Below are 223,136 nucleotides of genomic sequence, written 5' to 3' on the forward strand. Positions count from 1 at the left end.
GATCAAGCTCAAGCTGCGCCACTACCCGCGCCAGCCCTTCGCCACCCTGCTCGACCACCAGCAGGGCGAACGCTACGCCCGCATCGACTTCGCCGCCCTGCGCCTGGAACGCCTGCTGGGCCACCCCCGCCAGCCCCCCCTGCCGCCGCGCATTTCCCCGGCGGTGACGGACGGCATCGCCCCCCAGGCCGGACACATCGCCGTCGCCCTGGGCGGCCGGGACGGCCGGCGCCGCTGGCGGGACTGGCCCGGCTTGCTGGACGCCCTGGTCCGGGACTGGCCGCCGGCCTCCCCGGAACCCCGCTTCGTGCTGATCGGCAACGGCCCCAGCGCCCGGGACGATCTGGCCGCCATCTCCGCCGGGTTCGTGGAACGCCATTGCACGGTGCGCCTCGACCTGCCCGACTTGGCCGAAGCGGCCCGGGAAATCCAGCGCTGCGCTCTGTTCATCGGTGCCGACGGCGGCCTCATGCACATCGCCGCGGCCCTGGACAAACCGGGCGTCGCCCTGTTCGCCGAGATACGCCCGGAATGGCGCCTGCTGCCCGGCAACCCGCTCACCCCCCTCTACACCCCCGGCGCCATGGCCGACATTCCCCCAGCGGAAATCGCCGCCACTTTCATCGCCGCAGTCCAGCGCACTACCGCGCCCGCTCCCCAGCTCTCTCATACGCCATGAAGCTCGCCATCGTTCGCCAGCGCTACACCCCCTACGGCGGGGCCGAGCGCTTCGTCAGCCAGGCCCTGGACGCCCTGGCCGGCCAGGGCATCGCCCTGTCCCTGTACACCCGCCAGTGGCCCGGCGGCGAGAGCCTGTTCGCCCCGGTGATCTGCAATCCCTTCTACCTGGGCAGCCTGTGGCGCGACTGGAGCTTCGGCAAGGCGGTGTGCGCCGCCCTGGAACGGGACCGGCCCACCCTGGTGCAATCCCACGAGCGCATCCCCTGCTGCGACATCTTCCGCGCCGGCGACGGGGTGCACCGGGTCTGGCTCGACGAGCGGCGGCGCACCCAGTCCTGGCTGGGGCGGCTGTCGATCGCCCTCAACCCGGCCCACCACTTACGCCTCGCCGCGGAGCGGCGCCTGTTCGCCAGTCCCCGGCTGAAGGCGGTGATCTGCATCTCGGAGATGGTGCGCGAGGAGATTCTCGCCCACTTCTCCATCGCCCCGGACAAGCTCCACGTCATCTACAACGCCGTGGACACCGAACGCTTCTCCCCTGCCCTGACCGAGCACCGGGACGAGGTCCGCGCCCGCTACGGCATTCCCGGCGACGCCATGCTCTACCTGTCGGTCGGCTCGGGCTACGCCCGAAAGGGGGTGGGACCGGCCATCGAGGCCGTCGCCCGCCTGCCGGACAACGCCCACCTGCTGGTGGTGGGCAAGGACAAGCACGCCGCTCGCTACCAGGCGCAGGCCCGCACACTCGGCGCCGCCGGCCGGCGCATCCACTTCGCCGGCCCCCAGGTGGACGTGCGCCCCTTCTACGGCGCCGCCGACGCCTTCGTCCTGCCCACCCTCTACGACCCCCTGTCCAACGCCGTGCTAGAGGCCCTGGCCTGTGGCCTGCCGGTGCTGACCAGCACCAAGTGCGGCGCCGGGGAGATCGTCCGGGCCCACCAGGCCGGCTTCCTCTGCGACGCCCGGGACGTACCGGCCCTGGCCGCCAACATGGTCCGCCTGCTCGATCCGGAGGTGCGCCGGACCTGCGCCGAACGGGCCCGGGCGGCGGCCAAGACCCTGAGCGCCGAGGCCATGACCGGCCGGCTGCTCGACCTGTACCGGTCGCTGCTGCCGGCCGGGGCGGGGGACGCAAAGCCTTTATAATGGCGCGTTTTCCCCTGCCGCCCGGCCCGCCGGCGGCGCCTTGCCCGACGACATGACCCTCAAGATCCTGCACACCGAATCCTCCACCGGCTGGGGCGGCCAGGAACACCGCACCTTCAAGGAGCTGGTGTCCCTGCGCGAGCGCGGCCACACCCTGGAAGTGGCCTGCCGACCCGGCGCCCGCCTGGGTGACCGGGCCGAGGAGGCGGGCTTTACGGTGCACCGCATCGGCATTCGCGGTGGCGCCGACCTGAAGGCGGTGTGGAAGCTGCGCCGCCTGCTGCGCCGCGGCCGCTTCGACGTGGTCAACACCCACAGCGGCCACGACAGCCTGGTGGGCGGCCTGGCCGGCCGGCTGGCGGGCACGCCGCTGATCGTGCGCACCCGCCACCTGGCCCTGGCGGTGACCTCCCTGGCCACCTACAAGTGGCTGCCCCACAAGGTGGTGGCGGTGAGCGACTGGGTGCGCCGCTACCTGGTGTCGGTGGGGGTGCCGGAACAGGACGCGGTGACGGTCTATACCGGCATCGTCCCGCCGCCCCCGGTGGAGCGCTCCACCCTGCGCGACGAGCTGGGCCTGGCCGAGGACGACATCCTGATCGGCACCGTGGCCATCCTGCGCTTCGAGAAGGGCCACAAGGAACTGATCGACGCCGCCATCCCCCTGCTCGCCGAACGGCCCAAGGTGCACCTGGTGTTCGCCGGCGACGGCCCGATCTACGACCGGCTGGTGGCCTACATCGGCGAAAAGGGGCTGAGCGACCGGGTGCATCTGCTCGGCCTGCGCCGCGACATCCCCAACGTCCTGGCCGGCATCGACTTCTTCGCCCTGGCCACCTGGCAGGAAGCCTTGGGCACCTCCTACATCGAAGCCATGGCCGCCGGACGGGCGGTGATCGGCACGGCGGTGGACGGGGTGCCCGAAGTGATCCAGGACGGCGTCAACGGCCTGCTCGTGCCGGCCAAGGACGAGGCCGCCCTGACCCGCGCCCTCTACACCCTGGTGGACGACCCGGAACTGCGTCGCCGCTTCGGCGCCGCCGGCCTGGAAATCACCCGCACCCGCTTCAGCGTGGCCACCATGGCCGCCGAGATGGAAGCCTTCTACCTGCGCAGCCTGGCGGAAAGGCGCGGCCGATGAAACCCGCCCGCTCGGTCCCGGTGCTGATGTACCACCACGTTTCCCCCTCGCCGGGGCTGGTGACCATCACGCCGGAGCACTTCGCCGACCAAATGCGCGGCCTGGCCGCCGCCGGCTACCGGACCCTGTCCGCCGCCGAGTTCTCCGCCTACCTGGCCGGCGCCCCGGTGCCCGACAAGTCGGTGCTACTGACCTTCGACGACGGTTACCTGGACAACTGGGTCTACGCCCATCCGGTGCTCGAGGAACTGGGGCAAAAGGCGGTGATGTTCGTCGTCACCGACTGGATCAAGGACGGTCCGGTGCGTTCCCACGCCGGCGCGGCCGCTGGCGACGCCCTGCCCGCCACCCCCGAGCACAACGCCTGCAAGGCGGCCATCGCCGCCGGCCGCGCCGACGAGGTGATCGTGCGCTGGAGCGAGATCGAGGCCATGCGCGCCGCCGGCACCTTCGAGTTCCACAGCCACACTCATAGCCACACTCGCTGGGACAAGACCTGCCCCGACGCCGCCGCCAAGCGCGCCGGCCTGGCCGACGACCTGGCCGGCGCCCGGGCCACCCTGGCCGAGCGATTGGGCGCCGTCAGCGACCACCTGTGCTGGCCCCAGGGCTATTTCGACGACGACTACCTGGCAGTAGCCAATGCCGCCGGATTCCGCCACCTGTACACCGTGCGCCCCGGCCCCAACCGCCCCGGCGACGACCCGGGCCACATCCACCGGGTGGTGGTCAAGGACAAGCCCGCCGCCTGGCTGAACAGCCGGCTGTGGCTGTACCGCAAGCCGCGCCTGGCCGCCTGGTATTCCCGGGGCCGCTGAGCCCGCCCACCCCCATGCCTAACCCCTCCCACCGCGTTACCCGCGCCCCGGCCCTGCCGCCGGGCCAAGGAGGCCGCTGATGTGCGGCATCGCCGGCTTCGTCGGCACCCGGCCGATCGCCCCCGCCGCCCGGCGCGCCATGCTGGCCGCCCTGGCCACCCGGGGGCCGGATGCCGCCCATGAAGCGGCATGGCGCGACGGCGCGCCGGTGAGCCCGGAGCAGCCCGCCGACGCCGCCCTGCTCCACGCCCGCCTGGCGATCCGCGACCCGCGCCCGGTGGCCGACCAGCCCATGGTCAGCGACGACGGTGACGTCTGGCTCTGCTACAACGGCGAGGTCTACGGCTGGGAGTCGGAAGCAGCGGAACTCAAGGCCCAGGGCGCCGTGTTCCGCACCACCTCGGACACCGAGTTCATCCTGCACGCCTACCGGGCCTTCGGCTTTCCCGCCCTGCTCGACCACCTGCGTGGCATGTTCGCCCTGGCCATCTATGACCGCCGTGCCGGTCGCCTCGGCCACCTCTACCTGGCCCGGGACCGGATGGGCCTCAAGCCCCTGGTCTACGGCCTGCGCCCGGACGGACTGGCCTTCGGCTCCACGGTGCGGGCGGTGCTGCCCTGGCTACCCCCGGAGGCCCGGGAGTTCAGCCCCGAGGCCATCGACGCCTACCTGGCCCACCGCTACGTGCCGGCGCCCCACACCATCTTCGCCAACCTGCAGCGCCTGGAAAACGGCCACTACCTGAGCTACGACCTGGCCACCGGCCGGGCCGACAAGGTACGCTACTGGTCCCTGCCCTCCGCCCAGCCCAGCGCCGCCCCGGAGGCCGCCGACGAGGCCCTGGACGAGCTGCGCCGGGCGGTGGACCTGCGCACCGTGGCCGACCGCCCCCTGGGCGTATTCCTCTCGGGCGGCATCGACTCCAGCGCCATCGCCAGCATCCTCGCCACCGGCGGCCACGCCGACCTGGGCACCTACACCGCCGCCTTCCCCGGCTCGTCCTTCGACGAAAGCCGCGACGCCGGCGAGATCGCCGCCGCCCTGGGGCTGAAGAACCTGGCCATCCCGGTGCCCACCCGGCTGGACGACCACTTCGCCCGCATCGTCGCCGACCTGGACGAACCCTTCGCCGACCCCTCCAGCTTCCCCACCTGGTTCCTCGCCCGGGAGACGGTCAAGCACGTCACCGTGGTCCTGGGCGGTGACGGGGGCGACGAAATCTTCGCCGGCTACAAGCGCCACGCCAAGCACATGCGCACCCATTGGCGCGCCGGCCTGCGCCTGCCGCTGCCTCCGGCCGCATCCCTCACCGGCAAAAGCTGGGGCAAGTTGAGCGACGAGGCCCGGTTGCCCTGGGCCACGGCCTACACCCTGCGCTTTTCCGGCTTCACCCCGGCCCAGCGGCGCCATCTCGAAACCCGCTCCCCGGCCCGGGAGGTGTGGTGGCGACCCGCCGACAGCGCCCCCGCCGCACCGCTCGAACAGCTGCTCGCCCTTGACTTCGCCAACACACTGCCCGAGTACATCCTGCGCAAGGCCGACCTGTGCACCATGGCCCACGGCCTGGAGATGCGGGCGCCCCTGCTCGACCACCGCTGGCTGGAAAAGCTGGCCGGCGTCGCCGCCGCCGAGCGCTTCACCCGGCCGGCCAAGAGCTTGCTCGCCCGGGTGATGGCCCCCCTGGCGCCGCTGCGCCTGTTCGAGCGCAAGAAGCGGGGCTTCAACCCGCCCCTGACCGACTGGTTGCAGGACGACCTGCGCGCCCGCCTCGAGGGCCTGGGCGAGCGCTTGGCCGCCCACACCGGCGGGCAGCTGCGTGCCGACGCGGTCCAGTCCCTGGCCCGGGCCTACTACGGCGGCGCCCGCCACCTCGCCGAGCAGCTGTTGCAGCTGTACATCCTGGACGAGAGCCTGAGCCAGCTCGACGCCCTGCGGAAGGCCGTCTGATGACCCTCATCAACTCCCGCAATTCCCGGGTCCCCGGCCGCCTGCTCGTCGCCCTGTTGCTGCTGTGGCGCCTCCCCGCCCTGCTGTGGCCGCGCCGCCGCCCCGCCACGGTTCGCCGGGTACTGGTGCTGCACCATCTGCTGCTCGGCGACACCGTGATGCTGGCGGGCCTGCTGGCCAAGCTGCGCCAGCGCTACCCGGACGCGGTCATCGACCTGGCCACCCCGGCCGCCACCGTGCCCCTGTTCACCGGCCGCCCCTATGACGTGCACGCCCACCCCTTCAACCCGCGGGCCGTGGCCACCCTGTGGGCGCTCCTCCGCCTCCCGCGCCCGGACCTGGCGGTGATTCCCGCCGAGAACCGCTACTCCCTCCTGGCCCGGGCCCTGGGGGCCCGCTGGGTGGTGGCCTTCGAAGGCGACAGCCCGGCCTGGAAGAACTGGCTGGTGGACGACCTGCGCCCCTACCCGGCTGAGCCCACCGCCTGGCCGGACATGGCCGCCTCACTGGTCGACGGCCCGCCCCCGCCGCCGTTCCGCGCCGCCGACTGGCCGGCCCCGCCGTGCCGCCCCTTCGACCTGCCCCAGGCCTCCTACTGCGTCCTGCACGTTGGCGCCAGTTCGCCCCTGCGCCACTGGACACCGGCCAACTGGCTGGCCGTGGCCGACTGGCTGCACGGCCAGGGCTACCAGGTGGCCTGGAGCGGCGGCAAGGGCGAGGAGGAACTGGTGCGCCAGTGCGACCCGGAGGGCCGCTACCCGTCCTACGCCGGCCAGCTCGACCTGGCCCAACTGTGGCACCTGCTGGCCCATGCCGCCCTGCTGGTCTCCCCCGACACCGGCGTTGCCCACCTGGGCAAGGCCGCCGGCGCCCCCTGCGTCACCCTGTTCGGCCCCGGCTCGGCCCTGATCTACGGCCCTGGCCAGTTCTGGGCCGACCACCCCTACCGGGCGGTGACCATCGACCCCTTCCCCTGCCGGGACGGCCGGATGCTCTTCGAGCGCACCTTCGTCCCCTGGGTGCGCCACTGCGCCCGCCCCCCGTCCCAATGCGCCTCGCCGCGCTGCATGCTGGCCCTGACCGTGGACATGGTGCAGACGGCCTGCCGGGACGTTCTCGCCATTGCACGCTAGCCCCACCATGTCTTTGCACCCTGCCCCGTCCTTCAGCCCGGCGGACCGGCTTCTGATCGGGCTCGCCTGCGCCCTGACCTTCGTCTGGTCCCTGCCCGACCTGATCGCCCTGCGCATCGGCCTGGCCCTCCTGCTGCTGGGCACGGCCGCCTGGCGAGCCATCACCACCCGATCCAGTGCACAAACCACAGCCACTGCGTCCCCCGGCCAGCATCGTAGTGCCACCATCCTCTACGGCATCCTGACCCTGTGGGTCCTGCTCCAGGCCGGGGTATGGGGGCTCAACCCGGCAGGGGACTTCAAGGAAATCTGGGGGCAATGGATTCGCAGCGGACTGGTCGGCCTGGCCGGCGTCCTGCTCGCCACGACGGTCCTGCGCAGTCCCCGGCCCCAGGCCGGTGCCCGGCTGGCCTGCGCTCTGCTGGCAACCCTGGCGGCCCTGGTCGCGCTGCATGACGGGGATACCGTCTGGCGTTGGCTACAGTTGGGATACTTCCCTTTCCAGCAAATCCGGATCGTGGAAAACCGGACGGTGCTGAGCTACGTCGCCAACCTGGTGCTGGCCTTCCTCTGTGCCGAAACGGTAGCGCGCCTGCTCCATCGCCGCGCCTACCTGCCGATACCCTCTGCCGGCCTGGCCACCCTGTTCGCCCTCAGCCTGTTCTGCACCTATGCCCTCGGTACCCGCAACGGCACCCTGGGCATTCTCGGCCTGCTGGCCTCCTCCACCTTCGTCGTCTGGTTCGCCAAGCGCAAGGCGGTCAGCGTGGGTCTGCAAGCCGGAACGCTGGCCGTTGTGCTGGCTGGCATCGCCGCTTTCGGCTGGGCCACCTTCAAATCCGATCCCCGCTGGCAGGCCTTCCAGGCAACCGTCGTGGTCGCCTGGGACACGGAGCATCAAGCGGCTTGGAAGGACCCGGAACTGCCCTACCCCCCCCTGCCGGACGGTACGCCGGCTGAAGGCTCAGCCTACCTGCGCCTGGCCTGGGGAAAGGAGGCCATCCAGGCCATCGCCGCCTACCCCCTGGGTGTCGGCTTTGGCCGCTCGGCCTTCGGCCAGGCGATGCGCCAGGTCTACCCGGACTACCGCTCGACCGAGCATTCCCATAGCGGCATTTTGGATTTCACCCTGGGCGTCGGCCTGCCCGGCCTGGCCCTGTGGCTGGCCTTCCTGGGCACCCTCGGCGTGCATGGCTGGCGCGCCTTTTTCGTCCGCGAAAATCCCGCCGGCCTGCTGTTGCTGTTCCTGGTCACCGGCTATTTCAGCCGCAGCTTGGTGGACAGCAACATCCGGGATCACATGCTGGAACAGTTCATGTTCCTGGCCGGGGTGCTGACGGTGCTGGCCCGGGAAGACCTGCACCGCAGCGACGCTCACGACGCGGGCTGATCCACGTCGGTGTTTTCGCCCAGGCGTTCCACCGGAACGCCGGCCAGGGGGCAGAAATCCTGGAGCGGCAATGCCGCCGGCTGGCCGGTGGCATTACGCACCGCCAGTTCGATGCAATCGCCGCGCAGGCATTGCTCCATAGGGCAGACCGACGTACCCAGGGCGGACAGGCGGATTTTGCGTACGCCGGGCTGGGTCGGCAGCACCGCGTCGTCCGGGTTGCTCTGACCGAAGAACACCGTGGCGGGCATGCCCATGGCCAGGGCGATGTGCAGCAGCCCGGTATCGGTGCCGAAATAATGGGCACTGGCGGCAAACCGCTCGATCAGGGCATCCAGGGTGTCAAAAAGAAACACCTCGGCACCGCTGGTGTCGGCGCCCTGGAGCAGCGCCAGTTCCGCCTCGTTGCGCACCGTCACCAGAATCCTGCGGCCGGGATATTCCCGGGCCGCCAGGGCCAGCACCTGGCGTAGCGCCGCTGGGGTGAAGCAGCGGCGCTCTTCCTCGGACACCGGGCACACCACCACGCAGTCGGGCTCCCGCGCCGCGCGCTTTGCCGCCAAGGGCGGAAACGCCAGCTGCCGGGGGAATTCCAGCCCGGGGTCGAGCATTTTCAGGGCCAGATAGGCCGGGTAGTAGTGCTGCTTGTCGCTGCCCGAGCCGGCGATGTACTCCATGCCCGATACCTGGATCAGGGGATTCGAGGAAATCTTCCGCTGCGCCGGGACCAAGCGGCACAGTTGCTCGGTCTTGGGGCCGTAGCCCTTGAGCAGCACCAGGGCATCGAAACGGCGGGCCAGCAGGCGCAGTCCCAGGCAATACAGGTAGGCCTGGGCCGAACTGCGGTAGCGGACCACCCGGACGTTCGGCGCGGTGGGATACAGCAGGGTGTAGGGATCCCGGGCCAGGAGCACGATCCGAGTATCGGGGTTGCGCTGGGCGAATTCCTGCAAGCTGGCGAAGGCGAATACCGATTCGCCCAGCTTGTCCCGCACCATCACGAACAGTCTTTTCACGATCGGGGCCATCGTCGGAGATTGCAATGTGCGACCTGGGCGCTCAATTCATGTCCGCAACCAGCTGGTTGCGGTAGAGGGCGGCATAGGCACCTTCCCGTTCCAGCAACTCGGCATGGCTGCCCTGCTCGACGATGCGGCCCCGGTTGAGCACTACGATCTGGTCAGCCCGTTCGATGGTGGACAGGCGGTGGGCGATCACCAGGGTGGTGCGGCCTTCCATCAGGGTATCCAGGGCGGCCTGGACGGCGCGCTCGGATTCGTTGTCGAGGGCCGAGGTGGCCTCGTCCAGGATCAGGATCGGGGCGTTCTTGAGCAGGGCCCGGGCGATCGCCAGGCGCTGGCGCTGGCCGCCGGACAGGCGCACGCCGTTCTCGCCGATCAGGGTGTCGAAACCGTCGGGCAGGGCCTCGATGAATTCCAGGGCATGGGCGGCCCGGGCGGCGGCGCGGATGTCCTCCGGCGAGGCGCCGCGCAGGGTGCCGTAGGCGATGTTGGCGGCGATGGTGTCGTTGAACAGCAGCACTTCCTGGCTGACGTAGGCGATGTGCCGGCGCAGCCCGGTCAGCGAATAGTTCTGCAGGTCCAGGCCGTCGAGCAGGATCTGGCCCGAGGTCGGGGCGAAGAAGCGCGGCAGCAGGGTGGCCAGGGTCGACTTGCCGCCGCCTGACTGGCCCACCAGGGCCACAGTCTGGCCCCGCTCCACCGCCAGGGTCACGTCCTGGAGAGCATCCCGTTCGGCGCCGGGATAGCGGAAGGTGACGTGGCGGAAATCGATGCGTCCGTCCACCGCGGCCGGCGCCGCCGTGCCCTCGTCCTGCTCCTCGGCCTCGTCGAGCAGGGCGAAGACGCTTTCGGCGGCAGCCAGGCCGCGTTGCAGGGGGGCGTTAACGTCGGCCAGGTGCTTGAGCGGCGCCAGCAGCATCAGCATGGCGGTGATGAAGGAGACGAAACTGCCCACCGTGGTGTGGCCGCTGTCCGACTGCTTGAGGGCAACGAACACCACCACCGACACGGCGATGGCGGCGAACAGCTGGGTGATCGGCGTGGTGGCCGCGGCGGCCACGTTGGCGCGCATGTTGTAGCGGCGCAGGGCCTGGTTGGCGGCGGTGAAGCGCTCCAGCTCCTGGGGTTCGCCGCCGAAGATCTTGATCACCCGGTTGCACAGGGCGCTTTCCTGGAGGATCTGGATCATGTGCGCCATGCCGCGCTGGGAGTCGCGGCCGGCGCGGCGCAGACGCCCGGAGAAGGCCTTGACCACCACCGCCACGGTGGGGATCAGGATGAAGCACACCAGGGTCAGCTCCCAGTTCAGCCAGAACAGCCAGATCAGCAGCCCGATGACGGTCATGGAATCCTTGACGATGGTCACCACCGCGTCGGTGGCCGCCGCCGCCACCCCAGACACGTCGTAGGCGATCTTGGTCATCGGCACGCTGGACGAGTTCTGCTGGAAGTAGCCCACCGGCAGGCGTACCAGCTTGGCGTACATCGCCTGGCGGATGTCGGTCACCACCTTCTGGGACACCCAGGCGAAACCGTAGGACGACAGATAGTTGAAGATGCCGCGCAGGATGAACACGCCGACGATGCCGGCGGGAATCCACAGGGGATTGGCGAACGCCTCGGCCTTGTCCTTGGACGCAGCGGCAAAGCCCTGGTCGAGCATGGGCTTGAGCAGAGCCGGGAAGAGAGGCTCGGTGGCCGCGGTGATGGCCGTCGCCAGCAGGGCCAGGGCGATCGCCCGCCAGTAGGGGCGGACGTAGCCCAGCAGGCGGAAATAGACGTCGCGGCTGGCGCTGAAGGAAGGCTTGGAGTCGGAGGAATTGGCCATGGGCAAGAAGCGGCGGATGGTCGTGATCGGCAGGTTATGAGGTAAGCGGTAGACGTCGGGACTTAGGCGCTAGCGCCAGCTTCCCTCGGCTTCGGCAAGCAGGGCGTCCAGGGCGGCGAAAACGTTTTCCGGGGTCAGGGACACCAGGCAGTCGCTCACCTTGCCGCCGCCGCAGCCGTCGATGCCACAGGGCCGGCAGGGGTGGCTGGTGCTGGCCACCACCCGGTGGGGCACGGCGCGGCCGGCGCCGCTGATCGGCCAGGGGCCCCATTCCTTGTCGCCGGAGGGGCCGAACAGGGCCACCGCCGGGGTGCCCATGGCGGCGGCGATGTGCATCGGCGCCGAATCGACACCGACGAAGGCCCGGGCCTGGGCGGTCAGGGCGGCCAGCTCCTTGAGGGAAAGCTGGCCCGACAGGTCGAGCACCCGCCCCGGCGCGTCGGCGAGGCCCGCCGGCAAGCCGGCGCGGATGGCCTGGACCAGCCCCTGTTCGGCGGGGGACGGGGCACCGGTGAACACCACGTGGGTGCCCCGGGCCAGCAGCCGGGCGGCCAGATCGATCCAGCCGTCCAGGGTCCAGCCCTTGAACATCCAGCGCGACGCCGGGTGGATCTGCACGAAGTTCCCCGGCGCCAGGCCGGCTTCGGCCAGCAACCCGGCCACCCGGGCGTCCGCCGCGGCGCCGGGCACCAGCACCACGCCCCGTTCCGCCGGCACCGGATAGACGCCGATACGGCGCAGGAAATCCAGGTTGCGCTCGACGGTGTGGCGCAGGGCGTTGCTCGGCGCCTCGACGAAATGGCTGAAGCTGCGCTTCCAACTGCCGCCCCGGCCCTTGACCCTGGGCGCCACCCCGTAGCGGGCGCCGCACAGGCGGGTGATCCAGGCGCCGCGGCGGTGTTCGGTGAGGTGCAGCACCAGGTCGTAGCGCCGCCCGCGCAGGGTGCGCAGCAGGCCCCATTCGGCGCCCAGTTGGCCCAGGGGGCCGAGCTTCTTCCAGGCGCGGTCGATGGTGTGCAGTTGGGCGATGGCCGGGTGGCCGGCGAGCATCTCCCGGGTGTCGGCGTAGACCAGGGCGTCGATCTCGGCGTAGGGCGCGGCGGCCTTGAGCACCGAGAAGACCGGGGACGAGAGCAGCACGTCGCCATGGTGGCGCAGCTTGATCACCAGCACCCGCCGCACCTCGTGCAGAGGCACCGGGTCGGGGACCCGGGCGGTGAAGGACAAGGGGGTGGCGGAGGTGACGGGAGACGCGCTCATGGCCGCGCATTCTACCGTGCCACGCCCCGGAACACCGGGGAAAAGACCGGAAACGGGGCGGAGAACGGCGGGAAACGCCATAAAAGTAGGCCCCGGCGCCAACCCCGGCATGGTTGCGGCGAGAGCAGCCCCGGGCCGGCGTTGGCGGTCAGCGGTTCAAGGCCAGCAGTCGGGGCGGCGCTCCTGCCACCAGGGGCCATTCCACCAGGGTCACGGCGGCGAAATCCACCTGGAGGCGGAACCAGTCGGCGGGGGCGATGCCCAGTACGGCCCCCACCAGGGCGCGGACCACGCCGCCGTGGGTGACCACCACCCGGTCGGCGGCCGCTCCCTGGGCGGCGTCGTGGTCCCGGGCCTCGGCGGCCAGGTCGTCGAGCCATTCCAGCACCCGGCCCTGGAGCATGCGCGCCGATTCCCCGGCGGGCGGGGCGAAATCGCTGATGTCCTCGGCCCAGGCGGTCAGGGGTTCTGCACCGATGTCCTCCCAGGTGCGCCCTTCCCAGGTGCCGAAGGCCATCTCCATCAGGCGTTGGTCCACCACCGGCTCCGGATGCAGCTCCCGGGCCAGGGCCAGGCAGCGCGTGAGGGGGCTGGAATAGACCGGCACGGGCAACGCCGCCACCGGCAGCAGGGGCCGCAGCCGCGCGGCAGCATCGGCCGGCGAGGCGGCCAGGGGCACGTCGCTCTGGCCGTAGCAAATGCCCGGCGGAGCGGCCACCGCCGGGTGGCGGATCAGGTGGAGGCGCAAAGGGGCCGGAACTGCGGTCATGGGTGCTGCCTACGATTCATCGAATTTCGTCATGAATGATGCCGGCCGGCGGGTCAATCGCCAAATCCGGCGCGGACCTTTGTCTTTTTGGCGCTAAAAGCACATGCGTTTCATGCATGAATCATGCTCCAGGCCGGTGCGGCACCGTCGCCGGGCGCGCACCGCCTCCGTCAGACGGCCGGCCAACGGGCCAGCAGCCCCAGGTAGAAGGCCAGTTCGCTCACCTGCTGAACCGCCCCCAGGCAGTCGCCGGTATAGCCCCCCAGGTTGCGCCGCATCAGCCGCACCAGCCAGGCGGTGGCGAGCAGGGCCAGGGCCAGGGCCGACAGCAGGGGCAGCGGCGGGGCCAGCAGACACCACTGCCCCAGGCCCACGGCGGCGAACAGGCCGGCTACCGCAAGGGCGGCGGGGGGCATGCGGGCGGCCACGGGCCGGGCCTTGCTCGCGCCATTACCGCCGGCCGCGCCATCGCCGCGCACGTAGTCGAGCAGCGCCATCAGGGCGCCGCTGCAAAAGCGCGACAAGGCGTGGCCGGCCACCAGGGCCGCCGGCACCCAGGCGGCGGGCAGCAGCGACAGCAGGGTGGCCTTGCCGGCCAGGGCCAGGGTCAGGGCGGTAACGCCGTAGCTGCCAACCCGGGAGTCCTTCATGATTTCCAGGATGCGCTCCCGGGTCCAGCCGCCGCCGAAGCCATCGGCCATGTCCGACAGGCCGTCCTCGTGGAAGGCGCCGGTGGCGTAGAGGGTCGCCGCCATCGACAACAGCACCGCCACCGGCTGGGGCCACACCAGGGCGGCCAGCCAGAACACGGCGGCGCCGATGCCGCCCACCACCAGCCCCACGGCGGGAAAGTAGCGGGGCGCGGCGTCGAGCAGCTCCGCCGAATGCCCCACCCAGGCCGGCACCGGCAGACGGGTGAAGAAGCGCACGGCGGCGAAGAAGCAGGCGAGTTCGCGGACCAGCAGGCGCATAAAGGATGGGCGTGCGAAATAGGTGACGATTAGGTGACGAGCCGACGGGGGATTTCACGCGGCCGGCGGGCGGGCAATCCCCATTGCTCGATTACTCGGTATCGCCGTCCGGCGCACCGTCCTTGTCGCTGACGCCGGCGGACTCGAAGCTCGCCATGTCGTTGAGGAAGGCCACGGCGGCCCGCACCATCGGCCAGGCCAGGGCGGCGCCGGTGCCTTCGCCCAGGCGCAGGCCCAGGTCGATCAGGGGACGGGCGTTGAGGGCCGCCAGCTGGGCGGCGTGGCCCGGTTCGGCGGAACAGTGGCAGAACACGCAGTAGTCGCGCAGGGCCGGTTGCAGGCGGATCGCCGCCAGGGCGGCGCTGCCGACGATGAAGCCGTCCACCAGCACCACCATGCGCTTGGCGGCGGCGGCCAGCATGGCGCCGGCCATCTGCACCACCTCGAAACCGCCGAAGGCGGCCAGCACGTCCAGGGGATCGTCGCCGCCGCCGGACTGGCGGTAGCGCTCCAGGGCGGTGGCGAGCAGGGCCTGCTTGCGCGCCAGGCCGGCGTCGTCCAGGCCGGTGCCGCGGCCGACACAATCCGCCAGGGGCGCGCCGGTCAGGCAGTGGGTGATCAGGGAGGCGCTGGCGGTGTTGCCGATGCCCATCTCGCCAAAGCCGACCACGTTGCAGCCCTTGGCCGCCAGGTCGGCCACCAGGGCGGCACCGGCGCCCAGGGCCTCGTCGCGCTGGGCCGGGGTCATGGCCGGGCCTTCCAGGTAATTGGCGGTGCCCGGGGCGATCTTGGCCGAGACGAAGGCCACGCCGTTGCCGCCCCGCTCGCCGCCGAAGTCGTGGGCTACACCGGCATCCACCACGGTCAGCCCCAGGCCGTTGGCCTTGGCGAAGACATTGATGGCGGCACCGCCGGCGAGGAAATTCTCCACCATCTGCCAGGTCACGTCCTGGGGATAGGCCGACACGCCGGCCTTGGCCGCGCCATGGTCGCCGGCGAACACCGCCACGTGGGGCGCGCCCAGGGAGGGGGTCAGGGTCTGCTGGATCAGGCCGATCTGCAAGGCCAGCTCCTCCAGCTGGCCGAGGGCGCCGAGGGGCTTGGTCTTGCGGTCGATCTTGGCGCGCAGGGCGGGAACCAGAATGCGGTCGGGGGCGTGGACGGTGGGCAGCATGGGGAACTCGAAACGGAGGAATGGTGGATGCGGCAAAGGGCGGGATTCTACTCCCCCACCCCCATGCTACCCTGACGCCCCATGAGCCTTTCCGCCCCCCCTTCTCCCCCCTTTCCCCCCCCGGCCCCTCCCGTTTCCGCGACCGCCGGCCTGCACGAGCTGGTGGTGGGCGGCGCCCGCTCCGGCAAGAGCGCCTACGCCGAAGGCCAGGCGCTGGCCTGGCAGGGCCAGGCTCCCGGCCGCCGGGTGGTGGTGGTGGCCACCGCCGAGGCCCGGGACGACGAGATGCGGGCGCGCATCGCCCGCCACCGGGCCGTCCGCCCGGCGGACTGGCAGGTGGTGGAGGAACCCCTGGAGCTGGCCGGGGCCCTGGCCCGCCACGCCGCCCCGGACGTCTGCCTGGTGGTCGATTGCCTCACCCTGTGGCTGACCAACCTGTTGTTCACCGGCCGGGCCGCCGCCCAGGCCGAGGCCGGCGAGGCGGTGGACTGCCCCCTCTTCCGCGGCCAGATGGACGCCCTGCTGGCGGCGCTGCCGACCCTGCCCGGGCGCATCCTGCTGGTATCCAACGAAGTGGGCTGGGGCATCGTGCCGATGGGTGCCTCCACCCGGCTGTTCACCGACGAGCAGGGCCGCCTCAACCAGTGGGTCGCCCAGGCCTGCGACGCGGCCACCCTGGTGGCCGCGGGCTGCCCCGTGGCGCTGAAACGCCCGGTCTGAGCCGGCCGGCGCATAGTCGATACGCTGCCGCCCTCCGGCCGCGCCTCACGCTTGGTAGGAAAAAGCGCACAAAAAACACACCAAAACCCACAGCAACGGTATGGGTTCATGCCGGCGGCACGGACTACAATGGCCCGGCAGTGTCCTTTCACCGTGAGCCACAGGAGTTTTGCCGCATGGAAGCCGACAACAACAAGAAAACCCCCTCTCCCCGTTCCCGCAAGCCCGTCGGCGCCGAGGCCCCGCGCCGCGCCAGCGCCGGCGACACCGCCCCGGCCCTGACGCCCCAAGCCATCGAGCGTTTCGAAGTGGGCCAGGCCATCGCCGCCGCCGAGAACGCCAAGGTCACCGCCGTCAGCGACATCCTCAAGGCCGCCGCCCGCCAGACCGACGGCAAGGTGTCCCAGACCCTGGAAGCCATCCTGGCCGGCGCCTCCCCCGACGACATCGAGGCCCTGCGCGCCACCCTGCTGTCGGCCAGCACCCAGCAGCCGACGGCCTCGCCGGACGACGAGCTGTCGGAACACTGGCGCCTGGGCGGCTACCCCTACAAGAACCTGATGTCGCGCAAGAACTACGAGCGGCAGAAGTACCGCCTGCAGGTGGAGCTGCTCAAGCTCCAGGCCTGGGTCAAGGAGACCGGCCAGCGGGTGGTGATCCTGTTCGAAGGCCGCGACGCCGCGGGCAAGGGCGGCACCATCAAGCGCTTCATGGAGCACCTCAACCCCCGGGGCGCCCGGGTGGTGGCCCTGGAGAAGCCCTCCGAGGTGGAAAAGGGCCAGTGGTACTTCCAGCGCTACATCCAGCACCTGCCCACCGCCGGCGAGATCGTCCTGTTCGACCGTTCCTGGTACAACCGGGCCGGGGTCGAGAAGGTGATGAGCTTCTGCGACGGCGACGAGTACAACGAATTCATGCGCCAGTGCCCGGAATTCGAGCGCAACCTGGCGCGCAGCGGCATCCACGTCATCAAGTTCTGGTTCTCGGTGAGCCGGGCCGAGCAGCGCCGCCGCTTCAAGGAACGGGAGAACCATCCGCTCAAGCAGTGGAAGCTATCCCCCATCGACCTGGCCTCCCTCGACAAGTGGGACGACTACACCAAGGCCAAGGAAGCGATGTTCTTCTACACCGACACCGCCGATTCACCCTGGACGGTGGTCAAGTCGGACTGCAAGAAGCGGGCGCGCCTCAACGCCCTGCGCTACGTGCTGCACAAGCTGCCCTACGCCAAGAAGGACCTGGAGCGCATCGGCCCCCTGGACCCGCTCATCGTCGGCCGCGCCAACGTGGTCTACGAGACCGGCGAAAAGGACGACGCTCCCCTGCTCTAACCCGGCCCGCCGGGGCGGCGCCAAGCCGTCCCGGCGGCCCGCAGCGAAAGGAGGCCCCATGGCCAAGCTCTGTCTGGGCGGTTTTCCCCCCGACGCCAGCCCCGACGACATCCGCGCCGGGTTGGAACGCTACGGCGAAGTCGTCGCCGTGACCCTGATCACCGAAGGCAACCCGGACAAGCCCCTGGCGATGGTCGAGTTCGCCATGGACCCGATCAGCCTGCACGACTTGGCGGTGCGCCTGGACGGCCTGTGGCACGACGGCCAGTTCCTGCGCGTGTTCACCATGCTGCGCGACTGAGCGCGGCACCCACCGCATTGCTCACGGCGCAGCCCGCATCCGGCGGGCCGCCCGTCGCCTCACACCATCACCCCCCGGCCAGAGCCCGCTCCGGCAGGCAGTCAGCCAGCAGCGTCAGGTCCAGGTTTTCGGCGATGCTAGTCGCCAACCGGTCCAGGTCGGCTTCGCGCCGGGCGGCCAAATCCACCGTCTGAAAGCCGCTCTTCCCCCCGTCCCGGCCACTGCCTTGGGCCGCCCAGGCGAGCAGGGCGGCCAGGGCCTGGGGATCGTCGAACAGGCCGTGGCAGTAGGTACCGAGCACCTGGCCGTCCTCGGAGATGGCCCCGTCCGGCCGGGGCAGTACCATGCCCGGCGCCAACAGCCACACCGCCGGCCGGCCGCAGCCCGGCCCCCGGGTGACGCCCATGTGGATCTCGTAACCCTGCACCGCCGCCCCGTCGGGCACCCCGTGCAGGCCCTTGAGGGCCAGCCGGCCGGCCACATTGCGCAGCTGCTTTTCCGCTTCCAGGGTGGTTTCCACCTCCAGCACCCCCAGGCCGGAACGGCTGCCCGGCGCCCCTTCCAGTCCCTGGGGGTCGTGCAGCCATTCGCCCAGCATCTGGTAGCCGCCGCACAGGCCGATCACCTTGCCGCCGTAGCGCAGGTGGCGCTTCAGGTAAGGAATCCAGCCCTGCTCCTCCAGCCAGGCCAGGTCGGCCTGGACCGCCTTGGAGCCGGGCAGCACCACCAGGTCCGCCGGGGGCGGGGTCTGGCCCGGGCCGATCCAGCGGAAATCCACCTCCGGATGCAGGCGCAGGGGGTCCAGGTCGTTGTGATTGGACACCCGGGGATAGGCCGGGGCGATCACCGTCAGCTTGGGCGCCACCTTGGCCACGGTGGCGGTGCCCAGGGCGTCCTCGGCGTCGAGGAACAGGCCGTGCAGGTAGGGCAGCACCCCCAGTACCGGCTTGCCGGTGCGCTCTTCCAGCCAGCGCAGGCCGGGTTCGAGCAGCGAGATGTCGCCGCGGAAGCGGTTGATGACGAAGCCGCGCACCCGGGCCTGCTCGGAGGGCGAGAGCAGGTCCAGGGTGCCCACCAGGTGGGCGAACACGCCACCCTTGTCGATGTCCGCCACCAGGATCACCGGGCAGTCCACCGCCTCGGCGAAGCCCATGTTGGCGATGTCCCGGTCGCGCAGGTTGATCTCCGCCGGGCTGCCGGCCCCTTCCACCAGCAGGCATTCGTAGGCCCGGGACAGGCGGGCGTGGGATTCCAATACCGCCGCCATGGCCCGGGTCTTGTAGGCGTGGTAGTCCCGGGCGTCCAGATCGGCCACCGGGTGGCCGTGCACGATCACCTGGGCGCGCCGGTCGGTGGTGGGCTTGAGCAGGATCGGGTTGAAGTCGGTGTGGGGTTTGAGGCCGGCGGCCAGGGCCTGGAGGGCCTGGGCCCGGCCGATCTCGCCGCCGTCCTCGGTAACCGCCGCGTTGAGCGCCATGTTCTGGGATTTGAAGGGCGCCACCCTCACCCCGCGCCGGGCGAACAGGCGGCACAGCCCGGCCACCACGGTGCTCTTGCCGGCGTCCGAGGTGCAGCCCTGAACCATCAGGGTGGGGATGCGCGGGGCGGGCGGGGTGGCGGGGGAATCGGCAGGAGCTGTGGAAGACATGGTCATTGCGGCAGCGAAAGCGGGATCGGGACTGGGGCGAAAGGGCGGCGGCATGGCGCGCCGCGCTGGATGTCGGTGGAAAACATCCGCAGCGGGGGCAAAAAACCGGGGACCGGCCGCCAACCGGCGGGCAAATCCGCTGAAAAGCGGCCCGGGGAGGCGATAATGACGGCCCGCGCCGGCGCCGAATCCGTTTTAATCCGTTTTCCGGAATTCGGCGGATCTCTCGGATCGCCACGCCCGGCATCATTTCCAACGTCCCGATTGTCGCATGACCGCCGCCCTGCCCTCCTGGCCCGTCCTTCTCTCGCCCCTGCTCCTGCCGCTCCTGGCCCTGGCCGGCTGGGCCCTGGACCGCCGCTTCGGCGAGGTCGGCCGCTGGCACCCGCTGGTGGGCTTCGGCACCCTGGCCCAGCGCATCGAGGCCCTGTTCAACCCCCTCACCGCCGTGGCCGAGGCCACCGGCCACGAATTGCGCGGCGGCCGTCCCCTGGGCATCCTGGCCTGGGCGGTGGCGGTACTGCCGCCGGTGGCCCTGGCGGCCTGGCTATGCGCCCAGCCCTGGCTCGGGGCGGTCTTCCACGCCCTGTGCCTGTACTTCGCCCTGGGCCAGCGCAGCCTGGCCGAGCACGGCGCCCGGGTGGCCGACGACCTGGCCCGGGGCGACCTGGCCGCCGCCCGCACCCACGTGGGCTGGATGGTTTCCCGCGACACCTCGAACCTGGACGAATCCGGCGTGGCCAAGGCCGGGGTCGAATCCCTGCTGGAAAACGGCAACGACGCGGTGTTCGGCGCCCTGTTCTGGTTCCTCGTGCTGGGCGGCCCCGGCGCCGTACTGTTCCGCCTGGCCAACACCCTGGACGCCATGTGGGGCTACCGCACGCCGCGCTTCCTGCGCTTCGGCTGGGCCGCGGCGCGCATCGACGACCTGCTCAACTGGGTTCCCGCCCGGCTCACGGCCCTGACCTACGCCCTGCTCGGCGACCGGGCCACCGCCCTGGCCTGCTGGAAGACCCAGGCGCCGGCCTGGGACAGCCCCAACGCCGGGCCGGTGATGGCTGCCGGCGCCGGCAGCCTGGGCGTGCAGCTGGGCGGCGCCGCCATCTACCACGGCGTCGAGGAAGTCCGCCCGCCCCTGGGGGCCGGCCGCGCCCCGGACCGCCGCGACCTGGGCCGGGCCCTGGTGCTGATCCGGCGCAGCGCCGGCCTGTGGCTGGCCGCCGCCCTGCTGCTCGGCGCCGTTGCCGTGCTGACCCGCGTCACCCTGGCCGCCCTGACGGGAGGCACCCATGCTTGAGCACGGCGGCCGCCTCCACGCCGCCAGCCTGCGCTACGGCATCCCCCGGCAGGACTGGCTCGACCTGTCCACCGGCATCAACCCGGCGGTCTACCCCCTGCCGACCATTCCGCCGGAAGCCTGGCAGCGCCTGCCCGAGGGCGACGACGGCCTGGAAGCCGCCGCCCGCGCCGCCTACGGCGCCGACCCGGCGGCGGCCGTGCTCGCCCTGCCCGGTTCCCAGGCCGCCATCCAGGCCCTGCCGGCCCTGCGCCCGGCCAGCAGCGTGGCGGTGCTCGCCCCCACCTACGCCGAGCACCCCTACGCCTGGGAAACCCGGACCGGCCACGGGAGCAGCCACCGCCTCGCCACCTTCGCCGCCGACGGGCTGCTGGAGGCCGCCGCCCGCCACGACGTGGTGGTGCTGGGCAACCCGAACAACCCGGACGGCACCCGCTTTTCCCGCGCCGCCCTGCTCGACGCCGCCCGCCTTCTCCAGGCCCGGGGCGGCTGGCTGGTGGTGGACGAGGCCTTTGCCGACGCCGACAGCCTGGCGGGCGGTGCAGGCGCCGCCGATGCCACGGACGACGGCTCGGTGGCCCCCTTCGCCGGTTCGCCGGCCTACCCGGGGCTGATCGTGTTGCGCTCCCTGGGCAAGTTCTACGGCCTGGCCGGCGCCCGGGTCGGCTTCGTCCTGCTCGCCCCGGCCCTGGCCGCCCGCCTGGCCGAGGCCCTGGGCCCCTGGCCGGTGGCCGGCCCGTCGCGCTGGGCAGCCCGGGCCGCCCTGGCGGATGGGGCCTGGCAACGCCGCGCCGCCGCCGACCTGGGCCGCGCCGCCGCCCGCCTGGCCAACCTGCTCGCCCCTCTGGGGCCAGTGGCCGGCTGCGCCCTGTTCCAGACCCTGACCCTGGGCCCGGAGCAGGCCGCCGCCCTCTACGACCACCTGGCCCGGCGCGGCCTGCTGGCGCGCCTGTTCGCCCCCCAGGGCCGGGTGCGCTTCGGCCTGCCCTCGGCCACGTCGGCGAATTCCGGCGATTCCGGCGATTCCGGTAATCCCGCCGACCTCCCCCATTCCGCCGCCTGGCAGCGCCTGGCCCGGGCCCTCGACGACTTCAAGGCATTGCGATGATCCGCCTCCCCTTCCGCTTTTTCCCCTCCCGCGCCGTCCTGGCGGCCGCCGTCCTGGGACTCGTTGCCAACACGGCCGCCCTGGCCGCGCCGGTGAGCGTGGTGGACGACACCGGCCAGACCGTCACCCTGGCGACCCCGGCCAAGCGCATCGTCAGCCTGGCGCCCCACATCACCGAGCTGCTCTACGCCGCCGGCGCCGGAGACCGGGTGGTGGCCACCGTGGAGCACAGCGACTATCCGGAAGCCGCCACCAAGCTGCCCCGGGTGGGCGGCTATTCGCGCATCGACCTGGAGGCGGTGGCCGCCGCCAAGCCGGACCTGGTGATCGCCTGGCAGAGCGGCAACGCCGTCGCCCACCTGGATAAGCTCAAGTCCCTGGGGCTGCCCCTGTTCCTGTCCCAGCCCAACCGCATCGAGGACGTGGCGACGAGCCTGGAAAAGCTGGGCCAGCTGGCCGGCACCGCCCCCGCCGCAGAGGCCGCCGCCGACCGGTTCCGCCGCCAGCTGGCCGACCTGGACAAGCGCTACCGGCAGCGCCCCAAGGTGCGGGTCTTCTACCAGGTGTGGAAGCAGCCGCTGCTGACCGTGGGCGGCCACCAGATCATCTCCGACGTGATCCGTCTGTGCGGCGGCGAGAACGTCTTCGCCAACCTGGACACCATGGCGCCCACGGTGTCGGTGGAGGCGGTGCTGGCGGCCAACCCGGAGGCCATCGTCGCCAGCGGCATGGGCGAGGAACGCCCCGACTGGCTCGACGACTGGAAGCGCTGGACGCGCGTCACGGCGGTGGCCCGGGGCAACCTGTTCTTCATTCCGCCGGCCCTGATCCAGCGCCACACGCCGCGCCTGCTGCAAGGTGCCGAGCGGCTGTGCGAACAGCTGGAAACGGCCCGCTCGCGCCGCCCGGCGGGCAAGCCCTGAGCACCCGGCCTATCGCAGTCACGTCACGCCACACCACGTCACTCCGACTCGTGCCAGAAAAAACGCCCCGCCCGGAAACCCAGGCGGGGCGTTGTTCTTCATGGGCATTGGCCGGAGAACGAGACTGGGCGCCACTCTCCGCCACCATCCTCTGGAGACGCCCTATTGGCGCGGGGTTCAGAACGACGCCGCTTCCGCCTCCAGGTAGGCCAGGCTGACGTACTTGCCGATGTTGTTGTCGAAGCCCTTGGTCTCGGCGGCCCGGGAAGCCACCCGGGGGTCCTTGAGCACCCGGGCCTTGGCCGCCTCCAAGGGCAGGCCGTCCTGCACTGCCTGGACGCAGGTTTCGTAGATGCCGGCGAACAGCTCCCGGTTCCATTGCAGCACCCCGGCCGAAGGCACCCCGTGGGCGGGAATCCACACCTTGGTGCGGGTGTTGGCGATGAGCATGTCGTAGGTCTTGAAGGTATCCACGTAGGAGCCGTCGTCCATGTTGGCGATGCGCCGGTCCATGGCGATGTCGCCGACGTGGGTCACCCCGTCCTCCACCACCTCGACGCTGATGTCGCCCGGGGTGTGGGCATGGCCCAGGTGGTGGAGGCGGAAGGTGCGGTCGCCGATGCGGAACTCCTGGCCGTGGTCCACCGCGGTGTTGGGCGGCACCACCCGGGTGCCGGCCGAGGCCAGGTTGGTCCAGCGCTCCATGGCGGCGCGCCAGCTTTCGCCCTCGTGGCCGCGGATGGCCTTGATGGTCTCGGCGTGGGCGTAGATCGGCAGGGAATTCTTGCCCGCGCCGAAGGCGTCGACGAAGGCCTGGTTACCCAGGTAGTGGTCGCCGTGGTAGTGGGAATTGAAGATCGCCACCACCGGCTCGTCGGTGAGCTTCTTCAGCTGGCGGATGGCCATCTCGCCGATCTGCACCGAGGCGCCGGAATCGATCACCACCACGCCCTTGCCGGTGGAGACGAAGGTGACGTTGGCCATCATCCCGTGGTTCTCCGGGGTGGGGAAGCCGTCCGGCGCCTGGATCACCCAGACCCGGGGCGTCAGGCGCAAGGGGGCGATGTCGCGCACCGGCGGCCCCTTGACCGCCATTTCCATGTCCTCGGCGAAGGCCGACAGGCTGGGCCCCAGGGCCGCGCCGGCGGCCAACCCGGCGGCCAGGCCGAGAAAGCGGCGGCGCCCGGCAGGGGCGGAAGCAGGATCGGAATCGTTCAGGGGGCGTGGGGCGTGGGACATGGGGTCTCCGGACTATTGTGGTTATCAGGATCAGTAGTTTAGCTTTTTCTGATGCAACCGCCGCCCCGGGGCCGGCCCTAGCCCTGGCCGTCCGGCTCCGTTCCCCGCACCTTGGCAAAGCGCGCCAGGGTCGCCTCCCGGGCGCTGGCGTGGTCCACCACCGGGGCCGGGTAGTCCCGGCCGATCTTTACCCCGCAGGCCTCCTGCACCAGGGGCCCCATGGTCCACGGCGCGTGCAGGTGCTTGGCTGGCACCGTCGCCAGTTCGGGCACGTAGCGGCGGATGAAGTGGCCCTCCGGGTCGAACTTCTCCGACTGGGTGACCGGGTTGAAGATGCGGAAGTAGGGTTGGGCGTCGCAGCCGGTGGAGGCCGCCCACTGCCAGCCGCCATTGTTGGCAGCCAGGTCGAAGTCGATCAGCTGTTCGGCGAAGTAAGCCTCCCCGCGCCGCCAGTCGATGCCCAGGTCCTTGGTGAGGAACGAGGCGGAGACCATGCGCAGCCGGTTGTGCATGTAGCCGGTCTGGTTGAGCTGGCGCTGGGCCGCATCCACCAGGGGGTAGCCGGTGCGCCCCGCGCACCAGGCGGCGAAGCGCTCCTCCGCGTCCGGCCCGTCGTCCCAGGCTAGGGCGTCGTACTCGGGGCGGAAACAGGCGCCGACCACCCGGGGATGGCGGGCCAGGATCATGAAGTAGAAGTCGCGCCAGATCAGCTCGTTGAGCCAGGCCTGGGCCCCTTCGCCGCCGTCGCGCCAGGCCAGGCCGGCCAGTTCCCGGATCGACAGGGTGCCAAAGCGCAGGTGCACCGACAGGTAGGAGACGCCCTTCACCCCGGGGAAGTCGCGCAGGGCCTTGTAACGGGCCAGCCGGGGCAGAAAATCGGCCAGCCGCGCCCGGGCGCCGGCCATGCCGGGCAGCACCTTCAGGTCCGCCAGGTTGGTGGGGGCGAAGCCCAGGTCGGCCAGGCTGGGCAGCGGCAAATCCAGTTCCGCCGGCGGCGCGGCCAGGATGCCGAAACCGGCCCCCTCGGTCGGGTAGGGGCGCAGGTAGAAGTCACCCCCCGGGGCCGCCAGGCGTTTCAGCCAGGCGTTCTTGTAGGGGGTGAACACGGAAAACGGCGCTCCCCCCTGGGTAAGCACCTCGTCGCCGTCGAACACCACCTGGTCCTTGGCGGCGCCAAAGGCGATACCGGACTCGGCCAGTCTGGCGGCCACCCGGGCGTCCCGGGCGATGGCCACCGGCTCGTAGTCCCGGTTGGCGAACACCACCCCCGCGCCCAGGGCTGCCGCCAGGCGGGGTATCTCGGCGGCGGCGTCGCCGTGGCGCACGATCAGCCCGCCGCCCCGGGCGCGCAGTGCGGCATCGAGCTCGGCCACGCTGCCGTGGATGAACTCCACCCTCCGGTCGTCCCGGGGCAGGGGGTCGAGGATCGGCCGGTCGAAGACGAAGGCGCAATACACCCGGCGGGCGGACTTGAGGGCACGGTACAGGGCGGCGTGGTCGTAGTCGCGCAGGTCGCGGCGGAACCAGACCAGGGCGGCGTCGGCGGACGGCGGCGGCAGGATCGGCATGGCAGGACGGAGGGGCTCGAAAAAACGGGTGGGCGGATTATCGCCCCGGCGCTGCACTGCGGGATGCGGCGGCGCGCAATAAAGGCCATACTTCAGCCCCAACAACGGCCGGCCCCCCAACGCCCGCCCCCGCGATCGAGGCGGCGCCAGGAGCACCGCCGCAGCGCCGACAAGAGCGCACACAAGGAGAACCCACCATGGACGCCAGCACCGCCACGTCCCCCGCCGCCGGCAAGCTGCCGGGGCTTGCCTTCGCGCGGGAAGGGGGGACGGTCCTGGCCAGCTTCGACCCGACCCGGGGGCCGGCCATCGCCGACCCGGCCCAGGGGCCCGACGCCATCGCCGCCGCCTTGGCCGAGGCCGGCTTCGGCGCCTGCCGGCCCAAGGAAGCCGCCATCCCGGTGCTGGCCCAGGCCCTGGCCCACGGCCAGTCCATCGCCGCCCTGCCGGTGGCCGACGCCCTGGATGGCGAGGTGCTGATCACTCTGGCCGAAGACCGCATGACCGCCTGGCTGGCCATCCGCCCGCCCCAGGGCGGCGCTCCGGCCGACGAGACGGCCATCCGCCGCGCTCTGAACGAGCGCAACGTGATCACCGGCATCGACGACGCGGTGATCCGCCTCGCCGCCGGCCTGGGCGAGAACGGCACCCGGGAGGCCCTGGTGGTGGCCGTGGGTCGCCAGCCGGTGCCCGGCGAGGACGGCCGTTTCGAATCCCTGCTGCCCGGCATGCGTTCCCGGGTGCCCCAGATCGACGCCAGCGGCCGGGTGGACTACCGCAACCTGGGCGACATCCAGACCGTCCAGCCCGGCGCCCCCCTGCTGCGGCGCGTCCATGCCACCGCCGGGGTGGCCGGCGAGACCGTCACCGGCCTGGCGATCCCGGCCAAGCCGGGCAAGGAGATGATGTTCGCCCCCAACCTGGCCGGCGTGGCGGTGGACCCGAACGACCCGGACCTGCTGGCCGCCACCCTGGTCGGCCAGCCGGTGGAGGTGCGCGGCGGGGTGATGGTGGAGCCCACCCACCGGGTGCGGGCGGTGAACATGGCCACCGGCAACGTCGTCTTCGAAGGCTCGGTGGCGGTGGAGGGCGACGTCCAGGCCGGCATGACCATCAAGGCCGGCGGCGACATCGAGATCGGCGGCACGGCAGAGGCCGTCATCCTGGAGGCCGGCGGCAACATCATCATCAAGGGCGGCGTGCTCGGCGCCCTGGGCCGCCCCGAATCCGAGGGCGGCAGCCGGCGCATCCGCTGCGAGGGCACCTTCACCGCCACCTTCGTCCAGCAGGCGGCCATCGAGGCCGGCGAGGCGATCATCATCGACGACGTGGCCCTGCAATGCCAGCTCTCCGCCGGCCAGCGCATCCTGGTCGGCGACAAGAAGCGCGGCCTGCTCGCCGGCGGCATCGCCCGGGCCGGGCTGCTGGTCCAGGCCAAGGTGCTCGGCTCCCCCTCCCACGCCGAAACCCGGATCGAGGTGGGGGTGCCCCAGGCGGTACTGCACGAACGCGCCAGCATCGCCCGCAGCCGGGAGGAAAAGGCCCGCCAGCTCGACCAACTGGTGCAGTTGCTGGCCCTCGGCCAGAAGCAGCCGGAACGCCTGCCGCCGGGCTTCGTCGAAAAAGCCGGGCCGACCCGCCTGCGCCTCCTCGAAGAACTGGCCGAGCTGACCGCCCGGGACCAGTTCCTGCAACGCCAGGTGGAACTGGCCAGCGACGCCCAGGTGGTGGCGGCCAGCAACGTGCATGAAGGGGTGGAGGTGTTCCTGGCCGGCCAGAGCTACCGGGTCAAGGGCGAGCGCGGCCACGGCGGCGTATTCGCCCTGGACAAGGGCACCCTGTCCTGGCTGTTCGCCGTCCCCGGCAGTTGACCGGAACGCGCCGGATTTGGGGGGAACCCCGGGGCGGTTTACAATTCGGGACATGACCTCTCCCGGAACCCCGTCCACGCCCGCCGCAGCCAGCGCCAGCGGCCAGCTGACCGACCACTTCCTGATCGCCATGCCGGCGATGGCGGACCCCTATTTCGCCAAGAGCCTGGTGTACCTGTGCGAGCACAACGAGCGCGGCGCCCTCGGGCTGGTGGTCAACCGTCCCCTGGACATGACCCTGGCCGAGCTGTTCGAGAAGGTGAACCTGACCCTCGACGCCCCGGGCTTCGCCGCCCAGCCGGTGTATTTCGGCGGTCCGGTGCAGACCGACCGGGGCTTCGTCCTGCACCGCCCGGTGGGCGGCTTCCAGTCCACCCTGGCGGTGGGCGACAAGATCGGCCTGACCAGCTCCCGGGACGTGCTGCAATCCATCGGCGGCACCGGCGAGCCGGCCGAGGTGCTGGTGTCCCTCGGCTACGCCGGCTGGGGGCCGGGCCAGCTCGAGGACGAGATCATGCAGAACGCCTGGCTGACCGTGCCGGCGGACCCGGACGTACTGTTCGTCCTGCCCCCGGAAGAACGGCTCCCCGCCGCCCTGCAAAAGCTGGGCGTGAACCTGGCCTTCCTCGCCGGCGGCGCCGGGCATGCCTGAGCAGCCGGCCCCCGCCCCCCTCGCGCCGGCTCCAGCGCCCGCCTCCGCCCCTCCCGTGGTGCTGCCCGCCGGCACCCTGCTCGGCTTCGACTTCGGCGAAAAGCGCATCGGCGTGGCCACCGGCGAGACCCTGCTGCGCCAGGCCCACCCCTTGACCGTGGTCCAGGGCGAGCGGGTGGATGCCCGCTTCGCCGCCATCGCCAAGCTGATCGCCGAATGGCGCCCGGTGGGGCTGGTGGTGGGCCGGCCGGTGCACATGGACGGCACGCCCCACGAACTCACCGCCCGCTGCGAGCGCTTCGCCAACCAGCTCCACGGCCGCTTCCGCCTGCCGGTGGCCCTGGCCGAGGAGCGCCTGACCTCGGCGGACGCCGAATCCCGCCTCCACGAGGCCGGCCACTCCAGCCGCTCCGCCCGCCAGCACCTGGATGCGGTGGCGGCCCAACTCATCCTGCAAGGATATCTCGATGCTCTCTAAGCCCCTCCCCGACGCCGAAGCCCAGGTGGCCGAGCTGGCCGCCAAGATCCGCCCCGACCTGACCGCCGACACCGCCCTGGTGGGCATCTTCTCCGGCGGCGCCTGGCTGGCGGAACGGCTACGCGAGGTGCTCGGCATCGACGCGCCGGTGGGCATGATCGACGTGTCGTTCTACCGCGACGACTTCGGCGAGAAGGGGCTGCATCCCCAGGTGAAGCCGACCTCGATCCCCTTCGAGGTGGAAGGCCGCCACCTGATCCTGGTGGACGACGTGCTATACACCGGCCGCACCACCCGGGCCGCCCTCAACGAAATCTTCGACTACGGCCGGCCGGCGGCGGTGGACCTGGCGGTCCTCGCCGACCGGGGCGGCCGCGAGCTGCCGATCGCCGCCCAGTACTGCGTCTGGGATGTGGAGCTGGACGACGGCGAAGAGCTGATCCTGGAAAAGGACGAGGGCGGCACCCTCTCCTGGAAACTCGGCACCCTGTAGGCGCCGCCTCTTCACGCGGATTTGCCGACGACCGGATGGCGGAACGAACGCCGGGGCCCCACCAGGCGGCCCGGCCCGCGTCAGACGGTTGATGGAAAATCCCCCTCAGCCCCTGCTTTTTGCGAGACCGCCCAATGGCTGACCTGCTCTCCACCCCGCCCACCCCCGCCTCTCCCCAGCTCGGCGCCGACGGCCGGCTGCTGCACCTGCTGTCCACCGAGGGCCTGCCGCGGCAGACCATCACCCACATCCTGGACACCGCCAAGAGCTTCCTCGAGGTTTCGGACCGGGACGTGAAGAAGGTGCCGCTCTTACGCGGCAAGAGCGTCTTCAACCTGTTCTTCGAGAACTCGACGCGCACCCGCACCACCTTCGAAATCGCCGCCAAGCGACTGTCGGCCGACGTCATCAACCTGGATGTGTCGCGCTCGTCCACGGCCAAAGGCGAGACCCTGCTCGACACCATCGACAACCTCTGTTCGATGCACGCCGACATGTTCGTGGTGCGCCACGCCACCTCCGGCGCCCCCTTCCTGATCGCCGAGCACCTGGCCCGCACCGGCCGCCACGACATCCGGGTGGTCAACGCCGGGGACGGCCGCCACGCCCACCCGACCCAGGGCCTGCTCGACATGTACACGATCCGCCACTACAAGGGCGACTTCGCCGGGCTGACCGTGGCCATCGTCGGCGACATCCTGCACTCCCGGGTGGCCCGCTCCGACATCCACGCCCTGCGGGCCCTGGGCTGCGGCGAGATCCGCGCCGTCGGCCCCAAGACCCTGCTGCCGGCCCACCTGGAGGCCCAGGGGGTGAAGGTCTTCCACAACCTGGAAGAAGGTCTCAAGGACTGCGACGTGGTGATCATGCTGCGCTTGCAGAACGAGCGCATGGATGGCGCCCTGCTGCCCTCCGCCTCCGAATACTTCAAGCGCTTCGGGCTAACTCCGGCCAAGCTCAAGCTGGCCAAGCCCGACGCCATCGTCATGCACCCGGGGCCGATGAACCGGGGCATCGAGATCGACTCCGCCGTGGCCGACGGGCCCCAGGCGGTGATCCTCGACCAGGTCACCTTCGGCATCGCCGTACGCATGGCGGTGATGAGCATCCTGGCGGGGAACTGAACATGAGCCAAACCACCATGAAGATCGCCATCAAGAACGGCCGCGTGGTCGACCCCAGGCACGGCATCGACGCCCCCCGGGACCTGTTCATCGCCGACGGCAAGATCGCCGCGGTGCTGCCCGCCGGCCAGACCCCGGACGGCTTTGCCGCCGACCGGACCCTGGATGCGGCCGGCCAGCTGGTGCTGCCCGGCGTCGTCGATCTGGCCGCCCGCCTGCCCGGCCTGGAGCCGGAACTGGAAGCCGCCGTGGCCGGCGGCGTGACCCGCCTGGCCTGCCCGCCGGACAGCGATCCGCCCATGGACGAGCCCGAGCTGGTGGAACGCCTGGTGCGCCGCGCCCAGGACGCCGGCCTGGCCCGGGTCCATCCCGTCGGCGCCCTCACCCAGGGCCTAGCCGGCGAGAAGCTGGCCGAGATGGCCGGCCTGGCCGCCGAAGGCTGCGTCGCCTTCTCCCAGGCCAAGCGCGCCGTGCGCGAGAGCCAGTCCCTGCTGCGCGCCCTGCAATACGCCGCCACCTTCGACTTCCCGGTGTGGTGCTACCCGCAGAACCTGTCCCTGGCCCGGGGCGGCGTCGCCCACGACGGCGAGGTGGCTGCCCGCCTCGGCCTGCCCGGCATCCCGGTGGTGGCCGAAACCGTGGCCATCGCCCAGATCGTCGAGTTGTGCCGCGCCACCGGCGTGCGCATCCACCTCACCCGCCTGTCCTCCGCCGCCGGCGTCGCCCTGGTGCGCGCCGCCAAGGCCCAGGGCCTGCCCCTGTCCGCCGACGTGGCGGTGCATCACCTGCACCTCACCGACGAGGACATCGGCTTCTTCAACAACCTGACCCGGGTCGATCCGCCGTTGCGCACCGCCGCCGACCGGGCCGCCCTGCGCGAGGGCCTGGCCGATGGCACCCTGGCGGCGGTGTGTTCCGACCACACCCCCCTGGCCGACGACGAGCGCCAGGTGCCCTTCGGCGAAGCCACCCCGGGGGTCAGCGCCGTGGAACTGCTGCTCCCCCTGACCCTGGCCTGGGCCAGGGAGGCCGGCGTGCCGCTCGCCACCGCCGTGGCCCGCCTGACCTGCGACCCGGCCGCCTTGCTCGGCGTGGCCGGCGGCGACCTGGGGGCGGGCGCCCCCGCCGACGTGGTGCTGTTCGATCCCGAGGCCACCTGGACGGCCGACGCCGACACCCTGGTCAGCCGGGGCCGCAACACTCCCTTCCTCGGCCGCACCGTCACCGGCCGGACCAGCGCCACCCTGGTGGGCGGCCGGCTGGTCTATGCCCGCCAGGACTGAGGGCCGCCACTGACCTACCCCGTGGAAACCCGCGCCTGGCGCGGACCTCCACGGGGCACCCGCCAAACGCCAATAGGGGCGGGCATCTCCAGGCACATGCCGTGAAGATGCCCGCCCCTATTGGTTTTCAGGCAGGGTAGGAAATCGGAGAACTGGCGCCGTGCCGTGTGGGCCGGGCGATCAGCGGCTCCTGTTCTGGCCTGCTGGCGGGACCGAGCGAACCAGCCCGCCCCAGCCCAGGCCCACCCCAGACTTAACCCGCCCTCAGCCCGCGTACAGCCGCCGCGCCCCGTCGGCCGGGGCGCCGTGGATTTCCACCACTTTCTGGCGCGAAGTCTGGCCGCTCTTCAGGGTCACCGCCGCCTTGGGCAGCCCCAGGATGTCGGCGACGAAGGCCAGCAGGCTGGCGTTGGCCTTGCCGTCCACCGGCGGGGCGGCCAGCTTGACCTTGAGCGCCTCGCCGTGGGGGCCGGCCACCTCGGTCTTCTTCGCTCCGGGCTGGACGTGGAAGGCCACGGTCACCGTGCCGTCCCGCCCGACCCGCCACCAGACGGGCGGGACCGCAGCGGCCGGGCTGCCGCTCACAACAGGGCCGGCAGCAGGCTGGCGCGCACCCCGGAGAGCAGCATCAGCACCACCTGGCCGGCCAGCAGGGCCACCAGGGGCGACAGGTCGATGCCCGAGATGGTCGGGATGATGCGGCGCAGGGGCGCCAGGATCGGCTCGGTCAGCTCGGCCACCGGCCGGGCCAGGGGCGCGTAGGGATTGACCCAGGAGAGGATGGCCTGGACCAGCACCAGGGCGATGAACACCACCACGGTCAGGTGGATCAGCTCCAGCACGCCGAACAGGGCCGCCGCCGGCAGCCAGCGCAGCACGTCGCCGCCGAGGACCAGGCCGAGTTGCAGCCCCTGCACCCCGGCCAACAGCACCCAGGCCGGCAGCAGGCTGGCCCAGTCGTAGCCGCCCACGCCGGGAATGACGCGGCGCAGGGGCAGCACCGCCCAGTTGGTCAGCTTGACGACGAACTGGCCGAGGGGATGGGCGAAGGACAGGCGGCGCAGCTGCATCAGGAAACGCAGCAGCATCAGGCCGGCGAAGAAGCTGGCCAGGGTGTCGATGAGGAAGAAGACGATTTGCAGCAGCATGGACGCTCCCCGTCTCAGCCCTGGCCGAGCTGATCGCCCAGCTCCTTGCCCCGGGCGTCGGCCGCGTGCACCCCGGCGACGATGCCCTCCTTGACCCCCTTGGCGGCCATCACTTCCAGGGCGGCGAAGGTGGTGCCGCCCTTGGAGGTGACCCGCTCGCGCAGCACGCTGGCCGGCTCCGGGCTGCCGGCGGCCAGCTTGGCGGCGCCGAGCACGGTGCCGATGGCCAGCTGGCGGGCGGTTTCGGCGTCGAAGCCGAGTTCGGCCCCGGCCTGCTGCAAGGCCTCGATGAACAGGAAGACGTAGGCCGGGCCGGAGCCGGACACGGCGGTGACCGCATCCATCTTGGCCTCGTCGTCGATCCACACGGTCTCGCCCACGGCGCCCAGGATGCGCGCCGCGGCGTCGCGCTCGGCGGCGCTCACCGCCGGGGCGGCCCACAGGCCGGTGATGCCGGCGCCCACCAGGGCCGGGGTGTTGGGCATGGTGCGCACGATCTTGGCGTGGCCGCCCAGCCAGCGCGACAGGGCGTCGAAGCGCAGGCCGGCGGCGATCGACACCACCAGCTGGTCCTTGAGGTGGGCGGCCAGGGGGGCCACCGCCTCCTTCATGCTCTGGGGCTTGACCGCCAGCACCACCACGTCGGCGGCGGCCACCTCGGCGCCGGCCTGGCCGGCGGCTTCCCGGGTAGCGACGCCGAAGTCGCGGGCCAGGCGTTCCCGGTTCTCGGCGTGGGGTTCGATGACGGTGATGTCGGCACCGGCAAAGCCTTTGCCGGTGAGGCCGCCGATGAGGGCGTTGGCCATGTTGCCGCCGCCGAGGAAGACGATCTTCATTGTTCCAGTCCTTGTGGTTTCTTGCGTTCGCCAAAGATCGCCGTGCCGATGCGCACCATCGTGGCGCCCTCCATCACGGCGGCTTCCAGGTCGTGGGACATGCCCATGGACAGGGTGTCCAGGGCCAGCCCTTCCCGGTTGAGTTGTTCGAACAGCTGGCGCAGCCGCGCCAGGGGTTCGCGCTGGGCGGCCGCCCCATCGGCCGGCGCGGGTATCGCCATCAGGCCGCGCAGCCGCAGGTTGGGCAGGGCGGCCACGGCGCGGCACAGGGCCGGCGCTTCTTCGAGGGTGCAGCCGCTCTTGGTGTCCTCGCCGGAGACGTTGACCTGGACGCACACGTTGAGCGGCGGCAGCCCCGCCGGGCGCTGGGCGGACAGCCGCTCGGCGAGCTTGAGGCGGTCGATGGAATGGACCCAGGCGAAGGTCTCGGCCACCGGCCGGGTCTTGTTGCTCTGGAGGGGGCCGATGAAGTGCCACTCCAGCCCCAGGCCGGCCAGCTGGCGAGCCTTGTCCACGCCTTCCTGGACGTAGTTCTCGCCGAAGGCGCGCTGGCCGGCGGCGGCGGCCTCGGCCACCGCTTCGGCCGGCATGGTCTTGGAAACAGCCAGCAAATCAATGCCTTCGGCATCCCTGCCGGCGGCGGCGGCCGCCTGTCGGATGCGCGCGCGCACGGCTTGCAGGTTGGCGGAAATGAACGTCATAATCGGCCGGATCGTCAGTACCGGCGCCCCGCCGCGCACGGCGCGAGCCCGGTGGAATCGGGGATGGGTCGGTGATCAACGGGGAGTCGGGGAAGTCTGGGGACTCGGGGGACTCCGCGTCGACCCCCTGGCCGGGGAATCCGGCCAGCCGCGAGTATACCCCGCCCGTCCCGCCGCTCCGGCGGCCGTTCTTCGCCCCCGTCGCCAACCCGCTCCGCCCTCGCCCGTACTGCCGCGCCGCCCTCCGGAATTCCCCTCAGGACCCACCATGGATATCACCGAACTGCTCGCCTTCGCCGTCAAGAACAAGGCTTCCGACCTGCACCTGTCCTCCGGGCTGCCGCCCATGATCCGGGTCCACGGCGACGTGCGCCGCATCAACCTGCCGCCCATGGAGCACAAGGACGTGCACGCCATGGTGTACGACATCATGAACGATGCGCAGCGCAAGACCTACGAAGAGCACCTGGAGTGCGACTTTTCCTTCGAGATTCCCGGCCTGGCCCGCTTCCGGGTCAACGCCTTCGTCCAGCAGCGCGGCGCCGGCGCCGTGTTCCGGACCATTCCCTCCAAGGTACTGACCCTGGAGGAATTGAACGCGCCGAAGATCTTCAAGGACATCTCCGAATACCCCCGGGGCATCGTGCTGGTGACCGGCCCCACCGGCTCGGGCAAGTCCACCACCCTGGCGGCGATGATCAACCACATCAACGAGAACGACTACGGCCACATCCTGACCGTGGAAGACCCGATCGAATTCGTGCACGAATCGAAGAAGTGCCTGATCAACCAGCGCGAGGTGGGGCCCCACACCCTGTCGTTCAACAACGCTCTGCGCTCGGCCCTGCGCGAGGACCCGGACGTGATCCTGGTGGGTGAAATGCGCGACCTGGAAACCATCAGTCTGGCGCTGACCGCGGCGGAAACCGGCCACCTGGTGTTCGGCACCCTGCACACTTCGACGGCGGCCAAGACCGTGGACCGGATCGTGGACGTGTTCCCGGCGGCGGAAAAGGAAATGGTCCGGGCCATGCTCTCCGAATCGCTGCGGGCGGTGATCTCCCAGACCCTGCTCAAGACCAAGGACGGCACCGGCCGGGTGGCGGCCCATGAGATCATGATCGGCACCCCGGCCATCCGCAACCTGATCCGGGAGAACAAGGTGGCCCAGATGTATTCCGCCATCCAGACCGGCCAGCAGATGGGCATGCAGACCCTGGACCAGTGCCTGATGGACCTGGTGCGGCGCAACGTGGTCTCGGCGGCGGAAGCCAAGACCAAGGCCGCCAACAAGGACGCCTTCGGCATCTGAGCCGCACGGCCCCAACCCAAGGAACACGCAACATGGAACGCGACCAGGCCCTCAAATTCATGTACGACCTGCTCCGCCTGATGGTGGAGAAAAAGGGCTCGGACCTCTTCATCACCGCCGGCTTCCCGCCGGCGATCAAGATCGACGGCAAGGTCACCCCGGTGACCAACCAGCCCCTGACGGTGCAGCACACCGCCGAACTGGCCCGGGCGATCATGAACGACCGCCAGGCTGCCGAGTTCGAGGCGAAGAAGGAATGCAACTTCGCCATCTCGCCCTCGGGCATCGGCCGCTTCCGGGTCAACGCCCTGGTCCAGCAGGGGCGCATCGGCTGCGTGCTGCGCACCATCAACACCGCCATTCCCGACCTGGACGACCTGAAGCTGCCCCAGGTGCTCAAGGACGTGGCCATGACCAAGCGCGGCCTGGTGCTGTTCGTCGGCGGCACCGGCTCGGGCAAGTCCACCTCCCTGGCGGCCATGATCGGCTACCGCAACGAGCACTCCTACGGCCACATCATCACCATCGAGGACCCGGTGGAGTACGTGCACGAGCACAAGAACTGCATCGTCACCCAGCGCGAGGTGGGGGTGGATACCGATTCCTGGGAAGCGGCGCTGAAGAACACCCTGCGCCAGGCCCCGGACGTGATCCTGATCGGCGAAATCCGCGACCGGGAAACCATGGAGCACGCCATCGCCTTCGCCGAGACCGGCCACCTGTGCATGGGCACCCTGCACGCCAACTCCACCAACCAGGCCCTGGACCGGATCATCAACTTCTTCCCCGAGGAGAAGCGCCAGCAGTTGCTGATGGACCTGTCCCTCAACCTGCGCGGCCTGGTCTCCCAGCGCCTGATCCCGCGCCGCGACGGCAAGGGCCGCTCGGCGGCGGTGGAAGTGATGCTCAACTCGCCACTGATCTCCGACCTGATCTTCAAGGGCGAGGTGGCCGAGATCAAGGAGATCATGAAGAAGTCCCGGGAACTGGGCATGCAGACCTTCGACCAGTCCCTGTTCGACCTCTACGAGGCCGGCCAGATCAGCTACGAGGACGCCCTGCGCAACGCCGACTCGATCAACGACCTGCGCTTGCAGATCAAGCTGCATGGCAAGGAATCGAAGGACCGGGACCTGTCCGCCGGCATCGGCCACCTGGACATCGTCTGACCCGGCGCGGCGCCGGCCGCCGGCGCCGCCCTCCCCCTGCCGCAACACGCACTCCCATTCCCCGCGCCCCCGGGCGCCCCGCCGCCATGCCCATCGCCCCCTACCTCGACCAGACGCCGCGCATCGGCGAACGGGTCTACCTCCACCCCTCCGCCCAGGTCATCGGCGACGTCGCCATCGGCCCGGACAGCTCGGTGTGGTGCAACACCGTGGTGCGCGGCGACGTGAACCGCATCGTCATCGGCGCCGGCAGCAACATCCAGGACCTGGCCATGGCCCACGTCTCCCACCGCACGCCGCAAAAGCCCGAGGGCTCGCCCCTGATCATCGGCGACCACGTCACCGTGGGCCACGGCGTCATCCTGCACGGCTGCGTCATCGGCAACGAATGCCTGATCGGCATGGGCACCATCGTCATGGACGACGTCCACATTCCGGACCGGGTGATGATCGGCGCCGGCAGCCTGGTGTCCCCGGGCAAGACCCTGGAGAGCGGCATGCTGTACACCGGCCGCCCGGCCCGGCCGGTGCGCCCCCTGAGCGCCGAGGAGATCGCCTACCTGAAGTACTCCGCCGAGCACTACGTGCGGGTCAAGGACAACTACCGCAACGGCACGCCCGACGCCGCGCGCTGACATTCCGATCCCGGCACGAAAACACAGGCGTAAAAAAGCCGGCATCGCTGCCGGCTTTTTCGTTGCGGGCGCCCCGCTACGGGCGCGGGTGGATCACTTCAGGCTCAGGATCCACTTCGCCAGGGTCGTCGCCTCGGCATCGGAAACGCTGGCGTTGGCCGGCATTTCCGCACCGCCCCAGACGCCCTTGCTGCCGCCGCGGATCTTCTTCGCCAGATCGGCCTCGGCGCCGGCCGTGCCAGCGTACTTCTTGGCCACGTCCTTGTAGGCCGGGCCAAGCAGCTTCTTGTCGATCTGGTGGCAGCCGACGCAGAACTTGGCCTTGGCCAGGTCTTCGGACGCCTGGGCCGGCATGGCGACGAAAGCGGCGGACAGGGTCAGGCCGAGGGAGAGAGCGAGGGGAGCATGCTTCATGGATACCTCCGTGCGGGTCGTTGTTATGAATGCTGCATCAGCTTGCCCCAGCTGGCGCGGCGGAGCAAGCCCACGGAGGTTACAGGGGCATTCGTTACAGCGGCATCCCCGCCGCGCCGCTACTGGTCCAGGTCGTCCGCCGCCCAATCGGGCAGGTCGTCGCCCCGGGCCGGGGCTCCGGGCATGGCCGCCTCGCGCCGGTTGAAGCCGGCGACGATACGGAACTGGTACAGGCGGCATTCCAGCTTGCCGTTGTAGAGCGGCGTCTTGCGGTCCGGACGCAGGCCGATCAGCTTGGGCAGGCGGGTATCCGACGAGAAGAAGCAGGCGGTCCAACCGGCGAACTCGGCCTTGAGGTGGTCCCCCAGCTCCGGGTACAGCTCGGCCAGCTCGTTGGCCTCGCCGATGCGCACGCCGTAGGGCGGGTTGGTCACCCAGATGCCTTCGGCGGCGTGGGGGCGGATGTCCCGGGCGTCGCAGTGCTTCAGCTCCACCGCCCCTTCCAGGCCGGCGCGGCGCAGGTTGGCCTGGGCCTTGCGCAGCAGGCCGCCGTCGATGTCGCTGCCGACGATGGGCAGCTTGGTCAGGGGCTGCACCCTGGCCGCCGCCTCGTTGCGCAGGTCGCGCCAAATGGCCGGATCGAAGCTCGCCAGGCGCTCGAAGCCGAAGGTGCGGTTGAGGCCCGGGGCCTCGCCCTTGGCCATCTGCGCCGCTTCGAGCAGGAAGGTGCCGCTGCCGCACATCGGGTCGAGCAGGGCCATGCCCGGCTGCCAGCCGGACAGGCGCAGGATGCCGGCGGCCAGGTTCTCCTTGAGGGGCGCTTCGCCGGTATCCAGACGCTCGCCGCGCTGCCACAGGGGGTTGCCCGAGGTATCCACGTAGAGGGTGGCCTCGTCCTCGGTGAGGTGCAGGGAGATGCGCACGTCCGGGTCCCGGGTGTCCACGCTGGGGCGGATGCCGGTGCTGGCGCGGAAGCGGTCGCAGATGGCGTCCTTGACCCGCAGGGTGACGAACTCCAGGCTGCGCAGCGGGCTCTTGGTGGCCACGGTGTCGCAGCGGATGGTCTGGCTCGGGTCGAAGATGTCGGTCCAGCTGATGCCCAGGGCCATCTTGTAGATGTCCTCTTCCCGGGTATAGCGGTTGTGGGCGATGCGCCACAGGATGCGGGTGGCCACCGACGAGTGCAGGTTGGCCCGGTAGCAGGCCTCCCACATGGCGGTGAACTGGGCCCCGCCGGGCACCTGGGTCACGCGCAGGGCGCCGGCGGCGGTCAGGTCCTCGACGAGCAGGGCTTCGAGCCCCCGGGGACAGGAGGCGAAAAATTGGAACACAGGCAGTCCTTATAGGGGTGGGCAATCAAAGCGAGGGCCAGGCAAGGCCGTCATCGCGTCGAGTGCGAAGCCGGATTAAAAGGGTTTGAGCACGACCAGGAACACCACCGCCACCAGCAGCAGCACCGGAATCTCGTTGAAGACGCGGAACCAGACGTGGCCGCGCAGTTCGGCGCCCTTCTGGAAGCGGCGCAGCAGCTGGCCGCAGAGCAGGTGGTAGGCCACCAGCAGCATCACCAGGAAGGTCTTGGCGTGGAGCCAGCCGCCGGGGAAGCGGTCGGCGCCGAAGCCGAACCACAGCCAGAAGCCCAGGCCCACGGCCAGGGCGCCGATGGGGGTGACGAAGCGGTACAGCTTGCCGGCCATGAGCAGCAGCCGGTCGCGCTCGGCCACCGAGTCGGCCGGTACCATGGCCAGGTTGACGAAGATGCGCGGCAGGTAAAACAGGCCGGCGAACCAGCTGACGACGAAGATCAGGTGCAGGGCTTTGATGGTGAGCATGGTCGGGGAGCGGTTGGAATGGTGGAAACGATGCGGGGTCAGGCGCGCCGCGATGCGCTGGCGGCGGCGGCCACCGCCGCGGCCAGGCCCTCGGCCACGGTGGGATAGATCAGGCGCAGGCGCAGTTCGCGTTTCAGGCGCCGGTTGGACAGGCGGCGGGATTCGTTCATGAACGACAGCAGGGCCGGCGACAGGATCCGCTCGGCCTCGGCCCGGCCGATCCGGGGCGGGCGCGGCAGGGCGAAGGCCTCGGCCACGGCGTCGAACCAGTCGCCCATGGTCAATTCCGAATCGTCGCAGGCGTTCACCACCCGGCCGGGCCGGCCCCGGGCCAGGGCGGCGGCGCAGGCGGCGGCCAGGTCGTCGGCGTGAATGTGGTTGGTGTAGCCGTCCTCGCCGGGCAGCAGGGCCGGGGTGCCGCGCTTGAGCCGCTCCACCGGCAGCCGGTCGGCGGCGTAGATGCCGGGCACGCGCAGCACCGTGGCGGCCACCCGGTTGCGTCGGGCGAAGGACCGCACCCGGGCCTCGGCATCCACCCGGCGTTTGCCCCGGGCGCTGTGCGGCGCCGCCGGCCGGGTCTCGTCGATGCGCGCCCCGGCGCAGTCGCCATAGACGCCGCTGGTGCTGATGTAGACCAGCCGCTGCGGCAGGGTCAGGCCCCGGGCCAGGGCCGCCAGCAGCCGGGCGGTGCGCGGGTCGCGCTCGCCGGAATCCGGCGGCGGCGCCAGGTGCAGCACGTCCCCGGCCAGGCCGGCCAGGCGGCGCAGCGAGGCCGGCCGGTCCAGGTCGGCCACCACCGGCACGGCCCCCAGGGCGCGCAGGGTGGGGGCATCGGCCGGATCGCGGATCACCGCATACACCCGGTAGCGGCGCACCAGCAGCGGCAAGGCGCGGCGGGCCACGTCGCCGCTGCCGACCAGCAGCAGGCGGCGCTGCGGCGCGGGCCCCGGACGGCACCCGTGGAGCGCCGGGGCGGACGTGTGGCGCGGACCGGCGCACGGACGGCCATCTATCCGGGGCGCGGCCGTGGCAAAATTCACAGATTGCGCCGCCCCGGGCACCGGCACGGCAAGAGAAGGGAATGACGACATGGGGCCATTTTAGCCGATGGCGCCCGTCCCACTTTCCCCACCCCGCCGCGCCGCCGCCCGAACGCTGCTTTCCCCGCACCATCCTCCGCCACGCCCGCCCGCCGCCATGACCTACAACGTCCGCATCGAACCCAGCCAGCACGCCTTCACCGCCGAGGAAGGCGAAACCCTGCTCGAAGCCTCCCTGCGCCAGGGCCTGCTGCTGCCCTACGGCTGCCGCGACGGCGCCTGCGGCGCCTGCAAGGGCGGCGTGCTGCAAGGCACGGTGGACCACGGCAAGGCCGCCCCCCACGCCCTCACCGACGCCGACAAGGCCGCCGGCAAGACTCTGTTCTGCTGCGCCACGGCGCAAAGCGACCTGGTGATCGAGTGCCGCGAGGTGCGCCGCGCCACCGACATTCCGGTGAAGACCCTGCCGGCCCGCCTGGAGGTGCTGACAAAACCCGCCGCCGACGTGGCCATCCTCAAGCTCAAGCTGCCCGCCGCCGAGCGCCTGCAATTCCTCGCCGGCCAGTACGTGGACGTGCTGCTGCCGGGCAACAAGCGGCGCAGCTTTTCCATCGCCAACGCCCCCCACGACGACGCCTTCCTCGAACTGCACGTGCGCCACGTGCCCGGCGGCCTGTTCACCGACAAGGTGTTCTCCACCATGAAGGAGCGCGACATCCTGCGCTTCAACGGCCCCCACGGCACCTTCTTCCTGCGCGAAGAATCCACCAAGCCGGTGGTGCTGGTGGCCGGCGGCACCGGTTTCGCGCCGATCAAGGCCCTGGTCGAGCACGCCCTCCACGAGGGCCTGACCCGGCCCATGGCCATCTACTGGGGCGCCAGGGACAAGGCCGGCCTGTACCTGGCCGACCTGCCGGCCGGCTGGGCCGCCGCCCACCCCCACATCAGCTTCGTGCCGGTGCTCTCCGAGCCGGCCGCCGGCGACGCCTGGGACGGCCGCACCGGCTTCGTGCACCAGGCGGTGCTGGCCGACTTCCCCGACCTGTCCGGCCACGAAGCCTACGTCTGCGGCGCGCCGGTGATGGTCGAGGCGGCCAAGCGCGACTTCGCCGCCGCCGGCCTGCCCGAGGACGCCTTCTTCGCCGATTCCTTCGAATTCTCGGCCGACGCCCTCAGCGCCAGCCCGGCCTGACCAACGCCCGGAACACGCCATGCCCGCCGATCTGTTCTTCTCCCGCGAGCCGGTGGTCAACCGGCACAGCAAGATCATCGCCCACCGCTTCACGGTGCACGACCAAGGCTCCGCCGCCGCGGTGGCCACCGCCCTGAACGCCCTGGACGAGCACTGGCCCCGGGGCGAGCGTTCGGTGTTCGTGCACCTGCCCGGCCTGGACCGGCCCGCCGGCTACCCGGATCTGGCCAGCCTGGCCGACTGGGTGGCGCCGCCCAACGCCACCCTGGAAGTGTCCGCCGGCCTGGTCGCCCAGGCCGCTGGCGAAGAGCCCCTGCAAACCGCCCTGGCGCCCCTGGCCGGGCACCTGTGCCTCGATTTCTCCATGGAGCACGGCGCCGCCGCCCTCAACGCCGTGGCCGGCAGCCGCCTGGCGCCGCGCTTCATCGGTTTCGACGGACGCACCTTGAGCGCCCCGGCCCTGGCCACCCTGATCGGCAAGACCGGCTCCCTGGGCGTGCCGGTGGTGCTCAACGTGGGCAGCCACGCCGCCTGCCAGGCCGCCCTGGAAGCCGGCGCCAGCGCCGTGGCCGGCTGGTTCTTCCTGCACGGCATCGATGGCCAGGCCAAGGCCACCACCCTGGCCCCGTCCGAGGCCCACACCATCCAGGTGCTCAACCTGGTGCGCCAGAACGCCGACCTGCGCGACATCGAAACGGCGCTCAAGCAGGACGTAGCCCTGTCCTACAAGCTGCTGCGCTACATCAACTCGGCGGGTTTCGGCCTCTCGTGCGAAATCCAGTCGTTCCGCCACGCGGTGACCATCCTCGGCTACGAGAAGCTCAACCGCTGGCTGTCGCTGCTGCTCGCCCATTCGAGCAAGGACCCGATGGCGCCGGTGCTGCTGCACACCGCCATCACCCGGGGCCGGCTGATGGAACTGCTCGGCCAGGGCCTGGTGGACCGGCAGGAGCACGACAACCTGTTCATCACCGGCGCCTTCTCGCTGCTCGACGTGATGCTCGGGGTGACCATGGAAACCGCCCTGGAGGCGATGCACCTGCCCGAGCCGATCAGCGACGCCCTGATCGGCGACACCGGCGTCTATGCCGCCTTCCTCGACCTGGCCCGGGCCTGCGAAGCCGGCGACGGCGCCGACCTGGCCCGCCAGGCCGGCATGTTGGGCCTCTCGGCCCAGCAGGTGAACGCCGCCCAGCTGGAAGCCCTGGCCTTCGCCGAAAAGCTGGAATTCTGACGCCGGTGCCATAGCGCCCCCCGAACTCCGCCACTGGCGCGGACTTTCACGGTACACCCGCGAAACGCCGCGCCAGACGCCGCTCTCCAGACCTGCCCTATGAAACCCCGCGCCAGTCGCGGGGTTTCAGCCATCTACCCTCTAATCATCCCCGCTCCGCCGGACGCCGGCCGCGCCGTTCCCTCCGCCCGGCGCGCACCGCCGCGATGGCGGTGAGGGCGAACAGCAGCACCGCCGCCCCGTTGCCCATGCCCCCCGCCAGACGCCAGCCCGGCTCGCCCGCCATATCACCAGCCATATCGCCGAGCAGGCGCAGGGCCAGGGAACCGTGCAGCACCGCCAGAGGCAGGTAGAGGGCCGGCCGGTAGGGGAAGGGCACCCCGGCCACCGACGGCAGCACGATCGGCGCGTGACCGAAGACCATGGCCAGCACGTAGCCGACGAACAGGGCGTGCAGCGCCGCGTCGTAGTGGGGCCCGACCCCGGGCAGGCCCCAGGCCAGCAGCATCAAGGCCCCGGCGGCAAGCCACAGGTAGCCGGACAGCAGGCACACCGCGATGTAGCGCGGCAGCCCGGGCAGCCGGGCCGACTTCCAGGCCACGTCCCGCTTCACCAGCAGGCCGGCCAGGGCCAGGTAGGCCAGGGCCGCGCCCCGGGCCGCCCGATTGCTCCACAAATCCTCGCCACCGCCCAACCCGCCCAGGGCACCGAGGACGCCGGCCAGCACCGCGCCGGCGGCGACCAGGGCCGCCACGGCCACGCCGCGGCGGGCCAGGGGCGAGGGTGGCAGCAGGCGGGACAGTTCCAGTCGCTCCCCGGCGATGGTCAGCACGAGAAAAGCGCTCCACCCGGGCACTCCGGCGCGCAGCGGCGCCCCCAGGGCGAAGCCCAGGCAGGCCAGGGCGCCGAGCAGGGCGGCGAGCAACAGGATGGCGTTGTGCAGGGCCGGCTGGCGCCGCCACACCACGGCGGAGGCAAGCACCAGCACCGCCAGTCCCAAGGCCAGCAGGCCGCCCGCCGCTCCCGGCGCGGCCCCTGCCAGCAGGGCCACGCCGCCCAGGCCGCACAGGGCCGGGGCCAGGTAGGCCCAGGGGCGGTCGAGGGCCACCGCCCGCTCCAGACTGATGACGGTGCCGAAGAAGGCTGCGGCCATCAGGGGGCCGTGAAAACCGGCGGCGGTGGGCGGCGGCAGGGCCGCGCCGCCGGTCAGATCGGCCAGCCCGGGCAGGCGGCCGAGACCGCCCCACAGACCGCTGACCAGAGCAACCACGGCGAAAAGAAAGAGAGGGATGCGGTAGCGGACCGGCATGGCGAGGATTCCGTGGATTCCGGTGCGTGGCTTGCGGCTTGAGGCGTGGGCGCGGAGGGGCTCGAAGCTCGGAACTCACTCCCAGCCGAAGTGCTGCTTGGCGCTGTCCGACAGGCGCTCCGGCCCCCAGGGGGGCTCCCACACCAGGTCCAGGTCCACCACGGTGCCCGGCGGCACCGCGCCCTGCACCGCCTCCTCGGCGTCGCCCAGGATCAGGTTGCCCATGGGGCAGCCCGGGCTGGTCAGGGTCAGGCGCACGGTCACCTGGCCCGGGGCCACCTCGACCCCGTAGACCAGGCCCAGGTCCACGATGTTGATGCCGTGCTCCGGGTCGGAGACGGTGGAAAGGGCCGCCAGCACGGCGGTCTGGTCGGGTACGGTGGCCATGGTCGTCCTTTCATTGCACGCCGCGCTCGCCGCCGCGTTCCGGAAGGCCGGAAGGGGAGCGCGGGCAGGGAGCAGACTACATCGGGGCCGCGATGTGCGGCTTTGCCTTGCGGCAAAAATGGCGGAAACGCCGCCGGGGCGCACGACCAGCGTCGCATCCCCCCGGCGCCCTATTCCCCCAGGTAGGCCGCCCGCACCCGGGGATCGGCAAGCAGGCGGGGGGCGTCGTCGGCCAGGGTCACTTCGCCGGATTCGAGCACGTAGCCCCGGTCGGCGGCTTGCAACGCCAGACGGGCGTTCTGCTCCACCAGCAATACCGTGACGCCGGCAGCGCGCACCTCGCGGATCACCTCGAAGACCTTCTGCACCATCAGCGGCGCCAGGCCCATGGAAGGCTCGTCGAGCAGCAGCAGGCGCGGCTCGCCCATCAGGGCCCGGGCGATGGCCAGCATCTGCTGTTCGCCGCCGGATAGGGTGCCGGCCAGCTGGGCGCGCCGCTCCTTGAGGCGCGGCATCAGGGCGTAGGCCCGCTCCAGGCCTCGGGCCAGGGCCTGGCGGCCGGCCCGGCCGGAGAGGGAGTAGGCGCCCATGTCCAGGTTCTCTTCCACCGTCAGGCGGGCGAACACACCCCGGCCCTCGGGCACCAGGGCGATGCCGGCGCGGATCAGCTCGTGGGGCGCCAGTTCGGCCAGCTCCCGACCCTCGTAGCGCAGGCTGCCGGCGGCGGGCAGTTGCCGGGCCAGGGCCTTGAGGGTGGAGGTCTTGCCTGCGCCGTTGGCGCCGATCAGGGCCACCAGTTCGCCGGCGTTGACGTGGAAGGTGATGCCCTTGACGGCGCGGATGCCGCCGTAGGCCACGGCCAGGCCGGTGACTTCAAGCATGGCCGCCCTCCCCCGCTCCACCCTGGCCCGCCTCGTCCGGTGCGGCACCCAGGTAGGCCTCGATCACCCGGGGGTCGCGCTGCACCACCGCCGGCACGTCCTCCACCACCAGTTGGCCGTAGTCGAGCACCGCCACCCGGTCGCACAGGCCCATCACCAGCTTCACGTCGTGCTCGATCAGCAGCACGGTGACGCCGTCGGCGCGGATGCCGGCGATCAGGGTGCGCAGGGCGGCGCGCTCGGTGGCGTTCATGCCCGCCGCCGGCTCGTCCAGGCACAGCAGACGCGGCTCGGTGGCCAGGGCCCGGGCGATCTCCAGGCGGCGCTGGTCGCCGTAGGAGAGGTGCTTGGCCAGGTCGTGAGCCCGGTCGGCGATGCCCACGTAGTGGAGCAGCTCATCGGCGCGCCGGGCGATGGCCGCTTCCTCGGCCCGGGTGCGCGGATCGCGCAGGATGGCGCCGATCACCCCGGCCCGGGTGCGCACGTGGCGGCCGACCATGACGTTCTCCCGGGCCGTCATGTGGGCGAACAGGCGGATGTTCTGGAAGGTCCGGGCGATGCCGCGCCTGGCCGCCTGGTGGGGCGCGCTGGCTTTGAGCGGCGCCCCGGCGAAGGTGAAGCCGCCGCCGTCCGGGGCGTACAGGCCGGTCAGGCAATTGAAGAAGGTGGTCTTGCCGGCGCCGTTGGGGCCGATCAGGCCGTAGATTTCCCCGGGGGCGATGGACAGGGACACGTCCTTGAGGGCCTTCACCCCGCCGAAGTCCTTGGCCACTCCCCGGGCGTCGAGCAGGGGGGCGCTCATGGGCCGCTCCGCTTCAGTTCGCGCTTACGCAGGGGCGAGGGCCACAGCCCCGCCGGGCGGTAGAGCATGACCAGGATCAGGGCCAGGCCGAAGAGCAGCATGCGCAGGCTTTCCGGGTCCACCACCACGTGGCCGAACAGGTATTTTTGCACCGGCACCGCGGCGTAGCGGAAGGCCTCCGGCAGCAGCGACAGCAGCACGGCGCCGAGGATCACCCCGGGGATGTGGCCCATGCCGCCCAGCACCACCATGCACAGCACCATCACCGATTCCATCAGGCTGAAGGATTCGGGGCTGACGAAGGCCTGGAAGCCGGCGAACAACCCACCGGCCACGCCGCCGAAGCTGGCCCCCATGGCGAAGGCGAGCAGCTTGATGTTGCGCGTGTCGATGCCGCAGGCCTTGGCCGCCACCTCGTCCTCGCGGATCGCCACCCAGGCCCGGCCGATGCGCGAGTTCTCCAGGCGCAGGGTGACGAACACCACCCCCAGGGCGAGCAGCAGGAAGACGTAGTAGGTGGCCGCCAGGGGCAGCAGGGTGATGCCGGCCACCACCACCGGCTTGGCCAGGGAAACGCCGAAGAAGGCCAGGGGGTCGATGCCCGACACGCCCTGGGGGCCGTTGGTGATGTTCACCGGGGCGTTCAGGTTGTTGAGGAAGATGCGCACGATCTCGCCGAAGCCCAGGGTAACGATGGCCAGGTAGTCGCCACGCAGGCGCAGGGTGGGTGCCCCCAGGATGACGCCGAACAGCCCGGCCAGGGCCGCCCCGGCGGGCAGGATGGCCCAGGCCGGCAGATGCAGGCCGAAGTGGGGCGAGGCGAGCAGGGCGTACATGTAGGCGCCCACGGCGTAGAAGGCGATGTAGCCCAGGTCGAGCAGCCCTGCGAAGCCGACCACGATGTTGAGCCCGAGGGCGAGCATCACGTAGAGCACGGCGAAGTTGAGGGTGCGCAGCCAGGCGTTGCCCAGGCCGAGCACCCCGCCCACCAGCCAGGGCAGCAGCGCCAGCAGCAGGGCCAGGCCGGCGTAGGCGACCCATACCCGGGCGGGGATGGGGGCGGAGACCGGGGCGCGGCCGGCGGCGGAAGCGGGAGCGGCCGCCATCACGCCCGCTCCGCGACTTTTTCGCCGACCAGGCCCGAGGGGCGGAACACCAGCACGGCGATCAGGACGAAGAAGGCGAACACGTCCTGGTAGTTGGAACCGAAGAAGCCGCCGGTCAGGTCGCCGATGTAGCCGGCCCCCAGGGACTCGATCAGGCCGAGCAGGATGCCGCCGACCATGGCCCCGGCCAGGTTGCCGATGCCCCCCAACACGGCGGCGGTGAAGGCCTTCAGGCCGAGGATGAAGCCCATGTAGTAGTGGGCGATCGAATAGTTGGCGCTGACCATCAGCCCGGCCAGGGCCGCCAGGGCCGAGCCAAGGACGAAGGTCAGGGAGACGATGCGGTTCACGTCCACCCCCATCAGCTGGGCGATGGCCGGATTCTCGGCGGTGGCGCGCATCGCCCGGCCCAGCTTGGTGCGCAGCACCAGCAGCATCAGGCCGGCCATGGTCAGGGCGGCGAGCAACACGGTGAGCACCTGGAGCAGGGTAATGGTGGCGCCGAACACGTCGTACTGGCGTTCCGGCACCAGGTTGGGAAAGGCGTGGTAGTTGCGCCCCCACACCATCATGGCACCGTTTTGCAGCACAATCGACACGCCGATGGCGGTGATCAGCGGCGCCAGCCGGGGCGCGCCGCGCAGGGGGCGGTAGGCGATGCGCTCGACGGTGTAGCCCACCGCCATGCACAGCAGGGCGGCTACGGCCAGGCCGGCCAGGGCCGCCAGGGGCAGGGGCACGCCCAGGCCAAGCAATCCGGTGATGGTCGAATAGGCGGTCAGGGCACCGAGCATGACCACCTCGCCGTGGGCGAAGTTGATCAGGCCGAGGATGCCGTAGACCATGGTGTAGCCCAGGGCGACCAGGGCGTAGATGCTGCCCAGGACCAACCCGTTGATGATCTGCTGGATGAAGATGTCCATGGCCCGTCGCCTTTGGGTCCAGCATGGAAAAACGGCGCCTGGGAAGGCGCCGTCGCGGTTGGTTTATTTTTGCCCGTCGCCCTTGGCCGGGACAGGGGCGTCGCCGCCGGAGCCACCGGCGCCGCCGCCCACGGTCTCGACGAATTGCAGCTTGCCGCCGACGTACTTGTAGAGCGAGATGGGGCCGCTCTTCAGGTCGCCCTTGGCGTCGAAGGCGATGCGGGCGGTGACGCCCTGGTAGTCGGTCTTGGCCACCTCCGGCAGGTACTTGGCCGGGTCCGCCGAGCCGGCGCGCTTCATGGCGTCGGCCAGCACCATGGTGGCGTCGTAGACGTAGGGCGCGTAGAGCTGGATGTCGGTGTTGAACTTGACCTTGAACTTGTTCACGAAGGCCGGCCCGCCGGGCATCTTGTCCAGGGGCACCCCGGGCAGGGAGCACATCTGGCCCTCGGCGGCCTCGCCGGCCAGTTTCATGAATTCGGGGGTGCAGCCGCCGTCGCCGGTGAGGAAGTTGGACTTGATGCCCAGTTCACGCAGCTGCTTCATCAGGGGCCCGGCCTGGGCGTCCATGCCGGCATAAACGATCAGGTCGGGCTTTTTCGACTTGATCTTGGTGAGGATGGCCTTGAAGTCGGTGGCCTTATCGTTGGTGAATTCCCGGGCCACCACCTCGCCGCCGTTGGCCTTGATCGACTTCTCGACCTCGTCGGCCAGGCCCTGGCCGTAGGCGGTGCGGTCGTCCACCAGGGCGATCTTCTTCGCCCCCAGCGCCTTCACCCCGTACTCGCCCAGCACCAGGCCCTGCTGCACGTCGTTGGTCATGACGCGGAAGGCGGTGTTGAAGCCCTGCTGGGTGTACTTGGGGTTGGTGGCCGAGCCGGACACCTGGGGAATGCCGGCGTCGAAGTAGATCTTCGAGGCCGGGATGGTGGTGCCGGAATTGAGGTGGCCGACGATGCCGTTCACCTTGGCGTCCACCAGCTTCTGGGCAACGATGGTGCCCTGCTTGGGATCGGCCTGATCGTCCTCGGAAAGCAGCTCGAACTTGGCCTTGGCGCCGCCGATCTCGACGCCCTGGGCGTTGAGGTCGTCGATGGCGAGCAGGGCGCCGTCCTCGTTGTCCTTGCCCAGGTGGGCCTGGGGCCCGGTGAGGGGGCCAACGTGGCCGATGCGCACGGTGATCGTCGGCGCGGCAGCCGGAGCCGCGGCGGGGGCGGCCGCCGGCTTGGGCTCTTCCTTGTTGCCGCAGCCGGCCAGGGCGGCGGCGATCAGCAGGGCCAGGGGCACCGCGCTGGCAAGGGGATGGGCCGGGCGGGCAGGGCAAGTCTTGGTCATGGTTCCGATTCTCCGCAGGGTTCGGACAGGGTCCGGAAACGCCGCACCCGGTTCGGGCAGGGCGGCAGGGGAAAACGTACGGCCGACAACACAAAGAGCTTTCCGGGCCATTCTGCGAGTGGCCGCTTTTGCCTGTCAATCAGGCGCCGCACAAGCCCTGCGCGGTTTTTCACGGTCCGGCACGATGCACCAAAATGGACACAAAAAAAGCCGGGAGTCCTGGGACTCCCGGCTTTTTGCGCACTGCGGTCAGGCGAGGCTCACTTCTGGGACAGGACCCACTTCACCAGCTTGTGCAGATCGTCGTCGCTGACAGCGGCGTTGGGGGGCATCGGGACGGGGCCCCAGACGCCGGAACCGCCCTTCTTCACCTTCTCGACCAGCTTGGCTTCGGCGGTCTTGTCGCCGGCGTACTTCTTGGCCACGTCCTTGTAGGACGGACCGACCAGCTTCTTGTCGACGGCGTGGCAGGCCAGACAGCCCTTGGACTTGGCCAGGGCTTCGTCAGCCTGGGCGGCACCGGCGGACAGCAGGCCGGCGACGGCCAGGAGGGACAGGATTGCTTTCATGATCTCGCTCCGTGATTGATTGGTTGAACAACAGCTCGGGGATGGTACTGGCTTTTGCCCCCCTTGGGAACGCCGCGCCTACCGTCAAAACTACCTAACAGCGGGGTCGCCGGGCCGTTTTCCGCCGGATGCGGGCCAGGCGGTTAACGCGCCGGTCCGGCCCGGCGTTGACCTTGCGCGGCGTGCCCGGCATCCCGGGCCGGCCCGGCCTCAGGCGCACGCCGCCGCCGGCGGCCGCGCCGGATACTTGAAAAAAATTAATACATCCGGCCCGCGCAAAATCGAAGGTCCGCGCCAATACTTGATCTTGACGATAGGCCCCGCGCAATACATGAGAAAAATTAATGTATCGCGGACAAGGCGCCATCAGGTGCCGCAGAAGGTCTGGTAGGAGGCGGTGAAGCCGGCCGCCGCCGGCTCGGCGTAGCAGGCATCTTCCGGGCGTTCGTCGTAGGGCCGGCGCAGGGCCGCCAGCAGCGCCTCGAAGGGGGCCAGGTCGCCCCGGTCGGAGGCGGCGGCCAGGGCCTCCTCGACCCGGTGGTTGCGCGGGATGATCAAGGGATTGGCCCGGCGCATCCGCGCGGCCCGGGCGGCCCAGGCTGCGGCGGGAGCGTCGCCGCCCTCTTCGGCGGCACAGCGCGCCCGCCAGCGGGCCAGCCAGGCCGCCAAGGCGGGCTGGTCAGGGAGCAGGGCGGCCAGGGCCGTACCCCCTGCCGCCACGCCCCCTGCGCCGGCCGCATCCGCCAAATGCCGCCAAGCCAGGGTGAAGTCGGCCCGGGCGGCCTGGAGCAGGGCCAGCCAGTCGGCGGCCAGGGCCACGTCCGCCTCATCGTCTTCCGCGCCGCTGCCTGCTGCGATCAGGCCCAGCTTGGCCCGCATCGTCGCCAGCCAGCAGGCCTGGTAGTCGGCGACGAAGCCGTCCACCGCCCCGGTGGCCAGGGCCACGGCCTCGCCGCTATCCTCGGCCAGCAGGGGCACCAGGGTTTCCGCCAGGCGGGCCAGGTTCCACTGGGCGATGGCGGGCTGGTTGGCGTAGGCGTAGCGGCCGTATTCGTCGATCGAACTGAACACCGTCCCCGGGTCGTAGGCCTCCATGAAGGCGCAGGGGCCGTAGTCGATGGTCTCGCCGGGAATGCTCATGTTGTCGGTGTTCATCACCCCGTGGATGAAGCCCACGCCCATCCAGCAGGCCACCAGCTCGGCCTGGCGCCGCACCACGGCGCGAAGGAAATCCAAGTAGGGCGCGGTGCCGCCGGCCAGGTCCGGGTAATGGCGGGCGATGGCGTAGTCGGCCAGTTGCCGCACCCGGTCATGGTCGCCCCGGGCGGCGAAGAACTGGAAGGTGCCAACCCGCAGGTGGCTGGCCGCCACCCGGGTGAGGACGGCGCCGGGCAGGGGCGCGCCCCGGGCCACCGCCTCGCCGGTGCCGGCCACGGCCAGGGCCCGGGTGGTGGGAATACCCAGGGCGTGCATGGCCTCGCCGATCAGCACCTCGCGCAGCATCGGGCCCAGGGCGGCCTTGCCGTCGCCGCGCCGGGCGAAGGGGGTGGGGCCCGAGCCCTTGAAGGCGATGTCGCGCCGTGCGCCGTGACGGTCCAGCACCTCGCCGATCAGCAGGGCCCGGCCGTCGCCGAGCTGGGGCGAGAAGCCGCCGAACTGGTGGCCGGCGTAGGCCTGGGCGATGGGCTCGGCCCCGTCCGGTAGGGCGTTGCCGGCGAACAGGTCGGCCAGTTGCCCGGCATCCAGGGACGCCAGGTCCAGGCCCAGCTCCTCGGCCAGGGCGGCGTTGAGGAACAGCAGCCGGGGCGCCGGGGCCGGCTGGGGCTGCCAGGGGACGTAGAAGCCGGACAGGTCCCGGGCGTAGCTGTTGTCGAAGGTGAAACCGCTTTTGAACATGAAATCCTCTCGACCCAAGAGCTGCGGGGAAACCGCCCGCGCCGGGCCATGTCGATGTTAGACCGGGCAAACCGGAAATCGGCACCCGAGCGCGCCATGGCGCTGGGCCAAGGCGGTCGCCCGACGACGAACGCCGTGCCGACCTGGGGCCAGGGGCTCTGCCGTACCGGAAGCCCCGGCGCGCCATTCCGGAGATTTGCGCTGGATCAATGAAGCTCGGAGCATTGCCGAAACGGCGAAAAAAATGACGTTAAAATCGCAAGGTTTGCCATTCAACTCAGGGAGAAACCGATGTTTCCTCGGCTGACCGGACGCCTTGCCCGGCTACGCCCGCATGGCCTGCTGGCCGCCTTGCTGGTACCGCTGACCCTGCTCGGACCGCTCGACGCGGCCGCCCAGGGCGAAAAGCCCATCGACCTGGTCAAGGCCTGGGAAGCCGACGCCGGCAAGAAGACCAGCGCCATCGGCGCGGGCAAGAAGGCCGCGTTCTTCTGCGCCAATTGCCACGGGGATGATGGCAACAGCCGCTACCCGGAAGTTCCCAACCTGGCCGCGCAAAATTCCGCCTACCTGGTGGAGCAGATCCGCAAGTTCGGCAGCGGCGAGCGCAAGGACGACTTCATGCAGGGCCTGATCAAGGTGCTCAACGACGAGCAAAAGGCCCAGATCGCCCTGTTCTACGCCGACGCCAAGGTCAGCCCGATCAAGGCCGGCGCAGTGGGCGACATCAACCGGGGCAAGGGCCTGTTCAGCCGGGTGTGCAGCGGCTGTCACGGCGCCGAGGCCAAAGGCAACGAGACCATTCCGCGGCTGGCCGGCCAGCAGGGCGAATACCTGAAGAAATCCCTGCTTCGCTATCGCAACAAGAGCGGCGAGCGTCTCTACGCGCCGATGAGCGCGGTGACCGCCCAGTTGAGCGACAGCGACGTGGAAGCGGTGGTGGCCTACCTGTCGGCCCTCAAGAACTGATCCGGCATCGCGCCGGGCACCTGGCGCCTAGCCAGGCGCCGATGCGACGAAGGGGCTCCCGCGGGAGCCCCTTCGCTTTTGTCCCGCGCCACACCTCGATTCTCCAGCCGGAGGACCGGAAAACCGAGGCCGCGCCGGGGATCAACGCTTGAGCTGGGACAGGTCGCGCACCGCGCCCCGGTCGGCCGAGGTGGCCATCAGGGCGTAGGCTTGCAGGGCTACCGACACCTTGCGCTCCCGGTCGGCCGGCTTCCAGGCGGCGTCGCCCTTGGCGTCCATGGCGGCACGGCGGGCAGCCAGCTCGGCGTCGCTGATCTTGAGCTGGATCGAGCGGTTGGGGATGTCGATCTCGATGGTGTCGCCGGTTTCCACCAGGCCGATGGCGCCGCCCTCGGCGGCTTCGGGCGAGGCGTGGCCGATGGACAGGCCCGAGGTGCCGCCGGAGAAGCGGCCGTCGGTGAGCAGGGCGCATTCCTTGCCCAGGCCGCGGGACTTGAGGTACGAGGTCGGGTAGAGCATTTCCTGCATGCCCGGGCCGCCCTTGGGGCCTTCGTAGCGCACGATCACCACGTCGCCGGACACCACCTCGCCTTCGAGGATGCCCTTGACCGCGTCGTCCTGGCTTTCATAGACCCGGGCGTGACCGGTGAACTTGAGGATGGAGTCGTCCACCCCGGCGGTCTTCACGATGCAGCCGTTCTCGGCGATGTTGCCGTAGAGCACGGCCAGGCCGCCGTCCTGGGAATAGGCGTTTTCCTTGTTGCGGATGCAGCCGTGGGTGCGGTCCAGGTCCAGTTCAGGGTAGCGCCGCTCCTGGGAGAAGGCCGTCTGGGTGGGCACGCCGCCCGGGGCAGCCTTGAAGAATTCGAGCACGCCCAGGGACGGGGTGCGCATCACGTCGTGGGTGTCGATGGCTTCGCCCAGGGTCTTGGCATGGACGGTGGGCACGTCGCGGTGGATCAGGCCGGCCCGGTCCATTTCGCCGAGGATGCCCATGATGCCGCCGGCCCGGTGCACGTCCTCGATGTGGTACTTCTCGGTGGCCGGGGCCACCTTGGCCAGGCAGGGCACCTGGCGCGAGATGCGGTCGATGTCGGACAGGGTGAAGTCCACCCCGCCTTCCTGGGCGGCGGCCAGTATGTGCAGCACGGTATTGGTGGAACCGCCCATGGCCACGTCCAGGCTCATGGCGTTCTCGAAGGCCTGCTTGCTGGCGATGGCCCGGGGCAGCACCGAGGCGTCGTCCTGCTCGTAGTAGCGGCGCGCCAGTTCGACGACCTGCCGGCCGGCGGCGAGGAACAGCTTCTTGCGGTCGGCGTGGGTCGCCACCACGGTGCCGTTGCCCGGCAGGGACAGGCCCAGGGCTTCGGTCAGGCAGTTCATCGAGTTGGCGGTGAACATGCCGGAACAGGAGCCGCAGGTGGGGCAGGCGGAACGCTCGAAGGCGGCCACGTCCTCGTCGGAACAGGAGCTGTCGCCGGCCTTGATCATGGCGTCGATCAGGTCGATGGCGATGGTCTTGCCCTGCCATTGCACTTTGCCCGCCTCCATGGGGCCGCCGGAGACGAAGATCGCCGGGATGTTGAGGCGCATGGCGGCCATCAGCATCCCCGGGGTGATCTTGTCGCAGTTGGAGATGCACACCATGGCGTCGGCGCAGTGGGCGTTGACCATGTACTCCACGGAATCGGCGATCAGGTCCCGGGAGGGCAGGCTGTAGAGCATGCCGTCGTGGCCCATGGCGATGCCGTCGTCCACGGCGATGGTGTTGAATTCCTTGGCGATGCCGCCCGCCGCCTCGATCTCGCGGGCCACCAGCTGGCCCAGGTCCTTGAGGTGCACGTGGCCCGGGACGAACTGGGTGAAGGAGTTCACCACGGCGATGATCGGCTTGCCGAAATCGCCTTCCTTCATGCCGGTGGCGCGCCACAGGGCGCGGGCGCCGGCCATGTTGCGGCCATGGGTGGAGGTGCGGGAACGGTACTGGGGCATGGTGCGGACTCCTGGAACCTGGGTGCAAAAGCCTAGTGGGCCTGGCAGGCCTGACGGGGAACAAAAAGCCGCATGGCCGACGCACCCCGTGAGCAGGCTCGGGGGTGGTCCGCCTGGGGCGGACCGGCGAGGGCGATGCGGCGTAACGCCTATAATCTTGCCATTCTATCCGCGAAAGAACGGCTCGCCCATGCTCGTCCACCCCCAGTTCGACCCCGTCGCCCTGGCCATCGGCCCCCTGGCCGTGCGCTGGTATGGCCTGATGTACCTGCTGGCCTTCCTGCAATTCTGGTTTCTCGGCCGGCGCCGCGCCCTGGCCAGCGCCGGCCAGGCCAAGCCGTGGAGCGTCGAGGAGCTGGACGACCTGCTCTTCTGGGGCGCCATCGGCGTGGTGCTCGGCGGCCGCCTCGGCCAGGTGCTGTTCTACGAGCCGGGCTACTACTTCAGCCACCCCCTGGAGATCGTGGCGGTGTGGAAGGGCGGCATGAGCTTCCACGGCGGCTTTCTCGGCGTCCTCGCTGCCTTCACCCTGTTCGCGCACAAGACCGGGCGCAGCTGGTTCCAGGTGGCCGACTTCGTTGCGCCCCTGGTGCCCCTGGGCCTGTTCTTCGGGCGCATCGGCAACTTCATCAACGGCGAGCTGTGGGGCCGCCCGGCGGACCCGTCCTTGCCCTGGGCGATGGTCTTCCCCCAGGTGGACAGCCTGCCGCGCCACCCGTCCCAGCTCTACGAGGCCGGCCTGGAAGGGCTGGTGCTGTTCGCCGTGCTGTGGCTGTATTCGGCCACGCCGCGCCCCGCCGGCCGGGTGTCGGGCCTGTTTCTGATCGGCTACGGCCTGGCCCGCTTCGTCGGCGAATTCTTCCGCACTCCGGACGACGGCATCTTCGGCCTGTCCACCACCGTCAGCATGGGCCAGTGGCTGTCCCTGCCGATGATCGCCGCCGGCCTGTGGCTGCTGCTGCGCCGCGCTCCAGCCACCGCTCCGAAACCGGCGCCCTGAGCCATTCTGCGCGGCACGGCGGTTGACTCCCCTTCTTCGTGGGGCAGAATCGGGAGGTCAAGGAGGGAATCATGACCAGCACCGCTCACGCCGCCGCCCAGCCCGCCCCCGTGGAAGGACTCCCGGCCAAGGAACTGGAGCGCATCCGCGCCCAGTTGCAAGAATGCGCCGCCAGCCTGGGTGGCGAGGTCTCGGCACGCAACCGGGCCGCGCGCCTGGGCGAGACCTACCTCAAGCTCGACGCCGCCGGCCGCCGCGCCGTGCTGCAATTGATCGCCCGGGATTTCGGCCCGGACCCGGTCAAGGTGGCCAGCGCCCACGCCACCTGGCAATCGTCCATCGGCACCCCGGCCGAGGGCGAGGCGGAGGCGGCCCTGCGCGCCGCCATGCGCTCGGCGCGCATCCGCATCATGACCCAGTTCCTCGCCCTGCCCCAGGGCGTCAAGTTCCTGGTGGACCTGCGCGCCGACCTGCTGCGCTTCCTGCCCCACGCCCCCGAACTGGCGGTGCTCGACCGGGAACTGGAAGCGCGCCTGTCGGCCTGGTTCGACGTGGGCTTCCTGGAATTGCAGCGGCTCACCTGGCATTCCCCCGCCGGCCTGCTGGAAAAGCTGATCGCCTACGAGGCGGTGCATGAAATCCAGTCCTGGGCCGACCTGAAGAACCGGGTCGATTCGGACCGGCGCTGCTACGCCTTCTTCCACCCCCGCATGCCCGACGAGCCTCTGATCTTCGTCGAGGTGGCCCTGTGCGACCACCTGGCCGGCAACGTCCAGGATCTGCTCGACGTGCATGCCCCGGTGTTCGACCCGAAACGGGCCGACACCGCCATCTTCTACTCGATCTCCAACACCCAGACCGGGCTGCGCGGCGTGTCCTTCGGCAACTTCCTGCTGAAGCGGGTGATCGACGACCTGAAGCGCGACTACCCGCGCCTCGACACCTTCGCCACCCTGTCGCCGCTCCCCGGCTTCCGCGCCTGGAGCGAGGCCCACGGCGACAAGGAGAGCGACGCGGCGCCAGGCGAGTGGGCCCGGGCCTTTCCCGAGGTCGAGCGGCAGCGCATCGCCAAGCTGGCCGGCATCGCCCCCACCCTGCACGCCATCCGCAACCTGCTCGCCACCCCGGCCTGGGCCGGCCTCGACGCCGACCCCCGCCTGGTGGGCGCCCTGCGCGACGGGCTGGAGCGCCTGGCCGCCCGCTACCTGGTCACCGCCACCCTGAAGGGCAAGCCCCGGGACCCGGTGGCCCGCTTCCACTTGGGCAACGGTGCCCGCATCGAGCGCCTCAACATGCTCGCCGACACCTCGGCCAAGGGTTACGGCCAGTCCTACGGAATGATGGTGAACTACCTGTACCGGCCCGAGGACATCGAGGAAAACGTGGAAGCCCTGCTGCGCGACGGCACCATCGCCGCCGTGGCCAAGGTGCGCCGCGCCGCCCGGGACTGAGCGGGGCCACGCCCTGTGCTCCCCGGAAACCGGGCGCCGCCATGCGTATAATTATGAATTTTTAACGCATTCAAGGAGAAACCCCATGAGCCAGCGTCCGTTCAAGGTGCTCGGTATCCAGCAGATCGCCATCGGCGGCCCGTCCAAGGACAAGCTCAAGACCCTGTGGGTGGACATGCTCGGCCTGGAGGTCACCGGCAATTTCGTGTCCGAGCGCGAGAACGTGGACGAGGACATCTGCGCCATGGGCAAGGGCCCCTTCAAGGTGGAAGTGGACCTGATGCAGCCCCTGGACCCGGAAAAGAAGCCGGCGGTGCACGCCACCCCGCTCAACCACGTGGGCCTGTGGATCGACGACCTGCCCAAGGCGGTGGAATGGCTCAGCGCCAACGGCGTGCGCTTCGCCCCGGGCGGCATCCGCAAGGGCGCGGCCGGCTTCGACATCTGCTTCCTGCACCCCAAGGGCAATGAGGAAGCCCCGATCGGCGGCGAAGGGGTGCTGATCGAACTGGTCCAGGCGCCCCAGGAAGTGGTGGCCGCCTTCGCCAAGCTGGCCGGCTGACGTCCCGCCAATCCCGCCGGCTGCACCTATGCAACGGCGGCCAGTTGCGGGGTGGCGCGGAGGCGGCGCCCCCTACCCCGCCGCCGGCTTGCGGGCAATCACTCCGGGGCCGTGCGGCCCCACCGCCCGCTTACTCCGGCGCGGTGGAATAGGCGTTGCGGCCGGCGTTCTTGGCCGCGTACATGGCCCTGTCGGCCTGTTGCAGCAGCGTCTGGGCGTCCGTGCCGTGGTCCGGGTAGATGGCCACGCCGACGCTGGCACCGATCTGGAGTTTGATCCCCTGGATCTCGAAGGGCGCCGACAGGCTGGAAACCACGCCCCGGGCGATGCTCTCCACGTCTTCCCGGTAGCGCACGTCGTCGAGCAGCAGGACGAACTCGTCGCCCCCCAGGCGCGCCACCGTATCGCTGTTGCGCACCAGGGACACCAGGCGCCGAGCCACCGCCGACAGCAGCTCGTCGCCGACCCCGTGGCCGAACTGGTCGTTGATCGGCTTGAAGCGGTCCAGGTCGATCAGCAGCACGGCGAAGCGCTTGCCGTTGCGCCGCGCCAGGCTCACCGCCTGGCCCAGGCGGGCGTCGAGCAGCAGCCGATTGGCCACCCCGGTGAGGGGGTCCTGGTGGGCCATCTGCTGCAACAACCGCTCGCTTTCCTGGAGGCGCGTGTTGGCATCGGCCAGGTCCCGGGTCCGTTCCGCCACCCGATTCTCCAGTTCCCGTTCCGAACGCAGCAGCGCCTCCACCATGTCGTGCTTGGTCTGGAGGGCTTCGGCCTGGGCCGCTGCCCGTTCCTGGCGGGCGACGTGGATGCGGTCGGCCAGGGCGAAGGAAAACAGCAGCATCTCCAGGGCCGAGCCGATCTGCATGGCGTTGGAGGTGAACACGTTGGTCGGCAGCCAGCCCAGGTTGCGCAACCCCAGGGCACCCACCCCCACCAGCAGCAAGGACCAGGCGAGCAGGAACCAGCGGGCCCCCTGATCACCCCGGCGCAGGCAGTAGATGGCCACCGCCACCGCCACGGCGGAGAAGGCCACCCCCACCAGGGAGGTGAACACCGCCGCCGGCCGGTAGGCAAGGTACAGGGGCGCCAAGGCCGCCGCGGCGAACCCCAGGGTGAGGGCCAGCAGCAGCCGGTCGATGCGTGGGTAGCGCCCCCGGGTCATCAGGAACTGGCGGGTGAACAGGGCGCCGAAGAAGCCGGTGGCAGCGAAGCCGCTCGGCAGGGCCACGTTGCCCCAGGCCGGCAGGCCGGGCCAGAGGAACTGGTTGCCCAGGCCGTTGAGGGAAAGCTGGCCCACCGCCATGGCTGCGACGAAGGCCACGTAGACCAGGTAGATGCGCTCGCGCAGGGAAAAGTAGAGCAGCAGGTTGTACAGCCCCAGGGCCAGCAACATGCCGTAGTAGAGGGCCAGGGCGGCGTAGATTTCCTGGTTGTGCACCTGGAAGGCCCGGGGTGCCCACAGGGTCACCGGAGCGGTCAGGGAACCTTCGGACTGGATGCGCACGTACAGGGTACGGCTCTCCCCCGGCGGCAGGATCAGGGGAAAGACGAAATGGCGATGGGGAAAGGCCCGGGCGGAAAAGGGCTGGCGGTCGCCGGCGCTCTGCTCGGTCACGCCGTCGGGGCCATCCACGTAGAGGGTGACCCGGTCCAGGGAGGCGTAGCCCACCTCCACCAGCCACTCGTTCCCCGGCACCGTTCCGGACCCGGCCTGCACCGTGGCGCGCAGCCAGTAGGCGCTGGCCGAATAACCGAAATTGACGTCCGACCCCTGGCCGCTCAAAGGGCTGAAACGCCCGGATTCGGCCTTCACCCCGGCCAGGGACAGGGTGGCGGACGGATCTTCGAGCACTTCGAGGAAGGGCGTCAGGGACTGGCCCTGGGCCAGGGGCGCCAGGGTCAGGGCCGGAGCGGCAGCCCACGCACCCTTCGCCGCCGAGCCGACCGCAAGGACGAACCAGAGCAGGCACAACCAGTAACGAAGGAGGGGCGAAGGCGGGGGCAAGGGCGGAACCACGGAGAGCAATGCAAATATTGTATCAATACTGCATGCCAGCTTTTGTCAGCCAGCCGGAATAAATCGCGGCGAATTGCGAGCAATGGCGGCCCCCGCCATGGATTATCATCCTCGGGCTTGCCCACCCCGCCTTCCTCGCCTGTTTCGCCGTGACCCTGCCTTCCCCCCTCCACGCCTTCCAGTCCGCCCTGCTCGGTTTCCTGCGCCGGGGCAACGGGAGCGACGCCGCCGCCATGGCCGAGGCCCTGCGCCGCTTCGCCCGGGAACGGCCCCGGAACGAAGCCGAACTGTGGGATGGCGGCACCGCCTTCTACGACGCTCTGGCTGCGGCTGGAGAGCCCCCCGGCGATGCCCAGCGGTTGTGGAGCACCCGGCTGGAGCGGCAGATGCGGCGCAGCCAGCGCGGCGGCGACCTGGACCCGACCTTGACCCGCGAACTGGCCACCCTGCGCGCCGCCCTGCCGGTGCCGGAATCCGCCGGCACGCCGCCGCCCCTCCCTCCTCAACTGGCCGCCCTGGCGGGCCTGCTCGGCCGCAGCCTGGACCCGGCCCTGCTGGCCGCCTGGAACGCCGCTGGCCGGCAGTTGGCCCAGGCCTGGAACGGCGCCGTGCGGCCCGAGTGGGAGGGACTGCGCCGCAGCTCCGCCGCCCTGTGCGCCGCCGCCACCGCCCTGGCCCCGGAGCAACCCGATGCCGTGGCCCTGGCCGTGGCCCTGGCCGACGCCCTGGAGCGGCTGGAAGGCATGGATGGCCGGGACGATCCGCCAGCCGACGTCCGGGCCGCCCTGGCCGCCACCCTGGAAGCCTTCGCCGAGGAAGACGCCCCCGCCCGCCCCGGCTTCGCCGACCGGGTGGCCCACCTGGCCCGGCGCCTCGACGCCATCGCCAAGGCACCGGCCCATGCCGGACAAGGCGAACAGGGTACGTTCGGTACGTTCGCTGCGGCGGCGCCGGCCGAACGCCCCTTCGGCTCCCTGTCCGTCGCCGCCGAGTTCGCCGCCGAGGCGGCGGAGCGCCTGGCCGAACTGCGCGAGGCCCTGCACCGCTATCCGCCGGACCGCCACGCCCTGGCCCTGGGCGCAGCCGAACTGGCCGACGAGGCCGCCGGCCACGGGCTCGCGCCCCTGGCCGAAGTGGCCCAGCTGCTGTCCCGGGCGGTGGATTTCGGCGCCCCCGACCTGGAATCGGCCACGGTGCGCGCGCGCCTCGAGTCGGCCCTGGAAGGCATGTCGGGCCAGATCGACGCGGTGGCCGAAGACCGCTGGCCCGCCCCCCTGCCCCGCCTGGCGGCGGCCCTGGCCGCCTTCGTCGGCGAGCGGGAACCGGGCGCGCCCTGCTGAAACTTTCGAGCGCCAGCGCCCCGGGCGGCATGTTCCGCGCACCATGAAAAAAGGGACCCGCAGGTCCCTTTTTTCATCGGCGGCCCGCCGCGTTGCGGCGGCGGACGCGGACGGATCAGGCGATCACTCGAACTCGATGATGATCTGATCCACCGACAGGGATTCCCCGGCGGCGGCGGAGATCTTCTTCACCTTGCAGTCCTGTTCGGCCTTGAGGATGTTTTCCATCTTCATGGCTTCGATCACCGCCAGCTTCTCGCCGGCCTTGACCTCCTGGCCCACGCTCACCGCCACTTCGCGCAGCAGGCCGGGCATGGGGGAGAGCAGGAACTTGGAGAGGTCGGGGGCGGCCTTTTCCGGCATGAGAGCCAGCAGTTCGGCGGCGCGGGCGGACATCACCATCATGTCGGCGCGGGTGCCCCAGTGGAACAGCTGGTAGGTCATGCGGTGACGTTCCACCTGGAGGGTGAATTCCTCGCCGTTGCAGGTGCCGTTGAACAGGGATTGGCCCTGGCGCCAGTCGGACAGGATCTCGTACTGCTCGCCGTTGTAGTCGACCAGATAGCCGCCGGCGACGGGCTTGGCCACCACCGGGTAGCGCTCGCCGCTACGGATCACCACCCACTCGTCGCCCACCTTGCGCTCGTGGCCGGGCAGCTGGCCGGAGACCTGGGCGGCCCGGTCCAGGTAACGGCGATGCACGAAGGCGGCCACCGAGATCAGCAGGGCCGGATCGTCGTGGGGCACCATCGAGGCGTCGAAGCCCTTCGGGTATTCCTTGGCGATGAAGCCGGTGTCGAAGATGCCGGACTGGAAGCGCGGGTGCTGCATCAGCGCCGCCTGGAACGGGATGTTCGAGGAGATGCCGCGGATGACGAAGCCGTTCAGGGCGTCGCGCATGCGGCCGATGGCCTCGGCCCGGTCCTTGCCGTGCACGATCAGCTTGGCGATCATCGAGTCGTAGTACATCGAAATCTCGCCGCCGTCGTAGACGCCGGTATCGACGCGCACCTCGCCGGCCACTTCGGCCGGCGGCTGGAACTTCACCAGGCGGCCGGTGGAGGGCAGGAAGCCGCGGAACGGGTCTTCGGCGTTGATCCGGCATTCCATGGACCAGCCGTTGATCTTCACGTCGGCCTGAGTCAGGGGCAGCTTTTCGCCGTAGGCGACGCGGATCATCTGCTCCACCAGGTCGAGGCCGGTGATCAGCTCGGTGACCGGGTGCTCCACCTGGAGGCGGGTGTTCATCTCCAGGAAGTAGAACTCCTTGGTGGCGCCGGAGACCACGAACTCCACCGTGCCGGCGGATTCGTAATTCACGGCCCGGGCCAGGGCCACGGCCTGCTCGCCCATGGCCTTGCGCATCTCGGGATCGACGAAGGGGCTCGGCGCCTCTTCGATGACCTTCTGGTGACGGCGCTGGATGGAGCAGTCGCGCTCGTTCAGGTACACGTAGTTGCCGTGGGAGTCGCCCAGCACCTGGATTTCGATGTGGCGCGGTTCCAGCACGTACTTTTCGATGAAGACCCGGTCGTCGCCGAAGGAGTTACGGGCTTCATTGACGCAGGAGGAGAAGCCTTCATGGGCTTCAGCGTCGTTGTAGGCCACGCGCAGGCCCTTGCCGCCGCCGCCGGCGGAGGCCTTGATCATCACCGGATAGCCGATCTTCTTGGCGATCTCGACAGCCTCGTCGGGACCGGAGATGGCTTCGTTGTAGCCGGGGATGGTGTTGACCTTGGCTTCGATGGCGAGCTTCTTGGACTCGATCTTGTCGCCCATCTTGGCGATGGAGTAGTGCTTCGGGCCGATGAACTTGACGCCCTCTTCCTCCAGGCGGCGGGAGAACTCGGCGTTCTCGGAGAGGAAGCCGTAACCGGGGTGCACCGCTTCGGCACCGGTCGCTTTGCAGGCGGCGATGATCTTGTCGGCGACCAGGTAGGATTCCTTGGAAGCGGCCGGGCCGATGCAGACGGCTTCGTCGGCCATCTCCACGAACAGGGCGTCCTTGTCGGCCTCGGAGTAGACGGCGACGGTCTTGATGCCCATCTTGCGGGCGGTCTTGATGACGCGGCAGGCAATTTCGCCGCGGTTGGCAATCAGGATTTTCTTGAACATTTATGCAACCTCTCTCAACACAGAGAACACAGAGGAGCGGCCTCCGTGTCGAATGCGGTTAATCGTTGATCAGAGCGGGATGTTGCCGTGCTTGCGCCACGGATTCTCGACCTTCTTGTCGCGCAGCATGGCCAGGGAGCGGCAGATGCGCTTGCGGGTCTCGTGGGGCATGATCACGTCGTCGATGAAGCCGCGGGCGCCGGCCACGAAGGGGTTGGCGAACTTGGCCTTGTACTCGGCTTCGCGCTCGGCCAGCTTGGCGGGGTCGTTCTTCTCTTCGCGGAAGATGATCTCCACGGCGCCCTTGGGGCCCATCACGGCGATCTCGGCGGAGGGCCAGGCGAAGTTCACGTCGCCACGCAGGTGCTTGGACGACATCACGTCGTAGGCGCCGCCGTAGGCCTTGCGGGTGATCAGGGTGACCTTGGGCACGGTGCATTCGGCGTAGGCGTAGAGCAGCTTGGCGCCGTGCTTGATGATGCCGCCGTATTCCTGGGAGGTGCCGGGCATGAAGCCCGGGACGTCCACCAGGGTCACCACCGGGATGTTGAAGGCGTCGCAGAAGCGCACGAAGCGGGCGGCCTTGATCGAGGACTTGATGTCCAGGCAGCCGGCCAGCACCAGGGGCTGGTTGGCGACGATGCCCACCGGGTGGCCGTCGAAGCGGGCGAAGCCGGTGATGATGTTCTTGGCGTAGTCGGGCTGGATCTCGAAGAAGTCACAGTCATCAACCATCTTGATGATCAGTTCCTTCATGTCGTAGGGCTTGTTCGCGTTGTCCGGCACCAGGGTGTCCAGCGAGTAATCCAGGCGGTCGGCCGGGTCGCTGGTGGGCTGCACCGGGGGCTTTTCCCGGTTGTTGGCGGGCAGGAAGTTCACCAGGCGGCGCAGGTAGTTGAGCGCCTCCACGTCGTTCTCGAAGGCCAGGTCGGCCACGCCGGACTTGCTGGTGTGGGTCACGGCGCCGCCCAGTTCCTCGGCGGTCACTTCCTCGTGGGTCACGGTCTTCACCACTTCGGGGCCGGTGACGAACATGTAGGAGGAATCCTTCACCATGAAGATGAAGTCGGTCATGGCCGGGGAATACACAGCGCCGCCGGCGCAGGGGCCCATGATCATGGAGATCTGCGGGATCACGCCGGAGGCCATGACGTTGCGCTGGAACACGTCGGCGTAGCCGCCCAGGGAGGCCACGCCTTCCTGGATGCGGGCGCCGCCCGAGTCGTTGAGGCCGATCACCGGGGCGCCGACCTTCATGGCGTGGTCCATGACCTTGCAGATCTTCTCGGCGTGGGTTTCGGACAGGGAGCCGCCGAACACGGTGAAGTCCTGGGAGAACACGAACACCACGCGGCCGTTGATGGTGCCGTAGCCGGTCACCACGCCGTCGCCCGGGTTCTTGGTCTCGGCCATGCCGAAGTCGGTGCAGCGGTGCTCCTTGAACATGTCCCACTCTTCGAAGGAGCCCGGGTCGAGCAGCAGCTCGATGCGTTCGCGGGCGGTCAGCTTGCCCTTGGCGTGCTGGCTGTCGATGCGCTTCTGGCCACCGCCGAGGCGGGCGGCTTCGCGCTTTTTCTCCAGCAGATGAATGATGTCGTGCATAAAAATCTCCCTCGGAAGAGTTCGCGTTCTACTGTCTAACGGAGCGCCATGAAATCATGGCTCACAGCGGGCTGGCGTCGGCCGACGCCGATCCCGCCGCAATGTTGGGGGCAGGCGGAGCCTGCAAGTGGCCGAGCAGCCGGTAGGCCGCCGCCGTCGGCGTGGTGCGCCCGGCATCCACCTGGTCGAGCAGTGCGGGCAGATCGGCCTGCACCGCCGGATGATGGCGGAAGAACTGGCGCAGGCCGGAATCGATCAGGTTCCACATCCAGGCCCGGGCCTGGTGGCGGCGCTTGGCCTCGAACTCGCCGCTGGGGGTGAGGGCGTCCCGGTAGGCCAGGACCTGTTCCCAGAACTCGACGATGCCTTCCTTGTGCAGGGCCGACAGGGTCAGCACCGGCGGCGCCCAGTGCGGGCTGGCGTGGCGCAGGAAGTGCAGGGCGTTCTTCCACTGGGCGCGCACCACCTGGGCAGCGCGGGGGTCGATGTCGGCCTTGTTGATGACCACCATGTCGGCGATCTCGACGATGCCCTTCTTGATCGCCTGCAAGTCGTCGCCGGCGTTGGGCAGCTGCAGCAGGCAGAACATGTCCACCATGCCGGCCACGGCGGTTTCCGACTGGCCGACGCCGACGGTCTCGACGATGATCACGTCGAAGCCGGCGGCCTCGCACAGCAGCATGGCCTCCCGGGTCTTCTCGGCGACTCCGCCCAGGCTGCCGGCGGACGGGCTCGGGCGGATGAAGGCTTCCTCGCGCTGGCACAGGGTCTCCATGCGCGTCTTGTCGCCCAGGATGGAACCGCCCGTCACCGAGGACGAGGGGTCCACCGCCAGCACCGCCAGGCGGTGCCCACGGTCGATGAGGTAGGTGCCCAGGGCCTCGATGAAGGTGGACTTGCCGGCACCGGGCACGCCGGAGATGCCGATGCGGATGGCCCGGCCGGTATGCGGCATGAGGGCGCCCAGCACCTGCTGGGCCCGCTCCTGGTGGTCGCGCCGGGTCGATTCGATCAGGGTGATGGACTTGGCCAGGGCGCGCCGCTGCCGCGCCAGCACCCCGTCCACCAGGGATTGGTCGGCGGGGGGCAACGGCGCGCCGCCGGCTGCCATGGCGGCGCCGGCGGATGCGGCCATTCCGGAAGTCCCGGTGATCCCGGTCATCGGGACTTAGCCGCGGGCCTTGCGGATTTCTTCCAGGACCCGCTTGGCGGAATCCTCGATGCGGGTGCCCGGGCCGAAGATGGCCTTGGCGCCGGCCTGGTACAGGAAGTCGTAGTCCTGGGCCGGAATCACGCCGCCGGCGAAGACGATGATGTCGTCGGCGCCCTGTTCCTTGAGGGAATTCACCAGGGCCGGCAGCAGAGTCTTGTGCCCGGCGGCCAGGGACGACACGCCGATGGCGTGCACGTCGTTTTCCACGGCCTGGCGGGCGGCCTCTTCCGGGGTCTGGAAGAGGGGGCCCATGTCGATGTCGAAGCCCAGGTCGGCGAAAGCGGTGGCTACCACCTTGGCGCCCCGGTCGTGGCCGTCCTGGCCCAGCTTGGCGATCATGATGCGGGGACGGCGGCCTTCTTCCTCGGCGAACTTGGCCACTTCGGCCTTGAGGGATTCCCAGCTGTTCTCGCCTTCCACGACGCCACCATAGACACCGGAAATGGTCTGGTTGTTGGCGCGGAAGCGGCCGAACACCTTTTCCAGGGCGTCGGACACTTCGCCCACGGTGGCGCGCAGGCGAATGGCCTTGACCGCCAGGTCGAGCAGGTTGCCCTCGCCGCTCTCGGCGGACTGGGTCAGGGCGGCCAGGGCGGCCTGGACGGCGGCGCCGTCGCGGGTTTCGCGGATCTTCTTGAGGCGGGCGATCTGGGCTTCGCGCACGGCGTGGTTGTCGATGTCCAGAATGTCGATCTGGTCTTCCTTGGCCAGCTTGTACTTGTTGACGCCGACGATGACGTCCTTGCCCGAGTCGATGCGCGCCTGCTTGTCGGCGGCGCAGGTTTCCACCTGCATCTTGGCCCAGCCCGATTCCACCGCCTTGGTCATGCCGCCCATGGCCTCGATCTCCTGGATGATGCTCCAGGCCTTGTCGGCCATGTCCTGGGTCAGCTTTTCCATCATGTAGGAGCCGGCCCACGGGTCTACCACGTTACAGATGTGGGTCTCTTCCTGGATGATCAGCTGGGTGTTGCGGGCAATGCGCGCCGAGAACTCGGTGGGCAGGGCGATGGCTTCGTCCAGGGCGTTGGTGTGCAGGGACTGGGTGCCGCCGAACACGGCCGCCATGGCCTCGATGGTGGTGCGCACCACGTTGTTGTAGGGGTCCTGCTCGGTCAGGGACCAGCCGGAGGTCTGGCTGTGGGTGCGCAGCATCAGCGACTTGGGGTTCTTCGGCTCGAACTGACTCATGATGCGGTGCCACAGCAGGCGGCCGGCGCGCATCTTGGCGATTTCCAGGTAGAAGTTCATGCCCACCGCCCAGAAGAACGACAGGCGCCCGGCGAAGGCGTCCACGTCGAGGCCCGAGGCAATGCCGGTGCGCACGTATTCCATGCCGTCGGCCAGGGTGAACGCCAGCTCGATGGCCTGGTTCGCGCCCGCTTCCTGGATGTGGTAGCCCGAGATCGAGATCGAGTTGAACTTGGGCATGTGCTGGGCGGTGTAGCCGAAGATGTCGGAGATGATCTTCATCGACGGCTTGGGCGGATAGATGTAGGTGTTCCGCACCATGAATTCTTTGAGAATGTCGTTCTGGATGGTGCCCGACAGCTTCTCTTGCGGCACGCCCTGCTCTTCCGCGGCCACGATGTAGCCGGCCAAGATCGGCAGCACGGCGCCGTTCATGGTCATGGACACGGAAATCTTGTCGAGGGGGATGCCGTCGAAGAGGATCTTCATGTCCTCGACCGAATCGATCGCCACGCCGGCCTTGCCCACGTCGCCCAGCACCCGGGGATTGTCCGAGTCGTAGCCCCGGTGGGTGGCCAGGTCGAAGGCCACCGAAACGCCCTGGCCGCCGGCGGCGAGGGCCTTGCGGTAGAAGGCGTTGGATTCCTCGGCGGTGGAGAAACCGGCATACTGGCGGATGGTCCACGGCTTGACCGCGTACATGGTCGGCTGGGGGCCGCGCACGAAGGGGGCGAAGCCCGGCAGGGTATCGGTATACTCCAGCCCGGCCACGTCCTTGGCCGTATACAACGGCTTGACCGTAAGCCCTTCCGGAGTCACCCAGTTCAGGTTGGCGACATCGCCGCCGGGAGCCTGCTTGGCGGCAGCCTTCTCCCACTGATCCAGGTGGTCGGAGTTGCGTTGGGTCGGTTCGGTCATGGCATCACCTCGTGTTCGGCCCCGGCGCCGGGGCACTTTTCGTTCTGGTCCGCGTTCTGTTCCGTCCAGCCATACCCGCCGGCACGGCGCCGGCAGACCGGGCACCGCATCCTGAGCGGGCGCGCCAACAAGGGTGGAGAGAGATTATGCCCCTTGCAATTCACGGCGCAGCTTGACAGCGGAAACCTTCGATAATACGTTATCCATAATTATGAATGCAACCACCGGCGGCAGTGAGCGCCACCCGCCCACGCCCAGGGAGAGAAAACGGAACATGACCGGCCATCGCATCGCCCAGCCAGCCCTCTATGAAGAGGTGGCGGAGCGGCTTCGCCAGCGTATTTTCGCCCACGAGCTGAAACCCGGCGCGTGGATCGACGAACAGGCCATCGCCGAACAATACGGCATCTCCCGCACCCCCTTGCGCGAGGCCCTCAAGGTGCTCGCCGCCGAGGGGCTGGTGATCCTCAAGCCCCGTCGCGGCTGCTACGTCACCGAGCTATCACCCAAGGACATCAGCGACATCTTCCCGCTGATGGCCCTGCTCGAAGGCCGCTGCGCCTTCGAAGCCACCGAGCGCGCCAGCGCCGCCGACCGGGAACGCCTCCAGTCCCTCCACGACGACCTGGAACAGGCCGCCCGGGACGGCGACATCCCGCGCTTCTTCGAGGCCAACCAGGAATTCCACCGCACCCTCCAGGCCATCACCGGCAACCGCTGGCTGCTCCAGGTGATCCAGGACCTGCGCAAGGTGCTCAAGCTCACCCGGCTCCACTCCCTGTCCGCCGAAGGCCGGCTGCAACAGTCCCTGGAAGAGCACCGGACCATCCTCGCCGCCGTGCTCAAGGGCGACCCGGCCCTGGCCGAGAGCCTGATGCGCGACCACCTGATGGCCGGCCGCGAGGCGGTCACCAAGAACCTGGCCGGCGAATCCGGCACCGCCCAAGCCACCCAAGCCGCCCAGTCCTCGCCGGCCCGCGGCGACGCCGTCCGCTCCTCCTGACCGTGGGCGGCGCGATCCACACCCGCCGGCAAGGGCCGGTGGCCACCGTCGCCCTGGCCAACCCGGGCAAGCTCAACGCCGTCGACTACGCCATGTGGGGCGAGCTGAAGGCCGCCCTGGACGACCTGCGCCGCGAGGCCGACGCTCCGGGCAGCGAACTGCGGGTGGTGGTCATCACCGGCGAGCCGGACGGGGCCACCCCAGCCTTCGCCGCCGGCGGCGACCTGGAAGAATTCCTCACCCTGCGCACCACCCTGGACCAGGCCCTGCACTACCACGACGAACGGGTGGCCCCGGCCCTCGACGCCATCGCCGACTGCCCCCTGCCCACGGTGGCCGCCATCGACGGGCCGTGCATCGGCGGCGGGCTGGAGATCGCCGCCGCCTGCGACCTGCGCATCGCCACCGCCTCGTCCCGCTTCGGCGCACCGATCAACCGCCTGGGCTTTTCCATGTACCCCGGCGAAATGGCCGGCCTGGTCCGGCTCGCCGGCCCCGCCGTGGTACTGGAAATCCTCCTCGAAGGCCGGGTCTTCGCCGCTGCGGAAGCCTACGCCAAGGGCCTGCTTACCCGGGTGGTGGACGACGGCGCCCTGGCCGCCGAAGTGGACGCCACCGCCCGCCGCATCGCCGCCGGCGCCCCCCTGGTGGCGCGCTGGCACAAGCAGTGGGTGCGCCGCCTGCTCCACGACGCCCCGCTGACGGCCGGGGAAAAGGCCGAATCCTTCGCTTTCCTCGCTACCGACGACTACAAGGAAGGCCTGCGCGCCTTCTTCGCCAAGGAAAAGCCGCGCTTTTCCGGCCGCTGAACCCGGCAACGGCCGGCCGGCTCCGGGCCGGGCAACGCCCGGCAGGGCTGCCGACCGGCGCGGCGAACCGATCCTTGCACCGCCCGACCGTGGCCGCTGCCATGCCCGCCGCCCGTGCCGGCAACCGCCCCCCCGGAGGAGATTCCCATGAGCCACGCCTACGTCATCGGCCACATCACCGTCAAAGACCCGCAGCGCTGGGCCGACTACCGTAGCCAGGTGCCGGCCACCCTGGCCCCCTGGGGCGGCGAACTGGTGTTCCGCGGCGCCCGCCTGGGCGACCTGGCCGGCCGCCAGCCCCACGCCGACGTGGTGGTGATCCGCTTTCCCGACCAGGCCGCCCTCGACGCCTGGCACGCCTCCCCCGCCTACCAGGCCCTGATCCCCCTGCGCACGGCCGCCGCCGACATCGTGCTGACCGCCTACGGCACCTGAGCCGAACCGGGCCGAAACACCGGCCCCGGCGGGCGGCGGGCGGCGGCAGGCCGGCAGTCAGGACATCGGCAACTGCAATGCCGCAAATCAATATACATTTGGGATAATGGCAACTACCCGGGCAATCGCCGGGCAACCTTTTCAACGCCCTCGCCCGTCCCGCCATGACCGTCCGCCTCGATGCCATCGCCGCGCTCATCAACCAGTTGGGCCGCTCCTTTGCCGACCCCGCCGTGCCGGCGCCGGGCAACGCCGAAATCCGCGAGGCCCTCGACACCCTGGCCCGGATCACCAACAAGCGCTGGCTGTACGCCCAGTTCCTGCTCGACCAGGCCCGGCCGCCCCTGCTGCTCAAACCCAAGCTGGCCGACGACATGGCCGCCCTGCTGGCCGAGGCCCGGGCCGTCCTGGCGGCGGACACGGCCCGGCGTGCGGATTTTGCGTCCGCCCAGGCCCCCCTGGGCATCCGCTGGGGCAGCTTCCTCGCCGGCGCGGCCCTGGTGGGCTACGGCCTGCTCGGCATCCATTACGACGACCTGTACATCCCGGGCAAGCGCAGCGGCGGCCTCCACCTGCACGGCCTACCGATCTGGCTGATGTTCGCCGCCATCCTGTGCGCGGCGCTGCTGCTCGGCAGCGCGGTCGCGGACCGCTACGACCGGCGCGGCAACGGGCGCCACAACCGCGCCCTGGCCCGCTGCTGCAAGGTGGCCGCCTGGTCCCTGCTCGCCGCCGCCCTGGCGCTGGACGTGGCCATCAAGCTGCAACTGGTCGCCCTGTAGGCGGCGGCCGGCCCTTCCCTAACCGGCCTTACGGAAGGTCAGGCTGACGCGCCGGGGGCCGAGCATGGGGTGATCCCCCTCCCGCACCGGCAGCACGCCGTGGAAATGCAGCCGCGCCGGGCCGCCCCACACCGCCACGTCCCCGTGGGTGAGCAGATGGCGAGTGGTCCGGTCCTCCCGGCGCGGCCCGCCGAAGAGGAAGGTGGCCGGCAGCCCCAGGGACACGGTGACGATGGGCTGGCGCAAGTCCCGCTCGTTCTTGTCCTGGTGCAGGGAGAGGCGGGTGCCCGGGGCGTAGCTGTTGATCAGGCAGGCGTCGGCGGCAAAGCCGGCGAATCCGGCGGCGGCCGCCGCTTCCGCCGCCAGACGGGCAAAGGCGGGCGGCATGGCCGGCCAAGGCCGGCCGCTGTCCGGATCGCAGGGCGCATAACGGTAGCCGTGGCGGTCGCTCACCCAGCCCAGGGCACCGCAGTTGGTCATGGCCACCGACATGGCCAGACCGCCGGGGGTGACCATGCAGCGGAAGGGCGCCGCGGCCGCCACCGCCGCCAGGGCGGCGAGCAGTTCATCCATGCCGGCCAGGGCATGGCGGCGCAGCAGGACGGCCCCCGGGGCGATGTCCTCGCGCCAGGGCGGCGTCGGGTCGATGCCCGCCTCGGGCGGGCCGAACAGGTCCAGGGTCATGACGGATCGCGGGATTCAACGGCGATAAAAACTGGCGGATGCACAACCCGCCGGAGCGCGCATCCTCGCATAGCCTTGTGCAAACCCCGCGCCCCTATTGGTTTTCCGAAAGGCACCGGCGCCGGGCAAGACAGGGCGCCACTCTCCGGACCACTCCATCGGAGACGCCCGTCCCTATTGGCTTTCCGGGCAGGGGCATGAACCGCCCGACGGGAACGCTCATTCCTCCGACTCCCGGTCGAGCAGGCTGCGCTTACGCTCCACACCCCAGCGGTAGCCGGCCAGGCCGCCGTCGCTGCGCACCACCCGGTGACAGGGAATGGCCACCGCCAGGGGGTTGGCGGCGCAGGCCTGGGCCACGGCGCGCACCGCCCGGGGGGCGCCGATGCGTTCGGCGATCTCGGTGTAAGTGGCGGTCTGCCCCGGCGGAATGGCGCGCAGGGTCTGCCAGACCCGTTGCTGGAAGGCGGTGCCGCGCAGGTCCAGGGGCAGGTCCAGGCCCAGCCGGGGCGCATCCACGAAGCCCACCACCCGGGCCACCCAGTCCTCGAACCCGGCGTCGCCGCCCACCAGCTCGGCCCGGGGGAAGCGGTCCTGGAGATCCCGCGCCAGAGCCTGGGGGTCGTCGCCGAGCAGGATGGCGCACACCCCGCGCCCGCTGCGCGCCACCAGGATCGCCCCCAGGGAGCACTGGCCGATGGCGAAACGGATCGTCTCGCCGGCGCCCCCGTCCCGGTAGCGGCCCGGTGCCATGCCCAGCAGCGCCGCCGGATTCTCGTAGACCCGGCTGCTGGCGTTGAAGCCGGCGGCGTAGATCGCCTCGGTAACGCCGCCCCCTCCGGCCAGGGCCTGGCGCAACCGCGCCGCCCGATCCGCCGCGGCGTACTGGTGCGGGGTCAGCCCGGTGACGGCCTTGAAGATGCGGTGGAAGTGGTAGGGGCTCATCCCCGCCCCGGCCGCCAGGTCCGCCAGCCGGGGCACCCCGTCGGCGGCGGCGATCCGGCGGCAGGCGTCGGCCACCGTGGCGGCGTGGCGCTCGGCGGGGGGCGGCAGGTCCGGCCGGCAGCGCTTGCAGGGGCGGAACCCTGCCGCCTCGGCGCCAGCCCGGTCGGCGAAAAAGCGCACGTGCGCCGGCAAGGGCGTCCGGGCGCCGCAGGACGGGCGGCAATACACCCCGGTGGTGGTCACCCCGTAGTAGAAGCTGCCATCGGCCCGAGCGTCCCGGGCGGCGAGGGCGGCCCAGCGGGGATCGTCGGTCCGTTCCTGGGCTGTTTCCCGGGCCGGAGCCTTGGCGTCAGCCTGGTCCAACCGGTCGGCGGAAGGAGGAATAGAGGGAGGGGTGGAGACAGCGGTTTTCACGATGGCACCTGGTTTTCTGGCAGGGGATGAGCGCACTGTAGCCGGCCCGGCCCGATGCCGCACTCCACTGCTTGCTTTCGAATTTTCCCACGCCGCCCCGCCGGAATCGCACCGGCGCAACCCTGCGTCCGGCACGGCAGCGCAAGAAACGGAGCGCCGCCGCGCCCCATGCCTGATAGGCTTGGCGCTCCCCGTCGCCGCCCTTGCCCTTCATGCCCCCCATCGCCCCTGAAAACCCTGCCCCCTACCGGGATGCCAGCGCCCACCTGGCCGGCGTGGATGCGGACTGGGCCTGGCTGGTGGCCACGGTGGGTCCCTGCACCCACGCCCCCAAACCGGCCCGGGAGCCCTACGAAGCCCTGATCCGCGCCGTGGCCTACCAGCAGCTGCACGTGCGCGCGGCGGACGCCATGGTCGCCCGCTTCCTCGCCCTCTTTCCGGAGGCGCCCTTCCCCACGCCCCAGCAGATCCTGGCCACCGCCCCCGAGGCGCTGCGGGCCTGCGGCTTCTCCACGCGCAAGGTCGCCACCATCCAGGCCCTCGCCGCCGGCGCCGCCAGCGGGCTGGTGCCCGGCCGGGAAGAAGCCCTGGCCCTGGAGGACGACGCCCTGGTGGCGCGCCTCACCGCCCTGCCCGGCATCGGCCGCTGGACCGTGGAAATGTTCCTGATCTACACCCTGGAGCGGCTCGACATCCTGCCGGTGGACGACTTCGGCGTGCGCGACGGCTACCGGCGCCTCAAGTCCCTGCCCGCCGCCCCGGGGCGGCGCGAACTGGCCGCCGCCGGCGACGCCCTGCGCCCCTACCGCACCATCGCCGCCTGGTACCTGTGGCGGGTGCCCAAGGACAAGACCCCGGCCGCCACCGCCTGACCGCACCACGCCCATGCCGCAGAACGCCTCCGCCCGATCCTCCCTGCTGCCGGTCTGGGCCGCCGCCCTGGTCTTCGCCGTCTCCCAGGCCAACCTGGCCCGCCTGCTGGCGCCCCTTAACCCCAGCCTCTTCGCCCTGCAACTGGCCTTCACCCCCGACGCCTTCTGGCGGGTGATCGAGGCCTGGGGACCGGCCGGGGTGGCGGCCTACCGGGCCCATTTCCCCTACGACTTCCTCCACCCCTTCCTCTACGGTGCCTTCGGCTACCTGACGGCCACCCGCACCGCCCTGCTGCCCGGGCGTACACCGGCCCTGGGCCGCGCCGCCCGCGGGGCCCTGCCCGTGGCCGGGCTGTGTGACCTGGCCGAAAACGCCCTGCACCTGCATCTGCTCGCCCTGGCGCCCGGGGCCGGCGGCGGGCTGGTGACCCTGTCCGGCACCTGTTCCCTGATCAAGTGGGGCCTGGCCGCCGCCTTCGCCCTGGCCCTGGGCTGGGGCGTGCTGCGCCACGGCGTCGCCCGCCTGGCCGGGGCGCGGCCGGGCTGACGGGTCCCCGCGACGCCCCAACCGACAAAAAAGGCACGGATCGTTCCGTGCCTTTTTTGTCGGGCGGCATTTTTTCACGGCGATTTTGATACGAACCTGGAAACTTCGGCACCAATCTTGAAGATATGCCGGGCGACTGCCGGCACCATGAACGCATTCCCCGGGCGGCCGTGAGCGCCCGCTGAAGCGCTGGCGCCGCGGCTCCGGGAGATTTGCTGGCCGTAGCACTCGGCGTTGCACTTTCAGGTGGTCGATCGATGGCGGATGCGCGTTTCCATGTTCCGCTCCCGGAAATTTCCCTTGCTCCCTTGTCCCATCCGGACGAATACAGCCGCGAACAGACCTGCTTCGAGGCCGGCGACGCCGTTACCGTCGTCAAGGACAGCGAGGGGCTGGGCTGGACCGACCTGTACGCCGTGGTCGCCGAGGAACGCCCCCACGTGGCGGTGCGCCGGGCGGTCCCGGCCCTGTGGTTCGCCGCCGCCCTGCGCGAATGGTCCCTGCACCGGCTCATCGGCGACCTGGAATACCGGGGCTCCGGCCCGGCCGGCCGGGTGACGGTCACCCCGCCCGGGGATTCGGTGCTGGACGTGATCGGCGCCCCCACCCTGGTGCTGCACGTGTTCCTGCGCGAGGACGTGCTGTTCGAAGTGGCCAGCCAGCTGTTCGCCGGACCGCCCCCCGAACCGGCGAGCCTGGGCGGCTTCGCCCTGGACGATCCGGGCCTGCTGCAGCTCCTGCGGGCGGTCAAGCACGGCCTGTACGAATCCGTCCAGGGCGCCGGCCTGAAGATGGGCTACCTGTCCCGGGCCCTGGCCGCCCACGTGCTGCAACGCTCGCCTCAGGCCCCTGCCCTCAAGCCGCACCGGCGGCAATGGAAGGGGCACGGCCTGAGTTCGCGCCAGTTGCGCCTGGTGCTCGAATGCATCGAGGACAACCTGGGCCACAACATCACCATCAACGCCCTGTCCGCCCTGGCCGGCCTGAGCCGGGTGCAGTTCATCCGCCGCTTCAAGGTGTCGACTCGCATGACGCCCCACCAGTACGTGATCGAAACCCGGGTGCGCCGGGCCCGGCAACTCCTGGTCGAAGGACTGCTGCCCCTGGCCGACATCGCCGCCATCTGCGGCTTCTCCAGCCAGACCCATTTCAGCTCCACCTTCAAGCGCCTGGTCGGCACCTCGCCGGCAACCTACCGACGCATGATCGGCTGATGCCAAGCGGCATCGCCGGGCCGCCCGGCCGTCCGGTTGAGGTGCGGCCAATGCCCCCGGCCCACGCGCTTTTACGAATGTTGAAAAACGCGCACCAATCTTGAATACAGCGGCGGCCACGGCCGCTACCTTATTCAGGCGACATTGCCGCACGACCGACCGACGCGATGTTCTCCCCGATGTTCTCCTCCATTCCCCCCACCCAGCCTCCGCCCCCGCCGCCCAAGACGCACCCCCACGCCGACGAGCGCCTGTTCATCCGCTGCCTCTACCTGGTGGCCGCCCTCATCGCCCTGGTGGCGGCCCTGTCCTTCCACAGCATCTCCCGCCTGGAGGACGATGCCCGCCACGCCGCTCGCAGCCATGAGCGGATCGCCCTGCTGCGGAACATGCTTGCAGCCCTGGACGAGGCCGCCAGCGCCGGCCTGGCCCGCGCCTTGGCCGGGGACGCGGCGCCGGACCCCGAACGGCGGCCGGAACGCATCCTGGAACGGACCTTCCACCGCCTCGCCGAACTGGCGCCCGACGAATCGGCCCAGGGCGGGCGCTTGGCGAAGGTCGCCGCCCTGCTCGGTGCACACACCACGGCCCCGGCACCCGACCTGGGCCCGGCGGGCCGCTGGGCGCCCCTGGCGGACAGCGCGGCGCCCGCCATCCGCCAGGCCGTCGGCGACATGCTCGACGCCGAGCAGCGCGCCCTGGCCGACCGGCGCGGCGCCGCCGGCCGCGACAGCCAGCGGGCCCTGATGGCGGTGGCCGGCGGCGCCCTGCTGTCGATCGGCATCGCCGCCACGGCCATCGTCCTGGTCCGCCGCGACTTCGCCGGCAGCCGCCGGGCCCATGCCGCCCTGGTGGACGCCAACGACCTGCTCGACCGCCGGGTGGCCGAACGCACCGCCGAACTGCGCTCGGCCAATGCCCGGCTGGAACTGGCCGACGCGGTGTTCCGCAACGTCCAGGAAAGCATCGCCATCACCGACCTGGATTTCCACATCCTGGCAGTGAACCCGGCCTTCAGCCGGATCACCGAATACAGCGCGGCAGACGTCATCGGCCACCATCTGGGCCAGTTCCAGTGCGGCGGCGAGGATCAGGACGCCTGCCGGGAAATGTGGCAGGCCGTCCGTGCCGCCGGCGCCTGGCAAGGCGAGATCTGGAGCCGCCGGCGCAACGGCGACGTGTACCAGGAATGGCTGAGCGTCAGCGCCATCCGCGACGGCTCCGGGCAACCCCTCTATTACATCGGCGTGGGGGTGGACCTGACCCGGATGCAGCACGCCAAGTCGCACCTGGAATTTTTGGCCCACCACGACCCCCTGACCGGCCTGCCCAACCGGCTGCTGCTCAATTCGCGCCTGGCCCATTCGATCGAGCGGGCGCGGCGCGACGACACCCTGTGCGCCGTCCTGTTCCTCGACCTGGACGGCTTCAAGCCGGTGAACGACACCCTGGGCCACGCCACCGGCGACGAACTGCTGAAGCGGGTGGCCCGCCGCATCGGCGCCCGGCTGCGCGACACCGACACCCTCGCCCGCCTGGGCGGGGACGAATTCGTGGTGGTGCTGGAAGACCTCCCGGACGAGAGCGTCGCCGCGGCGGTGGCGGGCAGCCTGGTGCGCCAGCTCGAACCGCCCTTCGACCTGTACATGGATGGGGGCAGCGCAATCCAGATCGGCGTCAGCATCGGCGTGAGCCTCTACCCCGGCCACGGCGCCCACCCGGACGCCCTGCTGCGGGCCGCCGACGCCGCCCTGTACGCCGCCAAGCGGGCCGGCAAGGGCACCTGGCGCTTCGCCGGCGGCGGCGGGCCCGCCGCTCCCCATCCTGCCGGCATCGGCATATCCGCCGATTGAAACGGCGCGGCCGCCCCGGTAGGCTGGCGGCCCACGGTGCTTTGCGCACCCCTGCTGTCCACGTCCCACTTCCGCCTCCCCCGCGTCCGCTGCGCGGCGCCCCCATCATGAAAAAACTCTTCGTCCTACTCCTGTCCCTGCTCGCCCTGCCACTCCACGCCAGCGACTGGCAGGACGACCCGCGCCTGGCGGCGGCCTTCGCCCGGGCCGGCCTGGCCGGCACCTTCGTCGTCTATGACGTGGCCGCCGACCGGCTGATCGGCCACGACCGGGCCCGGGCCGAAACCCGCTTCATTCCCGCCTCCACCTTCAAGATTCCCAACAGCCTGATCGGCCTGGACAGCGGCACCGTTGCCAGCGTGGACCAGGCGCTGCCCTACGGCGGCAAGCCCCAGTGGAACAAGGCCTGGGAAAAGGACATGGGGCTGCGCGAGGCGATCAAGGTGTCCAACTTCCCGGTGTACCAGGAGCTGGCCCGGCGCACCGGCCTGGCCCGCATGCAGGCCGGCGTGAAGGCCCTGGGCTACGGCAACGGCGAGATCGGCACCGCGGTGGACCGCTTCTGGGTCGACGGCACCCTGACCATCAGCGCCGTGGAACAGACCCGCTTCCTGGCCCGGCTGGCCCGGGGCGAGTTGCCCGTTTCCCGGCAGGCCCAGGCCGACGTGCGCGAGATCACCCTGCTGGAGAGCGGCCCGGGCTGGTCCCTGCACGCCAAGACCGGCTGGAGCGACGCCTCCCGCCCGGACCTGGGCTGGTGGGTGGGCTGGGTGGAAAAAGGCGGCCGGGTGTATGCCTTCGCCCTGAACATCGACATGCCCCCCAAGCCGGCCCTGGACGGCGCCCTCAAGGCCCGCATCGGCCTGGGGCGTGAATGCCTGGGCATTCTGGGCATCCTCTGAGTCCCCCCTCACCCCTCTCCAACCGGCAACCCATGGGAGCCCCGCGATGAGCGCAGAACAACGGTTTGCGGATCTCGGCCTGGTACTGCCGCCGGTGAGCCCCCCGGCGGGCAATTACACGACGGCGGTGCGCACGGGGAACCTGCTGTTCATCTCCGGGAAAGCCCCCCTGCCGGTCGACGGCACGCCGCCGAAAGGCAAGCTGGGGCGCGACTATTCGGCTGCCGAGGGCTACGGGCTGGCCCGCTCCGCCTGCCTGGACCTGATCTCCGTGATCCGGAGCAAGCTCGGCTCCCTGGACGCGGTCGCCCAGATCGTGGAGCTGCACGGCGCCCTCAACGCGGTGCCCGAGTTCGAGGAACACGCCCAGGTGCTGGATGGCGCCTCGGACCTGCTCGCCGCGGTCTTCGGCCCCGCCTGCGGCCACGCGCGCTCGGTGATCGGCGTCAGCTCGCTGCGCAACGGCGTGCCGCTGACGTTGAAGGCCATCGTCGAGGTCAAACCGGACTAACGGGAAATCCTGCGGCGGATGGCAGGTGGCGGGCGCCGGGCCCAGGCCCGCGCTACCATGACGGGCGGGATGCCCGCCCCGGCATCGCCCCTCCCAGGAGAACGGCACCATGCACACCCTCGCAGCCCTCGCCACGGCGGCCGTCGCCCTGCTGCACCTTTACTTCCTGGTGCTGGAAATGTTCCTGTGGGACACGCCCCGGGGCCGCCGGACATTCGGCCTGACGCCGGAATTTTCCGCCGCCTCGAAGGCGCTGGCCGCCAACCAGGGCCTGTACAACGGCTTCCTGGCCGCCGGCCTGGCCTGGGGCCTGCTGCTCGGGCCGGAAGGCACGGCCGTCAAGACCTTCTTCCTGGGCTGCGTCGTCGTCGCCGGCGTGTTCGGCGCCGCCACGGCCAGCCGCAAGATCCTGTTCGTCCAGGCGCTCCCCGGCGCCATCGCCCTGGCCCTGGTGCTGCTCGCGGCCCGGGCCGCCCCGTGAACCACCTACTGGAAAGGCTCCCGCTCATGAAATGCGCCCTGGTCGTCTTCGACCGCATGACCAGCCTGGACTTCATCGGCTTCTACGATCCCCTCACCCGGCTGAAGACGATGCAGTTCATGGCGGACCTGGACTGGCACGTCTGCGCCACGACGCCCGCCGTCACCGACGACCGGGGCCTGCGCCTGGAGGCCGACCGGGTCGGCCAGTCCCTGGCGGGCTACGACCTGCTGTTCGTCCCCGGCGGCTTCGGCACCCGGCAGTTGCAACACGATGGGGCATTCATGGATTGGCTCGGCACCGCCCGGGACGCGCCCCTCAAGATCTCGGTCTGCACCGGCGCCCTGCTGCTCGGCGCCGCAGGCTTCCTGCGCGGCCTGGCCGCCACCACCCACCCCTCGGCCTTCGCCGAGCTGGCCCCCTACTGCGCCACGGTGGCCGACGCCCGGGTGGTGGACAGCGGCGCCGTAATCACCGCCCGGGGCGTCACCTCGGCCATCGACCTGGGCCTGCACCTGGTCGAGCGCCTGGCCGGCCACGACGCCCGGGCGCGGATCGCGGCGCAGATGGATTATCCGTACCGCTGGCAGCCCTGACCTTGAGCGCCGCCCGCACCACCGCTCACAAACCGTTACTGGCCGCGGCCCGCGCTGCCGGCCAGAATCCCACCCTGGCTTGAATCCCCTTATCCCGTGAGCACGGTCACCCTCGCCCCCTACGTCAGCGCCATCCTCCGCCGGCCCGGCCCCCACGCCGTGTGCGAGGCGGCGGTGGAACACAGCACCTGGCAGGATCAGGGCATTGAGGTGCGCCGCGAGGTCACCACCTACCGCTTCGCCGACGGCGCGGTGATCCGGCGCACGGTGGAAGAGGACGATTTTCCCGACGGCCTGGCCTGCGCCGAATGCTGGATCACCTACGAGGTGCTCGACCACGGCGCCGCCGGCGCACCGATCCGGCCGGCCCGGCAGGTGTTCGAGAACGCCTGCCGGGAATCCTTCTGGCTGGCCTACCACAGCGCCGACCCGGCCTGACCCGGGGCGCCGCAGCCGACGCCCCGCCCCCTGCGGACGGTCCACCCGCGCCCCCACGTATCCACGCAAAGCAGACCATGCACGACTGGCCCACGTTGCTTCTTTCCTCCCTCCTCATCGGCATCGGCGCCACGGCGGTCATGGACGTCTACGCCTGGGCGATGAAACGCCTGTTCGCCATTCCGTCCCTGGATTACGCCCTGGTGGGGCGCTGGATCGGCCACCTGCCCCAGGGACGGCTGATCCATGCCGGCATCGCCGCATCCGCGCCGGTGGCGGGAGAACGGGCCATCGGCTGGGGCGCCCACTACGCCATCGGCGTCGCCTTCGCCGGAGCGCTGCTGGCGGTGTGCGGGGTGGAATGGGCCCGGGCCCCCACCTTCGGCCCGGCCCTCGCCACCGGGCTGGTGACCGTGGCCGCCCCCTTCCTCATCCTGCAACCGGGCATGGGCGCCGGCATCGCCGCGGCGAAGACGCCCCGGCCCGGCGTGGCCCGGCTGCGCAGCCTGCTCGCCCATGGGGCCTTCGGAGTCGGCCTGTACCTGTCCGCCGCTCTCCTGGCGGCCCTGGGCGCTTTCTGAAACCACCATTCGAGCAGAACACGAGAACCACGCCATGCAAGAAATCAGCTGGGACGACTTCACCAAGGTGGAATTGCGCGTCGGCCGCGTCGTCGCCGCCGAGGTGTTCAAGGAGGCACGCAAGCCGGCCTACGTGCTGCAAGTGGATTTCGGCCCCGAACTGGGGGTGAAGAAATCCAGCGCCCAGATCACCCACCTGTACCGCCCCGAGGACCTGGTCGGCAAACAGGTGGTGGCGGTGGTGAACTTCCCCAAGAAGCAGATCGGCCCCCTCATGTCCGAATGCCTGGTCACCGGCTTCCACAACGAAAACGGCGAAGTGGCCCTGTGCGTGCCGGACCGGCCGGTGCCCCTGGGCACCCGGCTGCTGTAAGGGCGGAACCATGGAATCCGCCAGCCTCCCGCTCTTCGCCGCTGCCGCCCTGGCCACGCTGCTGGCCGGCGCCCTGCTCTGGCGACTCGCCTCGCGCCGCCATGCCCTGCCCTGCCCGGTGTGGCTGCGCTGGCTGGTGGAGCTAGACAACCCATTCACCCGTACCAATCGGGCGGCGTTCATCGTGGACTGCCTGGCGCCGGAGCCGGGCATGGCGGTGCTCGACGCCGGCTGCGGGCCGGGGCGGGTCACCGTGCCCCTGGCCCGGCGGGTCGGCCCGTCCGGATCGGTGACCGCCGTGGACCTCCAGGCCGGCATGCTCGCCCGGGCCGAGGCCAAGGCCCGGGCCGCCGGCCTTGGCAACGTGGCCTTCGTGCAGGCCGGGCTGGGCGAGGGCCGGCTGGAACGGAACCGTTTCCACCGGGCGGCCCTGGTGACGGTACTGGGGGAAATCCCCCAGCGGGAACGGGCCCTGGCGGAGATTTTCGCCGCCCTGCGGCCCGGGGGCCTGCTGGCCGTGGCCGAGGTGGTCTTCGACCCCCACTTCCAGCGCCGCGGCACCGTGGACCGGCTGGCGGCCGAGGCCGGCTTCGTCCTGGCGGCGCGCCACGGCAACGCCATCGCCTACGTGGCCCTGTACCGCAAGCCGGACGGGGCCTGAGCCATGGCCGCCGGTCTGCCGCGCCCCGCCGGGAATGCACGATGCTGATGCACCTGCTCTACGACTGGGGCGGCCTCAACCGGGAGCTGTTCGCCACCATCAACGGCCTGCGCGGCCCGGTGCTGGACACCCTGATGCTCGCCGGCACCCGGCTGGGCAGCGCCTGGAACGCGGGCTGGATCGCCCTCGGGCTGGCGCTGCTGCTGGCCTGCCGGCGCCTGGCGCCCCAAACTACGCTCACGGCCCGATTGCCCGAGGCCCGCACCCTGGCGCGGCTGCTGCGCGTCTTCGTCGTGGCCAGCGTCCTGGCCCTGATCCTGGTCAGCGCCGCCAAGCACGGCTTCGACATGCCCCGCCCGGCGGCGGCCCTGCCCCCAGGCAGCGTGGCGGTGCTGGCCCCCACCGTCGAGCCCTACAGCCTGCCCAGCGGCCATTCCACCTTCGCCATGCTGGTGGCCGTGGTGTTCTGGCCGGCCTGCCCGCGCCCCTGGCGCGCCGCCCTGGCCCTGGGCGCCCTGTGGGTGGGCGTCTCGCGCGTCAGCGTCGGTGCCCATTTTCCGGCGGACGTGGTGGCGGGCTACCTGTGCGGCGCGGCCTGCGCCGGGCTGGCGGCCCGGCTGGTGCCGCCAGCCCGGGGCGATTGACCTCCCCCGTCAAACCCCGCGCCAGTAGGGCATCTCCAGACAGGCGTCCGTAAACACAAGGCGGGGCGCGGCGCTTCACGGCCATGCCGTGGAACGCCGCGCCCCGCCTTGTGTTCAGCAATGGGCCGGTTTGATCGCTGCGTTCAGCCCAGAGCGCGCATGACGATCTCGCCCACATCCCGGGACAGGCCCGGGTGGTCGCGCAGGCTTTCCAGGGCGGCCTTGGCGTGGGCCTGGCGGCCGGCGTCGAACTTCTTCCAGCGGTCGAAGCAGCGGGCCAGGCGCGAGGCCACCTGGGGATTGCGCGCGTCCAGGGCCTTGATCTGTTCGGCGAAGAAGGCGTAGCCGCTGCCGTCGGCGGCGTGGAAGCGCACCAGGTTGGCGCCGAAGGTGCGCAGCAGGGCGTACACCTTGTTCGGATTGCCCAGGTCGAAGGCCGGATGGGCGGTCAGGCGCTTCACCGTGGCCAAGGTGTCGGGCAGGCGGCTGCCGGCCTGCACCGCCAGCCACTTGTCGACGACCAGGGCCTCGCCCTGCCAGCGCTGGTAGAAGTCGGCCAGGGCGGCCTCGCGGGCCGGGCCGGCGGCAGCGTTGGCATTGGCCAGGGCCGCCAGGGCGGCGAACTGGTCGGTCATGTTGTCGGCGCCGGCGTACTGGTCCTGGGCGCGCTGGCGCTCGGCCGGCGCGTCGAGTTCGAGCAGGTAGCCCAGGCAGACGTTGCGCAGGGCGCGGCGGCCGGCCTGGTCGGCGCTCGGCGCGTAGGGGCCACGGGGGGCCAGGGCGGCGTAGGCGGCGGCGAATTCGCCGTGCAGGGCTTCGGCCAGGTGGCGGCGCAGGCCGTTGCGGGCGGCGTGCAGGGCGTCCGGATTCACCTCGTCGAGTAGCTCGGCCAGGGTGGCTTCGCCGGGCAGGGTGAGGGCTTCGGCGACGAAGGCGGCGCCCCGGGCTTCGTAACCGGCCAGCAGGGTGCGGGCGGCGGCGGTGAAGCTTTCCGGCCACACCGGCGCGCGGCCGGCGGCAATGGCGGCGGTGGCCTCCAGGATGAGGCCGGTGGCCAGGCGCTGGCCGGCTTCCCAGGCGTTGAAGGGGTCGGACTCGGCTGCCAGCAGCAGGGTCAGCTCGGCCGGGGTGTAGGGGTAGTCGAGCAGCACCGGGGCGGAAAAGTCGCGCAGCAGCGACGGCACCGGGGCGCTGGCCACGTTCTCGAAGGCGAAGGTCTGGGTGGTTTCGGTGAGCAGCAGGGTGCGGCTGTGGCCTTCCAGCTCCTGGCCTTGAGCGTCGAACAGGGCGACCCGGATCGGGATCAGGTAGGGCGCGTTGTCGCCGGCCTTGGGGTTGGATTGGGTAAAGGTCAGGGTGTAGCGCCGGGCCTGGGCGTCGTAGGCGGAGGCAGCCGTGACCCGGGGGGTGCCCGGTTCCCGGTACCAGCGCATGAACTGGGTGAAGTCGAAGCCGGAGGCGGCGCTCATGGCGGCGACGAAGTCGTCGCAGGTCACCGCCTGGCCGTCGTGGCGGCGGAAGTATTCGTCCATGCCGGCGCGAAAGCCGTCGCGGCCGATCAGGGTCTGGATCATGCGAACCACTTCCGCGCCTTTTTCATAGACGGTGGCGGTGTAGAAGTTGTTGATCTCGATGTAGGAGGCCGGGCGCACCGGGTGGGCCATGGGGCCGGCGTCCTCGGGGAACTGGGCGGCGCGCAGGCCGCGCACTTCGCGGATGCGGGCCACGTCCCGGTTGTGAGTGTCAGCGCCGAATTCCTGGTCGCGGAAGACGGTGAGGCCCTCTTTCAGGGACAGCTGGAACCAGTCGCGGCAGGTGACCCGGTTGCCGGTCCAGTTATGGAAGTACTCGTGGGCCACCACCCGGTCGATGTTCTCGAAATCCACGTCGGTGGCCACGTCGGGGCGGGCCAGCACGTACTTGGTGTTGAAGATGTTGAGGCCCTTGTTCTCCATGGCCCCCATGTTGAAATCGCCCACGGCGACGATCATGTAGTGGTCCAGGTCGCATTCCAGGCCGAAGCGGCGCTCGTCCCAGGCCATCGACTTCTTCAGCGCTTCCATGGCGTGGGGGCACTGGTCGAGCTTGCCCGGCTCGACGTAGATGGCCAGCTGCACGGTGCGGCCGGAGGCGGTGGCGAAGGTGTCGCGCAGCACGTCGAGCTTGGCGGCGACCATGGCGAACAGGTAGCAGGGCTTCTTGAACGGGTCTTCCCAGGTGGCGTAGTGGCGGCCGTCGGCCTCGTCGCCCTGGGCCACCGGGTTGCCGTTGGCGAGCAGCACCGGGTAGGCGGCCTTGTCGGCGTGCAGGGTGACGGTGAAGCGGGCCATCACGTCGGGGCGGTCGGCGAACCAGGTGATGCGGCGGAAGCCCTGGGCCTCGCACTGGGTGAAGTAGCCGTCCTTGGAACGGTAGAAGCCGGACAGCTGGGTGTTGGCGTCGGGCTGGATGCGCACCCGGGTGCGCAGGGTGAAGCGCGCCGGCAGGTTGGCGACGGTCAGGGTCTCGGCGCCGAGCTGGTAGGCATCGGCCGGCAGCACCTGACCGTCCACGGCCACCTCCAGGGTTTCCAGTTCCTCGCCGTCGAGGACCAGGGGAGCGTCGGGGGCGGTTCCTGCGTTGCGCACGCAGGCCAGGGTGGCGGTGACCACCGTGCCGTCGGCGCGCAGGTCCACGTCCAGGTGCACGGTGTCGATCAGGTAGGCCGGCGGAGTGTAGTCGGCCAGCAGGATGGGGGCGGGGGTTTCGCTACGCATGGGGGGCATTCCTGAAGCGGGGCGCGCCCGGTCGGTCCGGGCGGCGTGGGAGCGAAGCGCGGGCACGGCGGCATCGGCCGGGCCCGGCGCGGGGACCGGGCCATTTTACCCCCGGGCGGAACGGGGGCCAGGGCCGCCCCCGCCCGGCGCCGTCAACAGGGGTAGGCCACGCCCCGCTCGGGCAGGGCCACGTGCTTCCAGCCAAGCCGCTCGTGCATCACCTCGGCCAGCCGGGCCGAAGCCTCGGGTTCGCCGTGCACCACGAACACCTGGCCGGGCGCGGCGGCGAAGCCCTTGAGCCAGGCCAGCAGGCCGCCCTGGTCGGCGTGGGCGGACAGGCCGCCCAGGGTGTGCACCGAGGCGTTGACCGGCACTTCCTGGCCGAACAGGCGCACGGTGCGGGCCTTTTCCACCAGCATCCGGCCGGTGGTGCCGTGGGCCTGGAAGCCGGTGATGATCACCGCGTTCTGCCGGTAGGGCAGGTTGTTGACCAGGTGGTGCAGCACCCGGCCGCCTTCGCACATGCCGCTGGCGGAAACGATGATGGCGCCGCCGCGGATCTGGTTGAGGGCCTTCGATTCCTCCACGTCGCTGACCAGCTTGAGGCGCAGGGCCTCCGGGTGGGCCTCGTGCCAGGCGAGCATTTCCTGGGCGTCCTCTTCCAGGGCGTCGCGGAAGTGGGCGGTGAGCTGGGTGACCGCCGTGGCCATGGGCGAATCGATGAAGACGTTGAGGTGGGGCAGGCGCTTTTCCCGCACCAGCTGGGCGAGCAGCAGCAGCACCTCCTGGGTGCGGCCCACGGCGAAGGCGGGGATGACGATGTTGCCGCCGTGACGTAGGGTGTGGCCGACCACCTCGACCAGCTCGTCCCGGGTCTGGTCCATGGTCTTGTGCAGGCGGTCGCCGTAGGTGGATTCGATCACCAGCACGTCGGCCGAGGCCACCAGTTCCGGCGGCGGAGTAAGGGGACAGCCGGCGTGGCCCAGGTCGCCGGAGAACACCAGGCGGCGGGTCTTGGGCGGGCTTACCTGATCCACCGCCACGTCGATGGCGGCGATGGCCGAGCCGAGGATGTGGCCGGCGTCGTGGAAGCGCATCAGGATGCCGGGCACCGGCTGGAAGGTGAGGCCATAGTCGAAGGTGCGCACCTGGGCCAGGCAGGCCTGGACCTCTTCCTGGCCGTACAGCACCTCGGGCAGCTCGCCACGCCAGCGCCCCTTGGCCTGGCGGCGCTCGGCCCGTTCCCGGTCGGCCTGCTGCAGGTGGGCCGAGTCGGGCAGCAGAATCTTGAGCAGTTCCCGGGTAGCCGGGGTGGTGTAGATCGGCCCGGAAAAGCCGGCGGCGCAGAGCCGCGGCAGCAGGCCGCTGTGGTCCAGGTGGGCGTGGGTGAGGACGACGAAATCGAGGCTGGCCGGGTCGAAGGTGAAGGGCCGCTCGTTCTTTTCCCGGGCGTCGCGGCCGCCCTGGAACAGGCCGCAATCCACCAGGAAGCGGCGCGCCTCGCCGGCCACCGTGCCTTCGCAAAGGTGCTGGGAGCCGGTCACCTCCCCCGCCGCACCGAGAAACCTGATCTGCATGTTGCCTCCCTTGTTTGCTGACGGTATGGGATCGAGGCTATGCCGGTCGGCGTCTGCTTTCAAGGGCGGCGGCGCCGGGGTTTGCGCCCCGTCAACGCAAACGCCCCGGGCGAACCCGGGGCGCTGCGTGCTGCGCGATGCTTGACGTTTGAGGATGCCGGAGCGTCAGTGGTTCGACGCGGAGGCGGCGCCCAGGCCGGTCTGGGCCCGGACGTACTGGTCGGCGAAGCGTTCCTGCTCTTCCTTGGCGCGCACGCTGGAATCGGTGACCGAACCCAGCCAGGCGAAGAAGAAGGCCACCGGCATGGAGAACAGGGCCGGCTGATCGTAGGGGAAGAGGGGCGCGGCGTTGCCGAGCACCGCCACCCACACGGACTTGGACAGCACCACCAGGGCCACGGCGGTGGCCAGGCCGATGTAGCCGCCGAGCAGGGCGCCCCGGGTGGTCAGGCCCTTCCAGTACATGGAGAGGATCAGCACCGGGAAGTTGGCCGAGGCGGCGATGCCGAAGGCCAGGCCGACCATGAAGGCCACGTTCTGCTTTTCGAACAGGATGCTCAGGGTCACGCCGATCACGCCCAGCACCAGGGTGGCGAACTTGGAGATGCGGATCTCGGAAGCCTCGCTGGCCTTGCCCTTCATGATCACCCGGGCGTAGAGGTCGTGGGAGATGGCCGAGGCGCCGGCCAGGGCCAGGCCCGAGACCACCGCCAGGATGGTGGCGAAGGCCACGGCGGCGAGGAAGCCGAGCAGCAGGTTGCCGCCCACGGCCTTGGCCAGGTGCATGGCGATCATGTTGCCGCCGCCGACGATCTTGCCGCCGATGCTGCCGCCCTCGAAGAACTGGGGATCGGTGCCGACGATGATGATGGCGGTCATGCCCATCAGGAAGATCACGTTGAAGAAGTAGGCGATGAAGCCGGAGGCGTAGAGCACCGACTTGCGCGCTTCCTTGGCGTCGGTCACGGTGAAGAAGCGCATCAGGATGTGGGGCAGGCCGGCGGTGCCGAACATCAGGCCCAGGCTCATCGAGATGGCGGTGACCGGATCGGCCAGCAGGCTGCCCGGGAACATCAGGCGGGTGCCGTTCTTGTGCACTTCCATGGCCTTGTTGACCAGGTTCTCGTAGGAGAAGCCGAAGTGGTTCATGGCCAGCAGCATCACCAGGGTGCCGCCGGCGAGCAGCATGCAGGCCTTGATGATCTGCACCCAGGTGGTGGCGATCATGCCGCCCACGGTGACGTAGACCATCATCAGGGCGCCCACCACCAGCACGGCGGTGGTGTAGTCCAGGCCGAACAGCAGCTTGATCAGCTGGCCGGCGCCGACCATCTGGGCGATCAGGTAGAAGCACACCACGATCAGGGACGACACGGCGGCCATGGTGCGCACCTTGCCCTGGTCGAGCCGGTACGAGGTGATGTCGGCGAAGGTGAAGCGGCCCAGGTTGCGCAGGCGCTCGGCCATCAGGAACAGGATCAGGGGCCAGCCGACGAAGAACGCGGTCATGTACACGTAGCCGTCGAAGCCCTGGGTGTAGACCATGGCGGTCAGGCCGAGCAGGGTGGCCGCGGACATGTAGTCGCCGGCGATCGCCAGGCCGTTCTGGAAGCCGGTGATGCCGCCGCCGGCGGTGTAGAAGTCGGCCGCCGACTTGGTGCGGTTGGCCGCCCAGTAGGTGATGCCCAGGGTCATCAGCACGAAGACGAAGAACATGCCGATGGCGTGGATGTTGAGGGGCTGCTTCTCGGCCACCGCCTCGACGGCGGGACCGGCCACGGCCAGGCCGCTGGCCAGGGCCGCGGCGAACAGACAGGAGAGACGGGCGAAGAGTCGGGTCATGGTCACAGCTCCTGGGCCTGACGCACGATGGTCGTGGTCATTTCGTCGAACTCGCCGTTGGCGCGCTTCACGTAGACGGCGGTGAGCACCCAGAACAGCACGAAGATGGTGAAGCCGCCGGCCATGCCTACGGTCACCGCCGAACCGGCGGCCACGGGCTGACCGAGCAGTTCCGGAGCGAAGGCCACCAGCATGATGAAGCCGTAGAACAGCACGAACACCAGTGCCGACAGCAGCCAGGCGAAGCGGCTGCGCCGCGCCACCAGCTGGACGAACTGCGGATTGTTGCGGATACGCTCGTAGACCTTGGCGGTCATGACGTCTCTCCCTCGTTACTTATATGAAAAATTATTGCTGCGCCGCACTTATAACATATAGAAGAGTTGACGTGTACACATAATTATTGATTTTGTAATCCATGTCGCAAACAGGAAAAACTAGAAATGGCTAATTAAACGGGTAGCTACGGCAAAAACCATTGCCGAATAGCATTTATCGTAATTCGTTTTACTTATTGTAAATTTTGTTCGCAGTGTGCTTTGGCAGTATCTGTTCTTGCCGCAAAACACCTGCAAACCAAGGCACTAGGGCAACATCTGCGGTGCCGGCATGGCCGCCAACGGCAATTTGCTGCGCCGCACAACAAAAGAGGCAAGCCCGGGCCAGCGGGCGCGCGCCCAGGCGGACGGCCGCTTTGGCCCGGACAGGGCGTGAATGGGCCGCGCTGACCCGTTCCCCGCGCTTAGGGCGGCGAACGGCGGGGAAGGCAAAAGGGAGGAGAAGGCTCGGGCGGAACCGCGTTCACGCCGGCGGACGGCCCGCCAGCGCCTCGGCCAGACGGGCCGCGTAGGCCGGCAGGGCGGCGTCGCGGCGGCGGCAGAGCAGCAGGCGGCGGCTCGCCCAGGCATCCCCCAGGGGGCGCCAGCCCAGGGTTCCGGCGTGGCGCCGGGCGGCGCTCTCGGGCACCACGGCGACCCCCACCCGGGCTGCCACCAACCGGCAGATGGCGTCGAAGCCGCTCACCCGCACCCGGTAGCACAGATGCTGGCCGGCGCGCCGGGCATGGTCCGCCAGATAGTCCTGGAGGGCGCTGGCTCCGGCCAGGCCGACGAAATCCCAGGCCAGGGTGGCGGCAAAGGGCAGCGGGGAAAGGAGAGCGGCCGGGGCACTATCGGGCATCTCCGTCGGCGCCGACGATGGGGATTCGCCCCCCGCCGGTTCGGCCGCCGCCGCCAGAAGCGCGTGCCCGAGCGGCGCCACCAACACCAGCCGGTCGTCGTGGATGGGGGTGGTGGCCAGATCGCCGGTATCCACTGCGTCCGAGACGATGCCCAGGTCGGCCAGCCCCTCGGCCAGGGCGGCGACGATGGCGGCGCTGGAGCGCTCCTCCGCCTCCACGTCGATGGAGGGGTGGGCGGCGAGGAAGTCCCCCAGGGCCTGGGGCAGGAATTCGCTCAGGGCGGCGGTGTTGCACAACAGCCGCACCCGGCCCTTCAGCCCCCGGGCGAATTCCCCCAGTTCGGCGCTCAGGTGGTCGAGCTGGCGCTCCATCAGCCGGGCGTGGTGGGCCAGGGCCAGGCCGGCGGCGGTGGGGACGGCGCCGCGCCGGGTGCGCTCCAGCAGGGGCGTGCCGAGGCGGGTTTCCAGCCCCCGGATGCGGGCGCTGGCCGAGGCCAGCGACAGGTGGCTGCGGACGGCTCCGGCGGTGATGCTGCCGGCCTCCACCACACTCAGGAAAATCCGAAGGTCGGTGAGATCGAAACGCATGGTGCCTCCCTGATCGCAAGAAGGGGCGCGGACCTTGAGCGCGACGGCTGGACGGCGGCGGACCCAGCCTTCGGAAAATCCGAAGGCTGGGTCAGTGTATCCCACATTTTCAGCCCCCCATCGCCCCGCCATACTGCCGGCCATGACCCTCGATCTCGCCCTCTCCGGCTCCCACCTCGCCGCCTCCGTGGCCCTCATCGCCACGGCCTTCCTCCTCGCCGGACTGGTCAAGGGGGTGATCGGCCTGGGCCTGCCCACCGTCGCCATGGCCCTGCTCGGGCTGGTGATGACGCCCCTGGAGGCCGCCGCCCTGCTGGTGGTGCCGTCCCTGGTGACCAACCTCTGGCAGCTCGCCCAGGGGCCGCGCCTCGGCGCCCTGGCGCGGCGGCTGGCGACGATGCTGGCGGGCATCTGCCTGGGCACCTGGCTCGGCATGACCGGCCTGGCGGCCCTTGGGCCCGGCCACGGCCCGGGTCAGGCCAGCGGCCCCCTGGGGATCGCCCTGATGGTCTACGCCCTGCTCGGCCTGAGCGCCTGGCAGCCCCGGGTGCCAGCCCGGTTTGAACCCTGGCTGTCGCCCCTGATGGGCCTGCTGACCGGCATGAGCACCGCCGCCACCGGCATCTTCGCCCTGCCCGCCGTGCCCTTCCTGCAAGCCCTGGCCCTGGATCGGGACGATCTGGTGCAGGCCCTGGGCCTGGCCTTCACCGTCTCCACCGTCGCCCTGGCCGCCGGCCTGCTCGGCCAAGGCGCCCTGCGCCCCGGCGTGGGCGGCCTCTCCCTGTTCTGCCTGGCACCGGCCCTGGCCGGCATGGCCCTTGGCCAGCGCCTGCGCCACCGGCTCTCGCCCTGGGTCTTCCGCCGCTGCTTCTTCATCGGCCTGCTCGGCCTGGGCGCCCACCTGGCCTGGCGCGGCTGACCATGGCCGGCGCCGGCGAGGGGAACGACGGTTCCCGGGATACCCTGACCCGCGCAGCCGCCCTGCTCGAAGAGGTGCAGTCCCGCCTGATCGCCCTGGAAGCCCTGGCCGCCCTGGTGGCGGCGGACGCCTGCGCTGCGGAGGAGGTCGATCCCCGCCTCTTCCTCTGCTTTCACCTCAGTCGCGGGCTGGCCGAAAAAGCCGACGCCGCCCGGGCGCTGATCAGCACGCGGGCGGCGTCGCAGGAAGCATAGCCGGACGAACCGGCTGGAACTGGGTTCAGCTCGTCAGCAGGCTGTGCAGCATCTTGGTGGCGAGCAGGGCGAGGAAGCCGCCGAAGGCGCGCTTCAACTGCTTCACCGGCAGCTTGTGGGCCAGCTTGGCGCCCAGGGGCGCCACCAGCACGCTCATGGCGACGATGCCGACCAGGGCGGGCAGGTAGATGTAGCCCAGGTGCCCGCTGGGCAGGCCCTGGTCGTCGCCGCCGGCCAGGATGTAGCCGATCATGCCGGCCAGGGCGATGGGGAAGCCCAGGGCCGACGAGGTGCCCACCGCCTGGTGGATGGCCACGTTACAGAAGAGCATGAAGGGAATCGACAGGAAACCGCCACCGGCCGCCACCAGGCTGGAGACGATGCCGATGCCGGTGCCCACCAAAAACAGAGCGACACGGCCGGGCAGCTGGCGGTGGGGCTTCGGTTTGAAGTCCAGCATCATCTGGGCCGAGGCGTAATAGACGATCACGGTGAACACCATCACCAGGGGCCGGGTCGGCACCAGGCCGGACAAGAGGGAGCCGCCGAAGGTGCCGAGCACCAGGCCCGGGGCCAGGGTGGCGACGATGTCCCAGCGCACCGCCCCATGCTTGTGGTGGGCGCGCATGCTGGAGATCGAGGTGAACACGATGGTGGCCATGGAGGTGCCCAGGGCCAGGTGCATGACGTGCTCGGCCGGGAAGCCCTGGGCCTTGAACAGCATGAACAGGATCGGCACCAGGGTCAGGCCGCCGCCGACGCCGAACAGGCCGGCGATGAAGCCGGCAAAAATGCCGAGGAGGGGATAGCTCAACAGCCACCAGTCCATGACGGGTCCTTTGGGTTGGGGGTACGTTAGTCGTTGGTTTTATGCTTATTTTTCCACCCGGCCGACCCCGCCGGAAACGCTGGCGGACCCACCCGGGGGAGACAGCGGCCGCCCGCCGGGGCACCAGAAAAGGAAACGGCGCGGTGAAGCCGCCTTGCAGCGTTTCAACGCGCCGTGTCCAGTATTACTGGCCCCCGCAGATGTCGTTTCGGCCGGCATCTCGAACCCGGAGGTTCAGAGTGGTCGCTTACCGACCGGCGTCTGGTACGTCGCAAGGACGCGCACTTTGCCGGCACTGGATGGGCAACCTAAGCCCATACTTGGTTCAGAGAATCTATGGCCGTCACGAGCACCGCAGGGGACACCCGGCGGAGGACTAGAACAAGGAGTCGGACCGGGGCGGTGCCGCATCGGCGGAAGAATCCGCCTTGCCCCGGAGCGCCTCGTCCAGCTTGGCCTCCATGGCACCGATTCTACGCTGAAAGTCAGGGGTGTCAAAACCCCCTTCGCTCCCCTCGCCGACCGCGGCGAAAACCGCGCCGGGCGCCGCTTCCGGCGCGCTCGGGCGGCGGCGCAGGGACAGCAGTTCGTGGGCCAGGTTGAGGGCGGCCATCACCGCCACCCGCTCGGCGCCGCCGGAGCGGCTGCGGGCAGTGATCTCCTTGACCTGCTCGTCCACCAGGGCGACGGCGGCGAGCAGGGCCTCCCGCTCGTCGGGCGGGCAGGCGACCCGGTATTCCCGGCCGAGGAGTTGCACGTCGAGGAAATTGGACTCGGCGCTCATGGTCATGGACCTTTGCTGGCTAGTTCGAGGGGGAAGGGTGGAGTACGGAAATTCGGGAATGCGCAGAGCGGCTCGGAGCCCGGCTGTCGCAAGCGGATCACGGATCGCGCCGCAAGGCCCGCGCACCGGCACCGCCGGCGGCTTACTTGCCGTCCTCGGGCACCCGGGCGAGCAGGCCTTCCACCCGCGTCCGGGCTGCCGCCATGCGGGCGGCCAGATCGGCGTTGCGCGCTTCCGCCGCCGCCAGCTGCGCCTTGAGGGCGGCGTTCTCGCCGCGCAGGGCCTGACACAGGCCGACCACTTGGTCGACCTTGCTTTCGAGGGTGGCGAGGTGGTTCTCCATGGCGCGCACTATAGAGGCGCAATCTCTTCCCGGTCAAGGAGTAAGCGTCGGATTTGAAGGTGTTTTGTGGCTTCGCGCCGCCGCCCCGCGCCTTGCTCCCGCCCCCTCCGGCGGGGTATTCTCCGCCCTCGCCGTCGCCCCGCAACCGGCTGCCACGCCCTTGCTAATGACGACGGTTTTTCCTTGCCAGGTGCCGTAGGCGAATCCTTCGCCGCGGTTAAACGGGAAACAGGTGCGTCCGGCTCCAAGTCGGCAAGGCCTGTGCTGCCCCCGCAACGGTAAGCGAGCAGTCGCCCCACACAGCCACTGGGTTCATCGCCTGGGAAGGCGGGGCGGCGCGCCGGAGGATTCCGGCCTCGCGAGCCCGGATACCGGCCTGTCGGGAACACCAGCGGAAGTGCTGCGGGAGGCGGCATGGCGCGTGGACTCCCGCCCTGCCGGCCGGTCCTGCGCCGGCGACTCCCTTGCGCTGATCATAATCAGGCCAGCCAGGCGGGGACGCCCGGCGGCCCTCAGGGAAGTTGCCTCATGAAAACCGTCCTGCAGCCCAAGCGGCTCGTCTTGGCCTTGGCCGCCCTCGCCCCCCTCTCCGTCACCAACGCCTACGGCGAAGAAGAAACCCTGGCACCGGTGGTAGTCACCGCGTCCCGCCAGCCTTCCCGCGTCCAGGATTTGCTGGCCGATGTCACCGTCATTACCCGTGAGCAACTGGATGAAGCCGGCCAATCCTCCGTTGCCGAAGTCCTAGCGCGCCAGCCGGGTATTCAAGTTGCCAGCACCGGCGGAGAAGGCAAGACAACCAGCCTGTTCATCCGTGGGACGAACCCCAACCAAACCCTGCTGCTGATCGATGGCATTCGTGCCAGCTCGGCAACGTTCGGAACACCTTCCCTAGACTCCCTGCCACTGTCCCAGATCGACCATATCGAGATCGTCCGGGGACCCGCATCGGCACTGTACGGCGCCGACGCCATCGGTGGCGTCATCCAGATCTTCACTAGGAAGGGCAGCGGCGAACCCCGCGTCACCGCGTCGGCCGGCGCCGGCAGCTTCGGGCTGCAAGATTATTCGGCCGGCATCTCGGGTGGCACCGAAGCTGTTTCCTATGCCCTCTCCGCCGGATACCGGGACTTCCGGGGCTTCAACGTCAGCAAGCCCTATAACCCCAACTACAACCCGGACAAGGACGGCTACACCAATACCTCGGCTTCGGGCAGCCTGGCGTTCCGGCCCGCCCAGGGCCAGGAACTGGGACTGCAATTCCTGTATGCGAAGGCCCAGAACCACTTCGATTATTCGAAGGACTATCCCTATGACGACCATGCCGACAACACGGTGTCGACCCTGAGCGTCTATTCGCGCAACAAGATCACCGACATCTGGCAAAGCACTCTGCGCCTGGGCCGTAGCGAAGATCGGAACTCCAATTTCTACAGCCCCCTCACGCCCAGCTACTTCGGCGGCCCCCGCAGCGAATTCAATACCACCCAGGACCAGGTGTCCTGGCAAAACGACATCACCTTGCCGGTGGGTCGCCTGATGGCCGGCTATGAGCGGCTAGATCAACAAGTCTCCTCCTCCACCAAGTACCAAAACACCGGCCGCAGCATCGACTCGTTCTTCGCAGGCTGGAATGCCCGCCTGGGTGACCATCGGGTTCAGTTGAACCTGCGCAACGACAACAACTCCCAATTCGGCAACCACACGACCGGCCTGGCCTCTTACGGCTACCAGCTCACCACCAGCATCCGCGGCAGCCTGTCCTACGGCACCGGGTTCAAGGCCCCCAGCTTCAATGACCTGTATTACCCGGGCTTCAGCAACCCCAACCTGGCGCCGGAGAAATCGGAAAACATCGAGGCGGGCCTGTACTGGGAAAGCACGACGGCCAACCTGTCCCTGGTGACCTATCAGAACACCGTCAGCAACTTGATCGTCCTCGACCAGAATTGGATTCCGGCCAACATCAACCGCGCCCAACTGACCGGCGCCACCCTGGCCGGCAATGTCCGCATCGGCAACTGGAACCTCGGCGGCTCCTACGACCACCTCGACCCGGTAGACCGTACCACCGGCAAGCAGCTGGGGCGCCGCGCCAAGGACACCGGTACACTGCGGGCCAGCTACGGCATCGCCCAAAACTGGCAGGTCGGCAGCGAACTGCAACTGGTCGGCCGGCGTTTCGATACCGCGAGCAACACCCGTGCGCTTGGCGGCTATGGCATCGTCAACCTGTTCGCTCGCTATGCACTCAACAAGGACCTCTCGCTGGAGGCCCGTGCCAACAACCTGGGCAACAAGGATTATGAAACCGCTTACGGCTATCGCATGCCGCCGGCCACGTTCTTCCTGAGCCTGCGCTACGCACCCACCAAGTAAGCAATTCCCCCCATGCCCACCCGCCGTCGCGCCCTGGTCGCCCTCGCCTTTCTGATCCTGCTTGCCCTGGCCAGCTTCGCCGTGGCCCTGGCGGCGGGCAGCATTGCGGTGGACCGGGCCGACGTGCTGGCGGCGCTGACCGGGGGAGATACGCCGGGGGCGGAGATCGTGCGCGCCCTGCGCCTGCCCCGGGCAGTGGCCGGGTTCGCCTGCGGCGGATTGCTCGCCCTGGCCGGGGCGCTGATGCAGGTGCTGTTGCGCAACCCCCTGGCCGATCCCTACGTGCTGGGCATTTCCGGCGGCGCCGGGGTGGGGGCGCTGACCGCCATCCTGATCGGCCTGCCGGTGGCGGGGCTCACCGGCTTCGCCTTCGTCGGCGCCCTGGCGGCCATGCTCACCGTCTTCGGCCTGGCCCGGGGCGACGGCAGCTGGACCCAGACCCGGCTGCTGCTCACCGGGGTAATCGTCGCCGCCGGCTGCGGCGCCCTGGTGGCGCTGATGCTCACCATCGCCCCTGAATCCAAGCTACGCGGCATGCTCTTCTGGCTGATGGGCGACCTGGCCCAGGTCGCCCATCCCTGGCTGCCGGCAGGGGCCCTGCTGGTCTGCCTGGCCGCCGCCCTGCCCTTCGCCCGGGAACTCAACCTGCTCGCCCGGGGCCTGCTCCAAGCCCAGGCCATGGGCGTGTCGGTGCCCACGGTGCGCCGCCTGATCTACGCCGTGGCCTCCCTGGCCACCGCCATGGCGGTCACCTCCGCCGGCTCCATCGGCTTCGTCGGGCTGGTGGTGCCCCATCTCACCCGGCTGGCCCTGGGCAACGACCAGCGCCTGCTGCTGCCCGCCTCGGCCCTGGCCGGCGGCAGCCTGTTGCTGCTGGCCGACACCGCCGCCCGCACCATGGTGGCGCCGCTGCAACTGCCGGTGGGGGTGCTCACCGCCCTGATCGGCGTGCCGGTGTTTCTCTTCCTGCTGACCAGGCAGCCGAAATGAGTGCCATCGCCTCGGCCGCCCCCCTGCTGGAAACCCGCGGGCTGACCGTGACCGTCGGCGGCCACACCGTCACCGCCGGCCTCGATCTGACCCTTTCGCCCGGCGAACGGCTGGCCATCCTCGGCCGCAACGGCGCCGGCAAATCGACCCTGCTGGCGACCCTGGCCGGGCTGCGCGCGCCGAGCGCCGGCGAGGTGCGCCTGGCCGGTCGTCCTTATCCGGACCTGTCGGCCCGGGACGCGGCCCTGGTCCGCGGCTGGCTGGCCCAGACCGCCCCGGACCCCTTCGCCACCACCGTGCTGGAAACGGCCCTGGCCGGCCGCCACCCCCACCTGGGGCGCTGGGAGTGGGAATCCGCCGAGGACGCCCGGCTGGCCCGGGCTGCCCTGGCCCAGGTCGGCCTGGCCGGTTTCGAGGCGCGCCAGGTGGCCACCCTGTCCGGCGGCGAGCGCCAGCGCCTCGGCCTGGCCACCCTGCTCACCCAGGCCCCGTCCCTGTACCTGCTCGACGAGCCCCTGGCCCACCTGGACCTCAACCATCAGATCGCCAGCCTGGAGCTGCTTGCCCGCCAGGCCGAGGCCGGCGCAGCGACGGTGCTGGTGCTGCACGACCCGGGCCTGGCGGCGCGCTACTGCGACCGGGTGGTGCTGGTGTTCGGCGACGGCACCGTGGCTCAGGGCCCCTGCGACCAGGTTCTGACCGCCCGCACCCTGTCCTGCCTGTACGGCTACCCGCTCAAGGAGCTGGCCGACGGCGGCCGACGCTGGTTCGTGCCGGCCTGACTTTCTTCCCCCAAGACCCAGAGCGGCCCGAGCCGCCGACCCACGCCCCGAGGACCCCCATGAGCGACACCCCCGCCCCCATCGACGATTCCGCCAAGGACGCCCGCCACGTCGCCCGCATGCAGCGCAAGAAGGACGTGGTGGACGCCAAGATCGCCGCCGCCCAGGACGAGCGCGGCGTGCTGGTGGTCAACACCGGTAACGGCAAGGGCAAGTCCTCCGCTGCCTTCGGCGTGGTGGCCCGGGCCCTGGGCCACGATTTCCGCGTGGCGGTGGTGCAGTTCGTCAAGAGCCGCTCCGACACCGGCGAGGAAGGCTTCTACCGCAAGGTGGCCGACCTGAGCCCCGGCCAGCTCGCCTGGCACGTGATGGGCGAGGGCTTCACCTGGGAGACCCAGGACCCGGCCCGGGATGCCAAGGCCGCCCAGGCCGCCTGGGAACTGGTCCGGGGCTATCTGGCCGATCCGGCGGTGAACCTGGTGGTGCTCGACGAGCTGACCTACGCCTTCAAGTACGGCTGGCTGGACCTCGCCGACGTGCTCGCCGCCCTGGCCGCCCGCCCGGCCATGCAGCATGTGGTGATCACCGGCCGCGCCGCCCCGGAAGGACTGGTGGCCGCCGCCGACACGGTGACCGAGATGAATCTGGTCAAGCACGCCTTCAAGGCCGGAGTGAAGGCCATGCCCGGCGTGGAGTTCTGAGCGCCGCCGCACTGATGCCTAGAAGGGACGGACATCTTCGCGATGCCTACCCGGAGAGCAAGACGTGGCGCGCATCTCCAGCCATGCACCTTGTAGAGCCTCTATCCACGCGGGCTTTCAGCCACCCAGTTTCGCTTCCATCATGACCGCTCCCCTGTCCGTCCCCGCCCTGCTGATCGCCGCCCCCGCCTCGGGCCAGGGCAAGACCACCGTCACCGCCGCCCTGGCCCGGCTGCACGCCCGCCAGGGCCGCCGGGTGCGGGTGTTCAAGTGCGGCCCGGACTTCCTCGACCCCCAGATCCACCAGGTAGCCAGCGGCGCCCCCTGCGAGAACATCGACTTCCGCATGTGCGGCGAGGCCGACGCCCGCTGGCGCCTGGCCCGGGCCGCCCGGGAGGCGGACCTGATCCTGGTGGAGGGCGTGATGGGCCTGCACGACGGCGAGCCCTCCGCCGCCGAACTGGCCAGGCGCCTGGGCCTGCCGGTGCTGCTGGTGCTGGACGCCGCCGCCATGGCCGGGTCCTTCGGCGCCGTGGCCTGGGGGCTCAAGCACTACCGGGCCGACCAGGGCGGCGGCGCGCCCATTTCCGCCGTGCTGGCCAACCGGGTCGGCAGCGCCTACCACGGCGAGCTGTGCCGCAAGACCCTGCCCGAGGACATCGCCTGGGTCGGCGCCCTGCCCCGGGACGCCGAGATGGCCCTGCCCGAGCGCCACCTAGGCCTGCTGCCGGCGGCCGAGATCGCCGGCCTGGACGCCTGCCTCGACCGCCTCGCCGACCTGCTCGCCGACACCCCGGCGGCCGAACTGCCGCCGCCGGTGGCCATCGCCGACGCCGCCCCGCCCGAATTCCCGCCGCTGCTGGCCGGGCGCACCATCGCAGTGGCCTCCGACGCCGCCTTCTGCTTCGCCTACCCGGCCAACCGGGAATGCCTGGCGGCCCTGGGCGCCACCCTGGTGGACTTCTCGCCCCTGCACGACGCTGCCCTACCCCCCTGCGACGCGGTGTGGCTGCCCGGCGGCTACCCGGAGCTGCACGGCCCGGCGCTCACCGCCAACCGGGCCATGGCCGCCGCCCTGGCCGCCCACGTCGGCGCCGGCAAGCCGCTCCTGGCCGAGTGCGGCGGGATGATGGCCTGCTTCGAGCACATCGTGACGGTGGACGGGGATCGCCACGCCGGCTTCGCCCTGCTGCCCGGCGAGAGCGCCATGCAGCGCAAGCTCTCGGCCCTGGGCATGCAGCAGGCCGAGCTGCCGGAAGGCCGGCTCACCGGCCACACTTTCCACTACTCGCGCAGCACCACGCCGCTCCAGCCCACGGCCCAGGCCCAGCGCCCCGACGGTCGCCCCGGCGAGCCGGTGTACCGGGCCGGCAGCCTGACGGCGTCCTACGTGCATTGGTATTTCCCGGCCAACCCGGCAGCGGTGGCCCGGCTGCTCGGCGCCTGACGCGGGCTTGCCGGCATCCCCGCGCCCCGTCCGCGCCCCCGCGCGCCCCGATTCCATCGGCATCCGTGAAAACCGCAGGTTTGCCATTCACGGGTGCGGCAAGTACCCTTTAGGGTTCGCTTGGACTCTTCGCCAACCAGAAAACATTGGAGAACGTATGCGCTTCCTGCCCAAAACCCTAGCCCTCGTGAGCGCCCTGGCCTGTGCCGGGCTGGCCCAGGCGGCCGACATCAAGATCGGCGTGGCCGAAGCCCTGACCGGCGGCGCCGCCCAGTACGGCGTGTCGATCCGCAACGGCTTCCAACTGGCCGCCGAAGAGATCAACGCCAAGGGCGGCATCAACGGCAACAAGATTCAGCTGGTCATCGAAGACGAGCAGGGCAAGAAGGAAGAAGGCATCAACGTCTTCAAGAAGCTGATCTTCCAGGACAAGGTGCTGATGGTCTTCGGCCCGACCCTGTCCAACTCCATGTTCGCCGCCGGCCCGGTGGCCAACGCCGCCAAGACCGTAGTGTTCGGCACCTCCAACACCGCCAACGGCATCACCGACATCGGCCCCTACGTGTTCCGCAACTCGGTGATGGAATCCGACGTGCTGCCGGTGACCGTGGCCACCGCCACCAAGCATTACAAGCTGAAGAAGGTCGCCGTGATCTACGGCAACGACGACGCCTTCACCAAGAGCGGCTACGACGTGTTCAAGAAGGTGCTGGAAGACCAGAAGCTGCCGGTCACCACCACCGAGACCTACGTCAAGGGCGACGTGGACTTCAAGGCCCAGCTGACCAAGATCAAGGCCTCCAACCCGGACGCGGTGGTCTGCTCCTGCCTGGCCGAGGAAGCCGCCAACATCATGCTGCAGGCCCGCGGCCTGGGCCTGAAGGTGCCGTTCATCGGCGGCAACGGCTTCAACTCGCCCAAGCTGTTCGAGATCTCCAAGCTGGCCGGTGAAGGCACCTTCGTCGGCAGCCCCTGGTCCAACACCAACCCGGCCCCGGTGAACAAGGCCTTCGTCGCCGCCTACGAGAAGAAGTTCGGCGGCGAGCCGAACCAGTTCGCGGCCCAGGGTTATGACGCGCTGTACATCGCCGCCGCCGCCCTCAAGGACGTGAAGCTGACCGGCGACATCAATGCCGACCGCGAAGCCCTCAAGAACGCCCTGCCCAAGGCCACCATCAGCGGCGTGACCGGCCCCTTCAAGTTCCGCCCGGCCGTGACCAAGAACGGCAAGCCCGGCGGCTGGGACGCGGACCAGAAGCCCTTCATCTACCTGGTGAAGGGCGGCAAGTTCACGCTCTACGACGCCAAGTAATCCTGCAACACCCTTCGATGCGGGGCGGATGCGAGTCTGCCCCGCATTGTCTTGTACCGGGCACCACGCCTGCGGACTCCTCCAATGCTTGAACAACAACTCCTCAACGCCCTGACGCTCGGTAGCGTCTACGCGCTGTTCGCCCTGGGATTCACCCTGGTGTTCGGCGTGCTGGCGGTCATCAATCTTTCCCACGGCGCCGTCTTCATGGTCGGCAGCTACGTCGCCCTGGCCCTGATCACCCACCTACAGGCCTCCCTGTGGGTCGCCATGCTCGGCGCCATGCTCGCCAGCGGCATCGTCGGCCTGCTGGTGGACATGCTGATCCTCAAGCCCCTGCGCGCCCGCAACGCCCCCCACCTGATCCCGATGATCGCCACCATCGGCGTCGGCATCATGCTCACCAGCGCCGCCCAGGGCCTGTTCGGCGCCGAGGTGCTGCGCTTCCCCGAGGAAACCCTGCCCGCCGGCGAGTTCGTCATCGGCGACGTGCATGTGCGTGCTCTGGAAATCGCCATCGTCGCCATCGCCTTCCTGCTCATGGCGGTGCTGTTCGTCGCCCTGAAGCGCACCCAGCTGGGCCGCGCCCTGCGCGCCATCGCCGAATCGCCCAAGGCCGCCTGGCTGCTGGGCATCAACGTCGAAGGCCTGTTCCACATCACCTCCTTCGCCGCTGCCGCCCTGGGCGGCATCGCCGGGGTGCTGATCGGCCTCAACTTCAACGCCATCACCCCCTTCATGGGTCAGCCGATGCTGCACAAGGGCATCGCCGTGATCATCCTCGGCGGCATGGGCGACATCCGCGGCGCCCTGATCGGCGGCCTGTTCCTCGGCTTTGCCGAGGTCATCAGCAAGGCCTACCTGTCGAGCCAGATGGGCGACGCGGTGGCCTTCGGCCTGCTCTTCCTGATCCTGCTGGTGCGGCCTTCCGGGCTGTTCGGGCGCAAGCTGGAAAGGAAGGCCTGACATGGAATGGCTTACCGCCAACTTCGGCGACTTCTGGTCCACCTACAGCACCCTGGTGTTCTCGGTGGGCGTGCACGCCATGCTCGCCCTGTCGATCTGGCTGACCCTGTCCTGCGGCCTCTTGTCCCTGGCCAACGCCGCCTTCATGGGCATCGGCGCCTACGTCTCGGCCCTGCTCACCCTCAACCTGGGCTGGTCCTTCCCGGCAGTGCTGCTGGCCGGCGGCGTGGCCCCGGCGGCGGTGGCCCTGCTCATCGGCGCGCCGGTGCTGCGCCTGTCCGGCGTGTACCTGGCCATGGCCACCCTGGCTTTCGGCGAGGTGGTGCGCATCACCGTGCTCAACCTGGAGATCACCGGCGGCCCCGAGGGCTTGAACGGCATCCCCCTGTCCACCGAGGGCTGGCACATCGCCCTGCTGCTGGCCCTGACCATCTACGGTCTGGCCCGGCTGCGCCGCTCCAAGGTCGGCCGCGCCTTCGAGGCGATCAAGGAGGACGAGGTGGCGGCGCGCCTGATGGGCATCAACGTAGACCGCTACAAACTGCTGGCCTTCACCCTGGGCGGTTTCATCGCCGGTGTGGCCGGCGCCCTCAACGCCCACTTCACCTTCTTCATCAGCCCGCGCGAATACGGCTTCGAGAACGCCGTGGACATCCTGACCATGGCGGTGCTGGGCGGGGTTTCCGACCTGATCGGCCCGATGCTCGGGGCGGCCATCCTGACCCTGCTGCCCGAGCTGCTGCGCTCGCTGCACGACTTCCGTTCCCTGGTGAACGGCGCCGTGCTGGTGCTGGTGGTGCTGTTCCTGCCCAAGGGCATCTGGGAACCGCGCCGCATCCGCGCCTGGTTCCAACGCATGATCGGAGGTCGGGCATGAGCGCCAACCTGCTGTCCATCCGCAACGTCGGCAAGCGCTTCGGCGGCCTGCACGTCCTCCAGGACGTCAGCTTCGAAGTGCCCGCCGGCAGCATCTACGGCCTGATCGGCCCCAACGGCGCGGGCAAGACCACGGTGTTCAACCTGATCACCGGCCTGCTCGAACCCACCGCCGGCCACATCGACTTCCAGGGGGACTCCCTGGTGGGCCTGGAACCGCACCGCATCACCCACAAGGGCATCGCCCGCACCTTCCAGAACATCCGCATCTTCAAGGAGATGGACCTGCTGGAAAACGTCATGGTGGGCATGCACGACCACCTGGACTACGGCGGTTTCGGCCTGTTCTTCAACAGCCCGGCCTGCCGCGCCGCCGAAAAGCGCGCCCGGGAACGGGCTCGGGAGCTGCTCTCCTGGGTCGGCCTGGACAAGAAGGCCGACATGCTGGCCGACAACCTGTCCTACGGCGACCAGCGCAAGCTGGAGTTCGCCCGGGCCCTGGCCACCGAGCCCAAGCTGCTGCTGCTCGACGAGCCGGTGGCGGGGATGAACCCCTCGGAAAAGACCATCCTGATGGAAGAGATCAACAACATCCGCAACCGGGGCTACGGCGTGTTCATGATCGAGCACGACATGCGCTTCGTCATGGGCCTGTGCGACCGCATCGCCGTGCTCAACTTCGGCCGCATCATCGCCGAGGGCACGCCCGACGAGGTGCGCACCAACCCGGACGTGATCGAGGCCTACCTGGGCAAGGAGGACGAGTGATGAGCGTCCTCCTGCGCGTGCACGACCTGGCCGTCGCCTACGGCCACATCGAGGCGGTCAAGGGCATCAACTTCCACCTCAACGAAGGCGAGATCACAGCCCTGGTGGGCGCCAACGGCGCCGGCAAGAGCACCAGCCTGCTGGCCCTGTCCGGCCTGCTCAAGCCGGCCCGGGGCAAGATCGAGTTCGCCGGCGAGGACATCACCCGCCTGGCGCCGAACAAGATCGTCCAGCGCGGCGTGGTGCAAGTGGCCGAGGGCCGGGCCATCCTGACCACCCTGACGGTGGCCGAGAACCTGATCCTGGGCGCCTACACCCGCAGCGACAAGGCGGGCATCGCCGAATCCCTGGACGAGGTGTACCAGCTCTTCCCGCGCCTCAAGGAACGGGCCGACCAGTTCGCCGGCAACCTCTCCGGCGGCGAACAGCAGATGCTCGCCATCGGCCGGGCGCTGATGGCCAAGCCCCGGCTGCTGCTGCTCGACGAGCCCTCCATGGGCCTGGCGCCGATCGTGGTGCAGGAGATCTTCCGCATCCTGGTGGAGATCAACCGGCGCGGCCTGACCATCCTGCTGGTGGAGCAGAACGTGCGCCAGGCGCTCAAGATCGCCGCCCACGGCTACGTCATCGAAACCGGCAAGATCGTCCTGGCCGACTCCGGCGCCAACCTGCTGGCCAACCCCAAGGTGGAAGAAGCCTACCTGGGCGGCTGATCCGGCAGGCAGCGCACCGCGACCGCCGACCGTTTTTCGCGCCGCAAAACGAAACCCCCGCCAAGCCCTAGGCCTGGCGGGGGTTTTCATTTGCCTTGCCGCAAGATCGAGGCAGGGCGCGGTTCTCCGGAGGCCCCACCCGGAGATCAAGGCGGGGCGCGGGGTTTCAGGCAGGCCCTACTCGATCACTCGGCCAGGGTGGCGAACACCTGGGCGGCGGCGGCCACCGTGGCGGCGATGTCGGCCTCGCCGTGGGCGGCCGAGACGAAGCCGGCCTCGAAGGCCGAGGGGGCGAAGTAGTGGCCTTCCGGCGCCACGTCGAGCATGGCGTGGAAGAAACGGTTGAAGGCCTCCTTGTCGCAGGTCATCACCTCGGCGAAGGAGGTGGGGGGCGCGGCGCGGAAGTATAGGCCGAACATGCCGCCCACGGACTGGGCCGAGAAGGTGACGCCGGCCTTGGCGGCGGCGGCGGACAGGCCGTCCACCAGCTGGCCGGTGCGCGCCGCCAGGGTCTCGTAGAAGCCCGGGGCCCGGGTCAGCTGCAAGGTGGCCATACCGGCAGCCACCGCCACCGGGTTGCCCGACAGGGTGCCGGCCTGGTAGACCGGGCCCAGGGGGGCGATCTTTTCCATGATCTCGCGCTTGCCACCGAAGGCCGCCACCGGCAGGCCGCCGCCGATGACCTTGCCCAGGGTGGTCAGGTCTGGGTCGATGCCGTAGAGGCCCTGGGCGCCCTGGGGGCCGACGCGGAAGCCGGTCATCACCTCGTCGGCGATCAGCACCGCGCCGTACTGGCGGGTGAGGTCGCGCATGGCGGTGAGGAACTCGGGGCGGGGCGCCACCAGGTTCATGTTGCCGGCCACCGGCTCGAAGATCACCGCGGCAATCTTGTCGCCGTGGCGGGCGAAGGCGTCGGCCAGTTGCTCCACGTTGTTGTAGTCGAGCACCAGGGTGTGCTGGGCCAGGTCCGCCGGCACGCCGCCGGAGGAGGGGTTGCCGAAGGTGAGCAGGCCCGAGCCGGCCTTGACCAGCAGGGAATCGGCGTGGCCGTGGTAACAGCCCTCGAACTTGATGATGGCGTCGCGGCCGGTGTAGCCCCGGGCCAGGCGGATGGCGCTCATGGTGGCCTCGGTGCCGGAGGACACCAGGCGCACCATCTCCAGGGAGGGCAGCAGCTCGCACAGGTAGTCGGCCATGGCCACCTCGGTCTCGGTGGGCGCGCCGAAGGACAGGCCGTTCTCCATGGCCTTGGCCACCGCCTCCAGCACCACCGGGTGGGCATGGCCGGCGATCAGGGGGCCCCAGGAGCCCACGTAGTCCAGGTAGGACTTGCCATCGGCGTCCACCACCCGGGCGCCCTTGCCGCGCTGGAAGAAGAGGGGCGTGCCGCCCACCGAGCCGAAGGCGCGGACCGGGGAATTCACCCCGCCGGGAATGTGGCGGCGGGCGGCGGCGAACAGGGTGTCGTTGCGGGACGTCATGGTCTGGGTTCTCCCGTGAAGCAGGTCTAGGTCTAGAGCAGGGGTTCGGCGGATGCCCCGGCTTCGGCGAACAGGCGGCCGTAGGCGGCCGCCCGCTCGGCGATGTCGGGGGCGGAAAAGAGGTCGGTGATCACCGCCAGCCAGTCGGCCCCGGCGGCGATCACCCGGGGCGCGTTGGCCAGGGTGATGCCGCCGATGGCGCAGATCGGCAGCCCGTGGGCGGCCTTGGCGGCGCCGAGCAGGGCCAGGGGGGCGGCCACGGCGCCGGGCTTGACCGACGAGGGGAAGACGGCGCCGAAGGCCAGGTAATCGACGTGGGGCGCCGCCGCCGCGGCCCGGGCCGGGTCGGCGTAGCAAGAGGCACCAATCAGCAGGCCGGGGCCGAGGCGGCGCCGGGCGGCGGCCAGGTCGCCATCGTCCTTGCCCAGGTGCACCCCGGGGGCGCCGACGGCCAGGGCCAGTTCGGCGTCGTCGTTGATGATCAGGGCCGCGCCGTGGCGGACACAGGCCGCCGCCAAGGCTTCGGCCACCGGCCGACGCTCGGCCGGCTCGGCCAGCTTGTCCCGGTATTGCAGCAGCCGGGTGCCGCCGGCCAGGGCCGCCTCGGCCCGGGCGAACAGCTCGGCGGCGGGCAGGCCGTCCGGGGTGATGGCATAGAGGCCGCGCGGGGCGGGGAAACGGGAAGCGGACGGCAGGGCCATGGCGGAGGGAACGGACGTGGTAGGCGCTTCGAACTCAGGCGGAGGTGCCGTCGCCGGCCAGGCCCCGGGCCCAGAAGAAGCGGTCGGGCACGCGCCGCCCCATGCCGGCACGGAAACCGGCGGCCAAGGCGTGCCAGCAGTAGTCCTGGGCCTCGCGCACCGCATCCTCCACCCCCAGGCCGTTGGCCAGGTTGGCGGCGATGGCCGCCGAGAGGGTGGCGCCGGCGCCGTTGAAGGGGCCGGCCAGGCGCTTCCAGCGGTAGGTCTGGACCAGGCCGGACGCATCGTAGAGGTGGTTGATGACGTCGGGCGAGGGGGTATGCACCCCGGTGAACAGCACGTGGGAACAGCCCCGCTCGACCAGGGTGCGGGCCAGCTCGGCGGCAGGAACGTCGGCCTCGGCGTCGCCCGGGGCGGCTTCCGCATCGTCCTCTTCCTTGGGCAGGTCGCCGGCGAGCAGGCGGGCTTCGAGCTGATTGGGTGCCACCACGGTGGCCAGGGGCAGGAGCAGTTCGGCCACGGCAGCCACCAGGGCCCGGTCCGACTCCAGCTCACCGTCCCACTGGGATTCCCAGTCGTCGCCCCAGGCTTCGGAAGTTTCGGCGCCCTCCGCCGGCAGGCGCAGTCCGTCGTCGTTGCCCGGGGGCGCAGCGACCAGGGCCACCGGGTCGAGCACTACCGGGATGTCCGGGTAGTCGGCCAGAATTTCGGCCACCAGGGCGGCGTTCTCGACGCTGCCGACCCGGCCGACCTTGAAGGCGGCCACGCTCATGTCTTCGAGCAGGGTGCGGGCCTGGTCCTCGACCCAGGCCGGCGAGACGGTCTGCAGGGCATCCACGGCGGCGGAATCCTGCACCGTCACGGCGGTGAGCACGGAGAGGGGATGGCAACCCAGGCTGGCCAGGGTGAGCAGGTCGGCCTGAAGCCCGCCGGCGCCAGTGGGATCGGCAGCGGCGAAGGTCAGGACGATGGGGGGCGAAGCATGGCGCGTCGCGCCCCCCCTGGAGTGGGCGGGGGGAGGACTGGACTGGGACATGGAAGTACGGGAATGCCGGCGGGAAAACCCAGCGGGGGCGGAGCGGAGTACCGCCCATCAGGCCTGCTTGGCGGCGCCGGAGGCGATTCGGTAAGATCGATTCATTCTAAACGATTCCAGCGGTGCCGGCCTTGCCGGACCGTCCCCCCGCCCCATGACCGCCAGCGCCGACTCCCGCCCCTACCGCACCTGGATGTGCCTCATCTGCGGCTGGATCTACGACGAAGCCGCCGGCTCGCCGGAAGACGGGCTGCCCCCGGGCACCCGCTGGGAGGACGTGCCGATGAACTGGGTCTGCCCGGAATGCGGCGCGCGCAAGGAAGATTTCGAATTGACGGAAATCTGATCTTGACAGGCCGGCGACCGGCCCGCGGCGCCCTAGGCAGCCATCGCCCCCTGTAATACCATTGGCAATCCATATAAAACATAAGCACAACGGCTCAGGAGAATCACGTGTCGGACCCGCAAGCCCTGCACGGCATCAAGGTGATGGTGATCGACGATTCCAACACCATCCGCCGCAGCGCCGAGATTTTCCTCACCCAGGCAGGCTGTCAGGTTCTGCTCGCGGAAGACGGATTCGACACCCTGGCCAAGATCGCCGACCACCAGCCGGACCTGATCTTCTGCGACATCATGATGCCGCGCCTGGACGGCTACCAGACCTGCGCCCTGATCAAGAAGAACCCCAAGTTCTCCGCCACCCCGGTGATCATGCTGTCCTCCAAGGACGGCCTGTTCGACCGGGCCCGGGGGCGCATGGTCGGCTCCGACCACTACCTGACCAAGCCCTTCACCAAGGACACCCTGCTCCAGGCGGTCACCGACCACCGAGGCCGGCGCCCGGCCTGACCGCCCTCCGTCCCATCGCTGCAACCCGACTCATTCGCCCAAGGTTTTCGCCATGCCCGTGAAGAAAATTCTCGTCGTCGACGACTCCCCCACCGAACGCGCCTACCTGACCGAAATCCTGTCCAAGGCCGGCTACCAGATCGTCACCGCCGAAAACGGCGAGGACGGCATCGCCAAGGCCAAGAGCGAACATCCGGACCTGGTGCTGATGGACGTGGTGATGCCCGGCCTGAACGGCTACCAGGCCACCCGCACCCTGACCCGGGACGAGGACACCAAGAACATCCCGGTGATCGTGTGCACCTCCAAGGGCCAGGAAACCGACAAGATCTGGGGCCTGCGCCAGGGCGCCCTCGACTACCTGGTCAAGCCGGTCAAGGCCGACGAGCTGCTGGCCAAGATCGCCGCCCTGTAAGCCCGGCCCCGCCGCTCCCGCTCACTCCACCGGCTCCCAGGGACACGCTCCATGGCCAAGAAAATCAGCCTGCGCGAATTCCAGGAACACCTGGCCACCCGCCTTGCCGGCGCCGCCCGGGGCGAAGCCGAGCCCGCCCTGCTGGGCGTCCTGGCCGGTGGCGAGAACTGGCTGCTGGAGCTGTTCGATTCCGGCGAGATCGTGCCCCTGCCGCCGATCACCGGCGTGCCCCTGACCCAGCCCTGGTACGCCGGGCTGGCCAACATCCGCGGCACCCTGTTCTCGGTAAGCGACTTCTCCGCCTTTCTCGGCCACGAGCCCACGCCGCACAACGCCAACGCCCGGCTGGTGCTGGTGGGGGCTCGCCACGGCAGCAACGCCGCCCTGCTCGCCGCCCGCCTGCTCGGCCTCAAGCGGCGCGAGGGGCTGACCCCGCTGCCGCCCCTGGAAAGCGGCCCGGAATGGGCCCGGGAACGGGTCGAGGACAGCGAAGGACGCTGCTGGCGCAAGCTGTCGGTGAAGGGCCTGCTGGCCGATCCGGAGTTCATGCACATCGGCCTCTAGGCACACCAGGCGACACCATGACACCACGCTGATTCCATACTGCCGCTCCGCGGCAACGCATCGCGGAACGCATTCATCGCCGGACGGCCGACGCCGTCCGTGGGGAAACACTCAGGGAGTCCTCCTCCATGGCTTTCAACTTCAAGCTGCCGCAGTTCAGTCTGTCCCGCACGAAACGCCCCGATCCGGCCTCGGACCCCACCGTCTCCGCCCCGGCCCGCCCCCTGCGCGACCCCGTCGCCCCCCGTCCTGCCGGTACCGCTGCCTTCGCCGCGGGCAAGTCCGCCCCCAAGCTGGCCATGCCCGGCTTCCTGGCCGGCTACCCGGTGGCCAAACAGTTGCAGATCCTGGGCGGCGCCCTGGTGGTGCTGCTGCTCGTCGACGGCCTGCTGGTCTGGCGCGACAACCGGGAAGCGGCCAACGGCACCACCTACGTGTCCGCCGCCGGCGAGATGCGCATGCTCTCGCAGCGCATCTCCAAGGCCGCCTCCCTGGCCATCCAGGGCAACCAGACCGCCTTCGGCCAGCTCAAGGATTCCCGCGTCAAGTTCGCCGACCTGCTCGGCAAGCTGGCCCAGGGCGGCGAGATCAACGGGGTCAGCGTGCCCGCCTCGCCGGACAGCGTGACCACCGAACTGGGCACCCTGGAAGGCGAGTGGGGCAAGACCGAGAAAAACGCCGACAAACTGCTGGAGATGGAGAAGAACCTGGTCTCCCTGGGCAAGGACGTGGCCACCATCAACAACAAGAACCCGCAGTTGCTGGAGCTGGCCGAGCAGACCGCCTCGCTCAAGCTGCAAGGCGGCGGCGGCGCCCGGGAGATCGTGGCCGCCAACCAATTGGTGATGCTCACCCAGCGGATCGCCAAGAACGCCTCGGCCCTGCTGGTGGGCGACGCCATCGACCCCGAGGTGGCCTTCCTGCTGGGCAAGGACACCAACAACTTCCGCGACATCCTGAACGGCCTGCTGCGCGGCAGCGAGACCCTCAAGGCGGTCACCGAGGGCGACACCCGGGCCAAGCTGACCGAGCTCGAAGCCGCCTTCAAGGAATACCAGGCCGCGGTGGGTGGCATCCTGGGCAGCATGCAGCGCCTGGTGGTGGCCAAGCAGTCCGGCGCCGCCATCTTCCGCGATTCGGAAAAGCTGCTGGAGCAGACCTCCAAGCTGCAGGACGCCTACCAGGCTGCCTTCGTCACCCGGGCCACCAACACGGTGCTGATGACCGCCCTGTCCCTGGCCGCCCTGGCCCTGCTGGCCCTGATGGGCAAGTTGTACCTGGACGATTCGCGCCGCCGCGCCGAGGAGGCCGAGCGCCAGCGCCAGGAATCGGAACTGTCCAACCGTGCCAACCAGGACGCCATCCTGCGCCTGATGAACGAACTGGGCGATCTGGCCGACGGCGACCTGACCGTGACCGCCACCGTGACCGAGGACATCACCGGCGCCATCGCCGACTCGATCAACTACACCATCGAAGAACTGCGCGTGCTGGTCGGCCGCATCAACGACGCCGCCAACCGGGTGACCGCCGCCACCGAGATGGCCAAGCAGAACTCCTCCGAGCTGCTCGCCGCCGCCGAGAAGCAGGCCGACGAGATTCAGGCCGCCGGCCGCTCGGTGCTCGACATGGCCCGCTCGATGAACCAGGTGTCGGGCAACGCCAACCGCTCCGCCGAGGTGGCCCAGCAGTCCCTGTCCGCCGCCGAGAAGGGCACCCAGGCGGTGCAGGATTCGATCCGCGGCATGAACGAGATCCGCGAGCAGATCCAGGAAACCGCCAAGCGCATCAAGCGCCTGGGCGAATCGTCCCAGGAGATCGGCGAAATCGTGGAACTGATCTCGGACATTACCGAGCAGACCAACGTGCTGGCCCTCAACGCCGCCATCCAGGCCGCCTCCGCCGGCGAGGCCGGCCGCGGCTTCACCGTGGTGGCCGAGGAAGTGCAGCGCCTGGCCGAACGCTCCGCCGAGGCGACCAAACAGATCGCCGCCATCGTCAAGACCATTCAGACCGACACCCAGGACGCGGTGGCGGCCATGGAAGAGTCCACCCAGGGCGTGGTCGAGGGGGCGCGCAAGTCGGACGCCGCCGGCCAGGCCCTGGCCGAGATCGGCGACGTGTCGCGTCAGCTCGCCAGTCTGATCGAAAACATCTCCACCGCCACCCAGGGCCAGGCCCAGTCGGCCACCCAGGTAGCCAACACCATGTCCGGCATCCTGCGCATCACCGAGCAGACCACCGCCGGCACCCAGCGCACCGCCGAGGCGGTGGGCGAACTGGCCGGCCTCGCCTCCGAACTGAAGGGCTCGGTGGCCGGCTTCAAGGTGAACTGAACGCTCCCGCCCCACCCTGACCGCGACAATGACGAGCAATGCGCTGATGGCCAACGAGTTCGAGGTGTTTGACATCGGCCCCCTCACCTGGGTGAAGGGGGAAATCGACCAGGCCCTGGACCGGGCCCTGGGCGCCCTGGACCAGGCCGCCAGCAAGGCCGACGCCACCCAGGTCAAATTCGCCCGCACCCACCTGCACCAGGTCCAGGGGGCGCTGGCCATCGTCGGTCTGGACGGGGTGACCCGCTTCGCCGAGGCCAGCGAGGCTTACCTTGCGGCCCTGGAAGCCGCGGATCAGCCCCTCGGCGAGGACCGCCTGGCCCTGGCCCGCCAGGCCCTGCAAGCCATCCACCACTACCTGGACGGCCTGCTCGACGGCGCTCCGGACCAACCCCTCAAGCTGTACCCCCTCTACCAGTCCCTGGCCCAGGCCCGGGGCGCGGCGGCCTCCCCCGCCGAACTGTTCTTCCCCGACCTGTCGCGGCGCCCGCCCAAGCGCGCCTCGTCCCTCACCCCGCCGGACCCTGGCGCCGCCCTGCGCGCCGCCCGGGCCCGCTACCAGCGCGGCCTGCTCGGCTGGATCCGCGGCCAGGGGATGGCCCAGCGCGTCGGCGCCGCCGACATGCGCGACGCGGTGCGGGCAATCGAGGCCATGCAGGATTCCCCGGCCACCCGCAGCTTCTGGTGGGGCGCCCTGGGCTTCCTCGCCGCCCTGGCCGAGGGCGACCTGGACAAGCACGGCGAGATCAACGGCCTGCTCAGCCGCATCGACCAGCAGATCAAGCGCCTCATCGACGGCTCGCGCACCGTGGCCGAACGGCTGCAACGCGACGTGCTCTACGCCCTCACCCAGGCCGGCGACGGCGCCCCCGAGGCGAAAGCCGCCCGGGCCCTGTACAACCTGGACGACGCCTCGCTGCACGACGCCGCCGCCCCGGCGCCGGAAACCGGCGCCCTGCGCCGCGCCAAGGAGGCCGTCGCCGAAGCCGAGGAAGCCTGGGGCCGCTTCTGCGCCGGCCAGGCCTCGGCCCTGGCCGTGTTCCGCGACAAGGCCGCCCTGTTCGCCCAGGCGGTGGACGGGCTGACCCAGACCGACTACCGGCGCCTCGCCCAGGCCATCCAGGCCGGCGCCGCCTGGTTGGGCGACGACCCCAGCCGACACGGCGAGCCCCTGGCCATGGAAATGGCCACCGCCCTGCTGCTGGCCGACATGGCCCAGGAAAACTATGCCCGCCTGGGCGGCGACTTTGCCCACCAGGTGGACGTCACCGTGGCACGCCTGCACGGCTGCATGGCCGGCACCCCGCCGGTGGAAGGAAGCGAGCTGCCCGAGCTGGACGAAATGTCCCGGCTCGCCCAGGAAAAGCTGCTGCTCTCCCAGGTCGCCCGGGAAATGCAGAGCAACCTGCAGCAGATCGAGCAGATCCTCGACACCTTCTTCCGCAACCCCGCCAACCGGGCCGACCTGCCCGGGGTCTCGCCCCTCATCAAACAGGTCGCCGGCGCCCTGGCCATGCTCGGCCAGAACGGGGCGGTACACGCCATCAACGGCTGCGACGCCATCGTCGCCGGCTTCGCCGCCAGCGACGCCGCCCCGGACCCGGCCGCCTGCGAGCAGGTGGCCCAGACCCTGTCGGCCCTGGGCTTCTTCATCGACACCCTGCCCCGGGAACTGGCCCGCCAGGACAGCGGCGGCAAAAAGCGCAAGGGCGGGCCCGATTTCGACGCCTTCGTCCAGGGCCTCGGTCCCCGGGATGCCCAACCCGAGGCCACCGAGCCGGCCACGGTGGAGCAGGAGATCGCCCGCCAGACCAAGGAAACCCAGGCCCTGCTGGAAGCGGTCAAGGCCCAGCCTGCCGACGAATCCCTGCGCCAGGAGCTGAAGCAAAACCTGAAGTCCCTGCAAAAGGACGCCGACCTGGTGGCCGATGCCAAGCTGGGCCAGCAGGCCCAGGCGGTGCTCAGCGCCCTCGACGGCCTGGAGCCGCCGGCCCCGGCCGCCGGCGACGACGGCGCCGCCTGGGACCCGACGGCCTCCCTGGTGTCCCTGGAATCCGCCGCCTTCGCCCCGACCCCGGCGGCCCCCTCGGCCTCGACCCTCAAGCTCCTCGCCGCCAGCGACGAAGAGATCGACGCCGAGCTGCTGGAAATCTTCCTCGAGGAAGCCAAGGAGGTGCTTGGCACCTACCGGGAGCAGCTCGACGCCCTGCACCGGGAACCGGGCAACGTCGAAGTGCTCACCATCCTGCGCCGCAACGTCCACACCCTGAAGGGCAGCGGCCGCATGGTGGGGCTCAAGGATTTCGGCGAGACCGCCTGGTCCATCGAGCAGGTGCTCAACCTCTGGCTGCGCCAGGAGCATCCGGTCGGCCCGACCCTGTTCGAACTGCTCGAACAGGCCCACGCCCTGTTCGCCGAGTGGGTGCGCCATCTGGACGCCCACGACCACATGGCCCCGGACCCGGCCGACCTGGTGGCCTTCGCCGATGCCATGCGCACCCAGGGCCCCGCCTGTAGCGGCCCGCCGGCGCCAAGCGCCGCCCCCGCCGAAACCCTGCTACCCGACCTGCCGGCGGATGCCGGGGCAGACGCCGAAGGCGCCGTGGACGGCGCCAACGCCGCCGAACCGCCGATGGATGAGGCGCCCTTTGCCGAGGAAATCCTCACCCCCGAACCGCCCACTCCTGTCCAGGACGAGGACTACGGCCCCCCGCCCACCCAGACCCTGACCATTTCCCCCACCCTCTACCAGATCTTCCTGGAAGAGGCCCAAGGCCACCTGCAGGCCCTGCGCCAGGGCATGGACCATCTGGTCGCCCACCCGGCCGACGGCCTGCCCGGCGGCATCGAGCGGGCCGCCCACACCCTGGGCGGCATCGCCGGCACCCTGGGGCTGAACGCCATCAACCGCCTCGGCATCGCCCTTGAGCACGCCCTGCTGCGCCGCTCCCACGCGCCCCAGCCGGACGATCCGTACGCCCTGGCGATCCTCGCCGACGCCGTGTCCGCCCTGGAGGACATGGTCGCCAAGGTGGCCGACCACGCTCCGCCACCGGCCCGCCCCGAACTGGAAATGGCAGTGGAGGAGCTCTACTCCCTGTCCGCCAGCCGCGTCGGCGGCCCCCTGAGCCTGGAAGCCTTCGCCGCCCTGGACAGCCACCACGACGACTTCGCCGACGCCCCCGCCCTCGACTTTCCCGACCTGGTTCTGCCCGGCGAAGCCCCGGACCAGCCGGAAGCGCTGGACGTGGAAGTGGACGACGGCCTGAGCCTGGAACTGGGCCTCGGTCTCGATCAGGACCTGGGTCAGGAGCTGGGCGCCCCCCAAGGCTCCGGCGAGGCGCCAGCCAGCGCAATGGAGACCGAGTTCTCCGCCGCACCGGCCGCCACTGCCGACGAGACCGCCGCAGCTCTGCTTCCGGCCGTGGACGAAGCCGAGCCTGCCGATACGACGCCCCTGGCGCCCCCAGCCAGCCTGGATGAACCGGACGACCTCGTCGAGATCGCCCTGCCCGACCTGGCAGACGCCTTCCCCGCCCTGGGCGCCGCCGCAGAAACCGGCACCGAAGAATACGCGGCCGAAATCCCGGCCAGCAGCGCCCCCGCCATCGACGACAGCGCAAACCTGGACCTGCTGCCCCCCGACTCCCCGGACCAGGACCTGTTGCCGATCTTCATCGAGGAAGCCCAGGAACTGGTCACCGCCATCGCCGACGGCCTGCGCCGCTGGCGCGACGAACCGGGCGACGGCGAACACCAGAACGCCATGTTCCGCCTGCTGCACACCCTCAAGGGCAGTGCCCGCATGGCCGGCGCCTACTCCATGGGCGAACTGACCCACGGTCTGGAATCCCGGGTGGAAATGGCCGCCGGCATCGCCCCGGTGACCTCGGCCTACCTGGACGAACTCGAAGCCGCCTTCGACCTGGTCGCCCAGCAGGTCGAGCGCCTGGCCACGGGCCAGACTTCCCAGGCAGTGGCGCCCCCCACCTACCGGCAGCCGCCCCAGGGCGCACCCCTGGCCGAATCCCTAGCCGACTCCCGGCCGGAACCGGCACCCGCCGACGCGGATGCCGCAAGCCAGGTGGAGTCCGCGGTTGAGCCAGCCTTCTCCGCACCGGCAAGCAGCCCAACAGCCCCGTCGGCCGAACCCGGCCCGGCTGTCGACGCGGTCGCGGCTGCCACTGAAACGCCGGCAGAGGCTACGCCCGCCGCCGACGAGCGCCGCCACGAGCCCCGGCCCCCAACCAAGCCGGCCGAAGCCGAGACCGACGCCGCCGGCCGCTCGACCCTGCGGGTGCGCGCCGATCTGGTGGACCGGCTGGTGAACGAGGCCGGCGAAATCGCCATCGCCCGCTCCCGCATCGAAGGCGAGATGCGCGCCCTGAAAGGCTCCCTGCTCGACCTTACCGAGAACGTCATCCGCCTGCGCCGCCAGCTGCGCGAAATCGAAATCCAGGCCGAAACCCAGATCCAGGCCAACCAGGTCGTCGCCGACACGGCCAAGCCCGACTTCGACCCCCTGGAGCTGGACCGCTTCACCCGCTTCCAGGAGCTGACGCGGATGATGGCCGAGTCGGTGAACGACGTGGCCACGGTGCAGCAGAGCCTGCTGAAGAACCTGGACGACGCCAACTCGGCGCTCAACGCCCAGTCGCGCCTGACCCGGGAACTGCAACAAGCCCTGCTGTCGGTGCGCATGGTGCCCTTCGGCAGCCAGGCCGACCGGCTCTACCGCCTGGTGCGCCAGACCGCCCGGGAACTGGGCAAGAAGGCCGCCCTGGACATCCTGGGGGTGCAGGTGGAACTCGACCGGGGCGTGCTCGAACGCATGCTCGCCCCCCTGGAGCACATGCTGCGCAACGGCGTCGCCCACGGCCTGGAAGCCCCGGCCGAACGCCTGGCCCAGGGCAAGCCGGAAACCGGCCAGCTGACCCTGAAGGCGGCCCAGGAAGGCAACGAGATCCACATCACCCTGAGCGACGACGGCCCCGGCATCGACCTCGCCCGGGTGCGGGACAAGGCCCTGGCCGCCGGGTTGGTCGACGCCGGCATCGGCACCGAAACCGCCGAGGACCGGCAGCGCCTGATGGCCTGCATCTTCGAGCCGGGCTTCTCCACCGCCAGCGAAGTGTCCCGGGTCGCGGGCCGCGGCGTCGGCATGGACGTGGTCAAGACCGAAGTGGAAGTCCTGGGCGGCCGGGTCGAGGTGGACAGCGAGACCGGCCGCGGCTCCCGCTTCAACATCTACCTGCCCCTCACCCTGGCGGTCACCCAGGCCCTGCTGGTGCGCATCGGCAACCGCCGCTACGCCATCCCCTCGGCCATGATCGAGCAGGTCCAGGAACTCAAGGCCGAAGTCCTCGGCCGCATCCGCGAAGCCGGCCGCACCGCCTGGCTGGACAACGACTACCCCTACCACTTCCTGCCTCACCTGCTCGGCGAGCGGGAAGCCCTGCCCGAACCGCACCGCCTCAACTGGCTGCTGCTGCTGAAGAGCGGTACCCAGCGCATCGCCCTGCAAGTGGACGAACTGGCCGGCAACCAGGAAATCGTGGTCAAGAACGTCGGCCCCCAACTGGCCCGGGTAGCAGGCATCGACGGCGCCACGGTGCTCGGCGACGGCGAGATCGTGCTGATCCTCAACCCGGTGGCCCTGGCCCTCCAGGCCCCCACCGGACGCCCCCAGCACGCCACTACGGCCGCCGAGTCCGCCGACTCCGGCGCCACTCCCGCCCCGTCGTCATTCACCGCCACCCTGCCCACGGTGATGGTGGTGGACGACTCGATGACGGTGCGCAAGATCACCGGCCGCCTGATGGCCCGGGAGGGCTACCACGTGCTCACCGCCAAGGACGGCGTGGACGCCCTGGAGCAGATGCTCGACGTGATCCCCGACGTGCTGCTGGTGGACATCGAGATGCCGCGCATGGACGGCTTCGACCTGACCCGCAACGTGCGCGCCGACGAGCGCCTGCGCGACATCCCGATCATCATGATCACCTCGCGCACCGCCGACAAGCACCGCAACCACGCCTTCGAGCTGGGGGTGGACCACTACCTGGGCAAGCCCTACCAGGAAGACGAACTGACCCGGCTGGTGGCCGAGAGCGTCGCCCGGCACCGGGCCTGACCCTCGGGACCGGCCCCGGGCAAACCCCGCGCCAGTCCTCGCTCTTCAGGCAACTCCCTGCAAACACCCCGCCCAGCCCAGTGCTCGGCGGGGTGTATTTTTTCCACCCGCCGCCCCCTGCCATAACGGCGCCGGCCCATGCCCGCCGGCCTGTCGCGAACCCGACAATGTCGCCTTTCGCCCCCGGCCCCAACACTTGATACTAGAAAGCAACATGCTGTTCTAAAAGCAGTTTTCGGTAAAAACCCAGGCTGGCATCGAAGTTGCACTACGCAGGTCACGACCCTGCGAGGTGCCCCATGCCCCTACCTTTCGTCACCCTCAACGACACGACGCTGCGCGACGGCGAGCAGACCGCCGGCGTGGCGTTTTCCGCCGACGAAAAGCTGGCCATCGCAACCGCCCTGGCCGAGGCCGGCGTTCCGGAAATGGAAGTCGGTATTCCCGCCATGGGGCGGGAGGAACAGGAAGTCATCGCCGCCCTGGCCCGCCAGGGGCTGCCGGTCCGGCTGATGAGCTGGGCGCGCATGTGCGACGACGACCTGAATGCGGCGCGACGCTGCCAGACCGATTGGATCAACCTGTCGATCCCGGTATCGGACATCCAGCTGTCGCACAAGCTCAAGCGCGACCGGGCTTGGGCACTCAAGACCGTTGCCCGCATGGTGCCCAAGGCGGTGGATGCCGGCTTCATCGTCTCGGTAGGGGGCGAGGACGCTTCGCGGGCCGACCCGGAATTCCTCCACCGGGTTCTGGAAACGGCCGAAAGGGCCGGCGCCAATCGCTTTCGCTACGCCGACACCCTGGGGGTGCTCGACCCTTTCGCCACCTACGCCCGTATCGGCTCGCTCAAGAGCCGCTCCAGCCTGCCCCTGGAGATGCATGCCCACGACGACCTGGGGCTGGCCACCGCCAATACCCTGGCAGCCATCCTGGCCGGCGCCTCGGCGGTCAACACCACGGTCAACGGCCTGGGTGAGCGGGCCGGCAACGCCCCCCTGGAAGAAACGGTGATGGCCCTCAAGCACCTGCACGGCATCGCCACCGGGGTAGACACCGCCGCCCTGCCCGCCATTTCGGCCCTGGTGGCCCTGGCCTCGGGCCGGCCGGTGGCGGCCAACAAGTCCATCGTCGGCGACATGGTGTTCACCCACGAGGCCGGCATCCACGTCGACGGCCTGACCAAGAATCCGGACAACTACCAGGGCTTCGACCCGGCCGAGCTGGGACGCGGCCACCGGGTGGTGCTGGGCAAGCACTCCGGGTCCGCCGCCCTGATCCAGGCCTACCGGGACCTGGGCATCGACCTGGACGCCGACCGGGCGGCCCGCATCCTGCAACGGGTACGCCGCCACGCCACCGAGTGCAAGCGCCCGCCGGGCTTTCGCGAGCTGATGGGCTACTACCTGGACACCCTGCGTCCGGCTGCCGCGACGATTCCGGGTGCGGCCCGCCCCTTGCCTGCCCGGGGCATTCCGGCTCCCCAGCCCCGCCCCCTGTAGCGCCAAGTAGCGCCAAGCCCCTTCCTACCGCCACCGCCTTGCGAGGTCCGCCATGAGCGCCTTCACCGTCATCGAAGCCGACAACGTCGATCGCACCCCGACCCACCCGGGCTGGCTGATGCAGTTGTCGTCCCTGTCCACCGCCGAGGAATTTCTCGCCTACTTCGGCCTGCCCTTCGACCCCCGGGTGGTCAACGTGAACCGTCTGCACATCCTCAAGCGCTTCCAGCAGTACCTGGCCCGGGACGGTGGCCTCACCGCCGTGGCTGCCGCCGGCCCGGCCGCCGTGGGCTCCCGGCTGGAAGCCGCCTACGGGGACTTCGTCAACGGCACCGCCCAGCAGCACAAGGTGTTCCCGGTATTCGAGCGGGGCACCCAGCGCATTTCCCTCCACCAGCTTCGCCGAGGCCATCATGCATAGCGTCGTCTGTATCAAGCAGGTGCCGGACTCGGCGCAGATCCGCGTCCATCCGGTCACCAACACCATCATGCGCCAAGGCGTCCCGGCCATCGTCAATCCCTACGACCTGTTCGCCCTGGAAGAAGCCCTGCGCCTCAAGGACCAGCTGGGCGGCACGGTCACCGTGCTATCCATGGGTCCCCCCATGGCCGAGGCGGCGCTGCGCAAATGCCTGGCCTTCGGCGCCGACGACGCGATCCTGGTGTCCGACCGGGCCTTCGCCGGCTCCGACACCCTGGCCACCTCCTTCGCCCTGGCCGCCACCATCCGCAAAATCCAGGAAAACATGCCGGTGGACCTGATCTTCACCGGCAAGCAGACCATTGACGGCGACACCGCCCAGGTCGGCCCGGGCATCGCCAAGCGCCTCGATTTCCAGCTGCTCACCTACGCGTCGAAGATCGTCGCGGTGTCGCCGGCCGAGAAGCGCATCACCGTCGAACGCCGCGCCGAGGGCGGCGTTCAGGTGCTGGAAACCCGCCTGCCCTGCCTGATCACCATGCTCGAAGGCACCAACGAGATGCGCTTCGGCGACATGGCCGACCTGTTCCGCGCCGCCCGTACCCCGGTCAAGGTGTGGGACCGGGAGGCCGCCGGAATCGACGACCCGGGCAGCGTCGGCCTCAAGGGCAGCCCCACGGTGGTGAGCAAGGTGTTCGCCCCGAAGCCCCGGGCGAAACGCGCCGAGATCGTCGAAACCGCCGACAACGACCCGGCCGGCCTGGCGGTGACCCTGCTCGCCAAGGTGTTCACCCAACACCCCAAGCTCGACCGCGAACTGACGAAGACCGTCGGCTGAACCGCAAGGGAGAAAACCATGAACGATACGGTCAAGAAACCGGCCAAGAAGAAGGTCGAACTGGACCCCCGCTTCGCCGGTTACAAGGGCGTCTGGGTGTTCATCGAGAACGAACGGGGCCAGGTCCATCCCGTCTCCTGGGAACTGCTCGGCGAGGGACGCAAGCTGGCCGATGCCCTGGGGGTGGAGCTAGCCGGGGTGGTGATGGGCCCACCGGGCGAGCGCCTCGCCGCCATCTGCCAGGAGGCGTTCGCCTACGGCGCCGACCTGTGCTACCTGGCCAGCCACCCGGCCCTGGCTGACTACCGCAACGAGCCTTACACCCAGGGCCTCACCGCGCTGGTGAACGCCTACCAGCCGGAAATCCTCATGCTCGGCGCCTCGACCCTGGGCCGCGACCTGGCCGGCTCGGTAGCCACCACCCTGGGCACCGGCCTGGTGGCCGACTGCACCGAACTGGTGATCGAGGCCGATACCCGCAACCTGGCCTCGACCCGCCCCACCTTCGGCGGCTCGCTCTTGTGCACCATCATGACCCAGCGCCACCGGCCCCAGATGGCCACGGTGCGCCCCCGGGTGATGGCCATGCCCGAGGCCGACCCGGCCCGCAACGGCCGCATCGTCGAGCACCCCCTGGCCTTCGTCGAGGACGCCATCGTCACCAAGGTGCTGGAGTTCATCGCCGACGACACCCGGGACAAACCCAACCTGCCCTTCGCCGACATCATCGTCGCCGGCGGCCGGGGCCTGAAGCGCCCGGAGAATTTTCAACTGGTGTGGGAGCTGGCCAAGGTGCTGGGGGCCGAAGTCGGCGCCTCCCGCCCGGTGGTCCAGGCCGGCTGGGCCGAGCTGGACCGCCAGGTGGGCCAGTCGGGCAAGACGGTGCGGCCCAAGCTGTACATCGCCGCCGGCATTTCCGGCGCCATCCAGCACCGGGTGGGCATGGACGGGGCGGACGTGATCATCGCCATCAACAACGACCCCAATGCGCCGATCTTCGACTTCGCCCACTTCGGCATCGTCGGCAACGCCATGCAGATCCTGCCGGCGTTGACCCACGCCTTTTCCGCCCACCTGGCCCAGGCCCGCAAGGCCGGCTGACCGCCAAGGAGATCCCCATGGCCGAAAAATTCGATGTGATCGTGGTCGGCGCCGGCATGGCCGGCAATGCCGCCGCCTACACCTGCGCCAAGGCCGGGCTGTCGGTGCTGCAACTGGAGCGGGGCGAAACCCCGGGTTCGAAGAACGTCCAGGGCGCCATCCTCTACGCCGACGCCATCGAGAAGATCATCCCCGACTTCCGCGACGACGCCCCCCTGGAGCGGCACCTGATCGAGCAGCGGGTGTGGATACTCGACGACGATTCTTGCGTCGGCTCCACCTACCGCTCCGAAGAATTCAACCGCCGGCCCTACAACCGCTACACCATCATCCGCGCCCACTTCGACCAGTGGTTCAGCAAGAAGGTCCAGCACGCCGGCGCCATGGTCATCTGCGAGGCCACGGTGGAAGAGCTGCTGCTCGACGGCAAACGGGTGATCGGCGTGCGCACCGACCGCAAGGGTGGCGAGATCCACGCCGATTGCGTCATCCTCGCCGACGGCGCCAACTCGGTCCTGGCGCGCAAGGCCGGCTTCCGCCCCGAGCTCGACCCCAAGGACATGGCCCTGGCGGTCAAGGAAATCCACTTCCTGCCCCAGGAGACCATCGAGTCGCGCTTTTCCATCGGCGAGGACGAGGGAGTAGTGATCGAAATGGCCGGCAAGGTCACGGCCGGCATGATGGGTACCGCCTTCCTGTACACCAACAAGGAGTCGATCACCCTGGGGGTGGGCTGCATGCTCTCCGATTTCAAGCGCCAGACGGTCACCCCCTATGAGCTGCTCGACCGGATGAAACGCCACCCGGCCATCGCCCCCCTGATCGAGGGCAGCGACATGAAGGAATACGCCGCCCACCTGATCCCCGAGGGCGGCTACGACGCGGTGCCCCAGGTCTATGGCGACGGCTGGCTGATCGCCGGCGACGCCGGCCAGTTCGTCAACGGCCTGCACCGGGAAGGCTCCAACCTGGCCATGACCACGGGCATGCTCGCCGCCCAGACGGTGATCGAGCTGAAGGCGGCCGGCAAGGCCTGCACCGCCCCCAACCTGTCCGCCTACAAGGCCAAGCTGGACGACAGCTTCGTCATGAAGGACTTGAAGAAGTACCGGCGCGCCCCCGCCATCTTCCACAAGAACCCCCAGTTCTTCACCACCTACCCGGAACTGCTGTCCAAGGCCGCCCAGACCCTGATCCGGGTGGACGGCGTGGACAAGCGCACCAAGGAAAGGCAGATCCGCCAGACCTTCGTTGCCCGCCGCTCCTGGTGGGGACTGATCAGCGACGCCTTCAAGTTCTGGCGTGCCGTCGAATCGAAGTAAGGAGCAGCCCATGGAAACCCACGCCACCCAGAAGGTCGAGGAAAAGCTATTCCAGAACCGCTACCGGGTCGATGCCGGCCGGCCCCACATCCGCATCAAGGACGCCGAACTGTGCACCCACCAGTGCAGCCAGAAGCAATGCACGGTGTGCTGTCCGGCGGGCTGCTACACCCAGGAAGGCAACGGCAAGGTGGTGCTGATCACCGACGGCTGCATGGAGTGCGGCACCTGCCGCATCGTCTGCGACGAACACCGCAACCTGGACTGGGAATGGCCCCGGGGCGGTTTCGGCATCCTGTTCAAGTTCGGTTGAGAGGCCCCATGGACGACGTCGAACGTTTTCTCACCCACGCCATCCAGGTCGAACGTGACGCCGCGCGGCGCTTCGAGGAGCTGGCCGAAAGCATGAAGACCGTCGGCAATGGCGACACCGAAGCCTGCTTCCGCCAGATGGCCGTCTTCTCGCGCCAGCACCTGGCCGAAGCCACCGCCCGGGCCGGCTTCCGCTCCCCGCCACAGTTGGCCCCCGACGAGTACGAATGGCCCGACGGAACCAGCCCGGAGACCGCCGGCTGGGAAGGCGTGGACGGCTTCCTGCCACCCCACGCCGCCCTGGAACTTGCCCTCGACAGCGAACGGCGCGGCCATGCCTTCTACGCCGCCATTGCCGCCACCACCCGCAACCCGGAAGTGAAGGTACTGGCAGAGGAATTCGCCGCCGAGGAGGCCGAGCACGTGGCCGCCCTGGAACTGCGCCTGGCCCGCGCCCTAATTTGAGGAATGCCGCCGTGAAACCCAGAAAACACGTCTTCGTCTGCACCCAGGGGCGTCCCCCGGGCCATCCCCGCAGCAGTTGCGCCGGCAGCGGCGGTGCGGCCGTGGCCCAGACCTTCTGGGACGAGCTGGCGCGGCGCCAGGCCTATGGCCGCATCGCTGTGACCGCCTGCGCCTGCCTTGGCCCCTGCGACGGCGGTCCTCATGTGCTGGTCTACCCGGACGGGGTGATGTACCAGCGGGTTCAACCCGGCGACGTCGCCGAAATCTTCGACCGCCACCTGGAGTTCGACGAGCCGGTGGAGCGGCTTCTCGCCCCGGCGGCGGCCTGGGGCTGACGGGGCCCGGCCCGGCGGCCGGCCCCGGCTTCCCCTGCGACTCCGTGTTTTTTCCTGCCGATCGTTGTATATGAAGAGCCATAACCAACCATTGAAGGAATCACCATGACCGCCAAGACCTTGCCTCCCCGGCTCATGCCCGCCCCGGCGGCCCGAGCCGCCAACCGCCCGGTCCCCAACGCGCGCCTGGCATGGCTGGAGCGGGCCGTCGCCCGTGAAGTGCTGCCGGTCCCCCCCGAGGAAACCGATGCCGCCCGCCAGGCAGTTGAAGAGATGAACAACCTGGCCGGCGAATGCCTGGCCGAATGGCTGGTGGCCGAGGTGGGCTGCGCCCTGCGCCTCACCCCCCGGGGACGCCGCCTGGCGGTGGCCCTGGTGGTCCAGGAAGAAGAGCGGAGCCGGCTGCGCGAACGCTGCGGCGGCCACTTCGACGCCGATGCCCGGCTGCTCGACCGGGTGGCGGTGCGCACCAGCGCCCGCAACCAGTTTTGCGGCCGCGTGGCTGCCATTCAACACGGCTCCTTGATCGACCAGATCCACCTGGAGCTGCCGGGCAACCAACGGCTCTGCGCAAGCCTCACCCCGGACAGCACCCTTTCCCTGGGGTTGGCCGTGGGCAGCGAGGTGGTGGCCCTGGTGAAGGCCTCGGCGGTGCTGGTGCTGGGCGGTGGAGAAGGCAGCGCCTACGCAGACCACAACCGGCTCGACGGGACGGTGCGGCGCCTGCGCCAGGAAGGGGGTCGCCGCGAGATCGTGGTGGACCTGGGCTCGGGCCTTACCGCCGTGGCCAACGCCGGCCCCGAGCTGGCCGCCCCCTTCGCGCCGGGCCAGACGGTCACCGTGGCCTTCCGCCCATCGTCGGTGCTGATCGGCGTGGTGGCCTGAGGCCAAGCCACCACGGCCCCTCGTCTACAGGCTGTAGAGGAAGGCCAGCAGGGCGGCCCGGTCGGCCCGGGCCATGGCGGCGAAGCGGTCCCGGGCGATGCGGGCCTCGCCGCCGTGCCACAGGATGGCCTCGGTAGCGTTCCGCGCCCGGCCGTCGTGAAGCAGATAGGTATGACCGTTCACCAGGGCCTGCAGCCCCAGGCCCCACAGGGGGGCGGTGCGCCATTCCCGGCCGCTGGCCGCGAAGTCGGGACGGCCATCGGCCAGCCCGTCCCCCATGTCATGCACAAGCAGGTCGGTATAAGGCGCAAAGGCCGTTCCGGCGGGAATGCCGTGACGCGCCCCGGCCACCGTCGCTCCCGTCATCAGGCGGGGGCGGTGGCACGCCGGGCAACCGGCCGCGGCAAACAGGGCGGCCCCCCGCTCGCCCCCTTCCCGGGGGCGCGGCCGGGGCGCGGCGAGGCGGGCCAGGTAGGTCTCGATGGCATCGAGCTGGGCGCCGCTCAATTCCGGCGTGCCGCCGTTGGGCGCGGCCCGGCAGGCGGCCTGGGCCGGGGTGCAGTTGGCGGCAGGGAATAGGTCCGAGGTGATGCCCAGGTCACCGGCCATGGCCCCGGCGATCTGCTGGCGCAGGCTGGGCATGTTGGCCTTCCAGCCGAAGCGGCCGGCCACGGTGCGCCCGCGCTGGGCGTCCCACACCCGGTTGACCCGGCCGCCCACGCCGTCGGGCTTGGCTTCCCGGGCCATGCGCGCCAACTCCCGGTCCGGCACCGCATCGAGCAGGCCCAGGCCGAACACCGCCTGGCCGACCCGGGGTGAGGTCAGCACCCCGTCCAGGGGGCCGTAGGCCAGGTCGCGGAATTCCAGGCGCGGGCGGCGCAGGCGCACCACCTCGCCATCGCCCAGGGCGACGGCTTCCTCCTCCCAGTGCACCGCAGCCCGGCCTTCCCCGGGCACGCCGGGGATGCCTTCCTCGTTGAGCTGGTCGCCGTAGGCCGGATGGGGCTTGGGGCCGCCGTGGGGGCCGCTGCCGGGAACCGACAGGCGCACCAGCATCGACTGCATGCGTTCGTCCGGCCCCGCCGGGGCCTGGCCCCGGCCGTTCTTGGGGTGGCAAGAGAGGCAGGCGAGACGGTTGTAGAGCGGCCCCAGGCCATCCACCTCGGCATCCTGGGCGGGAGCCACCACCCAACTCTGGCGGAACAGGCTGCGGCCACGGAAGAACGCCGGCCGCCCGGCCTCATCCAGGGTGGCGAAGGGCCGGCCGTAGGCCTCCCGGGTAGCGTCGGCGGTGGTGTAGGGGCCGTCATCGCCGGCGGCCGCCGCACCGGCCAGACGATGAACGCCAGCCGCCCCCAGAGTAGCCAGGGCGGCGGCGAGGAGCGCCACCGTGCCGCGCAGGTTGCGTCGGGGATGCCGGGTCATGCCCCGGCCTCCGCCAGCAGACGGGCCGCCTCGGCGCGGCGGGCGGCGGCCCGGCGGCGCCACTGCTCCTCCACGTCCTCCAGGGCGGTGGCGTCCGCCCCCTCGACCCGGCTGCGGAAGCGGCGGCGCAGGGTCTCGTCGGCGGCCTCGATCTCGCTCAGGGGCGCAGCGCCCAGCGCCCGGCGGGCCGCCGCCACGGCCCGGGCCGCCTCGCCCACGGGCGGCTTGGCCTCGGCCGCGTGGATGCGCCGCCACAGGGCCGCCACCTCGGCGTGGGGCACCACCAGCTGCTGCTGGAAGGCGGCGGCGGTGAGTCCCAGGCGCGGCTGGGCGAGACGCCCGTCGAAGCCGTAACCGCCGGCGGCAGCCAGCTCGAACAGGTTGGGGTAGTCCGCCGGCAGGCTGGCGTACGCCGCCGGGCGCACCGGCAGCTTGCGGATGTCCGGGTCGGCCAGGATGGCCTGGCCGACCGGGGACAAAACAAACTCGACGAAGACCTTGGCCCCGGCCGGGTTGGGCGCGCCGGCGGTGACGGCGATCTGGCCCGGATTGACCCCGCCGTGGCGCGGGTAGAGAAAGCGGAGCGGCGCCCCGTTGGCCACCGCGGCGGCGGCGAAGAAGTCGATGGACAAGCCCACCGCCACCCGGCCGGCGGCCACCTCGTCGGCGACGAAGGTGGAGCCCCGGTCGATCAGCACCGCGTTGCCGGCGATCTCGCTCCACAGGGCCCAGCCCCGCTCCCAGCCGTAGGCCTGGAGGACGATTTCGACCATCACCGGGGCGAAGCCGACCCGGGCCGGAATGGGCAGAGCCAGGGCGCCGGCTAGGCGCGGGTCGGCCAGATCCTCCCAGTCGCCGGGCAGGGGGACGCCGCGCCGGGCCAACGCCCCCGGGTTCACGGCGAAACCATAGCCGGCCATCTCGGTGGCCAGGTACTGGCCGTCCGGGTCGGACAGGGGGGTGTTGCCGAGCACCGCGGGCAGGCCATGCCGATCCACCCCCAGGCCGTCCAGGGAGCGCCAGGCCCCTTCGGCCTTGAGGGTGGCGAAGTTGCGCGGCGAGGCGGTCCAGTACACATCCACCCCGCCCTGGCCGGGCTGGCGCAGGTAGGGCAAGGCGTCGTGCGGCATACGCCACACCACTTGCAAACGCTGCCCGGGATGGGCCTTCTCGAAGGCGGCCTCGATGCGCGAGACCACTTCGTCAGGATAGCTGGTGAGCACCACCACCGGCTGGGGCGCCGCGCGCAAGGGGGCGGCCAGGACGGCGCAGGCACCGGCGGCCAGGCTGTGGAGCAGGCGGCGCCGGGTGGCGCAGGGGAGCACCAAGGGGATAGAGCGGGCAGACATGGCGGACCTTTGCATCAGAGCGGCGCGTTGAACTGGACGAACCAGGTGCGGCCCGGCTCGGGGAAGCCTTCGGTGTAGGCATAGAGCCGGTCGAACAGGTTGCGCACGCCGGCTTCGATGCGGGTGCCGCCGGCGAAGCGGTAGCCGCCCTTGAGGTTGGCCACGGCAAAACCGCTGGCCCGTTGCAGACCATCGGTGGAGGAGTAGCGCGACGACATGGCCTCGACGCTGGCGGTGCTGCTCCAGCCGCCGGCGATACGCCAGGTGGCGCCGGCAAAGAGCTTGTGACGGGGGGTGTCGGTCAGCCGGACGTTCGGGTCGGAACGGTTTTCCCGGTTCAGGTAGGTGTAGTTGGCGGTGTAGTCGAGGCTGGCCAGGTCGCCGCGCAACCCCAGTTCGATGCCGTTGGCGGTGGCCTTGCCCACGTTCTGCATCTGGCTGCAAGGCGGGGTGCTGCAAACGGTGGGCGCAATGCGCACCGACTGGATCAGGTTGGTGATGTCGCTGTGGAAGACATTGGCCTCGAACAGGTGGCGCCCGCCGAGCAGCTGGGAATACCCCACCTCGTAGTGGTTGGCCTTTTCCATCTCCAGGCCGGCATTGGGGATCGCCGATCCCATGCGGTAGGAGTAGCGGTCCTTGATGGTCGGGAAGCGGCTCTTGCGCGCCACGGTGGCATGCAGCTTGGCGGTCTCGCCGAGCTTGTAGAACAGCCCGGCCTGGCCGTTGAAGGCGAAGCCGCTGTCCCGGGCGAAATCGCTGACCACCTTGGTGGTGGCGTTGTAGTCCTGGGCCTCCTGGGTCTGGCGACGGTCGTAGGACAGGCCGGTGACCAGGGACAGGCGGTTGGAGAAGGTGTGGGTATCCTCCAGGGCCAGGGACTGGGTCAGGTCCTTGAACAGGCGCCAGGGCTCGCCGGCATTGTGCTCGCGGTGGATGTCCTGCTTGATGTTGTAGGCGGCCTTGAGCAGGTTGGCGCTGCCCAGCACGAAGTCGCCCTCGATGCCGGCGCCGTTGGTGTAGTCGCTGTACCAGCTGTTGAACGACGATTTTTTCTTCTGGACCGTGTAGGTGGCGTCGTCGTAGGCGCTCAGGGAGTTCTCGAAGGAATCGTGGTACGCCCTGACGCGCAGGGTATGGGCGCCGATGCGGGTGTTGGAAAGAAAGTACACCGCCTCCTTGTCCCAGGCCGGCCACTTCCAGTAGCGCGGCGTGACCCCGGGCGCGGTGCCGGCATAGGGCGGCACGTCCTTGACCCCGTGCTGGGAGACGAAGCTGATGGCGTACTCGTCGGTGGCGTTGGGGGTGTAGGCCAGCTTCAGGCTGCCCTTGGTGTCCTCGTGGCGGCTGTTGTCGCGCTTGCCGCCATCCTCGCCCGGAGTGCGGGAAAAACCGCCGGGCAGGCGGAAGTAGTCCTCGTTCACCCAGGACAGGCCGGCCTGCACGTACCAGTCTTTCTGCCGCGCCCCCACGTTGGCGTAGCCCTGGGTCCCATTGTGCTCGCCCCGGCTGGTGAAGGTGGCGCCGCCGCCGACCTCTCCCTCGAAGGCCTTGGTGGGCCGGCGGCTGACCAGATTGATCGCCCCGCCCAGGGTGTTGGCGCCGTAGATCATGGAGCTGAAGCCCTTGGCCACGTCGATACGGGACAGGTCGAAGGTGGTGAAGCGGCCCAGGTCCACGTAGCCGTCGTAGGGTACGTACACCGGGATGCCGTCGATATAGACCGGCACCTGGCGCAGGTCGAAGCCGCGCACATAGACCATCTGCTCGTTACGCGCCCCGACCTTGCTCAGGTTCACGCCGGGGGCCATTTCCAGGGCGTCGCCCACGGTGACCTTGTCGTGCTCGCGGATCTCGGCCGCGTCGATGCTGGCGCTACCAGGAGCCACCTGGCTCATGGGCGCGGCGGTGACGCGAATCTCCCCGAGGGAGAACACGCCCTCGCCCCCGGCCCAGGCGGCACCGGCGCAGCCCTGGGCGATCAGAGCGGCGATGATGGTCTTTTTCATGGAATTCCCCTTTTGTTCTGTTCTCAAACGGTGGCAGCACGGCTCACGTTACCGCCATCGGTATATAAAAATTTATATATCGAATCGCGCAGGACAAACCCGTCAAAGCTCAATTAGCTGACGGCGCTCCCCATGATTATGGCAGTACGCTATATATCAACATATACGTCGAATTATGGATAGGTCAAAAAACCTGACCTGAAACCGGCAGAAGGGTGTCCGAATGGATCAAAACCGCGACGTTGCGCCGCTTGGACAAAAGGGGAGCGCTGTATTCAACACGACACGCCGATAGTCGCAACCGCGCCGCGGACTCGACATTGGCGGAAATATCCGGGCCAGCCAGACAGCTGCCCCTCGCCCCCCTCGATCAGCGCCCGATCCTCAGGCGAGCAGGGCCACCGCCTTGATCTGCACCCACACCGGTTTGCCCGGGGCCAGGCCGAGCTGGTCCCGGGAGCGGCGGGTGATGCGCGCCAGCAGCGGCGTGCCGCCGGCATCCAGGCGCACCAGCACGTGGGCCGGGGTGTCGGCGTCGGCCACGGCGGTAACCGTGGCGAGCAGGCGGTTGAGGATCGACGAGTCCCGCTCCGCCGACAGGCTCAGGCTCACGTCCCGGGCTCGCACCTGGAAGCGCAGGCGGCGGCCGGGGGGCACCTCGCCGTGGGCGACGTGGACGCTGCCGCCGGGGAAGTCGAGGCGCAGCAGATGGTAGGCGGCGTCGAACTCCGCCGCCGTGCCTTCGACCACCACCCCGGCGTCGTCGGCGAAGGCAGTGGGCAGGTCGAGGCGGGCCAGGGTGTCGCGCAGGGGGCCGCTGGCGGCCACCTTGCCGTCCTGGAGCAGCACCAGGTGGTCGGCCAGGCGCGCCACCTCGTCCGGGGAATGGCTGACGTAGAGCACCGGAATCTCCAGTTCGTCGTGCAGCCGCTCCAGGTAGGGCAGGATTTCGGCCTTGCGCTGGAAGTCCAGGGCCGCCAGGGGCTCGTCCATGAGCAGCAGGCGCGGCCGGGTGAGCAGGGCCCGGGCGATGGCCGCCCGCTGCCGCTCGCCGCCGGAGAGCCGGTCGGGCAGGCGGTCGAGCAGGGGCGCGATGCCGAGCAGTTCGGCGCTCTGCTCCAGGTCGGCACGCCGTTCCGCCGCCCCCACCCCGGCCAAGGCGCGCTTCTGGCCGAATTCCAGGTTGCGCCGCACGGTCAGGTGGGGGAACAGGCTGGCCTCCTGGAAGACGTAGCCCAGGGGCCGCCGGTGGGTGGGCAGAAACTGGTCGTCGTCCTGCCAGACCTCGCCGTTCACCGCCAGGTAGGCGCCCGGGTGGCGCTCCAGGCCGGCGATGGCGCGCAGCAGGGTGGTCTTGCCCGAGCCGGAACGGCCGAACAGGGCGGTGATGCCGTGGCCGGGCAGGGTCAGGTCGGCCTCAAGGGCGAAGCCCGGGTAGGCGATGTCGAAGCGGGCGCGGATGGCGCCGCCGTCCGGGGGAAGAATCATGGGATCAGCCGACATAGGAGCGGCGCGCCTTGCTGGCGTAGAGGGCCAGCAGCACCAGGAAGCTGAAGACCACCATGCCGCCGGCCAGCCAGTGGGCCTGGGCGTATTCCAGGGCCTCCACGTGGTCGTAGATCTGCACCGACACCACCCGGGTCTTTTCCGGGATGTTGCCGCCGATCATCAGCACCACGCCGAACTCGCCGACGGTATGGGCGAAGCCCAGGATGGTGGCGGTGACGAAGCCTGGCCGGGCCAGGGGCAGGACCACGGTGAAGAAGGTGTCCCGGGGGCTGGCGCGCAGGGTGGCGGCCGCTTCCAGGGGACGCGTGCCGATGGCCTCGAAGGCCTGTTGCAACGGTTGCACCACGAACGGCGTGGAATACAGCACCGAGGCCACCACCAGGCCGGGGAAGGAGAAGGGCAGCAGCCCCAGGCCCAGGGCCTGGGTGAGTTGGCCGCCGACCCCGTTGGGGCCGAGCAGCACCAGCAGGTAGAAGCCGAGCACCGTGGGCGGCAGCACCAGGGGCAGGGACACCACGGCACCGACCACGGCCTTGAGCCGCGACGGGGTGCGGGCCAGCCACCAGGCCACCGGGGTGCCGAGCAGGAGCAGCACGGCGGTGGTGGTGGCGGCCAGTTCCAGGGTAAGGCGGATCGCCGCCCAGTCGTCGGGGCTGAAGGTCATGGCGGGCTAGGGCGGTGCGTGGTTATGTCCCGGGCGCCTTACAGGTCGTAGCCGTAGCCGCGGATCACGGCCCGGGCCTTGTCGCCCTGCAAGTACTTCACCAGGGCCGCGGCGGCGGCCTTGCCCTGGCCCTTGGCCAGGATCACCGCATCCTGGCGGATCGGGGAATACAGCTTGGGCGGCACCACCCACATCGAACCGCCCTTGAGCTTGCCGGTCTCGTCCACCACCTGGGCCAGGGCGACGAAGCCGAGCAGGGCGTTGCCGCTGGCGGCGAACTGGTAGGCCTGGCCGATATTCTCGGCCTGGACCAGCTTGGGCGCCAAGGCGTCGTAGGCGCCCAGGGCCTTCATGGTCTCGACGGCGGCGGCACCGTAGGGGGCGAGCTTGGGGTTGGCGATCGACAGGTGGTCGAAGCCGCCCTTCTTCAGCACCTCGCCCTGGCCATCCACGATGGCCGGCTTGGCGCTCCACAACACCAGCTTGCCGATGGCGTAGGTGAAGCGGCTGCCGGCGACGATGCCGCCTTCCTTCTCCAGCCGCGCCGGGGTCTCGTCGTCGGCAGCGAGGAAGACCTCGAAGGGGGCGCCGTTCTTGATCTGGGCGTAGAACTTGCCGGTGGCGCCAAAGGACAGCACCGCCTTGTGGCCGGTGTCCTTCTCGAACTGGGCGGCGATCTTCTGCATCGGCGCGGTGAAGTTGGCGGCCACCGCCACGCTGACCTCATCGGCCAGGGCGGCGGCGCTGCCGGCCAGCAGGCAGGCGGCGGCCAGGGCGGTGCGGAAGGGGAAACGGGCTCTCATGACGGGCTCCTTGCGGGGGTTCGAGCAGAAAGGGGAAAGGGCGGGCGGCGTCAGGCGTACACCGCCAGGATCACGGCGGAGGCCTTGAACACGGCGCAGGCGGTGGAGCCCAGGCTCAGGCCCAGGTTGGCCACGCTGTCCCGGGTGACCACGGCGGTGACGGTCTTGCCGCCGGGCAGGGTCAGGCCCACCTCGGCATTCACCGGGCCGTCGTGGATGTGGCTGACCTCGCCCCACAGCTGGTTGCGCGCCGTGGTGCGCACGTTGGGGTCGGTGAGCAGCAGCAGGGACGACGACTTGACGAAGGCGAACACCTCCTTGCCGATGGCCAGCTCCAGGTTTTCCGCCGACTCCCGGGTGATCACCGCCACCAGCTCGTTGGTCTCGTCCAGGCGCAGGCGCACCTCGAAATCCACCTCGCCCTCGCGCAGGCCCACCACTTTGCCGACGAACTGGTTGCGCGCGCTGGTCTTCATCGACATGCGCCTGAGCAAGGTCTGGAACTTATGCACGTCGCCGGCTTCCACCTCCTCCATGCGCGCCGCCAGCCGGTCCAGGGCGTCCTGGTATTCCTGCTCCACCGCCCGGTACAGGGCGACGATCTTGCGCCCGTAGTCGGTGAGCTGGGTGCCGCCGCCGTGGCGGCCACCGGTGGTGCGGGTGACCAGGGCCTCGTCGGCCAGGTTGTTCATGGCATCTACCGCGTCCCAGGCCGCCTTGTACGACAGGGGCACCGCCTTGGCCGCCTGGGAGATCGAGCCGTGGCGCTCGATGGCCTCCAGCAGGCGGATGCGGGTGTCCCCGAGGAAGGGCCCGAACTCGGTTTCCAGGGCCAGCTTGCCGACCAGCTTGGGATGGGGGTGGGTCATCGGCGACACCTCGTTACGGTTGTTATATACGCGACTATATAACAAACCCCAAAAACTGACCGATTCCGGACCTTTTCGTCATGCCGCCGCCCCTTCGGCACCCAGTTGGTGCGGGCCGGTATGGTTGTTTTTAAACAACGCTGCTCCCTAGACTGGCTGCCATCACCCCCGCGCCGGCCCCGCCATTTCGCCGTCTAACCCAGGCTATAACGCCGGCGCTCTGCTTTTACCATCTCAACGTCATTGCGCCCGCCCCAAGGAAAATGCCATGAAAGCCAGTGCCCGCAACCGTTTTGCCGGAACCGTCAGCGCCGTCCGCGAAGGCACCATCAACACCGAGGTGGAGCTGACCACCGCCGGCGGCGACATCATCGTCGCCGTGGTCACCCAAGCCAGCGCCCGCAGCCTGGAATTGGCCGTGGGCAAACCGGCCATCGCCCTGGTCAAGGCGCCCTGGGTGATGATTCTGACCGAGGAGGGGGGCATCAAGCTGTCCGCCCGCAACCGCCTGGCCGGCACCATCCGCCAGCTGATCAAGGGCGCGGTCAACAGCGACGTGGTGATCGCCCTGCCCGGTGGCAGCGAGGTGCACGCGGTGGTGACCAACGACGCCGTGGCCGAGCTAGGCCTCAAGGAAGGGGTGGCCGCCACCGCCCTGTTCAAGGCCAGCCACGTCATCCTCGGCGTGTCGGCGTAAGCGCGAACGGCCCGAGGCCGGAGTCGCCCAGAAGCAAAACGCCACCCTCGGGTGGCGTTTTTCATGGCCCCGTCCCAAGCTCCAGGCCGGCTTCCCGTTGCCCCCGGTTACGGCCTGGCCGGTTCGGCCATCTTGGCGCGCAGCAGGGCCAGGAAGCGTCCGCCAGGCGCACCGCCGGCCGCCCGTGCCCGAGCCACCATGGCCCAGGCCTCGGCGTACTGGCCGCGCCAGTAGCAAGCGGTGGCCCGGGATTCGTAGACGTAGGCTTTGTTCGGCTCGACTTGTTCGGCCCGGGCATAGAGCTCATCGGCCCGGGCCAGCAGCCGTTCCCGGGCGGCCGCCTCCAGGTTACCGTCCTGCACGGCGCAGAGGGTGAAGATCCGCCCGGCATCGGCATAGATGCCCTGGAAGGTCGGCGGATCGAGGGCCAGAGCCCGCTCCATCATGGCCTTGGCGGCGCAATTTCGGCCCTGGTCGTGCAGGACCACGGCAAAACCGGCGAACACTTCTGCATTGCCCGGATTGAGCAGCCAGGCCTGGTTGAAGCGACGCATGGCCATGCCCAGGTTGTCCTCCCGGTAGAACTTGTAGCCCTGGTTCACCCACAGCTGGGCGGCCCGTTCCCGAGAGCCGAAGGCCTGGCTGACATCAGCGATGAATTTGTCGTCGGCGGACTTTAGCTCCGGGAACTGTGCCCGGTCCAGGCCGCCGTACATGGGAATTTCATCGACCCGGGTCTGCTGGCGCGGCGGTGCCGAGACCAGGCAGCCCGACAGCAGGAGGGCGGCGGCAATCAGGCCAAAGGACGTACTCAGGCGCATGGAAAAAGCTCCGCGGCAAGGAGGAAGGGAATAGGGGAAGCAGACAACGCGGCCGCAATTATGCGATAGGTATAGCCCCCTCCGATTTGCGCCAGCGCAACCGCATCCTCCCCACCCTGGGCTAAAATTCGCCCCCTTACTGGAGCCTGCCATGTCCCACCCCCTGCCCTGCCCCCAATGCACTCTGGAAAACACCTACCCGGACGGTGACAACTTCGTCTGCGCCGACTGCGGCTACGAATGGCCCCAGGCGGGCGCGGCGGCGGAGGAAGAGGCCGATGCGGTGATCAAGGATGCCAACGGCACCGTGCTCAACGACGGTGACGCAGTGGTGCTGATCAAGGATCTCAAGGTGAAAGGCTCTTCCATCGTCCTCAAGCAGGGATCGAAGGTGAAGAGCATCCGCCTGGTGAGCGGCGGCGACCATGAGGTGGACTGTAAGCTTGACCAGGGCAACTTCATGCTCAAGGCCTGCTTCCTGAAGAAGGTCTGAGCCGGCGGGGCCGCCCCCACGCCCCACTGCTTCCGTTTTCCCCACGACGCCCTCCGCCGGAGGGCGTCGCCGCTTGCGCCCTCTCAGCGCGCCTCGTTTTTGCCTCCGGAATCCGCGCTCGTCAGGGCCGGTGCACCGAGCCATCCTCGCTGCCGAAGCACTCGGCATGGCTGACGCAGACGCCGCAGGACGGGGCGCGGCAGGCGCGGATGTCGGCCTGCTCGCACAGGCACAGGTAAAAGAACTTCTTCCAGCGCATGCCCTGGGTGTTGGCCCCGTGCAGGCCCGGGAAATGGCGCGCCAGCAGGTCGGAGAGGGCCTGGCGACTGGGCAGGCCCAGGTCCTGCCAGAGGTGGTTGCCGCCCAGGCAGCCCCGCGCCACGGCGGCGGCCAGGGCGCGCCGGGCGTAGGCCTCGGCGGTGTCGGCGCTGGGCGCGGCGTGGGCGAGCAGCAGGGCCACCAGATCGTCGTATTCGTCGCCCCGCGCCGCATCCCGGGTCGGCAGGGCCGACAGATCAAGGCAGGCCAGGATGGCGGCAGCGTCCGTCGGAAAGGCTGGCGGGTGCGGCGGCAATGCCCCAGGGGCAGCCTGGAACTCCAGGCGGGGTGCGGACTTTGCCGGCCCATCCCGCAAGGTCGAGGCTACATGCGATTCTCGGGCACCCATGGCTCAAACTCCTTGTCTGGCGCGGGGTTCAGGCCGGGCCGTGTGAAACGAAGGGCTCCTCCCCGCCGGGAATCACGCCGCCACGGCGGCGTGGCCGATGCATTTCTTGGAACAGTTGCGGGCGCAGGCCTCGCAACCGACGCAGTTTTCCGGGTGGGCGACGGTCATCACCTTTTTCTCGTATTCGTCGTCATCGTCGCCCCCCAAATCCACGTAGGCGCCGTCGTCGTCGAGCCCCTTGAGTTCGAGCACGTCGCGGCCGCAGGTCTTGAAGCAGCGGCCGCAGCCGATGCATTTTTCCTCGTCGATGCCCTGCACGAAGCGCGGGGTCCAGTGCACGCCGGAAGGCAGCACCACGGTGAAGTCGGTCATGTCATGCTCCTTGCGCTGACGGGAAAACCCCCCGGTGCTTGGCCCGGCAGGAGGATGGGCTGGGCAACGGCGGCGGCACGGGCGGTGCTCAGTTCAGCTCAACCCAGCTCAACCCAGCTCGGCTAGGCGCCTGCGCGCCTCGGTCAGGGCGGCATAGGCGGCGAAGGTCTGGCGCGCCACCTCGGGGATGGCCTCCCAATTCACCGGCAGTTCCTCGGACAGGTCGTGCAGGTTCATCTTCCAGGTGGTGGCCTGGGCCGACAGCTTCTTGATCTGGGCGCGTAACTCGTCGGGGCTCACGGAAGGGGCGCTCATCGGATTCTCCTCAGCCATCTCAACCATAGGTGGCGGCGGCGTTGAAACGGCCGATCAGGGCCACCGCCTCATCCACCACCTTGTCGCCCTGGGCGGCCAGTTTGGCGAGGGAGGGCGCGCCGAAGCGGTGCACGTCCCGGTGGTACTTGTTGAAGGCCACCAGCCGGCCGGCGATCAGCACCACCCGGCCGAAGCCCTCGTGGTGCATCTTCACCATGGGCGCGCACATCACCCCGGTAGCCCGCTCCACCGCCAGTCCGGCGGCGTTGTAGAACAACTCCAGGCGCCACAACACGTCCGGGTCCGGGTCGTCGATCATGGGCAGGCTCTTGGGATCGACCAGGTAGGGAGCGAGGATTTCGGCATCGCTCTTGCCCTCCCAGTGGCCGTAGCTGTCCTGGGCGCGCAATTGCTTGACCAGTTCGGCGAGGAAGGGGGAGGCGGCGATCAGGGCCGGAGCGTCCTCGCGGCTGGCCAGGGGGATGGCGGTGGTGGCGGTCATGGCGGGCATCCTGGGAAATCAGACGTAGGCGGAATCCGGGTCGAACTCCCGGGGCGCGCCGTCCCCGGCGGCGTCGCGCATTACCTTGCGCAGCCAGGGAGGCGGGGTGCCCCGCATCACCGCCTGGAGCTTGGCGATCAGCTCGGCGATGGGCGTGCCTTCCGCCACTTTGACCGGGTGGATGCGCGAGTTGACCACCCGGGCTGCGGCCGAGCCGCCGATGGCAGCCACATAGACGATGGCGCAGCCGGCCAGGGCATCGAGCTTGGGGGTGAGTTTGTCCTCGCTGCCGTCCTCCTTGAGGTCGCCGTCGAACTGGACGACCTCGGCCAGAGCAGCGGAATCGCTGCCCACCTCGTAGATGGCGATGTGGCGGGCCCAGCCGAAGTGGGCGTCGACCCGGGTCAGGTCCTGGGTGGTGAAGGCGACTTTCATGGCGCAGCGTCCTCGGGGCGAAGGAGAGGTAGCGGGGGAAGGGTCAGGCACCAGCGACAACCGCCGCGGCGGGCGCGCCGGTGGGGCCTTGCCCGGTGGCCGATCCGCCGGGCAAGGCCCCACCCGGAACGGCGGCGGCGCGACCGGGGCGGGCCGCCGTGGCGGCGGGTGTGGAGTGCGCGGTGGCAGAAGGGTCATGGGCGTCATGTTCCCGAGCCTCCAGGATCAGGTTGGCCACGTCGAAGATCACCTGGCGGGTGCCGCGATACAGCACGCTGACCCGCTGGGCGGCGCCGAGGCGATCGAACACCGGCAGGCCGACCCGGTACAGGGGCAGGCCCAGGCGGGCGGCAGCCTGGCGGCCGTGGGAATGGCAGACCAGCAGCTCGGCGGTGCGCTCGTCGCCCCAGGCATCGGGGGACGGCGTGGTGGCCAGATGCTCGAAATCCTCCAGGTCGCCGACGGTCACCGTGGCGCAGGGCAGCGTCGCCAGGCCGGGCGTCGGCGCCGGGGCGACGGCGGCGTGGATCTCGGCGCCCAATTCGGCGAACAGGTGGGCCAGGCCCGTCAGCAGGTCCGGCTCGGCGGCCAGGGCGATGCGGGTGCCGGAAAAATGGAAATGGCCATCGAGCATGGCGTCCTGCAACTGGCTGCGCTCGCGCTGCACCCTGGCCGGCGGATCGCAATCGGCAATGCGGGCCAGAGCGGCGACGAAGGCGTCGCTGGCGGCCAGGCCGGTGAGCCGGTCGAACAGTTGGTAGGGCACCCCGGCCTGGGCCGCGATCGCTTCGGCGGCCTCCCTCAGGTGCTCGCCGATGGCCAGGGTGGCGGCCGATTCGCCCAGGCTGCGCGCACCCTCCAGGGGCGTGCCGCCCAGAGTGTGGGGCAGGAAGGTCTCGGGAATGTGCCCATCCAGGGAACCGGACAGGTCGGGCAGCATGATCGGGGTGAGGCCGAAGGATTCGACCAGCTCCCGGATTGCCTCCACGTCCCCCGGCGACAGATGGCTGCCGGCCAGGATGTTCACCTGCCAGGGGCGGCGCACCCGGGAAGGCCGGGCGAAGCGCCGCGCCAGGGCCGCCACCGCCTTGCCGTAGCCTTCCTGGAAGGTACCGGTGAAATCCGGAGCGGACACGAACACCACCTCCATCCCGGCCAGTTCCGGATGGCGGGCGCGGATGTCCTTGAGAAACCCCTCCACGTCGTCGCCCTTGGTCTCGGTCAGGCCGGTGGACACCAGGCCGATCAGCCCTGGGTTGGCGCGCTTGTGGATGTTCACCAGGGCCTGCTCGATGTTGTCGTAGCCGCCCAGGATGGTGGTGACCTCGTTCATGGCCGTGGTCTGCAACGGAATCGTCTCGCGGAAGTGGCGCACGAACAGCACCAGGCCGAAGGCGGTACAGCCCTGGGCGCCATGCACCAGGGGCAGGCTGCGCTCCATGCCGAGAAAGGCCAGGGCGGCGCCGATGGGGGCGCTCATCTTGAGCGGATTGACGGTGCAGGCTTTCTTGCTGACGACGATCTCAGCCATGGCGCATCTCCCCGGCAGCGGCGCCGGCACTCCCGCGACCACAGGACGCGGCGCGGTCTTCCCCGCCCCAACCATCCAGCCAGTCCGCCGACTCCCAGGGTGCCGGCTGGCGCAGCTGGGCCCAGATCGGGTTGTGCAGTGCCCGGTCGATCTGGGCCACCAGATTCACCATGCCGTCGTAGCCGGCGTAGGGGTGATGGCGTTCCTGGTTGATCTCGACCCAGGGCACCTTGGCCTTCAGGGCGACGAACTGGGAACGGCCGCCGGAAAGCATCACGTCGGCCCGGGCCTCCTTGAGCTGGCGGTACATCTCCCGGGGCGGCAGCTCGTCGAAGACGTGGGCGTCGCCCCCCATGATCTCGATCACCTTCTGCCGGTCGCTGGCGGTGCTCTTGCGCATCGAGGTGCCGACGATCTCCAACCCAACCTCTTGCAACGCCGCCACCAGGGACCAGGACTTCACCCCGCCGGTGAACAGCAGTACCCGTTTGCCCTGCAAGCGCGCCTTGAAGGGCTCCAGCCGCGCCCAGGCACGGGCCTCCTCCCGGGCGATGAGCGTCTCGGCGCGCTCCGGCAGGTCCGCCGGGCCGCCCCGTTCCACCAGCAGCCGGGAAATCCGGCGCAGGGCATCGGAAGTGTCGCCGATGCCGTAGAAGCTGCCCTCGAAGAAGGGAATGCCGTAGCGCTCCTCCATCTTGCGGGCGACGTTGATGAGGGCCTGGGAGCACAGCATGATCGCCGCCCTGGCCCGGTGCGAGCAGGCCAGATCGTGGTAGCGGGAATCGCCGGTGAAGGTGGCCAGGACGCGTATGCCCAGCTCGTCGAAGAGGGGCTTCACCTGCCAGAACTCGCCCACCACGTTGTATTCGCCGATAACGTTGATGTCGGTAGCTGTAGTGCGCTCCGGCTCCCGGGTACCCACCACGTGGTCGAGCAGGGCCTCGCCCCCCAGCTTGTTGCCCAGGTTCTTGCTGCCGGCGAAGCCCGGCGCCTCGATGGGAATCACCGGCAGGCCGAGACGGGCGCTGGCGGCCTTGCACACGGCGGCGACGTCGTCGCCGATCAGGGCCGGCACGCAAGTCTGGTAGACGAACACCGCCGGCGGCCGGTACTTGGCGACGATCTCCTCGATGGCCCGGTAGAGGCGCTTCTCGCCGCCGTAGATGACGTCGAATTCGTTCAGGTCGGTGGTGAAAGCTGTGCGGTAGCGCAGGGAATCGCTCGAATGGACGTGGCGCGAATCCCAGGAATTGCCCTCGCAGGCGATCGGGCCATGCACCAGATGGGCCACGTCGGTGACCGGCTGCAGGGCGATCTTGGCCCCGTCGAAAGCGCAGCCGCCGGCCGCCGCACCGGGCGCCAGGGGCTTCTTGCAGCCGGCCTTGCGCGCCTTGTCGTCCTTGGCGCGATTGTGGGCGCAGGCCGGCTCGTCGAAGACGGCGGCAATGGTTTCCTTCAGCGCGCTCATGTCGGCTCCCCTACAGCGATTCATCGGACAGGGGGCTCAACGCAGCTTCCATGCCAGCGCCCGCCATTCCAGGCAAGCCTTTGTTTCAGTGCAGCATTTTCCAAACGCCCCGCTACGGTGCCCCGTAGGCCCGTGTCGCAAACCCGACACACCTTGATGGTGCGGGGGATATGCCCCATCGCCCCCCTCACCCCCTGCTCACGGGCACTCCGGCATCGCGGCATGTTTTGTGCGTAGCAACATGGAACTGACACCCGGAACCGTCGCAAAGCCGACAACGCCCCCGCGTCCGGCGGACGGCTCCCGCCCAGGGAGGTTGAACCATGTCGATCGACAACACCCTGCCCGCATCAGGGGACGCAGCCCGGGAGCGGGTGGCGGACCGGGAGCTGGTCACCATCTACGAGATCAGCAAGATCCTCACCGCCCCCCTCGATTTCCACACCGGGGCCCGCCAACTGCTGGCAGTGCTCACCGCCCACCTGGGCATGCGCCACGGCCTGATCGCCCTGGTCCAGGGCGACGGTCGCCTGCACGTCTTCGGCGCCACCGGTGCCGTATTCGCCGGCTCGCCCGCGGTGCTGGACGCCGACCAGGGCCTGTTCGGCCAGGTGCTCAAGAGCAACTCGCCGGTGGTGGTGCCCGACATCGCCCGGGAACCCCTGTTCGTCGGCCAGGACCGGCAAGGCCGCGACGGGGTCGCCCTGCTGGCGGTGCCCATCCGCGACGGGCGCAGGGCCATCGGCCTGCTGTCGGTGGACCGGCCGCCGGAAGACAACCGGCCGGTGCGCTACGAACGCGACGTGCGCATCCTCACCCTGGTGGCCAACCTGCTCGGCCAGTCCTGGCGGTTGCACCGCAAGATCGCCGAGGAGCGGGAAGCCCACCGCCAGGAAACGCGCCGGCTCAAGACCCAGTTGAAGGGCCGCTACCGCGTGGACAACGTGGTGGGCATGTCGAAGCGCATGCAGGAGGTGCTGGCCGACGTGCACCAGGCCGCACCGGGTCACGCCACAGTGCTGCTGAGAGGCGAATCGGGCACCGGCAAGGAGGCCATCGCCCACGCCATCCACTACCTGTCGCCCCGGGCCAAGAGCCCCTTCGTCAAGGTGAACTGCGCCGCCCTGCCGGAAACCCTGCTCGAATCCGAACTGTTCGGCCACGAGAAGGGCGCCTTCACCGGCGCCACCAGCGAGCGCAAGGGGCGCTTCGAGTTGGCCGAGGGCGGCACCCTGTTCCTCGACGAGATCGGCGACATCACGCCCACCTTCCAGGCCAAGCTGCTGCGGGTGCTGCAAGAGCACGAGTTCGAGCGGGTGGGCGGCAACAAGACCCTAAAGGCCGATTTCCGCCTGGTGGCTGCCACCAACCGCAACCTGGAGGAAATGGTGCAAAAGGGCGAATTTCGCGCCGACCTGTACTTCCGCCTCAACGTGGTAACCCTATTCCTGCCGGCCCTGCGCGAACGCAAGGACGACATCCCGCTACTGGTGGAGCACTTCCTCGCCCGCTTCAACAAGGACAACGACCGGGCCGTGGCCCTTGAGGCCGAGGCCATGGATTTGCTGCTGCACTGCAACTGGCCGGGCAACGTGCGCGAACTGCAGAACTGCATCGAGCGGGCCGCCACCATGACCCGGAGCGATCACATCCGCGCCGACGACCTGCGCTGCTTCAAGGGCCAGTGCTTTTCGTCGATGCTGCTCAACGCCGAGCAGAACCGCTGCACCCCGGGCGGCTCCTTCCTGGCGCCTCCCCATCCCGCCGGGCAACCATCGGCGCCACCGACCTTTCCCATTGCCATGCCGCCACGCCATCACCCCGCCGCGCCCAAGAACGGCGACGACCGCGACGACGGGGAATTCCCCCCGGCCGGCGACGGTGGCATTGCCGGCATACCCGAACGGGAACAACTGGTGGCGGCCATGGAAAAATGCGGCTGGGTCCAGGCCAAGGCGGCCCGCCTGCTCAACCTCACCCCGCGCCAGATCGGCTACGCCTTGAAGAAGCACCGCATCCCGGTGAAGCGGCTGTAGACGCGGCCTACGGCGCAGCCGGGTTGAACCAGGCCGTCACCGGCAAGCCAGGAAGAAAGGGGGCCGGGGAGGCCGGCGTCCAGGACGCGGCGAGCAGATCGCACACCCCCAGGGTATGGCCTGCGGCGGCCAAGGCCGCCCGCTGCCGGGCATTGCCACCGCAACCGGGCTTCTCGTAAAAATCAGGTGGGCCATGGCCGCCTCCGCTGGCAGGGCAGAAAACAAAAACGCGGTGGGCTCAGACCGGCCGGTTGTCCGGCACCTTGACCGGTCCCATCTCGGCGACGGCGGTGGCGTAGGGCGTCTCGGGAAATCCGGCGCCGGTGAAAGCCTCGGCCGCAGCCACCAGGGAATCGACCTTGGCCTCGCTGGAGAGGCGCTTCATGTCGCTCCGGTCCAGGTAGAACAGATCGAGCAGCTCGTTCCATACGGTGGCTTCATCCAGGGGCAGCACGTAGAAGGGCACACCGCCCGCCTCCACCTTGTAGCGCTTGGCGAAGTCCACGTTGCCGGCGAAGACGAAATACTTGCCCGTAGGCACCAAGGCCGGGCCGAAGGCGTCGACGATCAACTCCAGGTGGGCGAGGGAATCGACGTGGCCGGCGAAGAAGCTGGCCGCACCGCCTTCGCCGGCCAGGATCACCTGGTCGGCCTTGATTTCCGGCGGGCGGGCCTCGCCGGCCACCGAGGGCGGAAACCTGAGGCCCAGCTCGCCGCGAAAACCGTAGCGGCCGGCCTTTTGCGTGGCGCCGGAAAAGGTCGGGGAGAGCAATTTTTCGCCCAGGCGGGCGATGACGGTGAGGTCGGACATGAAGGACTCCTGAAGTGTGAAGAGAAACGTGCCGCCGCCTCTTCAGCGACAACCGTGCCACCCCGACGCCCAACGCCGGCCTCCGGCGAAAATCCTTGCAAAACAGCCTTCTGCCCACCGACTACCGGAACGCCTCAGCGCCTCGGATAGCGACGTCGCCCTGTCGCATTCGAGACATGCCTGTCACGGACCCGACAGCCCGGCGGTGGTGCCACGGCTTCGCCATCCCCATGATTAATCGGAATTTTCTTGATCCTCCCTGGCTTGGCACGGCCATTGCAAAACGGCTCACGACCCCACTCTTCCGGAGCCCGCCATGTCCGCCCCCGCCCACCCCAGCCCCCCGCCCCCTGGAACGCCGCGCAAGGTCATCGCCATCCACGCGGCTGCCCCGGGGGCGGCCACGGCACCGGGCGGCTGTAGTTCGGGCAGCTGCGGTTCCAGCGACGGCCCGGCCGACCTGCCCGCCCATATCTGGGAGAAGGTGAAGGACCACCCCTGCTACAGCAGCGAGGCCCACCACCACTTCGCCCGCATGCACGTGGCCGTGGCCCCGGCCTGCAACATCCAGTGCAACTACTGCAACCGCAAGTACGACTGCGCCAACGAATCCCGCCCCGGCGTGGTGAGCGAGAAGCTGACGCCGGAAATGGCGGGCAAGAAAGTGCTGGCGGTGGCGGCCGAGATCCCCCAGCTTTCCGTGGTCGGCATCGCCGGTCCCGGCGACGCCCTGGCCAACCCGGCCAAGACCTTCAAGACCTTCGAGCTGATCCAGCAGACGGCTCCGGACATCAAGCTCTGCCTCTCCACCAACGGCCTGGCCCTGCCGGACCACGTGGAGACCATCAAGAAGTTCAACGTGGACCACGTCACCATCACCATCAACATGGTGGACCCGGAGGTGGGCCAGCACATCTATCCCTGGGTCTTCCACAACCACAAGCGCTGGCATGGCCTGGAAGCCGCGAAGATCCTGCACGAGCGGCAGATGCTGGGCCTGGAGATGCTCACCCAGGCCGGCATCCTGGTGAAGGTGAATTCGGTACTGATCCCCGGCATCAACGACCAGCACCTGAAGGAAGTGAACCGGGTGGTGAAGGCCAAGGGCGCTTTCCTGCACAACATCATGCCCCTCATTTCCGACCCGGCCCACGGCACCCATTTCGGCCTCACCGGCCAGCGCGGCCCCAGCGCCGCCGAACTGAAGGCCCTGCAAGACGAGTGCGAGGGCGACATGAAGCTGATGCGCCACTGCCGCCAGTGCCGGGCCGACGCCGTGGGCATGCTGGGGGAGGACCGCAGCCAGGAATTCACCAGCGACAAGCTGGGCGACATTGCCGCCACCTACGACCCCACCGCCCGCCAGGCTTACCGGGACTTCGTCGAGAAGGAGCGGGCCGACCAGCGCGCCGCCGAAGCCGAGCAGAAGGCCGGCCTGGCCGGTGCCCACGAAAAGGCCCTGGTGGCCGTGGCCACCAAGGGTGGCGGCCGCATCAACCAGCACTTCGGCCACGCCAGCGAATTCCAGGTCTACGAAGTCTCCGCCGCCGGCGCCAAGTTCGTCGGCCATCGCAAGGTGGAGCACTACTGCGCCGGCGGCTACGAGATCGATGCGGCCATGCCCTCCATCCTCGACGCCCTCAAGGATTGCGCCGCCGTGCTGGTGGCCAGGATCGGCCACTGCCCGATGAAGGAACTGAAAGAGGCAGGGATCGAGCCGGTGCAGGACTACGCCCACGAATACATCGAAGCCTCGGCCCTGGCCTGGTTCCAGGCCCGCCTCGCCGCCACCCGTCCATCCGGGACGGCCCGGGTGGCCTGACCGGCCCCGGGTCCGCCCCTTTTTCCCATCCCACATTCAAGGAGCCCACCATGGCCTACAAGATCATCGCCTCCGCCTGCACCGCCTGCGCTGCCTGCGAGCCGGAATGCCCCAACGACGCCATCGTCGAGAAGAACAGCGTCTATGCCATCGTCACCGACAAGTGCACCGAATGCGTCGGCCACTTCGACGATCCCCAGTGCCTGGCCGCCTGCCCCGCCGACAGCATCGCCGTGGACAAGAGCGTGCCGCGCTACGCCGCCTGATCCGGCCCCCTGCCTCCCTTCCCCCACCCCGACACGAGGACTCCGCCATGTGCGTCACCCTCACCGAAAAAGCCGCCGCCTACATGCGGCGCATGATCCGCTTCGGCCAGGGCGGCCCCGCCGCCGGCTTCCGCCTGGCGGTCCAACCCGGCGGCTGCTCCGGTTTCGACACCCGGTTCAGCATCGAGGACGCCCCCAGCCCCGGCGACACCGTGGTGCAGCAGCACGGCGCCACCCTCTTCCTCACCCCGGAAACCTGCGCGCTGTTGCAGGGCTACACCATCGACTTCGGCGAGACGGCCACCGACGGCGGCCTCAAGTACCTGAGCCCTGCCGCCCGCCACGTCTGCGGCTGCGGCGGCGCCGGGGCGGGAGGATGCAGTTCCGGCTCCGGGCTGGCGTCGATCGCCTTCATGGCGCGCCCGCCCGACCTGGGCGGCAAAGGTTGAGGCCGCCGCCATGGGCGCCCGCGACAGCGACATCGTCGAACTCGACGGCCCTCCCGCCTACACCTACGGCGAGAAGGTGCGGGCACGCCGGAACGTGCGCAACGACGGCACCTTCCCCGGCCGGGAGATCGGCGAGGTGCTGGTAAAGAAGGGCGACGTGGGTTACGTCGCCTCCATCGGCACCTTCCTGCAGCAGTTCTACATCTACGGTGTGGACTTCGTCGACCGGGGCTGCCTGGTCGGCATGAAGGGCCGCGAACTCGAATCGCTCGACATCACCGAGGCATCGCAAATGAAGATCACCCTGCGTCGCGACAAGAACGGCAATCTGTCGGTATACGTACCGAAGAAGGACCTGGAGCAAGACGTGGTAGCCAGCGACCATGCCACCCTGTGGGGCGGCGCCATCACCCTGGGCAACGGCTGGCGGCTGGAACTGCCGGCCCTGGCCGCCGACACGCCCCTGCCCATCACCATCGAGGCCCGGCGCCTCGACAGCGCCGACGCATGACGGACGACCAGCCATGAATGCTCCAGCCCCCACTGCCGGCACTAGGCCGTCGGCGTGCCCGGCGGCCCTGCTCGACGCCGCAGTGGCCGGGTTGCGCGGCCATCGCCTGATCCCCTACCTGGGGCCGGAAGCCCTGCTGCTGGAGCCGGCCAACGCCGCCCTGCCGGTGGCCCCCCAGGCTCTCGCCGAGTTCCTCGCCAAGCGGGTCGCGGTACCCGCCCGGGTGCGCAGGAACCCCACGGCCACGGCTCAGTACATCGAGAACTTTCGCCACCGCAAGACCCTCACCGCCCTGATGCGCGAGGCCTACGCGGTTTCCGCCGCCGCCCCTGCCCTGTACCGGGCATTGGCGGCCCTGGACCTGCCCCTGGTGGTGGACGCCAACTACGACGACGCCTATGCCTGGCTCCTGGCCGAGCGGGCCGGGGCCGCGCCGGGCATCCGTCCGGATAGCCGCGACTGGAGCCAGATTCAGGGCGTGAGCCGCGCCGAGGTGCGCGAATCCTGGTTCCTTGCCTATGGCCCTTCGGGAACGAGGCAGGACGCCGCCTCCCGAGGGCCACTGCTCTACAAGCCGCTCGGCAGCATCGCCCCGGCGGCCAACTTCATCATCTCCGACTCGGATTTCGTCGAAGTGCTCACCGAGATCGACATCCAGACCCCGATCCCCCCGGACGTGCAGGAGCGCCGCGCCGGGCGGGGCTTTCTCTTCCTCGGCTGCCGTTTTGCCGACCAGCTTGCGCGCAACTACGCCCGCCAAGTGATGAAACGCTCCGCCGGCCCCCACTACGCCGTGCTGCCGGCGGACCGCCTGACCCGCAATGAGGTCCGCTTCATCGCCGAGCAGGGCATCGCGGTGATCGACCGGCCCCTGGCCGACGCAGCCGCCACCCTGGTGGCGGCCCTGGCGCCCCCAGATTGAACGCCATCGCACCGGTCGAGACTTTTGCCCGGTGTACGGCGCCGCGCCGCATCCCGGCCAGTCGCCCTGCCGCTATACTGCGCGGCGCCCGTTTCCCGATCCACCTTCCATGCCCTCCCGCGCTGCCGGTTTCACCCTGGTCGAACTCATCGTCGTCGTCGTCATCCTCGGCGTGCTCGCCGCCAGCGCCCTGCCCCGCTTCATCGACCTATCCAGCGATGCCCGACGGGCCTCGCTCATCGCCGGCCAGGCCGCCATGCGCGGCGCGATCAACCTGGTCAGCGCCAAGGCCATCGCCTCTGGGTTCAGCGCCGACGGCGTGACCCGCAACATCGACATCGGCAACGGTCTCCAGATCGAGGTGGTGGGCATCACCCCCTCCTGCTCGCCCCAGGGCATCTGGCAGGCGGTCAATCTGTCCCAGGGCGCCTATTACTGGACCGAGGGCGGCAGCGGCTCCACCGCCTGTACCCTTTACGTTGCCGACAACGGCGTGAAGCATTCCGACAGTTGCGGCGTGGTCTACAGCAATGGCGACTTTTGGGCGCCGCTGACCAGCGGTTGCTGACAGCCGGTCCCGGCCGCCCTAGCTCGGCCGCTTTCTCGGCCACTTTCTGCGCAGTTTTTCACACGTTTTTCACCCAGCATCGCGGCCAAACCGGGCATAGTGGAAACCTTGGCCGACGTTGCAGCACCACGGGCCCTCCCCGGCGGCAGAACACGATCACGCCACGAGCACGCGACCATGTTTCGGAAACGCCCTTCCTCCCCCGCCGACGCCGCCTGGCGGCCGACTGCCCGGCCCAACCTCAACCTGCTGGTCTTTCTGCTGCTCGCCAACCTGTTCGTCTATGCCGTGCTCGGCATCGTCGCCCACGGCAGCTACCGGGAGATCAAGGAAAAGGCCGCCGCCCGGTCGCGCAGCCTCAACGCCCTGCTGGCCGAGAACGTCACCGCCGAACTGGCGCGCATCAAGCTCGGCCTGGCCGCCTGCGCCGCCGAGGTGGCCCGGGAACGACGGACGGGCGGCGCGGCAAACGCGACGGTGCCGGATTTTCTGCACCTGGTGCGCGGCCAGTTGCCCATGCTGGCCAACCTGATCGTGATCGACCGCAGCGGGACCGTCATCTTCAGCAGCGACCACCCCGCCACCACGCGCTCGGCGGCCGACCGGGCCTATTTCCAGCGCTTCGCCGCCGATCCGTCCCTGACCTTCCAGATTTCAGAACCCCTGATCGGCTGGATGGTGGAAAAGCCGGTGATGCATCTGGTGGCGCGCATTCCCGGCCGCGACAGCGCCTTTGACGGGCTGGTGGTGGCCAGCGTCACCCTCGACTGGTTCATCGCCAAGTTCCAGGCCATGGATATCGGCGACCAGGGCGCGGTGGTGCTGCGCGGCGACGCCAGCCGCAATTTCGACCTGCTGGCCCGCTTCCGGCCCACCGGCAAGATCGGCGAGACCACCGTCTCGGACACCTTCCGCGCCACCATCGCCGCCAACCCCGACCACGGCACCTACGAGGCCAACGCCGGCAACGACAACATCCACCGCATGTTCTCGTACCGCAAGCTCGACGGGTTTCCCCTCATCACCCTGGTGGGGCTGGCCAGCGACGACTACCTGGAAGAATGGCGCCAGAAGGCCGCCTCGCTGCTTGCCGTGGCCCTGGGCTTCACCTTCATGAGCGGCATCGCCGGCACCATCATCGTGCGCACCTGGCGGTCCCGGGCCGAGGCAGACGCCCAGATCCGCCTGCTGCTCGACTACACCGCCTCGGGCATCGTCGGCATCGACCCCCAGGGCCGCTGCACCTTCTGCAACCCGGCGGCGCTGCGCATGCTCGGCGCCAAGGGCGAGCCAGACCTGGTGGGGCGCGACATCCACGCCATCATCCACGACCAGGGCGGCGACCACCCCTGCCGCCCGGCGAGCTGCCCCATGCTGGCCGAGGCGCCGCCCACGGACCAGGGCATCCACCGGGACGTCTTCCGCCAGCTCGACGGGCGCAGCTTCCCGGTCGAATACTGGGCCCACCCCCAGCGCAAGAAGGGCGAATTCATCGGCACCGTGGTCACCTTCATCGACCTGCGCGACCGGCTGCTGGCCAACACCGACGGCCTCACCGAGCTGGCCAACCGGCACCGCTTCGACGAAGCCCTGGCCGACGCCTGGACCCAGCGCCTGCGCACCGAGGACGACTTCGCCCTGCTGCTGATCGACGTGGACCACTTCAAGGCCTACAACGACACCTACGGCCACATCGCCGGGGACGACTGCCTGCGCCAGGTGGCCCGGTCCATCCAGCGCGCCCTGGAGCGGGACGGCGACCTGGCCGCCCGCTATGGCGGAGAAGAATTCGCCTGCATCCTGCCCGGTACCGACGAGGCCGGCGCCCAGCGCGTAGCCGAACGCATCCGCGCCGAACTGGCGGGCCTCGCCCTGTCCCACGAAGGCTCTTCCGCCGGTCCCCGGGTCACCGTCAGTATCGGCATCGTCGCCGTGCCGCCGAACTGCCCGGCGGAGATCAAGGACGTGCTGCGCGCCGCCGACGCCCTGCTCTACCAGGCCAAGGCCGCCGGCCGCGACCGGGTGTGCGCCCGCACCTTGGAAGCCCCGGCCCGGGCAGCGGACCCGACCCCGGCGCCGACCGAGGCATAACCCGCCCCCCGCCCGGCGGGTCCGGTAAGCGGCTGCCGTTTTCGGGCCCTGGCCCTGGCCCCTGCTCCAGCCCCTTCTCCGCCCCCACTCTCCCGCCCGAGCCCCCACCCCGGCGCGCCAACCACCGGGCGTGCGCGGGCACTCCCCCCTACTTGCGCACCGCCCGGCGCAGGGGATCGAGCAAGGGCTTGAGGCCGTTGTGGTCCATCTCCTGCATCAACGCCAGCAGGCGGCCGATCTCGGTCTTGGGAAAGCCCTCCCGGGCGAACCAGTTCAGGTAGTTGCCCGGCAGGTCGGCGATCAGGGTGCCCTTGTGCTTGCCGAAAGGCATCGCCACCGTCACCAGCTTGTTCAGGTCGTCGGGATTCACGCCGGGGCCCCTTTCACCCTTGCCAGCATTGCCGCCATCGCCATCACTGCCACGGCGCTCAGCCCTGGCCGTCGGCCGAGCGCTTCAACAGGTGCATGACGATGAAGGAAAGCACCGCTTCGCCGCGCTGGTTCACCGCCACGTACTTGAGGCGGGCGATACCCCGATCCGGCTTGGACGACGACGGCTTGACCTCCAGCACCTCGATCTCGCCATGGAGCGTATCCCCCGGCCGCACCGGCGCCAGCCAGCGCAGCTCGTCGATGCCCGGCGAGCCGATGCTCGACTCGGCGAACACCCCGGACTGGATGAACAGCCGGAAGCACAACGCCAGAGTCTGGAAACCGCTGGCGATCAACCCGCCATAGGGCGACTCGGCAGCGGCGTTCACATCCAGGTGAAAAGGCTGGGGATCGTAGCGCCAGGCGAAGTCGATGATCTCGGCTTCGGTCAGGGTGACGCCGGGAGTGGTGAAGCGTTGGGCGGGGGTGAGGGAGTCGAGGAAGAGAGCTTTCATCTTTTTATGCCATAAAGTCAGTCAAATACTAAAAATTATCCTCATATCCAAGTGCCAATATTTCGTAATGCACATCAGGGGATGAAAGACTAAAAAAGAAAGTCGGACCTGAATTTAGAAAAATCTCCGCAATTCCTGACGGCCCGGACAACTCTTGAAAAGCCCCCTGACCTGCATCATCTGATGAAAATCGAATCATCAAGGGTATATTAGGATTTTCAGCCCAAATCCTATACTGTATTTTTATTGACACCGCGGTCGGAGGTGCAAAATTACTTGTTTCAATCTTAAAATAATCAGTCCATACTGGCTTAATTCTGACCGACTCAGAATTAGTGTTTAGAAACGGAGAATTACCCAATTTTGGCTTAGGCAATTTTGGAAAACCATAAATTTCCCTTACCAGCCAATCCATGTTTTTATCAAAATCCGCATCGACTGAAAAATCGATATAAAGCCTTTCACCCATATAACGTGGAATTTTCTTTTCACGTACATTATTTCGGACTATTGGTATAAATTTCTTTGTGCCGACATCACCAACGATCTCAGATGTCGCTATTAGCCCCTCATAAGCAACCCCACCGATACAATCATTAGCTTTTTTTACATATTCCGTTGTACAAACAATTATGACGCGATCTGCCTGAGACATATTTTGTTCCATAAATCTCCCCAAACTCTCTCCAGGAGACAAATCCCATAAATCTAGGGACACATCAATTCCATTATGTCTCAAGCAACTTGATAAATTTAAAACCCATTCTTTATGACTATCCGAGTCATGCGAATAAGAAACAAAAACTTTTGGCACACTCATATTCACACCACTATCTAATCAATAAGCCTAAAACCCCAAACTCTCCAAAAACCCATCCACTTCCGCCTGTGACCCAAACGCCTGCTTCTGCACTTTATCCGAGTCCATCGCCGGGCCGTTGAGCAGGCCGGTGTCTTCAGTTTTCTTGGCGGGCACGGCGCCGGCCGGGGCGGTGCGGGCGAGCAGGGTGAGGAGTTGGGTTTCCATGTCCTGGGCCAGGTCCACGATCTTCTTGATGACCTGGCCGGTGAGGTCCTGGAATTCCTGGGCGAGCATGATTTCGGTGAGCTGGGCCTTGGTGGCGGCGGCGGTGGCGTCGGCCTGGGCCAGGTAGGCCCGGGTGCGGGCCAGGGTGGCCTGGTAGTCGGCGCTGTCGCGGCGCTTGCCTTCGACCCGCGCCCAGTCGGCGAGGAGTTGCCGGGCGTCCTGCTGCAAGTGGTCCTGGCCGGGGGTGGCGGCGTCCACCGCGTTGAGCACCCGGGAGACGGCCTGTTCGGTCATGGAGAGGACGTAGTTGAGCCGTTCCCGGGCGTCGGGGATGGCGTCGGCGGTGCGTTCGAGGGCCTGGAACTGGTGCTCGCGGCCGAGCACCTGCAAGGTCTCGTGCAGGTCCCGAGTCATCTTGCCCAGTTGTTCGAAGACGTGCTGCTGGTCGGGGGTGCCGGTGGTCATGGCGGTGGGGAAATGGGGTGGCGAAGTCCATAACCATAACGCATAGCCCGCCGCCGCCCCAGCCCTCTGCACGGGGTCGGTTTGGCGGGCGTCCCCAAACCCCAGGCGGGGCGCGGACTTCCAGAGGCCCATCGCGCAGCGCAAGGCGGGGCGAGGCGTTTGCGAGGGACCCCGTCAAAGTCCGCGCCAGTAGCGGACTTTGGGCCGGTGCCCGGCGGGGCGGGCGCGGCGGCGGATTTGGTGCTAAGGTGCGCCGTTTTTCGCGCCGCCCCGGCCGTCGCCCAACCCCGGGCCTGGGGCCCGCTCCGCTGCTTGCGCACCGCTTTCAAGTCCCTTTACGCCTCGTCCGCCCTTTCGCCGTGTCCAGCCCCACCACCCCCGCCTCCACCCCGCTACGCATCGACGACCTGCGCCAGCGCCTGCGCGCCCTGGGCGCCAAGCCCTGCCACGAGGATCGGGTGCTGCGTTCCTGGTTGCAGGCGGCGCCCCTGGACAGTGGCGCCCGGCGCCGCCGCGCCGAGGATTTTTTGCCCCTGGGGGTGCGCGACGACCTGCCGGCCTTGCAGGCCGACCTGGACGCCCTGGCCGCGGTGCGCGCCGAGCACCCGGGGGGCGACGGCTCGGCCCGCCTGCTGGTGGCCCTGGCCGACGGCCAGACGGTGGAAAGCGTGCTGCTGCCCCGGGACGGGCTGTGCGTGTCCACCCAGGTGGGCTGCGCGGTGGGCTGCGTGTTCTGCATGACCGGCCGGGAGGGGCTGCTGCGCCAGGTGGGCAGCGCCGAGATCGTCGCCCAGGTGGTGCTGGCCCGGGCCCGGCGGCGGGTGAAGAAGGTGGTGTTCATGGGCATGGGCGAGCCGGCCCACAACCTGGACAACGTGCTGGAGGCCATCGACCTGCTCGGCACCGTGGGCGACATCGGCCACAAGAACCTGGTGTTTTCTACCGTCGGCGATCCCCGGGTGTTCGAGCGCCTGCCGCGCCAGGCGGTCAAGCCGGCCCTGGCCCTGTCGCTGCACACCAGCCGGGCCGACCTGCGCGCCGAACTGCTGCCCCGGGCGCCGCGCCTCACTCCGGACGAGTTGGTGGAACTGGGCGAGGCCTACGCCCGGGCCACCGGCTACCCGATCCAGTACCAGTGGACCCTGATCGAGGGGGTCAACGACAGCCCGGCGGAAATGGACGGCATCGTCCGGCTGCTCAAGGGCAAGTACGCGATCATGAACATGATCCCCTACAACACGGTGAGCGAACTGGGCTTCAAGCGACCGGACTGGACCCGTGCCGAGGCCCTGGCCCGGGAGCTGCACGCACGGGGCGTGCTGACCAAGCTGCGCGATTCCGCCGGCCAGGACATCGACGGCGGCTGCGGCCAATTGCGCGCCCGCAGCCTGGCCGATCCGAGCCAGCCCCTGCGGCGCATGCCCCGGCCGTAGGGCCGGGCAGCGCTGGGGCCGGTCCATCCGCCGGCCCGCGCGTTTCTCCGCGCCGCATTGCCGGCTTCATTCCCCATTCCCCGCAACCCCGCGCCAGTCGTGGCGCTTGGGCCGACGCCCCGATGTAGCGGGGGCTCAGAACACGAAGGGGATGAACATCTTGGTGCGCCGCCGGTAGTCGTCGTAGGCCGACTCGCCGAAATAGGCGGCGCACTCCCGCTCGTCGGCCCGGACGGTGGGCACCAGCAGGCAGGTGGTGACCAGGCCGGCGACCAGGCCCGTCAGGCTCGGCAGCTGAAAGAACACCCCCCAGGTCAGCAGCAGCAGGGAGGTGTACATGGGGTGGCGGATGTAGCCGAAGACGCCCGTGGTCACCAGGGTGGTGGTCTTTTCGAACTCGTACAGCCCGGCCCCGCCCTCGTCGCGCTGGGCATCGACGGCCCCCTTGAAGCGCAGGGTGAGCAGGCCCAGGGACACCATGAGGATGCTGGACAGCATCAGCACCCAGGAGGCCAGCGCATGTGGGGCGACGGAGCCGCTGCCCCAGGTTTCCCGGTTGAGCACGAGCAGGAAGAGGATGCCTTCCCAAACGAAGAAGCGGTAGAAGCCGTGGCTGCCCGGCGCGCGCAGGGGCTTGCGCGACAGCCAGGCCAGCGCGGCGGAGCCGAGGGCGAAGAGCAGAACGTCGGTATTCATGTTGTTCTTGGTGCGCCGGGCGCCCCGGAACGGTGGCATTCAGGGAGCAGAGTGACCGGCGCCGTTATGCCGGTGGGGGCACGGCGGGTGCCGGACGCTGGACCGCCGTCCCCTATCTTGCCCGCGCTGCCGGATCAGAGGTTCCAGGCCAGGCCGACCCAGCCCAGGTTGGCCTGGCGGGTGGCGACGATGGGGCTGCGGGCGAGGCTGCCGCCGAGGCGCGCCGACTGGATGCCGAAGACCAGGGAATATTCCGCGTTGAGCTTATAGCCGCCATCCAGCCCGGCGGTGGCGCTGGTGCTGGCTCCGGCCCGGTAGGCCGGCCGGGCCGCCGTGGCCTCGTCCGGGTTCACGCCGAAGAAGTAGTTGGCGGTGCGGGCGCCCAGGCGGTCGGCGCCGACGTAGCCACTCAGCCGGAAGGGGCCGTCCTTGGCGAAATCCCGGTAGAGGTAGACCCGCCCGGAACCGCCCTGGCTGGAATTGGTGAGGTCGGTGAACACCGAGACGTCGATGGCCACCGGCCCCAGGTCCCAGTCGAAGGCCGGACCGCCTTCCAGGCTGTTGCGCCGCGTCGCCATGCCGGTCAGCCGGGCGCCGTCCCGGGCCTGGAAGCCGAAGCGCGGCTCCACCGCCAGCCCCAGGGCCATCTTGCGGTCGTCGCTGCCCCACAGGTAGACCCCGGCGCGCAGGGGCTCGATGTACCCCACGTCGCCGTACTGGGCAGACACCAGGGGCACCAGCCAGGTACGCATGCCGTTGCCGCCGGTGTATTTGGGAAAGACCATGGGCCCCAGGCCCGCGGTGCCGCTCCAGGCGGACTTGGCGGGGAGCGTGGCGGGTGAGGCGTCCGCCGCGGCCGATTGGGGGCTCTGGGCGGACGGGGCCGGCGGAGCGTCCGGCTCGGCGCGCAGGGGACCGGCCGCCAGCAGCAGTGCTGCGGCAAGGCCGGCCGCCCCCAGGGCGCGGCGGGGCAGGACGGAAGAGGATGCGTGGTCGGGGCGGGCGGACTGCCCGGGCATCGCCAAAAACATGGCTGCACCATGGAAATGGAATGAAGCGGGCAACCTTACCACGGCCCGGGCCGGCCACCTATCCACCCGTCGTCAAACGCGCTCCGGAGCCCCGGTCCGGCTACCCGCCGTCGCTAGGCCGCCCCGCCATGGGCGGGGTCGCGGCAACCCGCTCCCGGGCCTGGCGGTTGGCCCCCAGGGGCACCGCGCCGAGTAGCACGCCGCCCACGGCGATCAGGGCGGTAGGCAGGTCGAACTGGCTCACCGCCACCACCGCCGACACCCACAGGGCGGCGGCGCTCAGGGCCGGCCAGGCCACCATCAGGACCAGGTCGGCCAGGGACTGGCGTGCCCGGTGGCGAAAATGCCAGGCGCAGGCGAAGCCGGCTAGCCCGTAGTAGTAGGCCACCTGCACGCCGATGGCGTTGATCGAGGCCTTGAGCACCTCGCCGACCCCGTGGAAGAGCAGGGACAGAAGCAACAGCAGGCAGCCCAGGCCGGCGATCAGCATGGTGGCCCAGTAGGGGCTGCGCCAGTCGGCGTGGAGCCGGGCCCAGCGCCGGTGCAAGGCGCCGTCCCGGGACTTGGCGAACATGGTGCGGGTGAACTGGAGGATCGAGGTTTCCAGGGTGCCGATGGTGGACAGCATCAGGGCCAGCACCGCCAGATAGCTCCAGGGCCGGGGAAAGAGCCGGTCGGCCACGGCGAAGATGACGTTGGTGCTGGCGTTGCGGATCTCGTCGTCCCCCAGGGCGAGCAGCGCCACGGCGGCGAAAGCGGTGAAGGCCGAGGTGATGATGACCATGGCCAGGGCCGCCCCCAGCCCGGGCAGCCGGGCCGAATCCCGGGTCTCCTCGTTGAGGTTCACCGCCACGTCCCATCCCCAGAAGAAATACAGGGCGATGATGGCGCCGCTGGCGAAGGCGGCCGGGGTGAAGGCGCTCGGCGCCAACTGCCCCCAGGACAGCCGGTGGGCCGCCGCCGGCCCGAAGCGCAGGGCGGCGGCCACGGTGAGCACCAGCAGGATGGCCAGCTCAGTGGCGGTCATCACTGCCTGCACCGCCCCGGTGAGGGCGATGCCCCGGATCAGCACCAGGCTCACCGCCACCAACCAGCCCATGGACACCAGAGTCACCGCCAGTTGGTCGTTGACCAGGCTGGGGCAGAGCAGCAGCAGGGTGGCGTTGCCCGCCGGGATGGTGGCCGAGACCATGAACAGGGTGGAGGCCACCAGCAGGGTCCAGCCGGCGAAGAAGCCCAGGGTGCGGTTGAAGATGCGGCTGACCCAGGCGTAGGAGGCCCCGGCGTTGGCCTCCAGCCGGTTGAGGTGCATGTAGGCGAAAGTGATGCCGAACATGATCAGCCCGCAGTAGAGCAGGCTGGCGGGGGCGAGCACGCCGACGGCGCCGATCAGGGTGGTCATGGTCGCCGAGATGCTGAAGGTGGGCGCGGTGCCGGCTACCCCCATCACCACCGAATGGACCAGGCTCAGGGCGTCCTTTTGCAGATCGTCGGCCACTTTCGCTGCTCCCGTTCATGTCCCATGGCGCCACCGCCGGCCCGGCGGGCCGCGTTCCCTGGACCTATGACCGCGCCGACGGCGGGACGTGCCCGGGCCGGTCCAGCCCGGCCAGCCGTTCCGCCTGGTCCGCCGCCGCCTGACGCGCCTCCCGGTCGAGCCGGCGCAGCCAGCGCGGCGGGATGGCGTCTTCGCCGTAGCAGGCTCCGGCCAGCATGGCGGCCAGGGCGCCGTTGGTATCGGCGTCGCCGCCCTGGTTCACCGCCAGCACCACGCAGGATTCGAAGTCGGCGGTGGAAAAGAAGGCGTGGCAGACGGTCTGCCAGGTGTCCACCACGTAGCCGCTGGCGCGCCGGGGGTAGGGGTCGAAACGGAAGGTGCGCCGCTCGGCGGCCAGGTCGTCGGCCACACGCCGGGCAGCGTCCTGGCCCTGACCGGCAAGGAGCCGGCGGGCCATGCGGCCGAGGGCCAGGGCGGCGGCATCCGAATAGGGGTGGTGGTGGGTGAAGCGGCACTGGGCCAGGGTGTAGCGGGCAAAGCGGCTGCCCGGCCCGTCGTCCTGGTCGGACAGGGTAGCCAGCACCACCGGCAGGTTGCGCATGGCCGCGCCATTGCCCCCGTCCCCCTCGTGGGGCGTCGCTTCCAAGGAGCCCTGCTGCATATAGCGGACGATGCCGCGGCGACAGGTGTTGCCCACGTCGATGGGCCGGGTCTTGAGCCAGGCGGCGAAGTGCTCGGCCACCCGGGGCAGGCTCCAGTCCTCGCCGGCGGCCCGGGCGGCCAGGATGGCTTCGCCCAGGGCCAGGCTCATCTGGGTGTCGTCGGTGACCTGGCCGGGTTTGAGCTTGAGCCAGCCGCCCCCCACCAGGTCGCGCAGCTCGCCGTAGCGGGCGCGGATTTCGCCGGCGGTGAGGAATTCGACGCTGGCCCCCAGGGCGTCCCCCACGGCGAACCCCAGGTAGGCGCCCCGCACCCGGGCAGCCAGGTCGGGGAGAGGAGAGGTGTCGCTCATCGCCCTGTCCGCGCTACAGATAGGCCAGGCGCACCCGGAAATCGCCGCCGATCGCCAGGTATTCGCCCTCGCCACGCAGCACCGGGCCGTCGAGCAGGGCGTTGCAGAAGAGGATCTTGGAAATCGGCACCGCCACTTCGAGCAGGGTGTCGCCGAAGGTGTCGGCGGTTTCCCGGCTGTCGGTAAAGCTGACCAGGTTGTTGTGCCGGGCGATGGCCTCGCGCTTGCCGAGCCAGCACACCACCTGGTGCTCGGAGAAGTCGTTGACGCCCCGGTACAGGGTCAGGTGGCGGCAGGGCGGATAGGGCCAGCCGGGCAGGCCGCCGCGGGCGGTTCGGGCCGTCCCCGCAGTACCGTGCCAGTCGCCCCAGAACAGCCACTGGCCATATTCGTAGAGCAGGTCGAACTGCTGGGCGATGGCGTTGGTGTGGTAGCGGGCGGCCATCTTCTCTTCCACGTAGGTCATCCACGCCGGAGACGGGTAGGCCCCCAGGGGCGCCTTGTGGAAGAGCGGCGCCAGGCCGAAGCGGCTTTCCACCCAGCCCTTGAGCACGGCCCCGGCCGGGCCGTTGGCGTCGAAGCCCCAGCCGTGCAGCACCTTGAGGTAGCTGGAGCGGTGGCGCTTCCTGCCCAGGCGGTCCGGCGGGTTGGGCGCATCCAGATCGAACACGGCGTTCATGTAGGCACGGAAGGCGGCCTGAGCGTCCGCCAGCCCGGCAGCATCGCCGAGCATGCGGAACAGGGCGGCATTGGTTTCGCGCGTACCGTGGATGGACAGCCGCAGGGGGTAGTCGTTGTAGTCCGGGCTGGCAAGCAGGCCGGTGGGCAGGCCCACCAGGTTGGTGGCGTGGCGATAAGGGTCGGGAGCGGCCATGACGGCGGGGCAGCAAGAACCGTTCCCCTGGCCGCCGCCCCCCACCCTTCCTCCCCAGGCCCGCGTCACGCCTGGCGTTGCGGCCATTCCGGCCACGGCGGCCGGTGCCGCACTTGGAGGGAAAGTCGACAGGCGAAACGCCGTTGTCGACTTTCAGACACGGTGGAGGCGCCTCCGTCGAAACGGACAAACCCTCGTAAAAACAGCGGGTTGGACGCTACCGGCGCAACTGGCACAGGGCTTGCGAAAAGGTGGGTGAACCGGGAATTCCGGGCCAATTCGTCATCAACCACCCTGAGGAAATCATCATGTCTCTGCGTCAGATTGCTTTCTACGGCAAAGGCGGCATCGGCAAGTCCACCACCTCCCAGAACACCCTGGCGGCCCTGGCCGAAATGGGCCAGAAGATTCTGATCGTCGGCTGCGACCCCAAGGCCGACTCGACCCGCCTGATCCTGCACGCCAAGGCCCAGGACACGGTGCTGTCCCTGGCCGCCGACGCCGGTTCCGTCGAGGATCTGGAACTTGAGGACGTGCTCAAGGTGGGTTACCGGGACATCCGTTGCGTCGAATCCGGCGGCCCCGAGCCCGGCGTCGGCTGCGCCGGCCGCGGCGTCATCACCGCCATCAACTTCCTCGAAGAAAACGGCGCCTACGACGGCGTGGACTACGTCTCCTACGACGTGCTGGGCGACGTGGTGTGCGGCGGCTTCGCCATGCCGATCCGCGAAAACAAGGCCCAGGAAATCTACATCGTCATGTCCGGCGAGATGATGGCCATGTACGCCGCCAACAACATCTCCAAGGGCATCCTCAAGTACGCCAACGCCGGCGGCGTGCGCCTGGGCGGCCTGATCTGCAACGAGCGCAAGACCGACAAGGAATACGAACTGGCCGACGCCCTGGCCAAGAAGCTCGGCACCAAGCTGATCCACTTCGTACCCCGGGACAACGTGGTGCAGCACGCCGAGCTGCGCCGCATGACCGTGCTGGAGTACGACCCCGAGTCCAAGCAGGCCGCCGAGTACCGCACCCTGGCCCAGAAGGTCCACGCCAACGCCGGCAACGGCGTGATCCCCACCCCCATTTCCATGGACGAGCTGGAAGACCTGCTGCTCGAGTTCGGGATCATGCAGAAGGAAGACGAATCCATCGTCGGCAAGGCCAAGGTCACCGCCTGACGGGCGGTCGCGCCCCCACGGGGCGCCCCCCGAACCTTAAAACCATTCTTAGGAGAAACCCATGAGTGCGGTTCTCGACGACAAGACGCGCAACAAGGCGTTGATCAACGAGGTGCTGGAAGCCTATCCGGAAAAGGCGGCCAAGAAGCGCGCCAAGCACCTCAACGTGTATGAAGAGGGCAAGCCCGACTGCGGCGTGAAGTCCAACATCAAGTCCCTGCCCGGCGTCATGACCATCCGCGGCTGCGCCTACGCCGGCTCGAAAGGCGTGGTGTGGGGCCCGATCAAGGACATGGTGCACATCTCCCACGGCCCGGTGGGCTGCGGCCAGTATTCCTGGGGCACCCGGCGCAACTACGCCAGCGGCACCATCGGCGTGGACAACTTCGTCGTGCTGCAGGTCACCTCCGACTTCCAGGAGAAGGACATTGTCTTCGGCGGCGACAAGAAGCTGGAGAAGGTGATCGACGAGATCAACCAGCTGTTCCCCCTCGCCAACGGCATCTCGATCCAGTCCGAATGCCCGATCGGCCTGATCGGCGACGACATCGAGGCGGTGGCCAAGAAGAAGGGCAATGAAGCCGGCAAGACCATCGTGCCGGTGCGCTGCGAAGGCTTTCGCGGCGTGTCCCAGTCCCTCGGCCACCACATCGCCAACGACCAGGTGCGCGACTGGGTGCTGGACAAGGCCGACGCCCAGCACGCGGCCGGCCCTTACGACGTGGCCATCATCGGCGACTACAACATCGGCGGCGACGCCTGGTCGTCGCGCATCCTGCTCGAGGAGATGGGCCTGCGCGTGGTGGCCCAGTGGTCCGGCGACGGCACCCTGAAGGAGATGGAGAAGACCCCCAAGGTCAAGCTCAACCTGCTCCACTGCTACCGCTCGATGAACTACATCAGCCGGCACATGGAAGAGAAGTACGGCATTCCCTGGGTGGAATACAACTTCTTCGGTCCCTCCAAGATCGCCGCGTCGCTGCGGGAAATCGCTTCCCACTTCGACGACAAGATCAAGGAGAACGCCGAAAAGGTGATCGCCAAGTACCAGCCCATGGTCGATGCGGTGATCGCCAAGTACAAGCCGCGCCTCGACAAAAAGACGGTAATGCTCTACGTCGGCGGCCTGCGTCCGCGCCATGTGGTCGGGGCCTACGAGGACCTGGGCATGGAAGTGGTGGGGGCCGGCTATGAGTTCGCCCACGGCGATGACTACCAGCGCACCACCCATTACGTGAAGGACGGCACCCTGATCTACGACGACGTCACCGGCTTCGAGTTCGAGAAGTTCGCCGAGACGATCCGCCCCGACCTGGTGGGCTCCGGGGTCAAGGAAAAGTACATCTTCCAGAAGATGGGCATCCCCTTCCGCCAGATGCACTCCTGGGACTACTCCGGTCCGTACCACAGCTACGACGGCTTCGCCATCTTCGCCCGGGACATGGACATGGCCATCAACAGCCCGGTGTGGGCCATGAACAAGGCGCCGTGGAAGAAGTAGGCCGCCGCCCGTCCGCATACCAGTACGACCTTCGCCTGCACGACCTGCTGCGCGACCGGTGCGGGGATGACCGTCCGGCTCGCTAAAGGAGATTCAAAATGCCGCAAACCGCCGAGAAAATCCTCGACCACAACGCGCTCTTCAAGGAACCCGAGTACCAGGAGCTGATGGCGCGCAAGAAGGCCTTCGAGGAAGCGCCGCTCACCGCCGAAGTGAAGAAGATCGAGGACTGGACCAAGTCCTGGGAGTACCGGGAACTCAACTTCAAGCGCGAAGCCCTGACCATCAACCCAGCCAAGGCCTGCCAACCCCTGGGCGCCGTGCTGTGCGCCTCGGGCTTCGAGGGCACCCTGCCCTACGTCCATGGCTCGCAAGGCTGCGTCGCCTACTTCCGCTCCCACTTCAACCGCCACTTCAAGGAACCGTCCTCCTGCGTGTCGGATTCGATGACCGAGGACGCGGCCGTGTTCGGCGGCCTGAACAACATGGTGGACGGCCTGGCCAACGCCTACGCCCTGTACAAACCGAAGATGATCGCCGTCTCCACCACCTGCATGGCCGAGGTGATCGGCGACGACCTGGACGCCTTCATCAAGACCGCCAAGCAGAAGGGCTCGCTGCCGGAAGACTTTCCGGTGCCCTTCGCCCACACCCCCTCCTTCGTCGGCAGCCACGTCACCGGCTACGACAACATGCTGCGCGGCGTGCTGCAGCAGTCCTGGAGCGGTGCCGAGCGCAGCACGGGCAACGGCAAGGTGGTGATCAACGGCGGCTTCGACGGCTATTGCGTCGGCAACAACCGGGAACTGAAACGCCTGCTCAAGGCCATGGACATCGACGGCACGATCCTGTCCGACCCGTCGGACGTCTACGACACCCCGGCCGACGGCGAATTCCGCATGTACGACGGCGGCACCACCCTGGCCGACACCCGGGCGGCCCTGGACGCCCAGGCCACCTTCCTGCTGCAGGGGTTCTCCACTGCCAAGACCGGCGAATACATCGCCGCCAAGGGCCAGGAGGTGGTGACCTTCCACAACCCGGTCGGCGTAGCCGCCACCGACGCCCTGCTGATGAGCCTGTCCCGGATCTCCGGCAAGGCCATTCCGGAAGAACTGGAAAAGGAACGAGGCCGCCTGGTGGACGCCATCGCCGATTCCCAGGCCTACCTGCACGGCAAGAGCTTTTCCCTGTTCGGCGACCCGGACATGGTGTTCGGCCTGACCGCCTTCCTGCTCGAACTGGGGGCCGAGCCCAAGCACATCGTGGTGACCAACTCGACCAAGGAATTCGTGGAGAAGATCACGGCCCTGCTGGCGGCCAGCCCCTTCGGCCAGGGGGCCAAGGTCTACGGCGGCAAGGACCTGTGGCACCTGCGCTCCCTGCTCGCCACCGAGCCGTCCGATTTCCTCATCGGCAGCTCCTACGGCAAGTTCCTTGAGCGCGACACCGGGGTGCCCCTGATCCGCATCGGCTTCCCCCTGTTCGACCGCCACCACCATCACCGCTTCCCCATCTGGGGCTACCAGGGTGGCCTGAACGTACTGGTGCGCATCCTCGACAAAATCTTCGACGTGCTCGACGCCGACCCCAAGGGCACCAGCTTCGACGTGGTGCGCTGAACCCGGCTTAACCGATTTTCCACCGGCAGCGGAAACCGGGCCTACGGGCCCGGTTTTTTCATTTTTGGCGATGCCCGGATTACCGGCCGCTTATTTGCGCCGCAATCAAACCCGGATGCAACCACCCCCCATTGCAGTTTTAAACAAAACCCTCTGAAAACCATTCGGCAATGAATATTTGTCGCAACAAATAATTCAACAAATCAAATACTTGCAAATAAAATTTGGCGGCAAACAATTAAACGACAAATACTCGCAAAAGCTGACAAAAGCTGGCATTTATATAAAATACAAAAAACAAAAGACATGACGAAAAACAAAAACAGAGCACGAATACCCGGCAGAAGAACGTACCCGCAGTTTCAACGACCTTCCCGCGATATTCCGAATCTGCGCCATGTCGACAAAACCCAGGCAGGCCGTCGCCGCCGACTTCGTTCTGCACCAGCCCCTGGGCTGGCCGCTCTATGATGCCAATGGCCTCCTGCTGCTCAAGCAGGGCTACGTCATCACCATGCCCAGCCTGATCGACCGCCTGCTCGAGCGCGGTTGCTACATCGGCCCGCCCAACACCGAGCAAAAGCGCATCCAGATCGATGCGGGCGGCGACGAGGGCGAGCAAAAAGAGGGGGGCGACGATACCGCCGCGCCCCGCAAGGCCGCCCAGGCCCCGGTGTTCTTCCGCACCCTCGACCTGATCACCAGCATCCGCCGCATCCACAAGCTGCTCTGCGACCCGCCGGCCCTGGGCGTCAACATCCGGGGCTACGTGGAGGAACGGGCCGACCAGTTGATCGCCATGGTGGGCGAGGATGCCGATGCGGTGCTGGCGGCGGCCTACCTCACCACGGAAATCCCCGAGTACCGCCCGGGCCACCAACTGCTCGGCGCCGCCATCGCCGCCCTGCTGGCCCCGTCCTGCGGCATCAACGGCGCGCAGCGGCGCACGCTGGTGTGCGCCGCCCTGACCCGGGACGTGGGGCTGCACGAATTCGACCAGTCTCCCGACGGCACCAGCCGGACTCTCTCCGAAACGGCCCGGGCCAAGGTGCAGGGGCATGCCGAGCTGTCCGCCGGCATCCTCGCCACCCATGGCATCAAGGACGAGCCCTGGCTGCGCTACGTGCGCGAGCACCACGAACGCCCCGACGGGAGCGGCTATCCGGTGCACAAGCGCACCGGCGAGGCCTTGCCCGGCTCCTTCCTGCTCAACCTGGCCGACTCCTACGCCAGCATGGTCCTGACCAGCGAACGGGTCCCGGGGAAGTTTCCCGCCAACGTGATCCGGGAACTGTTCCTGGAAAAGGGCCATCGCTACGACGAACTCCACGTCACTGCGCTGTTCAAGACCCTGACCCGCTTTCCCGCCGGCACCCTGGTGTCCCTGGCCAACGGCGAAATCTGCATGGTCAAGCGCACCGCCGCCGACGGCAAGCCCATGGCATACAGCATTTATGATCGCACCGGCATGCCCCAGAGCAGCCCGGTGCTGCGCGACACCGGCCAGCCCGAATTCGCCATCACCGGCTGCGTCTCGCCGGCCAAATGCCAGTCCGCCGCCCTGATCATCCGCCGCCTCTGGCAGGCCGCCCGCTGATCCGCCGGCCTTCGTCCCATCCAGACTTCTTTTCGCCTACTTCCCGCATCCGAGCCCGAGCACCATGCGCACAAACCTCCCCGTCAGCCAGGAAGAGCATCTCGTCCCCCCCGGCATCGCCATCGTCTCCAAGACCGACCTGCGCGGCGTCATCACCTACGCCAACGACGCCTTCGTCGACATCAGCGGCTACAGCCGCGAGGAATTGATCGGGCAGCCCCACAACCTGCTGCGCCACCCCGACATGCCGCCCCAGGCCTTCGCCCACATGTGGGCCACTCTGAAGAAAGGGAATCCCTGGAAGGGCATCGTCAAGAACCGCACCCGGGACGGCGGCTTCTACTGGGTCAAGGCGGTGGTGGTGCCGGTGCGCAAGGACAACCAGACCATCGGCTACATGTCGGTCCGGGAAACCGCCAGCCGGGACGAGATCGCGGCGGCGGAACACGCCTACCGCAAGCTCGCCGCCAGCGGCGAGCCGATCAAGGCCAATCCACTGCACAACCTGCTGACCATCAAGACCGGCTTCCTGCTCGGCTCCCTGTTCGTCATCTTCCTGATGATCATGGGCGGCATCCTGGGCATCGGCGGCCTGATGCTGTCCAACGGTACGGTGGAAACCCTGTACAAGAACCGCATCGTCACCCTCATCAAGGTCGGCCAGATGGACGCCGAGGTGCGCCAGATCACGGAGGCCACCGCCAACGGCCATCCCGCCGCCCCGCTGCCGCCGGCCCGGACCATCACCGTCGCCCGCCTGCTCGCCGAGCTGGAGGGCACGCCCCTGCCCCCGAGCGGACAGGCGATGGTGCATGGCCTGCAAGCCGAATTCACCCAACTCAACCAATTGCTCAACGCCGCCCAGGAGGCCGATCCGGCCGACGGCAAGGCCGCCGCCCCCCTGATCCAGGCCAGCCTCGGCCGGCTGCAAAGCCAGATCGGCGAACTGGGACGGACCGTCCAGGCCATTTCCGACGACGACTACATGTCCATGCGCGAACGTAACCTGATGATCGGCAAGATCGCCCTGGCCGGCATCGTCGTCGGCATCCTGGCCGTGCTGGTGGTCGGCCACTTCTTCATCCGCGACATCGTCACGCCGCTGCACGCCGCCATACGCAGTTTCGACCGCATCGCCCAGGGGGACCTGACCGGCGAGGTGGAAGTGTTCGGCAAGGGCGAGACGGGGCAGCTGATCCGGGCCAGCGCCGTGATGCAGATGCACCTGAAGGTGATCACCGACGAAATCTGCCTGGTGGCCAAGGGCATCCAGGCCCACTGCGGCCAGCTCAACCGGGCCCTGTTCGAGATCAGCGACCACTCCGAAATCCAGCACGACCGGCTCAGCCAGGCGCGCAGTACCCTGACCGAGACCCAGTCCTTCTCCCTGGACCTGGAGCAGATGCTGGGCCGGCTGCACGAGGCCGTCCAGGGCGGGAACGGCGGCGCCGGCGAACACGCCGCGGAGCTGGTGGCGCGCATCGAGAATGCCATCCGCCTGCAATCCTTCGCCTTCGAGGACTTCCTTGCCCGGGTCGACCAGTTGGCCGAACTGGTGGTGGACAACCGCCAGGACACCCAGGCCGCCTACGCCATGTCGGAACGGCTGCAAGATGCCGCCGGCCACCTCAACGAACTGGTCAGCTACTTTTCCACGACCCAGCCGCCCCAAGCCCCTCCCCTGCCTCAGGAAGCGGTAGCCCTGGAACAGGCCTGATACCTTCAACCAAGCAAAACGCCGGGTCCCCGACCCGGCGTTTTGCTTTTTAGGCAGGCGTAATCTCAAGCCGCGCTGCGGCCCTGCCCTACCCCTGCAACTCGTTCCTTCCCCGGAACTCCTCCAACGCCTCCGGATTGGCCAGGGCCTCCACGTTCTTCACCGCCTCCCCATGCACCACGTTGCGCACCGCCAGTTCCACGATCTTGCCGCTCTTGGTGCGCGGGATGTCCTGGACCTGAACCACCCGGGCCGGCACGTGGCGCGGGGTGGTGTTCTTGCGGATCTGCTCCTTGATGCGCTGGATCAGGGCCTCGTCCAGAGTGGTGCCTTCCTTCAGGCGCACGAACAGCACGACCCGCACGTCGCCGGAGCCTTTCGGCCAGTCCTGGCCGATCACCAGGGCTTCGAGCACTTCGGGCAGTTGTTCGACCTGGCGGTAGATTTCGGCGGTGCCGATGCGCACGCCGCCGGGGTTGAGGGTGGCGTCCGAGCGGCCGTAGATGATCAGGCCGCCGTGGGCGGTGATCTCGGCGAAGTCGCCGTGGCACCAGGTGTTGGGGAAGCGTTCGAAGTAGGCGGCCCGGTACTTGGCGCCGTCGGGGTCGTTCCAGAAGCCGACGGGCATGGCCGGGAAGGGTTTGGTGCAGACCAGTTCGCCCTTTTCTTCGCGGATCGGGGCGCCGGTGTCGTCGAGGACGTCCACCGCCATGCCTAAGCCCCGGCACTGAATCTCGCCGCGCCACACCGGGCCGATGGGGTTGCCGAGGACGAAGCAGGAGAGGATGTCGGTGCCGCCGGAGATGGAGGCGAGCTGGATGTCTTCCTTGACGTCCCGGTACACGTAGTCGAAGCCTTCGGCCACCAGGGGGCTGCCGGTGGACATCATGGCTTTCAGCGTATCGAGCTTATGGGTCTGCCGGGGTTTCAAGCCAGCCTTGGCGATGGCGTCGATGAACTTGGCCGAGGTGCCGAAGTGGGTCATGGCTTCGGCTTGGGCGTAGTCGAACAGCAGGGTGCCGGCGCTGCCGTCCTTACCCGGAGCGAAGGGGCTGCCGTCGAAGAGCAGCAGGGTGGCGCCGGAGGCCAGGCCCGAGACCAGCCAGTTCCACATCATCCAGCCGCAGGTGGTGAAGTAGAAGACCCGGTCGCCGGGCTTCACGTCGCCCTGCAGCTGGTGTTCCTTCAAATGCTGCAGCAGGGCGCCGCCGTGGCAATGGACGATGCACTTGGGCACGCCGGTGGTGCCCGAGGAGAACATGATGAACAGCGGGTGATCGAAGCCGACCCGGTGGTAGGTGGGCACCGTGGCCCCGGCGTGGGGGGCGGTGAAGTCGGCCAGGGTGGCGCCATTGGCGATGGCGGCCACCTCCCCGGCTCCGAGGGCCGGGTTGAGGTAGGGCACCACCACGGTTTTCACCACGGTGGGCAGTTTGGCCGCCACCTCGGCGTTCTTGGCCAGGCAGTCCACGGCCTTGCCGTTGTACCAGTAGCCGTCGACGCAGACGAAAACCTTGGGTTCGATCTGGCCGAAGCGGTCGAGGACGCCCTGGACGCCGAAGTCCGGGGAGGCGGAAGACCAGATGGCGCCCAGGGCGGTGGTGGCGAGCATGGCCACCAGGGTTTCGGGCAGGTTGGGCAAAAAGCCCGCCACCCGGTCGCCGGGGCCGACGCCGGCGGCGATCAGGCCGGCCTGGAAGGCGGCGACCTGGCGCACCAACTCCATCCGGCTGACCCGGCGCTGGACCTTGGATTCGCCCCAGAAGATCAGAGCGTCAGCACCATCAGCGGGCAGGCCGGCGAAGTTGAGCAGGTTCTCGGCGTAGTTGAGCTTGGCCGTGGGGAACCAGCGGGCGCCGGGCATGCGGTCGCCGTTTTCCAGGACCGGGCCGGTGCCCTTGTCGCCCACCACGCCGAGTTCGTTCCACACCAGGTCCCAGAAGGCGGCGGGGTCGTCCACCGACCACTGCCACAGGGCGTCGTAGTCGGTGAGCGGCCGGCCAGCACGCTGGCTGGCCGGGGTGAGGAAGCGGTGCAGCAGGGTGCCCGAGGCGCGGGCGGGGGTCGGGGTCCACAGGGGCAGGTCGGCAGTGGTCATGGCAGGTCTCGGCAGATCGGGGGACGGGACGAAACGGCCGGGCGGAATCGCGCCGGCAGCCGTCTCACTCGGCGTCGGGCTGGGCTCCCGGCGCGGCGGCGCGGAAGGCGGCCAGGGTGTCGCAGTGGGCGGCGATGCGGCTCAAGATGGGGAAGCCGCTCAGGTCGCAGTCGAAACGCTGGGCGTTGAACACCTGGGGCACCAGGCAGCAGTCGGCCAGGGTCGGGGTGTCGCCGTGGCAGAAGGTGCCGGTGCGCGGGTCGGCAAGCAGGGCTTCCACCGCCGCCAGCCCGTCCATCACCCAGTGGCGGTACCACGCGTTCTTCTGCTCCGGGGTGATGCCCAGGGTGTGCACCAGGTAGCGCAGCACGCGCAGGTTGTTGATCGGATGGATGTCGCAGGCGATGGTCTGGGCGATGGCCCGCACCCGGGCGCGGCCGCCCGGGTCGGCGGGCAGCAGGGCCGGCGTCGGGTGGGTCTCCTCCAGGTATTCGAGGATCGCCAGGGACTGGGTCAGCACCCCGTCGTCGCACTCCAGGGCGGGCACCGTGCCCAGGGGGCTCTTGGCCCGGTAGGCGGGCTGGTTCTGCTGGCCGCCGTCCTTGAGCAGGTGCACGGGGACGGCGGTGTAGTCGATGCCCTTGAGGTTGAGGGCGATGCGCACCCGGTAGGCGGCGGAGCTGCGGAAGTAGGTGTAGAGCGTGAGCATGGCGGGACTCCGGAAGGGCCGGGGGACGGTGTCAGGGGCTGGTGCGCCCGGCGGCATGGGCGGTGCGCACCAGGGCCAGGTAGCACAGGGGCACCAGCACGCCGCAGGCGGCGATGGCCGCCGGCAGCAGGGTCAGGGCGCCCCGGCCGCCGTCCTCCAGGCCGTGGCCGACGACGATGCCGACCAGGGCGGCGATGGACATCTGGGCAAAGCCGATCAGGGACGAGGCGGCCCCGGCCATCTGGGGATAGGGAGCCAGGGCCCGGCCGGTGGCGTTGGGCATGACCAGGCCCAACGCCACGGTGACGAACACCATGGGACCGAGCAGGGCCGCCACCGAGGCCAGGGGGCTGGCGGCCAGGGCCCACATGACCAGGCCGGCGCTGGCGCCGACGAGCCCCCCGGCGAACAGCAGGCGGTCGCTGCCGAAGCGCCCCACCAGCCGGCCGGACAGGGCCGAGCCGGCCATGTAGCCGGTGACCACCACGCCGAAGCACAGGCCGTAGGTGGCCGGGGCCAGGCCGAAATGACCGATCAGGACGAAGGCCGAGCCGGAGATGAAGGCGAACAGGGCGCTGTAGGCGAAGGACTGGCAGAGCAGGTAGCCCAGGTAGGCCCGGTCGGCGAGCAAGCGCCGGTAGTTGGCGGCGATGCGCCCCAGCCGGGTGGCGGTGGGGTCCGGGTGGGGATTGCTCTCGGCCAGCCAGCGCCAAGTGGCGGCGATTTGCAAGGCGGAGAACAGGGCCAGGGCGGCGAAGTTGGCCTGCCAGCCGAAGAACACGGTGAGCAGTCCGCCGAGGAAGGGCCCGATCAGGGGGGCCAGGGCCATGGCGCCGCTGACGTAGGCCAGCACCCGGGCGGCATCCGCCGGACCCCACACGTCGCGCACGATGGTGCGGCCGAGCACCGGGCCGACACAGGCCCCCAGGGCCTGGACCAGGCGGGCCAGGATCAGGGCCTCGATGCTGGGCGCCACGCAGCAGGCCAGGCTGGCGAGCAGGTACACCACCAGCCCGCCGAGCACCACCGGGCGGCGGCCGAAGCGATCGGCCAGGGGCCCCACCGCCAGCTGGGCCACGGCGAAGCCGGCCAGGTACACCGACAGGGTGAGCTGGGTGTGGGCGCCGTCGGTGGCGAAGGCGGCGGTGATGGCCGGCAGGGACGGCAGGTAGAAGTCGGTGGACAGGGGCCCCAGGGCCACCAGGGTGGTCAGCAGCACCGCCAGGATCGGCGTCGGTCGGCTCATGGCGTCCTCAGGTCCGGGCCGGCGCCGCCGCGCCCCCGCCGGTCAGCACCTCGGGGGGAAAGGCGGTGCGCAGGGCGCCCCAGTGGCGGCCGTCCACCCGGATCGGCAGGGCCAGTTCGGAGAGGACCTCGCCGGTGTCGCGCAGCAGGGTCTGGAGCAGGAATGGTTCCTGGTTGCGGGCGCTGCGCAGCCCCACCGGATCGTTGTAGATGCGCTTGTGGCGGCTGAACACCTGGTCGTGCTTGGCGTCGCCGTTGAGGGGCGCGGAGAACTTGCGGTGGTGGGCCGGCATGTAGCCCTGGTTGTCGCAGGCGCATACCAGCAGGGCTCCGGGCAGGCCGCCGATGCCTTCGTCGTAGATGCGTTGCAGGTCCGTCTCCACCGCCTGGTCGTAGCGGGTGGAAAACTTGGGCGGGTTGGTGTCGGGCTGGGGGCGGTACTGCTGGTCGAACACGTCCGCGCCCTTTTGCCGGTGGGCGTCCAGGCACGCCCCCACCTCCGCGGCAATGCGCTGGGCGGTGGTCAGGATGCGGTCGAAGGCGCTGTCGGCGATCGAAAAGCGGGCGCCCAGGGCGTACAGCCGCTCGGTCTGGCCTTGCAGGGAGGCGGCGGCCTTGGCCGATTCCCCCATGCTGGCACTGACCCGGTCGGACAGGGCCTTGATCTCCTCGGTCTGGGCGTGGATCTGGGTGTTGGCGGCCTGGATGTGGTGCAGGGAATCGGCCACCACGCCGAGCCCCTCGCCGGCCCGGCCCAGGTCGTCCACCACCGCGTCGAAGTCCCCCACGGTGCGCGCCACGGCCTGGGCGGCGTGGCCCGAATCGTCGCGGATGCTGGCCATCTGGACTTCGGTTTCCTCCACCAGGCGCTGCATGGTCGCGGTGCTGGCGGAGATCACCCCGGTGGCGGTCTTGACCCGCTCGGCCAGCTTGCGCACCTCGTCGGCCACCACGGCGAAGCCGCGCCCGGCCTCGCCGGCCCGGGCAGCCTCGATGGCGGCGTTCAAGGCCAGCAGGTTGGTCTGGTCGGAGATGTCGTTGATCAGCATGCCGATGTCGCGGATCTCCCGGGAATGGCGCGCCAACTCGCCCACCCGCTCGGCGGAACCGGCGGTGTCGGCGGAGATGCGGCGGATGCGCTCGCCCACCTCCTGCAAATCCCGGTGGGCGCCGCGCACCGCCCCCAGGTTGGCCTCGGTGCCGGCGCGCACCTCATCGGCATGACGGCTGGCAGTGTCGGCGGCGGCGCTGGCCGCCCCGGTGGCGGTGACGATGGTGCCGGCCAGGGCGCACTGCTGGCCGGCCAGCCCGGCGGTTTCCTGGACCCGACGCGACAGCACGGCGCTGTCCACCGCCGCCGCGGTGCCGATGCGGCGGGTTTCCTCGACCACGTCCCGGGCGCGCCGGCGCAGCGCCTCGGCCTGGCCGGTGGTGGCGGCCCCATCTCCCACCTCGGCCCGTTCGGCCGGGTCGGCAGCGGCGCCGCCCGGATGCGGGGCGATTCCAGTCATGTCCGTTGCGGCCGGATTGCGCCAGGCCAGCCAGCCGGGCAGCAGCGCCGCCAGCAGGGCCAGGACGCTCTGGCCGGCGCGGGCCGCCAGGCCCTCGGCCGGGGCCAGCCACAGCCAGGCGAGCAGCGCGAGCGCGGCCAGCGCGCCGAAGCCGGCGGCCCGGCGGGCCGCCCCCTGTTGCCTGTCGGTCATGGTCTCCTCCTCGCCGGGCGCGGGGCGCGCGCCGGCCCGGGCGGTGTCCGCCCTGTTCTATGGATGCGGTGGATCGCCGGCGCCGGTCGGCGCGCAACGCCGAGTCAGCGCGCCAGGGGCGCCACCTGCTGGTCGATGGCGCCGAAGATGGAGGCGCCGGCAGCGTCCCGCATCTCGATGCGCACCCGGTCGCCGAAGCGCATGAACGGGGTCTGGGGCTTGCCGCCCTCGATGGTCTCGTACATGCGCACCTCGGCCAGGCAGCAGTAGCCGACGCCGCCGTGTTCGATGCTGGAACCGTGCAGGCCGCCCTGCTTGTTGGAGACGGTGCCGGAACCGATGATCGAGCCGGCTTCCAGCTCCCGGGTCTTGGCCACGTGGGCGATCAGCTGGGCGAAGCTGAAGGTCATGTCCACCCCGGCGTTGGGCCGGCCGAAGGGCTTGCCGTTGAGTTCGACGTTGAGGGGCAGGTGCACCTTGCCCTCGCGCCAGGCGTCGCCCAGCTCGTCCGGGGTCACCGCCACCGGCGAGAAGGCCGAGGCCGGCTTGGACTGGAAGAAGCCAAAGCCCTTGGCCAGCTCAGCCGGGATCAGGTTGCGCAGGGAGACGTCGTTGACCAGCATCAGCAGGCGAATCTTGCCGGCGCACTGGGCCGGGGTGGCGGCCATCGGCACGTCGCCGGTGATCACCGCCACCTCGGCCTCGAAGTCGATGCCCCAGTCCTCGCTCACCGCCACCACCGGGTCCCGGGGGCCGACGAAGCTGTCGGAGCCACCCTGGTACATCAGGGGGTCGGTCCAGAACTCGGGGGGCAACTCGGCGCCCCGGGCGCGGCGCACCAGCTCCACGTGGTTCACGTAGGCCGAGCCGTCAGCCCACTGGTAGGCCCGGGGCAGGGGCGAATGGCAGGCGGCCGGGTCGAAGGGCAGCGGGTCGGGCAGGGCGCCGCTGTTGAGGGCCTCGTAGACCTGGCGCAGCTGGGGCTCGACGGCCTCCCAGTCGTCCAGGGCGGCTTGCAGGGTACGGGCGATGGCCGGCGCCGGGCGGCAGTGGGTCAGGGCGCGGTTGACGACGACCAGGGTGCCGTCGCGGCCGCCTTGCTTGAGGGTGGCGAGCTTCATGTTGCGTTTTCCTTGGTGGGTGCTGGCTGCGCCGGGCGCAGCCGGGTTCGATGGGTGTAGCGGCAAGGAGCCGGCTTACTTGCGGCGCTGCTTGTCGATTTCGGCGATGACGTCCTTGACCAGGTCGGGGCCGGCTTCCTTGGCGAACTTGTCCCACACCGGGCGGACCTGGGCGCGCATCCGGGCGATCTCGGCCGGGGCCACCACGTTGACGGTCATGCCCTTGCGCGCCATGTCCTCCTGGGCGCTGCGGGCGGCGTCCCGGGCCACCTGGCGCTGGAAGGCGCGGGCTTCCACCGCCGCATCGCGCAGGGCCTTCTGGTCGTCGGGGCTAAGCTTGTCCCAGAACTTCTTGCTCACCAGGGGCAGGAAGGCGCCGTAGGACAGCTTGGTGATCGACAGGTACTTCTGCACCTCGTTGAACTTGAGGGCGGCGATCACCGCCGTGGGCGTGGCCTGGCCGTCGATGGTCCTGGTTTCCAGGGCCGAATAGACCTCGGGCACCGCCAGGGGCACCGGGTTGGCGCCGAGGGCCTTCAGGGTTTCCAGGGAGATGGGGGCCTGCACGGCGCGGAATTTCAGCCCGGCGAAGTCTTCGAGGCGGGCGATCGGATGCTTGCTGGTGGTGGCGTTGAAGAAGCCGTTCTCCCAGTAGGCCAGACCCACCAGGCCCTTGGCCGGCAGCTTGTCGAGCAGCTTCTGGCCGATGGGGCCGTCGAGGACGGCGTCGGCCTCCTTCTCGTTGTCGAACAGGAAGGGGAAGTCGAGGACTTCGAAGTCCTTGATCATGCCGGTCAGGGTCGAGGTCTGGGGCACCACGAATTCGATGGTGCCGCCCTGGAGCGCCGAGGTGACCTGCACGTCGTTGCCCAGGCTGGCGTTGTAGTAGACCTTGATCTGCACCCGGCCCTGGGTCTTTTCCTTGACCAGCTCGGCGAAGCGGGCAGCGCCCTGGCCCTGGTGGGACTTCTCCGGCAGGGTGACGCTGAACTTGGCGTTGACGGTCTGGGCCAGGGCCGCCGCCGGGGCGGTCAGGACGGCGCAGGCGGCCAGGGCGGCGGCGAACAGATTGCGGTTTTTGCTTGTCATCGTTGTCTCCTCCTTCGGTCGGGGTCGGGCAGGCGCTACGGCTACAGGAACCACTTCATCGGCACCGTCACCAGTTCGGGGACGAACACCAGCAGGAACAGCACAGCGGTCTCGGCCAGCATGAACGGCCAGACGCCACGCACCACGTCTTCCATGGACACCTTGCCCACGCCGGCGGCGACGTTGAGCACCACCCCCACCGGCGGGGTGACCATGCCGATGGCGTTGTTCATGATGAACAGCACGCCGAAATAGACCGGGTCAATGCCCGCCTCCTTGCAGATCGGCAGCAGCACCGGGGTGAGGATCAGCACGGTGGGGATGAAATCGAGGGCGGTGCCAACCAGGACCACGATCAGCATCATCATGAACATCAGCAGGGTCGGGCTGCCCATGAAGGGGGCGAGCAGGGCCGAAATCTGGCCGGGAATGTCGGCCACGGTGATCAGGTAGGCCGAGACGAAGGCCGCCGCCACCAGGAACATCACCACCGCCGTGGTCTTGGCCGTGGACAAGAGGGCGTGGTAGATCGCCGTCCAGGTCAGCTCCCGGTACACCACCAGGCCGACGAACAGGGCGTAGGCGGCGGCCACCACGCCGGCCTCGGTGGGGGTGAACACGCCGCCCTTGAGGCCGCCGACGATGATCACCGGCAGCACCAGGGCCCAGCCGCCCCGGGCGACGGTGCGCAGCCGTTCGGCCAGGGGCGTCCGGGGCATCACCCGGCTGGCGTCGCGGCGGGCCACCCACCACCAGGTGAGGACCAGGGAGATGGCCATCAGCACCCCGGGGAAGATGCCGGCGAGGAACAGCTTGGTGATCGACACGCCGCCGGCCACGCCGAAGATGATGAAGCCGATGGAGGGGGGAATCACCGGGGCGATGATGCCGGCCGAGGCCACCAGCCCGGCGGAGCGGGCCACGTCGTAGCCGGCGTTGCGCATCATCGGGATGAGCAGGGCGGCCAGGGCGGCGGTGTCGGCCACCGCCGAGCCGGACAGGCTGGCCAGCACCAGGGCCGAGACGATGGCCACATAGCCCAGGCCGCCGCGGATGTGGCCGACCCAGGCGTTGGCCATGTCCACGATGCGCCGCGACAGGCCGCCGGCGTTCATGAATTCGCCGGCCAGGATGAAGAAGGGCACCGCCATCAGCACGAAGTTGTCGGCGCCGCTGACCACGTTCTGGGCCAGGATCTGGGCGTCGAACTGGTCCAGGTAGAGCATCAGGCTAGCGCCGCACACCAGCAGGGCGAAGGCGATGGGCATGCCGAGCGCCATGGCGCCGAGCAGGGAGCCGAGGAAGACGGCCAGGGTCATCGCCGCGCCTCCCGGTCGTCCTCGTGGGTCGGCAGGGCCGGTTCGATCAGGTCGCCGTGCTGGACCATCTCGATGTTGGCCTCGCGCTCACCGTGAACCAGGGCCTGGAAGATGTTGTAGAAGATGCTCACCGTCAGACCCAGGGCCGCCGCCACTCCGGCGGCGTAAAGCACCGCGTAGGGGATGCCGGTGACCGGCATGGCGTTGTCCAGGTTGATGCCGGCCTGCTGCCAGGCGCCCCAGAAGAGCAGGCCGCACATGACGATCATCAGCACCCCGGACACCAGCACGCAGGCCTGGCGGGCCGGCTTGGGCAGGCGCTTGACCAGGGAATCGACCCCCAGGTGGGCGTGCTCCCGGGAGGCCAGGACGGTGCCAAGAAAGACCAGCCAGACGAACAGCAGGCGCGACACCTCCTCGGAGAAGGCGATGCCGGAATTGAAGCCATAGCGCAGTACCACGTTGCCGAAGACGAGCAGGGCCATCAGCGCCAGGCAGGCGACGATGAGCACTTCCAGGGCCTTGGCGACCAGGGCGGTGAGGCGGTCCATGGGATCGGAATTCGGAAAGGCGGAAGAGAATCCGGGGCGGCCACGCAGCGCGGCCGCCCCGGCAGGGCTCAGGAGGCGCTACCGTCGTGCATCCAGGCGGCGTGGCGCGGGGCCTTCTTGGTGCGGGACCACTCTTCGAGCATTTCCCACTTCACGTCGTCGAGCATCTTGGCCATCTTCGGCGTGCCGGTGTTGGCCGCCAGTTCCAGGCGGTGGCCGCTCGGGTCGAAGAAGTAGATCGACTTGAAGATGGTGTGGTCGGTGGGGCCGACCACGCTGATGCCGTCGGCCTCGAGCCGGGCCTTGGTGGCGAGCAGCTCGTCCATCGAGTCGACTTCGAGGGCCAGGTGCTGGGTCCATTCCGGGGTGTTGGGGTCCCGGCCCATGGGCGGCTTGGTGGGCAGCTCGAAGAAGGCCAGGACGTTGCCGCCGCCGGCGTCGAGGAAGATGTGCATGTACGGGTCCGGCTCCTTGGTGGAGGGCACCTCGTTCTCGGCGATGGCCAGGATGAAGCGCATGTTCAGGTACTTGCCGTACCACTCCACGGTTTCCTTGGCGTCCTTGCAGCGGTAGGCCACGTGGTGGATCTTCTTGATCATGGTGGTGTGCTCCATATGGGGCGGCCGGGGATCAGACGCCTTCGCGGGCCAGGGTCATGGCCTCGCGCAGCACCGACAGGTCGCCGATGTGGTTGGACAGGAGGAGGATCAACCGGGCGTTGAGCAGGGCGCTCTGTTCGTCGGTCAGATCCCGGTGGGTGTCGATCAGCAGCTCGTAGAAGTCGTCCCCCGGGGAAAAGGCGCGGAAGTAGCGCGCACCGGGTTCGCTGAAATTGGGCTTGAGGTTGAGGTGGGCCATGTCGTTCTCCCTCGGTCAGGCGTTGCAGGTGGCGCGGGCGACGGCGGCACGCACCCGGGCGGGGTCGAAGGCGCGCCAGCGGCCGGCGACGTGCTGGTCGGGACGGACCAGGTACACCGTGCCGGGCTGGGCGTCGAAGCGTTCGGCGAAGCGGCCGGCGTAGTCCTCCACCAGGCGCAGGCCGGCCGGGGCAGTGCCGGCGCGGGGGGCGACCAGCACGGCTTCCACCGGGATCGGCGCGTCGGACAGGGCGCGCAGGGCGTCGGCGGTGGCGGCGTCCACCGCAGCCGGGTCGGCCACGTAGACCAGGGCGACGAAGCGGCCGCCCACGGCGTCGAGCAGCCAGCCGTTCTTGCCGGCCTCGCGCAGCGGGGCGTCGTCCATGGGCGCGCCGGGCACCATGTCGCCGCCAAAGGCGGCGGTGTCGGCGGTGTTGAGCCGCGATTCGGTGAGGAAGGCAGGCACCGACAGGCGGCCCGAATTCACCAGGGCGCGGGCGAAGGCATGGTCCCGGGCCAGGGTCAGCACGGCGTTGCGGAAGGTGAGCGAGGTCTTGCTCTTGGGGGTGATGAAGTCGGTGGAGCGGGTCGAGTTCATGATGTTCTCGTCCGCCGCCGCCACCCGCTCCTCGCTGTAGGTGTCGAGCAGGCTTTCGGGGGCCTTGCCTTCCATCACCAGCTTGAGCTTCCACACCAGGTTGTCGGTGTCCTGGATGCCGGAGTTGGCGCCCCGGGCGCCGAAAGGCGAGACCTGGTGGGCGGCGTCTCCGACGAACAGCACCCGGCCGTGGCGGAAGTCGTTCATGCGCCGGCACTGGAAGGTGTACACGCTGACCCATTCCAGATCGAACTCGCGCTCGTCGCCGAGCATGGCCTTGATGCGCGGGATGACCTTCTCGGGCTTCTTCTCTTCTTCCGGATCGGCCTGCCAGCCGAGCTGGAAGTCGATGCGCCAGACGTTGTCGGCCTGGCGGTGCAGCAGCACCGACTGGCCCGGGTGGAAGGGCGGGTCGAACCAGAACCAGCGCTCGGCGGGGAAGTCGGCCTTCATCACCACGTCGGCGATGAGGAAGCGGTCCATGAAGATCTTGCCTTCGATCTCCAGGTTCATCATGCGCCGGATCGGGCTGCGGGCGCCGTCGGCGACGATCAGCCAATCAGTGTCCAGGGAGTAGATACCGTCCGGGGTTTCCACCTGGAGGGAGGCGCCGTCGCCGGCGGGGGACACGGAAACCACCTTGTTGCGGAAGCGCAGGTCCAGGTTGGGCAGCTCCTTGGCCCGGTTCACCAGGAACTCTTCCAGGTAGTACTGCTGCAGGTTGATCATGCCCGGGCGCTTGTGGTCGGGCTGGGGCAGCAGGTTGAAGTTGTAGACTTCCTCGTCGCGGAAGAAGGTGCGGCCGACGTTCCAGCTCACCCCCTTGTCCACGCAAGCGTCGCCCACGCCGATGCGGTCGAGCACCTCCAGGGCGCGCTTGGCGTAGCACACGCCGCGGGAGCCGATCGAGACGGTGTCGTCGTCGTCGAGCACCACCACCGGCACGCCGGTCTGGGCCAGCTCGATGGCTCCGGCCAGGCCCACGGGCCCGGCGCCGACCACCACCACCGGGTAACGGCCCGGCCCCTGGCCGCGCTGCTCGGGCGGCGCGACGTAGTCGTACTTCGGGTACTGATAGGTTGATAGCACTTCCGGTCTCCTCGTTCTTTGCCCCGCCGCCCTGGGTCATTGGTGTCGTTATGGCCGGCGGGGTACCTCCTTCAGGTGTTGCTTCCTAGCTGGGGTCGCAGCGTTTAGCCCGCCTGTTGCAAGGCGTGCCACATTTCCTTGTCCCGTTCCGCCGTCCAGATGCGCGGGTGCTTGATGCCGCTGGCCTCGTCCACTGCCCGGGTCACGTCGAAGGGCAGGCAGTGCTCGTAGATGAAGACCTGGGCGAACTTGGGGTCCATGGCCTTGCGGATGTGGGCCATGGCCTGGTTGAGGGTGAGGCCCTGGGCCACCGCCTCCTTGGCGCCGGCGAACAGGGTGCTGACGAAGTCCCGGGTGTAGGCCAAGCCCTCGGCCACCTTGGCCGGGGTGTCCAGGGCCGGGCCCCGGCCGGGGATGAGCTTTTCCGCGCCCAGGGCGGCGATGGCGTCCAGGGTGGCGGGCCATTCCTCGAGCTGGGCGTCGCCGGTGTAGCAGGCCGCCTCGCACTCCACCAGGTCGCCGGAGAACAGCACCTTCTCGGAAGGCACCCAGACCACGGTGTCGCCCTTGGTGTGGCCGGGGCCCAGGTGCATCACCTTGATCTCGACGCCGCCCATGAACAGGGTCATCTCGTCCTTGAACACCAGGGTCGGCCAGGTCAGGCCGGGGATGCTCTCGAAGGCCTGGAACAAGCGGGGGAAACGCTCGTACTCGGACTGCATGTCCTGGGCGCCGCGCTCGACGATCAGCTCATAGGTGCCCTGGCTGGCGATGATCTGCTCCAGGCCCTCGGGCTTGTAGCCGGCGGCGCCGAGCACGCGCACGGCGTGGTAGTGGGACAGCACCACGTGCTTGATCGGCTTGTCGGTGACCTTGCGGATCTCGGCGATCAGGCGGCCAGCCATCACCGGGGTGGCCAGGGCGTCCACGATCAGGACGCCCTCGTCGGTGATGATCACGCCGGCGTTGGGGTCGCCCTCGGCGGTGTAACCCCAGCAATGCTCGGACAGCTGGGTGAAGGTGGTCTTCTTCTCTTCGAGGTCGGCGACGGAGGCGAATTGCTTGCTCATGGGGGACGGCTCCTAAGGGGGAATCACATGCCGAGGTAGGCGGCACGAACCTGTTCGTTGTTGAGCAGCTCCTGGCCGGAGCCGCTCAGGGTGGTGTTGCCGGTTTCGAGCACGTAGGCCCGGTCGGCGATGGCCAGGGCGGCGAAGGCGTTCTGTTCGACGAGGAAGATGGTCATGCCCTGGGATTTGAGGGTCTTGACCACGTTGAACACCTCTTCGACCAGGAGCGGCGCCAGGCCCATGGAGGGCTCGTCGAGCAGCAGCAGCTTGGGCCGGGCCATCAGGGCGCGGCCGATGGCGAGCATCTGCTGCTGGCCGCCGGACAGGGTGCCGGCGGGCAGGTGGCGCTTTTCCTTGAGGATCGGGAACATGGCGTAGACCCGCTCCATGTCCTCGGCCAGGTTGGCCGCGGGCTGGGTGTAGGCGCCCAGGCGCAGGTTGTCCTCGATCGACAGGGGCCCGAACACCTGGCGGCCTTCCGGTACCTGGCTGATGCCGCGGCGCACGCGCAGGTCGGAACGCAGGCCGGTGATGTCCTGGCCGTCGAAGTGGATGCTGCCGGCGGTGAGGGGCTGGACGCCGGAGATGGCGCGCAGCAGGGTGGTCTTGCCGGCGCCGTTGGCGCCCACCAGGGCCACCAGCTCGCCGCGGCGCACTTCCAGGTCAATGCCCTTCAGGGCCTGGATGCGGCCGTAGGCGCTCTGCACGCCGCGCACCGACATCAGCAGGTCGCCCCGGGGCGCGGCCTCGCCGGCGGCCAGGACGCCGGCCTCGTGGCTACCCAGGCCGACGGATTCGGGGGCCAGGCTGACCACCCGGTGATACAGCTCGCGGAACTCGCCCTGGACCTTCTCACCGAACAGGGGGTCGCTGTTGTCGAGGAAGGCCCGGTCGATGTCGTGCCAGTCGTCGCCGGTGAGCGCCTGGCGGGCCAGGGGCAGGATCTCCTTTTCCTCGGTGCGGATGTGGCCCTTCAGCCCGGAGGTGTAGGCGCGCAGGGTGGTGGCGAAGGCCTGATTGCCCAGCGCGCCGCTGGCGGTGGCGGCCAGGGCGGCGCGCAGGGTGGCCAGGTTGCCCGGCCCCTGGCGGTGCTCCGCTTCCAGCTGGTCGAGCAGGGGGCCGGCCGCGTCGCTGCGCTGGCGCAGGCGGCGGAACAGGAAATCGTCTTCCTTGGGGTGGTGGGCCCGGTCGATGAAGTGTTCCAGGTAGTCGAAGACCGAGGTAAAGAAGGGCACGTCCACCGCCGCCGTGCCGCCGTCGAGCTCGTCGGCCAGGTGGTCCACAGTGGTGGCGATGCGCCACAGGTTGCGATGTTCCTCGCTGATGATGCGCAGGGCTTCCATCTAGTTGTCTCCCTCTCCCGTTGCCTAGGCGTGGGCGCCCAGGTAGGCGGCGATCACGTCCGGGTTGCGCCGCACTTCCTCGCCGGTGCCCTCGGCCAGCTTCTTGCCGTAATCGAGCACCAGGATGCGGTCGGACAGGTTCATCACCATCTTCATGTCGTGCTCCACCAGCACCACGGTGACGCCGGAATCGGCCACCTTGCGCACCAGTTCGTCCACCTCCAGGGTTTCCTTGGGGTTGAGGCCGGCGGCGGGCTCGTCGAGGAACAGCAGGCGCGGCTTCATGGCCAGGGCCCGGGCGATCTCCAGGCGCTTCAGGGCGCCATAGGGCATGCAGTCGGCCCGGGAGCCGACGTACTTCTCCAGGCCGACGAAGGCCATCAGTTCGGCGGCCTCCTGGCGCAGCTGGCGGTCCCGGCCGGCCAGGCCGGGAAAGCGCAGGGCGGCCTTGATCAGGTTGCGGTCGAGGCGCAGGTGGGCGCCGACCATGACGTTCTCCAGGGCGCTCATGTTCATGCACACCTGGAGGTTCTGGAACGTGCGGGCGACACCGCGCCGGGCCAGTTCGTTAGGCGACTTGCCGGCCAGGTTCTCGCCGTCGAGGACGATCTCGCCCTCGCTCGGGGTATAGACCCCGGTGATCAGGTTGAACAGGGTGGTCTTGCCCGCCCCGTTGGGGCCGATCACCGAATAGACGATGCCGGCGTCGATGGAGAAGCTGACGTTCTGCACGGCCTTGACGCCGCCGAACACCTTGGACAATTGACGGACTTCGAGCAGGGGCATCATTCGCTCCTTCCCAGCTTGGCGGCCAGGGTGGGCACCAGGCCCTTGGGCAGGAAAATCATGCAGAGCATGAGGATGGCGCCGAAGGCCACCGTCTCCCAGCCTTCGAAGGTGGCGAGGGCCTGGGGCAGGGCGGTGAGCAGCACGGCGCCGACCACGGAGCCGTACACCGAGGCCATGCCGCCGATCACCACCATGGTGACCAGCTCGATGGAGTGGAAGAAATCGGCCACGTTGGGGGTGACGAAGCCGACGTAGTGGGCGGTGACGCTGCCCATGATCGAGGCGAACACCGCCGACATGACGAAGATGGCGACCTTGTAGCGGACCACGTCCACCCCCACCACCTGGGAGGCCACTTCCGAGCCGTGCAGGGCGCGCAGGGCGCGGCCGAAGGGCGAATCGATCAGGTTGAGGGAGGCCCACACGCTGATCGACAGCACCAGGGCCATCACCCAGTACCAGGCCTTCTCGCCGGCGATCTCCCAGCCGGCCAGGCTCATCGGCACCACCGGCATGCCGTCCGGGCCGCCGGTGTAGGCGGCCTCGTTCTTCATGGCGATGGCCAGGATGAAGCCCAGGCCCAGGGTGGCCATGGCCAGGTAGTGGCCCTTCAGCTTGAAGATGGGCCGGGCCACCAGGGCGGCGAGCAGGCCCGCCGCCGCCGCGCCGGCGGCCATGGCCGCCAGGGGGGGCCAGTTGAAGTGGCTGGTGAGGATGGCCGAGGCGTAGGCGCCGATGCCGATGAAGCCGGCGTGGCCCAGGCTGATCTGGCCGGCGAAGCCGATCAGCAGGTTGAGGCCGAGCACGATCACGGCGTTGATGGCCATGCGGATGACCAGGTCGTAGTGGAAGCCGTTCTGCAAAAACAGGGGCAGCACCAGCAGCACGGCGACGATCACCGCCAGGCCGAAGTAACGGGATTTGCGCATGGTCACACCCGATCCGTGACTTTGGCGCCGAACAGGCCCCGGGGCATGAAGAAGAGGATCAGCAGGATCAGCACGAAGGGCACCGCGTCCTTGTAGGCCGACGAGATGTAGCCGGCGGCCATGGCCTCCACCACCCCCACCAGCAGGCCGCCGAGCACGGCCCCCAGGCCGTTGCCCAGGCCACCCACCACCGCGGCGACGAAGCCCTTGAGGCCGAGCATGATCCCCACGTCGTAGGAGGTCAGGGTGATCGGCGTCACCAGGATGCCGCCCAGGGCGCCCAGGGCCGCCGACATGGCGAAGCTGATGAACAGCACCCAGTTGGTGTTGATGCCGACCAGCTCCGAGGCCAGGCGGTTGTACGAAGTGGCCAGCATGGCCTTGCCGTACAGGGTGCGGTTGAAGAAGTACCAGAGGCCCACCACCACCAGGGCGGTGACGCCCAGCACCCACAGGCTCTGGGGTTGCAGGGTGGCGCCCAGCACCTCGATCGGCTCGTTGCCGGAGAAGGCCGGCAGGGAGAAGGTGCCCTTGCCCAGCCAGACCTGGATCAGGCCGCGGATCACCAGGGAGGCGCCGATGGTGATGATGATCAGGGTCACCGTCTCGGCCCCCTTGACCGGTTCGATGGCCAGCTTTTCCACCACCACGCCAACCACGGCAGGCACCAGGATCGCCAGGGTCAGGGCCACCGGCATGGGCAGGCCCATCTGGGAGAAGAACACCGCGAGCATGCCGCCGAGCATGATGAATTCGCCCTGGGCGAAGTTGATCACGTTGCTGGCGTTGTAGATCAGGGTGAAGCCCAGGGCGGCCAGGGCGTAGGTGGCGCCGACGGTGACCCCGGAAAAGAGGAATTGCAGGAACTGGGCAAGCATCACAGCCCCCCGTTCGCGCAAGCGATGGCGGCCCGGCGGCGGGCCTGGTTTGTCTCCTTCATGTGACCTCCTTTTTTGTGGCGGGCAGTCAGCGGCTGGTCCCGAGCCTCCCGAAACTCATTCTGGAATACGTAACTAATTCTGTCAATCGAAAATGATACAAAAAAATAGCCGCATCGAAATAAACGTATCGATGCGGCTATTTGATTGTTTATCAATGGATTTTCTACATTTTCGGCCCCGGCGGCTGGCCCGTGTGGCCCAGCCGGCTCGACAGATCGGCGGCGGCGGTGCGCAGGGCGCGCACCACCTTGCCCTCCGCCGCCATGTCGAACATGCCCTGCACCCCCACCACCAGCATGGCGATGGTCAGCTCGCCCTTGAAGTTGAACACCGGTGCCGCCAGGGCCTCGACCCCGGGCACCAGGTAGTAGCCGGACACGGCGGCGAAACCGTCCCGGCGCACCGCGTCGAGCATGGCGCGCACCTTGGGCCAGGTGCGCAGGTCGTCGGGCAGCTCCGGATTGGCCATCTCGCGCTCGATCAGGGGCCGCACCGCCTCCTCGGCCAGGTAGGCGGCGAAGACCCGGCCGCTGGCCGAGGTGAGCATTTCCAGGGCGGTGCCGGTGACCACGTTGACCGTGATCGGCCGGCGCGGCCGTTCCCAGCGCACGATCACCGGGCCGTGCTCGCTCCACACCGCCAGGGCGGTGGTCTCGTTGATCTCGTCGCGCAAGGCGGCGATCGCCGCCAGGCCGAGGCGGATGCGGTCGAGCCGGTCGATGGAGACCAGGCCGACGTTGAGGGCGAAGGAGCCCAGGTCGTAGCGGGAGGTGTGGGGGTCCTGTTCCACCAGGCCGGAGCGGATCAGGCTGACCAGGTAGCGGTGCACCTTGGAGGCGGGCATCCCCGCCGCCGCCGCGATGTCCTTGAGGGCCATGGAGCGCTGGCCGTTCACCATCACCCGGAAGATGTCCATGCCGATCTCCAGGGACTGGACCCCGTGTTTGCCGTCGGACTCGTCACTCATGCGCATTCCTTGATATTCTGAATTTCAAAACATGTTCCACCAAATGGAATTATGCCATTCCCCCAGGAGACTCACACCATGTCCAGCGCCCCCACCCTCCGCGTCTACGCCATCGACGGCATCGTCCCGGTGGTCGATCCCAGCGCCTTCGTCCATCCCAGCGCCGTGCTGATCGGCGACGTCATCGTCGGCCCGGGCTGCTACGTCGGCCCCGGCGCCAGCCTGCGCGGCGACTTCGGCCGGCTGATCCTGGAGGCCGGCGCCAACCTCCAGGACACCTGCGTGATGCACGGTTTTCCCGGCACCGACACGGTGGTCGAGGAGGACGGCCACATCGGCCACGGCGCCGTGCTGCACGGCTGCCGCATCGGCCGCAACGCCCTGATCGGCATGAACGCGGTGATCATGGACAACGCCGTGGTGGGCGAGGCGGCCATCGTCGCCGCCTGCGCCTTCGTCAAGGCCGGGGCGGAAATCCCGGCCCGGCACCTGGCCGCCGGGGTGCCGGCCAAGGTGGTGCGGGAATTGAGCGAGGAGGAGATCGCCTGGAAGGTGGCGGGCACCCGCACCTACCAGGATCTGACCAAGCGCTGCCTGGCCACCCTGGTGGAAACCGCGCCGCTGGCCGCAGTGGAGCCGGACCGGCCGCGCATCCACATCTCCGGCGTGGTGCCCCTGGTGGAGGCCAAGCAGGGCAAGGGTTAAGCCGCTTCGGCTTTAGCCTTCGGAAAATCCGAAGGATTGGCCCACCGAAAAGGCCAAAGTCCGCGACAGTATTTGAGTTTAGCCATTTGCGCTCCGCCAGCCTACGCAAAAACCGAAGGCTGGGCGCGGTACGCCCACGGCCCCCACGACCAGCCAATCCCCTAACCCGCCGGCCGCCCGGCCCGCGCAACGCCGCCCCGACCGGAGCGAGGCCGATGCCGGCGGGCGGTGCGGAACAGCGGGGAAGCAATGCGAAAACCGCAGGGGAACGGCGGCGGCGGAATGAACCGCCCCGCCACCCCGGCACGCCGCGGCCCTACAGGGCGATGGCGGCGAGGGGATCGTCGTCCGGGAAGCGGTCGGCGAAGGACGGGTCCAGGGGCGGAAAGCCCCCGTCGGCCAGGCGCAGGTGCGCTTGCAGGTGGCGCTCGGAAGGCTCCACCAGGCGCCGGTAGAGGTCGCGGCAGAGCAGCCGGGCGCGCTGGCCGGGCCAGTCCGGCGGCAGCAGCACGTCGGGCAGCTCCGGGTCGCGCAGCAGCATGCGCCGGTAGTCGTGGATGAGCAGGATGCGCAGCAGGAAAGCCTCTTCGTCCCCCACCTCGGCGTGCCGGTCGCGGCGCAGGTCGGCCAGGATCGGCAGGTAGGTGGCGACGAACTCGCCGTAGTCGGCGGCCAGGTCCTCCAGGTCCCAGGCGCGGCGCACCAGGTCGGCGTCGTTGGCCGACAGGCCCGAGAGGGAATCGGCGGCCAAGAGCGGCATCAGCCGGCCGAGGAAGTCGGCCATGCCCTCGGCCACCAGGGCGTCCAGGGCCGCGGTCAGGTCGGCGCTGGGGTGTACGAAGCAGTCCGCCCCCAGAGCGCCGAAGCCCTGCCAGAACAGGGCGTTGCGCAGCCGTTCCCGCTCCCGGGGGTCGAACTCGCCCACCGCCAGGATCAGGCGCCAGCGCCGATCCCACTGGGGGGCGTGGGAGGAATAGATGTGCCGCGAGGCTTCCTCGAAGCGGCGGTGGCCGGCCGGGGTCAGTTCGTAGTCGGCGCGGCGGCCCTTGGCCTCGGCGCGCAGCCACTCGTCCTTGGCCAGGCGGAACACCGAGGTGCGCACCAGCCGTTCGGACAGTTCGAGGGGTTCGAGCAGGCGGATCAGGCTGCCCAGCCAGATGCGGCCGCCGTGGGGCAGCACTGCGTCGCCGAACACGGAGGTGATCAGGGACCCCGCCTGGACGCGGCGCTGCTGGCGGAAGGCATCGAGGCGACGGCGGATGGATTCGGTCACGGCGGGGTCGGGGTAAGGGCGAAAGCGGGCAATGTTAACGGGGCGTCACCGGCATCGCCAGTGCGCCCCGCAAATCCGGCCAAAAAGTCCGGGCAAAAGTCTTGTTCCGGCATCGGGCTGCGAATCCGGCCGAGAGTCAGGCCAGGACCTAGACCAGGATTCAGGCCGACAGCAGGTGGGCCGGGTCGGCCACCTCGATCTGCTGCTGGGAGAAGAAGCCTTCGGTGTGCAGCATATCGTCGCGCACCCCCAGGGCCTTGGCGGCGGCGACGCAGGCGTCGGTGAATTCCGGGCTGCCGGCGACGAACACGGTGTGCTTGGACAGGTCCGGGTAGAGCTTGGGCAGCAGGGCGTCCAGACGGCCGTGCAGGTAGCCCTCGGCCTCTTCCCGGGTCAGGGTCACCTTGTAGTCGAAGTTGCGGTGCTTGGTGCGCCACCAGGCCATCATGCCCTGGCTGTAGACGTCGTCCCGGGTGCGGGCCGAGAAGAGCAGGTTCACCGGCTTGCGGTAGCCGCGGCGCAGGGCCGCCTCGGCCAGGGCCAGGATCGGCGCCAGGCCGGTGCCGGCGGCCAGGCACAGCACCGGGGCGTCCACCGAGGGGTCGCCGATGAAGGTGCCGTAGGGGCCGGAAATCTTGACGTTGTCGCCCACCTTGAGGCTGTCGTGAATCCAGGCGCTGGTCAGGCCGCCGTCGGCGCGGGCCACCTGGAGCACCAGCTCGCCGTCGGGGCGGGGGGCGTTGGAAATCGAATAGGCGCGGGCCGGGATGTCGGCGCCGGGGTTGCCGATGGTGACGTACTGGCCGGGCCAGTAGCGCAGCGGCGGCGCCACCGGGCGCAGGCGCAGTTCCATCACCCGGTTGGCGATGAGGCGCTTGTCCACCACCACGAACAGGGCGTTTTCCTTGGGCGGGAAGAGCTTGGGCCGGGCGTCCTCGGTGCCCCACTCGATCACCAGCTCGTCGGAGATCGGCTTGGCCATGCACATCAGGCCGTAACCCTGGCGGCGCTCGTCGGCGGACAGGGCCATGTCGAGGACGATGCCCTGGTCGAATTGGCCGGACAGCACCTTGACCTTGCATTCGCCACAGGCGCCGGCCCGGCAGTTGTTGGGCAGTGCGTAGCCCGCATTCTCCAGGGCCATCAGGACGGTGTCGCCGGAGCGGCATTCGACCGCGCGGCCGGAAGGTTGCATGACGATACGGGCCATGGAACGTCTCTCCTCGTTGCTTTTATCGGTTTCTCTTGGGGTGAAAGGGCCGGCCACCCGGCCGGCCCTTTCGGTACTGCGCGCTGCCGGCTGGGCGGCGATCAGAACACCGGGATGATGTCGTCCATCTCGACGTCGCTGATTTCCTTGCCGGTGATGCCCACTTCGGGGATCGCCGGGAACTCGATGCCGTAGCGGTCGAGCACGCCCTTCAGGTTGAGCATGGCGTTGCGCCAGTTTTCCAGCTTCATCTCGTAGGTCGGGATGCCGAAGCCAGCCATGCGCGCCACTTCCTCGGCTTCGCGCTGGGTGGCGATGAAGTCGGAGGGCAGGTCCCAGAACTCCATCGGCGGCTCGAACAGCACGGCCGAGAGGAACAGATAGCCGGCGCGGATCTGCTTGGTCACCACGTCCTTGTTGGCCTGGTTGAGCTTGGGATAGTCGCGCTCCATCACCGCCATGCAGATGGCCATGTGTCGGCCTTCGTCCCGGCCGATGTTGCGGAAGCCTTCCTTGAAGACCGCTTCCCGGGAGTTGTCGTACATCTGCTTGAAGATGGTGGCGGCGGCGATCTCGCCCATCAGGAAGGAGCTGAACAGCACGGCCAGGTCGTACTTGGGCACGGCCTGCTTGTAGCCGGTCCAGTAGCGGCCGCCGTTGAAGTACAGCCACTTGGCGTTCTTCTGCAGACGGCGGCCCAGATCGGTCTTGGGCTCGTAGGTAATGGGATCGGGGTGGGCGAGCAGCTTGGTGATGGCCAGGCCGCACATGATTTCGTGGTTCTGCTCGTCGCGGGTCACGGAGAAGAAGCACTTGCGCACCGGATCTTCTTCATGGACCTCGTAGGTCTTGATCAGGGCCTCGGCGAAGACCGGGGGGGCGGACGCGTCGAACACCGACAGCAGGGTCCACCAGTAGGCGATCGCCTCGCGCTCTTCCCAGGAATAGCTGTCCACGTCCAGGGTGTCCCAGGGCAGCTTTTCGGGGTCCCAGTTCTCGCGCAGGGCGGCTTCCCAGACTTCTTGCAGCTTCTTGGTGTGGGAGTGCCAGGACAGGGGGTAGACGTTCGGTTGCTGAGTCTCGGGCGGGAGCTCCATCGAATCGGAAAAACGTTCCTTGTGGTTTGCCATATCTCCTCCAGCTATGTGTGGGTTCAAGGTGCCCGGCCGAGCGTCGTCACCCGTGCCGTCCAATTCATCATGTTACCTACAAAATCGTTTGTCAACGTTTTTTGTATCGTATTTTTTGGCTAGGCAGCGGGCGACGAATCGGAACCCGGCGTTTTCCGCCCCTCTTCCCCCCCCCTCGCCATGGGCCTTGAACAGCCACAAAGCGGCATGAACACGTTATTCCGGGCCATTCCGGGGATGAGCCGCCGCGGGTGTGCCAGTTTCCTGTCCGCCGCTCGATATGATACAAACCATTGACACGGAGTAACTCGTTTTGTAACGTGTAATTCATGCCCTTCCCCATCGGGGTCCTGGGCACCACTGATTACCAGGCCCTCGCGCCCACCCCAACGGAAAGATGGAGACAACGATGGTTCACCCCCTGTTCGAAAAGCATCGGGCCACCCTGGACGGCGCCCTGGCCGCCATCCAGAGCCGCGGCTACTGGTCCGCCTACGCGGAAATGCCCAGCCCCAAGGTCTATGGCGAGACCGCCATGGACGACGGCAAGCGCGCCTTCGAGGCCCACCTGGGCAAGCGCTTCGAACTGGACCAGCCCGGGACGACCGGCTGGGCCGGCGACGAGGCCTCCCCCTACGGCCTGCCGCTGCGCGTCTCCTACCCGCAATGCGACCCCCAGGCCCTGATCGACGCCGGCCTGGCGGCCATGGTCGGCTGGCAGAAGATCGGCGCCGCCGGCCGCGCCGGGGTCTGCCTGGAAATTCTCGACCGCCTCAACAAGCAGAGCTTCGAACTGGCCCACGCGGTGATGATGACCACCGGCCAGGGCTGGATGATGGCCTTCCAGGCCGGCGCCCCCCACGCCCAGGACCGGGGCCTGGAGGCGGTGGCCTACGCCTGGCGCGAGCAGAGCTTCGTCCCCGCCGAGGCACGCTGGGAGAAGCCCCAGGGCAAGAACCCGCCCCTGGTGATGCAGAAGCACTTCGAGATCGTCGGCCGAGGCGTGGCCCTGGTGATCGGCTGCGGCACCTTCCCCACCTGGAACACCTACCCGGGCCTGTTCGCCGCCCTGGGCACCGGCAACCCGGTGATCGTCAAGCCGCACAGCAACGCCATCCTGCCGGCGGCCATCACCGTGCGCACCATCCGCGCCGTGCTGGCGGAAAACGGCATCGACCCCAACCTGGTGACCCTGGCGGTGATCCCCCAGCGCGCCGCCACCCAGCAGCTGGCCACCCACCCGGCGGTGAAATCCATCGACTTCACCGGCGGCAACACCTTCGGCCAGTGGCTGGTCGACAACTGCCGCCAGGCCCAGGTCTATGCCGAGCTGGCCGGGGTGAACAACATCGTGGTCGATTCCACCGACGCCTACCGGGCCATGCTCAAGAACCTGGCCTTCACCCTGTCCCTCTACTCGGGCCAGATGTGCACCACCTCCCAGGCCCTGTTCGTCCCCGCCGGCGGCATCGACACCGACGAGGGCCACAAGAGCTTCGACGAGGTGTGCGCCGACCTGGCCGGCGCCATCGACGCCTTCCTGGCCAAGCCGGAAGTGGCCACCGCCGTACTCGGCGCGATCCAGTCCGCCGACACCCTCAACCGCATCGCCAGCGCCCCGTCCCTGGGCAAGGTGGTGCTCGACTCGAAGAAGATCGCCAACCCCGAGTTCCCCCTGGCCGAGGTGCGCACCCCGGTGCTGCTGGCCTGCGACGCCACGGACGAGGCCGCCTACATGGAAGAGCGCTTCGGCCCGATCAGCTTCGTCGTCAAGGTGGCCGACACCGCCGCCGGCATCGCCCTGTCGGAGCGGGTGGTGCGCCAGCACGGCGCCCTCACCGTGGGCCTCTACTCGACCCGCCCCGAGGTCATCGACGCCATGACCGAAGCCACCTGGCGCGGCAAGGTAGCCCTGTCGATCAACCTCACCGGCGCCGTGTTCGTGAACCAGTCGGCGGCCTTCTCCGACTACCACGGCACCGGCGGCAATCCGGCGGCCAACGCCTCCTACGCCGACTCGGCCTTCGTCGCCAACCGCTTCCGCGTCGTGCAGCGGCGCTACCACGTCTAAGGAGGGCGCCGTGAGCTTCGAAACCATCGCCTTCGCCGTCGAGGCCGGCATCGCCCGCCTCACCCTGAACCGGCCCGACCGGCTCAACAGCTTCACCGACCGGATGCACGAGGAAGTGCGCGCAGCCCTGACCCGGGTCGAGACCGACCCGGCAATCCGCGTCCTGGTGCTGGCCGGGGCCGGCCGGGGCTTCTGTGCCGGCCAGGACCTGAACGACCGCTCGGTTTCCGCCGGCGACGCCGCCCCGGACCTGGGCGCCTCGGTGGAAAAGAACTACAAGCCCCTGGTGCTGCGCCTGCAGAACCTGCGCGTGCCCACCGTCTGCGCCGTCAATGGCGTGGCCGCCGGGGCCGGGGCCAGCCTGGCCCTGGCCTGCGACGTGGTGGTGGCGGGCCGCTCGGCCAGCTTCCTCCAGGCTTTCTCCAAGATCGGCCTGATCCCGGACACCGGCGGCACCTGGTTCCTGCCCCAGCGCGTCGGCATGGCCCGGGCCATGGGCCTGGCCCTGCTGGCGGAAAAGCTGCCGGCGGAAAAGGCCGCCGAATGGGGCCTGATCTGGCAGTGCGTGGACGACGCCGAGCTGGCCGCCACGGTGGACGCCCTGGCCGCCCAGTTCGCCAGCGCCCCGACCCGGGCCCTGGTGCGCACCCGCCAGCTGATGCGCGCCTCCATGAGCCAGGACCTGGCCGCCCAGCTCGACGCCGAGCGCGACGCCATGCGCGAGCTGGGCCAGTCGCCGGACTACCGGGAAGGCGTGGCCGCCTTCATGGAAAAGCGCGCGCCGCGCTTCACGGGGCAGTGATGAGCACCGCCACTGCTGCCCCCCTGCCCTCCTCCGCCCCGGTGGCGGTGGTCGGCGCCGGCGCCATGGGCGCCGGCATCGCCCAGGTGGCGGCCCTGGCCGGCCATCCGGTGCGCCTGCTCGACAACCGCCCCGGCGCCGCCGCCCGCGCGGTGGACGAGTTGCGCGCCACCCTGGCCAAGCTGGCCGCCAAGGGCAAGCTCGACCCCGCCCAGGCCGATGCCGCCGCATCGCGCCTCGCCGCCGTCGACTCCCTCGACGGCCTGGCCGACGCCGCCCTGGTGGTGGAAGCCATCGTCGAGAACCTGGAAGCCAAGCGCGCCCTGTTCCGCGACCTGGAAGCCCGGGTCGGCGAGCACTGCCTGTTCGGCACCAACACCTCGTCGATCTCGGTCACCGCCATCGCCGCCGGGTTGGCCCGGCCAGAGCGCCTGGCCGGCCTGCACTTCTTCAACCCGGCGCCGCTGATGGCCCTGGTGGAGATCGTCAGCGGCCTGGCCACCGCCCCGGCCGTGGCCGACACCCTGTTCGCCACCGCCGCCGCCTGGGGCAAGACCCCGGTCCACGCCCGCTCCACCCCCGGCTTCATCGTCAACCGGGTGGCCCGCCCCTACTACGCCGAGGCCCTGCGCCTGGTGAGCGAGGGCGCCGCCGACACCGCCACCCTGGACGCCCTGTACCGGGAGGCCGGCGGTTTCCGCATGGGGCCCTTCGAGCTGATGGACCTGATCGGCCACGACGTGAACTTCGCCGTCACCTCGTCGGTGTGGAAGGCCTACTACCACGACCCGCGCTTCACCCCCTCCCTGGTCCAGGAAGAACTGGTCAACGCCGGCTACCTGGGGCGCAAGAGCGGGCGCGGCTTCTACGCCTACGGCGAAGGCGCAAGCACAGCGGCTGCGGCCCCGGCCAGCGCCGCCGCGGCGCCCTGCCCGGCCAAGATCACCCTGTTCGGCGCCAGCCCGGCGGCCAACGCCCTGGCTCAGCGCCTGAGTGCTGCCGGGGTGGCCCACGGCCGCAGCCCGGCGGCCGACGACGGCCGCCTGGCCGAGGCCGACGGGGCGGTGCTGTACGTCACCGACGGGCGCACCGCCACACGTCGGGCGGCGGAAAGCGGCGTGGCGGCGACGGTACTGATCGATCTGGCCCTGGACTACGCCGCCGCCCCGCGCCTGGCCCTGGCCTGCGCCCTGCAATGCCCCGAGGCGGTGCGCGCGGCGGCGATCGGCCTGCTCCAGGCCGCCGGGTTCGCGGTGGCGGAGCTGGCCGACGTGCCCGGCCTGGCGCTGATGCGCACCGTGGCCATGCTCGCCAACGAGGCCGCCGACGCGGTGAACCAGGGCGTCTGTTCCCCTGACGCGGTGGACGCGGCGATGCGCCTGGGCACCAACTACCCCTGCGGCCCCCTGGCCTGGGCCGAACGCGTCGGCCCGGCCGCCGTGGTGGCCGTGCTGGGCCACCTGGCCGCCACCTACGGCGAGGACCGCTACCGGATTTCGCCCTTCCTGCAACAACGGGTTCACGCCGGAAAGGACCTGCATTGATGAGCCACTCCCACACCTCCCACGACCCCCAGGCCGCCCAGCAGTTGGCCGAGGCGGTCGCCGACGCCATGTGGTCCCGGGACCAGGCCACCCGCACGCTCGGCATGCGCCTGGTCAGCGTCGGCCCGGGCCGGGCCACCCTGGCCATGACGGTGCGCCCGGACATGACCAACGGCCATGCCATGTGCCACGGCGGGCTGATCTTCACCCTGGCCGACAGCGCCTTCGCCTACGCGTGCAATAGTTACAACCTGAACACGGTGGCCTCGGCCTGCCACATCGACTTCCTCGCCCCGGCCAAGGTTGGCGACGAGCTGGAAGCCGAGGCGGTGGAACGTTCCGCGTCGGGCCGCACCGGGGTCTACGACATCACCGTGCGCAACCGCCACGGCAAGACCGTCGCCCTGTTCCGGGGCAAGTCGTACCGTATCAGCGGCGAGGTGATCGCCGGCCTGGCGGGCGCCGCCGAGACCACCACGAGCCGCCATTCCTAAGAGCGGCATCGCACTACTAAAACACTGGAGACAAACCCATGCCTGTGAAGCAGCCCCAACCCGGCGACCTGGAGCCGATCGAAAAGGCCAGCCGCGACGAGATCGCCGCCCTGCAACTCGAACGGCTCAAGGCCACCCTGCGCAACGCCTACGAGAACGTCCCCCACTACCGCAAGAAGTTCGACGAGGCGGGGGTCCATCCCGAGGACCTGAAGACCCTGGCCGACCTGGCCAGGTTTCCCTTCACCACCAAGCACGACCTGCGCGACAACTACCCCTTCGGCATGTTCGCCGTGCCGCGGGAGAAGGTCGCCCGGGTGCACGCTTCGTCCGGCACCACCGGCAAGCCGACGGTGGTGGGCTACACCCTGAAGGACATCGACACCTGGGCCAACCTGGTGGCGCGCTCGATCCGCGCCGCCGGCGGCCGCCCCGGCGACATGGTGCACGTGGCCTACGGCTACGGCCTGTTCACCGGCGGCCTGGGCGCCCACTACGGCGCCGAGCGGGCCGGCTGTACCGTGGTACCCATGTCCGGCGGCCAGACCGAAAAGCAGATCCAGCTCATCCAGGACTTCAAGCCGGACATCATCATGGTGACCCCGTCCTACGCCCTGGTGATCGCCGAGGAGTTCATCAAGCAGGGCCTGGACCCGGCCGCCTGTTCGCTCAAGGTCGGCATCTTCGGCGCCGAGCCCTGGGGCGAGGGGATGCGCGCCGAGATCGAGCGCAAGCTCGGCATCGACGCCATGGACATCTACGGCCTGTCCGAAGTGATGGGCCCCGGCGTGGCCAGCGAATGCATCGAATCCAAGGACGGCCCGGTGATCTGGGAGGACCACTTCTACCCCGAGATCATCGACCCCTCCACCGGCGAAGTGCTGCCCGACGGCAGCGAGGGCGAGCTGGTGTTCACCTCCCTGTCCAAGGAGGCGATGCCGATCATCCGCTACCGCACCCGGGACCTGACCCGCCTGCTGGCCCCCACCTCGCGCAGCTTCCGGCGCATGGGCAAGATCACCGGCCGCTCCGACGACATGCTGATCATCCGCGGCGTGAACGTCTTCCCCACCCAGATCGAAGAGCAGATCCTGCGCGAGACGCGCCTGTCCGGGAACTACCAGCTGGTGGTGACCCGCTCCGGCCTGCTCGACGAGCTGGAGGTGCGCTGCGAGCTGCAACTGCCCCAGTCCGGCATCCTCTCGGCCGGCGAGATCCAGGCCATCGCCAAGACCTTGCAGCACCAGATCAAGACCCTGATCGGCGTGTCCTCCAAGGTCACGGTGCTGGAGTTCGGCCAGATCCCGCGCACCCAGGTGGGCAAGGCCAAGCGCGTCATCGACGAACGCCAGCAGCGGGGATAAGCCATGAATCATTCTGCAAGCCAGGCCTACATCTGCGACGCCATCCGCACCCCCATCGGCCGCTACGGCGGTGCCCTCTCCGGGGTGCGCGCCGACGACCTGGGGGCGATGCCGATGCAGGCCCTGATGGAACGCAACGCCAAGGTGGACTGGGCGGCGGTGGACGACGTGATCTACGGCTGCGCCAACCAGGCCGGCGAGGACAACCGCAACGTGGCGCGCATGTCGGCCCTGCTGGCCGGCCTGCCGGTGGACGTGCCGGGCACCACGGTGAACCGCCTGTGCGGTTCGGGCATGGACGCGGTGGGCCTGGCCGCCCGCTCGATCAAGGCCGGCGAGGCCGGCCTGCTGATCGCCGGCGGGGTGGAAAGCATGTCCCGCGCCCCCTTCGTCATGGGCAAGGCCGACAGCGCCTTCTCGCGCCAGGCGGCGATCTACGACACCACCATCGGCTGGCGCTTCGTCAATCCGCGCATGAAGGCGCTCTACGAGACCCATTCCATGCCCCAGACGGCGGACAACGTGGCCGCCGACTTCGCCATCGCCCGGGCCGACCAGGACGCCTTCGCCCTGCGCTCCCAGCAGCGCTGGGCCGCCGCCCAGGCCGCCGGCCGCTTCGCCGACGAGATCGTGCCGGTGGTGCTGGCGCAGAAGAAGGGCGAGCCCAAGGTGGTGGACACCGACGAGCATCCCCGCCCGGACACCACCCTGGAAAGCCTGGCCAAGCTGAAGGGGGTGAACGGCCCGGAACTGACCGTCACCGCCGGCAACGCCTCGGGGGTGAACGACGGGGCCTGCGCCCTGCTGGTCGCCTCGGCCGACGCCGCCCAACGCCACGGCCTGACGCCGAAGGCCCGGGTGGTGGGCATGGCCACCGCCGGGGTGCCGCCGCGCATCATGGGCATCGGCCCGGCGCCGGCGGTGCGCAAGGTGTTGGCCCAGACCGGCCTGACCCTGGAGCAGATGGACGTCATCGAGCTCAACGAGGCCTTCGCCGCCCAGGCTCTGGCCGTGCTGCGCGACCTGGGCCTGCGCGACGACGAGGCCCGGGTGAACCCCAACGGCGGCGCCATCGCCCTGGGCCACCCCCTGGGCATGAGCGGCGCCCGCCTGGTCACCACCGCCATGTACGAGCTGCACCGGCGCGGCGGCCGCTACGCCCTGTGCACCATGTGCATCGGCGTAGGCCAGGGAATAGCCCTGATCATCGAACGGGTATAGCCAAAAGAATTTTTTTATATAGAATTCTTTCTACAATACGTAACACCACTTGAGTGGAGGAGACACCCATGAAGAAGTCCTGGAAAACCCTGCTGGCCGGTAGCGCCCTGGTACTGGGCGGCATCTCCGGCGCCTTCGCCGCCGATCCGATCAAGATCGGGTCCATCCTGTCGGTCACCGGCCCCGCCGCCTTCCTCGGCGACCCGGAGCTGAAGACCCTGCAGATGTACGTGGACGACATCAACAAGAAGGGCGGCGTCCTGGGCCGTCCCCTGCAACTGGTGCACTACGACGACGGCAGCGACGCCAACAAGGCCAACAGCTTCGCCAAGCGCCTGATCGACGACGACAAGGTAGACGTCATCGTCGGCGGCACCACCACCGGCTCCACCATGTCGATGGTGCCCCTGGTCGAGCGCGCCGGCGTGCCCTTCATCTCCCTGGCCGGGGCGGTCGTGATCGTCGAGCCGGTGAAGAAGTGGGTGTTCAAGACCCCCCACACCGACCGCATGGCCGCCGAGAAGGTGTTCGAGGACATGAAGAAGCGCGGCATCGCCAAGGTGGCCCTGCTCTCCGAAACCAGCGGCTTCGGCCAGTCCGGCAAGAAGGAGACCGAGGCGGTGGCCGGCAAGTACGGCATCACCCTGGTGGCCAACGAAACCTACGGTCCCAAGGACACCGACGTCAGCCCGCAGCTGACCAAGATCAAGAACGCCCCGGGCGTCCAGGCGGTGTTCGTGTTCGGTCTCGGCCAGGGCCCGGCCATCGTCACCAAGAACTACAAGCAGCTGGGCATCACCCTGCCCCTCTACCAGTCCCACGGCGTGGCCTCCGAGGAATACATCAAGCTCTCCGGCCCCGCCGCCGAGGGCGTGCGCCTGCCCGCCGCGGCCCTGCTGGTGGCCGACAAGCTGCCCGCCAGCGATCCGCAGAAGCCGGTGGTGGTGGCCTACACCAAGGCCTTCAACGAAAAGTGGAAGGCCGACGTGTCCACCTTCGGCGGCCACGCCTACGACGGCCTGATGCTGGCGGTGGACGCCATCAAGCGCGCCGGCGGCACCGACAAGGCCAAGGTGCGCGACGCCATCGAAGCCACCAAGGGCTACATCGGCACCGGCGGCAAGGTGACCATGTCCCCCACCGACCACATGGGCCTCGACCTGTCCGCCTTCCGCCTGCTGGAAATCAAGAACGGCGACTGGACCCTGGTCCAGTAAGGCCTCCCCGTCTCTCCCCTTGGGGCCGCCCGCGGGCGGCCTTTCTTTTGCCCGGAATTTCCCCCGGACGCTCCCGAAGGTACTCCCCATGTCCGACCTCGACCCCGCATTCTCCGCCTACGCCACCCTGCGCCTCGACCGGGACGGCCCGGTGGGCACCCTGACCCTGAATCGCCCTGAACGGCACAACGCCTTCGACGACGTGCTGGTGGGCGAACTCGACGCCGCCCTCAAGGAACTGGCCGCCCACCCCGCCGTGCGGGTGGTGGTGCTGGCCTCCGCGGGCAAGAGCTTTTGCGCCGGCGCCGACCTGAACTGGATGAAGCGGGCCGCAGCCTACAGCAGCGACGAGAACCTGGCCGACTCGCGCCGCCTGGCGGCCATGCTGCACACCCTGCACAGCCTGGGCAAACCGACCATCGCCCGGGTCCAGGGCGCCGCCTACGGCGGGGGCGTCGGGTTGATCGCCGCCTGCGACATGGCGGTGGCCCTGGCCGGCCAGCCCCTGGCCCTGACCGAGGTCAAGCTGGGCATTCTGCCGGCGGTGATCAGCCCCTACGTAATCGCCGCCCTGGGCGAGCGCCAGGCCCGCCGCTACATGCTCACCGCCGAGCGCTTCGATACCGGCACCGCCCACCGCCTGGGCCTGGTGCACGAACTGGCCGGCGACGAGGCCGAACTGGACGCCAAGGTGGCCGCCCTGGCCGGCGCCCTGGCCGCCAACAGCCCGCAGGCCGTGGGGGCGTGCAAGGACCTGATCGGCGCCGTGGCCGGCCAGCCGATCGGCCCGGCGGTGATGGAGGACACGGCCCGACGCATCACCGCCATCCGCGCCAGCGACGAGGGCCGGGAAGGCATAGCCGCCTTCCTGGAAAAACGCCCGCCGGCCTGGCTCGCCGGCCGCTGAAGACCGCTCCGCCCCGCGCCCGGCAGGGCGGAAAAACGACAAGGCCCGCCGGGATGACCGGCGGGCCTTGTCGTTGGCACCCCTCAATGCGAGGGGCCCGGGGTCAGGCGTTGGCGATGCGCTGCTTGATGTGGGCCAGGGCCTCTTCCACCTGGTCGATCAGGATCAGGCACAGGTCCCCGTCCTGCAAGCGCTCCAGGGCGGTGTCGATGGCCAGGAACTCGCCGCGAATCTCGTCCACCGTCACGGTGCGCTTGGCGTTGGCCAGGCCCTGGCGCAGCAGGCCCAGCACCTCGCCGTCGGCGCGGCCGCGCTGGCAGGCATCCTGGTAGAGGAGCACCTCGTCGAAGGCGTCGCCGAGGATTTCGGTCTGGCGGCGGATGTCCTCGTCGCGGCGGTCGCCGGCACCGCTGATCACCACCGAGCGGCGCTTGGCCGGCAGGGCGTCCACGGCGTTCACCAGGGCCTGGATGGCGTCCGGGTTGTGGCCGTAGTCGGCGATCAGGGTGGCGCCCTTGTAGTCGAACAAGTTGAAACGCCCCGGGGCGGTGCTGTCGTCGCTGACGAAGGTCGCCAGGCCGCGGCGGATCACGTCCCAGTCCAGGCCCAGGGCCCAGGCGGCACCCACGGCGGCCATCACGTTCTCGACCTGGAAGAGGATCGCCCCGTTGCGGGTCAGCGGCACCCCGGCCAGGGCCAGGCGCACTTCGTTGGCGCCCTGGGCGGCGACGATGGAGTCCCCGTCCCGGTACAGCACCCGGTTGCCCTGGGCGCGGTGGGTGGCCATCACCGGATGGCTGCGGTCCAGGGCGAAGAAGGTCACCGTGCCCGGGCAGGAATCGGCCATGACGACCACGTGGGGATCGGCGGCGTTGAGCACGGCCACCCCGCTGGGCGCCACGTTCTGCACGATGACGCGCTTGACCACCGCCAGGTCTTCCACGGTGTTGATGTAGGACAGGCCCAGGTGGTCGCCGATGCCGATGTTGGTCACCACCGCCACGTTGCAGCGGTCGAAGGCCAGGCCCTCGCGCAGCACGCCGCCCCGGGCGGTTTCGAGCACGGCGGCATCCACGTCCGGATGGAGCAGCACGTTGCGCGCGCTCTTCGGGCCGGAGCAGTCGCCGGTGTCGATGCGCCGGCCGGCGATGTACACGCCGTCGGTGCCGGTCATGCCGACGCGCAGGCCGGAGACGGTCTGCAAGTGGGCGATCAGGCGCACCGTGGTGGTCTTGCCGTTGGTGCCGGCCACCGCCACCACCGGGATGCGGCCGTCGTCGCCGTCCTTGTACATGTTGGCGACGATGGCCTCGCCCACGGCGCGGCCCTTGCCGTAGGAGGGTTGCAGGTGCATGCGCAGGCCGGGGGCGGCATTCACCTCGACGATGCCGCCGCCCTGCTCTTCCAGGGGCTTGTGCACGGTCTCGCAGACCACGTCCACGCCGGCGATGTCCAGGCCCACCATCTTGGCCGCGGCCACGGCCCGGGCGGCCAGCTCGGGGTGCACGTCGTCGGTGACGTCGGTGGCGGTGCCGCCGGTGGACAGGTTGGCGTTGTTGCGCAGGATCGCCCGGGCGCCCTTGGGCGGCACGGACTCGGCGGTGTAGCCCTGCTCGGCCAGGCGGGCCAGGGCGATGTCGTCGAAGCGGATTTTGGTCAGGGAGGTGGCGTGGCCCTCGCCGCGGCGCGGGTCGCTGTTCACCAGGTCCACCAGTTCGCGCACGGTGTGCACGCCGTCGCCGATGACGTGGGGCGGCTCGCGCCGGGCGGCGGCGACCATCTTGTCGCCCACCACCAGCACCCGGTAGTCCTGGCCGGGCAGGAAGCGCTCGACCATGATGTCGTCGCGGAACTCCACGGCGGCGGCATAGGCGGCCAGCACCTGTTCCCGGGTCTGGATGTTCACGGTGATGCCCTTGCCCTGGTTGCCGTCCTGGGGCTTGACCACCACCGGCCCGCCGATCTCCTGGGCAGCGGCCCAGGCGTCCTCAGCGTCCTTCACCGGCCGGCCGGTGGGCACCGGCACCCCGGCGGCGTGGAGCAGCTTCTTGGTCAGCTCCTTGTCCTGGGCGATTGATTCGGCGATGGCGCTGGACAGGTCGGTCTCGGCGGCCTGGATGCGGCGCTGCTTGCTGCCCCAGCCGAACTGGACCAGGCTGCCCGAAGTCAGGCGGCGGAAGGGGATGCCCCGGGCCACGGCGGCGGCGACGATGGAGCCGGTGGAGGGGCCGAGGCGCTCGTCCTCGTCCAGTTCACGCAACTGGGCCAGGGCGCCGGCCAGGTCGAAGGGGGCGTCGTCCAGGGCGGCGCGGCACAGGGCCTCGGCCAGGTCGAAGGCCAGGCGGCCCACCGCCTCTTCGGTGTATTCGACCACCACCTGGTACACCCCGGGTTCCACCGTGGCGCCGGTACGACTGAAAGTCACCGGGCAGCCAGCCTCGGCCTGGAGCCCCAGGGCCGCGGCTTCCAGGGCGTGGGCCAGGGAAATCTGCTCGGCCTGACTGATGGATTGCAGCGATCCGATCTCGGGGAAGCGGGCGCGCAGACGGGCCTCGAACTCGCCCAGGCTGGCCAGGGAGCGCTCCGGCTCGTCGCAGGTGACGATGGCCTCGATGGCCGTGTGCCGGCTCCACAGGTTGGGGCCGCGCAGGGCGCGGATTCGCGTAACTTCCATGAAGACGATTTCCTGTTGGTCCCGGCCGCCGCGCCTCGCGTCATCGGGCGGCGGCCGCTATGAAGAATGAGGTCGGCCTCGTTCGGATGGGGACGGGTGTCGGGTCCGCGACGGATCGCTCAGGCGCGCTTGCCCGGCTCGCCGGGCAGCACGTCGAAGGTCTCGACCCCGGCCCGGATCAGCTCGGGGGCGATGCCCAGGGCCCAGGCGGCGCCGACTGCGGCGAGCAGGTTCTCGACCTGCAGGTCGTCCACGCTGCCGCCCGCGGCCACCAGGGGCACGGCGGTGACGGCGGTGAGCGGCGTCTCGTCGCTTCCCTTGGCCAGAACCACCTGGCCATCGCCCACGAACACGGCGCGGCCGCCGGCGGCGCGATGCTCGGCCAGGGCCGGCAGGTCGGCGGACAGGCCGAAGAAAATCACCTCGCCGTCGCACAGGGGCGCCATTTCCACCACCTGGGGGTCCCGTGCGTTGAGCACCGCCACGCCAGAGGGCAGCACCACGTCCACCTGGGTGCGCAGGGCCTTGTACACCTGGTCCGGCTCGAACACGTCCAGATCGGCCAGGCCCTCGGCGCCGTTGAGGTTGGTGACCACACCCACCTGGCAGCGGTCGTAGGCCAGGCCCTCGCTGAAGATGGCGCGGGGGCTGTTCTCGAACACGGCGGCCTGCACCGAGCGGTTGAGCAGCACGCGGCGGGCGGCGGCCCAGTTGGCGCTGTCGGCCTTTTCCACCTGGCGGCGGTCGAGGAATAGGCCGTCGCTGCACGCCAGGCCGGTGTGCTTGCCGCTCAGGCTGAGGAGACGGGACACCACCCGGGCGACCACGGTCTTGCCGTGGGTGCCGGTGACGCCGACGATGGGGATGCGGCCGTCCTCGCCCTCGGGGAAGAGGTGGTCGACGATGGCCCGGCCCACCGGGCGGGGCTTGCCCTCGGCAGGCTTGAGGTGCATCAGCAGGCCGGGGCCGGCGTTGACCTCGACGATGGCGCCGCCCTGTTCTTCGAGGGGACGGGAAATGTCCTCGGCCACCAGGTCGACCCCGGCGATGTCCAGGCCCACCACCCGGGCGGCCAGGGAGACGGCGGCGGCCACGTCCGGATGGACCTCGTCGGTGACGTCGATGGCCACGTTGCCGCTGCGCTGGACCAGCACGGTGCGGCCCTCGGCGGGCACCGCGTCGCCGGAAAGGCCCTGGCGCGACAGTTCCAGACGGGCGGCGGAATCGAGGCGGATGAAATTGAGCGGGTGGTCCTCGCTGCGGCCGCGGCGCGGGTCGGAGTTGATCTGGCTCTCGATCAGTTCGCTCACCGTGGAGCGGCCGTCGCCGACCACGCAGGCCATGTCGCCCCGGGCGGCGGCGACCATCTTGCCGCCCACCACCAGCAGGCGGTGCTCGTTGCCGGGAATGAAGCGCTCGACGATGACGCCGCTGCCTTCATCGACGGCCACCGCATAGGCGGCCTCGACCTCCTCGCGGGTGGTCAGGTTGGTGAACACGCCCCGGCCGTGGTTGCCGTCGTAGGGCTTGACCACCACCGGCAGGCCGATATCCTCGGCGGCGTCCCAGGCGTCCTCCACGTCGTCCACCAGGCGGCCCTCGGGCACCGGCACGCCGCAGGACGACAGCAGGGTCTTGGTCAGGTCCTTGTCCCGGGAGATGCCTTCGGCGATGGCACTGGTGCGGTCGGTCTCGGCAGTCCAGATGCGCCGTTGGGCGGCGCCGTAGCCGAGTTGTACCAGGTTGGCCTCGGACAGGCGGGTGTAGGGGATGTCCCGGTCGTCGGCGCCATCCACGATGCAGGCGGTGCTCGGCCCCAGGCACAGGGAATCGGTCAGGTCGCGTAGGTGCTCGACCGCCGCGGCGACGTCGAAGGGCCGGTCCTCGATGGCGGCCATCACCAGGTCCCGGGCGGCGTGCAGGGCGGCGCGGGTGACCTCTTCATGCCAGGCGCGGACGATCACCTTGTAGACGCCGCGGGTGGACATTTCCCGGGCCTTGCCGAAGCCGCCGGGCAGGCCGGCCAGGTTCTGCAATTCGAGGGTGACGTGTTCGAGGATGTGGGCCGGCCAGGTGCCTTCCTGGACCCGGCGCAGGAAGCCGCCGCGCTCGCCGTAGCTGCACCGGTGCTCGATCAGGGAGGGAAGCCAGCTGGAAAGACGCTCGTAGAAGCCGGGGATGGTGTTGGAGGGACATTCCTCCAGTTCGCCGATATCGACCCAGGCTTCGAGAACCGGCCGGTAGGTCCAGATATTCGGTCCGCGCAGGGAAACGATGCGCAGGAACTCAATGTCTTTCTTTTTCATAAATCCAAGGGTGTGGCCGGACGTACTGGCTGGGTGCGCGGCAAAACTAAAAGGGGAAGTTCGCCAACCCATTAACGTGGCAGGCCCGGATTGGGTTTACTGCACCGGTCCGCCACCGTGTAACGTGCTGTAACGGGGATCATACAACTCCGCCGCCCCCTTCGTCGCGCCCCGCGCGCGGCGGCGGCGATTTTTCCGCCAACAACGGTGAAAAACCGCCGCCGGTGCTTCGGTATACTGTGCCCCTGGCCCGGCCCCGCCGGTGTTTCCGCCCGCCCTCGCCGGCATGGCGCGAACGCCCCGCCGCCCGGCCGTTTCCCCGGCGTTATCACCCTCTCGCGCTCCCGTCCGAGGGAGGGCAATGCTCCGGATTCACGTCGCCACACCGGGCCGTCCCCGCCGGAACGGCGGCGTCACTTTCCTGGCTTTCCGCCCCGGCGCGGAAAGGTATTTCCCGATGAGCACCGTTTCTTCCGCTGCGACCAGCCTCCCCGCCCTTTCCGCCGCCCCCGCCGCCCTGCCCGGGCACTGGGCCGGCGACGCCGCGCCCCCCGTCGCCGCCGGCGAGACCCTGGCAGCCTGGGTCGAAACCGACCTGGATGCGCGCCTGCGCTTCGCCCCCGGCCTGGTGGCGCTGACCGACCGGCGCCTGCTCGCCCGCGCCCCCGGCGACACGACCTGGCAGTCCTGGAACCTGGGTGCTGGCCTCGCCGTGCAGCATTCCGACCACGCCGGCGTGGGCACCCTGGAACTGATCGACACCAGCGGCGGCGCCCCACGGCACCTGGCCGCCTGGCGCTACACCCTGGGCCACAACCCGGCGGCCCTGCGCCTGATCGACCGCTTCGAGAGCCTGCGCGACAGCCTGGTGAGCGGCACGCCGGAAGCGGTGCCCGACGCCGGGATCTGCCCCCAGTGCAAGGCGCCCCTGCCCGCCGGCCAGGACGAGTGCCCGATCTGCACCCGGGAGACCGCCACCCCGCCGTCCACCTGGACCCTGTTCCGCCTGTGGCGCTTCGCCAAGCCCTACAACGGCCGGCTCCTGGCCGGCTTCCTGCTCACCCTGGCGTCCACCGCCGCCACCCTGGTGCCGCCCTACCTGACCATGCCGCTGATGGACAAGGTGCTGATCCCCTACCAGAACGGCACCCCCATCGACGTGGGCCTGGTCACCCTGTACCTGGGCGGCCTGCTCGGCGCCGCACTGGTGGCCTGGGGCCTGGGCTGGGCCAAGACTTACATCCTGGCCCTGGTGTCGGAGCGCATCGGCGCCGACCTGCGCACCACCACCTACGAGCACCTGCTCAAGCTGTCCCAGGAATACTTCGGCGGCAAGCGCACCGGCGACCTGATGGCGCGCATCGGTTCCGAAACCGACCGCATCTGCGTGTTCCTGTCGCTGCACCTGCTCGACTTCGCCACCGACGTGCTGATGATCGTCATGACCGCGGCGATCCTGGTGTCGATCAACCCCTGGCTGGCCCTGGTGACCCTGCTGCCCCTGCCCTTCATCGCCTGGATGATCCACGTGGTGCGCGACAAGCTGCGCCACGGCTTCGAGAAGGTGGACCGCATCTGGTCCGAGGTGACCAACGTGCTCGCCGACACCATCCCGGGCATCCGCGTGGTCAAGGCCTTCGCCCAGGAAAAGCGCGAGGCGGCACGCTTCCGCGAGGCCAACCTGCACAACCTGGCGGTCAACGACCGGGTGAACAAGGTGTGGTCCCTGTTCACCCCCACCGTCACCCTGCTCACCGAGGTGGGCCTGCTGGTGGTGTGGGCCTTCGGCGTGTGGCAGATCTCCCGCGACCAGATCACCGTCGGCGTGCTCACCGCCTTCCTCGCCTACATCGGCCGCTTCTACACCCGGCTCGACTCCATGAGCCGCATCGTCTCGGTGACCCAGAAGGCCGCCGCCGGCGCCAAGCGCATCTTCGACATCCTCGACCACGTCTCCAGCGTGCCCGAGCCGGCCCATCCAGTGCTCCTGCCCGAGGTGAAGGGCCGCATCGACATCCGCGACATCGGCTTCCGCTACGGCAACCGGGCGGTGATCCGGGGCATGAACCTGTCCATCGCCCCGGGCGAGATGATCGGCCTGGTGGGCCACAGCGGCTCGGGCAAGAGCACCATGGTCAACCTCATCTGCCGCTTCTACGACGTGGCCGAGGGGGCGATCCTGATCGACGGGGTGGACATCCGCTCGGTGCCCATCGCCGACTACCGGCGCAACATCGGCCTGGTGTTGCAGGAACCCTTCCTGTTCTTCGGCACCATCGCCGAGAACATCGCCTACGGCAAACCCGACGCCACCCGCGACGAGATCATCGCCGCCGCCCGGGCCGCCCACGCCCACGACTTCATCCTGCGTCTGCCCCACGGCTACGACTCCCTGGTGGGCGAGCGCGGCCAGGCCCTGTCCGGCGGCGAGCGCCAGCGCATCTCCATCGCCCGGGCCCTGCTGATCAACCCGCGCCTCTTGATCCTGGACGAAGCCACCTCGTCGGTGGATACCACCACCGAGAAGGAAATCCAGAAGGCCCTGGACAATCTGGTGCAGGGCCGCACCACCATCGCCATCGCCCACCGCCTGTCCACCCTGCGCAAGGCCGACCGGCTGGTGGTGATGGACCGGGGCCAGATCGTCGAAGTGGGCAACCACGACGAGCTGATGGCCCTGGAAGGCCACTACTACCGCCTCTACCAGGCCCAGGCGCGCAACGCCGACAGCGAGGAATCTTCCTCCCCCTCCGCCGCCGGCGAAAACGACTGACCGCGCCCCGCGAAAGACCCCGCGATGACCGCCACCCCCGCCCCCCTGCCCGCCTTCACCCTGCGCCGCGCCGCCAACGGCCGGCTGGAACTGACCGACGCCGCCGGCGAAACCCACTCCGGCGTGGTGCCGGTGCGCGCCTTCCCCATCTCCGCCCCCGACGGCGGCCTGTCCCTGGTTTCCGCCGACGGCCACGAGCTGGTCTGGATCGACCGCCTCGACGCCCTCCCCGAGCCGGCCCGCAGCCTGGTCGCCGAGGAACTTGCCGGCCGCGAGTTCATGCCCCTGATCCAGCGCATCCGCGCCGTCTCCAGCTTCGTCACGCCGAGCACCTGGGAGGTGGATACGGACCGGGGCGCCACCGCCTTCGTCCTCAAGGGCGAGGAAGACATCCGCCGCCTCGCCCAGGGGCGGCTGCTGATCGCCGACAGCCACGGCATCCACTACCTGATCCGCGACCTGGCGGCCCTGGACAAGGGCAGCCGCAAGATTCTCGACCGCTTCCTCTGATGCGGCGCGGCCCGGCCCCTCAGGCGCCGGAGCCTGAATTGGAATTGGAGTTGGCGTCGGGATCGGCGCCGGAACCTGGCTCCGGCTCCGGTCGCGCCGGCATTGCCAGGGCGGCCACCACCCGATCGTCGTCCACCTGGTCGAATTCCCGGTAGTACTGGCCCACCGCCGCGAAATCGTCGGGCACGGACAGGCACACTGCCTCGTCGCACCAGGGGCGCACCAGGGCCAGGGCCTCCCGGGAGGCCACGGGCACGGCGCAGATCAGCCACCGCGGTCCCCGGGCGCGCACCGCGTGCAGGGCGGCCAGCATGGTGGCGCCGGTGGCGAGGCCGTCGTCCACCACGATCGCCACCCGGCCGGCCGGATCGATGGGCGGACGCACCGGGGTGTAGCGGGCGCGGCGGCGGCGCATCACCTCCCGTTGCGCGGCGCTCTCCCGGGCCACGTAGGCGTCGTCCGCCCCGGCCAGCCGGGCATGGTCGGCCAGCCAAGTCCAGCCCGACTCGTCCACCGCGCCGATGGCGAATTCGGGCATTCCCGGCGCCCCCAGCTTGCGCACCAGCACCACGTCCAACTCCCCGTCCAGGGCGGCGGCGATGCGCCGCCCCATCGGTACCCCGCCCCGGGGAACGGCCAGCACCAGGGGATGCTGTCCCCGCCACGGTGCCAAGGCCCGGGCCAGCAGGTCGGCGGCGTCATCCCGGTCGGCGAACCACATGGCGCATCCCCCCGTCCGGCTCAGGCGGCGGGCCGCCGCTCCAGTTGGAGCAGTTCGATGCGGAAATCCGCCTCGTAGGGCGGCACGTTGCACTCCACCACGTCCGGCGGCGCCACGTCGAGGCGCAGCCCGGCCACGTCGGTGCGCAGCGGCAGGCGCGCCACGCCCCGGTCCACCAGCACGGCGACGCGAATCTCGGCAGGCCCCTTGGCGGCCAGGTAGCCTACCGCCCGAAGCAGGGAATGGCCGGTGTACAGCACGTCGTCCACCACCACCAGGGTGTAGCCGGCCAAGTCCAGTTCGGCCTGACCGGCCTGTTCGGTGAAGCGGGTGTCCGGGTGGAGCAGGGTCAGATCGTCGGCGTAGCGCTTGATCGCCAAGTCCAGGCGCAGCGGCGGCGCCACGCCCAAACCGACCAAGGCCGCCGCCAGACGGTCCGCCAGGGGCGCACCCCGGCGCAGGATGCCCACCATCCCCAGCCGGGGCCGACCGGCCACCAGGGGAGCGAGGCGGGCGGCCATGGCAGCCACCACCGCCTCCAGCTGGGCGGGGGAATAGAGGCAGGTTCGGGTTCCGGCGGGGCGCTCCATGGCGGCCTCCTCAGGTCCGGCGCGGCGGCGCGATACCCCGGCCGCCGGGCCTTCTCTTGATTACAGCACAGCCGTCGCCATCGTCCAGCAAAATGGCCTTTCCCTCGCCGAGCCGGCATATATAGTGAAGTGGGAGTCCATCCAGGCCGCCCCGCCCGGCTCCGGCCAGCGGCCGGAGCCCCATGGCGGAAGCGTCGCCGCCGCCGGGAGCCCCCGCCATGAAAACCCACCACCTGCCCGCCCGGGGCCCGGTTTCCGCCGGACGCCACCAGCTCTGGGAAGAGAAGATTCACGACAGCTACCGGCGCAGCGCCAAGCTGCGGCAGCCCGCCGCCTGCACCGGCTGCGGCGCGGTGTACCGCCAGGGCCGCTGGGTCCGCCATCCCGACGAGGACGCCCCGGCCGGCAACACCCTATGCCCGGCCTGCCTGCGTTTGCGCGACCACTTCCCCGCCGGTTACGTGATCCTGCACGGTGCCGACCTCGGCGCCCGGCGCGGCGAACTGCTGCGCCTGATCCGCCACGAGGAAGCCGGACGGAACGGTAAAGGCGGCGACGGCAGCGCCCAGGCCCGGGTCATGGCCATCGAGGAAGGCGAGGGAGAGTGGCTGGTGACCACCACCGACACCCACCTGGCCCGGCGCATCGGCGAGGCCCTGCACCGGACCTGCCGGGGCACCCTGGACTTCCGCTACAGCCCGGGGCGCAACCTGTTGCGGGTGCACTGGACCGCCTGACCGCCCCAACCGCGACGGCCCCCTGCTGGCCCCGGCCCCCCCGCCCCCCCATCTGCGAGGCCCTGCCGTGCCACCGCCCTCGGACGCCCCCGCCCTGCCGCGCCTGCCCGGCCCGGGCGACGCCCTGCTCGTCGTGGACGTGCAGAACGACTTCCTGCCCGGCGGCGCCCTGGGCGTGGCCGACGGGGACCGGGTGATCGCCCCCCTCAACCGTTACATCCACCTCTTTCTGCAAGCGGGACTGCCCCTGGTGTTCACCCGGGACTGGCATCCGCCGGACCATTGCTCGTTCCAGGCCCGGGGCGGCCCCTGGCCCCCCCACTGCGTCGCCGGCAGCCCGGGGGCGGCCTTCCCCGCCGGCCTGCATATACCGGCCGGGGCCACCGTCGTCTCCAAGGGCGCCAGCGCCGAGGCGGACGCCTATTCCGCCTTCCAGGGCACCGGCCTGGGGGCCTACCTGCAACGCCTGGGCTGCCGCCGGGTCTTCGTCGGCGGCCTGGCCACCGACTACTGCGTGCTGGCCACGGTGCGCGACGCCCTGGTCCAGGGGCTGGAAGCAGTGCTGCTGCGCGACGCGGTGCGGCCGGTGGACGTCAGCCCCGGCGACGGGCAGCGGGCCGAGGACGAAATGCTGCGCCTCGGCGCATTCCCCCTGATCTGGGACGAGGTCGCGCCATGAACACCGATTGCAGCCCCCTGCTCACCGACCTGTACGAACTGACCATGTTGCAGGCCTACCTGGACGAGGGCATGGCCGACACGGCAGTGTTCGAATTCTTCGTCCGTGCCCTGCCGCCGTCGTGGAACTTCCTGATGGCGGCGGGCATCGAGCAGGCGGTGGATTACCTGGCCACCCTGCGCTTCCGCGACGACGACCTGCGCTGGCTGCGCGACACCGGCCGCTTCCACCCGGTTTTTCTCGACTGGCTGGGCGACTTCCGCTTCGCCGGCGACGTCTATGCCATGCGCGAAGGCACCGTGTTCTTTCCCGACGAGCCGGTGCTGCGGGTGGTGGCCCCCCTGGCCCAGGCCCAATTCGTCGAGAGCCGGCTGATCAACCTGCTCAACTATTCCTGCCTGGTGGCGAGCAAGGCTGCCCGCTGCGTGCTGGCGGCGCCGGGGCGCCAGCTGGTGGATTTCGGCCTGCGCCGCGCCCACGGGGCCGAGGCCGGGCTGCTCGCCGCCCGCTCCAGCTACCTGGCCGGCTTTGCCGGCACCGCCACGGTGCTCGCCGGGCGGCGCTACGGCATCCCCCTGTTCGGCACCATGGCCCACTCCTACATCCAGGCCCATGACCGGGAGGCCCAGGCTTTCAGCCATTTTTCCGCTTCCCACCCCCGGGACGTGACCCTGCTGGTGGACACCTACGACAGCGAGGCGGCAGCAGCCAAGGTGGCGGTCCTGGCCCCGGATCTGCGCCAACGCGGGGTGAGCCTGAAGGCCCTGCGCCTGGACAGCGGCGACCTGGCGGAACTGTCCAGGCGGGTGCGAGCCATTCTCGACCAGGCGGGCCTGGCCGAGGTGCGCATCTTCGCCAGCGGCAACCTGGACGAGCGCGAGATCGCCCGGCTGGTCGCGGCCGGCGCCCCCATCGACGGTTTCGGCGTGGGCACCCACCTGTCCACCTCGGCCGATGCGCCCTACCTGGATTCGGCCTACAAGCTCCAGGTCTATGCCGGCAAGTCGCGGCGCAAGCGCTCCCCGGGCAAGGCCACCTGGCCTGGGGAAAAGCAGGTCTACCGGGTGTATCGGGACGACGGCCGGCCCAGCTACGACGTGGTGGCCCTGGCCTGCGAGCCGCCGCCACCGGAACACAGCCGAGCCCTCTTGCACCAAGTAATGCACCAGGGCCGCCGGGAGCCTCCCCTGGAGCCCCTGGACCTCCTGCGTCATCACGCCGACGCCGAACTGGCCCTGCTCCCTGCCGAACTGCGCCGGCTGGACCCGGCGCCCACGCCCTACCCGGTGCAGATCAGCGCGCCGCTGCGGGCCCTGGCCCACAAGCTGGACCAGCAGACGCACTAGCCGCCCGGGGCACGCCGGGCGTGGCGATTCACAATCTCACAGCCTCACAACCGCTCCACGGCTAGTCCGCGCCGCCGCCCTTTTCCAGGGCCGCCAGGCGCGCGCGCAGGGCCTTTTCTTCCTGGTAGCGGGCGGTGGCGTCCCGGGCCACCGCCAGGGCGCCCAGCACCTGCCCCTGGGCGTCGGCGACCACGGCGAAGCTCATGTCCACGTACAGGGTGCCCCCGGCGGCGGTCTGGGCCCGGGTGACCAGGACGCGCCGGCCGAGCCGGGTGGCGCCCTGGGCCAGGGCCCGGTCGTAGCCCTGCCAGTGGGCGGGACGCAGCCGCTCGGGAATGATCAGGTCCAGGCTGCGGCCCACCGCCTCGGCGGCGGTGAAGCCGAACAGGGCCTCGGCCGAGGGGTTCCAGGCCCGGATCACCCCCTCCTTGTCGGCGAAGACCAGGGCCTCGGCCATGTGGGCCACCAGCAGGGCCGCCAGGGGGCCGTCGGGCAGCCCGGTTGGATCGTGGTGTGCCATGGTGCGTCCTCCCGCTACGTTGCTGATGGGTGCCGACGCCGCGTCGGCGATTGCCGCAATTGCATTGCGCCGGTGCCGGTTTATAGTCGTTGGACCCCCGACCTCACCGCGATACGCCATGCCCGCCCCGCTCCTCGTTCCCCGCCGGACCTACCTGATCGAGCTGTGCAGCGGCGAGCGGCGGCACTGGCAGTACCTGGGCGAGGACGATACCGGCGCCTGGTGGCGCGACCGGGACAGCGGCCGGGAATTCAGCGAGGCCAGCCTGATGTACGCCTGGACGGTGCTCGGCGAAGCGTTGCCGGAAACTCCCGCAGCGCCCGAACCTCCGGCCGGCGGTCAATCCTGACCCTGGGTCCGCAAGCCGCCCGCACCGCCCTCCGTTCAGCATAGCCGCCCCGCCCGGCGCCGGGCAGTGTCGACATGGCGCAGCCGCCGGTTCCGCCCGTTCCCCCTACTCGCTGGTGCTCGGACTCCAGAACGCCTGGCTGACCAGGGGCGAGGCGGCCAGGCGGGCCACCAGGCCGTCCAGATGGTCGCCGTCCACCGCCGTGGCCGCCAGGGTGGCCTCGATTTCCACCGCGTCCTCGCCGAAGGCGTGGATTTCCAGGTCCTGCACCGGGTAGCCGCCCCCTTCCAGGGCCGCCTCGAGCATGGTCAGCACTTCCTTCTGGCGCCCCCGCTCGACGATCACGTAGACCGTGTTGGTCACTTCCACCGAGGCCACGTCCAGGGGCTGGCGGTTCACCGCGTTCACGATCGGCCGCAGCAGGGTGTTGGCGGCCAGCACGTAGACCGTGCCCACCACCGCCTCCAGGATCAGGTCGGCCCCGGCGCAGGCGCCGATGGCCGCCGAACCCCACAGGGTGGCGGCGGTGTTGAGGCCGCGCACGTTGCCTTCCTCACGCATGATCACGCCGGCGCCGAGGAAGCCGATACCGGAGACCACGTAGGCCACCACCCGCACCGCCCCGTCGTGGCCGCTCATGCGGTTGGCCATGTCCACGAAGATGGCCGCCCCCACCGCCACCAGTACGTTGGTGCGCAGCCCGGCGGTGCGCTGCCGGTACTGGCGCTCGAACCCCACCAGGCCGCCGAGGACGAAGGCGGCGGTGAGGCTGACGAGGGAATCGAGCAGGGAGGAGAGGTTGACGTTGTTCAAGGCTTCCATGGGGTCTCCAGAAAGGCGTCCGGCGCCAGGGGCCGAACCGGCCGGGCGCCAGTGTCGCCGCGCCCGGTTACAGCCAGGGCATCGCGCCCGTAGTAGCGGGCCGAATCAAGCCGGCCGCAGCGTCTCCGCCTCCGCACCCACCCAGCGCCACAGCAGCAGGGCGGCGGCCAGGGCGCAGGCGGCGGAAAAGGTGAAGGCGGCCCAGGGGGCGACGCCCTGGTACAGGGCGCCGAACGCCAGGGAGGCGGGCAGCAGGCAGACGCCCGCCGTCAGGTTGAACCAGCCGAAGGCGGTGCCCTGGCGGCCGGCCGGGGCCAGATCGGCCACCAGGGCCTTTTCCACTCCCTCGGTGGCGGCCATGAACAGGCCGTAGCCGGCGAACAGCAGATAGAGCAGGGGGCCGTCGCCGCCGATCAGCCCCAGACCCAGGTAGAAGAGGCCGTAGGCCAGGTAGCCGGCCACCAGCAGCCGCACCCGGCCGACCCGGTCGGACAGGCCCGACAGGGGTGTCGAGGCGAGCATCGCCACCGCCGAGACGGCGGCCCACAGGAGCGGCACCTGGGCCTCGGGCACTCCCAGTTCCCGGGCGCGCAGCAGCAGGAACATGTTGGACGAGTTACCCAGGGTGAACAGGGCCACCACCGCCAGGTAGCGGCGCAGCCGGCCGGGCAGCCGGGCCAGGTGCCAGTCGATCTTGCGGGACTCCCGGGACACGGCCCCGGCAGGCTCCCGCAGCCCGGCGGCCAGGGCCAGGCACAGGGCCGCCGGCAAGGCCGACCAGAGGAAGACGTCGCGCAACGGCAAGCCGGCGCCGAGCAGCAGGGCGGCCAGCAGGGGGCCGACCACCGCCCCGGCGTTGTCCATGGCCCGGTGCAGGCCGAAGGCCAGGCCGCGCCGCTCCGGCGGCACGCTGGTGGCGAGCAGGGCGTCCCGGGGCGAGGTGCGCAGGCCCTTGCCGACCCGGTCGGCAAAGCGCAGCGCCAGCAGCCCGGGCCAGGCCGTGACGAAGGCGATCAGGGGGCGGGCCGCCCCGGCCAGGCCGTAGCCGAACACCACCCAGGGGGTGCTGCGCCGGGTCCGGTCCACCACCACGCCGGACACCAGCTTGAGCAGGCTGGCGGTAGCCTCGGCGATGCCCTCGATCAGCCCCAGGGCCCGGGGGCCGGCCATCAGCACCGACGACAGGTAGAGCGGCACGAGGGGGTAGAGCATCTCGCTGGCGCTGTCGTTGACCAGGCTGATCAGGCCGAGCAGCCAGACGGTGCGCGGCAGGGAGGTCAGCGCGGCCAGCATGGGCGGGGCGTCCGCAGGGTTGGCGGGTGCGGTTGGCGACCGGCGGGACCGGTCACTCCGCCGGGCCGTCGTCCACCGGCGGGCCGAAGGGGATGCCGCCGGCGGCCAGGTCGAGGAACAGGCGGCGGGCGATGGGGTGGCCGCCGTCGCCGCGCAGGTAGAGGTGGTAGGCCACGTCCGGCAGCCGGGGCAGCCCCTCGGCGGGGCCGAGCACGCGCAGGGTGGGGTCGAGCAGGTCGATGCTGCGGGCGGTGACCCCCAGGCCGGCGCGCAGGGCGGCCTTGATGCCGATCAGGGTGGGGGATTCGTAGCTGATGCGCCAGGGCACGGCGGCGTCGGCGGGCTGGGCCTCCAGGGTCTGCAAGGCGAGCTGGCGGAAGATGCTTGGCTCGTCGGCCAGGATCAGGGGCAGGGGGTCGCCGCGCCGGTAGGAGAATTCCTCGGCGCACAGCCAGACCGTGGGCGAGGTGCGCAGGGTCAGGCCGGGCAGGGTCGGGTCGAGGCGGGTAGACAGGGTCATGTCCAGGTCGCCGCGGCGCAGGTCGTCCATGAGGAAGGGGCTGCGCCCGACGTGGATCTGGATCTGCACCTGGGGATAGGCCTTGGCGAAGCCGGCGAGCAGCCCGGGCAGCAGGGTGTCGGCCACGTCATGGGGCGCGCCGATGCGCAGGGTGGCCCCCTCCCCCGCCCCGGCCAGGGCGTGCAGGGTCTGGTCGTTGAGGGCCAGCAGGCGCCGGGCGTAGCCGAGCAGCCGGGTGCCCTGGGCGGTGAGGCGCCGGCTCCGGCCGGATTTCTCGAACAGGGGGAAGCCCAGTTCCGCCTCCAGCCGGTGCATCTGGTGGGTGACGGCGGATTGGGTCTTGTGCAGCCGGACGGCGGCGGCGGCGAAACCGCCGTGGTCCACCACGGTCTGCAAGGTGCGCAGCAGGGCCAGATCCAAGGTCTTCATATATTAATTTCCTTCATGTTTCCCGACAGGATAATTCAATTGCCCCACGACTGGCGCGGACCTTAAACTTTTTGCCGTCCCGATATATTAATTTTTTTCAAGGATCGCCCATGTCCCTCGCCGACGAACGCCGCCACGCCGTGGCCCAGGCCATCGCCGCCATGCAGCGCCTGGCCGCCCGCCAGCCCTTCGACCGGGCCGCCCTGGCCGCCATCCTGGACGAGGTGAAGGCCCTGGCCGCCCGGTCCGAATGGTGGAGCGGCGCCGAGTTCGCCCCGCCCGAAGAGGGGGAGCGCCAGGCCCGCTACTTCATCCACGAAGAGGCGGACCGCAGCTTCGCCCTGTACCTGAACGTGATGCGCCCGGGCAAGCGCATCCCGCCCCACGACCACACCACCTGGGCCTGCGTCGCCGCCGTCGCGGGCGAGGAGCACAACGAGGTGTACAACCGGCTGGACGACGGCGCGGTGCCGGGCCGGGCCGAGCTGCGCCTGCGCGAAACCGTGGTGGTAGGCCCGGGCAACGGCATCGCCTTGATGCCCGACGACATTCACGCCGTGCAGATTCGCGGCGACCAGGTGATCCGCCACCTGCACATGTACGGCCGTGCCCTGGAAACCCTGACCGGGCGCACCGTCTTCGACGTGGACGCCGGCACCTGCCAGCCCATGGCCATCGGCGTCACCACCCGGCGCTGACGCCGCCGCAGCGCATCGCCCATGACCGCCCCTCGCATCACCCCCGCTACCCTCAAGGACTGGCTCCACGACGGCGCCGAGCTCGCCCTGTGCGATGTGCGCGAAGCCGGCCAGTTCGGCGAATCCCACCTGCTCCACGCCGTGCCCCTGCCCTACAGCCGGCTGGAACTGGACGCCCCGCGCCTGCTGCCCAACCGCCGGGTGCGCCTGGTCCTGTGCGACGACGGCAGCGGCGGCAGCGGCGACACCGGCAGCGTGGCCGACCGGGCGGCGGCCCGCCTGGCCGCCCTGGGCTACCGGCCCCAGGTGCTCGCCGGCGGCACCGCCGCCTGGGCCGCCGCCGGCTTCGCCCTGTTCGCCGGGGTGAACGTGCCCTCCAAGACCTTCGGCGAGCTTGTCGAGCACCGCTGCCACACGCCCCGCGTCACCCCGGACCGGCTCGCCGCCTGGCAGGCCGAAGGCCGCGACCTGGTGGTGGTGGACGGCCGCCCCTTCGCCGAATACCGCAAGATGAACATCCCCGGGGCGGTGTGCTGCCCCAACGGCGAGCTGGCCCTGCGCATCGACGCCCTGGCCCCCCGGCCGGACACCACCATCGTGGTCAACTGCGCCGGCCGCACCCGCAGCCTGATCGGCGCCCAGACCCTGATCGACCTGGGCCTGCCCAACCCGGTATACGCCCTGGAGAACGGCACCCAGGGCTGGGTGCTGGCCGACCGGGCCCTGGAGCACGGCAGCGCCCGGCGCTACCCGGACGACGCCCGCCCGGCCGACCCGGAGGCCCGCCGCCACCAGGCCCGCCGCCTGGCGCGGCGCTGGGGCGTGGGCCGCCTCGACGGCCCCCGGGCCGCCGCCCTGCTCGCCGACCCCGGGCGCAGCACCTTCTTGTGCGACGTGCGCAGCCCCGAAGAATTCACCGCCGGCACCCTGCCCGGCGCCCAGTCCGCCCCTGGCGGTCAGCTCATCCAGGCCACCGACCAGTACGTGGGAGTGCGCCGCGCCCGGCTGGTGCTGTTCGACGACGACGGCATCCGCGCCCCGGTGGTGGCCGCCTGGCTGGCCCGCCTGGGCTTCGAGGCCTGGGTGCTTGCAGGGGTGGAAGCCACGGCCGGGGGCGGGCTCGCCGCCCCGGGCTTCACGCCCGTCGCCCCGCCCGTTGCCGATCCACCGGCCCTTCCCACCATCACTCCGCCGGCGGTGCAGGAGCGTCTCGACCGGGGCGCCCTGCTCCTCGACCTGCGCCCGAGCATGGCCCACCGCCGGGGGCGCATTCCCGGCTCGCTGTGGACGATCCGGCCGCGCCTCGCCGCCCTGCCCCTGGCCGGCCGCGCCCTGGTGCTGGTGGCCGACGACCCGGCCGTGGCCGCCCTGGCGGCAGACGAAGCCCGCAGCCTGGGCGCCGCCTCGGTGGAACTGCTGGCTGGCGGCACCGCCGCCTGGGAGGCCGCTGGCCATCTCCTGGCCCCCAGTCCGGCCCTGCCCGCCGACGCAGACTGCATCGACTACCTGTTCTTCGTGCACGACCGCCACGACGGCAACCGGGAGGCGGCGCGCCGCTACCTGGCCTGGGAAACCGGGCTGGTGGCCCAGCTCGACGCCCGGGAGCGGGCCGAACTCGACGCCTGCACCGCTCCGGCGGAGGCTGAGGAGGAACCCGCCCCCTGACCGCCCGCTCCGCAAACGACACATCGGATGGCAGCGCTGGAAAAGTCCAAAGACAACGGGCCGGTCCCGAAGGAGCCGGCCCGCCGGACACCGCCTCGCCGTCTTGTCGCCATGGCGGCGGAACGGTCACATGGTGCTGAGGACGTTGAGGAACCAGCCGCGGCTGCGGTAGGACAGGTTGGTCAGGTCGTCCGAATAGGTGGTGAAGTTGTAGCCCGCCCCCACCTTCACGTGCTGGCCCACGTGGCGGTACACCGCCACCAGGGCGCCCGCCCGGGCGTCCCCGGCTTCCTTGGCCCGCAGGTTGCGCAGCTCGGTCACGATGTCCCACTCCCGAATCCAGTGCCAGTCGGCGCGCAGCACCACCAGGTCGGCACGGCTCGAATACCACTCACCGTCCACCTTGCCGGTCTTCAGCTCGCCGATGCGCAGGCCGTACTTGAGGCCCAGGGATAGCCAGGGACGGGCGTCCCAGATGGTGTCCACCGAGAACACCTGGCTCTTCTGGGCGTAATCCACGGTGGTTCCGGTGGTGGTCACCTGGCCCGGGGAAGGCAGGTTGTAGAAGTTGGTGTACTTGAACAGGGTGTTCCAGCGGTCATTGTCCACCGGACGGTAGGCGGCGCCCGCCACGATTTCGTGGAAATCGCCGTCGTAGAACGCCCCCTGGCTGTTGCTGCTGCGTGAGATGTTGAACTTGCCGAGCAGGCGCCAGGCCCGGTCCAGCTGCTGGCCGAAGGTGTTACGCATCAGCCAGGTGTGGCGGGTGCCGCCGAGGGAGGTATCGTCGGAGCGGAATTCCAGGGCGCCGGCGTACTTGGTGCCCTGATTCTTGTAGCCTACGTTGAGCCCCAGGGCGCGGCGTTCCAGGTCGCCGGCCAGGGGGTCGCTGATCTTGCCGAATTCCACCTTCGCCCCGTAGTTCCACCGGTCGTTCGGCGCCAGGTCCACCCCGAACGCCTGGGTCAGGCTTTGCGGACCGGCGCCGCTGGTCGTGCGGGTCTGGCCGAATACCCGCATCTCGTCGCTCACCCGGTAGTCGCTGCCGCTGATCCAGCTGCCGTAGCGGCCCCGGTAGGTCACGTCCGGACTTTCCGTTTCCATCCGGTAATTGAGGTAGGCGTTGCTCCGGTCCGAAATCCGATAGTCGGCGCCGAGCAACCCGCCGCCCCCCATGCTGCCCTCGGAGGCTTCGGCGTTGAGCTTGACCCGGTCGTTCACCCGCCAGCTGCCCCCCAACCCCGCCCGGTTGTTTTCGTCCCGGTTGCCGCTGCGCGCCGCCGTGCCTTGCATGAAGCCGTAGGCCGACCAGTCTTCCTTCTCGCCGGGCTGGCCGTCCTCCTTGTTGGGGCGGTAGTCCACCTTGGCGATCAGGTCGGTGCGGTTGCCGTTCTGGGACAGGATGGGGCTGGCGTTGGCCACCCGGGTGATGCGTTCGTCCTGGCGGGCGCCGACGGTGACACCCCACTCGTCGGTGGCGGCGACGCGCACGGCGGCCTCGGCGTTACGGTAGTCCTGGGTGTCGGCCTTGCGGTCGTCGGCCTTGACCTGGACTTCCACCGCCTCGCCCACCGGCACCGCGGCGCGCACGCCGGTCTGGCGCACGGCCTCGCCGTTGAGGGCGATCTGGCCCGGGCCGGAGAAGCCCCGTTGCCGGTCCTGCACGTAGGCGCTGACCTTGCCCTTGCCGCCGTCGCTCACCTCGGCCAGGTCCACGCTCGCTTCCACGCGGCTGGCCGTGGCGTCGCGGGCCGCGCCGCTGCTCTGGTTGGCGAAGGCGAAACCGCCGTCGATGGAGGTGGTGCTGACGCCGGCGCTGCCGGAGGAGCGGGCCACCTCGGCCTTGACCCGGGTGCCCGGGGCCACCCGCACCGTCACGTCCACGCCCTTCAGGGTCTGGTCGTTGCCGCTCTCGCCCTGGTGGTAGCTGGTCAGGCCAAGGCGCAGGTAGTCGTTCACCCAGTGGTTGGCCTGCACGCCGGTGGCCAGGTTGCTCACCGCGGTGATGCCCGGCACGTATTCGTAGGTGGTTACCAGGTACAGCGGGTTGCCGGACAGGCCGCTGGTGTAGAACAGGCTGGTGCCCCCGGCGGTGGAGGGCAGCAGGTCGCGCAGCATGATGCGGCCCTGCAGGTAGTTGATTTCGTAGTCTTGGGCCGGCGTCAGCTGCTTGCGGTCGATCACCAGGCCCGAATCCTTGTCGCGCACTTCCACCCACACCCGTTCCGAACCCCGGGTCAGATCCTGGTGGCGCAGGTAGTAGAGGGAACCGCCGGTGCCACGGAACTCGTCCCGGGTGCCGACCGTGCCCGGGTCGGCGGCGAAGGCGTCCACGTTGCTACGCCGTTCGCCGAAGCCGGTGGCCTCTTCCGAGCGGTAGACGCCCCGAGCGCCGTAGAGCCCGCGGGAATACTGGATCAGTTCGGAACCGTTCCACTGGGTGCGGAAGTTGCCCCACATCACCTGGGAGTCACCCTTCTCCAAGCGCACGTAGAACTTGCCCTGGGTCGGCGCGTCGTCCACCGTCGTGCTGTCGTCACCGTACACCGGGTAGTAGGCGTCCGGGTCGATGTTGCGCAGCAGGTAGCGCGGGTCCTTCGCCGAGAAGTTACTGAACAGGTCCTTGAGCGGTTGTTCCCGGGTGTCGGCGGCGGCGGTCAGCAGCCAGTCGCCCTTGACCTTGCCCTTCAGGTAAAAGGCACCCCGGCCATCAACGTAGCTTTCCTGCTGGTAGTGCTGGGTGTCGTTGGTCACCAGCGCCGCCGGGCCCCGCACCGTGTTGTTGCCCAGGGTCAGGTCCCCTACCGCAATGTAGAACCAGTCGTTGTCGGGAATCGACAGGTTGCGCCGGAAGCTGGCGCTGCGGCCGTCGGCGTCGGTGACGTTCACTTCGACGCTGTGGGGGCCGGCCGGCAGAATCTGGCGCAGCACGAAGCGGCCTTCGCCATCCAGGGGAACCGGCAGGCCCAGGGCGGATACGCGCTGACCCGGCTTGATGCCCTTGCCGCTGACCGTGATGGTGCCGCCACGTACCGGGATGTTGCTGACCATCAGGGCGTTTTCGCCCCACCCGGTCAGGGCTTCGCGCTCCGGCGTCGATAGGTCGTTCACCGGTCGCGGGTGGCTCGCCACGTTCAGCGCCTTGAGCGCCGTTTCGTCGAACCGGCCTTGCTCGTCGTAGACCCGCAGCAGGTAGGCGTATTCGTCGTTGCCTTCGGCCGGCACGGGCCACTTGGCGCCTTTCGACCAGTCGAAGGGGATCACCGCCAGAGGGGCGCCGTCGGGGCGCTGGCCCTTGCGGAAGAGGCGCACTTCGGCTCGCTTCACCCAGAACTGGTAGTTGCTCCAGCCGCGGAAGCTGGCTTCCGTGCCGCGCAACACCAGGTCCTTGTCCGGCCACACGTTCAGCCCGGGCTTGGCTGCCAGGTCGTCGTACTTCACCTGGATGTCGGCCCGTTCCAGGGCTACGTCGGTGCAGCGCTGGCGGTCCGCTTCGTTGACCAGGGCGCCGCTCATGTCTTCGCCGTCCACCGTGATCCGGAACGGCAGGTCCGCATCACCGGTCTGCGGTGTACAAGGTGCCGCTGGCAGCGCAGGAACCGGGGCGGGCGCCACGGCCACGGCAGCGCCTTCGTGCCAGATGCTGATCTCGACCCGGCGATTGCGCGCCATGCCTTCGGGCGTGGCGTTGCTGGCGACCGGGGAGGTTTCGCCTTTGCCGCCCATGGCCACCGCTTGTGCCGGCAGGTTCAGCTCGCGGCGCAGGTAGTCGGCCACGGCCAGGGCCCGGGCTTCGGAGAGGCCCTGGTTGTCCCGGAACAGCCGCCGGGCATTGGCCGAGAGGCGCTGGTTGTCGGTGTGGCCTACCACCGACAGGCGCAGGCCGGGCTTGCCGGTGTAGCTCTTGGCCAGGGCCGTGAGGCGGGCCTGGGCGGCGGGCAGCAGGTCGGCTTTGCCCGATTCGAACAGGGCCCCCACGCCGCTTTCGCTGAGGGTTTCCTGCTGCTGGGCGCGCCGCGCCGGCAGGACGGCGGCGGCCGCGCGCATGGCCCGGGCTTCCGCCAGGGTCACCCCGGAGGGCAGCGGGTAGGCAAAGCCTTCCGGTTGCACTTCCCCGGGCGACGGCACCGGGTGCACTTCCACACGACCGTTGTCGATGCGCTTGCCCTGACGCCGTTCGTCGCCGTCGTCATCGGCCCAACCCGGCGCGACGCTGCTGAGCATCGCCAGGGCGGCCAGGGTGGCGGCCACGGAGCGCTTGGGCGCCAGGCGGGCCAGATTGAACTGGGAGTTCACAGTCTTCACGTTCTTGTGCTGGCGTTTCATTGGCGCTCTCCCTTCGCGT

At 69.7% G+C, this 223,136-nt stretch carries 206 protein-coding genes, 1 other RNA gene and 1 riboswitch (2 of these 208 cut by a window edge); of the genes, 106 read left to right on the top strand and 101 right to left on the bottom strand.

All coding sequences use genetic code 11. The features are described from left to right. The 7 genes from LWW89_RS06740 to LWW89_RS06770 all read left to right on the top strand — a co-directional run. Window positions 1-679: the 3' portion of a glycosyltransferase family 9 protein gene (locus LWW89_RS06740; protein ID WP_293263060.1), read on the top strand. 419 nt of this gene lie to the left of the window's left edge; only the last 679 of its 1,098 coding nucleotides appear in the window; its start codon lies off the left edge, out of view; its stop codon occupies window positions 677-679. After that, on the top strand, window positions 676-1,827 hold the full coding sequence (locus LWW89_RS06745; RefSeq protein ID WP_293263061.1) for a glycosyltransferase family 4 protein: 1,152 nt from the start codon (window positions 676-678) through the stop codon (window positions 1,825-1,827). Before LWW89_RS06740 ends, LWW89_RS06745 begins: the two co-directional genes overlap by 4 nt. A gap of 52 nt (window positions 1,828-1,879) precedes the next feature. Then, on the top strand, window positions 1,880-2,968 hold the full coding sequence (locus LWW89_RS06750) for a glycosyltransferase family 4 protein (protein WP_293263062.1): 1,089 nt from the start codon (window positions 1,880-1,882) through the stop codon (window positions 2,966-2,968). Beyond that, window positions 2,965-3,786 (top strand): polysaccharide deacetylase family protein, encoded by an 822-nt coding sequence (locus tag LWW89_RS06755; RefSeq protein ID WP_293263064.1) that lies wholly within the window; start codon window positions 2,965-2,967, stop codon window positions 3,784-3,786. The genes LWW89_RS06750 and LWW89_RS06755 overlap by 4 nt, the downstream gene beginning before the upstream one ends. A gap of 79 nt (window positions 3,787-3,865) precedes the next feature. Next, a complete protein-coding gene (gene asnB / locus LWW89_RS06760; protein WP_293263066.1) occupies window positions 3,866-5,734 on the top strand; it encodes an asparagine synthase (glutamine-hydrolyzing) in 1,869 nt (622 codons plus the stop codon). Next, entirely contained in the window at window positions 5,734-6,867 is a 1,134-nt protein-coding gene (locus LWW89_RS06765) for a glycosyltransferase family 9 protein (protein ID WP_293263068.1), read from the top strand. The genes asnB and LWW89_RS06765 overlap by 1 nt, the downstream gene beginning before the upstream one ends. 7 nt (window positions 6,868-6,874) lie before the next feature. After that, on the top strand, window positions 6,875-8,257 hold the full coding sequence (locus tag LWW89_RS06770) for an O-antigen ligase family protein (RefSeq protein ID WP_293263070.1): 1,383 nt from the start codon (window positions 6,875-6,877) through the stop codon (window positions 8,255-8,257). Here LWW89_RS06770 and LWW89_RS06775 read toward each other — a convergent pair. The 6 genes from LWW89_RS06775 to cobT form a co-directional block, all read right to left on the bottom strand. Continuing rightward, a complete protein-coding gene (locus tag LWW89_RS06775) occupies window positions 8,242-9,273 on the bottom strand; it encodes a glycosyltransferase family 9 protein (protein WP_293263072.1) in 1,032 nt (343 codons plus the stop codon). The two genes, LWW89_RS06770 and LWW89_RS06775, sit on opposite strands and share 16 nt — an antisense overlap. Window positions 9,274-9,316: 43 nt before the next feature. Then, the gene (msbA, locus tag LWW89_RS06780) at window positions 9,317-11,107 is read right to left on the bottom strand and encodes a lipid A export permease/ATP-binding protein MsbA (protein ID WP_293263074.1); all 1,791 of its coding nucleotides are present in this window, start codon (window positions 11,105-11,107) and stop codon (window positions 9,317-9,319) included. 69 nt (window positions 11,108-11,176) lie between these two features. Next, entirely contained in the window at window positions 11,177-12,367 is a 1,191-nt protein-coding gene (rfaQ, locus tag LWW89_RS06785) for a putative lipopolysaccharide heptosyltransferase III (RefSeq protein WP_293263076.1), read from the bottom strand. Window positions 12,368-12,515: 148 nt separating this feature from the next. Beyond that, a complete protein-coding gene (locus tag LWW89_RS06790) occupies window positions 12,516-13,136 on the bottom strand; it encodes a histidine phosphatase family protein (protein ID WP_293263078.1) in 621 nt (206 codons plus the stop codon). A gap of 170 nt (window positions 13,137-13,306) precedes the next feature. Next, window positions 13,307-14,107 (bottom strand): adenosylcobinamide-GDP ribazoletransferase, encoded by an 801-nt coding sequence (locus LWW89_RS06795; protein ID WP_293263080.1) that lies wholly within the window; start codon window positions 14,105-14,107, stop codon window positions 13,307-13,309. Between the two features lie 91 nt (window positions 14,108-14,198). Then, entirely contained in the window at window positions 14,199-15,281 is a 1,083-nt protein-coding gene (gene cobT / locus LWW89_RS06800) for a nicotinate-nucleotide--dimethylbenzimidazole phosphoribosyltransferase (protein ID WP_293263082.1), read from the bottom strand. A gap of 81 nt (window positions 15,282-15,362) precedes the next feature. On the opposite strand from cobT, the gene cobU reads away from it, so the two are divergent. The 3 genes from cobU (at window position 15,363) to LWW89_RS06815 (ending at window position 17,633) form a co-directional block, all read left to right on the top strand. Further along, a complete protein-coding gene (gene cobU / locus LWW89_RS06805; RefSeq protein ID WP_293263084.1) occupies window positions 15,363-16,001 on the top strand; it encodes a bifunctional adenosylcobinamide kinase/adenosylcobinamide-phosphate guanylyltransferase in 639 nt (212 codons plus the stop codon). A gap of 176 nt (window positions 16,002-16,177) precedes the next feature. Next, complete coding sequence (ppk2, locus tag LWW89_RS06810; protein WP_293263086.1) at window positions 16,178-17,332, top strand: polyphosphate kinase 2; 1,155 nt, start codon at window positions 16,178-16,180, stop codon at window positions 17,330-17,332. A 58-nt stretch (window positions 17,333-17,390) separates the two neighbouring features. Next, window positions 17,391-17,633 carry an RNA-binding protein gene (locus tag LWW89_RS06815; RefSeq protein ID WP_293263088.1) on the top strand — a complete coding sequence of 81 codons (243 nt, stop codon included), beginning with the start codon at window positions 17,391-17,393 and terminating at the stop codon, window positions 17,631-17,633. Window positions 17,634-17,700: 67 nt separating this feature from the next. On the opposite strand, the gene LWW89_RS06820 is transcribed toward LWW89_RS06815, so the two are convergent. Next, entirely contained in the window at window positions 17,701-19,218 is a 1,518-nt protein-coding gene (locus tag LWW89_RS06820; RefSeq protein ID WP_293263464.1) for a cobyric acid synthase, read from the bottom strand. Window positions 19,219-19,552: 334 nt separating this feature from the next. Between LWW89_RS06820 and cbiB the strand changes: the two genes are divergently transcribed. The 3 genes from cbiB to LWW89_RS06835 are packed head-to-tail and all read left to right on the top strand — an operon-like array spanning window position 19,553 to window position 22,609. Beyond that, window positions 19,553-20,578: an adenosylcobinamide-phosphate synthase CbiB gene (cbiB, locus tag LWW89_RS06825; RefSeq protein ID WP_293263090.1), complete on the top strand. Its 1,026-nt coding sequence runs from the start codon at window positions 19,553-19,555 to the stop codon at window positions 20,576-20,578. Then, on the top strand, window positions 20,571-21,686 hold the full coding sequence (cobD, locus tag LWW89_RS06830; protein WP_293263092.1) for a threonine-phosphate decarboxylase CobD: 1,116 nt from the start codon (window positions 20,571-20,573) through the stop codon (window positions 21,684-21,686). The genes cbiB and cobD overlap by 8 nt, the downstream gene beginning before the upstream one ends. After that, on the top strand, window positions 21,683-22,609 hold the full coding sequence (locus LWW89_RS06835) for a cobalamin-binding protein (protein WP_293263094.1): 927 nt from the start codon (window positions 21,683-21,685) through the stop codon (window positions 22,607-22,609). Before cobD ends, LWW89_RS06835 begins: the two co-directional genes overlap by 4 nt. Window positions 22,610-22,786: 177 nt before the next feature. Here the strand turns inward: LWW89_RS06835 and LWW89_RS06840 are convergent, their stop codons facing one another. Both LWW89_RS06840 and LWW89_RS06845 read right to left on the bottom strand, forming a co-directional pair. Next, a complete protein-coding gene (locus tag LWW89_RS06840) occupies window positions 22,787-23,848 on the bottom strand; it encodes an MBL fold metallo-hydrolase (RefSeq protein WP_293263096.1) in 1,062 nt (353 codons plus the stop codon). 77 nt (window positions 23,849-23,925) lie between these two features. After that, window positions 23,926-25,416, bottom strand: coding sequence for a deoxyribodipyrimidine photo-lyase (locus LWW89_RS06845; protein WP_293263098.1), 1,491 nt, complete (start codon window positions 25,414-25,416; stop codon window positions 23,926-23,928). A 197-nt stretch (window positions 25,417-25,613) separates the two neighbouring features. Here LWW89_RS06845 and LWW89_RS06850 point away from each other — a divergent pair, with 197 nt between their 5' ends. The 6 genes from LWW89_RS06850 to LWW89_RS06875 all read left to right on the top strand — a co-directional run bounded on the left by LWW89_RS06850 (window position 25,614) and on the right by LWW89_RS06875 (window position 31,317). Then, window positions 25,614-27,287, top strand: coding sequence for a FapA family protein (locus LWW89_RS06850; RefSeq protein WP_293263100.1), 1,674 nt, complete (start codon window positions 25,614-25,616; stop codon window positions 27,285-27,287). Window positions 27,288-27,339: 52 nt separating this feature from the next. Beyond that, entirely contained in the window at window positions 27,340-27,939 is a 600-nt protein-coding gene (locus tag LWW89_RS06855; RefSeq protein ID WP_293263102.1) for a YqgE/AlgH family protein, read from the top strand. Then, window positions 27,932-28,417, top strand: coding sequence for a Holliday junction resolvase RuvX (gene ruvX, locus LWW89_RS06860; protein WP_293263104.1), 486 nt, complete (start codon window positions 27,932-27,934; stop codon window positions 28,415-28,417). The genes LWW89_RS06855 and ruvX overlap by 8 nt, the downstream gene beginning before the upstream one ends. Beyond that, window positions 28,407-28,910 (top strand): bifunctional pyr operon transcriptional regulator/uracil phosphoribosyltransferase PyrR, encoded by a 504-nt coding sequence (pyrR, locus tag LWW89_RS06865; RefSeq protein WP_293263106.1) that lies wholly within the window; start codon window positions 28,407-28,409, stop codon window positions 28,908-28,910. The genes ruvX and pyrR overlap by 11 nt, the downstream gene beginning before the upstream one ends. Window positions 28,911-29,044: 134 nt before the next feature. Next, complete coding sequence (locus LWW89_RS06870; protein WP_293263108.1) at window positions 29,045-30,034, top strand: aspartate carbamoyltransferase catalytic subunit; 990 nt, start codon at window positions 29,045-29,047, stop codon at window positions 30,032-30,034. 2 nt (window positions 30,035-30,036) lie between these two features. Continuing rightward, window positions 30,037-31,317, top strand: coding sequence for a dihydroorotase (locus LWW89_RS06875; protein WP_365781133.1), 1,281 nt, complete (start codon window positions 30,037-30,039; stop codon window positions 31,315-31,317). Between the two features lie 264 nt (window positions 31,318-31,581). Here the strand turns inward: LWW89_RS06875 and LWW89_RS06880 are convergent, their stop codons facing one another. The 4 genes from LWW89_RS06880 to LWW89_RS06895 are packed head-to-tail and all read right to left on the bottom strand — an operon-like array spanning window position 31,582 to window position 34,002. Beyond that, the gene (locus LWW89_RS06880; RefSeq protein WP_293263110.1) at window positions 31,582-31,902 is read right to left on the bottom strand and encodes a DUF167 domain-containing protein; all 321 of its coding nucleotides are present in this window, start codon (window positions 31,900-31,902) and stop codon (window positions 31,582-31,584) included. Beyond that, window positions 31,899-32,465 carry a YggT family protein gene (locus LWW89_RS06885; RefSeq protein ID WP_293263112.1) on the bottom strand — a complete coding sequence of 189 codons (567 nt, stop codon included), beginning with the start codon at window positions 32,463-32,465 and terminating at the stop codon, window positions 31,899-31,901. The genes LWW89_RS06880 and LWW89_RS06885 overlap by 4 nt, the downstream gene beginning before the upstream one ends. A gap of 14 nt (window positions 32,466-32,479) precedes the next feature. After that, entirely contained in the window at window positions 32,480-33,301 is an 822-nt protein-coding gene (gene proC / locus LWW89_RS06890) for a pyrroline-5-carboxylate reductase (RefSeq protein ID WP_293263114.1), read from the bottom strand. Further along, complete coding sequence (locus LWW89_RS06895; protein ID WP_293263116.1) at window positions 33,298-34,002, bottom strand: YggS family pyridoxal phosphate-dependent enzyme; 705 nt, start codon at window positions 34,000-34,002, stop codon at window positions 33,298-33,300. The genes proC and LWW89_RS06895 overlap by 4 nt, the downstream gene beginning before the upstream one ends. Window positions 34,003-34,270: 268 nt before the next feature. Between LWW89_RS06895 and LWW89_RS06900 the strand changes: the two genes are divergently transcribed. The 3 genes from LWW89_RS06900 to LWW89_RS06910 all read left to right on the top strand — a co-directional run bounded on the left by LWW89_RS06900 (window position 34,271) and on the right by LWW89_RS06910 (window position 37,118). Next, window positions 34,271-35,314, top strand: a complete 1,044-nt coding sequence (locus LWW89_RS06900; RefSeq protein WP_293263118.1) for a type IV pilus twitching motility protein PilT — start codon at window positions 34,271-34,273, stop codon at window positions 35,312-35,314. Between the two features lie 32 nt (window positions 35,315-35,346). After that, complete coding sequence (locus LWW89_RS06905; RefSeq protein WP_293263120.1) at window positions 35,347-36,483, top strand: PilT/PilU family type 4a pilus ATPase; 1,137 nt, start codon at window positions 35,347-35,349, stop codon at window positions 36,481-36,483. An 86-nt stretch (window positions 36,484-36,569) separates the two neighbouring features. Next, entirely contained in the window at window positions 36,570-37,118 is a 549-nt protein-coding gene (locus LWW89_RS06910) for a gamma carbonic anhydrase family protein (protein WP_293263122.1), read from the top strand. Between the two features lie 93 nt (window positions 37,119-37,211). On the opposite strand, the gene LWW89_RS06915 is transcribed toward LWW89_RS06910, so the two are convergent. The 4 genes from LWW89_RS06915 to LWW89_RS06930 all read right to left on the bottom strand — a co-directional run bounded on the left by LWW89_RS06915 (window position 37,212) and on the right by LWW89_RS06930 (window position 40,266). Beyond that, window positions 37,212-37,532 carry a c-type cytochrome gene (locus tag LWW89_RS06915; RefSeq protein WP_293263124.1) on the bottom strand — a complete coding sequence of 107 codons (321 nt, stop codon included), beginning with the start codon at window positions 37,530-37,532 and terminating at the stop codon, window positions 37,212-37,214. A 119-nt stretch (window positions 37,533-37,651) separates the two neighbouring features. Next, complete coding sequence (locus LWW89_RS06920) at window positions 37,652-38,863, bottom strand: THUMP domain-containing protein (RefSeq protein WP_293263126.1); 1,212 nt, start codon at window positions 38,861-38,863, stop codon at window positions 37,652-37,654. A gap of 75 nt (window positions 38,864-38,938) precedes the next feature. Further along, window positions 38,939-39,364: a CopD family protein gene (locus tag LWW89_RS06925; RefSeq protein ID WP_293263128.1), complete on the bottom strand. Its 426-nt coding sequence runs from the start codon at window positions 39,362-39,364 to the stop codon at window positions 38,939-38,941. Window positions 39,365-39,402: 38 nt separating this feature from the next. Beyond that, the gene (locus LWW89_RS06930; protein WP_293263130.1) at window positions 39,403-40,266 is read right to left on the bottom strand and encodes an NAD-dependent epimerase/dehydratase family protein; all 864 of its coding nucleotides are present in this window, start codon (window positions 40,264-40,266) and stop codon (window positions 39,403-39,405) included. A 295-nt stretch (window positions 40,267-40,561) separates the two neighbouring features. Between LWW89_RS06930 and LWW89_RS06935 the strand changes: the two genes are divergently transcribed. Both LWW89_RS06935 and LWW89_RS06940 read left to right on the top strand, forming a co-directional pair. After that, window positions 40,562-41,596 carry a CDP-6-deoxy-delta-3,4-glucoseen reductase gene (locus LWW89_RS06935; RefSeq protein WP_293263132.1) on the top strand — a complete coding sequence of 345 codons (1,035 nt, stop codon included), beginning with the start codon at window positions 40,562-40,564 and terminating at the stop codon, window positions 41,594-41,596. A gap of 19 nt (window positions 41,597-41,615) precedes the next feature. Continuing rightward, complete coding sequence (locus LWW89_RS06940) at window positions 41,616-42,830, top strand: HDOD domain-containing protein (protein WP_293263134.1); 1,215 nt, start codon at window positions 41,616-41,618, stop codon at window positions 42,828-42,830. 145 nt (window positions 42,831-42,975) lie between these two features. On the opposite strand, the gene LWW89_RS06945 is transcribed toward LWW89_RS06940, so the two are convergent. The 9 genes from LWW89_RS06945 to LWW89_RS06985 all read right to left on the bottom strand — a co-directional run bounded on the left by LWW89_RS06945 (window position 42,976) and on the right by LWW89_RS06985 (window position 52,038). Then, entirely contained in the window at window positions 42,976-44,139 is a 1,164-nt protein-coding gene (locus tag LWW89_RS06945) for a hypothetical protein (RefSeq protein WP_293263136.1), read from the bottom strand. A 75-nt stretch (window positions 44,140-44,214) separates the two neighbouring features. Beyond that, window positions 44,215-44,526 carry a metal-sulfur cluster assembly factor gene (locus LWW89_RS06950; RefSeq protein WP_293263138.1) on the bottom strand — a complete coding sequence of 104 codons (312 nt, stop codon included), beginning with the start codon at window positions 44,524-44,526 and terminating at the stop codon, window positions 44,215-44,217. Window positions 44,527-44,696: 170 nt separating this feature from the next. Then, on the bottom strand, window positions 44,697-45,407 hold the full coding sequence (locus LWW89_RS06955; RefSeq protein ID WP_293263140.1) for an ABC transporter ATP-binding protein: 711 nt from the start codon (window positions 45,405-45,407) through the stop codon (window positions 44,697-44,699). After that, window positions 45,400-46,209, bottom strand: coding sequence for an ABC transporter ATP-binding protein (locus tag LWW89_RS06960; RefSeq protein ID WP_293263142.1), 810 nt, complete (start codon window positions 46,207-46,209; stop codon window positions 45,400-45,402). Before LWW89_RS06960 ends, LWW89_RS06955 begins: the two co-directional genes overlap by 8 nt. After that, the gene (locus LWW89_RS06965; protein WP_293263144.1) at window positions 46,206-47,315 is read right to left on the bottom strand and encodes an ABC transporter ATP-binding protein; all 1,110 of its coding nucleotides are present in this window, start codon (window positions 47,313-47,315) and stop codon (window positions 46,206-46,208) included. Before LWW89_RS06965 ends, LWW89_RS06960 begins: the two co-directional genes overlap by 4 nt. Further along, window positions 47,315-48,238 (bottom strand): branched-chain amino acid ABC transporter permease, encoded by a 924-nt coding sequence (locus LWW89_RS06970; RefSeq protein WP_293263146.1) that lies wholly within the window; start codon window positions 48,236-48,238, stop codon window positions 47,315-47,317. Before LWW89_RS06970 ends, LWW89_RS06965 begins: the two co-directional genes overlap by 1 nt. A 63-nt stretch (window positions 48,239-48,301) precedes the next feature. Further along, on the bottom strand, window positions 48,302-49,573 hold the full coding sequence (locus LWW89_RS06975; protein ID WP_293263148.1) for a branched-chain amino acid ABC transporter substrate-binding protein: 1,272 nt from the start codon (window positions 49,571-49,573) through the stop codon (window positions 48,302-48,304). Window positions 49,574-49,833: 260 nt separating this feature from the next. Next, window positions 49,834-50,142, bottom strand: a complete 309-nt coding sequence (locus tag LWW89_RS06980; protein ID WP_293263150.1) for a c-type cytochrome — start codon at window positions 50,140-50,142, stop codon at window positions 49,834-49,836. Window positions 50,143-50,508: 366 nt separating this feature from the next. Further along, window positions 50,509-52,038 carry a protein adenylyltransferase SelO gene (locus LWW89_RS06985; protein WP_293263152.1) on the bottom strand — a complete coding sequence of 510 codons (1,530 nt, stop codon included), beginning with the start codon at window positions 52,036-52,038 and terminating at the stop codon, window positions 50,509-50,511. Window positions 52,039-52,329: 291 nt separating this feature from the next. On the opposite strand from LWW89_RS06985, the gene LWW89_RS06990 reads away from it, so the two are divergent. Continuing rightward, on the top strand, window positions 52,330-53,007 hold the full coding sequence (locus LWW89_RS06990) for a c-type cytochrome (RefSeq protein WP_293263154.1): 678 nt from the start codon (window positions 52,330-52,332) through the stop codon (window positions 53,005-53,007). 141 nt (window positions 53,008-53,148) lie between these two features. Here LWW89_RS06990 and ilvD read toward each other — a convergent pair whose 3' ends face one another. Next, window positions 53,149-54,999, bottom strand: a complete 1,851-nt coding sequence (gene ilvD, locus LWW89_RS06995) for a dihydroxy-acid dehydratase (protein WP_293263156.1) — start codon at window positions 54,997-54,999, stop codon at window positions 53,149-53,151. A gap of 190 nt (window positions 55,000-55,189) precedes the next feature. Between ilvD and lgt the strand changes: the two genes are divergently transcribed. The 3 genes from lgt (at window position 55,190) to LWW89_RS07010 (ending at window position 58,012) form a co-directional block, all read left to right on the top strand. Further along, a complete protein-coding gene (gene lgt, locus LWW89_RS07000) occupies window positions 55,190-55,999 on the top strand; it encodes a prolipoprotein diacylglyceryl transferase (RefSeq protein WP_293263158.1) in 810 nt (269 codons plus the stop codon). A gap of 71 nt (window positions 56,000-56,070) precedes the next feature. Continuing rightward, a complete protein-coding gene (locus tag LWW89_RS07005) occupies window positions 56,071-57,450 on the top strand; it encodes a malonyl-CoA decarboxylase (protein WP_293263160.1) in 1,380 nt (459 codons plus the stop codon). Between the two features lie 85 nt (window positions 57,451-57,535). After that, on the top strand, window positions 57,536-58,012 hold the full coding sequence (locus LWW89_RS07010) for a VOC family protein (RefSeq protein ID WP_293263162.1): 477 nt from the start codon (window positions 57,536-57,538) through the stop codon (window positions 58,010-58,012). Between the two features lie 130 nt (window positions 58,013-58,142). Here the strand turns inward: LWW89_RS07010 and LWW89_RS07015 are convergent, their stop codons facing one another. Then, window positions 58,143-60,017 (bottom strand): 7TM diverse intracellular signaling domain-containing protein, encoded by a 1,875-nt coding sequence (locus LWW89_RS07015; protein ID WP_293263164.1) that lies wholly within the window; start codon window positions 60,015-60,017, stop codon window positions 58,143-58,145. 161 nt (window positions 60,018-60,178) lie between these two features. Between LWW89_RS07015 and LWW89_RS07020 the strand changes: the two genes are divergently transcribed. Continuing rightward, entirely contained in the window at window positions 60,179-61,369 is a 1,191-nt protein-coding gene (locus tag LWW89_RS07020) for a hypothetical protein (protein ID WP_293263166.1), read from the top strand. Window positions 61,370-61,492: 123 nt separating this feature from the next. On the opposite strand, the gene accC is transcribed toward LWW89_RS07020, so the two are convergent. From accC to scpA, 4 genes are all read right to left on the bottom strand, one after another. Beyond that, on the bottom strand, window positions 61,493-63,484 hold the full coding sequence (gene accC, locus LWW89_RS07025; RefSeq protein ID WP_293263168.1) for an acetyl-CoA carboxylase biotin carboxylase subunit: 1,992 nt from the start codon (window positions 63,482-63,484) through the stop codon (window positions 61,493-61,495). Between the two features lie 69 nt (window positions 63,485-63,553). After that, on the bottom strand, window positions 63,554-65,086 hold the full coding sequence (locus LWW89_RS07030; RefSeq protein WP_293263170.1) for an acyl-CoA carboxylase subunit beta: 1,533 nt from the start codon (window positions 65,084-65,086) through the stop codon (window positions 63,554-63,556). Window positions 65,087-65,147: 61 nt separating this feature from the next. Next, on the bottom strand, window positions 65,148-66,221 hold the full coding sequence (gene meaB, locus LWW89_RS07035; protein ID WP_293263172.1) for a methylmalonyl Co-A mutase-associated GTPase MeaB: 1,074 nt from the start codon (window positions 66,219-66,221) through the stop codon (window positions 65,148-65,150). A gap of 33 nt (window positions 66,222-66,254) precedes the next feature. Then, a complete protein-coding gene (gene scpA / locus LWW89_RS07040; protein ID WP_293263174.1) occupies window positions 66,255-68,408 on the bottom strand; it encodes a methylmalonyl-CoA mutase in 2,154 nt (717 codons plus the stop codon). 274 nt (window positions 68,409-68,682) lie between these two features. Between scpA and LWW89_RS07045 the strand changes: the two genes are divergently transcribed. From LWW89_RS07045 to LWW89_RS07060, 4 genes are all read left to right on the top strand, one after another. After that, entirely contained in the window at window positions 68,683-69,411 is a 729-nt protein-coding gene (locus LWW89_RS07045) for a GntR family transcriptional regulator (protein ID WP_293263176.1), read from the top strand. A gap of 38 nt (window positions 69,412-69,449) precedes the next feature. Beyond that, window positions 69,450-70,220: an enoyl-CoA hydratase-related protein gene (locus LWW89_RS07050; protein ID WP_293263178.1), complete on the top strand. Its 771-nt coding sequence runs from the start codon at window positions 69,450-69,452 to the stop codon at window positions 70,218-70,220. Window positions 70,221-70,367: 147 nt separating this feature from the next. Continuing rightward, window positions 70,368-70,655, top strand: coding sequence for a DUF1330 domain-containing protein (locus LWW89_RS07055; protein WP_293263180.1), 288 nt, complete (start codon window positions 70,368-70,370; stop codon window positions 70,653-70,655). A gap of 164 nt (window positions 70,656-70,819) precedes the next feature. Beyond that, window positions 70,820-71,437, top strand: a complete 618-nt coding sequence (locus LWW89_RS07060) for a hypothetical protein (protein ID WP_293263182.1) — start codon at window positions 70,820-70,822, stop codon at window positions 71,435-71,437. 18 nt (window positions 71,438-71,455) lie between these two features. On the opposite strand, the gene alkB is transcribed toward LWW89_RS07060, so the two are convergent. Together alkB and ada are read right to left on the bottom strand one after the other, a co-directional pair. Beyond that, complete coding sequence (gene alkB, locus LWW89_RS07065) at window positions 71,456-72,121, bottom strand: DNA oxidative demethylase AlkB (RefSeq protein WP_293263184.1); 666 nt, start codon at window positions 72,119-72,121, stop codon at window positions 71,456-71,458. Window positions 72,122-72,340: 219 nt separating this feature from the next. Then, window positions 72,341-73,480, bottom strand: a complete 1,140-nt coding sequence (gene ada / locus LWW89_RS07070) for a bifunctional DNA-binding transcriptional regulator/O6-methylguanine-DNA methyltransferase Ada (RefSeq protein WP_365781145.1) — start codon at window positions 73,478-73,480, stop codon at window positions 72,341-72,343. Between the two features lie 212 nt (window positions 73,481-73,692). Here ada and LWW89_RS07075 point away from each other — a divergent pair, with 212 nt between their 5' ends. From LWW89_RS07075 to LWW89_RS07135, 13 genes are all read left to right on the top strand, one after another. Beyond that, window positions 73,693-74,352 carry a DNA-3-methyladenine glycosylase 2 family protein gene (locus LWW89_RS07075; protein WP_293263186.1) on the top strand — a complete coding sequence of 220 codons (660 nt, stop codon included), beginning with the start codon at window positions 73,693-73,695 and terminating at the stop codon, window positions 74,350-74,352. A 13-nt stretch (window positions 74,353-74,365) separates the two neighbouring features. Further along, the gene (locus tag LWW89_RS07080; protein WP_293263188.1) at window positions 74,366-74,899 is read left to right on the top strand and encodes a hypothetical protein; all 534 of its coding nucleotides are present in this window, start codon (window positions 74,366-74,368) and stop codon (window positions 74,897-74,899) included. 308 nt (window positions 74,900-75,207) lie between these two features. Beyond that, window positions 75,208-76,113, top strand: coding sequence for an AraC family transcriptional regulator (locus LWW89_RS07085; RefSeq protein ID WP_293263190.1), 906 nt, complete (start codon window positions 75,208-75,210; stop codon window positions 76,111-76,113). 167 nt (window positions 76,114-76,280) lie between these two features. Beyond that, entirely contained in the window at window positions 76,281-77,966 is a 1,686-nt protein-coding gene (locus LWW89_RS07090) for a diguanylate cyclase (protein ID WP_293263192.1), read from the top strand. Between the two features lie 107 nt (window positions 77,967-78,073). Beyond that, complete coding sequence (gene blaOXA / locus LWW89_RS07095) at window positions 78,074-78,868, top strand: class D beta-lactamase (RefSeq protein ID WP_293263194.1); 795 nt, start codon at window positions 78,074-78,076, stop codon at window positions 78,866-78,868. A 46-nt stretch (window positions 78,869-78,914) separates the two neighbouring features. Then, window positions 78,915-79,379: a RidA family protein gene (locus LWW89_RS07100; RefSeq protein WP_293263196.1), complete on the top strand. Its 465-nt coding sequence runs from the start codon at window positions 78,915-78,917 to the stop codon at window positions 79,377-79,379. A gap of 109 nt (window positions 79,380-79,488) precedes the next feature. Beyond that, complete coding sequence (locus tag LWW89_RS07105; RefSeq protein WP_293263198.1) at window positions 79,489-79,860, top strand: DUF1304 domain-containing protein; 372 nt, start codon at window positions 79,489-79,491, stop codon at window positions 79,858-79,860. 26 nt (window positions 79,861-79,886) lie between these two features. Then, window positions 79,887-80,456, top strand: a complete 570-nt coding sequence (locus LWW89_RS07110; protein WP_293263200.1) for a DJ-1/PfpI family protein — start codon at window positions 79,887-79,889, stop codon at window positions 80,454-80,456. Window positions 80,457-80,552: 96 nt separating this feature from the next. Next, window positions 80,553-80,894 carry a hypothetical protein gene (locus tag LWW89_RS07115; RefSeq protein WP_293263202.1) on the top strand — a complete coding sequence of 114 codons (342 nt, stop codon included), beginning with the start codon at window positions 80,553-80,555 and terminating at the stop codon, window positions 80,892-80,894. Between the two features lie 77 nt (window positions 80,895-80,971). Beyond that, window positions 80,972-81,475: a DUF2938 domain-containing protein gene (locus LWW89_RS07120; protein WP_293263204.1), complete on the top strand. Its 504-nt coding sequence runs from the start codon at window positions 80,972-80,974 to the stop codon at window positions 81,473-81,475. Window positions 81,476-81,509: 34 nt separating this feature from the next. Continuing rightward, entirely contained in the window at window positions 81,510-81,848 is a 339-nt protein-coding gene (locus LWW89_RS07125) for a tRNA-binding protein (RefSeq protein ID WP_293263206.1), read from the top strand. A 10-nt stretch (window positions 81,849-81,858) separates the two neighbouring features. Continuing rightward, entirely contained in the window at window positions 81,859-82,509 is a 651-nt protein-coding gene (locus LWW89_RS07130; RefSeq protein ID WP_293263208.1) for a methyltransferase domain-containing protein, read from the top strand. Window positions 82,510-82,550: 41 nt separating this feature from the next. Beyond that, entirely contained in the window at window positions 82,551-83,153 is a 603-nt protein-coding gene (locus LWW89_RS07135) for a phosphatase PAP2 family protein (protein WP_293263210.1), read from the top strand. Window positions 83,154-83,296: 143 nt separating this feature from the next. Here the strand turns inward: LWW89_RS07135 and pepN are convergent, their stop codons facing one another. The 5 genes from pepN to LWW89_RS07160 form a co-directional block, all read right to left on the bottom strand. Beyond that, the gene (gene pepN, locus LWW89_RS07140) at window positions 83,297-85,909 is read right to left on the bottom strand and encodes an aminopeptidase N (RefSeq protein ID WP_293263212.1); all 2,613 of its coding nucleotides are present in this window, start codon (window positions 85,907-85,909) and stop codon (window positions 83,297-83,299) included. Between the two features lie 152 nt (window positions 85,910-86,061). Continuing rightward, window positions 86,062-87,486, bottom strand: a complete 1,425-nt coding sequence (locus tag LWW89_RS07145; protein ID WP_293263214.1) for an MBL fold metallo-hydrolase — start codon at window positions 87,484-87,486, stop codon at window positions 86,062-86,064. Between the two features lie 165 nt (window positions 87,487-87,651). Then, window positions 87,652-89,328, bottom strand: coding sequence for a cation acetate symporter (locus LWW89_RS07150; protein ID WP_293263216.1), 1,677 nt, complete (start codon window positions 89,326-89,328; stop codon window positions 87,652-87,654). A 2-nt stretch (window positions 89,329-89,330) separates the two neighbouring features. Further along, window positions 89,331-89,645, bottom strand: coding sequence for a DUF485 domain-containing protein (locus tag LWW89_RS07155; RefSeq protein ID WP_293263218.1), 315 nt, complete (start codon window positions 89,643-89,645; stop codon window positions 89,331-89,333). Window positions 89,646-90,129: 484 nt separating this feature from the next. Further along, entirely contained in the window at window positions 90,130-91,095 is a 966-nt protein-coding gene (locus LWW89_RS07160; protein WP_293263220.1) for a LysR family transcriptional regulator, read from the bottom strand. A gap of 142 nt (window positions 91,096-91,237) precedes the next feature. Between LWW89_RS07160 and LWW89_RS07165 the strand changes: the two genes are divergently transcribed. After that, the gene (locus tag LWW89_RS07165; RefSeq protein ID WP_293263222.1) at window positions 91,238-92,014 is read left to right on the top strand and encodes a sulfite exporter TauE/SafE family protein; all 777 of its coding nucleotides are present in this window, start codon (window positions 91,238-91,240) and stop codon (window positions 92,012-92,014) included. Between the two features lie 2 nt (window positions 92,015-92,016). Further along, window positions 92,017-92,268, top strand: coding sequence for a hypothetical protein (locus LWW89_RS07170; protein WP_293263224.1), 252 nt, complete (start codon window positions 92,017-92,019; stop codon window positions 92,266-92,268). Between the two features lie 25 nt (window positions 92,269-92,293). Here the strand turns inward: LWW89_RS07170 and LWW89_RS07175 are convergent, their stop codons facing one another. From LWW89_RS07175 to LWW89_RS07190, 4 genes are all read right to left on the bottom strand, one after another. Then, window positions 92,294-93,097, bottom strand: a complete 804-nt coding sequence (locus LWW89_RS07175; protein WP_293263226.1) for a sulfite exporter TauE/SafE family protein — start codon at window positions 93,095-93,097, stop codon at window positions 92,294-92,296. A gap of 187 nt (window positions 93,098-93,284) precedes the next feature. Continuing rightward, window positions 93,285-93,461: non-coding RNA, 6S RNA (ssrS, locus tag LWW89_RS07180), on the bottom strand. Between the two features lie 12 nt (window positions 93,462-93,473). Then, window positions 93,474-93,887 carry a cell division protein ZapA gene (locus LWW89_RS07185; protein ID WP_334157033.1) on the bottom strand — a complete coding sequence of 138 codons (414 nt, stop codon included), beginning with the start codon at window positions 93,885-93,887 and terminating at the stop codon, window positions 93,474-93,476. A 136-nt stretch (window positions 93,888-94,023) separates the two neighbouring features. Continuing rightward, window positions 94,024-94,224, bottom strand: coding sequence for a hypothetical protein (locus LWW89_RS07190; protein ID WP_293263228.1), 201 nt, complete (start codon window positions 94,222-94,224; stop codon window positions 94,024-94,026). Window positions 94,225-94,395: 171 nt separating this feature from the next. Next, window positions 94,396-94,619: riboswitch (cobalamin riboswitch) on the top strand. A 133-nt stretch (window positions 94,620-94,752) separates the two neighbouring features. Between LWW89_RS07190 and LWW89_RS07195 the strand changes: the two genes are divergently transcribed. The 10 genes from LWW89_RS07195 to LWW89_RS07240 all read left to right on the top strand — a co-directional run bounded on the left by LWW89_RS07195 (window position 94,753) and on the right by LWW89_RS07240 (window position 105,158). Then, window positions 94,753-96,603: a TonB-dependent receptor gene (locus tag LWW89_RS07195; RefSeq protein ID WP_293263230.1), complete on the top strand. Its 1,851-nt coding sequence runs from the start codon at window positions 94,753-94,755 to the stop codon at window positions 96,601-96,603. Window positions 96,604-96,615: 12 nt separating this feature from the next. Further along, window positions 96,616-97,593 carry an iron ABC transporter permease gene (locus tag LWW89_RS07200; RefSeq protein ID WP_293263232.1) on the top strand — a complete coding sequence of 326 codons (978 nt, stop codon included), beginning with the start codon at window positions 96,616-96,618 and terminating at the stop codon, window positions 97,591-97,593. After that, window positions 97,590-98,375, top strand: a complete 786-nt coding sequence (locus LWW89_RS07205; protein ID WP_293263234.1) for an ABC transporter ATP-binding protein — start codon at window positions 97,590-97,592, stop codon at window positions 98,373-98,375. Before LWW89_RS07200 ends, LWW89_RS07205 begins: the two co-directional genes overlap by 4 nt. Window positions 98,376-98,434: 59 nt before the next feature. Continuing rightward, window positions 98,435-99,076 carry a cob(I)yrinic acid a,c-diamide adenosyltransferase gene (gene cobO / locus LWW89_RS07210; RefSeq protein WP_293263236.1) on the top strand — a complete coding sequence of 214 codons (642 nt, stop codon included), beginning with the start codon at window positions 98,435-98,437 and terminating at the stop codon, window positions 99,074-99,076. Between the two features lie 142 nt (window positions 99,077-99,218). Continuing rightward, window positions 99,219-100,523: a cobyrinate a,c-diamide synthase gene (locus LWW89_RS07215; RefSeq protein WP_293263238.1), complete on the top strand. Its 1,305-nt coding sequence runs from the start codon at window positions 99,219-99,221 to the stop codon at window positions 100,521-100,523. 157 nt (window positions 100,524-100,680) lie between these two features. Further along, entirely contained in the window at window positions 100,681-101,835 is a 1,155-nt protein-coding gene (locus tag LWW89_RS07220; RefSeq protein WP_293263240.1) for an ABC transporter substrate-binding protein, read from the top strand. 84 nt (window positions 101,836-101,919) lie between these two features. Beyond that, the gene (locus tag LWW89_RS07225; RefSeq protein WP_293263242.1) at window positions 101,920-102,801 is read left to right on the top strand and encodes a branched-chain amino acid ABC transporter permease; all 882 of its coding nucleotides are present in this window, start codon (window positions 101,920-101,922) and stop codon (window positions 102,799-102,801) included. Between the two features lies 1 nt (window position 102,802). Further along, window positions 102,803-103,678, top strand: a complete 876-nt coding sequence (locus LWW89_RS07230) for a branched-chain amino acid ABC transporter permease (RefSeq protein WP_293263244.1) — start codon at window positions 102,803-102,805, stop codon at window positions 103,676-103,678. Next, entirely contained in the window at window positions 103,675-104,445 is a 771-nt protein-coding gene (locus tag LWW89_RS07235) for an ABC transporter ATP-binding protein (protein ID WP_293263246.1), read from the top strand. Before LWW89_RS07230 ends, LWW89_RS07235 begins: the two co-directional genes overlap by 4 nt. After that, complete coding sequence (locus LWW89_RS07240) at window positions 104,445-105,158, top strand: ABC transporter ATP-binding protein (RefSeq protein ID WP_293263248.1); 714 nt, start codon at window positions 104,445-104,447, stop codon at window positions 105,156-105,158. The genes LWW89_RS07235 and LWW89_RS07240 overlap by 1 nt, the downstream gene beginning before the upstream one ends. 185 nt (window positions 105,159-105,343) lie before the next feature. Here LWW89_RS07240 and hemL read toward each other — a convergent pair whose 3' ends face one another. From hemL to LWW89_RS07255, 3 genes are read right to left on the bottom strand one after another with little or no spacing between them, the layout of a single operon-like run. Next, a complete protein-coding gene (hemL, locus tag LWW89_RS07245) occupies window positions 105,344-106,639 on the bottom strand; it encodes a glutamate-1-semialdehyde 2,1-aminomutase (protein WP_293263250.1) in 1,296 nt (431 codons plus the stop codon). A gap of 32 nt (window positions 106,640-106,671) precedes the next feature. Then, on the bottom strand, window positions 106,672-107,340 hold the full coding sequence (thiE, locus tag LWW89_RS07250; protein WP_293263252.1) for a thiamine phosphate synthase: 669 nt from the start codon (window positions 107,338-107,340) through the stop codon (window positions 106,672-106,674). A gap of 34 nt (window positions 107,341-107,374) precedes the next feature. After that, a complete protein-coding gene (locus LWW89_RS07255) occupies window positions 107,375-108,376 on the bottom strand; it encodes a hydroxymethylpyrimidine/phosphomethylpyrimidine kinase (protein ID WP_293263254.1) in 1,002 nt (333 codons plus the stop codon). Window positions 108,377-108,569: 193 nt separating this feature from the next. Between LWW89_RS07255 and LWW89_RS07260 the strand changes: the two genes are divergently transcribed. From LWW89_RS07260 to LWW89_RS07330, 15 genes are all read left to right on the top strand, one after another. Continuing rightward, the gene (locus LWW89_RS07260) at window positions 108,570-108,722 is read left to right on the top strand and encodes a rubredoxin (RefSeq protein ID WP_293263472.1); all 153 of its coding nucleotides are present in this window, start codon (window positions 108,570-108,572) and stop codon (window positions 108,720-108,722) included. Window positions 108,723-108,865: 143 nt separating this feature from the next. Beyond that, window positions 108,866-109,228: a response regulator gene (locus LWW89_RS07265; protein WP_293263474.1), complete on the top strand. Its 363-nt coding sequence runs from the start codon at window positions 108,866-108,868 to the stop codon at window positions 109,226-109,228. A 52-nt stretch (window positions 109,229-109,280) separates the two neighbouring features. Beyond that, window positions 109,281-109,643, top strand: coding sequence for a response regulator (locus LWW89_RS07270; protein WP_293263256.1), 363 nt, complete (start codon window positions 109,281-109,283; stop codon window positions 109,641-109,643). Window positions 109,644-109,694: 51 nt separating this feature from the next. Beyond that, window positions 109,695-110,207 (top strand): chemotaxis protein CheW, encoded by a 513-nt coding sequence (locus LWW89_RS07275; RefSeq protein ID WP_293263258.1) that lies wholly within the window; start codon window positions 109,695-109,697, stop codon window positions 110,205-110,207. Between the two features lie 128 nt (window positions 110,208-110,335). Beyond that, complete coding sequence (locus LWW89_RS07280; RefSeq protein WP_293263260.1) at window positions 110,336-112,543, top strand: methyl-accepting chemotaxis protein; 2,208 nt, start codon at window positions 110,336-110,338, stop codon at window positions 112,541-112,543. A gap of 28 nt (window positions 112,544-112,571) precedes the next feature. Further along, complete coding sequence (locus tag LWW89_RS07285; RefSeq protein WP_293263262.1) at window positions 112,572-118,676, top strand: Hpt domain-containing protein; 6,105 nt, start codon at window positions 112,572-112,574, stop codon at window positions 118,674-118,676. A gap of 299 nt (window positions 118,677-118,975) precedes the next feature. Continuing rightward, entirely contained in the window at window positions 118,976-120,178 is a 1,203-nt protein-coding gene (nifV, locus tag LWW89_RS07290) for a homocitrate synthase (RefSeq protein WP_293263264.1), read from the top strand. Between the two features lie 52 nt (window positions 120,179-120,230). Further along, window positions 120,231-120,599, top strand: a complete 369-nt coding sequence (locus tag LWW89_RS07295) for a nitrogenase-stabilizing/protective protein NifW (protein ID WP_293263266.1) — start codon at window positions 120,231-120,233, stop codon at window positions 120,597-120,599. Further along, on the top strand, window positions 120,592-121,437 hold the full coding sequence (locus tag LWW89_RS07300; protein WP_293263268.1) for an electron transfer flavoprotein subunit beta/FixA family protein: 846 nt from the start codon (window positions 120,592-120,594) through the stop codon (window positions 121,435-121,437). The genes LWW89_RS07295 and LWW89_RS07300 overlap by 8 nt, the downstream gene beginning before the upstream one ends. Before the next feature lie 18 nt (window positions 121,438-121,455). Further along, window positions 121,456-122,538 (top strand): electron transfer flavoprotein subunit alpha/FixB family protein, encoded by a 1,083-nt coding sequence (locus tag LWW89_RS07305; RefSeq protein ID WP_293263270.1) that lies wholly within the window; start codon window positions 121,456-121,458, stop codon window positions 122,536-122,538. A 17-nt stretch (window positions 122,539-122,555) separates the two neighbouring features. Next, entirely contained in the window at window positions 122,556-123,860 is a 1,305-nt protein-coding gene (locus tag LWW89_RS07310; protein WP_293263272.1) for an FAD-dependent oxidoreductase, read from the top strand. A 10-nt stretch (window positions 123,861-123,870) separates the two neighbouring features. Continuing rightward, window positions 123,871-124,173, top strand: coding sequence for a ferredoxin family protein (locus tag LWW89_RS07315; protein ID WP_293263274.1), 303 nt, complete (start codon window positions 123,871-123,873; stop codon window positions 124,171-124,173). A gap of 8 nt (window positions 124,174-124,181) precedes the next feature. Beyond that, the gene (locus LWW89_RS07320; RefSeq protein ID WP_293263276.1) at window positions 124,182-124,637 is read left to right on the top strand and encodes a ferritin family protein; all 456 of its coding nucleotides are present in this window, start codon (window positions 124,182-124,184) and stop codon (window positions 124,635-124,637) included. A gap of 11 nt (window positions 124,638-124,648) precedes the next feature. Further along, entirely contained in the window at window positions 124,649-124,972 is a 324-nt protein-coding gene (locus tag LWW89_RS07325; RefSeq protein WP_293263278.1) for a (2Fe-2S) ferredoxin domain-containing protein, read from the top strand. A gap of 105 nt (window positions 124,973-125,077) precedes the next feature. Next, window positions 125,078-125,857, top strand: coding sequence for a TOBE domain-containing protein (locus LWW89_RS07330; protein WP_293263280.1), 780 nt, complete (start codon window positions 125,078-125,080; stop codon window positions 125,855-125,857). A 24-nt stretch (window positions 125,858-125,881) separates the two neighbouring features. Here LWW89_RS07330 and LWW89_RS07335 read toward each other — a convergent pair whose 3' ends face one another. The 7 genes from LWW89_RS07335 to LWW89_RS07365 form a co-directional block, all read right to left on the bottom strand. Next, a complete protein-coding gene (locus LWW89_RS07335) occupies window positions 125,882-127,282 on the bottom strand; it encodes a di-heme oxidoredictase family protein (protein ID WP_293263282.1) in 1,401 nt (466 codons plus the stop codon). Further along, window positions 127,279-128,631, bottom strand: a complete 1,353-nt coding sequence (locus tag LWW89_RS07340) for an extracellular solute-binding protein (protein ID WP_293263284.1) — start codon at window positions 128,629-128,631, stop codon at window positions 127,279-127,281. The genes LWW89_RS07335 and LWW89_RS07340 overlap by 4 nt, the downstream gene beginning before the upstream one ends. A gap of 14 nt (window positions 128,632-128,645) precedes the next feature. Next, window positions 128,646-130,640 carry a TonB-dependent receptor gene (locus tag LWW89_RS07345; RefSeq protein WP_293263286.1) on the bottom strand — a complete coding sequence of 665 codons (1,995 nt, stop codon included), beginning with the start codon at window positions 130,638-130,640 and terminating at the stop codon, window positions 128,646-128,648. A 384-nt stretch (window positions 130,641-131,024) separates the two neighbouring features. After that, window positions 131,025-132,128, bottom strand: a complete 1,104-nt coding sequence (gene modC, locus LWW89_RS07350) for a molybdenum ABC transporter ATP-binding protein (protein WP_293263288.1) — start codon at window positions 132,126-132,128, stop codon at window positions 131,025-131,027. Window positions 132,129-132,132: 4 nt separating this feature from the next. Further along, a complete protein-coding gene (modB, locus tag LWW89_RS07355; protein WP_293263290.1) occupies window positions 132,133-132,813 on the bottom strand; it encodes a molybdate ABC transporter permease subunit in 681 nt (226 codons plus the stop codon). A gap of 38 nt (window positions 132,814-132,851) precedes the next feature. Continuing rightward, on the bottom strand, window positions 132,852-133,616 hold the full coding sequence (modA, locus tag LWW89_RS07360) for a molybdate ABC transporter substrate-binding protein (protein ID WP_293263292.1): 765 nt from the start codon (window positions 133,614-133,616) through the stop codon (window positions 132,852-132,854). A 50-nt stretch (window positions 133,617-133,666) separates the two neighbouring features. After that, window positions 133,667-134,485: a TOBE domain-containing protein gene (locus tag LWW89_RS07365; RefSeq protein ID WP_293263294.1), complete on the bottom strand. Its 819-nt coding sequence runs from the start codon at window positions 134,483-134,485 to the stop codon at window positions 133,667-133,669. Window positions 134,486-134,753: 268 nt separating this feature from the next. Between LWW89_RS07365 and LWW89_RS07370 the strand changes: the two genes are divergently transcribed. Then, entirely contained in the window at window positions 134,754-135,182 is a 429-nt protein-coding gene (locus tag LWW89_RS07370) for a TOBE domain-containing protein (RefSeq protein WP_293263296.1), read from the top strand. Between the two features lie 107 nt (window positions 135,183-135,289). On the opposite strand, the gene LWW89_RS07375 is transcribed toward LWW89_RS07370, so the two are convergent. Continuing rightward, window positions 135,290-136,003, bottom strand: coding sequence for a tetratricopeptide repeat protein (locus tag LWW89_RS07375; RefSeq protein WP_293263298.1), 714 nt, complete (start codon window positions 136,001-136,003; stop codon window positions 135,290-135,292). A 151-nt stretch (window positions 136,004-136,154) separates the two neighbouring features. Here LWW89_RS07375 and LWW89_RS07380 point away from each other — a divergent pair, with 151 nt between their 5' ends. Further along, the gene (locus LWW89_RS07380) at window positions 136,155-136,496 is read left to right on the top strand and encodes a zinc ribbon domain-containing protein YjdM (RefSeq protein ID WP_293263300.1); all 342 of its coding nucleotides are present in this window, start codon (window positions 136,155-136,157) and stop codon (window positions 136,494-136,496) included. 121 nt (window positions 136,497-136,617) lie between these two features. Here the strand turns inward: LWW89_RS07380 and LWW89_RS07385 are convergent, their stop codons facing one another. The 7 genes from LWW89_RS07385 to nifE all read right to left on the bottom strand — a co-directional run bounded on the left by LWW89_RS07385 (window position 136,618) and on the right by nifE (window position 141,786). Then, on the bottom strand, window positions 136,618-137,163 hold the full coding sequence (locus LWW89_RS07385) for a nitrogen fixation protein NifQ (RefSeq protein WP_293263302.1): 546 nt from the start codon (window positions 137,161-137,163) through the stop codon (window positions 136,618-136,620). Between the two features lie 72 nt (window positions 137,164-137,235). Next, on the bottom strand, window positions 137,236-137,535 hold the full coding sequence (fdxB, locus tag LWW89_RS07390; RefSeq protein WP_293263304.1) for a ferredoxin III, nif-specific: 300 nt from the start codon (window positions 137,533-137,535) through the stop codon (window positions 137,236-137,238). 108 nt (window positions 137,536-137,643) lie between these two features. Next, window positions 137,644-137,850 (bottom strand): CCE_0567 family metalloprotein, encoded by a 207-nt coding sequence (locus LWW89_RS07395; RefSeq protein WP_293263306.1) that lies wholly within the window; start codon window positions 137,848-137,850, stop codon window positions 137,644-137,646. 19 nt (window positions 137,851-137,869) lie between these two features. Further along, window positions 137,870-138,352, bottom strand: a complete 483-nt coding sequence (locus LWW89_RS07400; RefSeq protein WP_293263308.1) for a NifX-associated nitrogen fixation protein — start codon at window positions 138,350-138,352, stop codon at window positions 137,870-137,872. 18 nt (window positions 138,353-138,370) lie between these two features. Then, window positions 138,371-138,787: a nitrogen fixation protein NifX gene (nifX, locus tag LWW89_RS07405; RefSeq protein WP_293263310.1), complete on the bottom strand. Its 417-nt coding sequence runs from the start codon at window positions 138,785-138,787 to the stop codon at window positions 138,371-138,373. A 43-nt stretch (window positions 138,788-138,830) separates the two neighbouring features. After that, window positions 138,831-140,318 carry a nitrogenase iron-molybdenum cofactor biosynthesis protein NifN gene (gene nifN, locus LWW89_RS07410; RefSeq protein WP_293263312.1) on the bottom strand — a complete coding sequence of 496 codons (1,488 nt, stop codon included), beginning with the start codon at window positions 140,316-140,318 and terminating at the stop codon, window positions 138,831-138,833. Further along, complete coding sequence (gene nifE / locus LWW89_RS07415; RefSeq protein ID WP_293263314.1) at window positions 140,311-141,786, bottom strand: nitrogenase iron-molybdenum cofactor biosynthesis protein NifE; 1,476 nt, start codon at window positions 141,784-141,786, stop codon at window positions 140,311-140,313. Before nifE ends, nifN begins: the two co-directional genes overlap by 8 nt. 323 nt (window positions 141,787-142,109) lie before the next feature. Here nifE and nifA point away from each other — a divergent pair, with 323 nt between their 5' ends. Next, window positions 142,110-143,822, top strand: coding sequence for a nif-specific transcriptional activator NifA (nifA, locus tag LWW89_RS07420; RefSeq protein ID WP_293263316.1), 1,713 nt, complete (start codon window positions 142,110-142,112; stop codon window positions 143,820-143,822). A gap of 238 nt (window positions 143,823-144,060) precedes the next feature. Here nifA and LWW89_RS07425 read toward each other — a convergent pair whose 3' ends face one another. Beyond that, window positions 144,061-144,633 (bottom strand): hypothetical protein, encoded by a 573-nt coding sequence (locus LWW89_RS07425; protein ID WP_293263318.1) that lies wholly within the window; start codon window positions 144,631-144,633, stop codon window positions 144,061-144,063. A 316-nt stretch (window positions 144,634-144,949) separates the two neighbouring features. On the opposite strand from LWW89_RS07425, the gene nifB reads away from it, so the two are divergent. The 7 genes from nifB to LWW89_RS07460 all read left to right on the top strand — a co-directional run bounded on the left by nifB (window position 144,950) and on the right by LWW89_RS07460 (window position 151,262). Further along, window positions 144,950-146,455 carry a nitrogenase cofactor biosynthesis protein NifB gene (gene nifB, locus LWW89_RS07430; RefSeq protein ID WP_293263320.1) on the top strand — a complete coding sequence of 502 codons (1,506 nt, stop codon included), beginning with the start codon at window positions 144,950-144,952 and terminating at the stop codon, window positions 146,453-146,455. A gap of 50 nt (window positions 146,456-146,505) precedes the next feature. Continuing rightward, window positions 146,506-146,721: a 4Fe-4S dicluster domain-containing protein gene (locus LWW89_RS07435; protein WP_293263322.1), complete on the top strand. Its 216-nt coding sequence runs from the start codon at window positions 146,506-146,508 to the stop codon at window positions 146,719-146,721. A gap of 47 nt (window positions 146,722-146,768) precedes the next feature. Beyond that, the gene (locus LWW89_RS07440; protein WP_293263324.1) at window positions 146,769-147,170 is read left to right on the top strand and encodes an iron-sulfur cluster assembly accessory protein; all 402 of its coding nucleotides are present in this window, start codon (window positions 146,769-146,771) and stop codon (window positions 147,168-147,170) included. A gap of 10 nt (window positions 147,171-147,180) precedes the next feature. Continuing rightward, a complete protein-coding gene (gene nifT / locus LWW89_RS07445; protein ID WP_293263326.1) occupies window positions 147,181-147,681 on the top strand; it encodes a putative nitrogen fixation protein NifT in 501 nt (166 codons plus the stop codon). A gap of 13 nt (window positions 147,682-147,694) precedes the next feature. Further along, the gene (locus LWW89_RS07450; protein ID WP_293263328.1) at window positions 147,695-148,603 is read left to right on the top strand and encodes an SIR2 family protein; all 909 of its coding nucleotides are present in this window, start codon (window positions 147,695-147,697) and stop codon (window positions 148,601-148,603) included. Window positions 148,604-148,712: 109 nt separating this feature from the next. Next, window positions 148,713-149,171, top strand: coding sequence for a prepilin-type N-terminal cleavage/methylation domain-containing protein (locus LWW89_RS07455; protein WP_293263330.1), 459 nt, complete (start codon window positions 148,713-148,715; stop codon window positions 149,169-149,171). 177 nt (window positions 149,172-149,348) lie between these two features. Beyond that, on the top strand, window positions 149,349-151,262 hold the full coding sequence (locus tag LWW89_RS07460; protein WP_293263332.1) for a diguanylate cyclase: 1,914 nt from the start codon (window positions 149,349-149,351) through the stop codon (window positions 151,260-151,262). Between the two features lie 148 nt (window positions 151,263-151,410). Here LWW89_RS07460 and LWW89_RS07465 read toward each other — a convergent pair whose 3' ends face one another. The 4 genes from LWW89_RS07465 to LWW89_RS07480 are packed head-to-tail and all read right to left on the bottom strand — an operon-like array spanning window position 151,411 to window position 153,641. Beyond that, complete coding sequence (locus tag LWW89_RS07465) at window positions 151,411-151,632, bottom strand: DUF3820 family protein (RefSeq protein WP_293263334.1); 222 nt, start codon at window positions 151,630-151,632, stop codon at window positions 151,411-151,413. 58 nt (window positions 151,633-151,690) lie between these two features. After that, the gene (locus tag LWW89_RS07470; RefSeq protein ID WP_293263336.1) at window positions 151,691-152,149 is read right to left on the bottom strand and encodes a MaoC family dehydratase; all 459 of its coding nucleotides are present in this window, start codon (window positions 152,147-152,149) and stop codon (window positions 151,691-151,693) included. A gap of 28 nt (window positions 152,150-152,177) precedes the next feature. Further along, window positions 152,178-152,969, bottom strand: coding sequence for a toll/interleukin-1 receptor domain-containing protein (locus LWW89_RS07475; RefSeq protein WP_293263476.1), 792 nt, complete (start codon window positions 152,967-152,969; stop codon window positions 152,178-152,180). Window positions 152,970-152,996: 27 nt separating this feature from the next. Next, on the bottom strand, window positions 152,997-153,641 hold the full coding sequence (locus tag LWW89_RS07480; RefSeq protein WP_293263338.1) for a protein phosphatase CheZ: 645 nt from the start codon (window positions 153,639-153,641) through the stop codon (window positions 152,997-152,999). Between the two features lie 359 nt (window positions 153,642-154,000). Here LWW89_RS07480 and LWW89_RS07485 point away from each other — a divergent pair, with 359 nt between their 5' ends. Then, window positions 154,001-155,074: an RNA methyltransferase gene (locus LWW89_RS07485; RefSeq protein WP_293263340.1), complete on the top strand. Its 1,074-nt coding sequence runs from the start codon at window positions 154,001-154,003 to the stop codon at window positions 155,072-155,074. Window positions 155,075-155,209: 135 nt separating this feature from the next. Here LWW89_RS07485 and LWW89_RS07490 read toward each other — a convergent pair whose 3' ends face one another. The 5 genes from LWW89_RS07490 to LWW89_RS07510 all read right to left on the bottom strand — a co-directional run bounded on the left by LWW89_RS07490 (window position 155,210) and on the right by LWW89_RS07510 (window position 160,185). Then, window positions 155,210-155,770: an isoprenylcysteine carboxylmethyltransferase family protein gene (locus LWW89_RS07490; RefSeq protein ID WP_293263342.1), complete on the bottom strand. Its 561-nt coding sequence runs from the start codon at window positions 155,768-155,770 to the stop codon at window positions 155,210-155,212. Window positions 155,771-155,904: 134 nt separating this feature from the next. Then, a complete protein-coding gene (locus LWW89_RS07495; RefSeq protein WP_293263344.1) occupies window positions 155,905-156,801 on the bottom strand; it encodes a MipA/OmpV family protein in 897 nt (298 codons plus the stop codon). 100 nt (window positions 156,802-156,901) lie between these two features. Next, window positions 156,902-158,299: an APC family permease gene (locus LWW89_RS07500; RefSeq protein WP_293263346.1), complete on the bottom strand. Its 1,398-nt coding sequence runs from the start codon at window positions 158,297-158,299 to the stop codon at window positions 156,902-156,904. Window positions 158,300-158,363: 64 nt separating this feature from the next. Continuing rightward, window positions 158,364-159,311, bottom strand: coding sequence for an ADP-ribosyl-[dinitrogen reductase] hydrolase (draG, locus tag LWW89_RS07505; protein WP_293263348.1), 948 nt, complete (start codon window positions 159,309-159,311; stop codon window positions 158,364-158,366). A gap of 13 nt (window positions 159,312-159,324) precedes the next feature. Next, entirely contained in the window at window positions 159,325-160,185 is an 861-nt protein-coding gene (locus tag LWW89_RS07510; RefSeq protein WP_293263350.1) for an NAD(+)--dinitrogen-reductase ADP-D-ribosyltransferase, read from the bottom strand. A gap of 308 nt (window positions 160,186-160,493) precedes the next feature. On the opposite strand from LWW89_RS07510, the gene nifH reads away from it, so the two are divergent. The 5 genes from nifH (at window position 160,494) to LWW89_RS07535 (ending at window position 167,803) form a co-directional block, all read left to right on the top strand. Continuing rightward, window positions 160,494-161,366, top strand: coding sequence for a nitrogenase iron protein (gene nifH / locus LWW89_RS07515; RefSeq protein WP_334157077.1), 873 nt, complete (start codon window positions 160,494-160,496; stop codon window positions 161,364-161,366). Window positions 161,367-161,427: 61 nt separating this feature from the next. Continuing rightward, the gene (gene nifD / locus LWW89_RS07520) at window positions 161,428-162,867 is read left to right on the top strand and encodes a nitrogenase molybdenum-iron protein alpha chain (RefSeq protein WP_293263352.1); all 1,440 of its coding nucleotides are present in this window, start codon (window positions 161,428-161,430) and stop codon (window positions 162,865-162,867) included. Window positions 162,868-162,965: 98 nt separating this feature from the next. Continuing rightward, window positions 162,966-164,489, top strand: coding sequence for a nitrogenase molybdenum-iron protein subunit beta (nifK, locus tag LWW89_RS07525; protein WP_293263354.1), 1,524 nt, complete (start codon window positions 162,966-162,968; stop codon window positions 164,487-164,489). 397 nt (window positions 164,490-164,886) lie between these two features. Further along, entirely contained in the window at window positions 164,887-166,086 is a 1,200-nt protein-coding gene (locus LWW89_RS07530; protein ID WP_293263356.1) for an HD domain-containing phosphohydrolase, read from the top strand. 64 nt (window positions 166,087-166,150) lie between these two features. Then, window positions 166,151-167,803 (top strand): PAS domain-containing protein, encoded by a 1,653-nt coding sequence (locus tag LWW89_RS07535; protein WP_293263358.1) that lies wholly within the window; start codon window positions 166,151-166,153, stop codon window positions 167,801-167,803. Window positions 167,804-167,891: 88 nt separating this feature from the next. On the opposite strand, the gene LWW89_RS07540 is transcribed toward LWW89_RS07535, so the two are convergent. From LWW89_RS07540 to LWW89_RS07625, 17 genes are all read right to left on the bottom strand, one after another. After that, window positions 167,892-169,901 (bottom strand): acetoacetate--CoA ligase, encoded by a 2,010-nt coding sequence (locus LWW89_RS07540; RefSeq protein WP_293263360.1) that lies wholly within the window; start codon window positions 169,899-169,901, stop codon window positions 167,892-167,894. Between the two features lie 64 nt (window positions 169,902-169,965). After that, entirely contained in the window at window positions 169,966-170,610 is a 645-nt protein-coding gene (maiA, locus tag LWW89_RS07545; RefSeq protein WP_293263362.1) for a maleylacetoacetate isomerase, read from the bottom strand. A gap of 31 nt (window positions 170,611-170,641) precedes the next feature. Then, on the bottom strand, window positions 170,642-171,856 hold the full coding sequence (locus LWW89_RS07550) for a multidrug effflux MFS transporter (protein WP_293263364.1): 1,215 nt from the start codon (window positions 171,854-171,856) through the stop codon (window positions 170,642-170,644). Between the two features lie 7 nt (window positions 171,857-171,863). Then, window positions 171,864-173,558, bottom strand: coding sequence for a methyl-accepting chemotaxis protein (locus LWW89_RS07555; protein ID WP_293263366.1), 1,695 nt, complete (start codon window positions 173,556-173,558; stop codon window positions 171,864-171,866). A 104-nt stretch (window positions 173,559-173,662) separates the two neighbouring features. Beyond that, on the bottom strand, window positions 173,663-174,679 hold the full coding sequence (locus LWW89_RS07560) for a fumarylacetoacetate hydrolase family protein (protein WP_293263368.1): 1,017 nt from the start codon (window positions 174,677-174,679) through the stop codon (window positions 173,663-173,665). Window positions 174,680-174,754: 75 nt separating this feature from the next. After that, entirely contained in the window at window positions 174,755-175,768 is a 1,014-nt protein-coding gene (locus LWW89_RS07565) for a TRAP transporter substrate-binding protein (RefSeq protein WP_293263370.1), read from the bottom strand. A gap of 41 nt (window positions 175,769-175,809) precedes the next feature. Next, window positions 175,810-177,087 (bottom strand): TRAP transporter large permease subunit, encoded by a 1,278-nt coding sequence (locus LWW89_RS07570; protein WP_293263372.1) that lies wholly within the window; start codon window positions 177,085-177,087, stop codon window positions 175,810-175,812. Then, a complete protein-coding gene (locus LWW89_RS07575) occupies window positions 177,084-177,638 on the bottom strand; it encodes a TRAP transporter small permease (protein ID WP_293263374.1) in 555 nt (184 codons plus the stop codon). The genes LWW89_RS07570 and LWW89_RS07575 overlap by 4 nt, the downstream gene beginning before the upstream one ends. Before the next feature lie 68 nt (window positions 177,639-177,706). After that, window positions 177,707-178,237, bottom strand: a complete 531-nt coding sequence (locus LWW89_RS07580; protein WP_293263376.1) for a VOC family protein — start codon at window positions 178,235-178,237, stop codon at window positions 177,707-177,709. A gap of 31 nt (window positions 178,238-178,268) precedes the next feature. Then, on the bottom strand, window positions 178,269-178,496 hold the full coding sequence (locus tag LWW89_RS07585; RefSeq protein WP_293263378.1) for a DUF2783 domain-containing protein: 228 nt from the start codon (window positions 178,494-178,496) through the stop codon (window positions 178,269-178,271). Between the two features lie 15 nt (window positions 178,497-178,511). Continuing rightward, complete coding sequence (locus LWW89_RS07590; protein ID WP_293263380.1) at window positions 178,512-180,182, bottom strand: FAD-dependent oxidoreductase; 1,671 nt, start codon at window positions 180,180-180,182, stop codon at window positions 178,512-178,514. A 104-nt stretch (window positions 180,183-180,286) separates the two neighbouring features. Continuing rightward, window positions 180,287-181,252 (bottom strand): MBL fold metallo-hydrolase, encoded by a 966-nt coding sequence (locus LWW89_RS07595; RefSeq protein WP_293263382.1) that lies wholly within the window; start codon window positions 181,250-181,252, stop codon window positions 180,287-180,289. Between the two features lie 23 nt (window positions 181,253-181,275). Then, entirely contained in the window at window positions 181,276-182,595 is a 1,320-nt protein-coding gene (locus LWW89_RS17545; RefSeq protein ID WP_365781179.1) for an ATP-binding cassette domain-containing protein, read from the bottom strand. 24 nt (window positions 182,596-182,619) lie between these two features. Then, window positions 182,620-183,381: an ABC transporter ATP-binding protein gene (locus LWW89_RS07610; protein WP_293263384.1), complete on the bottom strand. Its 762-nt coding sequence runs from the start codon at window positions 183,379-183,381 to the stop codon at window positions 182,620-182,622. Next, window positions 183,381-184,313, bottom strand: coding sequence for a branched-chain amino acid ABC transporter permease (locus LWW89_RS07615; RefSeq protein ID WP_293263386.1), 933 nt, complete (start codon window positions 184,311-184,313; stop codon window positions 183,381-183,383). The genes LWW89_RS07610 and LWW89_RS07615 overlap by 1 nt, the downstream gene beginning before the upstream one ends. Window positions 184,314-184,315: 2 nt before the next feature. Next, the gene (locus tag LWW89_RS07620) at window positions 184,316-185,191 is read right to left on the bottom strand and encodes a branched-chain amino acid ABC transporter permease (RefSeq protein WP_293263388.1); all 876 of its coding nucleotides are present in this window, start codon (window positions 185,189-185,191) and stop codon (window positions 184,316-184,318) included. Window positions 185,192-185,417: 226 nt separating this feature from the next. Next, on the bottom strand, window positions 185,418-186,221 hold the full coding sequence (locus LWW89_RS07625; RefSeq protein ID WP_293263390.1) for an IclR family transcriptional regulator: 804 nt from the start codon (window positions 186,219-186,221) through the stop codon (window positions 185,418-185,420). 78 nt (window positions 186,222-186,299) lie between these two features. Here LWW89_RS07625 and paaY point away from each other — a divergent pair, with 78 nt between their 5' ends. Then, window positions 186,300-186,926: a phenylacetic acid degradation protein PaaY gene (gene paaY / locus LWW89_RS07630; RefSeq protein WP_293263392.1), complete on the top strand. Its 627-nt coding sequence runs from the start codon at window positions 186,300-186,302 to the stop codon at window positions 186,924-186,926. A gap of 316 nt (window positions 186,927-187,242) precedes the next feature. Here paaY and paaX read toward each other — a convergent pair whose 3' ends face one another. From paaX to LWW89_RS07645, 3 genes are all read right to left on the bottom strand, one after another. Continuing rightward, the gene (paaX, locus tag LWW89_RS07635; protein WP_293263394.1) at window positions 187,243-188,199 is read right to left on the bottom strand and encodes a phenylacetic acid degradation operon negative regulatory protein PaaX; all 957 of its coding nucleotides are present in this window, start codon (window positions 188,197-188,199) and stop codon (window positions 187,243-187,245) included. A gap of 160 nt (window positions 188,200-188,359) precedes the next feature. Further along, window positions 188,360-189,409: a 2Fe-2S iron-sulfur cluster-binding protein gene (locus LWW89_RS07640; protein WP_293263396.1), complete on the bottom strand. Its 1,050-nt coding sequence runs from the start codon at window positions 189,407-189,409 to the stop codon at window positions 188,360-188,362. A gap of 101 nt (window positions 189,410-189,510) precedes the next feature. Beyond that, window positions 189,511-190,539 carry a hypothetical protein gene (locus tag LWW89_RS07645; RefSeq protein WP_293263398.1) on the bottom strand — a complete coding sequence of 343 codons (1,029 nt, stop codon included), beginning with the start codon at window positions 190,537-190,539 and terminating at the stop codon, window positions 189,511-189,513. 409 nt (window positions 190,540-190,948) lie between these two features. Here LWW89_RS07645 and paaN point away from each other — a divergent pair, with 409 nt between their 5' ends. The 8 genes from paaN (at window position 190,949) to LWW89_RS07685 (ending at window position 200,159) form a co-directional block, all read left to right on the top strand. Next, entirely contained in the window at window positions 190,949-192,610 is a 1,662-nt protein-coding gene (gene paaN, locus LWW89_RS07650) for a phenylacetic acid degradation protein PaaN (protein WP_293263400.1), read from the top strand. A gap of 10 nt (window positions 192,611-192,620) precedes the next feature. Then, window positions 192,621-193,412 (top strand): 2-(1,2-epoxy-1,2-dihydrophenyl)acetyl-CoA isomerase PaaG, encoded by a 792-nt coding sequence (gene paaG, locus LWW89_RS07655; protein WP_293263402.1) that lies wholly within the window; start codon window positions 192,621-192,623, stop codon window positions 193,410-193,412. Next, entirely contained in the window at window positions 193,412-194,956 is a 1,545-nt protein-coding gene (locus LWW89_RS07660) for a 3-hydroxyacyl-CoA dehydrogenase (RefSeq protein ID WP_293263404.1), read from the top strand. The genes paaG and LWW89_RS07660 overlap by 1 nt, the downstream gene beginning before the upstream one ends. Next, window positions 194,956-195,450 carry a hydroxyphenylacetyl-CoA thioesterase PaaI gene (paaI, locus tag LWW89_RS07665; protein WP_293263406.1) on the top strand — a complete coding sequence of 165 codons (495 nt, stop codon included), beginning with the start codon at window positions 194,956-194,958 and terminating at the stop codon, window positions 195,448-195,450. Before LWW89_RS07660 ends, paaI begins: the two co-directional genes overlap by 1 nt. Window positions 195,451-195,488: 38 nt before the next feature. Beyond that, window positions 195,489-196,814: a phenylacetate--CoA ligase PaaK gene (gene paaK / locus LWW89_RS07670; RefSeq protein ID WP_293263408.1), complete on the top strand. Its 1,326-nt coding sequence runs from the start codon at window positions 195,489-195,491 to the stop codon at window positions 196,812-196,814. Window positions 196,815-196,817: 3 nt separating this feature from the next. Beyond that, window positions 196,818-198,035 carry a 3-oxoadipyl-CoA thiolase gene (pcaF, locus tag LWW89_RS07675; protein ID WP_293263410.1) on the top strand — a complete coding sequence of 406 codons (1,218 nt, stop codon included), beginning with the start codon at window positions 196,818-196,820 and terminating at the stop codon, window positions 198,033-198,035. A 68-nt stretch (window positions 198,036-198,103) separates the two neighbouring features. Then, window positions 198,104-199,252 carry an ABC transporter substrate-binding protein gene (locus tag LWW89_RS07680; protein WP_293263412.1) on the top strand — a complete coding sequence of 383 codons (1,149 nt, stop codon included), beginning with the start codon at window positions 198,104-198,106 and terminating at the stop codon, window positions 199,250-199,252. Between the two features lie 88 nt (window positions 199,253-199,340). Beyond that, window positions 199,341-200,159, top strand: a complete 819-nt coding sequence (locus tag LWW89_RS07685; RefSeq protein WP_293263414.1) for an enoyl-CoA hydratase/isomerase family protein — start codon at window positions 199,341-199,343, stop codon at window positions 200,157-200,159. Window positions 200,160-200,262: 103 nt separating this feature from the next. Here the strand turns inward: LWW89_RS07685 and cphA (LWW89_RS07690) are convergent, their stop codons facing one another. Together cphA (LWW89_RS07690) and cphA (LWW89_RS07695) are read right to left on the bottom strand one after the other, a co-directional pair. After that, the gene (gene cphA / locus LWW89_RS07690; RefSeq protein ID WP_293263416.1) at window positions 200,263-202,833 is read right to left on the bottom strand and encodes a cyanophycin synthetase; all 2,571 of its coding nucleotides are present in this window, start codon (window positions 202,831-202,833) and stop codon (window positions 200,263-200,265) included. Window positions 202,834-202,952: 119 nt separating this feature from the next. Continuing rightward, window positions 202,953-205,139: a cyanophycin synthetase gene (gene cphA, locus LWW89_RS07695; protein ID WP_293263418.1), complete on the bottom strand. Its 2,187-nt coding sequence runs from the start codon at window positions 205,137-205,139 to the stop codon at window positions 202,953-202,955. Window positions 205,140-205,596: 457 nt separating this feature from the next. On the opposite strand from cphA (LWW89_RS07695), the gene LWW89_RS07700 reads away from it, so the two are divergent. Then, window positions 205,597-207,912 (top strand): ABC transporter ATP-binding protein, encoded by a 2,316-nt coding sequence (locus tag LWW89_RS07700; RefSeq protein ID WP_293263420.1) that lies wholly within the window; start codon window positions 205,597-205,599, stop codon window positions 207,910-207,912. A 24-nt stretch (window positions 207,913-207,936) separates the two neighbouring features. Further along, window positions 207,937-208,422 carry a DUF1854 domain-containing protein gene (locus tag LWW89_RS07705; protein WP_293263422.1) on the top strand — a complete coding sequence of 162 codons (486 nt, stop codon included), beginning with the start codon at window positions 207,937-207,939 and terminating at the stop codon, window positions 208,420-208,422. Window positions 208,423-208,441: 19 nt separating this feature from the next. Here LWW89_RS07705 and LWW89_RS07710 read toward each other — a convergent pair whose 3' ends face one another. Together LWW89_RS07710 and LWW89_RS07715 are read right to left on the bottom strand one after the other, a co-directional pair. After that, on the bottom strand, window positions 208,442-209,143 hold the full coding sequence (locus LWW89_RS07710; protein WP_293263424.1) for a phosphoribosyltransferase family protein: 702 nt from the start codon (window positions 209,141-209,143) through the stop codon (window positions 208,442-208,444). Window positions 209,144-209,163: 20 nt separating this feature from the next. Further along, window positions 209,164-209,733, bottom strand: coding sequence for a phosphoribosyltransferase family protein (locus LWW89_RS07715; protein ID WP_293263426.1), 570 nt, complete (start codon window positions 209,731-209,733; stop codon window positions 209,164-209,166). Between the two features lie 218 nt (window positions 209,734-209,951). Here LWW89_RS07715 and LWW89_RS07720 point away from each other — a divergent pair, with 218 nt between their 5' ends. From LWW89_RS07720 to LWW89_RS07730, 3 genes are all read left to right on the top strand, one after another. Beyond that, complete coding sequence (locus LWW89_RS07720) at window positions 209,952-210,470, top strand: BCAM0308 family protein (RefSeq protein WP_293263428.1); 519 nt, start codon at window positions 209,952-209,954, stop codon at window positions 210,468-210,470. 67 nt (window positions 210,471-210,537) lie between these two features. Next, window positions 210,538-211,149 (top strand): isochorismatase family protein, encoded by a 612-nt coding sequence (locus tag LWW89_RS07725; protein ID WP_293263430.1) that lies wholly within the window; start codon window positions 210,538-210,540, stop codon window positions 211,147-211,149. Next, window positions 211,146-212,495 carry a nicotinate phosphoribosyltransferase gene (locus tag LWW89_RS07730; RefSeq protein ID WP_293263432.1) on the top strand — a complete coding sequence of 450 codons (1,350 nt, stop codon included), beginning with the start codon at window positions 211,146-211,148 and terminating at the stop codon, window positions 212,493-212,495. The genes LWW89_RS07725 and LWW89_RS07730 overlap by 4 nt, the downstream gene beginning before the upstream one ends. A 61-nt stretch (window positions 212,496-212,556) precedes the next feature. On the opposite strand, the gene LWW89_RS07735 is transcribed toward LWW89_RS07730, so the two are convergent. Next, complete coding sequence (locus LWW89_RS07735) at window positions 212,557-213,015, bottom strand: PAS domain S-box protein (protein ID WP_293263434.1); 459 nt, start codon at window positions 213,013-213,015, stop codon at window positions 212,557-212,559. Between the two features lie 118 nt (window positions 213,016-213,133). Between LWW89_RS07735 and LWW89_RS07740 the strand changes: the two genes are divergently transcribed. Beyond that, complete coding sequence (locus LWW89_RS07740) at window positions 213,134-213,364, top strand: hypothetical protein (protein WP_293263436.1); 231 nt, start codon at window positions 213,134-213,136, stop codon at window positions 213,362-213,364. 105 nt (window positions 213,365-213,469) lie between these two features. Here LWW89_RS07740 and LWW89_RS07745 read toward each other — a convergent pair whose 3' ends face one another. From LWW89_RS07745 to LWW89_RS07755, 3 genes are all read right to left on the bottom strand, one after another. Next, the gene (locus LWW89_RS07745; protein ID WP_293263438.1) at window positions 213,470-214,186 is read right to left on the bottom strand and encodes an MgtC/SapB family protein; all 717 of its coding nucleotides are present in this window, start codon (window positions 214,184-214,186) and stop codon (window positions 213,470-213,472) included. A gap of 105 nt (window positions 214,187-214,291) precedes the next feature. After that, window positions 214,292-215,479, bottom strand: a complete 1,188-nt coding sequence (locus LWW89_RS07750; protein WP_293263440.1) for an MFS transporter — start codon at window positions 215,477-215,479, stop codon at window positions 214,292-214,294. 52 nt (window positions 215,480-215,531) lie between these two features. Then, a complete protein-coding gene (locus tag LWW89_RS07755; RefSeq protein ID WP_293263442.1) occupies window positions 215,532-216,428 on the bottom strand; it encodes a LysR substrate-binding domain-containing protein in 897 nt (298 codons plus the stop codon). 110 nt (window positions 216,429-216,538) lie between these two features. On the opposite strand from LWW89_RS07755, the gene LWW89_RS07760 reads away from it, so the two are divergent. Next, window positions 216,539-217,126 carry a cysteine dioxygenase family protein gene (locus LWW89_RS07760; RefSeq protein WP_293263444.1) on the top strand — a complete coding sequence of 196 codons (588 nt, stop codon included), beginning with the start codon at window positions 216,539-216,541 and terminating at the stop codon, window positions 217,124-217,126. 21 nt (window positions 217,127-217,147) lie between these two features. After that, window positions 217,148-218,791, top strand: coding sequence for a rhodanese-like domain-containing protein (locus LWW89_RS07765; RefSeq protein ID WP_293263446.1), 1,644 nt, complete (start codon window positions 217,148-217,150; stop codon window positions 218,789-218,791). Between the two features lie 126 nt (window positions 218,792-218,917). Here LWW89_RS07765 and LWW89_RS07770 read toward each other — a convergent pair whose 3' ends face one another. Together LWW89_RS07770 and LWW89_RS07775 are read right to left on the bottom strand one after the other, a co-directional pair. Further along, a complete protein-coding gene (locus LWW89_RS07770; RefSeq protein WP_293263448.1) occupies window positions 218,918-223,117 on the bottom strand; it encodes an OmpA family protein in 4,200 nt (1,399 codons plus the stop codon). Further along, window positions 223,114-223,136: the 3' end of an SdrD B-like domain-containing protein gene (locus LWW89_RS07775; protein ID WP_293263450.1), read on the bottom strand. Its footprint extends 7,804 nt past the window's final position; 23 of the gene's 7,827 nt are visible here — the last part of the coding sequence; the start codon falls outside the window, past its right edge; it ends in the stop codon at window positions 223,114-223,116. Before LWW89_RS07775 ends, LWW89_RS07770 begins: the two co-directional genes overlap by 4 nt.

The organism is Oryzomicrobium sp., assembly GCF_021287045.1.
Taxonomy (GTDB): Bacteria; Pseudomonadota; Gammaproteobacteria; order Burkholderiales; family Rhodocyclaceae; genus Oryzomicrobium.

Excerpts from the sequence above, each read along its gene's own strand:
- LWW89_RS06745 (WP_293263061.1), top strand. The coding sequence starts at position 676 with ATGAAGCTCGCCATCGTTCGCCAGCGCTACACCCCCTACGGCGGGGCC.
- LWW89_RS06750 (WP_293263062.1), top strand. The coding sequence starts at position 1,880 with ATGACCCTCAAGATCCTGCACACCGAATCCTCCACCGGCTGGGGCGGC.
- LWW89_RS06755 (WP_293263064.1), top strand. The coding sequence starts at position 2,965 with ATGAAACCCGCCCGCTCGGTCCCGGTGCTGATGTACCACCACGTTTCC.
- asnB (WP_293263066.1), top strand. The coding sequence starts at position 3,866 with ATGTGCGGCATCGCCGGCTTCGTCGGCACCCGGCCGATCGCCCCCGCC.
- LWW89_RS06765 (WP_293263068.1), top strand. The coding sequence starts at position 5,734 with ATGACCCTCATCAACTCCCGCAATTCCCGGGTCCCCGGCCGCCTGCTC.
- LWW89_RS06770 (WP_293263070.1), top strand. The coding sequence starts at position 6,875 with ATGTCTTTGCACCCTGCCCCGTCCTTCAGCCCGGCGGACCGGCTTCTG.
- msbA (WP_293263074.1), bottom strand. The coding sequence starts at position 11,107 with ATGGCCAATTCCTCCGACTCCAAGCCTTCCTTCAGCGCCAGCCGCGAC.
- rfaQ (WP_293263076.1), bottom strand. The coding sequence starts at position 12,367 with ATGAGCGCGTCTCCCGTCACCTCCGCCACCCCCTTGTCCTTCACCGCC.
- LWW89_RS06790 (WP_293263078.1), bottom strand. The coding sequence starts at position 13,136 with ATGACCGCAGTTCCGGCCCCTTTGCGCCTCCACCTGATCCGCCACCCG.
- LWW89_RS06795 (WP_293263080.1), bottom strand. The coding sequence starts at position 14,107 with ATGCGCCTGCTGGTCCGCGAACTCGCCTGCTTCTTCGCCGCCGTGCGC.
- cobT (WP_293263082.1), bottom strand. The coding sequence starts at position 15,281 with ATGCTGCCCACCGTCCACGCCCCCGACCGCATTCTGGTTCCCGCCCTG.
- cobU (WP_293263084.1), top strand. The coding sequence starts at position 15,363 with ATGAGCCTTTCCGCCCCCCCTTCTCCCCCCTTTCCCCCCCCGGCCCCT.
- ppk2 (WP_293263086.1), top strand. The coding sequence starts at position 16,178 with ATGGAAGCCGACAACAACAAGAAAACCCCCTCTCCCCGTTCCCGCAAG.
- LWW89_RS06815 (WP_293263088.1), top strand. The coding sequence starts at position 17,391 with ATGGCCAAGCTCTGTCTGGGCGGTTTTCCCCCCGACGCCAGCCCCGAC.
- LWW89_RS06820 (WP_293263464.1), bottom strand. The coding sequence starts at position 19,218 with ATGGTTCAGGGCTGCACCTCGGACGCCGGCAAGAGCACCGTGGTGGCC.
- cbiB (WP_293263090.1), top strand. The coding sequence starts at position 19,553 with ATGACCGCCGCCCTGCCCTCCTGGCCCGTCCTTCTCTCGCCCCTGCTC.
- cobD (WP_293263092.1), top strand. The coding sequence starts at position 20,571 with ATGCTTGAGCACGGCGGCCGCCTCCACGCCGCCAGCCTGCGCTACGGC.
- LWW89_RS06835 (WP_293263094.1), top strand. The coding sequence starts at position 21,683 with ATGATCCGCCTCCCCTTCCGCTTTTTCCCCTCCCGCGCCGTCCTGGCG.
- LWW89_RS06840 (WP_293263096.1), bottom strand. The coding sequence starts at position 23,848 with ATGTCCCACGCCCCACGCCCCCTGAACGATTCCGATCCTGCTTCCGCC.
- LWW89_RS06845 (WP_293263098.1), bottom strand. The coding sequence starts at position 25,416 with ATGCCGATCCTGCCGCCGCCGTCCGCCGACGCCGCCCTGGTCTGGTTC.
- LWW89_RS06850 (WP_293263100.1), top strand. The coding sequence starts at position 25,614 with ATGGACGCCAGCACCGCCACGTCCCCCGCCGCCGGCAAGCTGCCGGGG.
- LWW89_RS06855 (WP_293263102.1), top strand. The coding sequence starts at position 27,340 with ATGACCTCTCCCGGAACCCCGTCCACGCCCGCCGCAGCCAGCGCCAGC.
- ruvX (WP_293263104.1), top strand. The coding sequence starts at position 27,932 with ATGCCTGAGCAGCCGGCCCCCGCCCCCCTCGCGCCGGCTCCAGCGCCC.
- pyrR (WP_293263106.1), top strand. The coding sequence starts at position 28,407 with ATGCTCTCTAAGCCCCTCCCCGACGCCGAAGCCCAGGTGGCCGAGCTG.
- LWW89_RS06870 (WP_293263108.1), top strand. The coding sequence starts at position 29,045 with ATGGCTGACCTGCTCTCCACCCCGCCCACCCCCGCCTCTCCCCAGCTC.
- LWW89_RS06875 (WP_365781133.1), top strand. The coding sequence starts at position 30,037 with ATGAGCCAAACCACCATGAAGATCGCCATCAAGAACGGCCGCGTGGTC.
- LWW89_RS06885 (WP_293263112.1), bottom strand. The coding sequence starts at position 32,465 with ATGCTGCTGCAAATCGTCTTCTTCCTCATCGACACCCTGGCCAGCTTC.
- proC (WP_293263114.1), bottom strand. The coding sequence starts at position 33,301 with ATGAAGATCGTCTTCCTCGGCGGCGGCAACATGGCCAACGCCCTCATC.
- LWW89_RS06895 (WP_293263116.1), bottom strand. The coding sequence starts at position 34,002 with ATGACGTTCATTTCCGCCAACCTGCAAGCCGTGCGCGCGCGCATCCGA.
- LWW89_RS06900 (WP_293263118.1), top strand. The coding sequence starts at position 34,271 with ATGGATATCACCGAACTGCTCGCCTTCGCCGTCAAGAACAAGGCTTCC.
- LWW89_RS06905 (WP_293263120.1), top strand. The coding sequence starts at position 35,347 with ATGGAACGCGACCAGGCCCTCAAATTCATGTACGACCTGCTCCGCCTG.
- LWW89_RS06910 (WP_293263122.1), top strand. The coding sequence starts at position 36,570 with ATGCCCATCGCCCCCTACCTCGACCAGACGCCGCGCATCGGCGAACGG.
- LWW89_RS06915 (WP_293263124.1), bottom strand. The coding sequence starts at position 37,532 with ATGAAGCATGCTCCCCTCGCTCTCTCCCTCGGCCTGACCCTGTCCGCC.
- LWW89_RS06925 (WP_293263128.1), bottom strand. The coding sequence starts at position 39,364 with ATGCTCACCATCAAAGCCCTGCACCTGATCTTCGTCGTCAGCTGGTTC.
- LWW89_RS06935 (WP_293263132.1), top strand. The coding sequence starts at position 40,562 with ATGACCTACAACGTCCGCATCGAACCCAGCCAGCACGCCTTCACCGCC.
- LWW89_RS06940 (WP_293263134.1), top strand. The coding sequence starts at position 41,616 with ATGCCCGCCGATCTGTTCTTCTCCCGCGAGCCGGTGGTCAACCGGCAC.
- LWW89_RS06945 (WP_293263136.1), bottom strand. The coding sequence starts at position 44,139 with ATGCCGGTCCGCTACCGCATCCCTCTCTTTCTTTTCGCCGTGGTTGCT.
- LWW89_RS06950 (WP_293263138.1), bottom strand. The coding sequence starts at position 44,526 with ATGGCCACCGTACCCGACCAGACCGCCGTGCTGGCGGCCCTTTCCACC.
- LWW89_RS06955 (WP_293263140.1), bottom strand. The coding sequence starts at position 45,407 with ATGCTTGAAGTCACCGGCCTGGCCGTGGCCTACGGCGGCATCCGCGCC.
- LWW89_RS06960 (WP_293263142.1), bottom strand. The coding sequence starts at position 46,209 with ATGAGCGCCCCCCTGCTCGACGCCCGGGGAGTGGCCAAGGACTTCGGC.
- LWW89_RS06965 (WP_293263144.1), bottom strand. The coding sequence starts at position 47,315 with ATGGCGGCCGCTCCCGCTTCCGCCGCCGGCCGCGCCCCGGTCTCCGCC.
- LWW89_RS06970 (WP_293263146.1), bottom strand. The coding sequence starts at position 48,238 with ATGGACATCTTCATCCAGCAGATCATCAACGGGTTGGTCCTGGGCAGC.
- LWW89_RS06975 (WP_293263148.1), bottom strand. The coding sequence starts at position 49,573 with ATGACCAAGACTTGCCCTGCCCGCCCGGCCCATCCCCTTGCCAGCGCG.
- LWW89_RS06980 (WP_293263150.1), bottom strand. The coding sequence starts at position 50,142 with ATGAAAGCAATCCTGTCCCTCCTGGCCGTCGCCGGCCTGCTGTCCGCC.
- LWW89_RS06985 (WP_293263152.1), bottom strand. The coding sequence starts at position 52,038 with ATGTTCAAAAGCGGTTTCACCTTCGACAACAGCTACGCCCGGGACCTG.
- LWW89_RS06990 (WP_293263154.1), top strand. The coding sequence starts at position 52,330 with ATGTTTCCTCGGCTGACCGGACGCCTTGCCCGGCTACGCCCGCATGGC.
- ilvD (WP_293263156.1), bottom strand. The coding sequence starts at position 54,999 with ATGCCCCAGTACCGTTCCCGCACCTCCACCCATGGCCGCAACATGGCC.
- lgt (WP_293263158.1), top strand. The coding sequence starts at position 55,190 with ATGCTCGTCCACCCCCAGTTCGACCCCGTCGCCCTGGCCATCGGCCCC.
- LWW89_RS07005 (WP_293263160.1), top strand. The coding sequence starts at position 56,071 with ATGACCAGCACCGCTCACGCCGCCGCCCAGCCCGCCCCCGTGGAAGGA.
- LWW89_RS07010 (WP_293263162.1), top strand. The coding sequence starts at position 57,536 with ATGAGCCAGCGTCCGTTCAAGGTGCTCGGTATCCAGCAGATCGCCATC.
- accC (WP_293263168.1), bottom strand. The coding sequence starts at position 63,484 with ATGTTCAAGAAAATCCTGATTGCCAACCGCGGCGAAATTGCCTGCCGC.
- LWW89_RS07030 (WP_293263170.1), bottom strand. The coding sequence starts at position 65,086 with ATGCACGACATCATTCATCTGCTGGAGAAAAAGCGCGAAGCCGCCCGC.
- meaB (WP_293263172.1), bottom strand. The coding sequence starts at position 66,221 with ATGGCCGCATCCGCCGGCGCCGCCATGGCAGCCGGCGGCGCGCCGTTG.
- scpA (WP_293263174.1), bottom strand. The coding sequence starts at position 68,408 with ATGACCGAACCGACCCAACGCAACTCCGACCACCTGGATCAGTGGGAG.
- LWW89_RS07045 (WP_293263176.1), top strand. The coding sequence starts at position 68,683 with ATGACCGGCCATCGCATCGCCCAGCCAGCCCTCTATGAAGAGGTGGCG.
- LWW89_RS07055 (WP_293263180.1), top strand. The coding sequence starts at position 70,368 with ATGAGCCACGCCTACGTCATCGGCCACATCACCGTCAAAGACCCGCAG.
- LWW89_RS07060 (WP_293263182.1), top strand. The coding sequence starts at position 70,820 with ATGACCGTCCGCCTCGATGCCATCGCCGCGCTCATCAACCAGTTGGGC.
- alkB (WP_293263184.1), bottom strand. The coding sequence starts at position 72,121 with ATGACCCTGGACCTGTTCGGCCCGCCCGAGGCGGGCATCGACCCGACG.
- LWW89_RS07075 (WP_293263186.1), top strand. The coding sequence starts at position 73,693 with ATGCCCCCCATCGCCCCTGAAAACCCTGCCCCCTACCGGGATGCCAGC.
- LWW89_RS07080 (WP_293263188.1), top strand. The coding sequence starts at position 74,366 with ATGCCGCAGAACGCCTCCGCCCGATCCTCCCTGCTGCCGGTCTGGGCC.
- LWW89_RS07090 (WP_293263192.1), top strand. The coding sequence starts at position 76,281 with ATGTTCTCCCCGATGTTCTCCTCCATTCCCCCCACCCAGCCTCCGCCC.
- blaOXA (WP_293263194.1), top strand. The coding sequence starts at position 78,074 with ATGAAAAAACTCTTCGTCCTACTCCTGTCCCTGCTCGCCCTGCCACTC.
- LWW89_RS07100 (WP_293263196.1), top strand. The coding sequence starts at position 78,915 with ATGAGCGCAGAACAACGGTTTGCGGATCTCGGCCTGGTACTGCCGCCG.
- LWW89_RS07105 (WP_293263198.1), top strand. The coding sequence starts at position 79,489 with ATGCACACCCTCGCAGCCCTCGCCACGGCGGCCGTCGCCCTGCTGCAC.
- LWW89_RS07110 (WP_293263200.1), top strand. The coding sequence starts at position 79,887 with ATGAAATGCGCCCTGGTCGTCTTCGACCGCATGACCAGCCTGGACTTC.
- LWW89_RS07120 (WP_293263204.1), top strand. The coding sequence starts at position 80,972 with ATGCACGACTGGCCCACGTTGCTTCTTTCCTCCCTCCTCATCGGCATC.
- LWW89_RS07125 (WP_293263206.1), top strand. The coding sequence starts at position 81,510 with ATGCAAGAAATCAGCTGGGACGACTTCACCAAGGTGGAATTGCGCGTC.
- LWW89_RS07130 (WP_293263208.1), top strand. The coding sequence starts at position 81,859 with ATGGAATCCGCCAGCCTCCCGCTCTTCGCCGCTGCCGCCCTGGCCACG.
- LWW89_RS07135 (WP_293263210.1), top strand. The coding sequence starts at position 82,551 with ATGCTGATGCACCTGCTCTACGACTGGGGCGGCCTCAACCGGGAGCTG.
- pepN (WP_293263212.1), bottom strand. The coding sequence starts at position 85,909 with ATGCGTAGCGAAACCCCCGCCCCCATCCTGCTGGCCGACTACACTCCG.
- LWW89_RS07145 (WP_293263214.1), bottom strand. The coding sequence starts at position 87,486 with ATGCAGATCAGGTTTCTCGGTGCGGCGGGGGAGGTGACCGGCTCCCAG.
- LWW89_RS07150 (WP_293263216.1), bottom strand. The coding sequence starts at position 89,328 with ATGACCCGACTCTTCGCCCGTCTCTCCTGTCTGTTCGCCGCGGCCCTG.
- LWW89_RS07155 (WP_293263218.1), bottom strand. The coding sequence starts at position 89,645 with ATGACCGCCAAGGTCTACGAGCGTATCCGCAACAATCCGCAGTTCGTC.
- LWW89_RS07160 (WP_293263220.1), bottom strand. The coding sequence starts at position 91,095 with ATGCGTTTCGATCTCACCGACCTTCGGATTTTCCTGAGTGTGGTGGAG.
- LWW89_RS07165 (WP_293263222.1), top strand. The coding sequence starts at position 91,238 with ATGACCCTCGATCTCGCCCTCTCCGGCTCCCACCTCGCCGCCTCCGTG.
- LWW89_RS07170 (WP_293263224.1), top strand. The coding sequence starts at position 92,017 with ATGGCCGGCGCCGGCGAGGGGAACGACGGTTCCCGGGATACCCTGACC.
- LWW89_RS07175 (WP_293263226.1), bottom strand. The coding sequence starts at position 93,097 with ATGGACTGGTGGCTGTTGAGCTATCCCCTCCTCGGCATTTTTGCCGGC.
- LWW89_RS07185 (WP_334157033.1), bottom strand. The coding sequence starts at position 93,887 with ATGACCATGAGCGCCGAGTCCAATTTCCTCGACGTGCAACTCCTCGGC.
- LWW89_RS07190 (WP_293263228.1), bottom strand. The coding sequence starts at position 94,224 with ATGGAGAACCACCTCGCCACCCTCGAAAGCAAGGTCGACCAAGTGGTC.
- LWW89_RS07195 (WP_293263230.1), top strand. The coding sequence starts at position 94,753 with ATGAAAACCGTCCTGCAGCCCAAGCGGCTCGTCTTGGCCTTGGCCGCC.
- LWW89_RS07200 (WP_293263232.1), top strand. The coding sequence starts at position 96,616 with ATGCCCACCCGCCGTCGCGCCCTGGTCGCCCTCGCCTTTCTGATCCTG.
- LWW89_RS07205 (WP_293263234.1), top strand. The coding sequence starts at position 97,590 with ATGAGTGCCATCGCCTCGGCCGCCCCCCTGCTGGAAACCCGCGGGCTG.
- cobO (WP_293263236.1), top strand. The coding sequence starts at position 98,435 with ATGAGCGACACCCCCGCCCCCATCGACGATTCCGCCAAGGACGCCCGC.
- LWW89_RS07215 (WP_293263238.1), top strand. The coding sequence starts at position 99,219 with ATGACCGCTCCCCTGTCCGTCCCCGCCCTGCTGATCGCCGCCCCCGCC.
- LWW89_RS07220 (WP_293263240.1), top strand. The coding sequence starts at position 100,681 with ATGCGCTTCCTGCCCAAAACCCTAGCCCTCGTGAGCGCCCTGGCCTGT.
- LWW89_RS07225 (WP_293263242.1), top strand. The coding sequence starts at position 101,920 with ATGCTTGAACAACAACTCCTCAACGCCCTGACGCTCGGTAGCGTCTAC.
- LWW89_RS07230 (WP_293263244.1), top strand. The coding sequence starts at position 102,803 with ATGGAATGGCTTACCGCCAACTTCGGCGACTTCTGGTCCACCTACAGC.
- LWW89_RS07235 (WP_293263246.1), top strand. The coding sequence starts at position 103,675 with ATGAGCGCCAACCTGCTGTCCATCCGCAACGTCGGCAAGCGCTTCGGC.
- LWW89_RS07240 (WP_293263248.1), top strand. The coding sequence starts at position 104,445 with ATGAGCGTCCTCCTGCGCGTGCACGACCTGGCCGTCGCCTACGGCCAC.
- hemL (WP_293263250.1), bottom strand. The coding sequence starts at position 106,639 with ATGACGTCCCGCAACGACACCCTGTTCGCCGCCGCCCGCCGCCACATT.
- thiE (WP_293263252.1), bottom strand. The coding sequence starts at position 107,340 with ATGGCCCTGCCGTCCGCTTCCCGTTTCCCCGCCCCGCGCGGCCTCTAT.
- LWW89_RS07255 (WP_293263254.1), bottom strand. The coding sequence starts at position 108,376 with ATGTCCCAGTCCAGTCCTCCCCCCGCCCACTCCAGGGGGGGCGCGACG.
- LWW89_RS07260 (WP_293263472.1), top strand. The coding sequence starts at position 108,570 with ATGTGCCTCATCTGCGGCTGGATCTACGACGAAGCCGCCGGCTCGCCG.
- LWW89_RS07265 (WP_293263474.1), top strand. The coding sequence starts at position 108,866 with ATGGTGATCGACGATTCCAACACCATCCGCCGCAGCGCCGAGATTTTC.
- LWW89_RS07270 (WP_293263256.1), top strand. The coding sequence starts at position 109,281 with ATGCCCGTGAAGAAAATTCTCGTCGTCGACGACTCCCCCACCGAACGC.
- LWW89_RS07275 (WP_293263258.1), top strand. The coding sequence starts at position 109,695 with ATGGCCAAGAAAATCAGCCTGCGCGAATTCCAGGAACACCTGGCCACC.
- LWW89_RS07280 (WP_293263260.1), top strand. The coding sequence starts at position 110,336 with ATGGCTTTCAACTTCAAGCTGCCGCAGTTCAGTCTGTCCCGCACGAAA.
- LWW89_RS07285 (WP_293263262.1), top strand. The coding sequence starts at position 112,572 with ATGACGAGCAATGCGCTGATGGCCAACGAGTTCGAGGTGTTTGACATC.
- nifV (WP_293263264.1), top strand. The coding sequence starts at position 118,976 with ATGCCCCTACCTTTCGTCACCCTCAACGACACGACGCTGCGCGACGGC.
- LWW89_RS07295 (WP_293263266.1), top strand. The coding sequence starts at position 120,231 with ATGAGCGCCTTCACCGTCATCGAAGCCGACAACGTCGATCGCACCCCG.
- LWW89_RS07300 (WP_293263268.1), top strand. The coding sequence starts at position 120,592 with ATGCATAGCGTCGTCTGTATCAAGCAGGTGCCGGACTCGGCGCAGATC.
- LWW89_RS07305 (WP_293263270.1), top strand. The coding sequence starts at position 121,456 with ATGAACGATACGGTCAAGAAACCGGCCAAGAAGAAGGTCGAACTGGAC.
- LWW89_RS07310 (WP_293263272.1), top strand. The coding sequence starts at position 122,556 with ATGGCCGAAAAATTCGATGTGATCGTGGTCGGCGCCGGCATGGCCGGC.
- LWW89_RS07315 (WP_293263274.1), top strand. The coding sequence starts at position 123,871 with ATGGAAACCCACGCCACCCAGAAGGTCGAGGAAAAGCTATTCCAGAAC.
- LWW89_RS07320 (WP_293263276.1), top strand. The coding sequence starts at position 124,182 with ATGGACGACGTCGAACGTTTTCTCACCCACGCCATCCAGGTCGAACGT.
- LWW89_RS07330 (WP_293263280.1), top strand. The coding sequence starts at position 125,078 with ATGACCGCCAAGACCTTGCCTCCCCGGCTCATGCCCGCCCCGGCGGCC.
- LWW89_RS07335 (WP_293263282.1), bottom strand. The coding sequence starts at position 127,282 with ATGACCCGGCATCCCCGACGCAACCTGCGCGGCACGGTGGCGCTCCTC.
- LWW89_RS07340 (WP_293263284.1), bottom strand. The coding sequence starts at position 128,631 with ATGTCTGCCCGCTCTATCCCCTTGGTGCTCCCCTGCGCCACCCGGCGC.
- LWW89_RS07345 (WP_293263286.1), bottom strand. The coding sequence starts at position 130,640 with ATGAAAAAGACCATCATCGCCGCTCTGATCGCCCAGGGCTGCGCCGGT.
- modC (WP_293263288.1), bottom strand. The coding sequence starts at position 132,128 with ATGATTCTTCCCCCGGACGGCGGCGCCATCCGCGCCCGCTTCGACATC.
- modB (WP_293263290.1), bottom strand. The coding sequence starts at position 132,813 with ATGACCTTCAGCCCCGACGACTGGGCGGCGATCCGCCTTACCCTGGAA.
- modA (WP_293263292.1), bottom strand. The coding sequence starts at position 133,616 with ATGAGAGCCCGTTTCCCCTTCCGCACCGCCCTGGCCGCCGCCTGCCTG.
- LWW89_RS07365 (WP_293263294.1), bottom strand. The coding sequence starts at position 134,485 with ATGACCCACCCCCATCCCAAGCTGGTCGGCAAGCTGGCCCTGGAAACC.
- LWW89_RS07370 (WP_293263296.1), top strand. The coding sequence starts at position 134,754 with ATGAAAGCCAGTGCCCGCAACCGTTTTGCCGGAACCGTCAGCGCCGTC.
- LWW89_RS07375 (WP_293263298.1), bottom strand. The coding sequence starts at position 136,003 with ATGCGCCTGAGTACGTCCTTTGGCCTGATTGCCGCCGCCCTCCTGCTG.
- LWW89_RS07380 (WP_293263300.1), top strand. The coding sequence starts at position 136,155 with ATGTCCCACCCCCTGCCCTGCCCCCAATGCACTCTGGAAAACACCTAC.
- LWW89_RS07385 (WP_293263302.1), bottom strand. The coding sequence starts at position 137,163 with ATGGGTGCCCGAGAATCGCATGTAGCCTCGACCTTGCGGGATGGGCCG.
- fdxB (WP_293263304.1), bottom strand. The coding sequence starts at position 137,535 with ATGACCGACTTCACCGTGGTGCTGCCTTCCGGCGTGCACTGGACCCCG.
- LWW89_RS07395 (WP_293263306.1), bottom strand. The coding sequence starts at position 137,850 with ATGAGCGCCCCTTCCGTGAGCCCCGACGAGTTACGCGCCCAGATCAAG.
- LWW89_RS07400 (WP_293263308.1), bottom strand. The coding sequence starts at position 138,352 with ATGACCGCCACCACCGCCATCCCCCTGGCCAGCCGCGAGGACGCTCCG.
- nifX (WP_293263310.1), bottom strand. The coding sequence starts at position 138,787 with ATGAAAGTCGCCTTCACCACCCAGGACCTGACCCGGGTCGACGCCCAC.
- nifN (WP_293263312.1), bottom strand. The coding sequence starts at position 140,318 with ATGGCTGAGATCGTCGTCAGCAAGAAAGCCTGCACCGTCAATCCGCTC.
- nifE (WP_293263314.1), bottom strand. The coding sequence starts at position 141,786 with ATGAGCGCGCTGAAGGAAACCATTGCCGCCGTCTTCGACGAGCCGGCC.
- nifA (WP_293263316.1), top strand. The coding sequence starts at position 142,110 with ATGTCGATCGACAACACCCTGCCCGCATCAGGGGACGCAGCCCGGGAG.
- LWW89_RS07425 (WP_293263318.1), bottom strand. The coding sequence starts at position 144,633 with ATGTCCGACCTCACCGTCATCGCCCGCCTGGGCGAAAAATTGCTCTCC.
- nifB (WP_293263320.1), top strand. The coding sequence starts at position 144,950 with ATGTCCGCCCCCGCCCACCCCAGCCCCCCGCCCCCTGGAACGCCGCGC.
- LWW89_RS07435 (WP_293263322.1), top strand. The coding sequence starts at position 146,506 with ATGGCCTACAAGATCATCGCCTCCGCCTGCACCGCCTGCGCTGCCTGC.
- LWW89_RS07440 (WP_293263324.1), top strand. The coding sequence starts at position 146,769 with ATGTGCGTCACCCTCACCGAAAAAGCCGCCGCCTACATGCGGCGCATG.
- nifT (WP_293263326.1), top strand. The coding sequence starts at position 147,181 with ATGGGCGCCCGCGACAGCGACATCGTCGAACTCGACGGCCCTCCCGCC.
- LWW89_RS07450 (WP_293263328.1), top strand. The coding sequence starts at position 147,695 with ATGAATGCTCCAGCCCCCACTGCCGGCACTAGGCCGTCGGCGTGCCCG.
- LWW89_RS07455 (WP_293263330.1), top strand. The coding sequence starts at position 148,713 with ATGCCCTCCCGCGCTGCCGGTTTCACCCTGGTCGAACTCATCGTCGTC.
- LWW89_RS07460 (WP_293263332.1), top strand. The coding sequence starts at position 149,349 with ATGTTTCGGAAACGCCCTTCCTCCCCCGCCGACGCCGCCTGGCGGCCG.
- LWW89_RS07470 (WP_293263336.1), bottom strand. The coding sequence starts at position 152,149 with ATGAAAGCTCTCTTCCTCGACTCCCTCACCCCCGCCCAACGCTTCACC.
- LWW89_RS07475 (WP_293263476.1), bottom strand. The coding sequence starts at position 152,969 with ATGAGTGTGCCAAAAGTTTTTGTTTCTTATTCGCATGACTCGGATAGT.
- LWW89_RS07480 (WP_293263338.1), bottom strand. The coding sequence starts at position 153,641 with ATGACCACCGGCACCCCCGACCAGCAGCACGTCTTCGAACAACTGGGC.
- LWW89_RS07490 (WP_293263342.1), bottom strand. The coding sequence starts at position 155,770 with ATGAATACCGACGTTCTGCTCTTCGCCCTCGGCTCCGCCGCGCTGGCC.
- LWW89_RS07495 (WP_293263344.1), bottom strand. The coding sequence starts at position 156,801 with ATGTTTTTGGCGATGCCCGGGCAGTCCGCCCGCCCCGACCACGCATCC.
- draG (WP_293263348.1), bottom strand. The coding sequence starts at position 159,311 with ATGAGCGACACCTCTCCTCTCCCCGACCTGGCTGCCCGGGTGCGGGGC.
- LWW89_RS07510 (WP_293263350.1), bottom strand. The coding sequence starts at position 160,185 with ATGGCCGCTCCCGACCCTTATCGCCACGCCACCAACCTGGTGGGCCTG.
- nifH (WP_334157077.1), top strand. The coding sequence starts at position 160,494 with ATGTCTCTGCGTCAGATTGCTTTCTACGGCAAAGGCGGCATCGGCAAG.
- nifD (WP_293263352.1), top strand. The coding sequence starts at position 161,428 with ATGAGTGCGGTTCTCGACGACAAGACGCGCAACAAGGCGTTGATCAAC.
- nifK (WP_293263354.1), top strand. The coding sequence starts at position 162,966 with ATGCCGCAAACCGCCGAGAAAATCCTCGACCACAACGCGCTCTTCAAG.
- LWW89_RS07530 (WP_293263356.1), top strand. The coding sequence starts at position 164,887 with ATGTCGACAAAACCCAGGCAGGCCGTCGCCGCCGACTTCGTTCTGCAC.
- LWW89_RS07535 (WP_293263358.1), top strand. The coding sequence starts at position 166,151 with ATGCGCACAAACCTCCCCGTCAGCCAGGAAGAGCATCTCGTCCCCCCC.
- LWW89_RS07540 (WP_293263360.1), bottom strand. The coding sequence starts at position 169,901 with ATGACCACTGCCGACCTGCCCCTGTGGACCCCGACCCCCGCCCGCGCC.
- maiA (WP_293263362.1), bottom strand. The coding sequence starts at position 170,610 with ATGCTCACGCTCTACACCTACTTCCGCAGCTCCGCCGCCTACCGGGTG.
- LWW89_RS07550 (WP_293263364.1), bottom strand. The coding sequence starts at position 171,856 with ATGAGCCGACCGACGCCGATCCTGGCGGTGCTGCTGACCACCCTGGTG.
- LWW89_RS07555 (WP_293263366.1), bottom strand. The coding sequence starts at position 173,558 with ATGACCGACAGGCAACAGGGGGCGGCCCGCCGGGCCGCCGGCTTCGGC.
- LWW89_RS07560 (WP_293263368.1), bottom strand. The coding sequence starts at position 174,679 with ATGAAGCTCGCCACCCTCAAGCAAGGCGGCCGCGACGGCACCCTGGTC.
- LWW89_RS07565 (WP_293263370.1), bottom strand. The coding sequence starts at position 175,768 with ATGACAAGCAAAAACCGCAATCTGTTCGCCGCCGCCCTGGCCGCCTGC.
- LWW89_RS07570 (WP_293263372.1), bottom strand. The coding sequence starts at position 177,087 with ATGACCCTGGCCGTCTTCCTCGGCTCCCTGCTCGGCGCCATGGCGCTC.
- LWW89_RS07575 (WP_293263374.1), bottom strand. The coding sequence starts at position 177,638 with ATGGACCGCCTCACCGCCCTGGTCGCCAAGGCCCTGGAAGTGCTCATC.
- LWW89_RS07580 (WP_293263376.1), bottom strand. The coding sequence starts at position 178,237 with ATGATCAAGAAGATCCACCACGTGGCCTACCGCTGCAAGGACGCCAAG.
- LWW89_RS07585 (WP_293263378.1), bottom strand. The coding sequence starts at position 178,496 with ATGGCCCACCTCAACCTCAAGCCCAATTTCAGCGAACCCGGTGCGCGC.
- LWW89_RS07595 (WP_293263382.1), bottom strand. The coding sequence starts at position 181,252 with ATGAGCAAGCAATTCGCCTCCGTCGCCGACCTCGAAGAGAAGAAGACC.
- LWW89_RS17545 (WP_365781179.1), bottom strand. The coding sequence starts at position 182,595 with ATGGAAGCCCTGCGCATCATCAGCGAGGAACATCGCAACCTGTGGCGC.
- LWW89_RS07610 (WP_293263384.1), bottom strand. The coding sequence starts at position 183,381 with ATGCCCCTGCTCGAAGTCCGTCAATTGTCCAAGGTGTTCGGCGGCGTC.
- LWW89_RS07615 (WP_293263386.1), bottom strand. The coding sequence starts at position 184,313 with ATGCGCAAATCCCGTTACTTCGGCCTGGCGGTGATCGTCGCCGTGCTG.
- LWW89_RS07620 (WP_293263388.1), bottom strand. The coding sequence starts at position 185,191 with ATGCTTGCCCAGTTCCTGCAATTCCTCTTTTCCGGGGTCACCGTCGGC.
- LWW89_RS07625 (WP_293263390.1), bottom strand. The coding sequence starts at position 186,221 with ATGAGTGACGAGTCCGACGGCAAACACGGGGTCCAGTCCCTGGAGATC.
- paaY (WP_293263392.1), top strand. The coding sequence starts at position 186,300 with ATGTCCAGCGCCCCCACCCTCCGCGTCTACGCCATCGACGGCATCGTC.
- LWW89_RS07640 (WP_293263396.1), bottom strand. The coding sequence starts at position 189,409 with ATGGCCCGTATCGTCATGCAACCTTCCGGCCGCGCGGTCGAATGCCGC.
- LWW89_RS07645 (WP_293263398.1), bottom strand. The coding sequence starts at position 190,539 with ATGGCAAACCACAAGGAACGTTTTTCCGATTCGATGGAGCTCCCGCCC.
- paaN (WP_293263400.1), top strand. The coding sequence starts at position 190,949 with ATGGTTCACCCCCTGTTCGAAAAGCATCGGGCCACCCTGGACGGCGCC.
- LWW89_RS07660 (WP_293263404.1), top strand. The coding sequence starts at position 193,412 with ATGAGCACCGCCACTGCTGCCCCCCTGCCCTCCTCCGCCCCGGTGGCG.
- paaI (WP_293263406.1), top strand. The coding sequence starts at position 194,956 with ATGAGCCACTCCCACACCTCCCACGACCCCCAGGCCGCCCAGCAGTTG.
- paaK (WP_293263408.1), top strand. The coding sequence starts at position 195,489 with ATGCCTGTGAAGCAGCCCCAACCCGGCGACCTGGAGCCGATCGAAAAG.
- pcaF (WP_293263410.1), top strand. The coding sequence starts at position 196,818 with ATGAATCATTCTGCAAGCCAGGCCTACATCTGCGACGCCATCCGCACC.
- LWW89_RS07680 (WP_293263412.1), top strand. The coding sequence starts at position 198,104 with ATGAAGAAGTCCTGGAAAACCCTGCTGGCCGGTAGCGCCCTGGTACTG.
- LWW89_RS07685 (WP_293263414.1), top strand. The coding sequence starts at position 199,341 with ATGTCCGACCTCGACCCCGCATTCTCCGCCTACGCCACCCTGCGCCTC.
- cphA (WP_293263416.1), bottom strand. The coding sequence starts at position 202,833 with ATGGAAGTTACGCGAATCCGCGCCCTGCGCGGCCCCAACCTGTGGAGC.
- cphA (WP_293263418.1), bottom strand. The coding sequence starts at position 205,139 with ATGAAAAAGAAAGACATTGAGTTCCTGCGCATCGTTTCCCTGCGCGGA.
- LWW89_RS07700 (WP_293263420.1), top strand. The coding sequence starts at position 205,597 with ATGAGCACCGTTTCTTCCGCTGCGACCAGCCTCCCCGCCCTTTCCGCC.
- LWW89_RS07705 (WP_293263422.1), top strand. The coding sequence starts at position 207,937 with ATGACCGCCACCCCCGCCCCCCTGCCCGCCTTCACCCTGCGCCGCGCC.
- LWW89_RS07710 (WP_293263424.1), bottom strand. The coding sequence starts at position 209,143 with ATGTGGTTCGCCGACCGGGATGACGCCGCCGACCTGCTGGCCCGGGCC.
- LWW89_RS07715 (WP_293263426.1), bottom strand. The coding sequence starts at position 209,733 with ATGGAGCGCCCCGCCGGAACCCGAACCTGCCTCTATTCCCCCGCCCAG.
- LWW89_RS07720 (WP_293263428.1), top strand. The coding sequence starts at position 209,952 with ATGAAAACCCACCACCTGCCCGCCCGGGGCCCGGTTTCCGCCGGACGC.
- LWW89_RS07730 (WP_293263432.1), top strand. The coding sequence starts at position 211,146 with ATGAACACCGATTGCAGCCCCCTGCTCACCGACCTGTACGAACTGACC.
- LWW89_RS07735 (WP_293263434.1), bottom strand. The coding sequence starts at position 213,015 with ATGGCACACCACGATCCAACCGGGCTGCCCGACGGCCCCCTGGCGGCC.
- LWW89_RS07740 (WP_293263436.1), top strand. The coding sequence starts at position 213,134 with ATGCCCGCCCCGCTCCTCGTTCCCCGCCGGACCTACCTGATCGAGCTG.
- LWW89_RS07745 (WP_293263438.1), bottom strand. The coding sequence starts at position 214,186 with ATGGAAGCCTTGAACAACGTCAACCTCTCCTCCCTGCTCGATTCCCTC.
- LWW89_RS07750 (WP_293263440.1), bottom strand. The coding sequence starts at position 215,479 with ATGCTGGCCGCGCTGACCTCCCTGCCGCGCACCGTCTGGCTGCTCGGC.
- LWW89_RS07755 (WP_293263442.1), bottom strand. The coding sequence starts at position 216,428 with ATGAAGACCTTGGATCTGGCCCTGCTGCGCACCTTGCAGACCGTGGTG.
- LWW89_RS07760 (WP_293263444.1), top strand. The coding sequence starts at position 216,539 with ATGTCCCTCGCCGACGAACGCCGCCACGCCGTGGCCCAGGCCATCGCC.
- LWW89_RS07765 (WP_293263446.1), top strand. The coding sequence starts at position 217,148 with ATGACCGCCCCTCGCATCACCCCCGCTACCCTCAAGGACTGGCTCCAC.
- LWW89_RS07770 (WP_293263448.1), bottom strand. The coding sequence starts at position 223,117 with ATGAAACGCCAGCACAAGAACGTGAAGACTGTGAACTCCCAGTTCAAT.